Source organism: Novosphingobium umbonatum (assembly GCF_004005905.1).
In the GTDB taxonomy this organism is placed as follows: domain Bacteria; phylum Pseudomonadota; class Alphaproteobacteria; order Sphingomonadales; family Sphingomonadaceae; genus Novosphingobium; species Novosphingobium umbonatum.
The window spans coordinates 1-197,842 of the sequence record NZ_SACO01000007.1; the positions used below are offsets into that span (position 1 = coordinate 1).

Genomic DNA, 197,842 nt, shown 5'->3' on the forward strand with positions numbered 1-197,842 from the left:
ATCCTTATCTTGTCTTCAGCCGAGAAATGCCGGCGTGTGGCGCGGCGAATATCTTTCACCACGGCCTCGGCAGGCTTCTTCGCGAGCTTGGCAGCCGATTTTGGGCTGGAGGGATTGGGTCTCATCTGCGTTCCTTACGTCACTACGACGAGACCCAATCCCTCCATTATCCGCAACCCCTTTTCTGGGCCATAGGTGCTGACGCCGAACACTCATGAGATTGACCAGCACCTGTTGCACTTGGACTTTGTCGGCGAGGACGTGTTTGGCCTTGGGATCGAGATCGAGCAGCGTCCGAATGCCGCGCTCGCGCGCGCCAACCAGTGCCAAGTGCGCGGCGTCGTCTATGATCTGCGGTACATTCTCGACGCTCTTGTTCACCTCGCCGCGCGCGACAAATTCACGCAAGCGCCGCACGATGAAGCCAGCGCGAAACACCTCCTTCGCCGCTTCGGAAAGAGCTTCCTTCACTATTTCAAGTGGCAACTCACCGGGTTCTGCAATGATGTCGCGCGTTTCTTCCAGGTAGTTGGCGACGGCCGTCAAGGGCTGGTTCAGTTCGTGAGCCAGCGTCGACGCCATGGTGCCCATCGCGCTCAGGCGGGAAACGTGAACCAACTCCGCCTGCAACTCGCGCATTTTAAGGTCGTCACGTTCCTGCTGACTCAGATCGCGAATGAACCCAGTGAATACCCTGTCTCCATCATGCCCAGCTTCACCTACTGACAGCTGGATTGGAAAGTCAGTGCCATCGCGGCGCCGCGCGGTGACGGTGCGCCCAATGCCAATAATTCGGCGATCGCCGCCATTGCGGTAGTGCCTGATGTAGTCGTCGTGCCGCTCTCGATCAGGTGAGGGCATGAGGCAATGCACATTGCGACCCACGACCTCGTCTTCGTCATACCCGAAGAGCCGCTGGGCCGCCGCACTGAATGACAGGATCTGGCCCAGTTCATCGATCACGATCATCGCGTCAGGCACGGTATCCAGGATCGATTGGAGGTGCTGTTCTCTCGTGTCGTTTGCCGTTCGTACAGCAGCCTCGTCGGTGATATCCCTGGCAATGACATGGAATCCGCGCAGGTGGCCATCTTCTCGCAAGGCCGTAATCGTCGTTCGAGCCAGGTATTCCGTGCCCGATCGACGCAGGCGCCACAATTCTCGCTCATGCGCACCGATTAGGGCAGCAGTCTCCAGATCTGCCGCCGGCAGCCCCTGGGCGACCTCGTCAGCTGAATAGAACAGAGCATGCGAATGACCAATGCAGTCGGAAGGCGTCCATTGTTCAGCTCGCCAAATCTCTTCGTTGATTGCGAGTACGGTGCCGACGGGGTCGAGAAGCAACTGAACATGCTTGGACGACTGCGCAAACGCAAGTTGCGCTAATGCCCCGTGCTCCATCCTATCGCCAGCGATCTCTTCCATGCCCCCCTTACCTTGCTATTTAACTAAAACCAGAACCGGACCCCCGCCACGAAGCTTGTCGCGTGAATGTCCTCGCCTGCCGCACGTGCAAGGCGGGCCGTGTCTCCGAGCTTTCGGTAGTATGAAACGCCGATGTACGGTGCAAATTGCCGCGAGAATTCGTACCTGAGCCGTGCCCCGAGTTCGACATTGGATATACCGGAGCCGATCGCGTTCTCCGGTATGTCCTGTGCAGAGAAGTTCACTTCGACACGCGGCTGCAAGATAAGGCGCTGCGTGATGCGCTGGTCGTAATATCCCTCAACACGACCGATCAGATCGCCTTTGTTGGACAAGAACAGCGCGCCCTCGACTTCAAACATTCCTGGAGCGAGACCCTCGAAACCAATCGTCGCGTAAGTACGCCGCGGCGCTGGTCCAATGTCCTGGCGGACGCCGACCTGTAGATTGAAGTAGGGGTCGATGGCGCGGCTGTAGAGGAGTTGCACTTCTCCGCTATCAAGGCCACGACGGAGCTCGCCTTCGCCTTCGCTCTTGACCCACAGGCGATTGATGTCGCCGCCATAGAAGGCCTCGCCGTCCCAGCGATAGCCGTCGCGACCGCGGTGTGCCTGGAATTCCGCGATGTTGAGAATGGCTGCGCCAAACGTCTGGCCTCCACTCTCCTGCATCATTTCGGCGTGGGCCTTGGCCATTTCGGCAGCAGGGAACTTGCGGTCAGCGAAATGATCCATCGGCGCAGGCGGCGGGGACGCACTTCCTGCCGGTTGATCCGTACCGCTGACGGCAATATCGCCTTGTGACGCGACTGCCTCCTGGTCCCGCATTTGCATGCCATCCATCGAGCCATGGTCCATGGAACCGTGGTCCATAGTGCTGTGATCGGGCACCACGGTCGCAGGTAAAGCTGCGGGAGCAGGTGCCGCCTCGGGTTTCTCAGGGGCCGCAGGTGCGGTTGTCGATTTACGAGTTTCCGCTCGCTTGACTTTTTTTGGGGCAGGCATCTCCATGCCCGGCATGTTGTGCATTGAGTGATCCTGGGCCCAAACCGATGTCGAGATTCCCAGTGCCGATCCGAGGAGCGCGGTCCGAAGCGGGCTCATGCGGCTGCCCCTTTAGGACGTACGCTGACCACCCGCATCATGCCGGCATGCATGTGATAGAGAAGATGGCAGTGGAACGCCCAATCTCCAACAGCGTCAGCTGTAAAGTCCCACGTTGCTATTCCGCCAGGCTGGACGATCACTGTATGTTTGCGCGGCGAGTGATCTCCATGCCCTGTGACAAGCTCGAAAAAGTGCCCATGAATATGAATTGGATGTGCCATCATCGTATCGTTGATGAGGTTTATCCGAACCCGCTCGCCTTCCGTGAAGGGAATAGGGTCGTGTACGGCCGACATCTTTTGTCCGTCGAACGACCACATGAAGCGCTCCATGTTGCCGGTTAGATGAATGTCGAGACTGCGCGACGGTGCCCTGACATCAGGATTGCGTTCCAAAGAGACGAGGTCCTTGTAAACGAGAACCTTGTGCCCAACCTCCTCTAGGCCCTGACCAGGATCCCCCATCCGATCGACGGGCATAGGCGAGATGGTCTGGACCCCGGGATCGCGCCTCACCTGCGGCGCGTTGCCGAAATCCCGCATCTTCATGGAACCCATTTGATGGCCTGAATGACCAGTGGCGGCGGAGGACGAGGCACCCATCTCCTGCATCGAGCCATGATCCATCCCGGCCATCTCGGAATGTCCCATTTCAGCCATGCCTCCGGCGGGGGTCTTACCGTTTGTCGATGTGGCCGTTGCCGCATTGGCCGACCCGCCAAGGCGAGAAGAGGCGTTTTGCTCAGCGCTCGGATCGACGCCACGTCCGCTCATGTTCATGCCTTCCATTCCCGGCATGTCCATGCCCATGTCTTTCATGGTAGCGAGAGGGCGTTTTCGCAGTTCCGGAACTGCCGCCAACATTCCTGGGCGAGGCGCCAAAGTGGCCCGCGCCATGCCCGAGCGATCCACCGCTTCAGCCACGAATGTGTAGGCTGCATCAGCGGGACGGACTACAAGATCGTAGGTTTCCGCGACGCCAATCTGGAATTCGTCCACATCGAGGGGCCTTACGTTCTGCCCATCGGCCTGCACGACTTGTAGCGTCAGTCCAGGAATGCGCACGTTGAAGGTAGTCATCGCTGAGGCATTGATGATCCGGAGCCTCACTCGCTCGCCGGGTGAGAACAAGGCGGTCCAGTTATCCTGCGGCCCGTGACCGTTCACCAGGAACGTATAGGTAGAACCTGTGACGTCAGAGACGTCAGCGGGATCCATTCGCATCTTGCCCCAGTCGAGCCGCTCCTTGAGAGGTTGATCGCGTCGGGCCAGTAGACCGGAAAGCGTTTGGCGCTGAAAGTTGAAGTGGCCGGGATTCACCTTGAGTCGCCGGAAAATTGCGGCGGGTGAAAGAGGGCTGTGGTCCGCAAGAACAATCACATGTTCCCGGTCATATTGGACTGGATCTGGTCCTGCTGGATCAATGACGATGGGCCCGTAATGCCCCTCTTGCTCCTGCATCCCCGAATGACTGTGATACCAGTAAGTGCCGTTCTGCTTTACGTCGAACTCGTAGAGGTAACTGTCCCCCGGCCGGATGCCCGGGAACGACACCCCAGGCACGCCGTCGTGTTCGGGGGGAACCAGGAGCCCGTGCCAATGAATTGAGCTGTCCTCATCAAGGCGATTGTTGACCCTCAACCGGACCCGCTGCCCTTCACGCAGGCGGATCAACGGGGCAGGGACTGTGCCATTCACGCCGATCGCCTGAAACGTCTTTCCGTCAATCATCATCGACTGGCGGGCAATGGTAAGGTCGATGTCTTGTCCGCTAACTGTCGGCAAAGGAGCGGTAATTCCGCTTGACACGGTGCGCGCCCAGGTCGGGAAGAAGGATGACAACGCCAAACTGCCACCGATCAGGGCGGATCCGCGCAGTATTTCTCGACGTCCAACGGTAGCTTTCATGGGGGCGTAAAAACCTCTGAGATCGGGGGGGCTGCGAATGAATACGCAGTCCGATGCTCAACCCCTCAAAGTTTTTTGAGTTTCTCGGCAAGGCGTGCGCGCGCCCGGCGGACACGCGCCTCTACAGCCTTTTCAGTGATCCCCAGAATTTTGGCTGTGTCGGCCTGCGAATGTTCGTCAATCGTGCGGAGCACGAGCGGCTCACGTAGTGACGTCGGTAGTTCCGAAATCGCGCGAAGAGTTCGTCGCAGTTCAGACTTGTCCGCACTGACGGCTTCAACTCCGGGCGTCTGGTCTGCCACGTTTTCGACCTCCGCCAATGGCGCAGCAGCAGAAAAAAAGCGTCTGGCTAGCGCACGCCGTTTCCAGTCCTTGCATTTATTTAATGCAATTCGCGCGAGCCAGTGCTTGAATGGCCGAGCTCGATCAAAACGCTCCAGTGCTCCAAAAGCCGCTACGAAGCTGGCCTGGGTCACATCCAGACTCTCGTCTGGATCGCCAATTTGCGAGCGTATCAGCCGATAAACCCAGTCGCGATGGCGGCGCACCAATTCTGTCGACGCTACGTGATTTCCGCCACTCGCGAGAGAAGCCAGATCCCGATCATCTAAGTCAGCGACCTGGAGCGTCACCGATCCTTCCCTGTGAGCGCATTGACGATCTCTTTGTCAAATTTCGCCGATTGCTCTGTTGTCAGCACCGAGCGCATCGCGAAGATGTGCTCAAGGGTTTCCTTTTGCATCTGTCCCATCGCGACATGGGACCTATCGATAGCATCTGACACCCGGGGCCCGTACCCGTGCTCGGCTTGGATTGCGTCAGCCAGGTGCGCATTGTCCGCACGTAGTTCGAGTTCCAATGCCCGGCGGCGGACTGCAAAACGTTGTTCAATGACGTCGATCTGCGCTTGCTGCTTTGCGTCGAGGTTGAGTTGGTGGTGGAGTAGATCGTGAAGCTCGCTTTCGGGCGTTCCCGAGCGGATCAACGTCTGTCCGACAAGAGCTCCGATCATCCCAAACGCGAACGCAACAATTGCGAAAACGAGGGTCTTGCGCCAAGCCATATCAACGCGTCAGCAAAGTGGATGGCGCGAGCGCTGCAGGCACGCCAAGTGGTGAGATCGGCGCCGCAACGGCAGGCACGCCGGAGATCATAGTACCACCCAAACCGAATAACAGAGCAGCGACGGCTGCGAGCCCTAAACCGCCCAGGCTGATAGGCGCGATAGCTTTACGCCGAGCAAGCTCGGCCATGACTGCATCATCAATCAGCGCGAGGCGCGGGTGCACTGGCTCGTCACGCAGTAGTCCAAGAAGTTGATCAAGGTCTGTCATGGCCGGTCTCCCATATCCACCGTCTAATACGCAGCAAAGCTCAAAAACCCTCACCAGCCCGACGTAAATTTTTTTGAGGGGTGCGACAGAGGCGTGCGTATTCTGGATACACGCTTCCCTGTAGCCCTGATGGAGACATTCATGCTCAATATAAGAAACTTCGTTGCCGGCGCTCTCGTCGCGACTGCCGTGATTGCCACTCCCGCATTGGCTCATCCCCGACTTGTGACGGCGGCGCCCGATGACAAGGCGGTTGTTGCGCCGACCAATCGAATCGCTTTCACTTTCAGTGAGCAGCTTGTCGCAGCTGTTTCAGGCATGGAGGTCACCATGACTGGTATGCCCGGTATGCCAAATCACACGATGAAGATGAGCGGGTACAAGACGACGGTCAGCGAAGATGGCAAGACGTTGATGGCCACCTTTGGTCGACCGCTGATGGCTGGCACCTACAGCGTGCAATGGCATGTCGTATCGAGCGACACGCACCGCATCACCGGGACCACCACGTTCACGGTTCGCTGACAAATGGCAGATTGGGAGATCATTGGCCTGCGCTGGGTGCTCTATCTCAGTCTGGCGCTTGTCACGGGCTTGCCAATTTTCGCGCGCCTCTCCAGGTCCGATGATCTCCCGAACGCAAGTGTGCCCCAAGCATGGATCGTCCTGGTTCTAGCGCTTTGTGCAATGTGCTTGTCCGTGCTCGGTTTCGCCATGCAGGTTGCGACGATGACTGGATCGACGCTCTTCGATGTCGATGCCACTATTGTTAGTTCGCTGCTGGATCAGACTTCGCTTGGTTTGGCGCTGAAAGTACGGCTTTTTGCAATATTGGCAGCAGCGATACTAGCTGCCGCAGCGCTCGCCAGACATTCGGCTGGATGGTTTTTGCAGGCAATGGCCGGTGCAGTCGCACTTGGGACATTGGCTTGGTCTGGCCACGGGGCGGCGACGGATGGTCCTGGAGGATGGGTACATCTGGTCGCAGACATAATTCACCTAATTGCAGCCGCAGCGTGGATCGGTGCCTTGCTAGGATTTCTCTCGATGCTGAACGCAGTGCGTCGGCGTCAAGATTCAGCGGCAAGCGCGACCTACAGAGCGCTTGCAAACTTTGCGGCCACAGGCTCGGTTCTGGTCTCGGTTCTAATTTTAACCGGTTTGACGAATGGCTGGTACATCCTGAAAGAAGGTAGTCTGCGCGACGCCCTCTTCGCCCCTTATGCCCAACTGTTGATCCTTAAGCTTATTCTTTTCGCTGTCATGCTGGGATTGGCATCGCTCAATAGGTTCCGCCTCACCCCCGCACTTCGAGATGCTTTGAAAAGGCGTGAGGAAGGGTCTGCGATTGAGAACTTGCGACGTAGCATTATTCTCGAATTGACCGCAGGCGTTGTGATATTGTTCTTGGTGGCTTGGCTCGGAACCTTGGCGCCGTTCCCATCGATCCAGTAACCTCCTCTCTACTGAATAGCTTAAGGCAGGCTTGCAAAATGACCCATGATCATTCGGACTGCCATCACTCGCAGGGCAAGGGCCGCCCGAAAGGCGAAATGGAGGGCATTTTCCTCGATCCCGTATGCGGCATGAAGGTCGATCCGGCGACGAGCCCGCACCACGTGACCCATGCCGGCCGCGAGTACCATTTCTGCAGCGCCAAGTGCCGAACCAAGTTCGTCGCGGATCCCGAGCAGTATCTGACCCCGCAGGCACCGGTCGAAGCGCCGTCGGGAACGATCTGGACCTGCCCCATGCATCCCGAAGTGCGGCAGGATCACCCCGGCGCCTGCCCGATCTGCGGCATGGCGCTCGAACCGGCCGAGGTGGGCCTCGACAGCGGCCCGAGCCCTGAACTGGTCGATATGACCCGGCGCTTCTCGATCGGCCTCGCGCTCGCGTTGCCGGTATTCCTCCTCGAAATGGGTGGGCACCTGCTCCCCGCGATCCACCATCTCGTGCCGATGCGACTGTCAACGTGGATTCAACTGGTGTTGTCCACGCCGGTGGTGCTCTGGGCTGGCTGGCCGTTTTTCGAGAGGGGCTGGGCGTCGCTCAGGACGCGGAACCTCAACATGTTCACGCTCATCGCGATGGGCACCGGGGTTGCCTGGGGCTACAGCATGGTCGCAGCGCTTGCCCCCGGTCTATTCCCGCCGGCCTTCCGCAATTCCGATGGCAGCGTGGCGGTCTATTTCGAGGCTGCTGCGGTCATCACCGTGCTGGTGCTCCTTGGCCAGGTACTTGAACTTCGGGCGCGCGAACGGACCTCAGGCGCGATCAAAGCGCTGCTCGGCCTTGCGCCGAAAACCGCGCGGCGTCTGCGGTCTGACGGCAGCGACGAAGAGGTAGGGCTAGAGGCAATTGCCGTCGGCGATCGCCTGCGGGTCCGTCCCGGTGAAAAGGTGCCAGTCGATGGCACTGTCGAGGACGGCCGCTCGTCGCTCGACGAATCGATGGTCACCGGCGAGTCCATGCCTGTCACCAAGACCAAGGGCGACACCGTCATCGGCGGCACGCTCAACCAGACCGGCGCGCTGGTGATTGCTGCAACAAAGGTCGGCCGCGACACCATGCTTGCGCGGATCGTCCAGATGGTGGCTGAAGCGCAGCGCTCTCGCGCGCCGATCCAGCGGATGGCCGACCAGGTGTCGGGATGGTTCGTTCCAGTGGTGATGGCTATCGCCGTTCTGGCCTTTTTGGGGTGGGCGATCTGGGGTCCTGAGCCGCGCTTCGCTTACGGGCTGGTCTCAGCTGTCGCCGTGCTGATCATTGCCTGCCCCTGTGCACTGGGTCTGGCCACGCCCATGTCAATCATGGTGGGTGTAGGCCGCGGAGCCGGGCTTGGCGTTCTGATCAAGAATGCCGAAGCGCTCGAGCACATGGAGAAAGTCGATACGCTGGTCGTGGACAAAACCGGCACGCTCACCCAAGGCCATCCCGCGGTTACAGCGATCGTGCCTGTGACAGGTTACAGCGAGGACGACGTGCTGCGCTTCTCGGCCGCCGTCGAACAGTCTTCCGAGCACCCCCTCGCGCTCGCCATCGTCGAGGCTGCAAAGGCCCGAAACGTCGCGCTGTTGCCCGTCAGCGACTTCGACTCTCCGACAGGTCGCGGCGCCATGGGAACGGTCGAAGGCAAGCGGATCGTGCTTGGCAATGCCCGGTTCCTGACTGAGCAAAATATTGATACCGCGCCGCTCGCCTCGGCTGCCGACGAGCTGCGCCGCGAAGGCGCGACCGCCATTTTCGTGGGGATCGACGGGCAGGCCGGCGGTGCTATCGCCATCGCCGATCCGGTCAAGCTGACCACGCCCGAAGCGCTCGAAGCGTTGCGGCGTGAGGGCATCCGTGTCGTCATGCTAACCGGCGACAATCGCACGACCGCCGAAGCCGTCGCCCGTAGGCTGGGCATCGACGAGATTGAGGCCGACGTCCTGCCCGATCAGAAGAGCGCCGTTGTTGCCCGGCTCAAGCGCGAGGGCCGGGTGGTGGCCATGGCGGGTGACGGCGTGAATGATGCTCCCGCCCTTGCAGCGGCGGATGTCGGCATTGCGATGGGCTCTGGGACCGATGTCGCGATCGAAAGCGCCGGCGTGACCCTGCTCAAGGGCGATCTGACCGGGATCGTTCGAGCGCGCCGCCTCAGCCAGGCGACTATGTCCAACATCAGGCAGAACTTGGTCTTCGCGTTCATCTACAATGCGGCGGGTGTACCGGTCGCCGCGGGCCTGCTTTACCCTGTTTTCGGCATCATGCTCTCGCCGATGATCGCGGCGGCGGCCATGGCCCTCTCTTCGGTCAGCGTCGTGACCAACGCACTGCGGCTTAATCGAACCGCGATCTGAAACCAGCGTCGACGCCGGGACAAACTTTGCAAATGAGATCCGTTAAGACAAAAATCCATCTTGCGGCCAGCCGCTTGCACAAGTGGTTTGCTTTGATCGTAGGTCTGCAGGTTCTGATCTGGATGACCAGCGGGCTGGTGATGAGTGTTCTGCCAATTGAGGTGGTCAGAGGGGAGCACCTGGTCAATCGTACTGGCCACGAAGTCCTGGGCAAAGTTCAAGGGGTCCGACCACTGGAGGACGTGGTCGCAGCTGCGCAGGGGCCGGTGGAAGCGGTGACGTTCCGGATTCAGGGGGGGCGCCTGACGGCAGAGGTCACGGGCGGCGGTAAATCCGCGCTTGTCGATCCCTATACAGCCAATCGCTTACCGCCGATCGGCAAGGATGCTGCAGCCGCGATTGCGCTACGGAGTTGGAAGGGAACGGCTAATCCTTCGGTCGCGGTCGAGCAGGTCGAAGGGACCTCCCCAGAGTTTCGTGGGCCCTTGCCAGCGTGGCGGGTAACTCTCGATGGTAGCACGCACGTGTATGTGGGGGCGGATACGGGCCAGGTCCGCGCGGTCAGGACCGACACCTGGAGAATCTACGACTTTCTCTGGGGACTGCATATCATGGACTGGAAGGAGCACGACAACTTCAACAATGTCTGGCTCGTTTCCTTTGCTGCGTCTGGTTTGCTCTTCGCGCTGACCGGTTTCATGCTCCTCATAATGCGTTTTCCGTTGAAACTGCGGCGCAGGCGGTCCGCAATTTGACCTGCCACAATGAGCGAACGGTGCATCCTCCTAACCTGGATTGAACAGGAGATTTGCGATGAGAAAGATGATTTACGCGCTGGCGCTGTTGGCGACGCCGGCGCTGGCCGCGACCGATATCGTGATGCATCGCGATCCCGGATGCGGGTGCTGCGAGAAATGGGCGGCGCAAGTCAAGCGCGCGCTTGGCCGAGAAGTCCGTGTCATCGACGATCGCAATCGGAGTAGTTTTCAGCGGGCTTCCGGGCTCCCGGCAAACCTCGGATCCTGCCATACCGCAGTGATCGACGGCATCGTTTTTGAAGGACATGTGCCCATCGCCGATATGCAGCGGGTTCTGAAAATGCGGCCGGCGGGGGTGCGCGGTCTCGCGGTTGCTGGAATGCCATTGGGGTCGGCGGGAATGGATGTTCCTGGAGTTCCGGCGCAGCACTACAACGTCATCGCCTTCGGACCCTCAGGCAGCCGGGTGTTCGCTCGTCATTGAACGGATCCCTGACGTGCAATAGGCCCGAAGCTGAGCTTACGGGGGGATATCTGCCATGCGACGGACCAAACCGGCGAAGCCGGCCGACCGCGCGGCCCGTATCCTGCTACTGGCAAGTGCTGTCTGGCTTGTCGGCTTGCGGGCCTACTTCGCTCTCTTCCGGCCGCCGCTTCTGCCCGAGGACGTCCGGTTTATTGGGCTGAGCACCGCGAACACAGCTTTGAACTCTCCTGGACTCGGACGATGGCTCCGCCTCGTCTTCATTGTTCTCGGAGGGTTCATTGCCGCGAGCGGCTTCGTGACCGCATATGTCGCGCTTAGCCTTGAGCAGGGGGCATCGCTGGCGCGAGAAGCTCTGCTCGCCGCGGCCGGTTCGACCGGAGTGGGGCTCATGGTCGTCGTCAATTTTGTGATCGGCTCGGATTTTCACTGGCTCCTTATAGGGCCACCGCTGTTATGGGCTGCAGCTCTTGCCTGCCGATGGAGGGCGCGCTCGCCACTCTGATAGCGCGCGCCGTGTGTCCATTTCTTAGAGGCGCTGCTCGATACGCTTCATGTCCGCAATTTCGCGTTCCTGTGATTGGATGATGTTGCGGCACAAATTGACCACTTCCGGGTCAGAGAGCTTGGCTTGGCGGCACATGAGGATTGCGCCTGAGTGATGGGGGATCATGGCGCGAACCAGCTGTTCGTCGCCAACTGCAATCTGTCCCCGCATGCCGAACCAACCAAAAGCAAACACGGCGATCGCGAGTCCGGCTACGATCCCGTTGGCAGTGTTTGATCGGTACATGTGCCGCATAAACAGCAGCATCAGCACGGCCATTGGCGCTACCATCATGAGGGTGACCACAGCGATGTCATAAAGGCCGTATCCTACGGCCGCGCCCAGCGCGCCGGTCGCCCAAAGGCTGGCCGCCGTAGCGGTGCCCGACGCTTTGCCGCGATGCTTCAGGATCGCGCCGCCACCGATGAAACCGACGCCGGTTATCAAGCCTTCAAGGATTCGGGCCTGCGCAGGCGACGTCCGACCAAGGATAGCGATGCCGACCAGCACAAATCCGCAACTGGCGATGGCGACGAGAGGAAAGGTGCGGATGCCTGCGCTCCGCTCATCCTTTTCCCGGTCCCACCCCACCGGCAGCGCGAGCGCGTAGGCTGCGCCCAAGCTGAGGATGTGGGTGGCGGTCTCCCACCAGGACGGCGCGATCAGCATCATCGCGGCGCTATCCGGCGCCGCAACGACACCGTTGCTATAGACCGCCGGCTCATTCCTTCGTCCCGTCGCGATAGGCCAGGAGCCGCAGCGCGTTGACTACGACCAAAAGTGTCGAGCCTTCATGGACAGCCACCGCTGGCCCGATGCCCAACCCAAGGATAGTCGCTGGAACCAGAAAGGCTACGACGCCCAGGCTTACGAACACATTCTGGCGAATGATCCATCGGGTATGTCGGCTGAGGCCAACGGCAAATGGCAGATGCGCAAGGTCGTCGGCCATCAATGCGACATCGGCCGTTTCGAGAGCAACGTCTGACCCGGCCGCGCCCATCGCAATTCCGACCGTAGCCGTGGCCATGGCAGGTGCGTCGTTGACACCATCCCCGACCATGGCGACTTTTGCCTGCGCCCTCAGCTTCTTGATCGCCTCAACCTTATCGTCGGGCATGAGGTCGCCCCACGCCTCGTCGATGCCGACCTGCTTGGCGACGGCATCCGCCACCCGCTGATTGTCGCCAGAGATCATAATCATGCGCTCGATGCCGAGCGCCCGCAGCTTCTCAAGGGTAGCGCGCGCCGCCTCACGCGGCGTATCCAACAGCCCGATCGCACCGAGATCCTGACCATCCCGGCGCACGATCATCGATGTGAAGCCACCTTTGCGCAGCTCCTCGATCGCCTCTGCCATTTGCGTGGAAAGCGGCGGAATGCCATCGTTCCCGAACATTTCCGCCTTGCCGATCAGCACTTCATCAACGTCCACAAGCGCTGAAACACCCCGCCCAGTCATGCTTTTCAGATTGCTGGCCTCCGGGATCGGCCTATTTCGAACATAGTCCCTGCCATCGCGCGCAATCGCCTGCGCGAGCGGATGATCGCTCAGCGATTCCACCGCCACTGCGATGGCCATCAGTTCTTCCTCTTCAACACCGGGTGCGGTGATGACTTTCTGGATGCGCGGCTCGCCTTTGGTGAGTGTCCCCGTCTTGTCGAAGGCTATGGCGTTGAGAGAACCCAGCAGCTCCAACGGCGCGCCACCCTTTACCAGCACGCCACCGCGCGCTGCCCTGGCCACCCCTGACAGAACCGCACTGGGCGTTGCGATGGCGAGCGCACAGGGGCTGGCCGCCACCAGCACCGCCATGGCCCGATAGAAGCTGTCGCGGAATGGCTCATCGACCACCACCCACGCGAACAGGAGGATGAAGGCCAGCGCGAGAACAGCCGGGACGAAAACACGCTCGAACTTGTCGGTGAATCGTTGGGTCGGCGATTTCTGCGTCTCTGCTTCGCTCACCATCTTGACCACCTTGGCGAGCGTGCTTTCGCTCGAAAGCCGTATCACCTCGATTTCGAGCAGCCCGCTGCCATTGATCGTACCGGCGAAGACGCGAGACTCTGCATCTAGCCGATCGACGTTTGCGCGCGCAGCTGCGGCGTCCGCGACCGGCTTTTTATCAACGGGCATGCTCTCGCCCGTGACAGGAGCCTGATTGATTGCGCTGGTCCCCTTGATGACGAAGCCGTCGGCGGCCACCCGCTCATCCGGCTTGACGACGATGACGTCGCCGATCGCTAGTTCCTCCACCGGGACTTCATGGGTGCTTCCATCCTTGCCGCGAACCAGGGCGGTCCTTGGTGCCAGCTCTGCCAACGCCTCGATCGCGCGCTTCGCGCGCCCCATGGCATAGTGTTCGAGCGCGTGACCCAGGCTGAAGAGGAAGAGCAGCAACGCGCCTTCGGCGAAGGCTCCAAGCGCGGCGGCACCGGCAGCCGCGACCAGCATAAGCGTATCGATTTCGAACTTGCGGAGTTTCAGATTGTCGATGGCCTCGCGCAGCGTAAAAAAGCCGCCGAAGAAATAACCTCCGATATAGCAGGCCGTCGGCAACCACGATGGCGCCCCGACCAACAGCTTTTCGATGCCATAGCCTATCCCCAGCAATGCACCGCACAGCAGCGCAAAGATCAGCTCGGTATTGGCGCCGAAAATGCCACCATGTTCATGGTCACCGTCTTCGCTGCCATGGTCGTGTCCAGCATGGCTTTCCTCAGCCTTCGCCTTTTCCGAGCCGTGGGAATGCCCTGAATGATCCTCTTGCGCCTTGGTACGAGCGATCGGCCTGACGCCCATCCCAGCCAGCCCCGACAGGATGATCTTGTCGGAAGTCTCTTCCCGATCAAACTCGACCCGAACCTTGCCCGATGCATCCGCGCTGGCCTCCAGCACTCCGGGGAGACCGCGTAATTTATCGCCCACGGTCCTGGCCCGACGTTGATGCCCGATACCTGTCATGTCCCAATGGGCATGGCCATAGCGGTCGCTGATCGAGGCACCCGCGCTCTGAACGAAGTCGCGGATGCGCTGCATTGAAAGCTGGTCGGGGTCGTAGTGGACGCACAGCTTTGCCGGCGCGCCATCGACGGCCGCGACGACATGCGCCGTTTCGACCCCTGCCCTTCCCTCGATGGATTTCAGCAAGCGACCGACGCAAGCATCGGCAGTGTCCGCTACCTCCGGCAGCACCAGCGGTATATCGAGTTTCAGCTTCTCGGTCATGCGTCCATCTCCGATCTTTCGATTGCTTCATGCAGAGCAAATGGGTGGATTGAGCCGCGCCTGATCATTTCTGCAGCCCATGATTGGCAAGCCAGGCGCGCATTCCTGCGATTTCCTTCCGCTGGGCTTTGATGACCTCACTGGCGAGGCGCCGAACCTCTGGGTCGCGCCCATATTTCAGTTCGACCTCGGCCATGGCGATCGCCCCTTCATGGTGGGGAATCATGGCGCGCATGAAATCCGCATCGGCGTCACCTGAAAATGGGACGTCCATCGCCCCATGCATCTGGCTGTTGACGGCCCGATATTCGGTGGTCGAAGCAGCCTCTGTAGGGGCAGGCGATGCGCGTTGGTGATCGGCATGCTGCGCCGCCGCCGGCGAGGATATTGCCATAACGGCCATGTTCAGCCCGATGAGCGTCACGCCCTTCATTCGATATGATGTCATTTCAGCCCTGCCTCTCGATTTGCGCTCGCTTCATTCCCGGCGTCCTTGAGAATTTCGAGACCGCCCTTGATGGCTATGGCGGCCGTCAGAAATCCGACGATCAGGTCGGGCCAGTTGGTTTTCAGCCAAATGACCAAGCCGCCGGCGACCAATATTCCGCCGTTCGAGACGAAATCGTTGAAGCTGAAGGTTGTGGCTGCCCGCAGATTGACGTCGGGGGCGTCAAGTTTCTGAAGCAGTCTGAGGCAGACATAATTGACCACCCCCGCTATTGCCGACATGACCATCATATCACTGCCGATCGGCTCGCTGCCGTAGAGATAGCGACGCACCACGTCGGCAAGGATGCCCACGGCAAAGACCAGCAGCATGATCCCTGACACAGAAGCTGCGCGGGTCTTCCACGCCGGGCCACGGGTTAAAGCCGCAATGCTGAGCGCATAGACGGCGGCATCTGAGAGATTATCGACACCATTGGCGATCAACGCGCTTGAATCGCCGACCAATCCAGTGACAAAAAAAGCCGCCGATATGGCCGCATTCAACAGCAAGACGATCCAAAGGGTCCGTCGTTCGATTGCCGAGGGTGAATTGGGAGGGATCTCAGCCACCTGCACCCTCCTTCATGGAGTTCCCAATGGCCTGTTCTGAGCGGATGCGAAGGCACCGCACAGCCTTGCGATCAGGACGGGTCATCGTCAGTGCGCCACTGCCCGAGATGGAGACGTTGAGATTATGGCCCACATAGGTCAGGCCAGTTGCCGGCGCCGACAGTCGCACCGGCTTTTCGGCGGGTAGCCGAGCAATATCCAGGGTCAGACCGTCAGCCAGAAAGTCGGCGTCATATTTGTAGCCGTCGTCACAGGCGTAGATTTGCTCACCGATCAGCGCCGGCAGCGAACTGCGATCATGCTTTCCGTCGGGATCATCGCCGGCAGATTGTTCGGAACATGCCGTCAGAACGGCTATCGCCGCTGCGCCCCCCAGAACGAGCAAGGGCAGCGGCAACAAACCTTTAGTCCTCCACTTGCTCATCCAACATCTCCGCTGTGCATATCTATCGCCATGGGCGCCCGAGGGGGCGCGGCGCCCATGGCGCGGGCCATCTCGCACGTCCCGAAAGGCTCAAATCGGTGCGGTGGCCGGTTCATATTCGATCAGTCGAACAGGTTACGCAGGAAGCCTTTGCGCCCACCATGGCCGCCGCCGTGGCTGCTCCCGTGGCCGCTGCCATGCTTGCCGCTCCGGCCATGTTTGTCACCGAACATGCCCAGCGTGCTGTTCGGTTCCTGATAGGCCGGCTGCTCGGCCATGCTGCGTTCGATGATCTTGTCGAGTTCGCCGCGATCGAGCCAGACGCCCCGGCATTGCGGGCAATAATCGATTTCGATGCCTTGCCGCTCGCTCATGACGAGATCGACTTTGCAAACGGGGCAAGGCAGGCCTTGATGGGCAGCATTATCTACCATGACTAATCCTTTCATATGGGGCGCGCCGACGGCGGCGCGCCGATGCGATCGGTGAAACGGAACGAGGATTCGGCTCAGTCATTGGCCGATCCGCGTGTCGGGGCCGTCGATACGAGTTTGAGTTGCGTCTTGCCGTGGGGCGGACGTAACGCGCGCTTCTTGAGGGCTTTCAGCAGGGCAAAATCATGCTCCTGCATTTCTTCGCGTATGGTGCGACGCGAGAGCCAGCCCGAGATGTTGCCCAGCCCGCCTCGGATTTCGAAGACATGGCGCACTTCTGAGCCGGTCTTTGCGGGGAGGATTTCGTAGCGCTCGCTGAACTTGAAAAAGCTGCTGATCTGCCCGCGCCAACCGAACCCCTGCGGCTTGTTGATATTGTCGATCTCGACCCATAGCCTGACCCGGCGCCAATCGAACAACCGAAACGAGAGCTGGGCGTGGGTTGCCTGAGCATTGAGCCGACCGAACCGATAGTGCGGATGCCAATGCTCATATCCGGCAAGCTCCGAAATGAAGCTCCAGCTCCTCAACTGTGAAATCGGCGCCATAAAAACGGTTTCCTCAATCATGTTCGAATTCTCACTGTCTTCGAGGACGGGGAGACCATGACGCACATGCCCTCACCCTCGCTCATCAGTGTTGAGGTTGCGGATGCTGTTCGCCGCCTTGCAGCTCTTCATGCTCTTCAAGATCCTCGTAGAGAGGAATCTCGCGCCGGCCGTAGCGGGCATAGAGCGTCGGAAGCACAAACAAGGTGAGCAGCGTTGCCGAGATGAGACCGCCAATAACCACGGTCGCGAGAGGCTTTTGGACCTCAGCGCCAGCACCTGTCCCCAAGGCCATCGGCACGAAGCCAAGGCTTGCGACCAATGCCGTCATCACGACGGGGCGAAGACGTTGGATCGCTCCGGTTCGGGCGGCCTCTGCCCTGTCCATTCCTCGTCGCATAAGTTCCTGAATGGAGGAGACCATGACGAGGCCGTTCAGCACCGCGATACCGGACAACGCGATGAAGCCCACAGCGGCAGATATGGAGAAGTCTATGCCCCGCAAGAACAGGAGCAGCACGCCACCAACCAGGGCCAGAGGAACACCCGTGAAGACGATAGCCGCGTCGCGAGCTGACCCGAGCGCCCCATAGAGGAGCATCAGGATAAGTACGAAACAGGCCGGGATCACGAGTTGCAGCCGCTCGCGCGCGGAGGCCAGATTTTCAAACTGGCCGCCCCAGACGAGATAGCTGCCTGCTGGCAGGCGCACGTCCTTGGCGATGGTAGCCCGCGCATCTGCCACGACGCTGGCGATGTCGCGTCCACGAACATTCGCCTGCACCACAACACGGCGTTTTCCATTCTCACGGCTGATCTGGTTTGGACCATCCACGATCCTGATGTCGGCGACGCTCGCGAGGGGTACGAACTTGCCCCCAGGAAGAGGAACCTGGACCTGCTGTAGCGTCGATAGGTCAGCGCGTTGGGCTTCCGATAGACGGATCACCACCGGAAAGCGCCGATCCCCTTCGAAGATCATCCCGGACTCGCGACCGCCCAAAGTTGCGGTCACGATGTCCTGTACGTCCTGCGCAGTCACACCGACGCGGGACATGGCATCGCGATTTACCCGGATATCGAGCATGGGAAGACCCGTGGTCTGCTCGACCTTGACGTCCGCAGCGCCCTGAGTGCGCCTGAGAACGCTGGCGATCTTCTCTGCGGTGGCGTTCATGGCGTTGAAGTCGTCGCCGAACACCTTGATCGCTAGATCGCCTCGCACGCCAGCAATCAGCTCATTGAAGCGCATCTGGATCGGCTGTGTGATCTCATATGCGTTGCCGGGGAATTTGTTCAGGTTGGCTTCGAAGCGAGCGACTAGATCCGCCTTTGTGAGACTCGGGTCGGGCCATTGGTCGCGAGGCTTGAGGATGATGAACATATCGGTGGCGTTGGGCGGCATGGGGTCCGACGAAAGTTCGGACGTGCCTGTTTTGGAGAAGACGAACTGCACCTCCTTTTGAGCCGTAAGCATCTTCTCGATGGGAACCTGCATAGCCTGGCTCTGCTGGACAGAGGTGGCAGGGATACGAAGGGCCTGGATGAGGAGATTGCCTTCATCGAGTTGGGGAAGAAAGACCTGGCCGAGCGACATGAACGCCGCGATGGCCAGCACGAAACCGCCGACACCCGTGCCTATGGTCAAGGTTGGCCGGTTCATCGCTTTGTCGAGACCGGGTTCATAGCGGGCCTTCAGCCAGCTCATGATCCGACCATCCTTCTCATCGACACGATTGGACAGCCAGATAGCGATCGCTGCCGGGACGGCCGTCAGTGAGAGAACAAAGGCAAAAACCAACGCGATAATGACGGTAAGCGCCATTGGCACGAAGGTCTTGCCCTCGACACCTGTCAGGGTGAGCAGCGGGACATAAACAAGGATAATGATGGCCTGGCCATAGACCGAAGGCCGGATCATCTCGCGCGCCGCCGATGCGACAACATTCAACCGCTCATGAAGGGTCAGCACGCGACCTTCATGTTCCTGGCGATGCGCCATACGACTGAGCGCATTTTCCACAATGATGACGGCACCATCGACAATAAGACCGAAGTCGAGAGCGCCCAAGCTCATAAGGTTGGCAGACACGCCGGCTTTGAGCATCCCAAATCCGGTCAGCAGCATCGTCACCGGAATGACCATCGCGGCGATGAGTGCGGCGCGGAAATTTCCGAGCAGAGCGAACAGAACGACGATGACGAGCAGTGCACCTTCACTCAGATTCTTCGCGACCGTCTTGATGGTTGAGTTAACCAGTGCGGTTCGATTGAGGACCGGTTGCACAACGACGTCAGGCGGAAGCGATGCCTGAATTTCCTGCAAGCGGTCTGCTACGGCCGTCGACACGGTACGGCTATTCTCGCCGATACGCATGATGGCAGTCCCAACGACGACTTCCGTGCCATTTTCGGATGCCGAACCCATACGTATGGCCTGCCCGGTTTTGACGGCAGCAACCTGGCCAAGGGTAATGGGCGTCCCGTCGCGCGTGGCGACGATGATCCGCGACAATTCGTTGGCGTTGCGGACAAGGGCGTCGGAGCGAACAGCCAGCCCTTCACCATTGCGATTGACAAATCCGCCGCCAACGCTGGTGTTATTGCGTTCGAGCGCAGTGCCGAGATCGGTGAGGGTGAGGCCTAGCGAGGCAAGCCGCTGGACATCGGGGACAACCTGAAATTGCTTCACATAGCCGCCGATGGAGTCGATGCCGGCGACGCCCTTGGTGTTCTTCAGCAATGGGCTTACGATCCAGTCCTGCGTGGTACGCAGATATGTGGCCCGTTCAGTCTCGTCAGTGAGGCGGTCGCCTTCCGGGGTGATATAACTTCCGTCAGGCTGCATGCCGGGTTCACCGGGCAGATGCTTGTCGTCCTTGCGGTGCTGAAGCTTGACGGTCCACATATAGACCTCGCCCAGACCCGTGGAAATCGGACCCATTTCAGGGACAGCTCCCTTGGGGAGATTTTCCGAAACCCCGGTTAGACGCTCGCCGACTTGTTGCCGGGCAAAATAAATGTCCGTCGATTCATCGAAAACAGCCGTGACCTGCGCAAAACCGTTCCGGCTAAGCGATCGCGTATTATCAAGGCCAGGGATACCGGCGAGTGCTGTTTCGATAGGAAAGGCCACCTGCTTTTCGACCAGTTCGGGCGAAAGGGCAGGCGCCTTGATATTGATTTGCACCTGATTGTTGGTGATGTCCGGCACCGCGTCGATCGGGAGACGATACAGGGCGACGGCGCCGATAACGGCGGCTATGGCGGTCAGAAGCAGGACGAGCCAGCGCTTGTGAACCGCCCAATTCACGATTGGGGCGATCATCGGCTCAATCCTCCGCCGCTTCGCTCTTGCCGAGTTCGGCCTTGAGCGTGAAGCTGTTGACGGTAGCGATCTGCTCGGTGCCCTTCAGGCCCGAGCGCACGATTACACTGGCGCCGCTGCTGTCGCCCAACGTAACGGGGACGGCCTGGAAGCCAGTCTTGGTTCGGACGAAAACGACCGACTTGCCCTCGTCGGTTTGCACCGCTGTCGTGGGCACGCTGATTGCGCCGTCCCCTCCGCTGCCAGTGAGCTGGACAGAAGCCGTCACCGGCTCGCCCACCCGCCATTCCATATTCCGATTGTCGAGCGTAGCGATGACCGGGACCAATCGCGTCTGTGCATCGAGCGCAGGAGACACGAAGCTGACCTTGGCCGTCGCTTGACGACCCGCGGCCGTCACCGTGACGAGATTGCCCGGCTTAACCCGACCCGCGTCAGCGGGTTGTAGGTTGAGCGACAGCGAAACGCTGGAAAGGTTGGCGATGCGATAGAGTTCAGCATCCGCCGCGACGGTCTGACCCAGAACAACGCTGCGCGAGATGACCTGACCGGAAACGGGCGCTGCAATGCCCAGACGGTTGAGACCGCCCCCACCCCCACCGGCGGCGGAGACCTGCTGCTGCGCCTGATTATAGGCAATCCGCGCTTCGATGGCCGCAGTTCGAGCAGCAATCAGATCCTGCTCCGGCGACACGCGCTGCGCAAACAGTCGCTGTTCGCGCGCCAGGTTGGAGTTTGCCAACGTGAGACGGGCGCGAGATGCCTCAACTTCGCCCTTGAGCTGCGCCGCTTCTCGGCTTTCTATGACGGCCAGAGTATCCCCGCGCCCCACCGACTGACCAAGATTCCGGGTCAACGATACGACACGCCCGCCAATCGCTGCCGATACGACTTGTGTGCCTTGCGGATCACCCTCGATCGTCGCCGGCAGCTCTAGCGTTCCTCCCCCTCCCACGGTCGGCCGAGCAATCTGGATGCCTGCCGACGCGATTTGGTCCGGCGAGAGCGTTATCTTGCCCTCGACGGGGGAAGCATCTGCCTGCTGCTGGTTGGCGGGGGCCGTCTCATTGCTGGCCTCGCTGCCGCCACCACAACCGGCGAGAAGAAAGGCCAAGGTCAGTGGCATTAGAAGCGCAGTGCTTTTCGTAAGTTTCATAGGATCAATTCCCCTGTTCTGGCGCGGGAGCGGTGAGACGCTGCAACCGGGCCTTGGCGTTCTGGTACGAGGCGAGTGCGTCGATCGCGGCGACGCGCGTGTCGGCGAGGGTCCGTTCGGCATCGAGCAAATCGAGCTGTCCGAACTTGCCTTCGCGATACCCGACACGAGCGATGCGGGCGGCCTCCTGCGCTGCTACAAGTGCAGGCCCGCTGGCATTGCGCGCCGTGGTCGCGGCATTATCAGCCTCGGCCTGGGCATCGGTAATGGCCTGTTCTACATCGAGCGCGGTCATACGACGCTGAGCTTCTGCGCGACTGCGTTCCGCGCTTGCCTGCGCCACCGCTGCCCGACCGGAATTGAACAGCGGTATCGGGATCGAAACGGAGAAGACCGCCGCGATATCCTTGCTGACCTCAAGACGCCGGAGCGCCGGACCGACCGTTACATCTGGAACGCGCTGGGATTTTGCGAGCTGGACGCCGGCGTCGGCGATGGCAAGATCCGCATCGGCCGCCGCCATGGCCAGCGTTCCAGCGCTTTCTACCGAGTTGGGGCCGTAAGTAGCAGGTGGCAGCAAATCGAGCACGGCGGTATCCAGCGGCCCGAAAATGGGCTTGCCGATCCGACGCGCGAGATTGGCACGCGCCGCATCCGCGAGCCTGGCTGCCCGCTCCGCGCCCGCTTGGGCATTCAGCCGTGCAACATCTGCCCTTTGCTCTTCGATCGGCGAAGCGCGACCCGCCTGAACCCTTACCTTGGCGGCATTAAGAGCATCTTGCGCGATACGAAGCTGATCGCGGGCCGTCACCACCCGGCGTTCCGCCGCAATCGCATCGATATAGAGTGCAGTCACCTGCACCCGAATATCGGCTTGGGTGATAGCCGCGATTAGCACGGCCCTGTTCGATTGGGCGTCCGCTACCGCAATGCGCGCCGAACGCTTCCCGCCCAGCTCGATCGGGATATTGACCCCAACAGTCGTTTCGGCTTGGCGAAAACCGCCATACGGCCCCGAACCAACGACGTTCTCAACCTGGCTCTGGACAGTAGGGTTAGGGCGGAGGCCCGCCACGGTCCGTCCCGCGCGAGCTGCATCGATCCCAGCCTGAGCCGCATCTGCTGCTGGGGCGCTTCCGCCTGCGGCCGCGACTGCATCATCGAGAGTGAACACAGCCGCTACAGACTGCTGCGCCGTTAGATTATCCTGTGCTTGCGCCACGGCGACGCAAGACGTGGCAGCCAGAAAGGCCGCAATGATCCTGTGCATGTAGAAATTCCTGATTGATAGGCATCAATCTGCGCACCCGGAATACGGGCGACAGTCAGTTGACTTTCAATCAGGCGATAGGAGGCCGCAAATCAGGCCCGACGGACCAACGACCGGGAACCGCCTCATCGACGGTCATCAGCGTTTCCGTGACGATAGCGAAAACGGTCGTCTCAGTGGCGCGGGCGGGCAGGAAGGAGACCCCACCGTGGCAACCATGATGATGGGGAACAGCTTTATCGGAATCGCCCTGCGATTGATCGCCGTCCCCTTCACTGTGAACTTGGCCAGAACATTCGATGCTGGTCTGGGTCGCAGAGAGTGTCGGGTTTGGAACTTCGTTGGCATGCACGGTCGCTACGGTCGTAAGCGACACGACAAGCATGCAAAGAAGGAGGAAGCTCCAGCGAAACATGGAGAGGCCTCTAGCCGATTTTCTGCGACCTGTCATTGCAAAGTCCATGCGGAGGCAAAAGAGGTCTTTGTGAGGGCTGCGATGTCGCCCTGCGCAACTGGTATCGATTCAAGCGCAGACGTCCCGTCGACAGGACGTGAAAACGCGAACGCGGCGATAGCCGTGTGCGTTTCGCCAGTCTTTGAGCAGTGGGCTTGCGCCATGTCTGATCCGATTCGCGTCGTTACGGCCTGTCATATGCACCCTGAAGTTACTATAGGGTCAATATGAAAATTGGCGATCTCGCGAAACAAACGGGCACCCGCGTCGAAACCATCCGCTATTGAGGGCATAGCGTACTTTCCACGCTATGCCCTCCGAAGGGCGCAATCTGCGCGCGCTGCTGCGGATCTTCCTCGATGCCGATGGCCAAAAGGCGCGCTGTCTGGATGGCGCCAAGCGGACTCTGGGTGATACGCGCGGCAGCGTCATCCAGCTTGGCGCTCTGGCTGATGCCACAATGAATCTGGCCGAAGGGTTCGAGGACGCGGAATCTGCGATGATCCTCAACGACCTTCCCGGCTGCGCGGCGGTGTGCGGTGTCGAGCGCTACCGGGAGATCACTATTCCCGATCATGTGCGGCGGATCGTCATCTACTCCCAGCATGGGAAGGCTGCGGCCGACGGGATTACGCGCGGGCACGACAATCTCACAGCCAACGGCCGTTCGCTCGACATCGTGTTTCCACCGCCGGGTGGGGATTGGAACGATACGCTGATGGCTCGAACTGCGATCCGGGCGTGAGAGCGCGTGCGCTTTTGGGCGGCGGCGCGGCCTTGCTTTTCGCGGTTACGCAATCCCCGCTCGGCAACCATCATCATCAGGATGCCAGCATTTCCTGTTCCGGCCTGGCGCCGCCCTCGGCCTGTCACGCTTTTACCAGGCTCGATCAGATCCTGCGCGATCCACGATGGGCGGGTCTGGGTTCGGGCCATCGTCAATCAGCCAAGGGAGTGGACCATGCCGCAGAACATCGCTGAGTTTCGGATCATCGGCCGGATCGGCAAGATCACGCCGCGCGACAAGGTGATCTATGTCACCGTCGCAGCCAATTATAACCGCCGTGATGGCGACGGGTGGAAGAGCGACCCCCACTGGAACAATGTCGTCGGATTCTCGAATGTCCGCGAGCAGATTGAGGCCGCTGGCAAAGGTGATCTGGTTCACATCACTGGACGAATGCGCGAAACCAGCCACGGGGAGGGTAACGAGGTTGCCTATCGCACGGAATTGATCGCAGACACCTTCTCTGTTCTGGCAAAGGCAGGCGGCGAGGAGTAATTTTGCGCAAGCGGGAGCGGCTTGGCAGCACGGCTCTATCTCCGCTGCGTTCCGACCGAACCCGCTCAGCGGTTTCGTCCCATGCGGGCGACGATCCTCGCTCGAAGCTGAGGCCGCCAATGCGGCCACATTTCCTTTTCCAGACCAAGGGGGGCGGCCTCCCCCCTTCCCGGCAAGGGCCAGGCCGTCTGCGCGCGTGCCGCGCTACGCTTGGTGGTCGCAGGGGTTTCCCCACCCTTCCTTCGCTGCGCTTCGTGCAGGGCGGGTGATACCCCTCCCCTGCGACCAGCCCTCATGCCGGTTCAACCCCCCCGGCTTCGCCAGCGGGCAGAAGCCGATGGACGCCATCGCCTTCGGCTCCATCGAAGAAGGGAAACAAACACATGACCCGCAAGACCACCCGCCAGAACACCGCCCCCCGCGCCGATGTTTACGAGGAAGTCACCGCCCAGATTATCGCCATGCTGGAAGCTGGAACGCGCCCGTGGTCGCCCCGTTGGGCTTCCGGTGCGGCAAGCCTGCCCTTGCGGCATGAGGGCACCGCCTATCGCGGTATCAATATCCTCTTGCTCTGGACCGCCGCCATGACGCGCGGTTTCATCAACCCTTATTGGATGACCTACCGCCAAGCCGCCGAGCTGGGCGGGCAGGTTCGCAAGGGCGAGAAAGGCAATCTTGTCGTTCATGCCGGAACTTTCACCCCCAAGGATGGCGAAACCGGCGAGCCTGTCACCAACAGCGAGGGCGAGGAAGCAAGCCGTAAATTCCTGAAGAAGTATTTCGTTTTCAACGTCGAGCAAATCTACGGCCTCGATATGAGCAAGTATCCCGTGCCCCGGATCGAGATCAAGAACCGCGACCAGCGAGACGGCGAACTTGACGCGGCCTTTGCCCGCTGGCCTGTGCCCTATGCCGAGGGCGGATCGAGCGCCTATTATAACCCCGCCGCCGACCATATCCAGATGCCCGGCTTTGCCGACTTTGAAAGCGGTAATGCCTTCTATGCGACCCTCGCGCACGAGGCCGTGCATAGCACCGGCCACGCCAAGCGCCTCGCCCGCGAAACCTTGCGCGATTACGGAAAATCACGCGAAATCAGGGCAGAGGAAGAACTTTTGGCCGAAATCGGGGCAGCCATGCTTTGCGCACAGCTTGGCATGGAGCCGACCGAGCGCGAGGACCACGCCGCCTATGTGGCCTCTTGGTTGACCGCCCTGCGCAACGACAAGCGGGCCATTTTCCGCGCTGCAGCGGCCGCACAGGCTGCAAGCGAGTTGATCCTCTCGCACATGGATGCGTCCGCGCAATCCAAGGCCGCCTAACGTCAGACCGGAGGGCGGCCCTGCGCTGCCCTCCCATCACCATAACAGCCAGACAGATCGCGACTTGCTGGCCTGACGAAAACAACGTCAGCGTTTTCGCCGTCGTGGCATTTCGCCTTTATTGTGAACCGTCGCGCTGGCCCCAGCGGGTACAACAGCATTTTCGTGGGTGCGTGAAGAGGGCGGGTTTTGCCTTCTACGATGGCCGGTGCAGCTACATCGCCCAGCGCTGCCTGTCGTTCTGCGTAGACGACCAAGCCAAGAGGGTTGCTACGTTCCGCACTACTGACGAACCAGCCTCAGGCCGTTGCCGACTACGATAAGGCTGGCTCCCATGTCGGCGAATACGGCCATCCACATCGTCCCATATCCTGTAAGCGTCAGCGCCAAAAAGATAGCCTTGATACCAAGGGCCAGGGTGATGTTCTGGATCAGCACGGCCCGTGTTTTGCGCGAAAGCCGCACGAAGCGGGCGATCTTGTTGAGATCGTCGTCCATCAAGGCAACGTCGGCCGTCTCGATGGCAGTATCGGAACCGGCAGCCCCCATCGCAAAGCCGATGTCGGCGCGCGCAAGCGCGGGAGCGTCGTTGATGCCGTCTCCGACCATGCCGACGTATCGGCCATCGCAGATGTAGCGTTCAATCGCCTGGAGCTTGTCCTCAGGCAACTGGTCGCCCATTGCCTTGTCGATCCCCACCTGCTGCGCGATGGCTGCGGCGGTACGGGAGTTGTCGCCTGTCAGCATCACCGTCTCGATGCCAAGCTCGTGCAAGGCTCGAATGGCAACGCGGCTGCTGTCCCTGATGGTATCGGCAACGGCGAGGAGAATGAGCGGCTCCTTGCCATCGGTCAGGACAATGGCCGTCTTGCCCTGCGCTTCCAGTTCGGCGAGCTGCGCCTCAATCGCTGGCGAGCATACCCCGGTTTCGTGGATCAAACGGTGATTGCCGAGCAGATAGTCGATGCCGCCAATTGTGCCCTTCACCCCGCGCCCCGGCAGCGCGGCAAAGCCGGTCACTTCGAGCAAGCCTATGCCGGACTCTCGGCCGGCTTGAGCGATCGCATAGGAAACCGGATGATCCGAGCGGGCGGCAAGACTGGTCGCAATGCTTAGGCTATCGATCCCCTCCGCCGCGCTGAACCACACGGTATCGGTCAGGGCTGGCTTGCCGTGCGTGATTGTCCCGGTCTTGTCGAGCGCGAGCACGGCAAGCCTGTGCCCCTGTTCGAGATAGACCCCGCCCTTGATCAGGATACCCTGGCGCGCCGCTGCCGCGAGGCCACTGACGATCGTGACCGGGGTCGAGATGACGAGGGCGCAGGGACACGCGATCACCAGAAGGACCAATGCCTTGTAGATCCAGTCCAGCCAGTTGGCAGCGAATAGCAGCGGCGGAATGAGGGCCACCGCAACGGCGCCGAGGAACACAACCGGCGTGTAGATGCGCGCGAACTGGTCGACGAAGCGCTGGGTCGGAGCACGCGCGCCCTGCGCCGATTCCACTGCCTCGATGATCCGCGCGAGGGTCGAATGGCCGGCATCCGCCGTCACAGCATATTCGAACGATCCAGCCTGGTTGAGCGTGCCGGCAAAAACCGGGTCGCCCGGACCTTTCTCGACCGGCATGCTCTCGCCGGTGATCGCCGCCTGGTTGATTGTCGAACGACCGCTTGTGACGGTGCCGTCCAGTGCAATGCTCTGACCTGGCTTGATCCGGACAACATCACCGATGCGCACCGATGCGGCCGGGCGATCGACCCACGAACCGTCCGGCTGACGAACGGTGGCATGGTCCGGGGCGAGCTGGACGAGGCCGCGAATGGCGTTGCGCGCGCGGACGAGCGACTTCGCTTCGATCAGCTCGGCGATGGCGAACAGCACCATGACCATTGCAGCCTCAGGCCACTGACGGATCAGCAGAGCGCCCGTCACCGCGATGCTCATCAGCGCGTTGATGTTGAGATTGCCGTGGCGCAGGGCAATCCAGCCCTTACGATAGGTATCGAGCCCGCAGAGCGCGACGGCGAGTAAGGCAACCAGCGCGACCATCCATTCGGGCAAGCCGGACCATTGCATGATCTCCGCGATCAATGCCGCAAGGCCGCCTGCGGTATAGGGCCACCACGGCTTGGTAGCTTCCTCGTGAGGCTCCTCATTGCCCTCCGGCTCGACGAGCTCGGCGTCCATGCCGAGTTCGCGAATGGCTGTCTGGACCGCTGACAATGCGCCGGTGCGATGGGTAACCGTCAGCATGCGCTGCATCAGACTGAATTCGAGCTCCTGGACCTCGCTCATGGCGCCAAGTTTCTTGCGGATCATTGCTTCCTCGGTCGGACAATCCATCTGGGAAATGCGCAGATGGGTGATGCTGCTACCCTCAGGCGCAGTCGAAAGCACGGACGGAACTGTCTCGTCCCGGGAAGTGGGCGCTGAATTTGAACAGCAGCAAGTATCGGTCATGAGACGACTCCGTCACGCCGCCGCTTTGCGGGCGGGCCTTTCGTTGTACCATCCACCTGCCACGATGACCGCGATCGTCAACAATTGGGCGCCAACCGTCTGCCAGGTCGGGAACAGCCCCAGTACCGGGATGCGTGGCATGTGAGCCAGCGGGGCAATGTCGATGATTCCCGCTTCCTGCAACGCGGATACGCCCTTGCCGGCGAGGACGACCGCCAAAACCGCGATCAACCAAGAACTGTATTTGAAGAACTCACCCACCGGAAGCTGGGCACTGAACCGTAACATGGCCCAGGCGATCAACGCCAAGACCACGACGGCCGAGATCGCACCGGCCAGAATGACTACTCCGCTCTCCTGTGCGGTCAGCGCAGCATAGAACAAGATGGTCTCGAAAACCTCGCGATAGACGACGATAAAGGCGAGACCGAACAGGAACCACGCTGAACTGCGCGACAGCGCCTTGCCGAGCGTTTCGTTGATATAGCGCTGCCATTCCCTGGCCTGCGATTTGCCGTGCATCCAGATGCCGACGGACAGCAGAACCACGGCGGCGAACAGCGAGCCGAACCCTTCGGTCAATTCCCGGCTTGCGCCGCTGATGCCGATGAAGAAGGTCGCAACAGCCCATGTCAACGCTCCTGCGGCAAGGGCCGCAACCCAACCGACGTGGACATGGCGAACCATCTCGCCGCGATCCGCCTTGCGCAGAAAGGCGATCATCGCGACCACGATCAGCAGCGCTTCCACGCCCTCGCGCAGCAGGATGGTGAACGCGCCGAGGAATGTGGACGCTGTGCTGGCAGCATCGGGCGAGAGCACTTCCTCGGCATCGCTGAACAGCCCATCAAGGATAGCCATGCGATCCTTGACCGCGCTGACCTGTTCGCCGCGGTCAATGGCTGCGCGAAGATTGCCCATTTCAGTCTCGATCCGCCCCATCAGCGTCGCATCGCGCGCGGCGAGCGCCGGCTCGACCGGCTCGAACCCGTCGAGATAGGCGGACAGCGCGAGCTTCTTGGCCGCCTCCCTGCCGCCGGCCTCGTAAGCCGTAAGGCTGGCCTGAAGCTTTTCATGAGCAACTGTCAGCGATCCGGCCTTGGCCTCACTCACCGCTTCGGGATGCGCTCGCAGATACCCAAGGACCGCATCAGCCTTGTCAGGACCAATCTGCCGTCCGAGCGAGGCAGGCGTCATCCCGGCTAGCGTGGCAAGGTTGGGAACCTGGGTGTGCAATGCGGCATCGCTCTTCCAGAGCTGTTCGCCCTTGCCCGAAACGGGGAAAGCGAAGCGTCCGATGTAGAACGCAAGGTCCCAGCGGTCTTGCGAGGGCAATTCGGAGAAGCTGCGCATGGCGGTGCCACCGAGCCCTTGGCCGATCACCTGATAGAGCGCAAAGGGGCTTCTCTCGCGGGCCCGCGACGCATCTGCAAAGGCAACCGGCACGGGGTTGAGCTTGGCGGCATCGGGTCCGTGACCGTCGCCGCTCAGGCCATGGCAACCTGCACAGTTTTGTGCGTAGAGCGCTTTGCCGCGCGCCAGATCAGGGGTTTTGCCGGGTGCAAGCGGGACGGGATAGGCCGCCAGCAGGTGCGCGGCGAGCGTCCGGGCGGACCTCGCTACATCATTCGGCGCGGCTTTCTGCACGACCATGCCTCGAAACGCTTTCGCTTCGGACAACAGCCCGGCCTTCTGCGCTGCTGGCGGCAGCGCCATTAGCTTGGTTTCGACCGCGCCGGCAAACTCGGTCATCTCCGCATATTCCGGCGCGCTCTTCACCTTTCCGTCGGCAACTGCCCCCGCATAATCGACCGCGACATAGTCGAGCAGCCGCCAGGCCGTCTGGACATCCTCGTCGCTCGGGTTTGCAAAGGCTGGGGCCGTTCCCGCCACCAGCAGGGACACCAGCAAAACGGCTAGGCGCAGCACGCGGGTCGCGGCTTTGACGGATTTCGGGGCGTGATTCGCGAATTCGGGCTTGCTCATTGCCCTCCGATACAATCTACAGCTACTGTAGAAGCAAGCGGTTTTTGCGAGCCGCTCGCAATATGGAGCCTGTAGATGAGTGACCCCGCGCGTTTGGCAATTGGCGACTTGGCACGGCAAACTGGCACCAAGGTCAACACAGTTCGGTTTTACGAGGACATCGGCCTGCTTCCGTGCCCGATGCGGACCGCATCTGGAAGGCGCATCTATAATGCAGCTGATGTCCGGCGGCTTTCGTTCATTCGCCACGGCCGCACCCTGGGATTCTCAGTCGACGAAATCCGCTCACTGCTGGCGCTATCGGATCAGCCTGAACGCGACTGCGGTGAAGCGGCAGCAATCGCGCGCCAGCACTTGCGCGACATCGAAGAGCGCATCGCCCGCCTGCAAACCCTGCGCAGCGCACTGGTGGGCGTCGCTGCGTCCTGTGATGGCGGCCGCGCCGCAGATTGCCGCGTGATCGAGGCAATTGCTGGCGTTGCCTTGCTCAATAATGAGTGAGCCACAAATCCTCGCGAAGTGATTGAGGTTATCGCATTGTGTGTTTCCACAATCGCGGTGCCTTACTCTCATGGCTATCGTTCAGGCGACGGATTCAGGGCTTGCTCCTCCAGCGACTGGAGGTTGTAGCGTCGGCGTTGCGTCAGGAGTCGGATGTAGCGATGCGGAGGAGTGATACGATGCCAAGCGTGAGAGCAATTGGCCGAATTGGCCTCGTAGTTTTCATTGGCTCGGCCATTCTGGCGAGCAACTCTATTGCTCAGTCAGCGCCTCCCGTCAGTCCATGCCCTATGGGGTCCGGAATGATGATGGGATCCGGAATGGCGGGCATGATGGGGTCTGGCCCGATGGGGTCTGGCATGATGGGCCAGCACGGCCAATCACAAACCAATATGAATCTGTCGGTCGATGATGTCAGGAGTTCGGTCGAGCGCTCCATTGCGATGATGGGCAATCCACGTCTTAAACCCGGAAAAGTGGTGGCGAGCACACCCGAGATCATCATCGCGGATATCGTGACAGTCGATAAGGAAGGACTCGTGCAACGCTTTGAGGTTAACCGACACACTGGTTCTTGGCGTCAAGTGCCATGATGTGGGCCAATGGTGCCTGCCAGAATGCAAGTTGGGGGACCTGGATGATGTTCCATGGTATTTTCTCCCTTCTGCTGCTTCTGTTGGCGATTGCCGGTATCGTTGCCTTCATTCGCTTGGGCCTGAAGCCTCGATCCAACAACACCGACTCAAGAAATCTTCCCGCTAGTCTCGAAATTCTCGAACGGCGTTATGCGAGTGGCGAGATCGATCGGGAAGAATATCTGCAGAAGAAGGCCGATCTCGGGGCCTAGGATTGCGCGATTGGGGGTGAGACCTATGGCCGTTTTTCCTATCAACATCAGCCGGATAACGGGCGAGTTCGCCCGTCACAGGGGGCGCTCGTTGTCGCTCATGTTGGCGCTGAGCGCGGTCGTGAGTGGTTGTGACTCACGCCAAGGGGCTGCCGAAGCATCGGCGGAGCGCCCGAGCTGGGGCAATACACAGGCAGCGGGTGTAATCTCTGGCAACGCCACCCGAGGCCAACAGATTGCGCAGGAAAAATGCGGGGCCTGTCATGGCGCCGACGGAAATGGCAGTCCAGATCCTCACTTTCCGAAATTGGCAGGGCAAAGCCTTCCCTACCTCTACTGGGAAATTCGCGCCTTCAAGGAAGGAACGCGCAAATCAGACATGATGGCTCCCAATGTCACCGCGCTCGCCTATGAAGACATCGCCGATGTTGCGACCTATTTCAGTCAGCAGACCCGCAAGCCCGATGAGCAAAAGGACGAAAGCCGGGTCGCCGAAGGTCAATCCCTGTTTTATTCCCGCATGCCCTCCTGCGCGGTGTGTCACACTGCGGGTAGCAGACGCGGCATGCCCATGAGGGGCATGATGGGCGGTGGTATGATGGGTGGAGGCATGGGCGGAATGATGGGGCCGGGTACCGCGAATGTCCCGAACCTCGAGGGCCAGCGCGCGGCCTATATCGTCGACCAGTTGAACCGCTTCGCCAGCGGCGAGCGCCAGGGCACGGTCATGAATCGGATGGCCGCGAGCCTGGATGACGCGAACAGGCAGGCGATTGCCGAGTTCCTGTCGAGCACGCCCTGAATCGTGGTATTCGAGCCGCCAATGTAGAGCCTGGCCTCCCTTTTCTGCTGAGGAAAGCACGATGAGCTATTATTTTGCCAAGACGCTGGAGACGGATTTCGAGAGTGCCGTGCGGCGCGCCACCGAAGTTCTGCAAGCGCACGGCTTTGGGATTATCTCCCAGATCAACGTCAGGGATACGTTCAAGAACAAAATCGGGGTCGAATTTCGCGATTATCTCATTTTGGGGGCCTGCAATCCTCAATTGGCGCATGAGGCGCTTCAAATTGAGGACAAGGTTGGCACAATGCTACCATGCAATGTCGTCGTTCAGGACATAGGCGCAGGGAAAGTCGAGGTGGCGGCAATTGATCCGGTGGCCTCAATGATGGCCATCGAAAATCCGGATCTGAAGCATGCGGCGGAACAGGTCCGCGAGATGCTACGCAGAGTGATCGAAAGTCTCTGAGGCAGAATGCCTTCGGAGATGAGTCTCCTGGTGGCTGGCCCAACGAGTCAAGATCGCCCGGTTAGGGCTTGCTGTGCTGGTTGATGCAGTCGCTTCTGTATCCTGCTGAGATCATGTTGTCAGCTCTCGCCTACTCACAAGCGGGCCATTTAGCGGTTGCTTCTACAGTGGCTGGAGATTGTAGAAGCGCTTCATGACCGAATCCGCCTCATCAATCCTCTCGTGTAATGGCGACGCGATTCGCAGGCAGCACGATTTCGCCCTGCGGCGGGTGCTGACGGTCTGTCTCGCTTTCAACTTCGCTTTTGGCCCGTGTGAGCTCGTCCGCAGCGCGCGGATCAAACTCAGCCCCACCCTCTGAATTCTTGGGTCCCATGCCATCTCTGTTGAATCCCTTAGGCTGTGCGCTTGCTGCAGCAATCCTCGTTACAGGTGGGGGCATTCCAACTGCTCGCGCTGAGACGTCCGCAGCCGCGAACGCTTCCGTCTTGACGCTGCCCGAAGTGCTCGAGCTTGCAGGCTCGGCATCACCCAATATCGATGCTGCCGATGCCGGTGTTCGCGCTGCTGACGCTGCGAGGCGAATTGCCGGACTTCGGCCTAACCCATCGCTGAACACCGATATCGAGAATGTCGGCGGTTCGCGCGCCTATAACGAGATTGAAGTGCCCAAGCAGACGGTTTCCATTGGCGTTCCGGTAGAGCTTGGCGGCAAGCGCTCTGCTCGGATCGCGGTTGCCGATGCCCAAGGCAATCGCGCGCAAATCGAGCGCATCGCTGCCGGCTCCGATTTGATGTTCGTGGTAACACAAGCCTATGTCGAAGCCGTAGCTGCCGATCGTCGCCTTACGACAGCGCGTGATCAGGCGGCGATTGCTGCCGAAGCTGTTCGCGCGGCCCATGTGCGTGTTGTCGCTGGCCGCGCGTCACCGCTCGAAGAGCAACGCGCCGAAGTGCTGAGGATCAGTGCAGACGCGGCCGTCGACCGTGCTGGACGTCTCGCCGACCTAGCGCGGGCCAATCTTGGCCGCCGGATCGGCCGACCGGTGACCAATGCACTCGATCAGGCATGGTTTGACCGTATCGGCACTTACGGACCACAATCGACTCAGAGTGGCAGTAGTCTGGCTGTCGCTGCTGCACGCGCCAGCGAAGATGCGGCTGAGGCCCAACTTCGCCTTGCCCGCGCACAGCGCCTGCCTGACGTGACTGTGACCGCGGGGGTACGCCGCGTGCCGATCAGTAACGGCGTTGCGGCAGTGCTTGGCATCTCCGTACCGCTGCCGCTCTTCAACAGTGGCGCTTCGTCGGTTGCACAGGCCAGCGCCGAGCGCGACCGAGCGACTGCCCTGCGCCGCGCCACCGAACTCGACACTGAGCAGGAAATCGAACAGGCGCGAGCCGATCTCGCTAATGCCATAGACTTTGTTGTTTTTATTTGTCTAGATGGAAATCGACGGGCAAGCTCAGGCCGCTTGTCTGCGCGGCAAAACGTTTCAAACCACGGTGGGTCAGGTCCCCTATGTGATATCGATCTCACTTGGGGGCCTGAAAGCGAGGGCGCATATTCGCGCACGCTCGAAAGCGGGCGCGTCTTGCGCAGGTCGACTATGTAACGTCCCATACGTGACTTTTCGGTCAGCGAGCGTCGGGGCGCCATGAATGGCTGACACTTCTTTGTGAGCATTTAAGCAAATATGGGCGTTACAGACCAAGTAACGTGCCAAGAAAAAAGAGAAGAGGGATGGGTCTTTCGTGTTTGACCTGACGCGAAAGGATCCTCTCTTGCCTGCATGTGCTTCACTGTCCGACGACTTTGCCATTCGCTTAATTGGGGCGTCAGCGCAGATCGGTCCATGCCTCGAAAGTGGGGCCAAAATTACCAGACGAGTCTTGAATTCGGCAATGGAGGATGCCTTTGGCGCGGGATCGACTGGCGGTGCATGGACGCAGCGTGACAGCTTCCAAATGCTCGAAATCGCCATCCTGGGAGCGATGTCGGGACGTAAATGGTCTGCTGATCCAGTACTAACCTTAGCTGCGTTGAGGGACTTAGAGACCCAACTTCCCACACAAACCGTCCGAAGCCAGGAACAAGTTGAGCAGCAACATTTTTCAACGCCGTTGGGATTGGCCTGGCTGGCGGCCTACCTTGCCGACATTCAGGCGGATGATGTAGTGCTCGAGCCCAGTGCGGGCACTGGAATGCTGGCTGTCTGGGCCAGACACGCTGGCAGCCTGTATCTCAACGAAATCAATCTCGTCCGCCAGGAAATCCTTCGCCGTTTGTTCCCCGGCGCAGTTGTGACTGGCTATGATGCCGTCCGCATCGGCACTCATCTGACCGAACGGCCTAGCGTTTTGCTGATGAACCCACCCTTCGCCCGTAACACCGCTGGCCTCGAAGATCCAACCACAGCCGTACGCCACTTGGCCGCCGCACTCGGCGTTCTGAAACCCAATGGGCGCCTCGTCGCCATCATGCCAGACAGCTTCCAACCACATGGCCGCCGCGCCGAACTGTTCCAGCGCGCGCTTCAGGGGGCGAGTGTGGCCTTTCATGCCCGCCTTGAAGGGGCCTTCACCAAACAGGGCACCTCGATTCCTGTGCGATTGCTGGTGATCGACAAGCGCGCGGGGGCCGGCAGCAATGCCGTCATTAACCGGTCAAAGATCGCCGATCTGGTCCCCTTCCTGTCCAAGGTTCCGCCGCGCCGGCGAATCGAATGCGAGTTACCACTTCGGATTGCTTTACCCATTGCAGCCCCGAAAGCGACGTCGCCTTTGCTTGGCAGCTTTCGCTCAGCCGGCCAGAAACTTAGCTCTGTGATGCCTTGTGGCGATGCCAACGGCGCGATTCCTCTGGCCTACACCTTGCGCGACACCATTGCGGATGCCGAACAGGCGGTGGGCGTCTATGTCGCCTATCGGCCCCAACGCCTAATCTTCGAGAATGCGACCGATCACCCGACCCAAATGGTGGAGTCGGCAGCTATGGCCTCGGTCGCGTTGCCGGCACCAAGCTATGTCCCCCAGCTTCCGGCAAAGGTGATCCGCGATCAGGTGCTCAGCCGCGCCCAGCTTGAAACGCTGGTCCACGCGCTCGATGCAACATCGTCCGATCTTACCGGCCGCTACCGGGTGCCTGAACGCGGGCTTGAACTGGTGCCTGATGCCGAAGGCGCCATCTATAGGCGCGGCTTCTTCCTCGGCGATGGCACGGGTGCTGGCAAAGGTCGGCAGCTCGCCTCGATCCTGATGGATCAATGGCTGCGCGGCAGCCGCCGCCATCTCTGGATCAGCGAGAGCAATGCCCTGATCGAGGATGCCCGCCGCGACTGGCAGGCGCTGGGTGGCATCACGCTCGACATCCAGCCTCTATCCAAGATCAAGCCCGAGGCCAGGATCAGGCAGGCTGATGGCATCCTCTTCGCCTCCTATGCCACGCTGCGCAGTGGCACTGGCGAGAAGACCCGCCTCCAGCAATTGCTGGAATGGCTCACCGCGGATTTCGACGGCGTGATCCTGTTCGACGAGGCTCATGCGATGGGCGGTGTCGCAGGTGGTGAAGGCCGGTTCGGTGCCACCAAGGGCTCGCAGCAGGGCATCGTCGGTGTCGAATTGCAGAACCGCCTGCCGCGCGCCCGGGTGATCTACGCCTCGGCCACGGGGGCGTCAGACGTGAACAATCTGGCCTATGCTGTCCGGCTTGGGCTGTGGGGCGAAGGCACGGCGTTCCCCGATCGCACCTCCTTTATCGCCCGCATCCGAGAGGGCGGCATCGCGGCGATGGAATTGGTCGCCCGTGAATTGAAGGCGATGGGCGTCTATACGGCGCGCGCCCTTTCTTACGCTGGCGTCGAATACGACATCCTGGAACACGCGCTGACCCCGCGCCAGATTGCAGACTTCGACGCCTATGCCGATGCCTGGGCGATCATCCACCGCAACCTTGAAGCGGCGCTGGGGGCATCGGGTGTCACCGATCCGCTCGAGGGCAAAACCTTGAATGGTCAGGCGCTGTCGGCGGCGCGCTCGCGCTTCGAGAGCTCGAAGCAGCGTTTCTTCGGCCAGCTCCTGCTCTCGATGAAGCTGCCCTCGCTGCTTCCCGCCATCGAGGATGCGCTGGCCACCGAGCACAGCGTGGTCATCCAACTGGTCTCGACAGCCGAGGCCTTGCTCGACCGGCGCCTGGCCGACCTCTCTGCCGAGGACCGTGCCGAGATCCAGCTCGACCTTTCACCCCGCGAGATCGTTGCGGACTATCTCGACAATGCCTTCCCGACCCGCGCCATGGAAAGCTACTGGGACGAGGATGGCAATGAGCGTTCACGTCCGATTGTCGATGAGGCGGGGAATCCGGTGCATTCGCAGGAGGCCTTGCGGATCAAGGCAGAAACGCTGGAACTGCTGGGCGCACTGCCACCGATCGTCCCGGCACTCGATGCGATCATCTCCCGCTTCGGCACCGATGCGGTGGCCGAGATCACCGGTCGCACGCGCCGCCTGGTGACCTTGCCCGACGGCAGCCAGCGGCTTGAATCGCGCACCGCCAACCAGTCGCTGGCCGATGCCAATGCCTTCATGGGTGGGGCCAAGCGCATCCTCGTCTTCTCGGATGCCGGTGGCACGGGTCGTTCCTACCACGCCAGCCTTGATGCCAAGAACCAGCAGCGCCGAATGCACTTCCTGCTGGAGCCGGGCTGGCGGGCTGATCGCGCCATCCAGGGACTTGGCCGGACCAATCGAACGCATCAGGCGTCGGCGCCAGTGTTCCGCCCCGTCACCACCGATTGCCTCGGCGAACGGCGCTTCATCTCGACCATCGCCCGCCGCCTCGATGCCCTTGGCGCGCTGACACGCGGCCAGCGCCAGACCGGCGGGCAAAACCTGTTCGATCCTGCTGACAATCTCGAGAGCGATTACGCCCGCGAGGCCCTGACGCGTTGGTATCACCTGCTGCATCAGGGCAAGCTCACCAGCATCGGCTTTGCTGATTTTTGCGAGCGTACCGGCCTCCAGCTTGAGCAGGAGGGCTGCCTCACCGACAATCTCCCGCCGATCCAGCGCTGGCTTAACCGCATTCTGGCGCTGCCGATCGCGCTCCAGAACGCCGTCTTCGATGAATTCCTGGGGCTGGTCGAGGCTCGGATCGATGCGGCTCGCAAGGCAGGCACCTTCGATGCCGGCGTCGAGACCTTGGTGGCCGACAAGCTGACCATCATCAAGGAGCGGATCCTGCGCGAGGATGCCAATGGCGCCTCGACCCAGCTTCTGACACTTGAAGCGCAGTGGGCGCCCAAGTTCACGCCGCTTGCCGAGATCGTGAAGCGCATCGGCATCAAGGCCCGGCTGCTGCGCAATGGCCGCTCGTCGCGCGTGGCGGTGCTTATGCCCGATCGCACGCGCCTGATGGACGATGGCACGCCGGTTGCCAGTTTCACGCTGCACCGGCCTGGCGGCCTAAGCTGGCTCACCTCCGACGAACTCGCCGAGAGCCATTGGGACGATTGTGAGCGTGAGGTTTTCGAACAGGCCTGGCAGGCGGAAGCCGATGATCTGGCGACCAAGCCCTATACGGAGCGCTTCTACCTCGCGACCGGCCGCTTGTTGCCGATCTGGAACTTGCTAGGCGATGAGGCGCAAGTCCGCCGTCTTGTCACCCAGGATGGCCGGTCTTTGCTGGGGCGCATTGTGCCCGCCGAAGCGGTCAACATGCTGCTCGACAAGCTGGGTATCGGCGATTGCATCGCGCTATCGCCCGAGCAACTGGTCGATGCGGCGCTAGGCGGCAAGGTCGTGCCCATTGATGTCTTGTCCGGCACCAGCCTCAAGCGCTCCCGCGTCAACGGCGAGCAACGGCTTGAGGTCATCGGCTTTGATCCGCGCGCGCTGCTGTCATGGAAGGCCAAGGGCTGCTTCACCGAGATCATCGCCTATCAGACTCGGCTGTTCATGCCGGTGAGCAGCGCTCGGGAAATCGTGGAGGCGTTGGCGGCTTAGCGGCTGCTCAGAGGTCAGCCATCAAGCCGCAGCGTTGCGTACGCCGCGCTTGATGCGCTTGCCAACAGGTAATGCTGAGCCTTCGTGCCGCGTATCCTGTGCCATGGCCTTCGGTGCCGTCATGCGGAATGATCGCAGAGTTGCGACCTCCTCGGGATGGCGGGCCAGAATTTCGATAAGGCCTACCGCCGCGTCGCTCGGCGGCGTGCGCCCGCTTTCATATTTCTGGAAAGCCCGCTTGCCGCCACCGATGATGATGCCTGCCTCTTCCTGGGTCAGACCCAGCTTCCTGCGCACAGTCTTGATGCGGGCGGCATAGGCCTCGCGCAGTTCCTTGAACGCCTCGTTATAGGCGCGCAGATCCTCGCCGCTGTGAATGGCGTCCCCATCGCCTTCGGGATACCAGCCCGGCACCTCGACGACGCGCGAGAGCGAGCCGACGCACACCGTCTGCGGGCGCGTGTCGCGGCGCAGTTCCTGCCCCGTCTCGGGGTGAATTCGCGTCTCGCTCATTTCAAACCTCCTTGAAGGATGTCAGCACGACATCGATCAGCGTCTCGCCGGCAAACTTCAGATACAACCACAAGCCATCACAGGGGATGTTGTAGGTGTCGTGCCACAGCCGATGGTTCGGCGGATTGTGTGCCGTCTCGGACTTGATGAAATCGCCCGGTTCCAGCGCCTGCACGACATCGACAATATCCTCGAGCGAATAGCCGATCTTCTGGGCATCGCGGGCCGCCTTGCTCGTGATCTCAAGCGTGTCCACATCGGCAAACTTGGCCTGGATCGCTTTGAGGTCATGGTGCGGGGTCCGCTTTACCGGCATGTCTAATACACCTTAAAGGTCATTTTTTCAAGAGGCGCTTTTGCAAGGACGCGCGGGGGAATCGGCGATGCAAACTGTTCGGATTGCTGCCTTAGCGCCCCACGCGCCGTGAGGAAACAAACGCCCAGAGAAAAGGGGAAAGCCATGGGGGCGAGGCCCCCTGGAGGCGAAAGCGTTCCATGATCCGGGCCTCTCGACCCAAGCGCTGGAGCCCCTATCATGCAGTCCACCACCCTGACGCACGCCAGGCTGCGTCTTTCCGAGAGCAACGTCCGCAAGGCCAATGGCGACGCAGGCCTTGAGGCCCTGGCCGCCAGCATCGCCGAACACGGCCTGTTGCAACCCCTGATCGTCAGCCCCTCGGCGGGCAAGAAGACCCTCTACGATGTCCACGCTGGTGGCCGCCGCTGGCGCGCGATCGGTCTGCTGATCGAACGCGGCGTGCTGCCGAAGGATTATGCGATCGACGTGCGCATCTGCGAGAACGAGGATGCCGCCGCGCGCGAGATCAGCCTTGCGGAAAACCTGATCCGCGAAGCTATGACGCCGGCGGATGAGGCGCGGGCCTATCGCGATATTGTCGATGGTGGCGCTGATGCCGAAGCTGTGGCGCGTCGCTTCGGCGTCACCGTCCGCCATGTTCAGGGTCGCTTGCGGCTTGCTGACCTGGCCGAGCCGATCTTCGCGGCGCTCGCCGCTGGCGACATCACGCTGGATGTCGCCATGGCCTATGGCTCGACCGGTGACCGCGAGCGGCAGGCAGCGGCGTGGGAGCGTCTGTCGACGAGCTGGCAGGCCGACAATCCGCAGGCGATCCGCCGTGCGATCGCCGAGGAAAGCCTCTCGTCCGATCACCCCATCGCCCGCTTTCTTGGCGAGGCCGAATACGTCGCCTGCGGTGGTCGGATCGAGCGCGATCTTTTTGCGACCGAGGGCGAAGGCCGGTGGCTCGATGGCGATCTTGCCATGGACCTCGCCGCCAAGAAGCTGGCGCATGAGGCCGAGGTGGCCGAACTCGGCTCCAAGCTCGCCTGGGTGAAGCCCACGCTGGCGACCCATGTCACCTATGACGAGACCAAGGACCTCCACGCCTATTGGCCGCGTCGCGCTGAACCCAGCGCCGAGGCACTGGCCCGTATGGACGAAATCTCCGACCGGATGACCGAGATCGCCGAGATCCTCGACTCGCCCGATGACGGCGATGATGTCGAAGCGCTCGAGGCGGAATACAATTCGCTCGATACCGAGCATGATCGGCTTGCCGACACCGAACTGCTGATCCCCGAAGAGGACAAGCCCACCGTCGGCACCTTCCTCGTGCTCGGCAAGGATGGTCAGCCGCGCCTGCTGGAAACCTATTACACCTCGGTCAAGCCCGCGCGGCGGCCATCTGCATCGAGCGAACCCGTGGGCGGGGCCGAGATCGAGGGCGAGGAACCTGCGCCTTCGGCCAGCCTCCCACGCTCGCTCGAAGAGCAGATGGCCAAGGATCGTCGCGACGTGCTGGCGCTCCACATCGCCCATGATCCGGCGTTGGCGCTCGATCTGGCGATCTTCAGCCTGGCCCGCGACCATGCCGGTCATTTCGGCTACTCCGACACGGGCTGCACCATCCGCATCACAGACCGCAACGAGCCATCGGGCCTGACCGGCATTCCGGCGAGCCTCGCTGTGACCGAACTCGAACAGCAGCGCGCCAGCCTGCCCAATGACTGGGCAAGCGAAGAGGACAGCTTCGCCTCCTTCCTCGCCTTCCGGTCGCTGGACGATGGCGTGAAGGCGGGCTGGCTCGCCTATGCCGTCAGCCAGAGCCTCAAGGCGAGCCTTGCCAGTGGCACGCACGCCTGCACCTTCCAGAGCCGCCTGGGCGCCGAGATCGGCATCGACATGGCCCAGCACTGGCGGCCGGGTGCGGAAAACTTCTTCGACCGGATCAAGAAGGCGCAGATCCTCAGCATACTCGGGCAATTCGATTCCGAAATCGCCCTGCGCTATGCGGCGGCGAAGAAGTCCGAACTGGCAACGGCTGCTGCGCGCCTTTGTTCGGGCGACACGATCATCGAGCCGGAGATCAAGGCCAAGGCGCTCGCCTGGGTGCCCGATGCGATGCGCTTTGACGGCGTTGCTGGTGATCTGATCGACAGCGGGATGGCCCTCGACGACAGAAATGAGGATGCCGGGGACGTTCCGCTCGACGCGGCCAACCAGAACGATGCCGACGACCCGCTCGGCCAAGCGGCCTGACCCTCAACCTCGAACAGCCACCGAACCGATCCTCCTTCCGCGTCAGAGCGGGAGGAGGATGGCGAACCTGCGAGCAAGGCTCGGATCAGGAGGAGACCATCCCATGAAGCCCCGTCACGACATCTACGCCACCGTCACCGCCCAGCTTGTCGCCGCGATCGAATCCGGCGCGGGCGAATGGCGGATGCCCTGGCACCATTCCGGCGCGCCTGTCATGCGCCCGACCAGCGTGGCTGGCCGGCGCTATTCCGGCATCAACCGCCTTGTCCTCTGGGCTACCGCCGATGCCTGCGGCTACGCCTCGGGCATTTGGGCGACCTATCAGCAATGGCGCGCCCATGGCGGCCAGGTGCGGAAGGGTGAGATCGGCACCCATGTCATCCTCTGGAAGAAGGTCGAGCGCGGTGACGCTGCTGCGGAAGCGGGCGGCGACGGCGACAGCCGTGCCCGCTTCTTTGCGCGCAGCTTCGTCGTCTTCAACCGCGATCAGGTGGACGGCGCCGAAGATGCCGCCGACAAGGAGGTTGCGCCCATCACCACCTCGGTCGCCGATGCGCTGGCCTTCCTCGAAGGGCTCGGCGTCCCGGTCGAGTACGGCCTGCATGACGCCTATTACCGCCCCGACATCGACAAGGTATTCATGCCCGAGCGCACGGCTTTCGACCATGACCTCGACCTTGTGTCCACACTCGCACATGAGGTCACCCACGCGAGTGGACATGTGAACAGGTTAGCCCGTGAAACGCTGCGCGACTATCACAAGGAGCGCAGCATTCGCGCGCGCGAAGAACTCGTGGCCGAGCTAGGCGCCAGCTACCTGATGGCAGATCTGGGCCTCGCTTATACTCCGAGGCCCGACCATGCCGCCTACCTCTCCAGTTGGTTGGGCGCCTTGCGCCACGATCCCAAGGCGATCTTCAACGCCGCCGCGCAAGCGCAGGCCGCCGCCGACTGGATTCACGCGGCGCACAAGGCTGCGATTGCGCCGATGGCGATTGCGGCATGAGGCAGGCCACAGCGACCGCGCGCCTCTGGCCCGATGGCGCACAGGTTGCTTGTCGTCCATTGTCAGGCATTCCGCCTGTCGAATGGCTTCAAGCCTACGTGGCTATGGTGGCGTCGATCCGCACCGGCATGGTCCGAGAGATGCCATCCTTCGCGCCCGTCCACCGCTGGCGCGGGACGGCGCACAGGGTGCTGCTGCGCAATCCCTATGCCGACATCGGCCTGACCTGCTTCGACGGGCAAGCCGCCGTCTGGCTCGGTGAGCGGATCGACCGTCACTATCGCATCCGCTGTGAATGGAGCGATGTCTCTGGGCCGGCCCGTCACTGGCTCGCCAGCATCGCGCCGACTTTTGCGGCCTGCGCCGAGCGCCTTGGCTTTGTCCCCATCGACACACCCATCGATCAGCCTTGGCTCGAAGCCGCCTGATCGCGTGTCTTCAGGAGATCCCCATGTCCCAACAGCCCACTTCTGGCGAATGGCGCGAAGGCAGCCTTGTTCGCACGACCGCCGACTGGCCCTTCGACTGGATCGCTGAAATCGCGGCGATCGACCCTTTGACCCACAGCTATACCTGCATCGGCACGGTCCGGCAGGCCGGAACCCGCCGCTATGATGAGGCGCTGGCCAACCTGCGCCTTATGACCCGAGCGCCCGCCATGCTCCGGATCCTGAAAGCCATTTCGCAGGTGCTCGACATGAGTGACCCTGACCACGATGCCTTTGCCGATAGCGCCGCGGATTGCCTTGATGCGCTGCTTGAGCAGCAGGAGCCGCTGCGGCATTTGTTGGACGAATTTGGTTTTGCTCATCATCAACCATCTATGCCAGCCAATCTCGGGGCACCTCTCACAGGCCATCGGGCTTGATCGAAAGCGATAAGGGTCGTCGGAAACGACCAGAATACGCAGTTCACCAGTGTCGTCGCGATTGTCCGGATTCGACAGGGGCAGCCGTCCAAGGCTTATACGGTAATGAGCACTTTATTCCGTTAGGGGGGCTAAGAAACTGGCCAACACCCTCTTGGAGCCTCTTTCGCCAAAGTCAGCGGTGACTCTGTCCGCCTCAATGTGGATGACGACTCCCTCCCCAAATTTTGCATGCTTCACCCGCCCTTGGAGTTTTAGCCGGCCGTCCGACGAGCACTCATCGGAGGGGCCGTCCATTGGGATCGCGGCAAGCTCCGCCCGCTCGAATTTCCGGATTGCATCGGATTTGCCCCAGAAATCACAGCTGAAATTGTTGAGGTGGCGATCGGTTCGATCAGGCTTGGCTTCAAATTCCTCCGGTATGGTCGAGCCATCCCCGCCCGACTTGAGGAACTCACGGACAGATTGCAGCGCCAGCATTCGAAGGTGATCCCAATGTCTGAACAGGGTTTCCTGTCGCTGTTCCTCTAGCTTTGCGGCACTCGGTTTCCGCGTCGGTTGCGGCCGCGTGTAATCGGGGCGCATGTCGACGACGTGGAAGAAAGTGATCGCTCCAAACGTCCATGAGGCGTCAGCAGTGGCCCGCCATCGATAACCAACGCGAACCTCAACCCGGTCCCCGAAGCGATACGGCGGAGTAATCTGATCGTCAATTTGGAGAAGTTGAACCTCCTTTTCCTGCTCTTCGACCTGCCGCTTCATGTCACGAACAGCGTACACCAGATCATGGCCGGAACTCCAAGCCCGGCTCTTCGTCTCGGATCGCTTGGTCGCGGCCTTCGCCTTAGCGTAGTTCGCCAGATCCTGCTCGTACCGACGCAGGTGGGTGGCGATGTGCGAGCCGGAACTCGACAGATCCAGGCCGTGTAGGGCGGTGGGTCGGCCCTCGTCCAAGGCCTGATCCACGCGTTGCTCGACCTCGCGAATATCGATCATCTTGATTGCCGTCATCTCGTGTTGAGAAAGATAGAGACTGCTCATTTAGCCTGTTCCCGAAGCTGGCGCGCGCAGAAGTTCAGAAGATCTTCTCGAATGACCATCGTAGCCGTGTCTCTTCCGGCATTCCAGACCTGACGTCTGGCCGCAACGGGTTCGATTGCTGTCAACCTCCCAAAACGGTAGACTGCTCGCCTTATTCCAAATTTTGCCATAGTCGCGGTTCGGCATGTCTGACCGAAGCGCCATTACGCTGTCGCTGCTTGCTTCTTTCGCCGCGTTGCCTTCGGCTTCGCGGCAGGCGCAGGAGCGACCTCGACCACTGCCTTCGGCTTGCGACCAAGACCGATCTTCACAGCCAGTTCCTTGCGCTTGGCTGCATAGTCGGGCGCGACCATGGGATAGTCGGCGACCAAGTTCCAACGGGTGCGATATTCTGCGGGGCTGATCCCATGGTCGGTTGAGAGATGCCGCTTGAGCATCTTCATCTTGGCCCCGCATTCGAGGCAGGCGATGGCATCGGGCTTGACCGACGAGCGCACCGAGACGGCAGGCTCGCGCTTCTCTTCCACCGGTGCGGGAGCCTGACCCAAGCCCGCAAGCGAGGCATAGACCGACTGGATCAGCACGGGCAGTTGGTCAGTGGCAACGGCGTTGTGACTGACATGGGCGGAAACAATATCGGCAGCCAGCGTCAGCAGCGTTTCATCGGCCATGGAAATAACGTCCTCATCCGTTCAGAGACGCCACTTGCATAGCGCAATATTTCCCAGTCACGAGGGGGCAATCAGGCAATACCCCCAACAAATCCCTTCGTTTCGCCGCGATGGGGCAGCGCGAGGCGCATCGCGCCCTTGCAGCCACGTTGCTTGCATCGGGCACGGGCCTGCACTTCCGACAACCACAGGTGCCCGAAATCGCCCAGAGCCAGCAATTGCGCCGGGGTCAGGAAGCGCACCTTGCCGCAGGTGCGGCAGGTGAGTTCGAGCCGTGCGTCGGCATCGAGGTCGCGCAACTGGATGGCATCGAGCCAACTCACCAGTTGTCCTCCGCTTCTGGAATGCGCGTGTAGCTGATCTTCGACCCGACATTCCCACCGGCAGGCGGCGCCCAAGGGCCGACGCTCACCACCGTCTGGCCGAAGCGGGAATTGAGACCATCCATGGTCCGGCTCAGCGCCTCGCAGCGCTGCCGCTCCTTGTCGTCATTGGCGAACAGATCGGGCTGGCGCGCCGTATCGAGCGTCAATTCGCCCAAGGTCACGCTGACCCGCATGATCTTCGTCGTCGGGGGAATAACAGCCGTCACGCGCTCCCACAGTTCACTCAGCGCGGCAAGAATGGCCATGTCGTCCTGAACTTCACCCAAGGGCGCCATATTGCCCCAGCCACGCTCAAAGCCCTTGAGCCAGAGATAGAGTGCCGAGGCGTAGAAATTGGACCGCCGCATCCGCCGCGCGGCCTTTACCAGCAGGAGACGGGCAATGGCGCGGGCATCATCCAAACTTCGCTGGTCAGGCGGCAGCACACGGGCATGGCCGAACATGTTCCGCTCCGTCTCAGGCGCCTCCACGGCATAGCCATGGAGCGCATACCACAGTCGCTCCCCCGTCACGTTGCGCCAGATCGCCCGCATCTGCTTGGGCTGTAGGGCCAGCAAGCCGGGCACATCCCCAACGCGGGCAGCGGCAAGCCGCTTGACCATTGACCGCCCGATGCCGGGAATGTCCTCCAGCTTGAGCCGGGCAAGCTGGGCCGGAACGTCTTCGGGATACCAGATCGTCAGGCCATCGGGCTTCTTCGTGTCGCTGGCGATCTTGGCCAGATGCCGGTTGGCGGCAAAGCCGATCGAGCAGGTCAGCGTAGCGCCGATGTTATAGCGGATCGTGTTCTTGATCCGCTGGGCCAGATCAGTAGGTTCGCCCCGCTGGGTCTCGTCCAGCCAGCACGAAACCTCGTCGATCGATTTCACCTGATCGACCGGTATCACCGATCCGATTTCGGAGATCAGGGCATTGTGCGCTCTGCGATAGAGGTCCGGTTTTTGCGGCACGAGAACGATGTCGCGGCATAGTCGCCGCGCCTCATCGACCATCATGATGTTTTTCACGCCGCGCGCTTTCGCTTCGCGCGAACACGCGATGATGCAGGTGCGCCCTCCGCCGGCATAGGGGATCACGCCAACTGGCCGCCCCCGCAGGTGAGGGTCGCGCAATTGCTCGACGGATGCAAAGAATCCATCGAAATCAAGGTAAAGGTGTTCAATCGTCGTTGGTTTTCGCATGGGCTCCAGCCCGAATCGGGTGAGCCACAAATGAGAACATAATGGGAACTTGCAAGCAATAGGGCCGCGCCCGAGGTGGCACAGACGTAAGCGTCCGGCCTGAGCCGTTGGCATGAGCGCTCCAGCGGCGGTTCTCATGTAATGGAATCAGGAGGGCGGTAGGCTTCGACCGCCCCCGCATCGACGATGGCGCGGGTTCGCGATTTAAGCACCGCCATCCCTTCCTCAACCGTCGCCGTTATCACTGCGGGCGGCCGCTCTTCTGAGGGCAATCGAAGAAGGGCGACAAACCGCTCGCCAGTTTCTCGCCAGCTTATCTCATAAGCCCCGTAACGTTCACTATAAATGACCATTCTGCGTTCATAGCTCTGATCATTCTAATCAGGCTACACATTTTCTGTGGCAGTCGTCGACCAGTTCCAAGGCAGCAGTTCATCGATCCTACTAATAGGATACCCATAGCCAATTCGTTCGAGCACATCGGCCAGCCAGGCCTGAGGATTTACACCGTTGAGCTTGGCGGTCTCCAGCAGGGAGTAGATCGCAGCGGCGCGCTCTCCGCCGCAATCAGTGGCCGCAGTATGGACAGACCATGACGCGGTGGGCCGGGCGCGGCCTGATGGGAATGCTGCCGTTCGAGTGAAGCATTGCGCCTGCGGGCATCGATCGACGCTCCCCCATGTGGCGAAGAGTGGAGGTGGAGGCGGCGGTGCGAGCAATTCCGCTCGCCCGAAAGGTTACGCCTCATGCTCACAGACAGCGAACGCTTCGCCTTCACAGCCAGGCGCATTCACGGCTTTGACAGCACCGGGAATGCCTATGACGCAACCCAGACCGATGATCGGATCGCCAGCGGCGACACGCTGCTGATCCTGCCGGAGGGTGTTGTCGGCGTGGCCCATTGCTGGCCCTTCGCCGTCACGCAAGCGGCGGGCAAGCTCCATGGCGTTCAACCCAAGGCGCATGAAACGCTGGGCGACTTCGCCGCCGCTTTCAACCTGACCACCGCCGACATCGAGGCTGCCATCGCGCTGGCCCAAGCGCTCGGCTTCACTATCGATCCCGCGCTGTCCGCGCTCCTTGCGCTCACCGCCTGACGCCCACCCACCGGAGAACCATCATGCTGACCACCGCCACGTCGGCGGGCGCAGACGCGCGCCTGGAACAGATTGCCCGGCTCAATGATCGCACTCGCCTTGGCCTCGACCGCAGCGCTCGCATCGTCATCACCCGCAATTGCCTCGAGCGCCTGGCCGAGAGCGAGGGCGCGCCCGAGGAAACCATCGTGCTGCAAGCCCGCCTGATGGCGGCCTTTCGCCATTGCACCTTCTCGGAAGACAGCCCCGAGCGGGACTTTGCCGCGATCGAGTTTCTCGGCCGCAAAGTGTGGATGAAGATCGATTATTACGACGCGGCGATGGAATTCGGCTCGGAGGATCCTGCCGATGCCTCGATCACCACGCGGGTGATGACCATCCTGCTGCCCGAGGATTACTGATGTGCGGGCAGCTTGTCGTCGACCGCGCCCACGAAAGGTTCGGCGCCGAGGTCACCATCGCCGACCTCGCGCGCCATTCCTTTCCCGACTTCAATTGCAACCTCGTCCATATTTACGAGGTCTGGGAAAGGCTTGAAGAAGACTGGCGTTTCGAGCTCGATCGTGATGCCAGCACGCTGGAATATGCCACGGGCGTATCCGCGCGTTTCAAGGACGGCTCGACCCTCCACATCAGCGCCTGGGCTGATTGTTGCGACGGCTCTGGCTGCCGCCATTGCCGTGGCTGACCCCATCCTTTCAGGAGCTTGTCAGAATGCGCTTTCAACCCACCGCCGAGACGCTGGCCATCGTTGCCCGCCTCGGGGGGCATTGGAATGGCCGCTATGCGCTTGTGCCATGCCCGGCGCATGAGGATCGCACGCCCAGCCTCTCGATCCGGCAAGGGCAGCATTCGATCCTCGTCCATTGCTTTGCCGGATGCGATGGCGGGGATGTCATGCGGGCCATCCGGCAAGTGCTGGGGCATCCAGTTGGCAGCCAGCGGGCTTTGCCCGTGCCGGCCAATGATCGGACCGCGCCCTTTCAGCGGCTCTGGTCCGAAGGGGTAGCGATAACGGGAACACTCGCCCACCGCTATCTGCGCGAGATCCGGGGCATCACCGTGATCCCGCCCGATGTACGGTTCCATCCAGCGTGCCCAATGGGGCGCGGCCCATCGCCCAGACGCCTGCCAGCCTTGCTGGTCGGCGTCTTTCGAGCGCAGCGCGTCATTGCTATCCAGCGCCTGTTTTTGGACCCCGTAACCGGCCAGCGCACGCATCGCATGATGCTGGGCCATTCGCGCGGCGGATCCTGGCCCGCCAGTTTCGCGGGCGCCACCATGCGGATTGCGGAGGGCTTTGAGACGGCCTGCGCCTATCGCCAACTTACAGGCCGCGAGGCTGGCACCTGCTTTGGCCTGCGCAACTTTGCTGGCTTCGCCGTCGGTTCCGGCATTCGGCAGGTCGTCCTCCTGCCCGATAACGACCAGGAGGGAATGCAGGCGGCCTGCGCTGCGGTTGCTGCGCGGCAAGCACCCGATCAGCCCTTCAGGCTTGAGCGCTGCCCCTCTGGTTTCAACGATTGGGCGGAGATGACACGTCCACCTGTTCACATGTCCACGGCCTCATAGGTCCACATGTGGACATGTGGACGATGCCACAGGTGGCAAAGCCGAGAGGGTGATGGGCGGGTGAACCCGAAAGGAGACACTAGACCATGTTCACCGCTCCCGCCCTGCCAGCGCCCAATGCTCTTGCCGATCCCGGCTTTCTCGCCAGCGCGGCTGGCGAAAGCTGGATCGAGGCGCTGGCCGAGAACTTCCCGCACACCTGCTATTGGCGGGATCGTTCCGATTGTTGGTCGCTCAAAAGCCTCAACGCCTTGGCCGCCCGGATCATCGATGCCCGCTATGACGGCAATGCTATCGAGGATGCCATGGAGGCCGAATTCCCGCCCTCCGAACCTTACCAGACCTGGTATCATGAGGTGGCGCCGCAAATGCGCTCGTTCCTGCGCGAGGCAGACCTCGACGAAGACAGCGAGGCCATCAACGCCATTCGCTACGCTTGGGAGGATCGTGCCGCCGAACGCGACGACAGCAGCGTGACCGATCTCTTCGCCAGCTATGACCATTGCGAATTGCTGTTCCGCTTCAGTGCCGAGCGCTGGCTCGATGATGCGCTGGTCTTCTCGCATCGCCCTTGGCCTCAGGCCAGCGAGCTTGCCGTCACCGCCAATCTGCAATTTGCGCTGAACAACCTCGGCTACACCATCGGGGAGTTCCGAAAGGCCTGTGGCAACCGCCATCCGGCCGACCGCGCCCTGTCACGCCATGCGCGGCGGCGGCGCGCGCCGATCATCAGCCACGAGCAGCTTGCCGAAATCATCGACAATGCCTGCTCCACCTCGTTCCTCTTCTGCCTCTATGCGATCGTGCCGATCCCGGACCTGATCGCGCTCGACCTCAGCCGCCCCGTCACTTTCGAGAAATGCTGGGTGGCGACGATGGATCCGATCAACGGCACCTTCTTCGACGTGCCGACCAATGAACCCGTGACCGTGAAGCCGGAGGATGGGCGTTTCCTGTCTGGAGGGCATCTGCGCTGGTCACCGGAGAACATCTGCGGACTGCACACGCCTTACTACCATGCGTCTGTGCGGAATGGCTGACCCTGTCTCGTGATCCGCCGAGGATGGAGCCAAGCGGGTGGAGGATGAGTGTCATGGGCGCAGGCGCCCAGAGACGCATCCCACCCTGTGGCCCATTGCAATGCAAGACGGGGCCTTTGCCAAAGGAAAACACCATGAACATCGGCACCATTCGCGCCAACGATCGCGGCGCGCTGACCGGCAGCATCGCCACGCTGACCGTCGCTATGAGCTTCGCCCTGCGCGGGGTGGCCTCGAACCATCCCAATGCCCCGCGCTACGAAATCTGCACGCGCAGCCCCGCCGGTGCCGCCGTCCAGATTGGCGCGCTGTGGGAGCAGACCTCGAAGACGACCGGCGAATGCTTCCTCCAAGGCCGGATCGATGATCCCTCGATGGCGCGGCCGCTGCCGATTAGCGCCTTTCGCCAGAGCGACGGCAGTTACAACGTCGCGTGGCTACGCCCCCAGCGCCGTTCCGGCTTTCGCGTGGCGGCCTCGGCCAACGACAATCCCACTTATCTGGACGCGGCCTGACGGTTTGCTGGCCATGCCTCGGGTGATGTTCGCTCGGGGCATCATTCTCCTGCCTGCGGCGCTTGGCCTCGTGGCATGACACTGGCCTTGCTTGGCTCCTGCGACGCGGCGCTGGGCGGCCACCGGGCGAGGAAGAGTTGAGGGGATTGAGGATGGGTGTCTGGGGCCAAGGGGCCAAAGACGCGAACCAACCTTCGGCACCCAGGACGCAAGAGGGTGTCGGGCCAGAGGAGAATACAGCCATGAATATCGGTGAACTGAAGCTCAACGGCGCTGGCGTTTACATGGGCAAGATCCAGACCGCCACGCTCGACCTCGTGGTGGGCCTGCGCCCGGTCAATTCCAGCAACGCCGCCGCCCCCAAGTATGACGTGATGGTCCGCGCCAAGAATGGCCAGTTCATTCCCGTTGGCGGCCTGTGGGAGAAGACCGCGAACAATGGCGGCGGCACTTTCCTTCAGGGGCAGATCGACGATCCCAGCTTCGAGGCGCCGCTGTCGATCGCACTGTTCGCGCAGGCCGACGGCGCGCTTAACATCGCTTGGTCGCGCCCGCGTCGCCGGGCGGAGGCTGGCTTTGCCGATACGGCGGTGATGGGCGCGGCCAATGATGGGTTCGGCGCTGGTGAGGACGATCGCCGGGAGGCTTCGCCCTTTGGCGATCTCGAACCGGGTCTTGCCAAGGCGGCCTGACGCCAACCTCCAGAATGCTTGTTCCTATGGGCGGCCCGTCTCGCGACGGGTCGCCTATTTTCGTTCAATGCTTGGTGGGATCTTCGAGGTCGGGCCGAACCAGATCAACATAGCTGACGCCGAGCGCCAAGGACAGCTCGTAGAGCGTGATGACGGTCGGATTGCGCCGTCCACGCTCCAAGCTGCTGAGATATTGCTGGCTGAAGCCAGAACGCTCCTCGACCTGCTCCTGAGTCAGACCTTTATCCCGACGCAGGCGCGCGAAATTCCGGCCAACCAGTTTACGCATGTCCATGCGCAGCAGGATCGCGATTTACATACTTTGAGTTTATCAACTTCTCTATTCGTCAAGGGGAAGCATTGATTCCCCAGCGATTGGCTTCGCAAGCCGGTAATGGTGCTGCTCCCGACCAGATTACGTCGTTCCGATGCGGTGCTGGGAATGTCGGTTCACCCCGACACCTTCCGTTCACGGCTCCTCGAACTGCGAGCCTAGGCCGCTGACAAAGCCGACCTCCGCTGACCTAGTTTCCGTCGTCAAAAGCTATTCGCCTGAAAATCAGCTTGCCTCCTGACTTTATGACAAAACTGACCTAAGCAAGAAACAGGACCAGAAAGGGAACGGATGACGCGCAAACTTTTCGTGATCGGCAATGGCTTCGATCTGCATCATGGCATTCGGTCAGGATACAGCGATTTCGGCCGCTATGTGAAGTCGGCCGATCCGGACGTCTACGCCCTCATCGAGGAATATCTTGGCATCGATGATGACTTCTGGAAAACCTTCGAGGAGCGACTTGCTAGCTTCGACTCCGACACAGTGATCGATAATGCCGAGCAATTTCTGGTGTCCTATGGTTCGGATGACTGGAAAGACTCGGCCCATCATGATTTCGAATACGAGATCGAGCGGGTGGTCAGCGGGCTAGCGGATGGCATGCGGGGCCGATTCGCCAAGTGGATCCGCCAGCTGGCGATGCCGGCGGCAGGCAGCTTTACGGCAGTTCGCTGCATCGATCCGACCGCCGCTTTCCTGAATTTCAACTACACGCCCACGCTTCAGCAACTCTATGGGGTGCCGGATAGCAACGTGCTGCACATCCATGGCCAGGCATCTGACCAGGATGCGCAGATCGTCCTGGGACATGGCTGGGATCGGAGCGCCGAGGACAGGCTCTCAAACAGCGTTGACGAAGACACGGACACGCGCGTTGCCGGTGGTTATCGGCTCATCGATGACTATTTCGCCCGGACCTTCAAACCGACCGAGCAGATCATCAAACGAAATCGATCGTGGTTCGACAATCTCGTTGACGTTAGCGAAGTCTTTGTGCTCGGTCACTCGCTCTCTGATGTTGATGAATCGTACCTTCGTGAGGTCGCCAGTCACGTCGATCCAGCGGCGCGGTGGACCGTCAGCTACCGCAGCTCCCTGACGCACACCTGCGAGCGCTTCGCGAATTTTGCTGTGCCACGATGTACCGTCACCTTTGCCGGCCTCGCGTCGCTGTAATGTCAGGGGTATCACTGGCTCCGGCCTGAGACTCGTCACTTCGCGTGAGCAACCCATGCGTATCTTCATCGATGAGTCGGGAAATTTCAGCGGGACGGGCGACGCAAGGTCCGCAGTGTCCGCCATAGGCGCGCTTTAGCTCGAAAGCGCGACGCTGCCACGCTTGTTCGGAAAATAAGCAAGGCTTCGAGCCAATTTACCAAGAAGCAGGACGGGTGAGGTCAAGGGTAGCGGCCTCGATGAATGCCAGATCGCAGAACCCGACCAGTATACGCAGTTTAGCAAATGGTGCTTGAGAGTCCCATCACCCCGCAACTCGTGACGGACAACGCCCGGCAGGCCATCACTGTTTCATCTAGCGCAGGGGTCATTCGGCAATGGAGGATAGCCCCAGACTGGCGATTTATGCCGATGGTGATCTATTCAAGCATCTCACCCCTCGCTCTGCCAGCAGAGGCAGCGCGATCATCAATCCCGCATTGCCAATCTGGATCAGGGCCACGATGCCAGCATCTTGCACCACGCCTTTGACCAGCAACAGCATGCCCGCGATCAGGATGCCGTGCAGGGTCAACCCTAAGGCAACCACAGCCACAACAACCGCCTTGGTCCACAAACGCGCCCCCACCAGCACCCAAAATGCCAAAGGCAGGAACACTGCCACAGCGGTGAGCAGGCCCGGATTGTAAACGCCGCCATCGGCCAAAGCTCGCCCGATATGCGCCAGCATGTTGACTGCGATCACGCCATAAAGGCCAAGGCCCGCCCATGGGTGGCGCTTGGCCAGCCATGCACCAAGGGGCGCGGCAATCCAGAACAGGGGTACGTTTACTGCGGTGAACACCGCCCCCGGCACGGGGCAAACCGGGTAAAGGCCCGGAAAGCCGAACATCGCGCAGAACGCCTTGGGGAAGGCATCGGCATCCCCGTGGATGTCCAAGCCATATTCCTCGACATTGTGGACCAGATAGGCCGCCACCCCCACCCAAGACAGCCAGCCCCAATCACGCCAGCGCGCAACAGACCGATCCATGCGCAAGGCATTGCCCGCCAGCAAAGCCACCAGCGGGATGGCGGCCACCAAACCGATCCACGGGAATGCTGTGTCGAGCAGTGCCATGCCTCTCTCCTAACCCAAAGCTTCGGCGGGGCCAAAGAACTCATAGTGGCGGTTTTCTGCTGGCAGGCCAATTTCGGCCAGCGCCTTGTTCACAAAACCCATGAAGGGCTTGGGACCAAGGAAATAGGCATCCGCATCAACCGGCACCCATGCCTGAAGCTGGTCCAGCGAGGGGCGGCCCGAGAGGCCATCGCGGTGCTCGCCCTGCTCATACACCACATAGGCGGAGAATCGTGGATGGGCCGCCCAGCCATCGATAAGATCGCCAAAGGCGTGGACATCGCCGTTCCGGGCATAGTGGATGAAGATCACATCGCGCTTACCCGCCGCCAGCGCGGCCTGCGCCATGGCCAGCGTGGGAGTGATGCCCACGCCGCCGCTGATCAGCGCCAAAGGCGCATCGCCATCGCGCAGCACAAATTCGCCAGCGGGCGGGAACACCTCCAGCGTGTCGCCCACCTGAACATGGTCATGCAGATGGTTGGACACCAGCCCGCCCTTCTCGCGCTTCACGCTGATGCGCAGGGTCTGGCCATCGGCCATTTGCGAGAGCGAGTAGTTGCGCCGCACCTCCTGCCCGTCAATCGTCAGGCGCAGGCCCAGATATTGCCCCGGCTGATAGGCCACCACCGCCCCGCCATCGACAGGCTCCAGCGTGAAGGAGGTGATCTCCGCGCTCTCGGCCACTTTGTGCGCGACGCGGAAATCGCGCCCCCCGCGCCAGCCACCGGGCGCTGCGGCAAGGCGTTCATATTCCGCCGCCTCGGCCCCGATCAAGATGTTGGCCAATTGCCAATAGGCCTCGCCCCACGCTTCGATCACGGCATCGGTGGCAATCTCCTCACCCAAAACTTCGCGGATGGCGCGCAGCAGGCAGGCGTCCACGATGGGGTAATGTTCGGGCAGGATTTGCAGCGCGACATGCTTCTGGATGATCTGCGCGGGCAAGGCACCCAGCGCGCCCAGATTGTCGATATGGCGGGCGTATTGCAGCACCGCATTGGCCAGCGCGCGCGGCTGTGTGCCATGGGCCTGATGCGCCTGATTGAACAGGGGGCGCACCTGCGCATATTCGCTCAGCATCATCGTGTAGAAATGGGTGGTCAGCGCCTCGCCGCCGGTTTCCAGCAGCGGCACGGTGGCTTTGATGATGGCGGTCTGTTCAGCGCTCAGCATGGGGTATGTCCTTGGGTTTGTGGTGTCGATCCGACTCGTAATCATGCATCTCAAATGCTAGATATAGCCGAAGGCATAATGATGCAAATGAAATGCACCTTTAAGGACACAACCTATGCGCCTGACCCGTTTCTCCGATTATGCCGTGCGCGTGATGCTCTATCTCGCCACGCATCCAGACCGCCTCTGCTCCGTCGGCGAAATCGCAAAGGCTTACGATATATCGCAAAATCATCTGATGAAGGTGGTGAGCGATCTTGCCGCTCATGGCTATGTCGAGGCTTTGCGCGGCCGCAACGGCGGGCTTCGCCTTGCCCGCCCCGCGCCCGACATCAACATCGGCCGCCTGATCCGCCACACCGAGGGCGAGATCGATCTGGTGGGCTGCTCGGAATGCAAGCTCAACGGAGCCTGTAGCCTGCCCGATCCGCTCGATCAGGCGCTGACCGCCTTCTTTGCGGTGCTGGAACGTTACACTCTGGCCGATGTGCTGGGCGACAAGGCAGAGCGCCTCCTTGCGCGGTTGAATTGAATGGGCAGCGTTTCACCAATGACTGGTTCCGAAGTAACGTGACTCACCCAGAAGCGACGGCGACCGGCGAATTTGTCCCACCCTCAGCCTTTGCCGTCATCGGCTAATTCCCCTGACCATCAGATGACTTCGGTAGGAGCAACAGGTCCGCAGCATTGATGCCCAGCCCCTTGGCGAGCCGGTCGACCACATCAATGCTGGCGGAATAGACGCAGCGTTCTAGTGCGCTGATGTAGGTCCGATCAATGTCAGCCCGATAGGCGAGCTCTTCCTGCGACAAGCCAGCGGCCTGCCGGTGTCGGCGCAGATTGGCGGCAAATATCTCCTGGATCTCCATGACCCGGAAAAGCCGCTCTTGATGAGTATTTAACCACGGAGTATTCTCGACAAACAACGCCGTGGGGTTCCGCTTGCAATGTTCCAGTTCCGATTGAAGTCCCGCTTGGGGTCATGCTTCTCTGCGCAGTCGGCGCGGGGCCGCTGCAAGATGGGGTCGGAAGGTCCGGCGGGTCTTATCTATAGTGCGGCATATGGTTGGCCAGTTGATAACGCGACCTCGCCGTCCCAACCTCCCTCGCGGGAACTTCTTCCGCTGGCGCGGAAACCTGTCAGCCTTTGGACGTCACACCTCCTGCGCTGCCCAGCGGAAATCAGTGCCATCGGCCCACATGCGATGGAGGATGACCCCCATCTTGCGGGCCAAGGCTACGACCGCCTTCTTCCTGCCGCGGCGCTTGGCAAGGCGCATTGCCCAAGATCTCAAAGCCGATGGTTTCGCGACGCGGGTCATCAGCACTTGGGCGGCCTCAAAGAGCGAGGCGCGCATCATGGCGTCGCCCGCTTTGGATATTCGGCCAGTCCAATCGACTTCGCCGGATTGGTATCGCTTCGGAGTGAGGCCGAGGTGCGCCCCAACGGTGCGAGATCGGCTGAAGCGCGATGGCACGTCGATCGCAACTCGGAAATTCATGGCCACGACGGCACCGACGCCGGGCATGGTCATCAGCCGGCGGCAGACGGGATCCTCTTTGACGACCCGCAGCAGGATGCCGTGCAGTTCATCATACTGTCGGCGCATAGCGTTCCGCGCGATCAGCATGGGTTCCACCACCTCGGCCAAGAAAGCGTCGAAGGCAGCGAGGTCGCGAATTCGCTCATCGAAGGCCTTGGGCGTGACCTTGCCCACCTTCAAGCCAAAGTTTTTGAGGAGGCCCCGCAGGTCAGCCTCGATGTCCAAGAGCTTGGACTTGAGGACTTTGCGCGCCTGAAGCAGCACATTGAGCCGTTGGCTGCGGTCAGACTTGATGTGAACAGGCTTGAACAGCCCGACGCGCATCATCAGCGCGAGACCGCGCGCGTCGTTCCGGTCGGTCTTGTTCATGGTCTGCGCCCGCAGCACTTGCGCCATATGGCGCGCTTCGACGCAAACCACCGGCAGGCCCGCTTCGGCCAGCGCAGAATAGATGTGCTGCGAAAGCGGTCCAGCTTCCAGCCCAACGCGCTCAAGGTCTGCCGCCAAGGGGCGCAGCGCCGCCACAAGGTCTTCCGCCTCGCTGGGCACCTTCAGTTCGCGAATGATCTCACCGACAGCATCGACAACGCAGATGCTCGTCAGGTTCAGGGAAACGTCCAGTCCTGCAAAATAGGCCATTTCGAGTCTCCATGTTTTGATGGAGCCACATTCAGATGGGGCACGCCGCGACGAATACCACCATCTATAATATGTAAATGATCTTGCAGGACGATCCCTCGGCCCCTCGTGGTGGCCAATCCGCGTTAAGTTTCGGCTTCCCGAGCGTTGTAACGCCTGTTTGCTAATCTGCGCTTGTCAGAACAGCCCTGCCAAAGGCCTCACATCATGAACGATCAACGCATTCCGCTCACCCACGCCGACTATCAGGCAATCAGTGCCACACTGGGCGAGATAAAGTCCCGACTCTCCGACGCTGGGGATCTGATGGCAGCCATGCACATCGATCATGCGCTGCAATGCCTTGATCCCGAAAATCCGCTCAACCAGCAGGCCACCGCTCAGGCCTGAACTTCCAGTGGGCACCGACGCGGCTGTTTTGGCGCGCCCGTTCCGTTTCGGATAGGCGCAGCATCCCGGTGACGATCAGCTTGTTGCCCCATGGAGCTTCGAGGCGACCGCCTGCCGGGTTTCATGCCAAGGGTGGAAAGCTGCGGGTCGAAGCCAAGCCATGCTCCGGACCCTTTGTCTGGCGACCATTGAGCGCCAGCGCGAGAGCGTACGGGCAAGCTAACCCTTGGCAAGCGCCAAGCATGGCACCTGATTCCAGGGCGGCCCGACAGCCAAGCACAACCTTGGTCACACATCTCCGGGCAATCTGACCGGCAAGCCATCCCGCCAGAGAAGGGATGAACACTACGCCCGCGCGGGACCGCCGCAACCCCCATTTGTCGACCGAGTTCTTCGCTGCGCTCAGGCCCGCACCCCTCGAAAAATGGAGGTTCCCCTGCGCTTCGCTCCGGTGCGGCGGTCCCTCAATCGCGGGCTGCGCTTCAGTTCATCCCGGCGGGAAAGGCTCGCCGGTAAGATCTGGAGACATCCCATGAACAAGGTTTTCCTGTCCGGCCGCATCACCTCCGACATCAGCCGCTTCGGCACCGACAGCAAGGGCGGCGTCAGCTTCACCCTCGTCACCAGCAGGCCGGTCATCAAGGATGGCCAGGTCGTCAAGGGCGACGATGGCTACGCCGAAACCTACGACCAGTTCCACACCATCAAGGCCTTCAACGGCCTCGGCAAGTCGATCGCCAACCACAAGAAGAAGGGTGAAAAGCTGATCGTCACCGGCGAGATCCGCTACACCAAGAACGAGAAGGACGGGCGCACCTTCTACAACACCGAGATCGTCGCCGACGAGATCGAGTTCATCTGACCAAGACGGGCGGCCCCACGGGCCGCCCTTCCTTTTTCGGGAGTAAGCCCATGTTTTACACCTCGGCCTTCGATGAATTCGCCTGCGTCCCCTGCGGCATCACCGTCACCAACCCCGCCATGGTCGCCCGCATCCGCGCCCATGCCGCCACGATAAGCGATTACGAGATCGCCGCCCATCTGGGCAACGCCATCGCCTCTTCGACCGACGCCGCTCACGCCCTTGCCTGGGAACAGAGCCAGCTTGGCGAAGTCAGCGCCGAGACGCTGGTCGACGCCGAATATTTCGAGGAACTGGTCGCCGCCTGGAGCCTGATCGCCAGCGAGCGCGGCATCGACAGTCTGGACGGGCTACTCATCGATGTGGTGGCGTTGCATTGAGTGGCGAGCTGGTAGCGCCGATCGGCGCTGCCAGCGGTCCGCTAAAAGACAAATTCCACTTTGCCGATTACCAAGCGACCGGCTTGTGAACCGAGCCGCTGATCGTGGCGACTGGATCTGAGAATTGCGATGAGACCAACAAGTGCGTTCGCGGTTCGACCTTGAAGTCGGCAAGTCGCTTGAGCTCTACGCTCCCTTTCGGGCGAGGCGGAGCGAGGCCAATGGTCAATCCGCAGTCAGCTTTGGCCATACGAATTGGCGTTAACAGGTCAGAATCATTGGAAATGATCACGGCGCATTGACAGGCCGAGCGGTAAGCATCGCGCAACAGATAAGCGGCAAGATTGACATCCGAGCCTTTTTCTTCGGTCTTGTGGACCCAGGCCTTGTCCAGCGCTCCCGTTACAGGATCAGCCTTCAAGACAGGTTGTCCGCCAGCTTTCATATATCTCCCAGTGGCTGGATCCGTTGCAACCACCACTTGGCTTACAACGGAGCTCATGAAGGTTCCTAAATGAACTTCGACACGAGGAAGGGTCGCCAAGGCATTGAGATAGGCCTGCTGGCGCACTGGTTGATCGGGATCTTGGGGGCGGGCATCGACTTTGGCCGTGAAATAATATATCTTCTCGACGGTATTTTTCGGGAGCAACTGGTCACAGAAGCGCTCCAGATCAAGCCACTTGAACGCGGTGCCCTTCAACAAGCCATAATAGAGGTTGAAGCCGTCGATGTAGACGTGTGTGTCCAAAAGGCTGTCCCGAAAAGAGCAACGGCGGGCTTTCGCCCGCCGTGCGCCCGGCAACCGAAGCTGCCGGGGGAGTAGTGACGATGAGATAGGCTTGCTGGCAGAATTTTTCAATCGCTTTCTTTCTGATCAGCAGGATCATGAGATCGGGACGCCTGCCCGCCAAGGCGGTCACCGCGCTCTATTCCGCCCAAAACCCTGATGGGCTCCGGGCTCCACCGAGCCCCGTGTGGGTCTCGGCCCATTCGGGTGACGATCGCATGGCGCAGGGCGCTTGGGGCACCGTAGCGTACCCCTGAAACCAACAATCTCTTTCTCGTAGTCCTATTATGGCAAGCTGGCCGGGCGCTTGTGCAAGGATGCGCGGTGCCCCCAATTTTGCGGCGGGCCAGCCCACCACAAAATCGGCTCCCCCACGCCCCGCTGGCGCGGCGTCAACCGGGGTCCGTCCGCGCTTTTTGGTCGCATCGCTGTTGCCAAAAACCGGTTCCCACTTTTTGGCGCGATGCTCCGGCGCTCCCGGCTTCCCGGCCAACGTCCCTGACAAGCTGGTCCAGCTCGCCCTCTGACCTCCCGTCATCACGAAGATGACGAACAAGAAGCCTTCTGGAGGTCACCATGACGCAAGCATTCGCCAACTTTGAAGCCCCCTCTGCCTTTTACCGCGAGCAGATCGAAGTCCCCGGCTTTGACACCGCCTTCACCGAGCAGGGCAGTATGGCGCAACTATCCGTCCACGACGAACCCGTCGCCACCGACATGCCCGACCCGCAGGCCGCGCGCGGCGCGATGGAAATGGTGATCGGCACCGTCTTTGACCTCTTCCATGGCACTCGCATGGAGGAATTCGGCCAGGACATCGTCTGGGGCATCGTCAACAGCTTCCACGTCACCTCGCAGCGCATCGAGAAGCGGGAAGATGAAGCCACCAAGAAGCTGGGCGACATGGCCCGCGCCTTTGACCCTTCTGAAATCTACGCCGTCGAACTGGAAGAGACGCAGCGCATTGCCCAGACGCTGATGGACTGCCGCGAGGCCATGGAGGCCATGCGCGACTACGCCGGTGAGATCTACCGCGTCGAAACCGGTCGCCCGTTCTCTTGCCTGAAAGGCACCCGCGTGTCCTCCGGCCTGACCGCAAGCCAGATCGACGCCCGCGACTTCCTCGCCGCCCGCGCAGCCAAGCGCCGCGAAGACCACGCGCCCACTGGCCCGGTGGTGATCTTCTCCGGCGGCACCGACTGGCACGACCACGAACTGCTTTGGCAGGCGCTCGACGAGACCCACACCCGCGTGCCCCACATGATCCTCGCCACCACAGCCCAGCACAAAGGCTGCGACCAGATCGCCCACGCCTGGGCCGCCGCGCGCGGCGTCAAGACCGTCCGCTTCACCCTCAACCGGGCACTGGGCAAGCGCGCAGGCTTCGTCCGTAACGAGCAACTGATGAACCTCAAGCCGGTCCACGCCATCGTCTGCGAAGGCTCGGGACTCCAGTCCAACCTCTTGAGCCGCGTGCGTGAGGCGAACCTGCCCCACCATGCCTTCGCCCAGCGTCACCAGCGCATCGCTGCCTGACGTTTCGGAGGGCGCCGCTTCCGCGGCGTCCTCCTTCTATTTTTCCGATGGCAGGAGGCACGCGGACGTAGAGGTGGGACAAGCCCACCTCATGCCGCGCGCCTGTTGGAAACGGCGAGAAACACGAAGCTGGCCACAAACCCACATTTGCGGTAATGATGGATCGTTGTAATCGCCAAGAGGTCGTCATGAGCCGCCTGACCATCGACATTACCAGCCAACAGCACCAAAGCCTGAAGGCACTGGCTGCCCTTCAAGGTAAGACGATCAAGCAATATGCGCTCGAACGCCTGTTCCCCGCTGATGCCAGCGGCGATCAGGCTTGGCGCGAATTGCAGGTGCTGCTGGGCGAACGCATCGAGCAGGGCTTGGCCGGACAGACCTCGGCGCTGAGCATCAGTGCCATCGTTGATGAGGAATTGGGCACGGGCCAAGCCTCTTGAGCCACGCCTATGTTCTGACTGCGGCGGCCGAGGCTGATGTCCGGTCGATCATCCGTTACACGCGCCAGCAATGGGGCGAGGCGCAAGTCCGCGCCTATATGGCCAAAATCGAGCAAGGCATCGCTCGTCTCGCGCAAGGCTTGGGCTCTTACCGTGACATGAGCGATATGCATCCCGGCCTGCGGATGGGCCGCTGTGAGCATCACTATGCCTTCTGCCTTGAACGCGACATCGATCCACCGCTGATTGTCGCCATCCTGCATGAGCGGATGGACCTCATTCAGCGGCTCGGCGACCGGCTCTCATTGACTTGAATTGCCATGATGCAGATGGCTGGTCGGCGACTGGGCAGCGGCCAAGAACCCGGTGATCGGCAGCCTTTGCCAAGCATCCACGATCAATCTTAAATGCCCAGTTCCTGAAGGGAGCAGCAGCACACCGAACGCGGAGGACCGCTCAGTGAAGGGGTGGGCTATGGCTAGATAATTCATTTAAAAACAATAGTATGCTTGTTGTATTCCGCCTCCGGAATTGCAAAAATGCGAATTCCGTCGGTAGAATAATAGGCCATGAGTAGGCCTATGTCGAGGCCTTCAATACATAAAGCATTGATATTCATATGAATTGCCATTCCGCAGGTGGAATGGTCATTCCGTCATCATTCCGGCTACGGAAGGCCACCCGCTTGCGCAAGGTCCGTCAGCAAGCTAAACATCGTCCTGCGATAACCGGACCAGGCTTCTCCTTGTGAGGAGCCGTTGTGACCAAACTGATCCAATGCGGCTTGAGCGTCAGCCCGCCGCAATACGAGCGCATCAAACGGCTCGCCCAGCAACACGGCCGTCGTCAGTCCGAGTGCATTCGCTCGATGATCGACTTTGCCCTGCCGCTGTTTGAACTGGGCCAGAAGGTCGATTTCGCCCGGCTGATCACCATGCTCGAGTTCAACACGCTCGCTCTCGACACGCTGGTGCAGAAGGCTGCGCCTGATGAGGCAGACCGCCTGCTCGACCTCGCCATCGAACATGCGCAGACCTACCATGGCGCGTGATGGGGATATCCGTTTCGACCGACGCCCCGTGGCGGTCGAGCATGAATCGGCGCGCGGCGAGATCGTTCGCAACGTCGGGGCCTTCACCCGTGGGTCGCAGCTTATCCGGCTGCGCTACATGATGATGATGGAGGGTCTGCGCTGGCCGATCCTGGCAGCGGTCCTCAGCTTCAGCCTCCTATTAGTCATTCTGCTGGCGCTGCTGATGCGCGAGCATGAGGTTCAGCTTGTTGAGATGCGCCTCTTCGCCGACCTTTGGGATCTGGTCGATCTCGATCCAGGCCATAGCGTCAACCTGACTTTGCCGGACGACAGCGTGGTGCCGATGACCATCGGCGACGTGCCCGACTATCCCGATGTCGCGCAGGCCTGGACCAAATTCGTCCGATGCATGGTCGTGGCTCTGGCCGGTTCGCTGTTCTTCAGTGGCCCGCTGGCGACCTGGTTTGTCCGCCTATCGCAGAGAATAGGCGTCGACATCCTAAAGGAGCGCCACGAGCGCGGTGCCATGCTGGTCAGCGCCGCGGTGCTGACGGGCGAGATTGATGCACATAATGCTGCCGAATTCGACGCCGAATTGGCCGAGAGACACCCCACTATGGCTGCCGACCGCGTGGCTCGCGCCACCATCGCCGAGCGCGTCGCTTTGGGGCTGCATGTGCCCTATGCCATGGCAGGGATCGCCTATCCCTGGCGGCTTGAACAGACCCACGCCATGCTGATCGGCACCACTGGCGCGGGCAAGACGACGCAGCTTCGCAAGCTGGTAACCGAGGCGCGCGAGCGCGGCCAGCGCTGCGTGGTCTTCGACCTCACGGGTGCCTTTGTCGAAGCTTTCTATGAGGAAGGGCGCGACCACATCCTCAACCCGATGGACCAGCGCTGCCCGCCTTGGACTATCTTCAACGATTGCCAGAACTATGCCGATTACATCTCGGCTGCCGCGGCACTGATCCCCAGTGACGGCGGCAATGCCGAACCGTTTTGGGCCATGGCGGCGCGCACGCTCTTTGTCGAAATGTGCGTGAAACTCGCGGCGTCGGGCGAGACCACCAATGGCGCAATAGCCCATCACCTTATGTCTGCCGACCTCAAGGCCGTTCACGCCAAGCTCGCCAACACCATCGCTAGCCCGCTGACTGCCACCGAGGCGGCGCGAATGGCGGAATCCATCCGCGCCGTGTTCAACACCAATGCCCAGGCGATCAGATTCCTGCCTGATCCAGTGCCGGGAGAGCGGCCACCGTTCTCGATCCGGCGCTGGGTGCAAGAGGAGCCGGTTCCGGGTTCGATCCTGTTCATCACCTCGACCCATACCGATCTGACGCTCAACCGCGCGCTTCTCACCCTTTGGATGGATCTGGCGGTCAATGCACTGATGGGAATGCCGCGCACTCGCGATTTGCGCATGTGGTATCTCTTCGACGAGGTCCACGCGCTCCACCGGATGCCGGCGATTGAGCATGGCTTGCAGACCGCTCGCGGCTTCGGCGGGGCCTTCGTGCTTGGGATGCACAGCTTCGACAAGCTGGCGGAAACCTATGGCGAGGAAGGCGCGATCAACCTTGCCTCGCTGGCACGCACCAAGCTGATCCTCGCCACCGCTGACAAAAACACCGCCGAGGTTTGCTCGAACTTCATCGGCTTTCGCGAGGTGCGGGAGACCGATGAGGCCTATTCGATCGGCGCGAGCCGGTCACGCGATGCGGCCACCATCACTCCGCGCACCGAGGTCAAGCCGCTCGTCATCCCCGATGACATCATGAACCTGCCCTCGCTCCACGGCTATGTGAAGTTTCCCGAGGGCTTTCCGGCAGCACGCATCCGCCTTGTCTGGCGCGACTATCCCAAAATCGCCGAACCCTTCCTGCGCAAGAGCGATATGCAATTGGCTGCCTACGCTCCTCCGGGTGAAGGCGATGAAGAAGCCGCTGGCGGTGATGGTGGGCCAGCGCCTGTCGTTGGGTCAGCCGAGCGGGCGATGGCCGAGCCCGAGACCGAACAAGATGCTCGGCAAGAGGATGCCGAACGCCAGCCAATCGATGGGATCGATCCCCGCGAGATGACGACAGCGGAGGTCCAGGCCGATACGCGCGCAGAAGGGAAATCCCAGACCAAGGCAGAGGACGACGCGCCTGCCAATGCCAAAGATGCTGGCAATCTGCGCGACAGCTTACGCCGCCCGCGTTCGGCGCCGATGCGGGATGGAGCCGTTTCAACGCGCGAGGAGAAGGGCAGGGACGAGCAATCCTCATTGATGAAGCCCAACGTCCATTCCTCGCCCCAACGCCGCGAACAGCAGATCACCATCGAGGAGCGGACCGGCCAGTCCTTCACCGATCCGGCCGAGAAACACAGCCATCGTGCGGCCCGAGAGGATCATGAGGCATCGCCCGATCTTGGCGATGACATGGATATGGGGCTCTGACCCGTGCTCTCGGTTGCATCTGTGCGTTCCGCGGGCGGCGCTGCAAACTATTTTGCCAAGGATGACTATTACGTTGGCGAGCACGCCAGCGAGGTCAGTGGCTGGGGTGGAAACGGCGCCGCCGAACTCGGCCTTTCCGGTGAGGTAGAGAAAAAGGCCTTCGAGGATCTCCTCAAGGGCCGCTTACCCGACGGTGAGCAAGTCGGTGATCCCGAAAGGCGCAGAGCGGGTATTGACCTGACGTTCTCCATGCCAAAATCCGCCAGTGTCCTTGCCTATGTCGCAGGAGATGAGCGCCTGCTCGCCGCCCACATGCAGGCGGTTCGTCAGACGATGGGGTGGGTCGAGAAGACCTTCGCCGAGGGGCGGTCCTATGTGGACAATCCCAAAGGCGATCCCATCCGTACCGGGCATCTGACCTATGCCTTGTTCCAGCATGACACGAGCCGCAAGCTCGACCCGCAGGCGCATATCCATGTGGTCATCGCCAATCTGACCAAGGTTGCAGGCAACTGGCAGGCCCTGTTCAACGACGAACTCTGGAAGAACAATTCCCTGATCGGCAGCGTCTATCACGCATCCTTGCGGGCGATCGTCGAAGAACTCGGCTATCAGACCCTTCAGACCGGAAAGCACGGCCAGTTCGAGATCGAGGGCATTCCCAAGGACATTCTCACGGCCTTCAGCCAGCGGCGCGAGGACATTCTTGCCAAGGCATCAGACCTTGGGCGCGATGGCCGAAATCCCGAACTGATGCGCGAGATCACCAAGCGCACCCGCGATGACAAGATCAATCTGGACGACCGCGATGGTCTTCGCGCGGAGTGGGGGGAGCGGGCTGCGGCGTTGGGGTTTGATGGCAAGGCCGTCGTTACCGAGGCCGAGGCGAGGGTGGGGCTGGCAGCGCGTAGGCCTTTCGGGGCCGGGGCTGTGCGCCATGTGATGGAAGCAGCGGCCGGTTGGGGAGAAGCGCTGCGTGAATGGCTCAAGCCTGGAGATCCGTTGCTCACGCGGGGCTTGGCGCGGTTGGGACTGTCCTCCGCTGAAATCGGCGCCGAAATGGCGGTCGCTTCTGCGGTTCGCATCTTGGGGCAACGTGAGGCAGCCTTTCCGATCCACGAGGTCTCCCGTACAGCGCTGAATCTGGGGCTTTCAGGTGTGACCATCGAGCATGTCGAGGCGCGAGTCCAGGCTCTCGCGCACAAGGGCCTTCTGATCTTTGGCAGTGTGGGTCGACCCGACGGGACCACCACCCATGTCACGACACCCGAGCATATCGCGCAAGAGAGGCGCTTGCTTGAAGGGCTCGATGCCGGGCGGGGAAACGCACCGATAGTTCTCCCTGCAGATCAGGCCGCCATCCGCCTCCAGCAGCAAGCCGGTTCGCGACCGCTCAATGAGGAGCAGTTGGGCGCCGGCATCATGGCGCTGTCGAGCAGCGACCGTGTTGTGGTGATCCAGGGTGTGGCCGGGGCAGGCAAGACCACGCTCGTTTCGACACTGGCGCAAGTTGCTCGAGGCGAGGGGCGGCAGGTGCTTGGCCTTGCGCAGGCTAATACCATGGTGGAGATGTTGAAAAGCGAGGCGAGAATCGAGGCCCGGACAGTCTCGTCTTTCGTGAACCAGCATCTGCGTGCGGCTTTGGCAGGCCAAGGGGCAGGCTTTGACGCATCCCGCGCCATGCTCAAGGGCACAATGCTGATCCTCGATGAGGCCTCGCTCGTAGCGAACAAGCCGATGAATGATCTGGTGACCATCGCCAATCGACTGGGGGTGGATCGACTGGTGATGATCGGAGATCGTGCGCAGTTGCAGCCGATCGATGCCGGCAAGGCCTTCACCCTGATCCAGCAGCACCGGCCCGCACTGACCGAACTTCAGACCAGCCAGCGGCAAAGGACGGAGAGCATGAAAGCGGTCGCTGCGCTCACCCGATCGGGCCATTTCGCGTCTGCCTTCAAGGTTATGGGGGATCGCGTTGTAAGTGCAGGGAGTGATTTTCGGGAAGCGGCAGCCCGCAAGTGGCTGGAACTATCGGCTGAGGACCGTGAGCGAACCGCGCTCTATGCCTCCGGCCGTGAGAGCCGCGCAGTGCTCAATGCGCTGGTACAGGAAGGCCTGAAGGCCGAGGGTTCGCTCAGCGGAGAGGGTATGGCCATCACCCGCCTTGAAAGCCTTCATCTCACCCGCGAGGAATTGCGCTTCGCCCAGAATTATCGGACCGGCCAGGTTCTGGAAGTGATCGGTAAGCATCGGCCCGCTGGTTTGGATGCTGGCACCTATGAAGTGACCCGCGTTTCTACCAAGGGTGTCGTCAGCCTGCGCGATAGCGAAGGGCGGACCATCAAGTTCAGGCCTGATCGCCTTGATCCCAGCGACAAGCATGACAGCCTGACTCTCTCCCAGCGCGAGAACCTGGTCCTTTATGAAGGCGATCGCATTCGCTGGACTGCCAATGACAAGCAGCGGGGTTTGCTCAATTCCGCTGAGGCGCGGGTTGTCACCATCACACGTGAGGGTGTGGAGATGCGGACAGGTGAAGGTGTGAACATGTTGCTGCCGCATGGCGACAAGATGCTCTCACGCCTCGGCCTCGCTTACGCAATCAATATGCATCAGGCGCAGGGCATGACGACCGACAATGGCATCGGCGTCATGCATTCTGCCGAGCGCCATCTCTCCAACCAACGCCTGACCCATGTGATGGCCACCCGCGTTCGCGACGAGCTGACCGTCTTCACTGACGATCGCGCCGCCCTGCTGCGCGCGGTCGAGAGCAACGCTGGGGACAAGGCCAGCGCGCTTGAACATGTCGGCAGGGCTCCAAGCGCAGCATCACCAGACGGCCGAGGCCGAGGCGAAGGGACGCCGGCAAGTGCAGGTGATGGCGCGCGCAATGTTACTTTCGCGATCGATCCTGCGACGATCCGCAGCCGACTAGGTCGGCAAGCATCGCCTGTGCCTCAGCCTGAGCAGCCCACCATCGGCCCGGAAAAATCGATGGAGTTGGGACTCTGACCCGGGCCGGCGTCATGTCGGCCGCTCTTCCGCGGGCGGGGCCTCACCATGGGGAATGGCCTCACGCCTGCTCAACTCTGGGCAGTGTTCTCACTGATGCAAAGGATGATTTATGCGGATTTCTGCAAAAGACACGATTTGTGGCCTGCGTCCGGCGAAACTCAAGGACCTGTTTGCCAGGAATGATTTCAGCACACTGCGTGCTGCCAAGAAGCTGGGTATAGATGTGCGTCAGGCGAGCGAGACGCTGATTGCCTTGTGTGAAGCAGGTTGGATTTGTTTCAACGGCACACGCGATTATATCGACCATTGGATGGTCTCTGACCGGGGCCACCGGCTCCTTGCAACGCCGCTTGTGCCGCGCTTTCCGCGTGAGGAAGGTCGCCGCATTGTGGACGAAGTGATTGAAATGGCGAGAGCCATCAACAGTGAACCGGAGCGTTCTCGGCGGATCAAGGAGATCCGGCTCTTTGGCAGTGTGCTCACTGGTTCGTACGATGAAACCGTTGGCGATGTTGATATGGTGGTGCTGGTTGAACGGCGCGTCCTGCCCAGCGATGTCTTTAAGGAACTGGAACATGCCGAATGCAAGGAGGCGCCTGTGGGCATGGACTATGTCGACCAGCTCTTCTGGTCCCGCAAGCAGATCCTGCGACGCTTGAAAAAGGTGTCCCGCAAGCTTTCCCTTCATGACGAGGATGACCTGCGCGCGCTCAATGCACCTTATCAGATGGTCTATGCCTATGACGTCGAGAAGGAGCGTGAAGTGCCCTTCGATACCGCGGTAAAAGAGGCAGAATTCTCAACTGATACTGCTGAAACGGCGAGCGATTTCAACTGGCTCGCCAAGCGCCATGGAGACAGAATCGATTTTCCGGAAATGCCTGCCAAGGCGCCTAGAGAGGCCTATGTCAGTGCGAGCGCATTACAACAGGCGTTGCATATGTGGCTGCGCGGTGCGCCGATCGAACTGATCGCCAAGACTGTCGGCATGTCCAAATCCGGCGTGTCGGCTTATCTGGCCAGTTGCCATTCACGACGGCCCGTCGATTTCAAATTCGACAGCAGTTTTCGGGCAACGGTGAGCCAGGCACTGGAGCCACAGCGTGATTACTGGATTGGCGTTAAACTCGACGTTTTGGCACCCCGGCAAGTCATGATCGAAGTCAATGCTAAACGATCGGACAACCGGAGCATTGTCGGCAATGCCCGCCTTGGCGTGAACCACGATATCGTTTGCGAGGGCGATAGCCGCATATTCCCAACGCTTGTGAAGATCGTCGACTTCGCGTTGCGCTGGTACAGGCATATGGGCAAGCACTTCGGCGAGTTGCGCTGCATGGTCTCGACCGCCTTTTCTCCAGAGGACAAGCCCGAGTCTCTGGTCGCGCCATGGCCCATCGAATTTGGCATTCTGGAGCCTTCGATGGATGAGGCTTTGCGCAAGCGAGTCTCGGTCGCAACCATGGCATCGCCTGCAATGCTCGAGCTTACCATGACTGAGCGGATCCAGATCAAACAGTATGAGGAACGGGGCAGCCATTTCTTCAAAACCCGCAGCATCCTCGGGCGTGAAGCAAGGAAGCTGGCGTCGCTGGCACATACCATCGCCGCCAAGCGGCGACCGATGGCTGGTCTCGATGAAACGCTACGATTCTATCATTACATCGAGCCTGCCCGCCAAGCCTCCTAACCCAAGCTGGTGGAGGTCAGTTTTCGGCAGGGACGAACCTGGCCTCCATTGGATCATACCGAACCTGTGTGACGCTTCCGTCACTGATCCGGGAGATCAGGTCGTCGATCGCCTGGAACGGGATCAGGAACCATTCGCGCGGCTGGACGGTCCGGCCGAAGCGATCACCGGCAGCCAGGTCAAGCCGGGCCGCCGCCAAGGCTTTATGGATTAGGCCCTCCATTTTGGTGCGGTTTATGTTGAAGAGCTGGTATTCGGCGACAACCTCGACATCAGCCAGCAGGAAGGTCGGGTCATTGCGCGCATTGGCCACACGATGCGCGACGCTCTGGCCTGTCACGCCGATCTTATGGATCAGTTCCCGGTGCTCGGCGACATAGGGGTGGGCCGACTTGCTGCGCAGGACGTAAATCGTCCCACTGGCTAGATCATCAGGCTCGGCCACATCGCCAAACAGCGGGCCTGCACTCAAGTCTGTGATACGCCGCGCAGTCTCATCGCGATAGAGCGCCTTTTGGAACGACCGGGCCAGCATGGTGACTTCGGTGCCATTGTCATAGATGACTCGCACGCGCCGATCCTTGCGTTCGTAATCCGTGACAAATTCATCAGATGTATCGGCGATCATGGCCATCTGCCCGGCCACAATGAAAAGCTTGCCAGGATGAATCTCGGCAAGGGTAACCTCGGTCTGGTCAATCACCTTGGCCTGTCGCGCACCCTTTGCCAGTTCGGCCTGCACCCTGTCAAATTGCGGCTTGAAGGTCTCGAAATCCTCGCACTTTTCGCGATTGGCGATTTCTTCGGCTGCGCGCTTTTCTGCACGGGGAGGCACGTGGCGCAACTGGGTGATGTCGTCAGATGCTCCGGGAGCAATGCCAAGTTCCGCTAGCAGGGCATCGTCGCCCAATTCTTGGGGCGCTGCGGCTTCTTGGCCATTGCCATCCAGTAGGCCCTCACGATCAAGACTGGCCAGCAATTCGCGCGCTTCCGGAAGGCTGCGCAGGCGGTCTAGCCGCACCGCATAGAGGCGCTCGAAAATGTCACGGTCATCGCCGTGTCTTGGCAAATGCCCATGCTCAGCCACAAAGCGCTGGATGTCCTCAAAGCCAGCAATGATCCGCTCCTGAAGCGGCGTCAGTGCGCGCTTGGGTTCAGGTGCCGTCTCGACGCCGAGTTCGGCCAACAGTTCAAGATCGCTCAGCTCAGCCATCGGCCGCTGCCTTTGCCGCATGGCGTTGCAGGAACGCGATGCCTTCGGCCATCTTGCGCTCCCAGGCGTCCTGCGCGGTCAGCGAGGGCAGGCGTCCTCGCTCACGCTTGAATTCCAGCGCGCGTTCGGCCAGCATTCGTGCGTCTTCATAGGTTAGCTTTTCTTTCTTGGCGTTGATGATCGCCTGCACCTGAATCAGGGTCTTTTCATCCATCGCCTTGGCCAGCACGGCATAGGTCGCGTCGAACGGATTGACCCGGTCGATCAGGTCGATGTCGAGATCAGTAACGCTCAGCGCAAATTTGCGCACACCGTCGATGAAGGCGGTGCTGCCCGTAAACTCTCCATCAACCACATCGCCGACCATGGCAGCTTTGGCCTGCTGGGTCAGGGTTAGGGCGGCAATGGCGTGCTGACGAACCGCCTCCTGATCTTCGTCACTCAATTCAGGAAACTTTTCGCGGATGATCTTGCCCATTTTCAACTGGGTCAGCTCTTCGGGCACCACCTCGGTGTCGAACATTCCGCGCTCGAGAATGGATTTGTCCTGCACAAAGCTGGCGATCACTTCGTTCAGATCCTCGCGGCAGATTCGCGTTGCCTCGATGCTGGTTGGCAGCTTGAGGCCCTTGATTTCGAAATGCATCTGGCCCTGTGAATTGACGCCAATGTTGGTGGCGCCTTCCTGATAGCCATCAGGGCCATATTCAAAACCGGGCTTGGGGCCAGCATCCTTGGGCGTGAATTCGAAACGGGGCGCCAGCACCTGCTCCATCAGCAGGCTGGCCGCGATCGCCTTCAAGTAATCGTTGATCGCATCCACCACCAGCGGATCGTCCGCAGCCGGTTCCGCGATCAGATTGGTGAAGCGCGCCCGCGTCTTGCCTGGTGCATCGCGGGTGGCCCGGCCGATGATCTGGATGATTTCCGTAAGGCTGGAACGATAGCCGACGGTCAACGCATGCTCGCACCAGATCCAATCGAAACCTTCCTTCGCCATGCCCAGCGCGATGATCACGTCGACAAAGTCCCGGTCGCTGCGCGCAGCGGCGGATTTCAGCGAGGCGACCACGCGGTCGCGCTTGGAGGCATCGTCATCGACCAGATCTGCCACGCGGATCGTCGCGCCGCCCGCAGTCTTGAGCATGTGGAAGCCGGTCTCTGGATCAACACCCTGCCATTCGCCGAGGTGACCCATGATGTCCTCGGCCTCGCGATGCTTGTCCTTCAGGCTTTCGCGCGAATTGACTGAGGGAATGTGGACGATCGTCTTGACGGTCGGATCCAGCAGCGCCGAGATCTTATCGGTGTAGGGACCGGTGTAGAAGCTGTAGCCGATGTCCAGCACCTTGAGATACTGGTAACCGTTGAGTTGCTCGTAATAGGTGTAGGTGACTGTCTCGAACTTGGCCTCGTCGTCAGGCGCCAGCACGGGGATCGCATCGCCGCGGAAATAGCTGCCGGTCATGGCCACGATATGGGCCTTGTCGCGCCCGATAAGCTGAGCAAGCTGCGCCCCCAGGCGGTTGCCCGCGTCGGCCGAGACATGGTGAAATTCATCGATGGCGATCAGCGCATCGTCGAAAGCCTCGACACCCAATTCGTCAAACGCAAAGCGGAAGGTGGCATGGGTGCAGACCAGCACTCGGGCGTCGCTGGCCAAAAACTCGCCGACCGCCTTCACCTTCGATTTGGCCACCTTGGGATCATCGGCACCCGGCGCGTTGCACAGGTTCCACTGCGGTGCGACTTCCCAATCGGCCCAGAAGCCATGCTTGCTCAGCGGCTCGCTGTTGAAGCTGGCCCCAATCGAGCGTTCCGGCACGCAGACAATGGCCTTTTTCACCCCCTGGTTGGTTAGCTTGTCCAGCGCGATGAACATCAGCGCTCGCGACTTGCCCGAGGCAGGCGGCGACTTGATCAGCAGATATTGCTCGCCGCGCTTGTCAAAGGCACGAGCCTGCATCTCGCGCATACCCAGTTCATTGGGCTTGGCGCTGGCGCCGGTGCCAGCGGGGCGGAATGTGACGGTGGGGATGATGTCGGCATTCTGGGTCATTTGAACAACTCGCTATGGGTTCCGGCGCGCACGAAGACGAGCGTTCCGCCCGGTCCCGCTGTGTCGTCCACTTCGTAGATCAGCAGGAAATCCCCGCCGATATGGCATTCTCTCGTGCCTGCCCATTCGCCTTTCAGCGCGTGGTCTCGCCACTCAGGAGGCAGCGGGGCGTCGTTCGCGATCAGCAGCAGCATGGCCTCTTTGAGCTGGCGCATGTCGTAACGGCCAGACCGCGAGAGACGCTCCCAGTCTTTCCTGAATGCCTTGGCCAAATCGAACGTGCGCGGCAGGGTCGCCGCTTTATCCCTCTTTGCCATCGAGTTCGGCAAACATGGCATCAGGATCGGTAAAGCGGGCGCGGCGCTGGGCGATGATCTCGCGTGCCTCGTCCAGCGCGGCGCGGGTTTCGGCGTTGGGCACCTTCAGCTCCAGCGGGAACGCCTGGTCGACCGCGATCCGGTGGAACAGCAGGCGCACGGCATCGGAAGCCGTCAGCCCCATGGCTGCCAGCGCTTGCGTGGCTTTGGCCTTCAGCTCATTGTCCATGCGGATATGCAGCATGGAGCTTTGAGACGGCACATGAGGTGCGTTCATTGGGAACTCCTGTATCTCAAATGAGAGATACGCCAAAGGCGCCAAAAGTCAACCGAGCACCCCTCATGCCGCAGTCTTGCCGCCGGTCATCTTGGTGTAGAGATCGAACAGCTTTTCCAGGCGTTCCGTGTCGTTTTTGAACCGTCGGCCAATGTAGATGCGCTCCAGCACCTCGTCATTGCGCTCATGCGCGTGGCGCAGGTTTTCCGGCATTTTCTCTGGATCATAGAGATCCGCGATGGTGGCCGGGAAATGCGCCTCGCGCGCCAACAGGATGTCTTCGGCGCAGCGGGTGAGGTCGGCCTTGTTTTGCTCGGTCAGCTTGGGCACGGGGAAGGTGTTCCAGCAAAGATTTGAGCCGTATCGCAGCCCGTTTCCATGCCTGCCCGAAAGGGTGGTCGCCCAGACAAAGTGGAGGCGAGAAGAGATTAGCGAAATATTATAATGGTCCGCATCAAACATCACATGAGCTAGATGCGTGACGATGACGTGGGGCGGCAGCAGGTCGACAGGAAGGTATGAGCCGTCGGCGGAGCATACTTGTGGAACCACAATCTGCTTTTCGCGTGCTGTATTCCGAAACCGAAATTGATGAGAACGCTTTGCAAGCGTCCGAGCAACTTCGCCACCACCTACTCGGTATGATCTAACCGCAGCAATTTTTTGAGCGATCAGGGGAACAGATTCTGCGAAAGGCAATTCACCATCATCAATCCAAAGGCATTCTGAACGCACTCCTTTGAGCAATTCAGATGTGCCTACGGCGGGTCGGAGTAAGTTAATTGCTCTCGGATTTTGTTCCAAGATTAAAACCCGCTCCGTGTTTTCGACCCTGAGGTGCTGCTCATCGTAGGCTGCATTCCCAGTGATAATTGTAGCTATATCTGAAATTGGCGAGCTTGCTTTTTCGACGATGACCTCGGATCCCGCGACCAGATAGCTATTAATGTGCTCCACGTTACGACGAGAGTCTAAATCATAGATGCTAGATTTCCCGCCTGCGGCTTTTGAAAGGCCGAGGATGGTTACAAAAACACCGGCATTGTTTGATGCATTGTTAGCCCACTTAAAGGGTCTGTATGCGAATTTTATCCGGACACCGCTCTTGATTAGTCGCGGCCAAAGAGTCGGAACATGAGACCCTTGGTTGATAGAACTGGTAGTTACAAATGCCAAGCCGTCTGCTTCATTAAGAAATGAAGTAGCCTTTTCAAAAAAAGCGCAAATATAGTCAAGATTCTTGAATGGGAAATCTCGCCCAAAAACCGCAGCCATATCGGCTTTTTGTCCCTCATCTTGCTTTTTTCCGCCAAGATATGGTGGATTGCCGCAAATATAGGTTTCGCCAGACTGGTGTTCAAAACCGATGGCGGCTTGGTCAAGCGGGCTACCAAAGAGATCATCAGCGTAGATTTTTACGCCTGTGGATTGAACATCCATTAAGCTCAACCAATCCAGCCTCAACGCATTCCCGCAGGTGATCCAGTTCTGGCTGTCCAGAGGCAGGAAATCGGCCAGCGCCTCTTTCTGCCCGCGATAGAGCACATCGCACTGAAACTCGGCGATGATCAGCGCAAGGCGGGCGATCTCAGCGGGGAAGGGGCGCAGTTCGATGCCCCGGAAATTGGTCGCGGGGATCACGCTCTTGCGGTCCGGTTCGCCGCGCCGTGCGTTGATGACTGCCTCGATCTCGCGCATTTGCTTGTAGGCGATCACAAGGAAATTACCGCTGCCGCAAGCCGGGTCAAACACGCGAATGCGCGCCATCCGGTTGCGCAGGTTGAGCAGCTTGCGCGGATTGTCGCCCGCTTCCTCCAGCGCCGCCCGCAGATCGTCGAGGAACAGCGGGTTGAGCACTTTCAGGATGTTGGGCACGCTGGTGTAATGCATGCCCAGCGCGCTGCGCTCATCATCGTCGGCCACAGCCTGGATCATGCTGCCGAAAATATCAGGATTGATCTTCTGCCAGTCCAGATTGCCGATCTGGATCAGATAGGACCGGGCAATGCGGCTGAAGCGCGGCACATCGGTGCTGCCCGAGAAGAGCTGCCCGTTGACGTAAGGGAACACGTCCGCCCAGCGTGGGGTGCCTGCGGCCTTGCGATAGCGGTCATCCAGCTTGCCCTCATGGCGCGTGGGCGTATCCATCGCCTTGAAGATGGTGCTGATCACCTCATGCGTGTTGCTGGAATCGCGTTCCGACATGCGGTCGACCGTGGCCGTGAACAGCCCTTGACCGTTGAAGATGTCGGTATCCTCGGCAAAGAAGCAGAAGATCAGCCGCGCCATGAAATGGTTCATGTCGGCCCGGCGCTCGGCAGCCGCCCAGTCGGGGTTGTCCTTCAGCAATTCGACATAGAGCTTATTGAGTCGGCTCGTCGCCCGGATGTCAAAGGTGCTCTCACGGATCTGCTTGACCGTGGTGATGCCTGCCAGAGGCAGGAACAGGCCGAAGTGATTGGGGAAATCGGCATATTGGCAGGCGACGGTTTCGCCGGTGGCCAACTCTTCTGCCTGAAAGTCCGCACCATCGGTGGCTAGGATGAACTTGGCCTTGGCAGCTTGGGTCTTGGGGCTGGCGCGCAGGGCCTGAAGCGTGGCATCAACCTCGCCCGCGGGGCAGGTGGCTATGTGGATGTTGCTGCGCTGAAGAACGCCGCCAGGCACGTCCGAACCGTTCGACGCCCCAGTGCGCAGCTTCTTGAGCGTGGTGGCTTTGTTTCCGAAGGCCTCCAGAAAGGCATACGGAAATTCCGCCGCATCAAACGCAGCGGAGGCAAGGTCGGTGATGGCTTGTTCGATTTCAACGGCGTTCATGGTTCGACATTAGGTCGATGGTTCGTGGTGGGGCAAGTCGGCGACGCACATTTATTCCGTCTATGGTCACTTCAAGGGGGCGGTCGGAACGATAGGTTGCATAAATCGAAGGATTGAAAGTGGCCGTTCCAGCGGGGGACGCCATAGGAAGCCTCCGACCAGATCACGACGTTCGGAGGCAGCGCCGAGAAGGTCTGGTTAAACGAATAGCTGCCCTTCCGGGCTCTCATGAACAAAGGACTGCAAGCGGCCTTCCCGCGTAACGGTCGCTGCGGCGGGAACGTTAGGGGGAGTGGACGTTGCTTTTCGCGGTAGCGCAGGCATAGTCCCTCCAATGAACACCCTATGCCCCAGAATTTCGCACATAAAGGTGCTGGATTGGATTAAAACGGCCATCATAATGACACCAGTTCTTGCGAATGGCTGCGCACGAGATACCTCGATCAGTGTACGCGACACTGAAAATGTGCTGACATTGACTGCAGAAGCAGCAAATAAGAAGCTTCTTGCAGGCTATTGTATTCGCCCCGATCTTGAAGACAATGCGGAAAAGTGGGCGGGTCAGATCGGAAAAGACGGTTGGATCACTGCGCCAAACGATCAAAAATTTCGCTACCGACTGCTTCCAGCTCCAGAAATTGCATCATTGCCGCGCACAGCTTTGGCGGCCTTCAACAAAGCGCAGGCTGGCGTTAACTGCCACCATCCCATCGTTTTTGAGAAACCTCAGTTCGTTGAGTTCAAGTTTCAGGATAAACGGTATGTCGAGGCGTATGTCAATTTCAGCGACCGATGCCCTTTATGTGGTTATGGGGCAGTAGCTCGATTCCGAAAAACAGAAGGGCAATGGAAAATGGCGCCGGAGGGCATCGAAGGAACCTGGATCAGCTGACCAAAATCAATGTCGCCTTTAGCACCGTGTCCGGAAAGGCGCTTTTCGTCGAAATTTGGTGGTTAGCGGACGTTAGCCTTTGCCGTGCGATAAGACTTCAATGTCCATGACTCCAACAGGCCAACGACAGCTCGCGATCAACCTCGTAGTGAGCGACCCAAAGAAGGCATTATCGATTGCTCGTGCAATTGAAGATCCGTGGTTTAACTGCCAAGCACTGGCCTATATTGCGCGATACTGGCCGAATGACGACTATGAACAACTTCTACGCGAAGCGATCAAAGCGTCAGATTCGCAAGTTGACTGGTACAAGCGCGTCGCAGTGTCGGCATGGCCAATACGCGCGTATTTAGAGCTGGGAAACCCTACCCCGGCAAAAAGGCTCCTAACGCGATACACCGAAGCGGCGAATAACATCGAGAACATGGGCGGACGTTCGGAGGCATTGCTGATGCTCTTCCAGGCGGCCAAGCCATTTGACCGGGACCTGTGGGAGCCTGTTTTCCACGCTTTGGTAAAAGCGACGGAGCCTGCGCTTGCGTGGCGACAAACGAGAAACATAAGGAACGCCATTGCCATGGTCGGGCCGGATGATCCCACGCTTTTGCAAGAGGCGATCAAGTGCCTCACGAATGAAAAGACGATCGCGGCGATTAAACGCGACATCGGCAATCGGAAAGCTGCAGAGCCACGACCATTTTTCTGGCTCGACTGAAAATCCGAACTGTTTTCGCGTCCCGCTCAACTCGCAGCCCATGCTGCCGGGGAACGGCGGCAACTGGGGCGATCCCCACGCGGCGCAGAGGCAGCAGCACGCGACCAGAGCCGGTCGTTCACGGCCCCCTGATCGAACGTCCTGTTTCCCCGAATCGGCCATTCCGCTTTCGGGATCACGCGTGGGTCCGGTTCATGACCGAGAATGGGTGGATAGCTGCCGCCCTGCCTGTCCTGAAAGGCTCTCGTTATTTCGGGTCAGTATTCCCCAGCTGGCACGTGGTTTTAATCCCCTCAACGCTGACAACGGCTGTCTCAGCGGGCAGGACAGGGGTTACGGTCTTGCTACCTTTCCACCTGAATTTAAAATTGACTGGACCAACAAGACGACAAACCGCGCCTTTGCCTTCCGCCGCGCACATCTCGCTGGCCCGCTTGTAGTCATCAACAGTCGAGGGCTCGATAGGCACTGCATCAACCGACGTTGATGCAGTGCCTCCGACGAGGAAGCGTTGGCCAAAGTTCAGTGCGTTCGCTTTCCACCCACCCTTCTTTTCGCCGAGTTTTGCTTCATCAAGCCCCATATTCCTGCCGAGCCGGGTGCAAAAGTCGGCTCTATCGTCGGGGATAGACACAGGCGCAGGAGCTTGGCCCGTTAATGCGACTAAGGCTGTGCAAAGAGCCGAAGCACGAATCAAGCTATTCACGACCTTCTCCGATTAAATACGGGAAACAACTATATTAAAGCTTCAGTCTGCCAATTGTGCAATCGCTTAGCAAGAGTCTTGGCTGGCTGAACGTCGATTTGGGGTCGGTTGCAGAACGGTAGCAATTTTCCAGAAGCGGGGCAAAGCCGCCATCAGCGGCCTGATCTCAGCGGTGCCGGCTGCCGACCAGCTTGTGCCTTTCCAAGGCAGTGCCGGGAATGTCAGTCTACGCCAGACCCGGTCGTTCCTATCCGCGTACATCATCGTCCGGTCGTGTCAGAAGCCACCGAGCACGCTTGTCAAAACGGACGCTCAGCAAATCACCGAAAATTCGGCGCGGCTATCCTTTGATTAGTCCAAACCAAATGGCTGCTTGCCAAATTCCGACACCAATAGTCACAAATGTGCCAAACAGCCCGATAGCCTTTGCGCTGCGGCCTTCAAAAATACGGTCGAGAGTGACTCCCAAACCACGGGAAGCGGTATGAAGCTTTCCGCTAACGAGCTTCTTCATGACGTAGAAGTAAAATCCAACTTTCGCCAAGGTGGAATTATGCATCCTTATGAACTCATTGTTCTGGAAAGCCTGAACTTGCTCCTTCCCATCGAGAAAGTGCCGGTGGACGCCACCATTAAGGTCCCAGAGTGACTTCATCTTGGGATGCGGTGCGTATTTTCCACCGTAGCGGTCAGCCAGCAAGTCGTTCAGGTTCAAGCGGCGCTCGACCGGTATGACCGGTGCGTTAACGCCGCCAAGTACGCGGTAGCGATGTTCAAGATGCTCGAATCCGAACGTGAGGTTTCGCATGTTCCAGTGAACCCAATGCTTGTCGCGGCGGTCCCTGACGAAATCGTAAAAGTCCGTCAGGAGTTTTTTCTCGATTTCATCAAAGTTGTCACGGACCTTTTCGCGCGCGATGTGCAGTTCCTCTGCGATCGCATGCGTAGAGAAGCTGACAGTCTGCTCGGTAGCGTAATGCGTCACTGCTATAGATGTGATTTTAGGCGAAAGCGCATCATTCTCGTCGTAAAGACTCTCGCATGAGTAGTGGATGATGTAGAAGTTTTCTGGTCGCTCTTTCAGTTCTTTAATAAACTGGCCACTGGTGTAGATGCTCAATCTGCCCCTCCCGTGCAATCTCTAGCTATCGGACTCTCAGGTCGAGCTTAAGAGGCCGCCTACGACGCGACAACCTATGATACGAGTTTAGTAGAAATAATTGCGAGAGCCAGCAAGCGGGCTGGAACGTGATCGGTTAGCGCAAGAAGCTTTCGCCCCGCCTCAGCCACGGCCCTGATCCCCATCGTAAATATCGGCGGATAGCTGTAGCTTCGCTTTGCTATAACATGGAGTAAGAGCTTGAAGAAATCCACCGGCTTGTTGATCGGCGCGGGCGCGTCCTACGAACTGGGTATGCCGCTGGTTTGGGAGCTCACCACGGAGTTGAAGAACTTGCTTACGCCTGAGAAGCTGCGTAAGTTTAACGCTGGGTGGCGCGAGCAAGGCGGAGGCTATCCCGACGAGGTAATCGACGATTTCGTCTCGGTCCTTGAACGCTCCGACCTGCATTACGAAGCACTGCTCGGTTACCTGGAGACTCAATGGCGGCGCCAGCGGTCGTTCGCACAGCATTACCACGGGCTCTATTCGTGGTTCGTGCAGATGACCTACTATCTGCTCTACAGCCGTCAGATCAACAACGCCGACTATCTGGCCGGACACCTTCCGCTGTTTGACGGCATCAAGAGCTTAACCGACGGCGGTAAGACGCTACGGATCTTTTCACTGAACCACGATGTAATGATCGAGGCCATCGCAGCGCGTCTGGGGATTCCGCTGCACAGCGGTTTTGGTCCAGCCACGATCACACTGCCATTGCGCGATAAGGCCGGAATTCTCAAGGGCCGGCTCAACGCCGCCGTCCTAGACGAGGCGACGATCGAGCGTGGGGCGATGCCGTTTCCCAATCCACCCGAGCCTGGCATTTACCTGCTGAAGATTCACGGTGCCCTCGACGTTTTCGCCTTCAACGACGGCAAAGACCTTCTCAAGCTCATGCCCGACGGTGATGGCCCTGAAGGCGTCATCGCCGCACTGCGGGCGGCCAATGAGGATCTGCGTTACATCCATCCAGGGTTTCCCAGCGGCCAGGTGGGTGCGCTCAATGAAATTGCCTACGCTGACGATGACGGAGTAATGCAGTTCCTGCGCCGCACCCTACTGGCCGGTGCCTTCAAGTTCGACGTCCGCAGTTCGCAGGTTCTTCCCGTCCGGATGCTCGAACACTTCCGAGCCAACTTGAACTTCGTCGATCGCCTGATCTGCATCGGATATGGCTTTGGCGACCTGCACATCAACACCGCTTTGCGGGAATGGCTCGACGCCTCGGCGGGCCGTAGTCTGGAGATCGTCAATCCGGGGATCCGCGAAATCCCCTCCGGGCTGCTGCATTTGGCCCCTCAAATCACCCTTAGCCAGAGCGGCGCGGCCGACTGGTTCGATGACGAAGCCGGTATCGAGCGCCCGCAAAACCAAATCGTTCTCAAACAGGTCTCGGCAGCTATGCGCAAGTTGGGACCCGTGCGTGGACAGAAGGCTAAGGCCGCGTATTTCGCCCAGCGCCAGCAGAGCGCCAAGGAACGCCTGATGGACCATCTGAAAGGGCTGCCCAAAGTTGGCGGCAAACCTGATCTTGGGGCCATCGAGGATGCCGAAGCCACCGCCCGCAAACTCGCCGCTGATTTCGCGACGACCGAGGAAGAGTTTATGGTAGGTCTCTTGGCTTACCTTGAAGCCGAGCTCCTGGTGCCGGCTCCATCGCAGTGGAAATGACCTCGACCCAATACGACCTGATGGTCCGCAGGCTGGCGGGCGCTGGGCAGGCAAGCGATCGAGACTCTCGTCCCTGTGCGACGCAGCTCGGGCAATAGCTGTACGTCTGCTTCGGACAAGTAGCCGCCGCTCAACCTGTGGCATGGGAAGGGCAACTATGTCCCAGCCCACGACATTCGGTTGTTCGCCGAATGTGGTAAATGAAAGGCGGGCGCCGACACTGCCGCATGGCGCCTTGAACTGCGGGTCTGTAGGCAGTCGTGAAGACATGCCCTTCGGATTTGTTTGCAATATGTTCCTGTTTTGCATATTCTGCTGCTATGTCAAAACTTGATGAAATCACCCAACTCAAGGCTCAGGTCGAGCAATTGACTGCTGAGAATGCAGCCTTGCGCGAGGCTGGCTTCCGTGGGTCGAAGGCCGAAGCGCTGATGGCGCTCGAGTACGATCGTATCCCCACCTTCCTGAAGAGCCATCAGGCCATTGCTTGGCAGCGGAAGATCGCCACGGCGGTGATGATTATCGTGCCGTTTATCTTGGTTGCCGTCGGAGTTTTCGGGGGACTCTATGCCTTTCGGGACCACCAGCAACGTCAAGAAATTGCCGAGCGGCTCGAACGGGTCCATTCTTCCTTCCAGGCAGATACTGCCTTTCAAACCCAGAAATAGGCCACTGCCCCATTAGGGTTTGAGGTCATCACGAATTTTAGCTCCATCGGCGTTTGCAGACGTCGCTCTCGCTTCAAACCCCCGTCTGGCCGCCGCATTATCTCCAGCCACTTGTGCCGCCCCACGCTGGATCGCAGCCCTTGCGGCATCATCGCCTGGCGCATGATGGGCCGTGCCCGACCCAACCTCGGGGTTCTGGGGCGAGTGGCGGTCCGCTGATCCTGCCCCGCGGCGGCTCTGCGGTCGAGGTGTTACCTGCGGCATGGAAAACTCAGCGGGCGCTGGCACGGCACCCATCGCCGCAGCCGGATCCACCAGACCCGCCCGAACCGGCGCCAAGCCCTCGGCCGCATATTGCTCCAGAATGCGCCCGACGATCATGTTACGGACTTCGCGCTGATGGGTGGAGGGTGTGGTGTTGGTGAGTGAGGGCGCGCCCAGATCGCGGAATTCGGGGCTTGCCGCCATTTCGGCATAGCGCGAGGCAATGACCTGGCTCATGTCGTCGGAAATCTGGTAGCCGTTGCTGCGCGAGAGCGAGGCCATGCGTTCGAGGCGCGAGCCGACTTCATCGGAGCGGGTCGCCTGCCGCTCCAACGATTGGGCTTCAGAAAAATCGCGCTCGATGGCGTGGCGCTTTTCGGAAAAGTTCTCGACTCGGTGGAAGGTGCCATCACGCCAGTAGCCGCCATCGGTGAGCGTGATGTCCTGCCCATTGGCATGGTAGCGCGTGACGCTGCTGCCCTGGCTTTGGCTGAGGCTGTCGCTGGTACCATGGGCTTCCTGATCGCTGGTGGTCTTCGTCCACCGATGATCCCACGTGCCCCCAGCGGAAGCTCCGACTTCGGCGCCCAGCACTTTGCCGCCGACACCCGCCTTCGCGCCCGCATTGATCCCAAACGTGCTGGTCTCGGCATGGCCCAGCGAGCGGCCAGAAGTCAGGTTCTCGCCAATCGTGCGGTTGGTGCCGGTATGTTGCTTCGAATCGGTCCCCTGCCGGTCGGACAATGTTGTGGTGTTCCCGCCCTGACCGCCTGTCGCCCCTTCGCTGCCGCTCGCACGGCGCGAGCCGGACGATAGGCTGTCGAGGGTGCGCATGCCCTTGCTCCAGCGCTCGGCCGAGGTCTCCCGCAGCGCATTGGCGCGCGTGTGATATTGCGCGCCGGTCTGCTGAAGGTTGCCGGTGACGCTCTGCATCTCACTGGCCGAGAAGCCGAAGCGACTGATCGCACCACTGGTGTTATAGATGGTGGAGCCATCGGCCATCGTCGAGGTGATCGTGCCATTGTCCCCGCGCATGTTGACTTGCGGGATGGAACTGGCAGCGACATTCCAGGTGGGCGCGGTGTTGACCTGATGGCCGGTCACGTTCTGGAACTGGCTGTTGCCATAGGCATAGTTGCCGGTGGTGCGCTCGACAGCCGCAGCCTCGGCCGCGTGCATCGCGGGTGCCAACATGGCGGTGGTGTTGGACGCGATGGACATGGCGCCTTTGGCCATGCCGGCAGCCATCACCGGCACGAACATGAGGAGGTAGCCGGCCAGCGTTTCCATGTTCTGGTTGACGGAATCGATGCCCGCCATCGTCGCCATCGTCATGCCAGTGGGCGCGAGCGCGGAAAGCTGCGCCGCCGAGTATTGCGTGATGAACATGTGGAGCACCGCATAGATCGGCCCCCAGGAGGCGAGATAGAAGAAGCCCGTGAGGTAGCCCTTCAGCAGTGCCGGCCCGGTCTGCGGAAACAGGAAGAGCGGGAAGACAACCGGGAACATCGCATAGAAGACGATGGTGAGGACAAGGTTCAGTACCGGCACCCAGGTCATCGCCTGCCGCGCCGCCGAGATATAGCTGTTCTGCGCCTGCACATCGGCGTGAAGCGCGGCGAAGGTGTCGCCCCCGCCAGATCCGAAATTGGCCCGCGCCTCCATGAAGGCATTCACCAGGCTGCGCTGCTGGAAGATCGTCTGCGCGCTCATCGAGGTGCCGCCGTAATAGGTCTGCACCATGGTGGGCAGATCGCTCTTGAGTTTGGCCACTGCGCTGGCGGCAGGCAGGTTAGGATAGAAGGCGGGCGCCGCTGCGTTGATCCCAGCGGTGGTCAGCGCCGGAAAGGCCTGAACGATCGCCTGATAGGCGCTCTGGCATCCGATGATCGAAGCGGTGCCACCGCCAGCGGGGATCCACGTCGTCGAGCGCGCCGGCGAGCCCGGTCCGATGGCGGAGAGCAGATCAGGCGAACTCGCCAGTGTCGACCAGCCATTCCCCTGGCCCAGCAGGATGTCATAGAAGGTGCATTGGGCCAGATAGCCCTCGACATTGGCCTTCATGATCGGATCGGCGATCGTGAACTGGCTGGTCAAATCGTTGAGCCGGGTGGGGTAAATCATCCCGCCCGCGCTATAGGTCAGCGCCGAGGGCATGGTGAAAACGCTCTCGGCTGTCTTGGTCAGCCAGTTGTTCATCTGGCTCGAGAAGCTGGCGACCATGGCAAGGCCGATCGGCACATTGGCGACCGCGCCATTGCCCGCCGTCGGGTTGATCGTGTCGGAGACGACCACCGTGGTCGTGGGCACGATCATGCACATGTACATGGCGGTGGCCGAGAGGAACCAGTGGAACAGCACCCGCCAGTTGAGCGAAAAGGCCATGACCAGCAGGCTGTAGCCTAGGCCCATCACCATCACGACTTGCAGCATCGAGCGGAAACCGCCGCCGCCGGTCCAGGCAGCGACGGCGTTGAGCACGTTGACGATATACTGACCGCCCCCGCTGGTGATGACATTGACGGTCATGGGGCTGATCTCACTGAAGGGGGTGCTGGCCGAGCGATCTCTCGAACTGGAGGGCGGCGGTCATCTGGGGGGACATGGTGTTGCGTAGCGTCGCCTCGATGCGGATCGTTCGCTCGAGGATCTGCTCGGTGCGGGTCAGCCGCTCGGAATTATGGACGACCTGCGCGTCCAGCGTCTTGGTCACATCGCGGAGCTGATCCTGCCACTGCTTGAGGGTCAGCGGATCGGCGTTCTGGAAGGAAGATTGGCCGTCAGTCACGAGTCTGTAGAACTGGCCAACGATGGTTTCCAGCAGGTCGACCGAGGTGATTTCGGCAAGGCTGGAAATGTCAGCCGTGTTCATGCCGCCAAAGCTCGCTGCGGCATTGACCACCATGATCTTGTAGAGCGGGATCGTGGTCGCGCCGAGCAGGCCGATCTCTTCCGACGTCAGTTGCTGGTTGCCCTGAATGCGCCCGGCAATGTCGATCAGCAGGTTGTAGACCCGCGTCTTGAGCGCATTGGCGGTGCTGACCGAGAGGCTGGTCTGCGAGGGGTTGAGGCACTTGTCGGTGGTGTCGCAGGCATAGATGGTGACGCTGTTGCCGCCATCGAGCAGCGCGGTGATGAGCGCTGGATCGCCTTGGCCAAGAAACTTGAAGGTTGGGCCTTGGGTGTCGCTGGTGCCGGGCTGGTAGATCACCGTGCCGACAAGGCTCATCAGATATTGTTTGAAGGCGGTGTCGAAGCTTGGGTATTTCTGGCTCAGCATTACCCAAGTGTAATTGTAGGGGCCGGCCGGGATTGTGCTGTCCGAGTTCCCCTTGATGGTCGAACTTTGGCTGCCTCCTGTGCCGCAGCCCTGCTCGGACGATGCCCAGTCAGAGAAAACGCCCTGACTGTTGCCGATGATCTTGCAGAATTGGCTGTCGCGCGCCCCTACCATACCGGCAAGGCCGGCTGCCACCTGTTGGCCTGCCTGACAGGCATCGAGACTGTGCTGGGTGAACTGCTGGACCTTTTGCATCATCTTCTCGATCGAGGTTCCGATCTGCGAGGAGATGGCGTTGATCGCGAGGTCGAAGACGAAGGCCAGCGCGCCATTGGCCGCAGCCTTCATGGCGGCGACGATCTGGTCGGTGTTGATGAAAGAAAAACCGCCCGTGAAAATGTCGATGCCGCCGCAGCCTGCCTTGACGCTGGGCATTTGCAGCGAGCCCAACTGGTAGGTCGTCTGGGCGGGAAAACGGACCCAGAGGTTTCCTCCAGAGTAATAGCCGCCCTGCTGGCCGTTATAGGCAACGGGGCCGGTGGCATTAGCCGCCCCGCCGAGGTTCGAGAAAAACGAATTGAGCTGGCCGTTCACATCAGCCTGCGCAGTCTGGACGCAGAGCAGATTGCCCAGCGCCAGCACCGTGACCGCGCGGGCCAGCCAATGGCGGATCGCTTGGGGCCAGCGCATCAGAAGTCGCTCCCCGGCTTGACGCTGGTGAGGTAGAAGATGCGTTGCAGCACCTCGTCCTCGGCCATGATGCCGTAACCGATCGGGATCGGCTTCTTGAGGTAAGTGTCGAAGAGCACGAGCGCCGGTACCTGACCGCCTTCAAGGCCCATCTTCTCATATTGCCCCTGGTTTACGACATAGCGCGGAAAGGCGGGTGTCGGGCCACCGTCCATCGAGACCGGCAGGACCGAGAGGTGGTATTTGTCCGAGAGCGTTCGGACGATGGGCGAGAACACCTCGCAGGCCCCGCAGGACGACGAGTAGAAGAAGAACAGCCCATAGCGTTCCGAGAGCGAGGCGATGACGGCCTCACGGTCGGTTTTGCGCTGGGCGAGCCATGCGGTCTTGCCCAGCGTGCTGACCGGGCGTTGGAGCGTGTAATCGAGATCGGGGTGCTGCCAGATCGCGCGTTCCCAGACATCGGCAAAGGTCGAGGCGCGGTCGAGTTGCTCGCGCTGGTAGCGGACATAGGCGATGATGTTGTCCGAGGTTGGCTCGAGGATTGCCTTGGCCTTTAGTTCCTCAAGGCGCGCGCCGATCTTGTCGAGCTGCTGTCGGTAGGTTGGAGAGGCGGCGCTGGCCGAGGCCGCCGGCTCGCTGGGCTTGGGTTTCGGGCGCTCGCAGTAGAACCAGGTGCCCAGCTTACGCTCGCCGCAATAGAAGGGATCGCCGGTAACGCTGGACGTGTCCACATGTTCACCTGTGGCGCTGTCCAACTGTTCACGCGTGGACGGGTTCACATCCTCACGATTGGACGTGTCCTCCTGTTCCAGTGTGAGGCTGGCTTGTGGGCTGTCCATCGCCATGAGCGGGCTGGCCGCAAGAAGGCTGACGCCAGCGAGCAAGGCGGCGAACGTGGCGGTGATCGGGCGTGAAGCTTTGCGCATGGCGTCAGGATCCTTGACCATGGGTTTGGTAGTAGGCTTGGACCTTCTGCTGGATCTGGGCGGAGGTCTGGAGCGAGGCGGGCAGCGACACGGCGCTGGTGAAGTCGGCAAAGACTTCCGCGAAATCCATCTTGGAGAGGTCGAGCTTGGAGAACTGGTCGACGGTGAAGCCGGTGCAGGTGGGCGATTGCGGGCTCCCGAAATCCAGCCCCAATTGCGCGCGGCCTTGTTCCTGGATTACGCGGGCGAGCTTGGACTGGTAGCAGCAGTAGCTCTTGCGCATGGTTGTGCAGACGAAGAGGGCTTTTTGCGAGCAATATTCGCCGACATAGTGGCACAGGCCCATGCGGTCCTTGACGTCGAGCTGCATCTCCTCGCCCGAGCACATGAAGAGTGGCAGGAACTGGGTTACAAGGCCAAGCAGCATGGCCGGATTGCCCGAGGCGAGGCCGATGGCGGCCGTGGCGGCCGCAGCGCCGGTCAACAGGCCGGAAACCTTGCCTGCACAGCAATTGACAAGGCCGAACAGCGGCTTGTGGCAGCCGGTGGCATCGCCATCAAAGATCGTCAGCTTGTTGGCGTCAAACTGCTGCTTGGCGTCCTTCATCGCGTTCATCGCGACCAAGGTCTTGGCCAGATCAGGCGCTGGCGAGGTCGGAAGCTGGGTGCAGCTTCCATCGATGCAATAGACGTCCCCGCTGCACGAATAGGCCTGGGTGGTCTGGCTCGTGGCCGGGGTCGTGCATTTGTAGACCTCGCTCTTGACCTGGCAGGCGCCAACCTGCGGGCTGTCGAGGCAGACCTCGTGGTCGAAGCTGCAATTGCTCTTGGCCGACAGCGTTGCGCAGTCGTTCGCATTCGAGAGTGTGCTGCACTGGTAACTCGCCTGCCATTGCCAGCAATCGTGCGTGACCGCGACGCCATTGATGGTGCGAGTTGTTGGCGAGGCCTCGACGCAGACCTGGCTGGGTTGCAGGCAGGTCTGGCCCGTGGGCAGAGCCTTCAGCTTGGCCTGGCAATCGGCATTGTCGACGCTCGAGCCCTGATAGATCTGGATTGGCCCGACATAGGCCGCGCCCGGCACACCCGGCGCCTGATCCTGCGGCGGAGGCTCGAAGCAGAGCGTCGTGTGATTGATGCAATAGGTCTTCGAGGCACTCGCGCCGTAATTGGTCTGCGCGCCGCAATTGTAGGTCGTGTCGGTCTCGGTGAAAACCATGCCGAGGCCCGCGCCGGGCGGCCAGTTGGTGACCGAGGGCTTCTTGGTCTGGCTGACCTGCGTGCAGGAAGACTGGCTGGCGAAACTGCCACAGTCTGAAACCTCGCCCCAATAGAACGTGCCGCCGGTGTTGGGGTTGTAGATGTCCCATTCCGAGGTGTGGCAGGTGTATTGGTAGGCGCTGGTGAACTGGTTGGTCCAGCCAATCGTGCAGGAGAAGCTGCTGTCGGTTTCGGCCGTGCCAATCTGGCAGGAATCGTAATAGGTGCTGCTCGTGCCGCTGCTGGCCGGAATGGGCTGGCAATTGCCCTGTGAACTCCCCACTATCCCGGTGTAGCTCGTCGGGCTGCTCTCGACCTGCTTGGCGCTCGAGAGGCCAAGGCTTGAGGCATCGACCACTGGTCGGTTCGGGTTGGTGACGATGGCATAGGGCTGCGAGGTGACTGCGGCGACCGCGCCGTCCCCTGCAAGGCTGTTCGGGTTGGACAGATACTGGCCTTGCGGCAGATCGGCGCCGCCATAGCCCGGCACGGCATTGGGCGCGGACTGGCTGGTGACATTGCCGGTGACCTGGCCCTGCAACTGGCTGGCAATCGCGCTGGCCGCAGCCTTGGGATCGACGGTCTGGGCGGAAAGTGGCGCGCTAGCGAGCAATGCCCGGCAAGCCAAACCCACCAGCAAGATCGCGCGCCCCCTCATGGCATGCGGTCCAGATTGGCCAGCGCTTGTTTTGCAACCGGCGCGCCCGGGCCACGACCTTGCGCGATGGTCTCGAGCGCGAAATGGGTGGTGACGTTGCCGGCGATGCGGTCATAAGGCGTGGGTCTGCTGGCGCAGTCCTCGCCCGAACACAGGTCGAAGCTGGACGAAGCCGCGACATAGGTGGGCACCGCCTCAATGCCAAAGGCACGGAAAAGCCGCGGATCGATGCTGACATGAGCGCCGGACGTATCGCCGATAGCTTCGTGGAGCGCTGCCATGAAGGGCTTGGGGCCACCGGGCGAGAACCCCCTGAAGACCACCATGCCGCCCGCCTTGGAAACGTCGGCAATCATTCGTTTCAGGGACTCGGGCGGCATCGACAGGCTGGCAAAGGCAATCAGCATCGGGGCAGCTTGCGGGGATGGCGCCATGCTGTGGCCAGCATCCGCCACCAGCGCATCGAGATCGACTGCATCGCCGGTCGGGGCCATTTGAGCTCGAACAGCGGCCTCAGCCTTCACCTTGGCCTGAGAACGCTCGACCAGCGCCTCGACATCCTCAGCCAGATCAGCGTTGGCCTCGGCCTGATGGCCCAGCACCTGGTCGACGAATTGACCGAGGTTGCGGGCATGGGCCTGCGCTGCCTTGTTGATGGCATCGAGATCGAGGCCATCGACCGTGGTCTGGGCCAGCACCGTGCCGACACCGCCGAGGGCGACCAGTGAGCCGAGCAACAGGAGAGATTTGCGCATCTTTGTCCCTCCCATCAGAACGCGCAGCAATTGCGCTTGCGCCACAGGAGGTAGCCCACATCCTCGCCCACCACCGGATAGGTGTGCGAGGTGAGTTGGACAGCCGTAGATCCACCGGGAGGCTGGCAGGCATAGCGGCCTGAGGTGGCCGCGACCGGATTGACCATTTGCAGCCGGTATTGCTGCTTACGCATGATCGGCATGATATATTTGCCGCAGAGGCCCTGATCCCCCATCGTGCCCCAGGCCAGCGCGGTGCGGTGCATCTTGAAGACCATGCGCTCGGCCGCAAGCCGCATCGACTGGTCCATCGTATCGTTGTTACCGATGTTGCCGGTCATCGGATACATCGAGCCATTGCAGCCTGCGCACCAGAAGAGTTGGTCGAGCGGCAGCGCGGCGGTGGCGGCGACGCAATCGGCAGCACAAGCAACCTGCGCCAGCGGAAAATCGAAGACCACGGTCTCAGGATAGACGAGCGCGGCCAGCGTATCATCGTTCCAGGTCGGGTCGATCTCGGTCATATAGGCCAGATCGAAGGAGGCGGATTCAAAGCAGATGAAATCCCCCAGCAGTTCGAGCAGATAGAACAGCGGGTAGACGTAATAATGTGCCTGATACTGGGCGCTCATCTGCGTGTTGCCGCCCTTCTGTGAGGCGGTCGAGACATGGCCGTTGCCCACATACATGCCAGGATTGATCGTCAGCCCGCCAAGGTTGGGGAAGCAGAAGGGCTTGGTCGTCACGTCGATCAGCCGCACCGGCTCCCAGAATCCGAAGGATAGGCCCGGTCGGATGCCGCAGAGGCACACCGGCAGGCTGGGATTGGACGGATCGGGCTTGTCGCTCGGCCAGAGGTGGAAGCCGCCGATCGAGAGCGGAAAGAAGCAGTCCCAGCAGATGTCGCTGATGGGATTGGGGAAATGGCCGTGGCAAGTAGGTGATCCCTGCGCCTGCGCCACCTGCGCCGAACCCAACGCCAGGCTAGCGGCGAGCATCGCCCAGAATTTGCCCAAGCGGCGACGGGGCGCGCGGCGCGCTGCCTTGCCGGTGCGAAGACCACGCCCAAAGCGTTGCCAGAAGACAGGGCGGATGCGCTTCATCGGCGTTCTCCGGCTTGCGGCAGCGCGACTTCGCGGATGTCGAGATGGTCGCCCTGCTGGACGAGCAAAGCGGGCGTATGGGCGATGCCGAACTTGCCCGTGAGGCTCCCCATCTGGTCGAAATAGAACCGGCGCTGGGTTGCCTTCATGAGATCGGTGGGCGAGCCTTTGACCAGCACGATCCAGAGCTTGTCCGGCGCCCCCTGGCGCATGGCCCACTCGCGTTCAGCCGCACTATCCCCATCGATGAAGGCGAAGCTGTGGGCGAGATTGAGATGGGTCAGCGGATTGAATCGCTGGCCCTGTGCGGCAATCAGGTTGCCGCGTGCATCGCGGATGTCCTGAGAGAGCGTGACGCTCGGATCAAAGCTCCAGCGCCTGTCGCTGGTGGCCGGCGTGATCCCTGCCACAGCGTGGGGCCGGCGTACGCTGGCCTGTGCCGCCTCGACAAAGCGCTGGTTCATGGCATCGAGCTTGCCGTTCTGCCGCGCAGCCTCGAGGCGCGCCTTGATGACCGCGAGCAGATCCGGCTCGGCAATCGACCAGGTCGGGCCAAACGTCCCGAAATCGCGGGCGCTCGCCATCATCGGCGCTGAGCCGATCCCCAGCACGGCGAGCAGGATCGAGGCGGGACCGGCGCGCATCACAGAATCGGCGTCCCGATGCCGATCAACCGGTCGCGGCAGACAAAGCCGATCGCGGCATAGCGGCTGTCGAACCCGTCCCTGTGCGGGCTTCCGGCATAGATACAGCCTGGCGGGATTGTGCCAAGCGGGCCGGGCACCAGATCCTCGCCCTGATGGGTCTTGGGCTTCAAGTGGGCGATGGTCTTGCCATTCACCTGCACGGCGTCGCCTGTGCGGGTGACGACATCGCCCGACACGCCATAGGTGATCTTGGCGAAGGGCTTGGGATCAGCCCCGAAATGCTTGATGACCAACGGATCATGACCGGGCGCGAAAACGACATAGTCACCGCGCGCGGGAAAGCGCCCGGTCTCGACCAGCAAAGCCCAGTTGGGGAGCGATTCGCTCGCGTTGATGAGGATGGCGTGGTGATCGTGCCAATCCTTGAGTGCGGACCAGCCAAGCGCTGCGCCGCCGATCAGCGCTATCCCGCCGAGCTTGAGACGCAACGACGACGCGCGCGGTGCCGCGACTGGCGCAGCTTCACTTGCTGCTGCCATGGTCGGCTCCCTTGGCATCGAAGAACTGCTGCATCTGCACGGCGGGGCTCTGAGATGAGGCCGGCTTGGCCAGGCTGGCCGTGACTTCGTCGCGGACTTGGGGCGTGATGTCAGGGACATCGCCAGCGACCACAGCATTGCTCAGCAGCAGAACCTCGCCCTTCGCCGCGTGGCGAGCGACCGCGAGGTTGAGCGCCTTGATGTAGGCGCCGGTTTCCGCCGTGATCTGGTCAGGTGTGGCGCCGCTTCGGGCCTCGGCCTGAACGTAGTCCCGCACGAGGTCGGCCAGTGCCACTTTCCGGATCGTGGTCACGCGCTGCTCGAGGCCGAGCAGCTTGTGCGTGGTCCAGCTTCCCCAGAGCAGGCAAGCGCCGGAAAGGCCCATGGCGAGGATCTGGCGGCGATTGCTGGCAAAGAAGGCCACCAGTGAGCGGCGCCTGCCGGTCACGGCAGCAGGCGTGGGAATTGCTTTGAGCCCCAAGGGCAATTCTCCCTGCGGCAGCGGGTTGTCATCGTGCATCGGAGGGTTTCCCTTTGTCGGAGGCGTCCTCGAAGGCCCGCGCAAAGCCGCCGCGGCGGAAGAAGGCGACAGTCAACAGGATCGCGAAGAAGCCGATAATGACTTGGCTGTCGAACTGGTCGCGGCGGATGGCGTTGGCCGCGACATAGCGGTCTGCGAGATTGGCGAGCTGCGCCATGGTGACGGGCAGCGAGAAGTCGCCGATCGCAAAGAGGATCAGAGCCAGAACGCCGGCAGCGGCCAGCACATTGACGGCAAACCAGCCCGTCAGGCGCAGAGCGCAGGCGGCCACCGCGCCCCAGTTGATGGAGGTGGCTTTCGTGCCGGAGCGCCGCGGGGTCATGGCCGTGCTCCCTTGGCGCTACTATCAAGGCCGTAAGCCACGCATTCGATGGCCTCAGCCATGGTGGCGCCGCGCGCGACTTCGGCCTCGATCCGGGCATAGACGGCGGGGCTCGACGAATAGAGCGTGCCTGAGAAGGGATCGAGCACGAGGCGGCAGACGGTCTGTGTGTCCGGGCCTCGGATCAGCAGGTCGGAATATTCCGTGCCGTTGCGCTTCAAGGAACGCAGCAGCGCGTCGGTGAAATTGTCCATCTCGAAACGGTCGGACTTGCGGAAATCCGCGATGGTCTCGGGCTTCTGCTGGAGCACCAGCATCCAGTCGGAGTTTTCCAGCGCTGCCTTCGAGCCGCCCGACTTGTAGAAGTCATTAATTGACTGGGTCGCGGTGATGAGCGAGGCGCCATATTTGCGGCAGGTGCGCGAATAGGTCTCGACGAAATCCGCCATCGCGCCCCCCTTCAGCATCGCCCAGGCCTCGTCGATGATGAGCGCCTTGGGGATCTGGCGGTCGAGCTTCCTCATCGTCTGCGAGGCGACGAACATGATCGAGGTCAGGACCACGCTGCGCAGTTCCTCGCGCGAGGAGAGGTCCGACAGCTCGAAAACCGTCAGGTCGGCTGAGAGGTCGAGATTGGTGTCGCCAAGGAAGAACGGGCCATAGGTGCCGGCTTCTGAGAACGGCAGCAGTGCCGTCGCCAGATCGTCGGCCTGCGGATGACCGGCAGCGCGCAGCGCGGCGATGATGCCATCGACCGTGCCCTCGCGCGCTTTCTCGTTCCAGACGCTGTTCACGGCGGCGTCGATCAGCCCGCGCTCAGTGTCGTTGAGGCGGTTCTCGTAGCGCGCCATCTGGCTGATGATGGCTTTGAGCATTGCGAGACAGTCGACCAGATAGTCCTCGTCACCCGCAGCAAGCTCGAGATCGATCATGCGGAACGGGTTGATCGAGATGCCTGAGGAGAGCTTGAACTCGGTGAAGGTGCCGCCCAAGGCCTTGGCCATATGCTCGAAGGAGCGGCCATCATCGATGACGATGGTCTTGGCATTGACCCCGGCAAGGCTGGCGGTCAGATCCTGAAGCAGCACCGATTTGCCCGAGCCGGATTTGCCAGCGATCGCGACATTGTGGTTGCCGGCATTGTTCTGAAAAGGCGACCAGAACTGGGGCTGACCGCGCCGTCCGATGAAAAGCAGGTGCGGGATGGCCCCGCCATTGTATTCGCCCTGGACGGGAGCAAGCGCCGCCACATTGGCCGAGAGCACGGTGCGGAAGCGGCGCATCCGCATGAGATCGCGCGACAGGCCATCGGCCAGCGTCAGCGGGAACGAGGCCAGTAGCCCGCCGGTCTGGAGATAGGTCTCGTCGATCAGATCCCAGCCAGCGGCCTTGTAGATCGCCTTGAGGGTGCGTTCATTCACATCGCCCCGGCCGAGCGGCGAAACCATGGTGACGCTGTAATATATCTGGACCAGCTTCTGCCCCAGACGGACCTGCGCCTGCACATGTTCCCATTCAGCAGATTGCGTCTTGAGGGTGGGAACAAGGCGCGCGGCTTTGCCATCGGCCAGCGCCGTGGTGCGGGTGAATTTCCAGCCTGCCTTGGCTTCGGAGGTTTCGGCCGAGGGGATGATCCCTGCGATCGACTGGAGCACCGGGCACGGCAGGCAGAGCTTGGGATTGAAGATGTCGCCGATGACCTTTTGCGTATCCCAGGGCGCCCAGCGCTCGGGGAAATAACGGACCGACATGGTCCGAACATCGAACTCATGCGGGCTCACGTCGGCCATTTCGGGCGCGCCATCGATCACCAGCCCTGAGGGCCGCAGCGAAGGCGCCTCGAGGATCAGCCGGTCCTTCTCGACGCGGGTGACGAGATCGCGGCGGATGCACTGCTCGTTGATCGGATCGAACGGGCTGTAATCGGGCGCGTCATCGCCCGCGCCCGTCGCAGGGCAGACTACATCGTCGATGAAACGGATGAGTTCGGTTGGGCTGAAGATCCGCGTCTTGACGTTGATCGAATCGAGCGCCGAGGTGATCCCGTCGCGGATGCCAAGCAGTGTCTCGGTATCAACGCCAGAACCCACGCCAACACCCACGGCAAAAAGCACGCGGAATTGGCGCAGATGGAAGGGGCCATCGGTCGCGAGCGATGCCCAGGCACCGCCGCGCAGCAGATCGAGCCGGTAGCGAGCCAGCTTGTTGAACACCGCACCGGCGCGGACGCGCGGCAAGGCCCACTCTTGCAGCTTCTCGGCGATCCGGGGCGAGGCATAATTGATGATCTGGAATTCACAGCCCGCCACCAGCACATCAGAGATGATCGAGGTCAGAATGTCGCCGATGCGCTCATCGGCCCCTATGAGCGGGGCCAGTTCGAGGATGAAGCCTTTCGAGCGGGTGAGATGGAAGATCTGCGTCTCAGCCGCATAGGCGCGGTAGCCGAGGAAGCTGGCGAGCATCGGCACATCGCGTGATTCTGCGCGATGTTCGGGCGCCTCACTGTCGCCGGTGACAAGTTCGATGAGCCGGGCGAGCATGGCGCGTCAGTTCCCCTGCGGCGGGAAGGTCGCCGCGTTGGTCTTCGCTTGCGTTGGCTGGGAGGCCGGAGGCTTTGGCGTGCCGGGCTGTTCTTGGGGCTGGTTCAGGGTCGCCTTCACCTTGTCCTTGATCGCCGCGACCGGATCGCCCGGAGCGATCGGAGCGGCGGCGTCTGCCTTGGGCTTTGCCTGCATCGCTGGCTTGGGCGACGGATCCATCAGCGCCATGTCGGGAGCCAATTCTGCAATGGAAAGCAGGCTCATTTCGGCGCCTGTGCCCATGGCTTTCGCGTCGAGCGACGCGCTGGACAGCTCGGAAGCAAGCGGCGCGTCGACGGGGACAAAACCGGTGGTGCGGGGATGGAGGCGCCCCGAACCATCGCGCCAGGGCAGATAGACGATTTTGAGCACCGGCCGAGCTGGGCCGACAAAAGTCCATGCCTTCTTCTCCTTGAGATTGGGGGCCGCCTGAGTTCCAATGGCAACGGGGTCGTCATTGGGCGTGGGCGCGTTTTTGCTCTCGGCCCCGGCGTCGATCGCGTGGATGGCGCTGTCATCAATGGTGGTCGATGGCGCGCAGGTGCCGCGTGGCGCGCTGCACACGAAACCGCCTTTGACGTTGGAGTGGAACATCGAGCAACCGGCCAGCGGCATCAGGCCGAGCGCGGCGATGATGGAGGACATGCGCATGGGTCAGGCGCCCCCCTTGAGCCAGCTTTCGAGGAATTCACGCGGGCGGAAGCCCAGCAACACCGCGCCATCCTCACGGACCAGCACCGGCGTGCCGGTGAAGCCATGGGCACGGGCGAAGGCCTCGTTGGCGTCGAGGCCGCTGGTGTCGCAGGCGCGTTTCGCGACCTCCTGATCGCCATAGGCCCACTCCATGGCAGCAGCCTTATCCTCGGCGCAGATCACGGCTTCGGAAATCGCCCGCGTGCCGAGGATCGAGATCGGCCGCTCGGTGACGCGAACACCTATGGCCTTGAGGGTCTGGTGCAGCGCGCGACAATAGCCGCAGTGGAAGTCGCTGAAGACCGTGACTTTGGGCGCGTTGGCATTGCCGCTCCCCCATTCGATGGCCCCATTGGCCGGAAGGCTGGCGAGGCTCACCTTTTGAGCGGGGGCCGAGGCCGGCGCCGCAGTGGATTGGGGACGTGATGGCGCGAGGCCCGCGCTGTCGGTCTCCTGCGCCTTGGCCGAGGCGGCCGCGCCGACCAGCATATCAGGATTGATGGCCAGCAGGCGCGCGGCGGTCAGATCCTGGTGCGTCTCCATGTCATAGATCCGCCCGACGATCAGATAACGGGCCGAGGGATCGATGTAGAAGAGGTTGGTCCCCGCCTGCACCTCGCAGATGCCGGGGATTTGTCCGCAATCGACCTTAGTGACGGCGGTGCGCGGCAGGCGCTGGGTCAAAGCCCGCATCGCTGCCGCATCCCTCGCCAGAGCAGGACGAGCGCGCGTTGCCGTCGCGGCGCGGGCCTCGGCGATGGTCGGCAAAGTGCTCAGCACAAGCCCGAGCATGGGCAGCAGGCGCAGAAAGGATCGGGAGTGAGACACGCAAGGGGGTTCCTTCAATTGCGGATGAAGACGCCGTCGAGGAACACGACCTCGACATCGAGGCCGGTCGGCATTTCGACGACGGGCTGGTACTGCTCGGCCCGCTCGATCAGATATTTGGAGACCATGTCGCCGGACTGTGCGACGCCCTGACCAAGCCCGCCCTGGGCGATGTCCGAGGGTGAAAGCGTTGAGCGCTGACCGTTCACGCTGACCGTTGGCGAGGTCAGATAGGCCGAGGAGTTGGTCGAGAAGCCGCGCCCGAAACCGCCCAGCACGCCAGCGATGAAGGCCTGACCCACCAGATTGCCCGAGCGGTTGACCACGCGGCCACGCACGCCGGTCTTGCCGCCAAAGGCGATGAAGCCCTTGACCTCGCTTACCGCGACCTTGCCGCCCGGTTGCGGGCAGGTCATGCGCTGGAGCTTCACATAGACCTTCTCGGATGAGAGATCGGCGAGCGCCGCGCCATTGACCATGCAGCCCACGATGTTGGTCTTGAGCAGCTTGCCTTGGGCATAGACCGAGCGTGCGGGGCCGGTGATGCGCAGCACGACGGGCAGCGGGTCGGTCTGGCTCTTGGTGTTGGTCGTGGCATCGACGCCCACCACCACTTTGGCTGTCGCGATTGAATTGGGCGGCAGGTAATTCTCGCTGTCGGTGAACTGGGTCGTTTTGCCCGGCACCATGCGGGTACCCGTCCCGCCCGTATCTCCGCCGAAGGACAGTAGCTTCACTTCGCTCGCACGTAGCGCGCTGGCCGGATCGATAGCTGAGCGGGCCGGATCACCAGCGGGCTGCACCAGTGGCGATCCGCTGGGGATCGAGGAGGACCGCTGATAAGTCGGGGGTGCGCCCGTTCCATAAAGCGCGGTTGGCCCGGCGGTTGCCCGCTGCATCTGGGTCGAGAGCGCGGAAATCTGGGAGCGAAGCTGGTCGTTCTCGGTCTGATAGGCCGAGAGAACCTTGGAGCCATCGGTCTTGAGCGCCTGGTTCTGACCCTGCAAATCCTCGATCTGCTTCTGGAGCTGGTCGAGGCGGACGGAATCGCCCTGCAGCGTCTTGATCTGGTTCCCCTGCGTGGTGAGCTGGTTCTCCGAGAGGGCCATCCATTCCTTGTCGGCCATCGAGCGGTTGACCATGTCATCGGTCGAGATCTTGATTGCCTTGGGATCGTCCTTTTTCTCGGCGCTGCCCGTCTGGGGTGTGGGCGAGGCAAGAATCCACCACATGCCCGCCATCACCAGCACACCGCCCAGACCCCACATGGCGATCTGCTGGCGGCGGCGAGTGACGGCATTGCGGGCGAGATCATCGGCGCCGGTGGGCGACGCGGCGGAGCCGCCTTGCGTGGTGGGTGCGCTCATGGCTGACCTCCCACATCGGCGCTGCGCTGGACAATGAAGGCCGTGGTTGCTTCACCGGGGGCCAGACGCGGATTGGTGATGCTCACCGCGATGGCGTCAGCAGGCGCAACCTTGTCCGCGCTCAGAATAGCGGGCTTGGGGCCGCGATTGGTGATCTTGAGCAGCTTGCCGGTGTAGGAGGCCCCCACATATTGCCCGACCATCTGGACGACCAGCGTCTCGATGTTGACCGGCACTAGCGCGCGCCAGGTGATGTCGAAGCCTTCGACCGGCTTCTGGGCATACATGGCCGCGATCAGGCGGGCCGAGGCATCCTGCGCCGAGAGGCCAGCGGGCCATGTCTCACCGACCGGGTGCGGATGCTCGACATCTGCATTGGCGACAAACACCTGTCGGGCGTCCGAGCCACCCACGGCGCAGATGAATTTGTAGACGAAGCCTTTGCGCGTCGTCCCGAAGAAGGAGATGGTCGGCTTGGAAAAGCCATTCGCTACGGAAAGGTAGATGTCCCCGCGCAGCGGCTCGTTGACCACCTGAAAATCATCGGCAGGATTGGCTGCCTGCACCTTGGAGACCGAGGCGAACTGGTCACCTTTAAGCGAAATGCGGGTCAGATCCTTGGCCGAGGCCTCGCAGTGGACGGTGCCATTGTCGGCCACCAGCAGTGTCTGATCGGCATAAGCGGGCGCAGCACTCGCAAGGCCGACGCCGATCAGGGCGAGGCCAAGGGCGCGCTCAGCCCACCAAAGGCGCGGGGCAAGGCTTGCCCCTGCCGACAATTCCAGAATGGCCATGAAGGAAAACCCTTGTGGGATGGTACCGGGGAATGGGCCACTCACGGCGTTTCCTCCGGCTTGGCGATCATCCCGAAGCCTTTGAGCTTCAGGGAGACGCCGTTGTAGGTCCAGGTGAAGCGGAAGGTGCGATGCTCGGAAGTAACCTCTTTGGAGGCGACGACGGTATGCAGCGTGCCGCCCACCGTGCTGGTCAGCTTGTCGGGATCGACGTGCATCGCATCGAGCGTGAAAAACTGGGTGATCTGCGAGCCTTGCTGCTCGGCCACCACCTTCATCAGTGCCTTCTTGACCTCGCCGCGCGCCTGCTCGTCAGTCACTTCGAGGATGGAATCCATCCAGTAGGTCAGGCTCTGGGGCGAACGATTGAGCGCGACCATCGCCACATCGCGGGTCACCATCTCAAGATAGTCAGGCGAGACCTTGGCGCTGGTCAGCGTGAGCGGGGTGCGCAGGGTCGGGACCAGCACGACCTCGCGGTCCTTGTGGCCGGCAGAGACCACGCTGCCGACCGCAACGAGGCCTAGAACCAGCGAGAGCAGCGCCAGGCCGTTGCGCTGGCGCAGGATGCCTTGCGATTTGTCGTGGGCGAGATCGATGTCCATCTCAGCCCGCCAACACGCGAAGATGGGACGGCGGGAAGCTCTTCATGGCGAAAAACTCGCCAGGAAGGTGCCAGTATCCAAAATGCAGGATCCAGGCCATCGAGCGTCCGGCGCGGAGTTTGCGATAACCGAACCAGGCCACGGTGGAGAACACCAGCCCGATAACGATATGCGAAGCCAGAATGCCCCAGATGAAGGGGGTGACCATCACCAGGAACTCATCCAGCGTCCAGAACCCGATGAGTTCGGGGTCATCCAGATGTTTGGGGATCGCATAGCGTTCCATCGCTGCCCGCCGTCACAAGAGTTTGTGGGGGATCGGGCCGGTCTGCGCGGGGGTGTGGGAGGGGCAAGTTCCCCGCGCAGCCGACCTTCTCGTCAGATGGTCGCGGTGACCATCGCGGTGACGATCGGCACGCCGGTGCCAGCGGCAACGCCCGTGCCGACCGGCACGGCAACCTGCGCCAGCGAGAAGCGACCGGAGGCCAGACCGACGATGCCGCCAGCCAGGCTCAGCACGGTGATCACCTTGCCGCCCGAACCGGACAGGAAGTTGGTGAACTGCGTCAGCGCGGTGTTGAACGAGGTGTCGGTGCCGGCAAAGGCGGCGCCCGGGCCGAGTATGGCCGCCGCCACTACAGCGACGCCGAGATAGGGCAGGATCGAGGCGCATTTGGGCGCCGGCAGAGCAAGGGACGTCATGGGGTAAGTCCTTTCGAGAGGGCCAGGAATGATTTGTTTCCTGTGCCGAACCGAAGGCTCCGCCAGACGGGGACTCACCGACAAGTCGGCTCCCGCCAAATTGGCGCTAAATCAAGTAAATTTCTGAGCTGGAGCGTATGCTCGAACTGATTCGGCCCACAGGGGGTTTCTGATGCGCCCAGCATGGGGCGCAAACGAAGCTGGACCGGTTTCGATCTGGCACATCAATGGGCGCAAAGCGCCCATCTTTGGGCTGAAATCTTGGGGAAACAGGAGTTTGACATGGGGGCTGTCAATGAAAGAGGAACAGACAGGGGATAGTCATCAGCCGCGATCCCAGACCGCGCATCGCTTGAAGATGAGCCCGGCGGCATTCCGGGCGCTCAGCTTGGCGCTGCACAATCTCTCCTCGCGCGAGCTTGAGCTTTGCTCACCCAGACGCCTACTGACCACGGTGCTATCCTCATCAAGGCGCGAAATATTTCATATACCTTTGAGTAAGTTGGATGGCATTTGCCATCATGACGCTCTGGTTGGCGAGGTGGCGATCAACATCCGGATCGATTCCAGAATCAATGATCGGCTGCGTGATTTTCGTGACGATGCGGGCCGTAGGTTAGGCCGATCGGTCAGCGTGATCGAGGCGATCAACGCTTGTGCCCATGTGCTGAACGAGGGTCTTTGAGCCAAAGCAACGACTTTGCCTGAAACTTGACAAAGGTCGCCCTCCCGCGCCGGTATTGGTTAACGCTGCAGCGCGCCGAGGAGAGCTATGACCGAACCTATCACTCCACCTGATGACTATACTATAGTATCCCAAGAAGGGGCCCCCTTGTTATCCGACGCGCCGGTTTCCGGGAGCCATTGCGCCTTGCTGCGGGACCGAATTAACCGCGATGGCCGGTCATTGGCAGAAATCGCTTCATTGGCGGGGATGAGCCGCCGCCAGCTTGGACGTCTCCTTGACGGCCAGAAGCCTTTACGCCTCATCGATCTCAAGCGGCTATCGGCTATCGTCGGGATTGATGCCGCCAAGGCGGTCATTGCCATTGAGGTGATCGGTGATTGGAGCGCTTATGATGAGCCAGTGCTGGAGATCCTCATCCGGATGCTGGCACCCGTTTTTAAGAAGGTGGATGCCAGCGCCGATTTCCCGATGGAGCCTTTGTCAGAGGCGGCTGAAGAAAAGTTCACGACATGGCTCGCTGAGATACTGGTCACCAACCAGAAGCAGATCAGACAGCGCCGTGATGAGTTCGTGAAACTTCCCACCCTCTGAACCCCCCTCGGCCCGCACAGCAAGGGCAAACGGCTGCATTCCCTTCGGGTCGCCAGCAGCCGCAACGAAATGAGGGGTGCCAGAGCTATTCCCTGAGTGGCATGGGCGCGGAAAGCTGCCTTTGCATTGTCACCAGAATGTTCGATACATAGTGGATCGTCTCAGTGATGCGGGGCACACGGCCTGTCGCCCGCACGCGGCCTGCGCCAGCATTATAGGCGGCCAGAGCCAGATCGAAGCGGCCGAATTCATCGAGCAAAGCGCGCAGGTAGCGCGCGCCGCCGCGCATGTTCTCGCGCGGGTCGAGGATGTTGCGCACGCCCAGGATACGGGCGCTGGCGGGCATGAGTTGTGCGAGGCCCGTTGCGCCCTTTGGGCTGACGGCGACTGGATTATATCGACTTTCCTGGATGATGAGGGCGTCGAATAGATGTACCGGCAGCCCCGCTTCGCAAGCGGCCTGAGCCATGGCCGGATACCATATGGCGCGGCGTCGCTCGGCATCTCGGGGGAGGTGAGGGCTGGGGGCGTAAGGCCTGTTTTCGCATTGGCTTTGTTGAAGCATAGTATCGACAGGCGATTGGGGGGAGTCTGGCCTATCCCTGTTGGTTTTCTGAGTTAACGCCCGGACGTGGTGCGCTCTGGTATCAGCCTGAGCCAGGGATTTCTTCGACCCGAGCGCTTCGAAATCGTCGACCAAGCCACGGATCTCTTCGGGGTTGGACTGATGGCCTCCGGTGACTGGACCTATCGACCTAATTACAAACGGTATCTGATCACCGTTCGCAGGGCTGAATGCCTGGAAGTTCACCCGCTGAGCATAGGTTCCGGGAGCTATGGCCATCGACAGAGTGCCGGCCAGCAGAAATCTGAAAATCATTACCCAATCCCAATGAAGGGGGCCGGGTTCGGTTATCGCATAGGCATCATCCCAGTTCGCCGAGCTTTTGCAAGCCTTGCAGCGATAGGTTGACAAGCGACAAGTTGAGCGTTTGCTACATTTCCAAGGTTGGTCTGTGCCAATCCAATTCCAGGTCGGGTCGACGCTGCAATCGCCCCAGAGCCGACATTCATGGGCTTTGGCCGGGGCATCCGAACCGGTCATTGATTCAGGGTCATTGCGGCAAACCGGAATGGTGTTGGCTGGAACAAAACGGCTGTTCGTCGCGTCGGGAGTCGCCGACAAGAGGAGGCGGATAACTGCTCGCACGGCGCGATGCATGGTGCTGCCATTCATTAATTCTTCTCGAAAATAAAATCCTCGCAGTGAGCGATTGCAGCCATCGGCACGCGGCTCGCCATCTTGAAATGTTCTAGATGCGTTCGCATTTTAAGGAGGCGTTTACCGAAAGGGGGTGTGAGGTGCGACAGCTCAATGTTGAGAACGAACTCCGCGACGTTGTTAGCCGGATCATCCTGCAGGTCGAGTTGGCGACCGCTCAAGGGCGCACGGATATCAACCTCGCCCTTGAGGACGCCTTCATTCCAATCCTGAAGTCCGTGTTCAACCTCCCCCATCTCATCAACCTCAATCGGAAGCAGAAAAATTTTCCTGGCATCGATCTGGGCGATGACTACGATCGCATAGCCTTCCAGGTGACGTCCACGACCGCCTTGGAGAAGGTGAAATCCACCGTCACCCAGTTCATGAGCCGGTCCTATTACAACACGTTCGACGAGCTTTACGTCCTGATGCTCGGCAGGAAACAGGCGACGTACAGTCAGAGTGCCGTGGACGCGCTGTTGACGTCCGACTTTTCCTTCGATTGCAAGAAGCACATCATCGATCTTGGCGATATCCTCCGCATGGTGGGCGGATTGCGCCTAGCCGCACAAGAAAGGGTGCTCACGGAGTTCAAGCACATTCTCGGGGAGGTGGACGCCTTCAACAGCATCAGGGCCGAGACTATCGAAGCGCCCACGGCGATCACCACGAACCTCCAGCAGATCAAGCTCCCGAACGCGATCTATGTCGCGGAACTGACGATCAACGACAAGGAAGTCATCGCCCGGGCGAAACAGGAGCTGAACTACCGCGGATACGCGAAGAGCCGCAAGTCGGTCGTCAAAATGGCGCTCCTCCTAAATGACGTGCTTACGGACGCGTGGATCTGCTATGACAATAAACTGTTCTCGTTCATCGACATCCAGGCCAGCGACCTCATCAGCATCGTGGACGAGGGCACCATTGAGCGGCTGGACGTGGCTGATCTGGCCGACTCCGACGAGGTGGACAACGTGAACATCCTCAAGCAGCTTCTTTGGGCAGAGACTCGGCAGATGCTGAAAGGGCGTAATGTCCGATCGCATCCGAAGGACGGCTTCTTCTTCTTTGTGCCGGACGAGGATGGGCAAGAGCTGCGAAAGGAGTCCTGGGTTGGCAAGGCTAGCGCGAGCCGGACTGTATACGCGGTCAAGTACCAGAAGAAGGATCCGGAAAAGGTTCTGTACCATCAGCACCTCTCGTTCGACGTCACCTTTTCGAAATTAGGCGGAGAGTGGTTCGCGCAGATCGTGCCGAGCTGGTACTATTCCTATGATGGCTTCAACCGGTCTTACTGGCATGAGAAGTATCTCTCGAAGCAAAAGCGCCTTGAGCTGAATCTCAGCGTCAGGAACGCGGTCCGCTTCGTGGCCTTCTTTCTAGCGAACAGCAGCGGCGCAGACGGGGGCGAAGAGATGCCGCTCGAATTCGGGTCGCTGCTTCAATTCGACGTGGGCGGGGAAGCCGATGAAACCCTCGATGAGGGCGACGTCTCCCTCGCTGACTATGATGACGATGCGACCGACGAGGAGGTGGCGGCATGAAACTGACGACGCTCGCAGAGCCTTTACTCGAGTTCGGTACCGGCACGCACATTTGCCCACGTACCGGCATCGAGCACATGGGGGTATACGACAAACGCGATGAGTTGCGTCGGACAGAGCTCCGGATCGGGGTCGTGGGCCGGGGCGAAGGCATCGATCTTCTCGATGAATGGCTTGAGAAATGCCGCGATGGCGTGGAGCGCAAAGCGGAGTCGCAGCTCCTCAATCTGTTTCGCGGCTTTGGCGGTGTGAACCAGAGCTATGGCTTCCTAACGCGGCTGATCAACTCGCCCCAATATACTCGGACATTAAAGAAGTCGGACATCACCGGGATCGTGAAGCTCTCATCCCGCGCCAGCCGTGTAGAGAGAGCTGTGGAGCTCTACTACGAACAGATCAGGTTTCTTGCCGAGAACAGATCGGTGGACGTCATCGTCTGCGTGATGCCGAACGAGATGTTCGACTCCATAACTACGGCCGCCAATGACGACGAGAAGGATGAAAGCGAACTCGAACACAACTTTCGGCGGACCCTGAAGGCCAAGTGCATGCATCTCGGCACCCCTCTGCAGCTGGTGCGTGAGAAGACGATCCTGATCACCAAGTTCGCCGGTGATCAGCAGGATCCCGCCACCAAGGCATGGAATTTCTGTACCGCCCTCTACTATAAGGGCAACCGCACCATTCCTTGGCGGCTTGTGGAAGACACGGCCAAGCTGCGGTCATGCTATATCGGCATCGGCTTCTACAAAAGCCGGGACGGTGAGACCGTGTCGTCTAGTCTAGCGCAGGTTTTCGACGAATTCGGGCACGGGATCATCCTGCGCGGCACGCCCGTGTCGATCGATAAGAGGAACCGCCATCCCTATCTTAGCGAGGATCAGGCATACGAACTACTGCGCAACGCACTGGAAGAATATGACCGCGCGCTTGAACACATGCCTGCGCGGATTGTGATCCACAAGTCGAGTCGCTTCCGGGATGGTGAACGCAAGGGATTCCTGCGCGCGCTCGAAGAAAAGGGCATCCGGTCGAAGGATTTCGTTGCGATCACGGACACCGACGTTCGCCTCTTCAGCGACAAAAAATATCCTCCGAAGCGCGGAACGCTCCTCTCCTTTTCGGAAACAGAGGGCATCCTTTACACGCGTGGCACGGTCGACTTCTACAAAACCTATCCAGGGCAGTATGTGCCGAACCCCTTGAAGGTCACGGTTTACGAGCAGGATTCATCACTAGAGAGCATCTGTCACGAGATTCTGGGACTTACAAAGATGAACTGGAACAACACCCAGTTAGATGGACGCCTGCCGATTACGCTCGAATGCGCCAATAAGATCGGCGACATCATGAAGTATGTGAGCGTCAACGAAAAGCCGCAGGTCAGCTACAGCTTCTATATGTGATGTCATAGGATGGATGTGTTGCGTTGTCATCGCCGTCATGCCCTGACACGGATACGCTGACGCAGGCGTTCATAGATTGGCACTTCCGCCTCGTGCGAAATTTCAACAGTCACTGCAAAGGACTGCTGGCCCTCATCACCGGCCCAGCCACCGGCACATCGCACCACAAGATAGTAATTGTCGCCGTAGCCTCGGATATTGCGCGAGAAGCTGACACTGGCACTTTGCAGGCTCGATTTTTCCCGCACTGTCGAATTGGGCAATAGCTTGCAGTTATAGCGGTCTTCCATCTCGGGGAACGGAGCTTCATCGGCTGTACGCCGTCGGAAATGCTCGAAGATCATGTCGGGCTCACAGCCCCTAATGAGCCGGAAGCCCATCGATACACCATTATAATCGAGGCGACTGTGGCGCACAGGCGGATCGAAAGCCAGGCTCACCCGGATGGTGCGGCGGCCCCGTTCGGTCTGGAACAACTCAGGGATAGGTATCTGGTATACTGCAAAATGATCGATCGCGAGTTCATCCTCGGCATAGAGGATCACTCGCGAGTCATTAGAAAAGGCAGCACGTTCTGCATCGACGCGTCCATGACCGAATAGCGCCCGACCAGCTGTATCTCCCAGGGGCGCCAGACGACGGACGCTCTCAGGCGGCGCGACCGCGCTCGTGGCGAGTAGGGCGCGAACGAGGTTGGCAGAAGCATCGGGAAAGCGTGTCAGGATCTGACTTGCCTTGAACGCAACGAGAGGCGCGGCATGGGATGTGCCTGATCGCGCCGCGAAGAGCCGGTCGACAGGACGGTAGTGGAGCGACATCACGCCGGCTTCGGGCCGTACTTCACCGCCCTGGAGGGAGGCGGTAGGGCCATCGTAAATCAGCGTACCACCAATGTCGGTAAAGTCGGGTTTGATCGCACCGCGCACGCCAGGACCAGCGCGCGAGAATGGCGAAGGCTCCAACGCTTCGGTGATTGGACGCACCCCAACATTGTCCTGAGCGCGGGCGCTAAGCCCGTTGCCATGCGCGACGGAACCAACAGTGACGATGTTCATGCCACCGGCCGGTTCGCACAGCCGGTTTTCCGGCTCCATGAGGTAGCCTGGATAGCCTGTGACGGACTCTTCGATGCGCATTCCGCGCCGTGGCTGACGGTTGCCGGCCGCGACGATTATGATGATATCCAGTTCGCGGACCAGTTCATCGAGCGTCTGCGCCCATGGGCCAACCTTGCCGCCCTCGACGACCTTGGTCCGATCACCCAGCGAAATGACGAAAATCCGGCAACCGAATTGCTCATGGAGGCCGGTTATCGCCTCGCGCATCAGCTTTGGCGTGAGACGTCGGTTGGGGAAATTGCCCGTGTGGTCGATCACCTTGGCTGAACACAGGCGCGCGTGCCGGACCAGTTCTCCAGCACCCAATTGCGCACGCAGATCGCCGAAGGTCGCGATGCCACCGACAAAGGTTCCATGCCCATGATCATCGGCTGTACCCAGCGTATCCGGCACGGCGATCGACCCGACTATGATATCCTCAATCAAGGGATGGTCATTGATCCCGCTGTCGATGATCCCGATGAGCGGCGCATTCTCGTCGAGATCCTCCACATCCGGCACATCGCCCAGCGCATCATCGATGTGTTGCGCTGCGAGCAGATCCGGCTCGGGAGGCAGATCAACCTCGGCGATTTCCTCAATTGACAGAAGGGCGCGCGCAATTGCGCCATCGCATTGAAGCCGGACTAGCGTGAGATTGGGGCCGATATGCCGGTCGAGCTCCTCGGCGCCTCGCGCCTCGGCATATCGAACAATGTCGTCGATCTTGCGCTCGCGCAAGGCCCGGCTCCCAAGATCCCAGAGCTCGATATCAACCGTGTATGCCTCGCCGACCTGGAAATCATCGACATCGACCAAGCCCGTTTCGCGGGCACGCATGCCAATGCGATCGCGCGGCGCGACTTCGGCAATCCTCTCCACATTGGCGATGAATGAAGAGAAAGCCGGGTTCTGCCGGCCGGGCTGGACACCCTGGCCATAGGCATCGAGCTTGCGTTGGAACTCCGTCAGTTCATCGTTTGAGGAGAATAGGACGAGCGTGCGATCCTCATCGCTCGAAAGAACGGTCAGGCCGACGCGATTCCATTCCTCCTCGAGCAAAGGCCCGCTCATCTGGACCCGTAGGATCAACGACGGGTCTACAGCATCGGGGCGCCGACGCTGGCGCTGGGTGGCTACAGCCTGACCAAGCTCCTGGCCAAGGCGATCACTGTGCCCGCGCGGATTGCGCTGGGGAGGAGGCCCACCGCCACCGTTCTTGCGACGGGGCAGACGCTCGGGCAGCCGCAACAGCTGCAGGTGATCATAACGCGCCACGCGGCGGAGGTCAGGCGGTCATTCGGTCGGCTCTGCGCCGGCGGCGTCGTTCATCGGCAATGGCATGAAGGAAATCCTGCTCCCTGACCTGTTTTCGTTTGTCGATCACCGACGCCTTGATCGCCTGGACGCAGATGCGATCCAGCTCGGCATAGGAATAGCCCGAAAGCTCTCCGATATGTGCTTGCGGGTCGAAAGCCAGCGCGACATTCTTGAACTTCATCGCGAGGAAACGCGCGATCATGCGGGTCTCCGGTGGATCGAACCATATCACCTCATCGAAGCGTCGCCAGATAGCCGGATCAAGCGATTGATCGAGATTGGTGGCTGCGACCAGAAAACCCTTGGGCTCGATCCGGTCGATGAAGATCAGCAGACTGTTGACAACACGCCGCAGCTCATTGTGCTCGCCACCGTCCTCGCGGGCGCGGGCCAGCGCATCAAATTCGTCAAAGAAGAGGACTGTGGGCTGCTTGCGAGCAAACTCGAACAGTTTGCGGACATTGGTCGCGGTCTCGCCCAGATAGGAGGAGATCAGACGGTCAAGCTTGACGATGTAGAGCGGCATGCCGAGTTCGGCTGCAAAGATCTCAGCGCAGAGCGTCTTACCGCAACCCGGAGGGCCGCAAAACAGCAGCTTGGAACGGACCGGTAAGCCCCGACGGCGGACATCATCGGCCCGCCGAAACTCCCGCAGAAGATCGAGGAAAATACGGATATTCTCACTCGACAGGATGATATCCTGCTTGTTGTGCGTCGGCTCCACCAGTTCGATGAAGTCGGCTGCGGCTTCAGGGAAGGGAATGAGCGGCGCAAGCGCCTTGGGTTTAGTCGGGCGCGATGGCGCTGCATCGAGTGAACGGCGGAGTGAGCGCGCGAGTACGCGATTGTTTTTCTTCTCTTCCTCACCGATGATCTGCTCGGCAACGGCACGGAACTCCTCGTCCTTGCCGTAACTCGCCAGCAATTTCTTCATCAGTTCGCCGCGCGCCATGGGTTCGTATACGCCTTTCCTTGTGTGACAAGCATAGCTGGATTTCCTGAATCTGCCATGATTTCTTGCATGAAATCATGGCAGATAGTGCTGCCTGTCTTACTGTAGCGACTTAGGTCGTTCCCGATCCATCACCAGAAGGATGATAAGTGGTTGCCAGTCCACGCAAAAGCCGTCCTTTCAGAGCGGCAGCTATCCGCCCTTGGCAGTTTGAAACCTGTCATTCCGGTTCGTCCGCCCTTATAGACCTTCGCTGCCATCTCCATCGACATACTCTGCTCGACCATCACGGCGAACGATCCAGCGACCGAATTTCCTTTCAGCCTGATCGACGATCCAGACTGGCAGCAGGAGAGAGGCAAAGAGGGTTGCGGTGGTTTTGACCTCGAAGAGGCCTTTGAAAAGGGCGAGGGCTAAGGCGATGAGGGCCAAGGTCGCGGCCCCCAGTGCGATGGCTTTGACGATGCCAATGTACCTCGGGAGCAAGTGATGACGGACGCGTTCCAATTCATCCTTTGTCCGCATCATTTCCTGCCGCAGAGCGAGGCGATCAGCCATCAGCTTTTCTATCGGCGGGTTGACGGCCTTCATTGCGGCTAGGAGGCGTGCGTCTGCAATTGGCGGTAACTGGTTGTCGTTCATGTCAGGCGCTCAGGGCAAAAATCTTCTCGCTCATGGCGGGGCTGATCTCGCCATGTTCCAGCAGGTATTGGAATAGCGCGCCACCGAGTTTGATGAGCGCGTCCTGTTCCACATCATCGCCTCCGCGGCTCAGGAAGGCCCAAGCGGTCGCGATTGAACGGGCATAGATGCTGTCTAGGCTCTCAGCATCAGGTCGGCCTTCGCCGGTCAGAAGCCAATTTGCGCTGACGCCATAGACTTGGCTGAAGGCAAGGATCGCCGAGGCCGGAGGCTCACGCCCCTTTTCATAATTGACCAAGGCGCCGTGCGAGATGCCGATCGCTTCGGCGACGTCGGTCTGCTTCAGCCCCTTGGCCTTACGGATCTCCAGAAAACGCGCGCCGATGCTCACACAGCACCGCCGCACGATTCAGTCTTGACGAAACTCACAAACATGAGTTACTCCATCCATTGTGAGTTTCTGCCAAACTCCAATCTCAAACTACTACAGAGGTGAAAGTCATGCAATTGCTGACACTCCCCAAACTGGCCGCTCAAAGCGGCTGGCCCGAATCTCGTATTCGACGGATGGTCGCTCGAAAGCAGCTTGCCCACATCCGCGTGAATGGCCGGCTCATGCTGCCGGAGACGGCAATCGACGACTACGTCGCGAAGCATTTTGTCGAAGCAAACGGCTCCGGATCGGCTCAGCCTGCCGGGGCATAGCTGTCGCCAGGATCGAAATCAGATCAGTCGTGACCAGAGGAGGACCTCGATGCGAGGTGCCGACTACAACGAACCGCTTGGAATCGAGCGCGTGTCTATCAGTCAGGCAGTTCAGATCTCCGGTCTGAAGATGCGGACGCTCCAAAATCTCGCTGCCCAAGGTGTCATTCCCGGTGCTGCCAAGCCGGCAGGCCGCTGGACCTTCGATATTGCCCAGCTGCGGCAATGGGCGCGGCAAACACCGGAAAACACACTGCCATGCCGAAAAACATCTTCATTCGTAACGGCGTCTACTGGGGCCGTTTCCAGGTCGCCGGACGTGAGTACCGCAAATCTCTACATGTCCGTGTTGAACCAGCGCGGCGGGCGGAGGCAAAGGCGGCCCAAGCGCTAGAACGCATCCGCGCCCAGATCGAAGACGAGATACGCCATGGGATTACGCCGCCCAAACTATGGGAAGAAGCGGTGATCGCATGGCACGAGCAGGCGCATGCCTCGCTCTCTGAGAAAGCGCTCAAGCGCTATCTGGTTAGCTTGAATCAGTGCCGATCTTGGCTGGATGGGAAGGCGATCCATCAGATCGACGTGGCAAGGCTGCGTGATATGCTGAAAGGGCGGCGAGCGTTGGGTTTGAGCAATGCTACACTCAGGCGCGACCTTACAGCAGTTTCCGCGGTGCTGACCGTGGCGCAGGATGAAGGTTGGATCGAGGACAATCCAGCTCTCATGATCAATCGAAAACGGATGCCTGAGCGGCGAGATCCGATTATGCTGCCGACTGATGCTTCTATTGATGCCATGCTCGAGGAACTCCCCCCCAAAGTCGCCGACATATGCGCTTTCGCGATCGAGACCGGCATGCGTCAGGATGAGATCGTGCAACTCGACTGGAATTGCATAGACCTGGGGCGCAGCATCGCCACGATACATAAGACCAAGGGTAGTAAGCTGCGCGCCGTGCCTTTGACGAGCAAGGCCATTGCGATCCTCAAGCGGCAGCCAAAGTCGCCCCATTCGCTCATCGTCTTTCACCGGTCGGATGGCCAAACGATGGATTGGGTTTCCACTCAGTTCGGAAAAACAGCCCGACGTTTGGCAAAGGCCCCGGCACAAAAACCGGCACAGGGGTCGGCACAAAAGTCGGCACAGTCCCGGCACACTTTTGTGCGCTTCAGATTCCACGATTTGCGGCATCTTTTCGCGGTCAGATACCTGCAAAATGGCGGCTCAATCTACGCACTTCAGGGGATTATGGGTCACACCAGCGTCAAGACCACAGAGATCTATCTGGCCTACCTGACGCCCGATCAGCAGCTCAAGTCCAAGATGGGGTAGGCACAAAAGTCGGCACAGCGCCAACGGTTTTACGCCGGGTGGCGCCAAGAGCGAGGAAAGAGGCTGATGAAAAAATGGCCTAAATCAACAATCTTGGCGGAGACGCCGGGATTCGAACCCGGGGTACCCCAGTTAGGGTACGACGGTTTAGCAAACCGCTGGTTTCAGCCACTCACCCACGTCTCCGGATCGCAGCGGCGAAGCGCGTCTATAGCGGGGGTGTTCTGGTCCGGCAAGGGGGGGAGGCGAATTAATTGAGCCTCCTTGCATTTTCTCTCCGCCTCCTGTGCGAAGGGGCCGAATTTCGGGCTTTTTGCGTGGTTTGATGCCTGTGGATGGCGATGAAACAGGGCAAAAGATGGGGCCAAATGACAGGCGTGCGGGTTGCAGAGGTTGAATTCAGCTTGGCGTAAGGCGTAAACTGCAACAAGCCGGAAAACAGTGCGTTACATTTGTAATGCGCTTGGGCGCGATGGAGGAGGGCGTGATGAGGGACAAGGCAATCAAGGTGGCGCGCAAGGGGTTTTCAGCCTGTGCCAAGGCTGGCCTGCTGTTGGCTCTGATGGGCAGCGCGACGCTGGCGCAGGCGCAGAGTAACAATCCGGTCGATGCCGATCTGGTGCGCGGTGGAGAGGCGCCGCCGCAAATCCGTCAGGCCCCCGCCGGAACCAGTTTCGCCACCCCCAGCGATATGCCCGCCGCGCAGGAAGCGCCCGCCAGTCGTCCGATCACCGTGCCGGGCAATGTGCCCGAAGGCGTGCCCGCCAATGACCGCACCTATCGGGGTGATGATCTGATTGGCGCTGCCGAAGGCGTGTTTGGCAAGGGCGCGAAGGGGCTGGCCTCGGTCATTCAGGAGATTTTGAAAAAGCAGGGCCTGCCCAATGCCTATATCGTGGGCCGTGAAGTGGGCGGGGCCTTTGCCGTGGGACTGCGCTATGGCTCGGGCACCTTGTTCCACAAGACCGAAGGTCAGCGCGATGTCTATTGGACCGGCCCTTCGATCGGTTTCGATGTGGGCGGCAATGCGGCCAAGACCTTTGTGCTGGTCTATAATCTCTATGACACTGAAGATCTTTACCACCGCTATGGCGCGGGCGAAGGGCAGGCCTATGTGGTGGGCGGCTTCAACGTCAGCTATCTGCGGCGCGGAGACAAGGTGTTGATTCCGGTCCGTCTGGGCGTGGGGATGCGTCTGGGGGTCAATGGCGGCTATATGAAGTTTTCCAAGAAACAGAACTGGCTGCCTTTCTGATCTAACCTTTCCGAATCTGGCGCGCAGAGGCGGTTGCGGGACATAATCGCAACCACCCTGCGGTCAGAGGGGCTTTCAGGCTTGCCCCGACTCGGGCGAGAGCGTAAGGGCCGCCCCATTATGCTCAACAACCTGCAACAACAGCCCGCCGACGCGCTGCTCGCGCTGATCAAGCTCCACAATGCGGACCCGCGCGAGGACAAGATTGACCTCGGCGTGGGCGTCTATCGCACCGACACCGGGGCCACCCCCGTGTTTGCCTCGGTGAAAGCGGCCGAAAAGCTGCTGCTCGATACGCAGGATTCCAAGGCCTACCTTGGCCCTGAAGGGGATATGGGCTTTGTCCATGCGCTGATGCCCTATGTGTTCGGCGCGGCCAACCCCAGCTTTGATGGCCGTATCGACGGCATGCAGGCCCCCGGCGGCACCGGCGCTGTGCGTCTGGCCGTGGCTCTGGCCAAGAAGGCAGGCGTGACCGCCATCCACATGGGCACGCCCAGCTGGCCCAACCATGCGCAGATCGCCGCCGACGTTGGCGTGGCGATCAAGGGCTTCAACCATGCCACCAAGGCTGGCGTGGCCGATATGGACGCGCTGCGCGCCACGATCGCGGCTGCCGAAGCGACCGACGCCATCATGCTGCATGGCTGCTGCCACAACCCCACCGGCATTGATTATACCGAAGCCGAATGGGACGAAATCGCCGCCCTGATCGCGGCCAAGGGCATCCTGCCGATCCTCGATCTGGCCTATCAGGGTCTGGGCAAGGGTATGGAAGAAGACGCCTATGGCGTGCGCCGCGTGCTGGCCGCTGTGCCCGAAGCGCTGATCGCCTATAGCTGCGACAAGAACTTTGGCTATTACCGCGACCGCGTTGGCGCGCTTTACGTGCTGACGGAAAGCGCTGCAGAGACCGCCAAGGTGCTGTCGAACGGTGCCGGTCTGGCCCGCGCAGCATGGTCGATGCCGCCAGATCACGGCGGGGCAGTGGTGCGTCTGATCCTGTCGGATGCGGAACTGACCGCTTCCTGGCTGGGCGAGCTCGACGATATGCGCGCCCGCATGAATGAAGTGCGTGCGAAGCTGGGTTCTGCCGGTGTGCAGGGTTCGGTGGACTTCGCGCCCTTCGGCACCCAGAATGGCCTGTTCTCGATCGTTCCCCTGAACGGTGAGCAGGTTCTGGCCATGCGCGAAAAGCACGGCGTTTATATGGCCGGTTCGGGCCGTATCAATGTTGCCGGTCTGACCATGGGCAATATCGACAAGTTCATCGCTGCTGTGGCGGATGTGACGGCTTAATTATTGGGGGGGGCTTCTAGGAGCCTCCGGCGGGCCAAGGGACTCGTCCCTTGGCAATCCCTTTATAAAAAGCGCTTCGTTGGAAAACGGGGCGCTTTTTTTAAAGCCCTGCGGCGCTTCTAGGTTTGCCCTTTCTGCGCCGCAGGCTTTCAATATTCAGGCTGTCGGCCAATGTGTCTGACATGGCGCCACCCATTAATGGGAGCGCGAGGGACGAGTCCCTCGCATCATATCACCCCTTCAACGCCTGCATCCGCTTCAGGTACCGCGCCAGCACATCGATCTCCAGATTGACCTGCTGCCCCACGGCCCATTCGCCCGCATTGGTGACCTTGCCGGTATGCGGGATGATGTTCAGCGCGAAATGGCAGGTACCATCGGCCTGATCGGCTATGTCATTGACGGTGAGCGAGATGCCATCGACGGTAATCGAGCCTTTTTCCGCAATATAGGGCGCCAGATCGGCGGGGGCGGCAATTCCCACCCGCGTTGAATCGCCTGCGGGGCACAGGCCCACGATGGTCCCCACGCCATCGACATGGCCGGTCACGATATGCCCGCCCAGTTCATCGCCCAGTTTCAGTGCCGGTTCCAGATTGAGCACGGTGCCCGCCGCCCAACGACCGGCCACGGTGCGGGCAATCGTCTCGCCCGAAATGTCCACGGCGAACCATGCGTCACCGGCCACCCCGCCCTTGTCCACCACGGTCAGGCATACGCCCGAACAGGCGATGGAGGCGCCCATGGCAATCGTGTCGGGATCGAACGGGCAGGTGATGCGGGCGTGGATATGGTCTTGCCCGCTGGACTGGGTGATCGTGCCAAGGGCGGTGATAATGCCGGTAAACATGAAGGAACAGCCTTTTAGATTTATAGGGCTTCGTAGACTTCTAGCACATCTTTGCCAAGCAGGCGGCGGTCGGTGGCGCGCCAGCGGCCATGGGCATTGGCCAGATGGGCAAGGCCCAGATCGGCAACCCCGCCACGACCCGCCCCGATCAGGATGGGCGCACGATAGAGCAGCAAGCGATCCACCAGACCCGCCCGCAGGAAAGCGGCAGCGGTTTGCGCTCCCCCCTCGACAAACAGATATTGCACATCCGCCATACCATGCACCGCCTCTGGAGAGGGCAAGGCATGCCAACCTTCTGGCACTGCCCCGTCCGTCAGCACCCAGCGTTCAGGGCTGCAATGTTCCAGACCCGCGAGCCTGACGTCCAGCCTTGGCTGATCGGCCCGCAACGTGCCGCCGCCCACCAGAATGGCGTCGGATTGGGCGCGCATCACATGGGTATGGGCGCGGGCTTCGGGGCCTGTAATCCATTGGCTCTCCCCATTGGCCAGCGCGAGGCAGCCATCCAGCGAGAGCGCGAGTTTGAGTGTGATATGGGGGCGGCCCTTGATCCGCTGCATCAGATAGCCCGCCAGACTGGCGCGGGAGGCGGGGCAGTCAACCAGCGTGACCGCAATCCCTGCCGCCTCCAGTCTGGCTATGCCCGCGCCTGCGGTGCGTGGATCGGGGTCGGTGCAGCCGATCACCACCCTCGCCACGCCAGAGGCTGCGACCAGATCGGCACAGGCAGGGCCGCGTGTGGACTTGTGCGCGCAAGGCTCCAGCGTGACGTAAAGTGTTGCCCCCCGAGCATCCACGCCTTCCAGCGCCACTGCTTCGGCATGGGGGCGCCCGCCCGCCTGCGTCCACCCACGAGAGATCACCACCCCGTCGCGGACCAGAATCGCCCCCACGCCGGGGTTGGGGCGCGATAGCGGCCTTGCCCGCCCCGCCAGTCGGGCCGCAGCCTCCAGCCAGCGCCGATCCTGCGGTAATGGGCCCATCCTACTTGGCGGCTTTCACGGCGGCCATATGGTCGGCCTCGGCCTTTTGCGCCTTGGCTTCGGCCTCGCGTTGAGCGGCGGCTTCGCGTTCGATCTTGTCGGTGTCCATGCCCGAAATCTTGCCCAGCATGCGATAGAGACGCTTGGTCTCCTCCTCCGCTTCGGCGCGTTCCTTGGCGCGTTGTTGCTTCACGCGCTCGAACACCAGATTGCTGGCCTTGATTTCCTCGTCGCTGCGATCGGCGCGCCAGCTGTTGATATAGGTGATGCCCGGCATGCGCGGCGGGGCGCGATGTTCTTCGCGGATGATCAGCGAGAGCACCGAGCCGCTGGCCACCAGCGCCGCCAGCGCATAGCCCCAGCGCGCGCGCCCTGCCGCCTGCCATACGGCGACAAAATCGGCCACCGCGCCGGTGGGCGAGACATCTTTCCACATCGATTTTTTGCGTTTGAACACCATGGCCTGCCAGATAGGCGCGAATCACGCCCCGCGCCAGTGGGAGTCTCAGGGCAGTACGCTATAAAGCCCGCGTCCGTTTTGTTTCAGCCAGAGATTGGTGGCGGCCACATCCCCTTCAAACAGGCGGGCGAGGCAGGCGTGAAAGGCGGGCGAATGGTCGAAATGGATCAGATGGGTCACCTCATGCGCCACCACCGCGCGGCGCACCGTATCGGGTGCCATGATCAACCGCCAGTTGAGCCGCACCGCCCCCGTCGAGGAGCATGAACCCCAGCGCGCCTTGGCATTGGACAGGGCCAGCGGCGGCGTGGGCAGGTCAGCGCGGGCGGCGTAAAAGGCCAGATCCTGCGCGAAACATTCCTTCGCCTGCGCATGCAGCCAGCGGGTGACGCGGGGGCCTAGCCCCTCGGCAGGGCCACCCACGATCAGCCGGTCGCCCTCAAGGCGGATCCGGCGCGGGGCGTCTGCTCTGTGGGTGATGAAGACAGTTTCCCCGCGAAAGGGCAGGGCTGTGCCATCACCCATCTCCACCGGCTTGGCAAAACGGGCTTTTTGCTGGGCCAGCCAATCGGCGCGGCTATGGGCAAAGCGCAAGGCTTCGGCGGTGGGCAGCCATTTGGGAATGGTCAGCCGCACCTCGGCCCCGTCGGGCGACAGGCGCAGGGTCAGGCGCTTGGCTTGCGGCAGGCGGCGCAGCACCACCGGCACGGGCTCGCCATGCAGGGTAATCGTAGGCTCCGGCTGGGCTTTGCGGCGCAGCCAGTCGATCACTCGTCCTCTTCCTCGATTTCCATCGGCGCCATGCCTTCGGGCCAGATGATATGCTGGTGCAAAGGGCCCGCCATGCCTTCGGGGATCGCCGCCCCGCGCACGCTGACGCCGGCCTTATGCACGCCCTCGCGGTCGCCGCTCAGCAGATAATGCCAATCGGGCAAAGGCAGATTGTCGGCGCGCAGGCGATAGGCGCAGGTGGTGGGCAGCCAGTCGAGCTTTTCCACATTGCGGCGCGTCAGTTGGATGCAATCGGGCACATGGGATTTGCGATGCTTGTAATCGCTGCATTGCCCGCTGCGCAGGTCGAGCAATTTGCAGGACACATTGGTCATGTAAATGTCGCCGGTGTCCTCATCCTCCACCTTGTGCAAACAGCATTGGCCGCAGCCATCGCACAGGGCCTCCCATTCTTCCTTGTCCAGCTTGGCCAGTGGCAGGGTCCAGAATTGCGCTCTCATTTCACCCAATGCTCCAGATCCTGCGCCACGCCCTGCGGCCCCTTGTCCAGTGTCAGCATGGTGATCGGTTCGCCCTGTGGCCCCATCAGATAGGCAATGCGGCTATGGTCCATCAAATAGCCGCCTGCGGTGGCCTTGCCCTTGGCATAATAGGCGGCGAAGGCCTTGGCCGCCACATCCACCTGCGCCGCGCTGCCGGTCAGGCCGATCAGGCGCGGCGAGAAAGCTGCGGCAAACTGGCCCACCACCGCAGGCGTATCGCGCGCGGGATCGATGGTGATGAAGATCGGGCGCAGCTCATCGGCCTGTTTGGCATGGGTCTTGGCATAAAGATCCAGCCCGCGCATCGCCACCGCCACATCGGTGGGGCAGGCATCGGGGCAGAAAGTATAGCCGAAATAGACAATGCGGTAATGGCCCGCAAAATCGCTCCAGCGCACTTCCTTGCCGGTCTTGTCCACCAGCGTGAAGGGCCCGCCGATCGCCGCGCCCGCCAGCGGGGGCTGATCGGCCGCAGGCTTGCCGCTGCAAGCGGGCAGGATGAGCAGTGCCGCCAGCGCGGCGAATAGCGCGGCGGGGCGTGATGAACGAAAGGGCTTGGTCATAGCGCATTGGTTCATGCTCTGCTAAAGCCTTGGTTGCAAGACGCAGATCATGGCCTTGGGGTGCAAGGGCCGGATCATCAAAGGAGATTGATACTGTGACATCGGGCCGGGTTACATCGGGCAAGGCTATTGGCGGGTGGAAAATCGCCTTTGCCGCCGCGCTCGCTTTTGGAATGGTAATGCCGAACCCCGCGGCGGCCCAATTTTCCAAAAGCTATGAATTTCTGGAAAATGTGCGCAAGAAGGAAGGGCAGAAGGTAACCGACACCCTGTCCGAACCGGGCAGCCAGATGGTCAATACCCGCGACATCACCACCGGCGATACCGCGCTGCATATTGTCACCGCGCGCCGCGATGCCATCTGGATCAGCTTTCTGCTGGCCAAGGGCGCCGATCCCAACATCCGCAACGTAAAGGGCGAAACGCCTTTGGTGGTGGCGGCTTCCTATGGTTTTGGTGAAGGCATTGAATTGCTGATCGCGGGCGGGGCGCGGGTGGATGAGCCCAATTCTACCGGCGAAACGCCGCTGATCTCCGCCGTGCATCGCCGCGATATTGCGATGATGCGCGTGTTGTTGAAGGCGGGCGCCAATCCCGAGCGCGCCGATAGTTCGGGCCGCAGCGCCCGCGATTATGCCAAGCTGGACCGCAGCGGCAATCTGTTGCAGGAAATTGACGCCAACGCCAAGAAGACCGGTGGAGCCGCCCGCTCCTATGGCCCCTCGCTGTGACTCAAATCGCTCTGACAGGACATTTGTGATGACCGACACGCCTCTGGCCGATCTCAGCCTTGAAGACCTGCGCATCGCGCTGGCGCCCGCCGTGGCGCGGGCCGCGGTGTTTGACGGGTGGAGCGAGGAGGCGGTGCGTTCCGCCGCCTTGGAACAGGGTGTGGACGAGGCGGTGGCACTTTACGCCTTTGCCGATGGGGCGATGGCGATGATCACGGCATGGACCGCCCATATTGACGCGGCGATGGTCGAGGCTCTGCCAGCGGAGATGCTGGCGGGGCTTTCGATCCGCGAAAGAATCCGCCGCCAGATCCGTTTCCGTCTGGAGGCACAGGCGGGCATGGAGGAAAGCCTGCGCAGCGCTTTGTCGATCATGGCGCGGCCGCTGAATGTGGCGGCCGCGGCCAAGCTGGCATGGCATAGCGCCGATCTGATGTGGCGTCAGGCGGGCGACCGCGCGGTGGATTACAACCATTACACCAAGCGGATGACTTTATCGGCCATTTATGCCGCGTCCTTGGCCGTCTTTATGGATGACCATAGCGAGGACAAGGCTGAAAGCTGGGCCTTCCTCGACCGGCGGATTGAAGGCGTGATGCGGTTTGAAAAGCTGAAAAGCCAGTTGACCCCCAAGTCGAACATGCATTTCAGCCCGATGCGTCTGTTGGGCCGTTTGCGCTATCCCGCCCATTGATTTGGATCTGGTATTGCGAGTGAGTTGCAATTCAGGGCACAGTCTGGCAGTCAGTTTTCCATGGACTCGCAAACGCCTCTCATGACGCTTGACGCCCTGCCGCTGCGGCGGCGGGCGCAGATTACCGCTGTCGACTGGTCTGCTTTGGTGGACGAGGAAGCGCGGCGTTTGCGGGCCTTGGGGATTGATGTCGGCGCGCAGATCACGGTCTCGCATCGCGGGATCTTTGCGGGCGCAGACCCCTTGGCGGTGCAGATCGGGCGGATGACCGTGGCCCTGCGCCGCGTCCATGCCCGCGCCATGCAGGTGGAAGCATTGTGAACGATTTTTCTCCGGTGACTTTGCGTTCCGCCGCTCTGGTGGGCAATCCCAATGCGGGCAAAAGCGCGCTGTTCAACGCGCTGACCGGTGCGCGGCAAAAGATCGCCAATTATCCGGGCGTCACGGTGGAGCGCAAATCGGGCCGCTTGGCCTTGCCCGATGGGGCGAGCGTGGAATTGACCGATCTGCCCGGCTCCTATGGTCTGGATGCCACCAGCCCCGACGAGGAAGTGACCCGCCGCGTCATCCTTGGCGAATTATCGGGCGTGGATGCGCCCGATGTGCTGGTGGTGGTGCTGGATGCCAGCAATCTGGAACAGCATCTGGTTTTCGCGCAGGAAGTGATCGCGCTGGGCAAGCCCTGCGTGGTGGCGCTCAATATGGTCGATCTGGCCGAACGGGATGGCTTGGTGCTGGACCCTACGGCACTGGAAAGCGCGCTGGGCGTGCCGGTGATTCCGACAGTGGCGGTACGTCGGCGCGGTCTTGCGGAATTGACGGCGGCGATTGCGGCGGCCCCTGCGCAAGGCCCAGCCCATCCGCGCGCGAAGCTGGATGAGGTTGAGCGCCGCATGGAAGCGCGCGCCATGGCCGAGGCGATGATCATTTCGGAAAGCGTGAAGCATCGCCTGCATTCGCGGGCCGATGAATTGCTGCTCAACCCGTGGTTGGGGCCAGTGTTCCTGCTGGGCCTGTTGTTCATCGTGTTTCAGGCGGTTTTCGCTTGGGCGGCGCCTTTGCAGGATGGGCTGGAAGGCTTGGTCGGCCTGTTGATCGATGCGGTGAAGGGGGCGATGCCCGCTGGATTGCTGCGCGATTTTATCACCGATGGCGCGCTGGCTGGTGTGGGCGCGGTGGTGGTGTTCCTGCCGCAGATCATCATCCTGTTCTTCTTCATCCTCGTGCTGGAAGCGACCGGCTATATGGCGCGGGCGGCCTTTATCATGGATCGCATGATGGCGGGCGTGGGCCTGTCGGGGCGCAGCTTCATCCCGCTGCTCTCCAGCTTTGCCTGCGCTGTGCCGGGGATCATGGCCACGCGTTCCATCACCGATCCCAAGGACCGGCTGACCACCATCCTGATCGCACCCTTGATGACCTGTTCGGCGCGGCTGCCGGTCTATGCGGTGATTATCGCCGCCTTTATCCCCAATCGTCCGGTGGGGCCGGGGGGCGTGATCGGCCTGCAGGGGCTGGTGCTGCTGGGGCTCTATGTGGCGGGTATTGTTGGCGCGATGGTGGTGGCTCTGGTGCTGCGCCGGTCTGTGACCAAGGGTGCAGCCAGCGGCTTCATTATGGAAATGCCCAAATATCAGCTGCCGCGCCTGCGCGATCTGGGTCTGGGCCTGTTCCAGCGCGCATGGATCTTCCTGCGCCGCGCGGGCACGATGATCTTCCATGTTACAATCATCCTGTGGCTGCTGCTCAATTTCCCCCGTGCCGAGGTGGGCAAGGATCAGGTGGATGCCTCTTTCGCGGGCCATATTGCCAATGGGCTGGCTGTTCTGGTGGAGCCGATCGGCTTTAACCGCGATATTGCTCTGGCGCTGATCCCCTCGATGGCCGCGCGCGAAGTGGCGGTGGCCTCGCTTGCCACCACCTATGCCGTGGCCAGCGATGACGAGGATGCCACCGCGCATCAATTGGCCAGCCAGCTCAAAACCCATTGGAGCCTGCCCACCGCTCTGGCCTTTCTGGCGTGGTTTGTGTTCGCGCCGCAGTGCATTTCCACCATTGCCGTGACCCGGCGGGAAACAAATGGGTGGAAATGGCCTGCCTTCATGCTGGCCTACCTCTTTGGACTGGCTTATGTCTTTGCCGGAATCACCTATTGGGCCGCTCTGGCTCTTGGGTTGTAAGGCATAAGAGGGATAGATGGCAGGCAGCGTCAACAAGGTCATTCTGGTCGGCAATCTGGGCGCCGATCCGGAAGTGAAGTCGTTCCAGAACGGCGGTCGCATTGCCAATCTGCGCATTGCCACCAGCGAAAGCTGGAAGGACCGCGCCACGGGTGAGCGCAAGGAACGCACCGAATGGCATAGCGTGGTGTTGCAGTCGGACGGCCTGATCGGCGTGGCCGAGCGTTTCCTGCGCAAGGGCAGCAAGGTCTATATCGAAGGCAGCCTGCGCACCCGCAAGTGGCAGGACCAGAGCGGGAATGACCGCTACACCACCGAAATCAGCGTGGGCGTTGGCGGTACGCTGACCATGCTGGACGGGCCGCAGGGCGGTTCTGGTGGCGGTGGCGGTATGGGCGGCGGCGCGCGTTCGGGCGGCGGCGACTTTGGCGGTGGCGCTTCGGGTGGTGGTTATGGCGGTGGCCGTAGCGGCGGTTCGGGCGGCGGCTATGGCGGCGGTGCATCGTCGGGCGGGGGCAGCGATTGGGGCCGTACCAGCAGCAGCGGTGGCGGTTTCGGTGACGATCTGGACGATGATATTCCGTTCTGATCGGCGGCAAGCGGACAAAAGAAAAGGGCGGAAGGGGTCAACCTTTCCGCCCTTTTCTTTGGAAGGCCTTAGGCCAGTGCCTTGGCCCTGTCGGTGCCGATCAGCACCTTGCGTTGCGCGTTGGGCATGCCCTGCACCAGATCGCCGAAAAAGCTCTGTAGCGCCGGGAAATAGGGCGTATTGTTGTCGGCCCCGCGCAAGGTGGAGGCGCGCACCAAAGCGCCATCGCCAACATAGCCCTGCATGGCGGCCTTCAGGCGGTCGCGCCTCTGTTGCCCCGCGGTCTGCGGGAAAAATTCGCCAAGGCGGGACCAGTAGACAATGTCCTCCACCCGATCACCGGCTGTTGCGGTCATTTCCACGGCAGGCAGGTTCTGGCCTTTGGGCAGGCTCATATCGATCAATTTGCGATTGCTGATCGAGAAACCGACTGCCGGATAGCAGGATTCAGGCCGGTGCAACTGCAACAGGTCGCTTTGTGAGCGCCCATAGGCGATGAGCAACATAACCGAAGGCAGTTTGCCGGCGGTGTCGCGGAACGTGTGCGACACGATCTCGCTATAGAGCTTGTCTTCCAGACTGCCAGGCACTTTTGGAGCGACGATTTCGGTGTCGAAATCGGTCGTCCATCGGCCGAATTTGCGGGGGATGACCGGATCGAGTTCGGGCCCGTCCAGCAAATTGACCATCCGGCGCGGTTTAAGCGCCTGCGCCCCGCCCAAGGCTGCTGCACAGGCTCCGGCGATCAGAAAATCACGCCGGTCCATGGGCGTCCTTCCTTTTGATAAAGCGTCCATAGACAAAGCGCAGACCCGCATCGAGCCCCATCATGCCCAGCAAAGCCACGGCAAACAGCGCGATGCCGGTCGTAGTATGCAGGAAGCCCTGCGCGACCTCGTCGCCGGCATAATAGGTCAGCAGGATAAGGGTCACCACACGGGCGATATTGACCACCACGGCCAAGGGAATGATCAAGGCGGCCAGCAAGGCGCCATAGCGCCAGGATGCGCTGTGCAAGATATAGATGTAGAATAGCGTGATCGCCGAGAGACCGACGATGGAATTCATGCCCGCGCAGGCATCCTCTACCAGCAATTGATATTGGGCCACCATGATCGACACGCCCTGATTGGCCACCGGATAGCCCAGATGGTGCAGGCCATGGGTGGCCACATAGGACACGAATTCGCGCAAGGGCACCGTCAACCAATCAATCACCCAACCCGGAGGCGGGATCAGAAAGGCGAGGAAACCAAAGGGGAAGAGGTTCGCACGCATCGCAGGCCAGCCATAAAGCCGATAGGCGGCCAGCAAGGCCACGCCGTAGACGCCCAGCATTTCCAGACTGATAAAGTCATAGGCGCGGCCAAAGGTATAGACTGGTAGCACCAGCAACAGCCCCAGCACGATAACCCATGTTTTGGCCGGAGCGCGGCGCGCCGTCAGATCCTTGAGCCGCGTGCTGAGCAACCACAGGCCGGTGGCCAGCACAATCGGCCCATGGGCACCCAATTCGGTGTTCCACACCTGATCGGCCAGCGTAAGGCAGGCTGGCACCAGAACCAGCACCACGGCTAGCAATAAAGGCCAGATTTTTCCTGCTTCTTGCAGCATTGCGCTGATGCGCAATGTCTGCCCATCGCCACTGGCCTCTTGCATCTCGTTCCCTTAATTCGTCACGTAATCGTTGAGATAGCTGCCGATAACCTTGGCACGGTCGGCACGCAACTCGTCGGTTAACGTCTTTAGATCGCTGACGAAGCTGGCATTTTTACGCGCAACGATCAAGGCATAGCGCATGGCCGCGCCAATACGGCGGGCATCGGCGGAAAGGCTGCTGGGCGGCGTATCCACAATCACCAGATCATAGTCGCGCATACAGGCATCCATGCCCATGGAAAATTGGCGGCTGGCCAACAGGTCCTGCGGATTTTCCACCGGCGCGCCGGCGCCCAGAATAGACAGATTTTCCAGACCCGCCGGACGGATGAAATCATGCACGATCAAGTCGGGATTGGCCAGAAAATCGCTGAGGCCGGGCAAGGCGCGAGGGGGAACAAAGAAATTTTGCAGCCCGGGTTCGCGCATATTGCCATCGACCAGCAGGGTGTTCACCCCCGCCAGCGCGAAAGCGGCGGCAAGATTGGCGGCCACAAAGCTGACGCCAACGCCTTCGGTCGCTCCGCAAATAGCCAGCGAGCGGCGACCGTCCTGCAAATGCTTGGCCAGCAAATGGCTGCGCAAGGCGCCGATGCTTTCAGCCTGAATCGACTGGGGGGCGTGCAGCACGGGGACATGGTCGGTGAAGCGCCATTCCCCCTTTGCGTCTTCCGGCTGAAGCAGAATCGGATCGGCCGCATCAGACATTTTGCTTATCCCATTGTATATTAGAGAAAAGTGAGGGCGCGCCCGTTTCTGGATGCGCCCCATCGTTTTGCCTGATTAAAACAGCTTTTCACCAACAACAACCACATCACCATCCTGAACGGGAGCATTAAGGTCCAAACCTTTCATTTCCTGTCCTTTGCGGATGATTTTCACCCGATTTTCCGAACCCAGCTTGGTCAGGCCGCCGCTGCGGGCCAAGGCCTTGCGCAGGTTCATCTCGCGGTCCACCGGATAGGTGCCCGGTGCGCCGACCTGCCCATAGATGTAAAAGGTCTTGGCCGTGGCGACATAGAGCTTGTCACCAGCAACCACCAACGGGTCCTTGTCGCCTTCGCCTGTGGCCACTTCGCTGACCGAAAGGCTGAGTGTTTCACCGCTCTTGCGGGTCAGCGTCAGCACATCCGAACCGGTGGGACGCGTGCCGCCGACGCGGGCCAGAATTTCCGAGACGTGATAGGCGCGGTCAATCGGAACAATGCCCGGCGTGCCCACTTCGCCCAGCACGACGATATAGCGGCTGGCATAGTTGACGATCATGACATTGACCGCGGGATTGGCATAATAGCCGCCCGCCTTCAGCCTTTCACGAATTTCCTCGCGCAGGGCCAGAACGGTTTTGTTTTCGGCGTTTACATTGCCGATATAGGGCAATTGCACCGTGCCATCGACCTGCACCTGCACGCGCGGCTTGTATTCGTCGCGGCCCAGCACGGTTACTTCGATCACGTCACCCGCGCCCAAGGCATAGCCGTCGGTCAGGTTGGACTTGATCGTGGGGGCCGGAGCCTGCGCCAGAGCCAGCGGGGATTGGGCCACGGCGGCCACAGCGGCCAGCCAGCCGAAAGTCTTCATTTTCATAAGCCTGCCTTTCTTCCCTGTTGATGCTGTCAATCGCAAGGGGGTCAAATTTTCACGCGGAAACCGGATTGGACGCTAAAAGAATCATAGTCGTAGAACGTGCCATTGGCGTTGCGCTTGGTGTAACCTGTGGTCAGGTTAAACTGCAGCCTTTCGCTGGGGGTATAGACCAGCGCGAGGCTGCCGTCATAACGCTTGCTGTGGCGCAGCGAGACGGACGAAGCGAGATTGGCGCCATAATATTTTTGCTGCATATAGCTGCCCGCCAAGGTCAGATGCAGGCGGTCGTTCACCGCGAAATCATGGCTGGCCGAATAGGCGCGGTCCACGTGATAGGCGGCCTCGGCAATGGCGTTGGTGACGACTTGCCGCGATGCGCCCAGCTTGCTCTGCACGCGTGAAAGCAGGTCTGCGGTCAGGTCCACGCTCCAGTTAAGGCCGCTGAATGTGGACAGGCCCGGTTGCAGCGTACTCATTTGCACATAGCGCAATTCCACCGATCCGCGCATGCGCGAACCGATGTCGCGGGTGAATTTCCCGCCATAGCTCATAATGTTAAAGCCTGCCTTGCGCCCATCGCTGAGAAAAATGGTCGAGAAGCGCGTTTCGCGGCGGCTGATGAAAGTGTCCAGCGTGCCCAGCGAGGGATGGGCATATTGTATCCCGCCCCCGTAATTGAGTTCCACCCGGTCCATGCTCTTGCGCTGGGCCTGACTGTTGGTGGTGGTTTGATAGCTGGCGTTGATATTGGGGCGCAGGCCTATTTCATCACCGCAAAACAGATTGCCCGATGTGCCGGTCGTCGTTTGTGTGTTGGTGACATTGGCGTTTTGTTCCAGCGCCAGATTGGCCAGATCGCTCTGCCCCCGCGTGTAATTGGCGCCCAGATGCAGGGCGCAGGAGGACACCGCAATGTCGCCATAGGCGTCCAGATCAATCTTTTCGCGGTTGAGACGCGTGTTGCGGCGATAGAGTTGATAGCCGGTGCTGCCGGTCAAACCGACCTTGTTGCGGCCCAGCATGCGCTGAAAGGTAATGTCGGCGCTGGGCAGCGCCTTTTCGTCGGCGGGCACCACCCCGCGTTGGGCAGCAGCAGCAGCGCTGGCATGGGCCACATTGGTGTCATGCGTGACATCCGCGCCCAGCGAGATGTTCAGCACATTGCCTTCGATAGCGGGGCTGGATTGGGCCAGGGCGGTTTGAGAGAAGCCCAAAGTCAATGCCAGACCGATGCTGCTATAGGACAGTCGCTTCACCCCAAAGGCTCCCTTACCCGAAATCAACAAACCTGTGCCGTTTGCTTAAAGCATGGCAAGCAGCGAACATATGGTTAAATTCGTCTCTTGCGACGAATTTCCTCCCACCTTTGCCCCATGCCAGTCCAGCCTTGATGCGCCCAACCTGCCGGATTGGTTCTTATTTTCCGGCAGGGGCCTGTGCAGGCGCCTTGGGTGCAAAGGCAGGGTTGAATTTCACGTTGCGCATGGAAGATCCGACAATCTCGCTGGCCTTATTGGACACCAATTGCGAAATGCGGCGGTTGCGCAAGGTTTCCAAGGCGATCTTTTCGGCTTGATTGGCGGGGATCGGCTCGATCTCGACATCGCGGATATAGTTGAGGCGCATGCCATCGCCTTCGGGCGAGATGAAAATGGCATTGGGCGGCAAGGCAGCCAGCTTTTCAGCAGCCTCGCCGTCAATGGTCAGCGCGTCGATCGTGCCCACCACGCGATTGGCGGCCAGATTATGCTTCTTGAGCAGGGCCAGAGCCTCGGGAAGCGTGTTAATTGGCTCCATTTCCTTGAACAGCGCTTGCGGCGCATTGGGCACGATATACTGGTCCACCACGAAAATGCGGCGTCTGGAGAAGCTGGATGGATGTTCGCTGACATAGACCCGCGCTTCGTCGGTCGAGGGAGCGGGCGCCGAATCGCGCAGCTTGCGCATCAGAGCCTCGACCAGCACCGATTCCTCCGCGCGCTTCAACTGGATAGCGGTCGTCGGTAACTGGTCCAGCTTTTCTGCCTTGGCTGCCTCGGCCAGCAGCTTGCGGGTCACCATGGTCTGCAGCGCGGTGGCGCTGTTTTGCTGACCCGGACCCGCCGATGCGCTTTCCTCTTTCAGCTCGTTCATGGTCACTTCGGTGCCGTTGATCGTGGCAACCACCTGACCTTTGGGCGCGCTGGTTTCACCCTTGTGGCACGCGGCCAGACCCAGCACGGTGCAGCACAGCAGCAAGGAACGCAAAGTCATGATCGTTAATTCACCTTTCGCGCATGCGGGCTGACCGTCATGCTTGTGGTTGAAGTATGGCACGTCAACGCGACATTTGTGATTCGCGGATCGTACATTGACCTCTAGCAACCCATCCATGAAAAATACCCAAATCTGCGTGCGAACCTAAGCCCAGGCTTGCGTTATGTCTACTGATCCCGACATCCGCTATGGAGCATTTCCCCTTGCGCGTTTTCCAGTGGGGTTGGCAAGTTTTCTCGTACAATACCGGGTTTATAGATTAAATTATGGGCAAGAAATGAGCGATCTGCCCAGACTTTTGGGTTCTGGAAGGGTGTTTGCGGTAATTTTGGCAGAATCGGCGCTGTCCAACAACAGGCTTGATCTTCCCATAATTCGATGGTTGGAAAGGGAAGTCCTTGGTTTGTCACGAAAGATGTGTTTGAAGATCATCAATGAAAAATACGGATGCGGCGTAATCCGGGTCGCCTGTGATGTCGGTGTGTCATCGGCTAAGGAGGCTCTGATGAGCGCGCTTTTCATCCCGGTCAGGCTTCAGGCCTGAATGGGTTTTCGTGGCCAGCTCTGCAGGCATGCGCATTGGATAAACAGAACGGGTCAGTCGATATGCTCAATCTACAAGCTGGTCAGACAAAGAAGCGGGTGATGGCGATTGCCTCGGGCGGTGGTCATTGGGAACAGATGATGATGCTGCGCGATGCTTTTGCGGGGCATGATGTAACCTTCGTCACCACGCTGGCGGGGTTGGGTGAAAGATCGGGGCTGTCCAATGTACGGATCGTGCCCGATTGCAACCGTAACAAGCCGGTGCGGGCCTTTTTCGCCCTGCTGCGCATCCTGTGGGTGATTATCTCGCTGCGCCCTCAAGTGATCATTTCCACCGGCGCGCTGCCCGGTGTGATCGCGTTGGCCTTGGGCAAGAGGCTGGGCGCACGCACCATCTGGGTGGACAGCATTGCCAATGCCGAGGAATTTTCCATGGCCGGTGCCTTGGCCCGCAATCACGCGCATCTGTGGATGTCGCAATGGCCTTCGGTCGCCACGGATAATGGCGCCACTTATGCAGGATCGGTGCTATGATTTTCGCGACAGTCGGCACACAGCTGCCCTTTCCCCGCTTTCTGTCGGCGTTGGACGCCATTGCCGCCAAACACGGGCTGGATATTTTCGCCCAGACTTGCGACCCCGGCGCCAGCTATGCACATATGAAAAGCGCGGCCCATTGCGATCCGGCCACGTTTGATGGCCATATCAAAACCGCCGACCGTATCGTGGGCCATGCCGGCATCGGTACGATCCTGAGCGCGCGCAAGGTGCAGAAGCCGGTGATCCTTTATCCCCGCCGCGCCTCGCTGGGTGAACATCGCAACGAGCATCAATTGGCCACGGTCAAATCGCTGGAAAACCGTACGGGCATTTATGTGGCCTATGATGATGAACAGCTCGAAGCCTTGATGCTGCGTGACGATCTGGAGCCTTTGCGTTCGGATGATAGCCCCGCGCGGGCCAGCCTGATTGGCTATTTGCACGATTATATCGGCGCTTGATCGGTTTTCGGGGGTGAATTCAAAAGGGGGCTGGCCGCAAGGCTGGCCCCTTTTATGCGTCATGCTGCGTATGCGTGAAGAAGGGGACTTGGCGGGAACATCTGGCATGATATAACGTTACAAGATTGGGTGGCAGCTTGCGCCTCCCTTTTTGCTGTTACGACCAAAAGGATGTTAACCCCATGCGTTCCCTCCTCCTGCTGGGCGCCGCCTCTGTCGCGCTGATGGCCCAGCCTGCCCTTGCCGCCGTAGACGGGGGTGCAGACGAGGCCGAAACCCCGCCGCCCGCTGCCCAAGCGCCGATTATCGTCACCGCCACACCCTTCCGCCACACTGCCGATGAAACGCCCGCCATTTCCGCCCGCGTCGATGCCGAGCAGATCCGCGCCGCTGGTGGTGCCAGCGTGGCCGATGCGCTGCGCGATATTCCCGGCGTAGCGGCCACCGGCTTTGCCGCCGGCGCGAGCCGTCCGATCATTCGCGGCATGGATTCCAACCGCGTGCGTATGCTGGAAGATGGCACCAGCGCCTCGGACGTGTCCGATATCGGGCCGGACCATGGCATCCCCATCGACCCGCTGGCCGCGCGCAGCATCGAAGTGGTGCGCGGTGCGGCCACCTTGCGCTATGGCAGTCAGGCGATCGGCGGCGTGGTCAACACGATCAACAACCGCGTGCCCACCAGCCTTGGCAAGGACCCCGTTAGCGCCGAGGCCAATCTGGCCTATGGCAGCGTCGCCAATTCGCTGGAAACCTCCGCACTGGCTGATGTGACCTTGGGCAATGTCGCGCTGCATGCCGATGGTTTTCGCCGCCATCAGGGCGATTATGATACGCCCGAAGGCACACAGACCAATTCCTTCTTCCGTGGCAAGGGCGGGGCGCTGGGCGGCTCCTATTTCCTGCCGGATGGGGATAGCCATGTCGGTCTGGCCGTGGTGCATTATGATGCCAAATACGGCATTCCGGCGGGTGATACCTATATCGACATGGCCCAGACCAAGGTGATGAGCCGCAACAGCATTGCCATGGGCAAAGGCTTGCTCAAGACGCTGACGCTGGATGGCTCTTATGCCGATTATGAGCATTCCGAGCGCGACAGCCAAGGCATGGCCATCGCCACTTTCAAGAATCGCGAGGCCAATCTGCGCGGCGAAATGCTGTTCAACGCGATTGGCGCGATCCGCAACACCGCGCTTGGCGTGGAATATCAACATCGCAATTTCTCCGCGCTGGGCGAGGCGAGCGATTATCTCTCCCCCGCCACCTCGCAAAATCTGGCCGCCTATGTCTTTTCCGAGATGGAATTGACCCCCAAGCTGCATCTGGAAGGCAGCGCCCGCGTGGAACAGGTGCGCGTCACCGGCACGCCCTTGAGCGGGGATTTCACCCGCCGCACCTATACGCCCGCCAGCGGGGCCTTGGGCCTGCTTTATACGCTGGCCGACGGGGTGAAGCTGGGCACCACGATCAGCACCACGGGCCGCGCGCCCGCGCTGACCGAATTGTTCGCACGCGGCGCGCATGACGGGCCGATGACATTCGAGACCGGCCATGCCGATCTGAAGGTGGAACGCGCCAAGGCGATCGAGGCCAGCCTGCGCGTCCATCGCGGGCCTTTCCGCTTTGAAGGCAGCCTCTATTTCACATGGTTCCACAATTACATCTATGGCGCGCTATCGGGACGGACCTGCGATGATGCAGGCGCCTGCACCAGCGACCCCGACGGGGAATTGCGCGAATTGTTCTATACCCAAGGCGGCGCCCATTTCCGCGGGGCCGAGGCCGAGGCGAGCTATGATGTGCTGCGCGTGGATGCGGGCACCTTGCTGGTGAAACTGATGGGCGACTTGACCCGCGCCACGCTGGATGCCGGTGGCAATGTGCCCCGCATCCCGCCCTATCGCTTTGGCGGCGGGCTGAACTGGGCGGGCAAACAGGCGCAGGCCGGTTTTACGCTCACCCATTATGGCCGGCAGAATGACTTTGGCGCCTATGACACCGCCACGGCGGGCTATAACGCGCTTAACGCGCAAGTCTCTTGGCAGCCCTTGCGCTCCATGCCGGGGCTGGAACTGTCAATCATCGGCCAGAACCTGACCAATGATGTGCAGCGCATGGCCACCGCCTTTAACAAGGATACGGTGGTGATGCCGGGCCGCTCGGTCCGGCTGATGCTGCGGGTCGCCAGCTTCTGACGCAAAAAGGGCGGGGAAGCCGATGCTATCCCCGCCCTTGATGGCTTAAGCTTAGCCTGCGGCCAGCTTTTTCAGATATTCGGCATAATTGCCCTTGCCGCCCAGACGGGCGATGCATTGCACCAGACCTTCATCACTGATGAAGCCCTGACGCCAGGCGATTTCCTCGGGGCAGGCGATCTTCATGCCCTGACGGCGCTCCAGCGTGGATACGAACTCGGCCGCTTCCAGCAGGCTGTCGGGCGTGCCCGTATCCAGCCATGCAAAGCCGCGACCCATTTCAGCCACTTGCAAAGTGCCCGCTTCCAGATAGGCGCGGTTCACGTCGGTAATTTCCAGCTCGCCACGGGCCGAAGGTTGGATGTTGGCGGCAATGTTCACCACATTGGCGTCATAGAAATAAAGGCCGGTCACCGCCCAGTTCGACTTGGGAACGGGGGGCTTTTCCTCGATGCTGATCGCGCGCTTGTCCGCGTCGAATTCCACCACGCCATAGCGCTCAGGGTCCGACACGTGATAGGCAAAGACCGAGGCGCCTTCCTTGGAAATATGCTCGCGCGATTTGGCCATCAATTCGGGCAGGCCATGGCCGAAAAAGATATTGTCGCCCAGCACCAGACAGGACGGGCCACCTGCCACGAAATCCGCGCCGATCGTATAGGCCTGCGCCAGCCCCTTGGGTTCAGGCTGCACGGCATAGGTCAGCTCCATCCCCCATTGCGAACCATCGCCCAGCAGGTGGCGGAAGCTGGCCGCGTCATGCGGGGTGGTGATGATCAGCACTTCGCGGATGCCGGCCAGCATCAGCGTGGAGAGCGGATAATAGATCATCGGCTTGTCATAAACCGGCATGAGCTGTTTGCTCAGGCTCAGCGTCATCGGATAAAGGCGGGTGCCGCTGCCACCGGCCAGAATAATGCCCTTCATGCCGCTTGTTCCTTTTCCTTGATCAGCCGTGCCACCACCTGGGCCACCGACTGGCGCCAATCAGGCAGGCGCACGCCATAGGCGCGTTCCAGCGCGCCGCATTCCAGACGCGAATTGGCGGGGCGAGCCGCGGGCGTGGGGTAATCCTTGGTGCCAATGGCGTTCACCTTGGCGCTGGGGCCACCCGCTGCCGCGCTGGCTTCGAACACAGCCTTGGCCAGATCGGCCCAGCTGCCTTCGCCGCTGCCGGTCATGTGGAACACGCCGCGCGTGGTTTCGGACGGATGCGCCACCAAGGCTTCCGCCACGGCGATCACCGCATCGGCAATGTCCAGCGCGCTGGTGGGATTGCCGATCTGGTCACCCACCACGCCCAACTCGTCGCGGCTTTCGGCCAGACGCAGCATGGTTTTGACGAAATTGGCGCCAAACGGGCTGTAGACCCAAGCCGTGCGCAGGATCACTGCGCCGGGATGGGCGGCCAGCACCGCCTGTTCGCCCGCTAGCTTGCTCTCGCCATAGACGCCCAGCGGGGCGACAGGGTCGCTTTCCACATAGGGCGCGGGCTTGGTGCCATCGAACACATAATCGGTGGAGATATGAATGACGGGCACCAGCAATTCATGCGCCACGCGGGCCACTTCGCCAGCACCCGCGCCATTGATGGCAAAGGCGGCCTCGCGCTCGCTCTCGGCCTTGTCCACGGCGGTATAGGCAGCGGCGGACACCACCACATCGGGACGCGCCGCACGCAGGGCGGGCTCGATGCTGGCCAGATCGGCCAGATCGAGCGTGGGCCGCCCCAGAGCGATCACCTCATGCTCGCCTCCGGCGCGTTCCAGCAGGGAGGTAACCACCTGCCCTGCCTGTCCGGTGACAACAATCCTCACGCGCTTTTCTCCAGCAGGCCCAGACGTTCGCCCGAATAGCCATCGCGCAGCGGGCCCCACCACCATTCATTATCCAGATACCATTGCACGGTCTTTTCAATGCCCGTGTCAAAATTCTCCAGCGCCTTCCAGCCCAGTTCATTCTCCAGCTTGGTGGCATCGATGGCATAGCGTGCATCATGGCCCGGCCGGTCGGTGACAAAGCGGATCAGGTTTTCACGCGGTTCGTCCGCGGGGCGCAGGCGGTCGAGCACCTGACAGATGCGGCGCACCACATCGATATTCTTGCGCTCGTTGCGGCCACCCACATTATAGGTTTCGCCCAAACGACCGGTGGCGATGATCAGATCCAGCGCGCGGGCATGGTCTTCAACGAACAGCCAGTCGCGGATATTCTCGCCCGCGCCGTAAACGGGCAATTCCTTGCCTTCCAGCGCGTTGAGGATGGTCAGCGGGATCAGCTTTTCGGGGAAGTGGTAAGGGCCGTAATTGTTCGAGCAATTCGACACCACGATGGGCATACCATAGGTGCGGTGCCATGCCTTGGCCAGATGGTCGCTGGCCGCCTTCGACGCCGAATAGGGCGAGGAGGGATCATAAGGCGTGGTTTCGAGGAACAGGGCCTCGGGGTCATGGTCAAGGCTGCCGTAAACCTCGTCGGTCGACACATGCAGGAAGCGGAAAGCGGCCTTGGCCTCGGCTTCCAGCCCGTTCCAGTAATGGCGAGCGGCCTCCAGCAGGGTAAATGTGCCCACCACATTGGTGAGGATGAAATCAGCAGCCCCCGTGATCGAGCGGTCCACATGGCTTTCGGCGGCCAGATGCATGATGCGGTCGGGCTTGAAGGTGTTGACTGCCTTGGCCATCGCCTCGGCATCGCGGATATCGGCATGCAGGAAGCTGTGGTTGGGTTTGCCTTCCACTTCCTTCAGGCTGGCCATATTGCCCGCATAGGTCAGCGCATCGATGGTCAGAACGTCATAGCCCTGCACCAGCACCAGATGGCGCACCAGCGCCGAGCCAATGAATCCGGCGCCGCCGGTAACAATCACGCGCATCTGATCAGTCCTTTACGCTAAAATATTGCGGCAGATCGGCCAGCAGGGGCTGCACCTTGTCCTTGCCCGACAGCGTTTCGCCATCGGCCACGGAAGGCCAGGTAACGCCAATCGCCGGATCGTTCCACAGACAGCCCTTGTCATTTTCGGGGCTGTAATAATTGGTAACCTTATAGGCGACGATCGTGTCGGGAACCAGCGTGCAGAAGCCATGGGCAAAACCGACCGGCACCCAAAGCTGGTTACAATCTTGCGCGGTCAATTCCACGCCGATCCATTGGCCAAACGTGGGCGAATCATGGCGGATATCCACCGCCACGTCGAAAATGGCGCCCTGTACGCAGCGGACCAATTTGCCCTGACCTGCGGGATGGGTTTGGAAATGCAGCCCGCGGATCGTGCCAACCTTGGCCGAGAGCGACTGGTTTTCCTGCACAAATTCTACCGAGCCAGCCACCTGCGAAAAACGGTCTTCGCGGAAGAGTTCTGTGAAGTAGCCACGCTCGTCTCCAAGCTTGCGGGGCACAATTTCAACCGGACCACTGATGCCAAACGTCCGAAGTTCCATGGAATTTCACCGCACCTATTGGGGGCGGGCCGGTTTGGCCCTGCCTGCGGCGGCAGTGATCCGCATTTTCGGCAAAAATGCAACATAAAACCAACGGCTTGAACGGTTGCCATGGTTAAGGTGAGGGTTTGTTGGAAATATCTGCCCGTTTTGTCGGGTGTTGGCCAACCTATTTGGCGCGCCAATGGGGCGGGACGACAAGGGGGGCGGAACTTTGGTCTCCGCCCCCGATCTGATCACCGATTTGGCACGGGGCTGCCGCCCAGAGCCAGATAAAGCGCCACCGTATCGCCCAGCCTTGCCGCGCGGCTTTGCACCCATTGGCTGCGAGCTTGCGCGCGGGCTTCGACCACGGGCAGCAATTGATAGGTGCCCACCGCGCCCAATTCGAACTGGCGTCGGATATTGGCCAGACTTTCCGCCGAGGCGCGATCCCCGCGACCGGCGGCATCCAGCGCATCGCCATCCAGTTTCAGCGCGGTCAGCGTGTCGGACAGATCGGCAAAGGCGGCGAGCGCGGTGGAGCGATATTGCGCCTGCGCCGCCTCCAGCGCGGCCTTGGCGGCATGGCTTTGATGCAGCAGGCTACCGCCGCGCAGCAAGGGCTGGCTGACCCCGCCCAGCAGCGCCCAGAACGGATTGCCGCTGGCGAACATATCGCCAAAGCTGGTGGCGGTGCCGCCATAATTGGCCGAGAGGGTGAAGCTGGGCAGGCGTGCCGCCACGGCCGCCTTGGCATCGGCGGCGGCGCCTTCCAGATTGGCTGCGGCGACCTGCACATCGGGGCGCTGCGCCAAAACCTGCGCGGGCAGGCTGAGCGGCAGGTTCTCGGGCAGATGCAATTCGTCCAGCGCGGGCAGAGGCGGCAGATCGCTGCCCGGTGCCTGCCCCAGATAGGTGGCGATCAGCGCTTCCTCATGCTTGAGGGCGCGTTGCAGCGTGGGCAGTGCGCCTTGCGCTGCGGCCAGTGCAGTTTCTTGGGCTGCCACATCGCTGGTGCCCACTGTGCCGATCTGCGCACGGCGGCGGGTCAGTTCCAGCAGGTCGCTGGCCGCAGCGATGCTTTCCTGCGTGGCGGCCACTTCCTCGATCAAGGCGCCACGGTTGATCACCGCCTGCACCAGATTGGCCACCACCGCCTGTTTGGCCGCATGGCTGCGCAATTTCTGTGCCTTGGCGGCGGCCTGCGCGGATCGCACCTTGGCACCCACCCCGCCGAACACGTCCAGCGTATAGCCTACGCTGACCTGCGCGGTATGCAGCGAATAGAGCATGGCATTGGGGTCATAGAGCGGGCTGGACAGGGCATTGCCCACCCGCGCCCGCGTAACGCCATAGGAGGCGTCCAGTGTGGGACTGCGCGCGCCACCGGCGGCTCTGGCCAATTCCTCGGCCTGACGCAGCAGCGCGTCGGCAGCGGCAATATCGTCGCTGCCTTTCAACGTGGCGGCCACCAAGGCGTCCAGCTTGGCGCTGCCAAAGGCCTGCCACCATTGCGCGGGCACCGGATCGCCCAGAGTGATGCTTTGCGCGGGGCCCTGTTCGGGCGCGATGGGGGCGCTCAACACGCTGGCAGGCGCATTGCCCGCAGCGGTTGGCGGCAGGGGCACCGACACGGCAGGCGCGGCCAGCAGGCCGATCAGCATCAGCGTGCTCATGCCTGTTCTCCCTGATGTGCGGCGCCTTCGTCCGGTTCGATCCGGTTATGGGTGGGCGCGCTGGCATAGCGGTTGGGCGAATGGATCGAGAATTTACCGATCAACAGCGGTAGAACCAGCAGGATCAGCACCGGCGCCAGCGTCATGCCGCCCACCACCACCAGGGCCAGCGGCTTTTGCACCTGCGAGCCGATGCCGGAGGAGACCGCAGCGGGCAGCAGGCCGATAGCCGCCACCAGACAGGTCATGATCACCGGACGCAGCGAATTGCGCGTGGTGACCGCCATGGCGGCGGCGCGGTCCAGCCCTTCATTGAGCGCGGTGTTGAAATTGTTCACCACCAGAATGCCATCCATCACCGCAATGCCGAACAGCGCGATAAAGCCGATCGCCGCCGAGATGGAGAAAGCCGTCCCCGTCAGCGCCAGCGCCAGCACCCCGCCGATGATCGCCATGGGAATGACGCTCAAAGCCAGCAGCGCATCGCGCAGATTGCCGAAATTGGCATAGAGCAGGCCGAAGATGATCAGCAGGCTGATCGGCACCACCACTTTCAAACGCGCCACCGCATTGTCCAGATTGGACAGCTCGCCCGCCCATTCCATCGAATAGCCCGGCGGCAGGTGGACATTCTGGGCAATGCGTGCCTGTGCCTCGGCCACGGCGCTGCCCAGATCGCGGTCGCGCACGGCGAATTTGATCGGCAGATAGCGGCTCTGGTGCTCGCGATAGATGAAGCTGGCGCCCGAGGCGAGGTGGATATTGGCCACTTCGGACAGGGGAACCTGCGTCACGCCGCCGCCCGCATTGGGCGTGGCCACCGTAATGGTGCGGATCGCGTCCAGACTGTTGCGCTGTTCGGGGCGGAAACGCACGATAATCGGGAAGTGGCGGTCGGTATGGGTTTCATACAGATCACCGGGCGATGCGCCGCCGATGGCGGCAGCCACCGTCTGGTTGATGTCATCGGGCGTCAGGCCATAACGGGCGGCCTTTTCGCGGTCGATGTCGATGCGCACCGTGGGCTGGCCCAGAGACTGGAACACGCCCAGATCGGCAATGCCGCGCACCTTGGACATTTGCGCCTGTATCGCATTGCCCAGCTTTTCCAGCGTGGCCAGATCGGGGCCGAACAGTTTCACCGAATTGGCGCCCTTCACACCGCTGGCCGCTTCGGACACGTTATCCTCGATGATTTGCGAGAAGTCGAATTCCACGCCGGGGAAATGCTGGTGCAGATCCTTGCTCATCGCATTGACCAGCTTTTCCTTGTCGACGCCCTTGGGCCATTCATCCTGCGGCTTTAACGGCACGAAATATTCGGTGTTGAAAAAACCGGTCGGGTCGGTGCCATCGTCGGGGCGACCATGGGCAGACAGCACGGCCGTGGTTTCGGGATAGGAGCGGATGCGGCGGCGCACGGCATTGACCGTGGCCTCGCCTTCCTCCAGCGAGATGGTCGCAGGCAGCGAGGCGCGGATATAGAGATTGCCTTCCTCCAGATGCGGAAGGAATTCGATCCCCAAGGCGCGCACCCCGACCATCGCGCCGATGAACAGCAAGGCCGCCCCGCCCAGCGTGATGATCTGGTTGGCCAGTGCAAAGCGGGCCACCGGTTCGTAAACGCGGCGCAGGGCGCGGACGATCACGGTTTCCACCTCGCTCAAACGATCGGGCAACAGCATCATCGACATCACCGGCGCCACGGTGAAAGTGGCGATCAGCCCGCCGGCAATCGCATAGGCATAGGTCTTGGCCATGGGGCCAAAGATATGGCCTTCCACGCCGGTCAGCGTGAAGAGCGGCAGGAAGCTGGCGATGATGATGGCGGCGGCAAAGAAGATGCCGCGGCTCACCTCGCTCGACGCATGCAGGATCGAGGACAGGCGGTTGGCAAAGCTGTAATGCCCGCCATCGCGCTCCACATGCTCGGTGCGTTCAACCATGTGGCGGAAGATGTTTTCCACCATGATCACCGTGGCATCGACCACCAGACCAAAGTCCAGCGCGCCCACCGAAAGCAGATTGGCGCTTTCCCCCTGAAGCGTCAGGATCAGCACCGCAAAGGCCAGCGCGAAGGGAATGGTGGTGGCCACGATCACCGCGCTGCGCAAATCGCCCAAGAGGCCCCATTGCAGCAGGAAGATCAGCGCAATGCCCACCACCAGATTTTCCATCACCGTATGCGTGGTCAATCCGATCAGGTTGGAACGGTCATAGACCTGTTCCAGCTTGACGCCGGGGGGCAGGATGCCGGTGGAATTGATCTTTTCCACCTCGGCCTTCACCGCATTGATGGTCGGCATGGATTGCGATCCGCGCCGCATCAGCACGATGCCTTCGACAATGTCATCCTCGTCATTGAGACCGGCAATGCCCATGCGGGGCTGATTGCCGATCTGCACCTTGGCCACATCGCGCAGCATGACCGGTACGCCATTGTTGGTAGCGACCAGCACGCTTTCGATTTGGGAAGGTGACTGGATCAGGCCGACCGAGCGCACGATGGCGCTTTGCGGGCCGAAATTGATGGTCTGGCCGCCGGTGTTGCCATTGCTTTTCGACAGGGCGGTCAGCACTGCGCCGACGCTGGTTTGATGCGCGGCCAGCTTGGCCGAATCGACCACCACCTCATAGGCGCGCAATTTGCCGCCCACTGCGGTCACGTCCACCACCCCGGGCAAGGCGCGGAACCGGCGTTGCAGCACCCAGTCCTGCAGGGTTTTGAGATCCATCACCGAATAGCCCTTGGGCGCCTTGATCCGGTAGCGATAGATTTCGCCCGTGGGGCTGGTGGGCGACAGGGTGGGCACCGCGCCACCGGGCAGGGCGGGCAATTGCGACAGGCGGTTGATCACCTGCTGCTGGGCCTGTTCAAAGCTCAGGTCATAGCTGAACTGGACCTTCACGTCGGACAGGCCAAACAGGCTGATCGCGCGGATTGCCGTCATATGCGGCATGCCCGCCAATTGCACCTCGACCGGAATGGTGATCGAGCGTTCGACCTCTTCGGCCGACATGCCGCGCGACTGGCTGATGATTTCCACCATCGGCGGCACGGGGTCGGGATAGGCCTCGATGTTGAGATTGTAAAAGGCAATGCCACCGGCCGCCAGCATACCTGCCAGCAGCCCCATGATCAGCACGCGCGAACGCAGTGCAAAGCGGACGGGCGAGTTCATTCGCCGATACCTGCTTCATTGACAAAGATCGCGCCGCTGGTGACCAGCTTTTCTCCGCCCTTCAGGCCCGAGGTGATGGTGGTGCGGCCATTCTGGCTGTCGCCGGTTTTGACATCTACGCTGCGGAAACGGCGCGGGCCGATCTGCACCCAGACGCGGGCCTGATCGCCTTCATGGATCACCGCATTGGCGGCTACCGACAGGCTGGCGGCGGCCAGAGCGGCGCTGGCCTTGTGCAGGATGGTGAAATTGGCGAACATTTGCGGTTTCAGCGCGCCATCGGGATTGGCAATCGTGGCGCGCACCGGCAGGCGGTGGGTCAAGGGATCAAGCGCGCTGGCGATATTGTCCACCGTGGCGATGAAGCTGCGGCCCGGATAGGCGGCTACGCTGACTTCCACCTTGTCGCCCAGATGCACATGGGGCGCATCGCTTTCGGCCAATTGCGCCACCAGCCATACGCTGGAGGGGTTGGCGATGGTCAGCAGCGGGCTGGTGCCACCGGCCTGCACAAATTGGCCCGCCGCCACCGCGCGCGAGGCGATCACGCCGCCGATGGGGGCGTGGAAGGTGGTTTCGGGGTGATAGCCGGAAATGCCGCTGGCGCCTTCCAGACTGGCGATTTCGGCAGGGGTCTTGCCATAAATTTCCAGCTTGTCACGCGCCGCGCCCAAGGCGGCATTGGCGGCGCGCAGGGCGGCCTGTGCGGCAATCGCATCGCTGCGGGCCTGTTCGTAATCGCGCATGGCGCCGCCAGCGGTCTTGTAGATCTGTTCCTGACGTTTCAGATTATCCTGCGCCAGACGGGCGGCCGAGGCCGCGCTGGCTTGGGCGGCGGCGGCGCTGAACAGGGCGTTGCGGGCATCGACCACATCGCTGGTGCGCAGGCGCAGCAGCGGTTGGCCGCGGGTAACGGTGGCGCCTGCGTCCACCAGAACCTGCGTGATCTGGCCCGAGAAGGGCAGGAAGATCGGCGTCGCCTGCGTTTCATTGACCGCAATCATGCCGGTGGCCGCCGTTTGCGTGTCGCCATTGCTGTCGCCCACTTGCTCCAGCTTGATGGTCGACATTTGTTCGGGCGTCAGTTCCACCACGCCCGTTGGCAGGGCCGGCGCTGTGGCCTCGGGCTGGGTCGTATAGGCGCGATAGGCCACCACCGACAGGGCAAGCCCGCCCGCAGCCAGCAGGGAGACAGAGAGCAGGCCAAGCTGGCGCTTGACCGGCAGTGCGAGCACCGGTTCTTGGTAAGTCAATTTGTTCCCCATACCTGCAAATAGGCCACCGATCCGCATCGGGCTTTGCACGGCCAAGTTGCCCCTGCCTTTGCCGCCACCGGCTGAATTTGTCATGAACTATTGCGAGACTCTTTCCCTTTTGTGTCAAAATATGTCTGATCTGGGCGGGATTGACAGGACTTACACCCCTGTCAATAAATGGCGCATCTGGCCGATCTGTTCCGGCCTTTTCCTCCTTGCAGGGTGCTAAATCCATGCGTTCCATCCGTTTTATGGCTTCTTTGGCGGCTATGGCTGCCGGTCTTTCCTGCCTGCATGCGCCCGCTATGGCGCAAACGCCTGCCGCGGCGGTTGCGGAACCTGCGTCTGAATTTGGGGCATGGGGTGTGGATCTTTCCGCGCGCGATCTCTCGGTTAAGCCGGGCGATGATTTCCAGCTCTACACCTCGGGCAGCTGGCTGGCCCGCACCCAGATTCCGGCGGACCGGCCTTCGGTGGGCACTTTCTATGACCTGCGCGAAAAGGCGCAGGATCAGGTCAAGCAGATCATCACCGGTAATAGCGCCAGCCCCTATGGCGCGCTTTATGCCAGCTTTATGGACGAGGCGCGGCTGGAAAGCTTGGGTTTGAAGCCCTTGATGGCCGATCTGGCCAAGGTGAAGGCTCTGGCCAACAAGCGGGACTTTGCCCGTTTCATGGCAGGCACCCATGGTGGTTTTGGCGTGTCGCTGGTGTCGTTTGACATCAGCCCCGATACGGTGAACCCCGAGGTCAATGTGCTGTGGCTGGGGCAGGATGGTCTGGGCCTGCCCGACCGCGACTATTATCTGAAGGACCAGTTCAAGCCCCAGCGCGATGCCTATGCCGCCTATATCGGGCGGGTGATGCAGGCGATTGGCCAGAGTGATCCGGAAGGTTCGGCGGCCAAGGTGCTGGCGTTTGAAACGCAAGTGGCCAAGCTGAGCTGGGAAGCGGATCGGCGCCGCGATATCAGCGCGATCAACAATCCCTATTCCAGCGCGGGCCTTGCCGCCTATGCGCCGGGGATTGATTGGACGGCCTTCTTTGCCGGCGCGCATGTCGCCCCGCAAAAGCGGATGATCGTTTCGGAAAACAGCGCGGTGAAGCAATTGGCGGGGCTTTATGCCGCCACGCCCTTGGCCACGCTGAAATTGTGGCAGAGCTTCCATATGGCCCATCAGGCCTCGCCTTATCTCAACAAGGCGATGGTCGACAGCCGCTTTGCCTTTACCAAGACCCTGTCCGGCGTGTCGGAAATCCGTCCGCGTTGGAAGCGCGGGGTGGATCTGGTCAATGACTCGCTGGGCGAATTGGTGGGTAAGGCCTATGTCGCCCGCTTCTTCGCGCCGGAAGCCAAGGCCAAGATGGAAGTGCTGGTCGGCAATCTGAAACTGGCCATGGCCGACCGGATCAAGGCCAATAGCTGGATGAGCGCGCCGACCAAAGAGGCCGCGCTGCTGAAACTCAGCCGCATGAATGTGATGGTGGGCTATCCCGACAAGTGGCGCGATTACACTGCGCTGAAAATCGCCGGTGATGACCTTTATGGCAATGTCCAGCGGGCAGGGCGCTTCAACGCCGCCTATGCCATGGCCGATCTGGGCAAGAAGGTGGACCACAAGAAGTGGGGCATGAACCCGCAAACGGTGAATGCCTATAATGGCGGGCTGGAGAACAAGATCGTGTTCCCCGCCGCCATTTTGCAGGCGCCTTTCTTCTCGGCCAGCGCGGAGGATGCGGTCAATTATGGCGCGATTGGCGTGGTGATCGGGCATGAGATCAGCCATGGCTTTGACGATCAGGGCCGCAAGATCGATGCCGCAGGCGCGGTGCGCGATTGGTGGACCCCGCAGGACGCCCAGCGTTTCGAGGCCGAGGCCAAAGTGTTTGGCGATCAATATGGCAAATATGAAGCGGCTCCGGGCGCTTTCGTGAATCCGAAACTGACCATGGGCGAGAATATTGCCGATTTCGCCGGTGTGCAGGTGGCGCTGGATGCATGGCATCGCGCGCTGGCGGGCAAGCAGCCGCCGGTGCTGGATGGGGTTACGGGCGAACAGCGCTTTTTCCTCGGCTATGCGCAAGTGTGGCGGGCCAAGGCGCGCGAGGATGCCCTGCGCAATCAGGTGACCACCGATCCGCATAGCCCCGCCCGTTTCCGCAGCTTTGGTCCGCTGCGCAATGTGGAGGCGTGGTATCAGGCGTTTGAGGTGAAGCCTGAGGACAAGCTCTATATTGCTCCTGAGGGTCGCGCGAAGATCTGGTGAGGATGGTGACGATGTGCGGGGCTTGGGTCCCGCACATCGGGCCTTGTCGCCGCGCCGCGTTCGCCACGTCACGAGGGCGAAAAAAAACCCGGCCGGAGCCGGGCTTTGGAAGTTTGGGAGAGGATGCCTAAAAGGCAGTTTCTGGATAGTGCAGTGCAGCATGGATGGCAAGTGCAACGGTTTGCATTTTGCCATTTAGGCTCATTTATTTTCAATCGCACGCCAATGTGGCTGCGCAATCGGTTTAAGCCCTAGGTGCAGTGCAAAAAATCGGTAAGGTCTGGCGCGATTACCCTAGGGGTAAGACCGGAAGATTGTCGATCAAACGCGTCTTGCCGATTCGCGCCGCCACCAACAAACGCGCCGGACGGTTGCCCAGCGAGTCGAGCAGGGTGAGGCTGTCGGCATCGCGCAATTCGGCATAATCCACGCTGGAAAAGCCGCCTTCGATCACGGCTTCGCGCAGCGCGGCTAGGCTGGCCGCCACATCGGCCCCATCACGGATCGCGGCAACGGCGGCCTGCATGGCGCGGGGCAGGGCGACCGCCTGCTGACGCTCTTCAGGCGAAAGATAGGCGTTGCGCGAGGATAGCGCCAAGCCATCCGCCTCACGCACGGTGGGCACGCCGATGATCGCGCCCACATGGGGGCGGGTCAGATCAAGATCGCGCGCCATGCGGCGGATGACCGCCAATTGCTGCCAGTCCTTTTCGCCGAACAGCGCGATATCGGGCTGCACCTGGTTGAACAATTTGCACACTACCGTGGCCACGCCATCGAAATGGCCGGGTCGCGCCGCGCCGCAAAGCCCCTCGCTGACGCCGGAAACCGAGATATTGGTGGCAAAGCCTTCGGGATACATCGCCGCCACATCGGGCGCCCACAGGATGGCCACGCCTTCCTGCGCCAACAGCGCCTGATCCTGCGCCAATTGGCGGGGATAGGCGTCCAGATCCTCGCCCACGCCAAATTGTCGGGGATTAACGAAAATGGAGGCGATCACATGGTCCGCGCGCAGTTTGGCCTCGCGCACCAGCGCTAAGTGTCCGGAATGTAAGGCGCCCATTGTCGGCACCAAAGCCACAGATCCCTTGGCTTTCAACGCGGAAACCCCCGCGCGCAGCATTTCCAGACGATTGATGGTTTGCACCGGCCCTGCCCCTCCGTTAAGGATTTGCGTGATCACTCCTGCCCGCCCTAGGCGCGGTGGGGGCGGCCATCAACGGTTTTTCGGTGCTGATCAAAGTGTCAGGCGCCGGATTTGTCCAACCCCGTGTCGAGAGAGTGCCCCATGTCCAGCCCACACCGCATCGTTTTCGCGAATGAAAAAGGCGGCACGGGCAAATCGACCACGGCGGTGCATATTGCCATCGCTCTGGCCTATCTGGGCGCGCGGGTGGCCGCGCTGGACCTTGACCCGCGCCAGCGCACCTTGCACCGCTATCTGGAAAACCGGATGGAAACCTTGCGCCGCCGTGGCATCGATCTGCCGATGGTGACCAAGTTTGACGTGTTCCGCGGCGAAACGGTCGAAGAACTGGACGCGCAAGTGGCCGATCTGGCGCAGGATGTGGACTATTTCATTTTCGACACGCCGGGCCGCGATGACATGTTCGCCCGCCATGTGGCCACCAGCGCCGATACGCTTGTCACGCCTTTGAACGACAGTTTCGTCGACTTTGACCTGATCGGTCAGGTGGACGCCGAGACGTTCAAGGTGCGCCGCCTGTCTTTCTATGCCGAGCTGATCTGGGAAGCGCGCAAGAAGCGGGCGGTGGCGACCATTCAGGAAAACCGCCGCGAGATGGATTGGGTGGTGGTGCGCAACCGTACCCAGCATATCGAGGCGCGCAATATGCGCCGTATCGACAGCGCCTTGGCTGAACTATCGCGCCGCGTCGGCTTCCGCATCGCGCAGGGCCTGTCCGAACGCGTGATCTATCGCGAGCTGTTCCCTTCGGGCCTCACCCTGCTGGACAAGGGGCATCTGGGCGATCTGGGCACCAGCCATCTGGTGGCGCGACAAGAATTGCGCAAGCTGGTGGCGGGGATGAACCTGCCCGCGCCGCAGAGCCAGCGTGCGGCCCGCGCGGCCGCCGAGGAACAGCCTGTCGCCCCTATGCAGGCTTGAGGCGATGACCAAACTGTTGTTTCTGGCGCTGGTGGGGGTGGTGGCCTGCCGTTGGTGGACGGGGCAATGGCCATGGGTGATCTGGGCGCGGCTGCGCGGGGATGATGGGGCTGCAAAGGCGCGCAACCTGCTGGGTGTTTCGCGCGATGCGGGGCGGGCCGAGATCATTGCCGCGCATAAAAGGCTGATCGTGCAGGTGCATCCCGATAAGGGCGGCGATGTGCGTTTGGTGCATGAGGCCAATGCGGCGCGCGATCTGTTGCTGGCGGGGCTCGCTGGCGAATTGCCCAAGGGGTAGGCGGGATGGCGCCCGATCCGGTCCTGTTTCGCGCCTATGACATTCGCGGCACCTATGGCCAGACTTTGTTTGACCGCGATGCCTATGCGATTGGCCGCGCCGCTGCCTTGATGCTGCGCGAAAATGGCGGGCGCTGTATGGCGGTGGGGCGTGACGGGCGGCTTAGCTCGCCTGCGCTGGAGGCGGCGCTGGTGCAGGGGCTGCGGCATGGCGGGGTGGAGGTGTTGCGGATCGGGTTGGGCCCTACGCCGATGCTTTATTTCGCCGAAGCCTCAATGCCACAGGCCGATGGCGGCATTCAGGTAACCGGCAGCCATAACCCCCGCGATGATAATGGCTTCAAGATAGTGATGGGGGGCGCTGCGCTCTATGGCGCGCAGATTGCGCGTCTGGGCGCCTTGGCGGCGGTTGTTGGCGAAGGTTTGATCGAGGCCTGCGCCACGGATCACGCGATCGACATCGGCGATGCCTATGCTGATCGGTTGCTGGAGGCTTTCGCCGGTTTGGGCGAGGTTGAGCGTGAGCGACTGGCGGCCATGCGCATCGGGTGGGACGCGGGCAATGGTGCGGCAGGTCCCGTGCTGGAGGCCTTGGCGGCTCACCTGCCCGGCGAGCATCATTTGATCTATACCACTGTCGACGGCCATTTTCCGCATCATCATCCTGATCCTTCGCTCCCTGAAAACCTGACAGACTTGACCGCGCTGGTCGCGGCCAAGCGCCTCGATTTCGGAGTCGCCTTTGATGGCGATGGCGACCGGATCGTGGTGGTTGACGGGCAGGGCCGTGCGATCATGGGCGATCAATTGCTGGCCATGCTGGCGCAGGATCTGTTGATCGACCGGCCAGGAGCCTTGATTCTGGGCGATGTCAAAAGCTCGCAAGCCGCGTTTGACGCGATCGAGGCGGCGGGCGGCAGGGTGGCGATGGGGGCCGCCGGACACAGTTTGATTAAATCCACCATGAAACAAGATGGTGCGCTGCTGGCGGGGGAGACCACCGGCCATATTTTCTATGCCGACCGTTTCTATGGTTTTGACGATGCGCTTTATGCGGCTTTGCGCTTTATGGCGGCGCTGGCGCGGCGCGGCGGCAGCGTGGCGGATTGGTTCGATACGCTGCCGCGCAGCCTGTCGACGCCTGAATTGCGCTTTGCTGTGGAGGGGGCGCGCAAGCTGGCTGTGGTGGCAGAGGTGGCGGCAAGGCTGGCGGCGGAGGGCGCGCGGGTCAACACGGTCGATGGCTTGCGGGTGATGCGTGACGGGGGCTGGTGGCTGCTGCGCGCGTCGAACACGCAGGAAATGCTCACCGCGCGGGCGGAAAGCGCAACGCCGGAAGGACTGGCCGCTTTGGTGGCGGAACTGGACGCGCAATTGGCGTTGAGCGGGGTGTTGCGGAGTTGATCGAGCTGCCCCCTGTCATCGCGCAATGGCTGGCGGGGCGGGGCTGGCAGTTGCGGCGGCATCAGGCGCAGGTTGCCGCCTTGGTAATGGGCGGCGAGCATGTTTTGCTGACGGCTGATACGGGCGCGGGCAAGACTTTGGCGGGTTTCCTGCCCACTCTGGTCGATGCGGCGCAGGGGTCTTTGTCCGACGGACTGCACACGCTCTATGTCTCGCCCCTGAAAGCGCTGGCCCATGATGTGCAGCGCGGGTTGATGACGCCGGTTGCGGAAATGGGGCTGGACCTGCGGATCGAGGCGCGCACCGGCGACACCTCCAGCGAGCGCAAGGCCAAACAGCGCAGCAACCCGCCTCATGTTTTGTTGACTACGCCCGAATCCCTGTCCCTGCTGCTGTCCTATCCGGAAAGCGCGGAGATGTTCGCCACCCTGCGCACTGTGGTGGTGGACGAGATCCATGCGCTGGCCGCCAGCAAGCGGGGTGATCTGTTGGCCCTGTCTCTGGCGCGGTTGCAAAGGCTGGCGCCGGAGATGCGCCGGATCGGCCTGTCAGCGACTTTGAGCGATGTGGAAGGTTTCCGCCGTTGGTTGGCGCCTGTGGGTCAGCAGGCCGCTTTGGTGGAGGGGGAGGCGGGCGCGCCCGCGCAAGTGTCCATCCTGTTGCCGCAGGGGGAGCGGATCCCGTGGAGCGGCCATGCGGCCAGCTGGGCCATCCCGCAGATTCTGGACCTGATCCGCAGCCATCGCACCACGTTGATTTTCACCAACACCCGCTTTCTGGCCGAATATACCTTTGGCCTGTTGTGGGAGGGCAATGAGGAGAACCTGCCCATCGGCATCCACCACGGCAGCCTGTCGACCGAGGCCCGGCACAAGGTGGAAGGCGCGATGGCCGAGGGGCGGCTGCGCGCCTTGGTCTGCACCGCCAGCCTCGATCTGGGGGTGGATTGGGGCGACATTGATCTGGTGGTGCAGATGGGCGCCCCCAAGGGTTCCTCGCGCCTGTTGCAGCGCATCGGGCGGGCCAATCACCGGCTCGATTGCCCGTCCAAGGCGGTTTTGGTGCCGGGCAACCGGTTTGAATATCTGGAGGCACTGGCGGCGGTGGCCGCGGTCGAGGCAGGTACGCGCGATGGCGAAGGCTTGCGTGCGGGCAGTTTTGATGTGTTGGCGCAACATGTGCTGGGGCTGGCCTGCGCGGGGCCGTTTGATGGCGGGGCCTTGCTGGAGGAGGTTCGCCTTGCCGCGCCCTATGCCGATCTCTCCGCCGAGGCTTGGAGCCAAGTGTTGGGCTTTGTCTCGACCGGTGGCTATGCCCTGCGCGCCTATGACCGGTTTCGTCGGATAACGCATGGGCGTGACGGCCTATGGCGGCTGACCCATCCCGATCTGGCGCGTAGCCATCGTTTGAATGCGGGCATCATTGTTGATGCCGATATGGTGGAGGTCGGTTTCCGCAATGGCCGCTCGCTGGGGCGGGTGGAGGAGGAATTTGCCGCGCAATTAACGCCGGGGGATACGTTCCGTTTTGCTGGCCTTGATCTGGCGGTCGAAGGCTTTCGCGAGGGCACCTTGCTGGTGAAAGCAGCCAAAAGATCGGCGGCGATCCCCAGTTATAATGGGGCGCGAATTCCGATCTCATCCCATCTGGCCGATCGGGTGCGGGCGATTCTGGCCGATCAGGCGGGGTGGCGGGATTTTCCGCAGGATGTGCGCGAATGGTTGGCGATGCAGGCCAAGGTCTCCACCGTGCCCGCGCCCGATGAACTGCTGGTCGAAAGCTTTCCCCACAAGGACCGGCATTACGCGGTGTTCTATACGTTTGAAGGCTGGCCCGCGAATCAGTCACTGGGTATGTTGTTGACGCGGCGGATGGAGGTGCAGGGGCTGGCGCCCTTGGGTTTTGTCGCCAATGATTATGCTTTGGCGGTCTGGGGCCTCAATCCGGTCGAGTCGCCGCAAGACTTGCTCTCGCCCGATATTCTGGTTGATGAATTTGTCGCCTGGGTCGAGAACTCCTACCTGTTGCGCCGAGCCTTCCGAGAGGCTTCGGTGATCTCGGGCCTGATCGAAAGGCAGATGCCGGGCAAGCGCAAGACCAACCGGCAGGTGACCTTCTCCAGCGATCTGATCTACGATGTGCTGCGCCGCTACGAGCCGGAGCATCTGTTGATGCAGGCTGCATGGGCCGATGCGCGGCAGAAGATGACTGATGTTGACCGGGTCGCGCAGGTTCTGGAGCGGGCAGGGCGCGCGGTGCGGCATTTGCGCCTGTCGCGGGTCAGCCCTTTGGCCGTGCCTACGCTGACCATGATCGGGCGTGAGAGCCTGCCTGCGGGGGCTGCCGATGACGCCCTATTGGTCGAGGCCGAGGATTGGGCCGCTGTCGCCATGGGTGGGACTTAAATCTCGTGGGCAAACAAAAAGGGGCGGATTGCTCCGCCCCTTTCATGCTGTGCTAATCAGTCTGATTACTCGGACTTGGCGTTGGGAGCCTTAGCAAAAGCAGCATAGCGTTCGTTGCCGACGAAGCCGAACTTCGTCACTTCCGAAGCCTTGATCACGTTCAGAACCTTTACGGTCAGGTCGTAACCGGCCTGGGCATCGGGTTCGAACTGCAGTTCGGGTTCCGGCTGCATCTGGGTCGTACCCTTCAGGTTCGACATCAGAATCGCCAGCTCGATCGGGGTGCCGTTCCAGAGGATCTGGTTTTGCGGCGAGACCACAACCTTGTTCTTCACAGGGTCGATCGGGGGCTTAACAGCATTCGGGTTCGGGGTAGGCAGATCGATGTTCACCGCATGGGTCGCCACCGGAATGGTGATGATGAACATGATCAGCAGAACGAGCATAACGTCGATAAGAGGAGTGGTGTTCATCTCCCCCATCGGCTCGCCGTCGTCTTTTCCTGCCGACATAGCCATAGGATTTTACTCCGTTATTCTAGAGTGGCTGGATCAGCCGTTCGGATCGACCGGGGTCGAGATGAAGCCCACAGTGGGGTAACCGGCGCGCTGCACGTTGAAGATCGCACCAGCGACGCAGCGCCAGGGGGCTTCCACGTCGGCACGGATGTGAACCTGGGGAACCTTATCGGGGTTCTCGCGCAGAGCTTCGGCACCGCCTTCGCGCTTCACGATTTCGTCAAGACGCTTGAAAGCCTTGTCGAACAGCTCGGTCGAATCGACGGGAGTGACGTTGTTAAAATACACGCGGCATTCACCGCCACGCTGTGCACCCTCGAAGCCCGGGTCGCCCGCGCTGCGACCAGCAGCGTCGGTGGTGCTGACCGTGATCAGCAGGTTTTCGACCTTGTCCTTCGATTCCTGTGAAACCATCACAGGGATCTTCAGCTTCTGGATCGTCTGGATAGCGACGGGAACTGCGATCAGGAAGATGATCAGCAGCACCAGCATCACGTCCACCAGCGGGGTGGTGTTGATGTCGGACATCGGCTTCTCTTCGCCGCCCGCACCGCCAACAGCCATTGCCATGTTATGATCCTACTCTTGCAATGCCCTCTCGATAAAGAGGAGGGATTGGGGGGAGGGGAGGAGGGAAGCCCTACCGCATGCCGCGCAGGGCTTCCCTTGAAGGTCGGGGCCAAGAATGGCCTTGTCCCCGACCGTTCTCCTCATGTCTTACTTCTTGGCGGCAGGAGCCGGAGCAGCCTTCACCGGGGCAGCAGGCAGAGCCGGCTTGATGGCGCCCTTCGAGTTGATGTAGGCCAGCACGTCCGACGAGAAGCCGTTCAGCAGTTCGTTGATGCGCTTGTTGCGCGACTGCAGGAAGTTGTAGGCAAGCACGGCAGGCACAGCAACGAGCAGACCGATGGCGGTCATGATCAGAGCTTCACCCACGGGACCGGCAACCTTGTCGATCGAAGCCGAACCGGCCAGACCGATGGCGATCAGAGCGCGGTAGATGCCGACCACGGTACCGAACAGACCCACGAAAGGCGCGGTCGAACCCACGGTGGCGAGGAAGGGCAGGCCGCGAGCCAGGAAAGCGCCGATCGAGGCTTCGGTGCGAGCCAGCGAACCATGCACCCAGTCATGGGCTTCGAGCGAGTCAGCCATCTTGCCGTGGTTTTCTTCAGCCAGGATACCGGCTTCCACGATGTCGCGGAACGGGCTCTGCTTGTCGAGCTTGGCAGCGCCTTCCTTCAGCGAACCGGCCTTCCAGAAGGCGCCCAGGTTCTTGTACTGCTTGAAGATCTTGGCCTGGTCCGACCAGCGGGTGAACAGCACAAAGAACGAACCGAACGAGAAGATCGCCATGATCGTCACGGTCGACTGTGCGATGATACCGCCCTGTTCAAGGGCTTCCTTGAAGCCGAACTTGTTCTGCGGAGCCGCGTTGGCGGCGGCGGCGAGAATATCAATAAGCATGCGATGGTCCTCTCAAAGGGCTCTCGAACAGAGAATAGATGTAAATGGCAGCAGGATGGGCACAGCGCCGCAAGCCCGCCAAAAATCAAATGGTCGGCGGATCAATCCTTGGGGATGACCCACTTCACGCGGTTGGAATAGACGCCGGTGGTGGGCTGGCCTTCACCGTCCTTGGCAGGCGCGAAACGGGCGCGGCTGCTTGCATATTTGCAAGTCGCGGCGTCGAGTTCCGAGTTGCCCGAAGACAGGGTGATTTCGCAACCGGTTACGCGGCCATCAGGACCAACCGTCAGCTTGAAGCCGGTGGTGCCCTGCACGCCTTCACGCAGGGGGCGCGAAGGATAGTCTTCCGGCGTTACCCAGTTGGCAGGGTTGCCCTTGGGGGCAGCGCCAACGGGCTGGAAGCGCGGGGCCGGCGGTGCGGGTGCAGCAGGCGGGGCCAGCACAGGGGCAGGCGGAGCCACCGGCGGAGCAACCGCAACGGTTTCGATCGTCGGCGCCGTTACGGGCGCGACGTTAACCGGCGGCGGGGGAGCCACAACCGGCGGCGGAGGCACATCGTCCTTCGGCGGCGGCGGCGGCGGCGGCGGCGGTTTCACTTCGTCCTTGATGTCGACAGTGGTCACCTTCTTCATGATCTTCGTGGCCGCCTCATAAGCAAGCCCGGTGACCAGAGCGTAACCAACTCCCGCGTGAATCAAGGCAACGATGACGATAGCGGTAATACGATTACCGCTCATCTGTTGATCAGCGTAGGCCATTCAGACGCATCACTCCATACAAATGCCCGGGAAAATCCCGGGCCAACCGCGCATCGCATGGCCAAAGGCCAGCCATGCACGGGAAAGCTCAATTCCACCCTGCCGGACAAACCGGATTGTCGTGGGGCCTCCATAATGGAGACTTCCGCGACCTTTTTAGGGTCCTTCCCATAGGGAGGCCCGGTTTTGCCCGAAGCTTAACCACCTTGTTACCCACGTGCAACGGCTTATCGGCAAAACGTTGCAGTTCACGGAAAATTCATAGGTATTAGGCTTAGCAAGGTGCATATTATGCCGCTATACCTGCGGGCCATATGCGCCAACCTCCTCATATACCGGAGTTTTCCGAAATGTTGCCTCGATTCGCGCGTGGGTTACTCCTTGGTTCTGCCGCGTGTCTTACGCTGTCATTAGTGCCCCAGAAAGGTACGGCGCAAGCCCTTACGTCAAATGTCGTACAATCTTATTCCGATCTGGCCGATCTCTCCGATTCGGCGGCAATGGTCGAACAGGTCGAAATCAAATCGGTCATTCCGCTCTTGCCGAATCAGCAGGCTGGCGTGGCCAAAGGGCGGCTGCGCGCCTATGTAGAAGCGCGTCCAATCAATGCCTTGCGTGGCGAAACACTCTATTATCCGCTGGTGCGCTATCTGGTCGATCTGCCGGTCAATGAACAGGGCAAGCTGCCCAAGCTGACCAAAACGCAGGCGGTAATTTTCGCACGCGAGGCCGGTGGCACGCCCGGAGATCTGCAATTGGTCGCGCCGGATGCGCAACTGGCATGGAGCGCCCCGCTGGAGGCCAATCTGCGCTTCATCCTTGGTGAATTAACCGCCCCCGAAGCGCCGCCACGTGTAACCGGAATCTCCATGGCTTTTTACCAGCCTGGTGATTTGGCGGGGGAAGGCGAGACGCAGATGTTCCTGACCACCGCCAATAACAAGCCTGCCGCGATCGTGGTGCAGCATCGCGCGGGCGAGCCTTTGCGCTGGACCGCCAGCTTTGCCGAAGTGGTTGATCCTTCGGTCACGCCGCCTGCGGTCAACACTTTGGGTTGGTATCGACTGGCGTGCTTCCTGCCTACCAGCCTGCCCAGCGCGGTCAATCTGGGCGAAACGCCCGAGGCCAAGGCGCAGGCCGCGCAGGACTATCTGGCGGTGCGCGCCGCTTTGGGCCCCTGCGGGCGTCAGCGTAAATAGGTTGGGTGCAAATAAGCCGACGTAAAATCAACTTCTCGTCCACGCCCCATTGCGGCGCGCTTCATTGCGCCTTAGGGGGGCGTGGCGTGAAAGGAAGTAACATGGTCGAGACGACACAAGCAGCATCCCCCGCGAAGCAACCCTTGCGAATTGCCCTTGCCGGGCTGGGCACGGTGGGCGTGGGCGTTATCAAGCTGATTGAGGCCAACGCAGGCTTGATTGCCCGCCGCGCCGGACGTCCGATTATGATTACCGCCGTTTCGGCCCGCAGCCGTGGGCGCGATCGTGGCATCGATCTGGCCAGCTACGCGTGGGAAGATGACATGACCGCGCTGGCCGCCCGTCCCGACGTGGATGTGGTGGTGGAACTGGTGGGTGGTTCCGATGGACCGGCTCTGGTGCTGGCGCGTAACGCCATTGCGCAGGGCAAGGCGCTGATCACCGCCAACAAGGCGATGATCGCCCATCACGGCATGGCTTTGGCACAGGCGGCCGAGCAGAAGGGCGTGGCCATCCGTTTCGAAGCCGCCGTGGCCGGTGGCATTCCCGTGATCAAGGGCCTGCGCGAAGGCGCGGCGGCCAATCGCGTGGAGCGGATTTTCGGCATCCTCAACGGCACTTGCAACTATATCCTGTCGACCATGGAAGACACGGGCCGCGATTTCGCCGAGGTGTTGGCCGAGGCGCAGGCCAAGGGCTATGCCGAGGCCGATCCCACCTTTGACATCGAAGGGATTGATGCAGCGCATAAGCTGTCGATCCTGTCAGCCATTGCCTTTGGCGCGAAGATCGATTTTGCCAGCGTCGATACGCAGGGCATCAGCCGCATTCTGGCCGCCGATATCGCGCAGGCCGACGCCTTGGGCTATTGCATCCGCCTGATCGGCACCGCCGAGGCTGATGCTGGTCCCGATGGCACGCCCGGCCTGTTCCAGCGCGTCGCGCCGCATCTGGTGCCGGTGGACAATCTGTTGGCCCATGTCGACGGCCCGACCAATGCTGTCGTGGTGGAAGGCAATTTCTCGGGCCGCCTGCTGTTTCAGGGCGCCGGTGCCGGTGATGGCCCGACCGCCAGCGCGGTGGTGGCCGATATTATCGACATCGCGCGCGGCATGGACACCGGCTTTGAAGCCGACATGGCCTTCTCCATCCCCGTCGACGGGTTGGAAGCGATGGCACCCGCGCCCTCGGGCCATCGCATCGGCCGCAGCTATATCCGCTTCCTTGTGGCGGACCGTCCGGGCGTGTTGGCTGAAATCACCGCCGCTATGCGCGATGCGGGCGTTTCCATCGAGAGCCTGATCCAGAAGGGTCAGGCCACGCAGGGCGGTGCGGTGCTGGTGGCGATTGTCACCCATGAAGTGGCCGAGGCCGCCGTGACCGAAGCGCTGCGCTTGCTGGATGGTTCGCCCAGTCTGGTGGCGCAGCCGTTGGTGATGCAGATTCTGGGCAATTAAGCTTTGGCCTGAAAGGGCGTGATGCCCTGAAAGTGTCGTAAGAGAAGCGTCGGGGGGTTGGGCCTCCGGCGCTTCTTTGCTTTCAGGCTCCGGATTGGGTGCGGCACTCGACAGGGGCTGGCGCTACGCTTATGGGCTGTTTCTTGCATAGGTATTCAGACGGGTGATAGGCTAAGCCTGACATATGCTGATGCCAAGCGAAGAGCAGTTTCACAGGAAAGGCCCATCCATGACCCAGACGCCTGCCAGCCAAATTCTTGACCGCGTGCTTGTTTTGGAAATGGTGCGCGTGACCGAGGCGGCGGCGATTGGCGCGGCGCGGATGATCGGGCGGGGTGATGAAAAGGCGGCGGATGCGGCGGCTGTAGAAGCCATGCGGGCCAAGCTCAACGAATTGGACATCGACGGCACGGTGGTGATCGGCGAGGGCGAACGCGACGAGGCGCCCATGCTCTATATTGGCGAGAAGGTGGGCCGCGCGATCGACAAAGGCCCGCGCATCGATATCGCGCTCGATCCGCTGGAAGGCACCACGATCACTGCCAAGGCCGGTCCCAATGCGCTGGCGGTGCTGGCCATTGCCGAAGAGGGCGGGCTGCTGAATGCGCCGGACGTTTATATGGACAAGCTTGCGGTGGGGCCGGGCTATCCCGAAGGCATTATCGATCTCAACAAAAGCGCGACCGAGAATGTGCAGGCGGTGGCCGCGGCCAAGGGGGGGGCGCCCGAGGATATTGTGGTCTGCGTTCTGGACCGCCCGCGCCATGGCGAATTGATTGCCGAATTGCGCGGTATCGGCTGCGGGGTCTATCTGATCGGCGATGGCGATGTGGCTGGCGTTATCGCCACTAGTAACGAGGATACCAACATCGACCTCTATATGGGGCAGGGCGGCGCGCCCGAAGGCGTGCTGGCGGCGGCGGCTCTGCGCTGTGTTGGGGGGCAGATGAAGGGACGTCTGGTGTTCCGCAATGAGGATGAGCGGTTGCGCGCCCGCCAATGGGGCATCACCGATTTGAACAAAATCTATGATCTGACCGATCTGGCCAAGGGTGACTGCATCTTTGCCGCGACCGGCGTCACCGATGGATCGCTGCTCAAAGGGGTCAAGCGGTTGAAGAATGGCCGGATGACCACCGAAAGCGTGGTGATGCGCGCCAGCACCGGCACCATCCGCTGGGTCAAGGGCGACCGCCGCATCATCGTCTGAACTGGGCTTGAAGCGTGGCAAAACTGTCCCTCTGGTGGCCAGTTTGCCCATTCCTATGCATCCCTTTGTTGCAATCGCGCGACTTCTGGCTAGAGGCAGCCGCGTGAGGAACGGCGGGGGATTCGCAGCGCCGTTTAAGGAATCAGGCATGGGCGGCGGATGCTGCGGCCCAGCAATGGAGAAAGCAACGACATGAAGATCATGGCCGGGAACAGCAACCTGCCCTTGGCACGCGCCATCGCAGGCTATCTGGAGCTGCCGCTGACCGAGGCAAGCGTGCGCCGCTTTGCCGACGAGGAAGTCTTTGTCGAGATCCATGAGAATGTGCGCGGCGAAGACGTGTTCGTGGTGCAGTCCACCAGCTTCCCCACCAATGACAACCTGATGGAACTGCTGATCTGCATCGATGCGCTGCGTCGTGCCTCGGCGGCGCGTATCACCGCTGTGGTGCCCTATTTCGGCTATGCCCGTCAGGACCGCAAGCCCGGACCCCGCACGCCGATCTCGGCCAAGCTGGTCGCTAATCTGATGACCACGGCGGGCGCCGACCGCGTTTTGGCGGTGGACCTGCACGCTGGCCAGATTCAGGGCTTCTTTGACATTCCCACCGACAATCTGTTTGCAGCGCCGGTGATGGCCGCCGATATTCTGGCGCGCAATGGCGATGCCGGTCTGATGGTGGTCTCGCCCGACGTGGGCGGCGTGGTGCGCGCCCGCGCGCTGGCCAAGCGTTTGAACAATGCTCCGCTGTCCATCGTCGACAAGCGCCGCGACAAGCCTGGCCAGTCCGAAGTGATGAACATCATCGGTGACGTGAAGGGCCGCACCTGCATCCTGATCGACGATATCATCGATTCGGGCGGTACGCTTTGCAATGCCGCGCAGGCGCTGCTGGATGCCGGTGCGGAAAGCGTGACCGCCTATATCAGCCATGGCGTGTTGTCGGGCGCGGCGGTGTCGCGCGTCAACAATTCGGCGCTGAAGGAACTGGTGATCACCGACACGATCCTGCCCACCGAAGCCACGCAGGCCTCGGACAAGATCCGCATCCTGACCATTGCCCCGCTGATCGGCGAAGCGATGCGCCGCATTGCGGATGAAAGCTCGGTGTCGAGCCTGTTTGACTGATGGGATCACGGCGCTGCCCTGTAACGGGGCGGCGCCGCTTCATTGCCAGGGGCGCGCTGCCCCTGGCGTCAGGCGGTTGAGCACCAGCAAGCGGTGCGCCTGACGCGCCTCCAATGTCAGCGTCAGCAGCGCATTGGGCGTTTTCACAAATTGCCGCGGGGTCATGCCGAAGAGCTCGGTGAACTCGCGGGTCATCTGCGCCTGATCGTAATAGCGCAGCACCAGCTCTTCGGCCTCTTGCTCGTCGGCCACGCCCCGCAAATGGCTGGCCATGTCCATGGCCCGCGCGCGGCGCAGCACCTGTTTGGGCGGCATGCCGAAATCGCGATGGATGATGCGCTGCAATTGCCGCATGCTCATGCCGATCTGTTGGGCAAAGGGCGCCAGTTGCGCGGTTGGATCGGCATAGCACAGGGTTTCAAACGCGGTGGTCACCGGATCGGGCAGGGGCCTGCCTTTGCCCTCCACCAGTCGGCGAAAGCTGCGTTCCAGAAATTCCACCCATCCGGCCGGATCCTGAAACCGGCCCAGCCTGTCCAGCATCTCGGCGCTGTTCAACCCTATCGCCTCAAACGGAACAATCCGGTCGACCAGATGCGCGGTGTCGATCCCGAACAGCGCATGGGCCGCGCCGGGGCGTAAAGCCATGCCGACCGAATTGAAACTGCCCGTGACCGAGATGGGCATAAACCGGCTATGCGGGCCAAAGATCAGCGCCGAGGCGTGATGATGTTGCACGCCATCAATGGCATGCATCAGATAATCGCCGGTCAGTTGGATCCGCACCATCGGGCAATCGTTGAACAGGCCCGAATGAAGCTGATAGCCCTCGGGCAGATCGACAGGCGTGGCCGAAATGCGGCTGAGCCAAGGTGCCAGATCCTCGCTGGGCGCGCGGTTGAAGGACATGGGTTGCCCCCCGCGCGAACGGCCTGCCCAAGGTTTGACATGTTCGTCCACCGTGGGGTGGATGGATTTGAGCATTTTCTATGGCGATCCGAAGGCGGTTTTATAAGTCTATTGCCAGGGGCGGGTGGCTCCCGGAGGCAGGCGCTTGAGCATTTCCAGCCTCTTGGCCTGACGCGCCTCCAGCGTCAGGGTCATCAGCGGGTTGGGCGTTTTCATGAACTGGCGCGGGGTCATGCCAAAGAATTCGGTGAATTCCCGCGTCATCTGCGCCTGATCGAAATAGCGCAGGATCAGGTCATCGGCCTCTTTCTCGTCCGCCACGCCGTGCAAATGGCTGGCCATATCCAGCGCACGGGCGCGGCGCAGCACCTGTTTGGGGGCCATGCCGAAGTCGCGATTGATGATGCGTTGTAACTGCCGCATGCTGATGCAAAGTTCCTCGGCAAAGTCGCCGATATTGGCCGCGGGGTTTTCATAGGCCAGATTTTCAAAAGCCGTGGTGACCGGATCGGGCAGGGGGCGGCCCTTGGCCTCGACGATCTGGCGGAAACGGGCCTCGATCGTGTTTACCCAACTGGTGGCATCGGAATAGCGGTTGAGATTGTTGAGCGCGATCTGGCTGTCGAGCCCGACCCGTTCGAAGGGTACGATGCGGTCCACCACTTCGGAGGCCGCCACGCCAAAGATGGCATGGCCCGCACCGGGCCGCAGGGCAAGGCCGATCGAGACAAAGCTACCGGTTACCTTGATGCGCATGAATTTGCTGTGCGGCCCGAAAATCAACGCCGCCGGGCCATAGTCATTGACGCCATCGGCGGTATGGGCCTGCCATTTGCCGCTGAGTTGAATCCGCACCATCGAGCAATCATTGAGCAGGCCGGAGACCAGTTCATAATCATCGGGCAAATCGACCGGCGTGGCATAGACGCGCCCCAGCCATGGTTCGAGGTCTTTGCTGGGCGCACGGTTGAAGGACATCGGTTGCCCCCCGCGCGAACGGCCCGCCCACGGTCTGACTTGATTGTCCACCGTCGGGCGGATGGATTTGAGCATAGAGTTTGCGGCCCCGATTTATTCTTTTGGTCAATTTTGATGCCAATATTTGGCTAAAACTCATACAAAATCGTCATGCTAACGATTTCAACAGAGCTTGACGTGTTTTTGGCTTAACTCTGGTTGTTGTCAATCTAGGGATTCTCATAGATGTGGAGAGACTGCGGGTTAGCCCAATAGTCCCCTTTGGTCGGGCCTGGGCTTATGATTGACCCGCCTGAGGATTTGTATGCATGCTTGACCTTGCCCTGCCCCAAGGGGCAGAAGCGGCGCCATGAAGTTGAACCTTGACGATGACATCGCCCTTGCCCACCGCCTAGCCGATGCGGCAGGTGCGGCTATCCGCCCCTATTTCCGTTCCGGCGTGGCCAGCGAGCGCAAGGAAGATGCCAGTCCGGTCACCCTGGCGGACCGCGCGGCCGAGGAAGCGATCCGCGCCATTCTGGATGTCGAGCGGCCCGATGACACGATCATCGGTGAGGAATTCGGCACCAAGGCGGGCAAGGGCAACCGCACCTGGGTGCTGGACCCGATCGACGGCACGGCGGGCTTTCTGGCGGGGCGGGCCATTTTTGGCACATTGATCGCGCTGCTGGTGGATGGCTGGCCGGTGCTGGGCGTGATTGACCAGCCCATCGCTGGCGAGCGCTGGATCGGCGCTTCGGGCCGTCCCACTTTGTTCAATGGCCAACCGGCCCGCACGCGCCCCTGTCGCCAATTGTCGGACGCCACGATTGCCACCACCGGCCCGCATTATTTCACCGACCATGAAGGCGAGCATTTCATGGCGCTGGCCGCCAAGACCGATTACCGCCGGATGGTGATGGGGGGCGACTGCTATAATTATGCCATGCTGGCCAGCGGTCATCTGGATATCATCTGCGAATCCGGCCTGAAGCTGCATGACTGGGCTGCGCTGGTGCCGGTGGTGGAAGGCGCGGGCGGCGTGATGTGCGATTGGAACGGCGATCCGCTGCATGCTGGTTCGGAAGGCCATGTGCTGGCCTTTGGCGATCCGGCGCGGCAGGAAGAGGCGGTCGAGGCTTTGGTCTGTCATCACCATTGATCTGCTTTGCCTGAGGCGTTCTTTTTCTATGGCACATTGATCGCGGGTGGGGGCAATCCGGCGGTGGAACTGTCCCTGTCCCGCCTGCGTCCGATGGGGGCGGGCCGGGCGCAGGGCTTGCTTTTTGCGCTGGATGATCCCGCTGGTTGCTATCCGGCGATGGTTGCAGGCGATGGCGTGGTGCATGGGTGTTTGATGGCGCGGACACCGGCCTTCTCGGCGCAAGATCTGATGGCGCTGGATAGCTATGAAGGTGCCGATTACCGCCGCATGGCCGTAATGGTTCATGCTGATGGCGCGATGGTGCGGGCATGGGCCTATGTCTGGGCGCGGCCCTTGCCCGATGACGCGCTGCCTTTGCCTGAGGGGGATTTCCTCGCCTATGTTCGGGCCAGCGGGCGGGCGGTTTATCGCGATCCGGCCTAAAGCTTTCCTTGCCAAATGCGGCCCGCTCCTATAACGGCCCGTGCTTCAACCGGTCCGGTCGACCATCCGTCATGGATGATTCGCCTGCCTGCCTGGCCATCTAGGGCTGCCACGGCGCGCGGGACGGACCGATAGATGCAAGGAGACGAAAATGCCCAAGCTCAAGACCAAGAGCGGCGTGAAGAAGCGCTTCAAGCTCACCGCCACCGGCAAGGTGAAGCATGGCGTCGCTGGTAAGCGTCACCGTTTGATGAGCCACAACGCCAAGTACATCCGCCAGAACCGCGGCACCGACGTGATTTCCGACGCTGATGCGAAGGTGATCAAGAAGTGGGCGCCCTACGGGCTGAACTGAGGAGTACTGAAGTATGGCACGTGTCAAAAGGGGTGTTACCACCCGCGCCAAGCACAAGAATATTCTGGAACAGGCCAAGGGTTACCGCGGCCGTCGCAAGAATACGATCCGCGTTGCGCGTCAGGCCGTCGAAAAGGCTGGCCAGTACGCTTACCGCGACCGCAAGGTCAAGAAGCGCACTTTCCGCGCCCTGTGGATCCAGCGTATCAACGCCGCTGTGCGTGAAGCTGGTCTGAGCTATTCGCAGTTCATCCACGGCACCAAGCTGGCCGGCATCGAACTGGACCGCAAGGTTCTGGCTGATCTGGCCATGAACGAAGGTGGCGTGTTCGACGCGATCATCGCTCAGGCAAAGGCTGCTCTGCCCGCCGCCTAATCGCGCGCAAGCAGAACGATCTTGGACAAGGGCGCGGGGGCTTTGGCTCTCGCGCCCTTTTCTTTTTGCGCCGTTTGAGAGGCGGCACCAGCCCGCTCCCCCTGCCCTACCACCCAATAGGGTACACTATATGGGTGGTAGGGCAGGGGGAGCGGGCTGGTGCCCTAATTCCCATACAACCTCTGACTGGCTTGAAACCTTGGGGCGCGGGCCTTAAAGGGGCGGCGATAAATTGCCACAAATTTTGTGCAAACTTCACGCGAAACGGAAAAACCTTACGTGGATTACGAAAGCCTTGGCGCGCAGGCGCTCCAGCAGATCAGCGAAGCGCAAAATCTGGAAGCGCTTGAAGCCTTGCGGGTGGGCCTGCTGGGCAAGAGCGGTTCGATTTCGGCGCTGCTCAAGACTTTGGGCGGGATGAGCCCTGAAGAACGCCAGACCACCGGCCCCAAGATCCATGCTTTGCGTGAAGGCGTGACCAACGCGCTGGCCGACAAGAAGGCCGCGCTGGAAAGTGCTGCTTTGGAAGCCAAGCTGGCCGCCGAGACAGTGGACCTGACTTTGCCCGCGCCCGAGGCTCCGCGTGGCAGCGTGCATCCTGTGTCTCAGGTGATGGACGAACTGGCCGAGATTTTCGCCGATCTGGGCTTTGCCGTGGCCACCGGTCCTGAAATCGAGGACGACTGGCACAATTTCACTGCGCTCAATATGCCCGAAAGCCATCCGGCGCGCGCGATGCATGACACATTCTATATCGACAAGGCGGCCAGCGGATACGAGACCGAGCAGGACATGGTGTTGCGCACCCATACCAGCCCTGTGCAGATCCGCGCGATGCTGGCGGCGGGCGGCAACAAGCCCCTGCGCATCATCGCGCCGGGCCGCGTCTATCGCAGCGATTCCGACGCTACCCATACGCCGATGTTCCATCAGGTCGAAGGTCTGGTGATCGGCAAGGATATCACGCTGGCGCATCTCAAATGGACGCTGGAAACCATGCTCAAGGCTTTCTTTGAGCGGGACGATATCGTTTTGCGCCTGCGCCCCAGCTATTTCCCCTTCACCGAACCCAGCGTTGAGGTCGACACCGGCTATTCCTATGTCGATGGCCGCCGCGTGGTGGGCGGATCGGGCGATGATGCGGGCCATAGCTGGATGGAATTGCTGGGCAGCGGCATGGTCAATGCCCATGTGCTGCGCGCCGGTGGCTATGATCCGGCGGAATGGCAGGGTTTTGCTTTTGGCGTGGGCGTCGATCGCCTCGCCATGCTCAAGTATGGGATGAACGATTTGCGGGCCTTCTTCGATGGCGATGCGCGCTGGTTGGGCCATTACGGCTTCTCCGGCCTTGATGTGCCGACTTTGTCCGGCGGCGTTGGCGTTCAGGCATAAGGGGTTATAGGCGCATGAAATTCTCTCTCTCGTGGCTGAAGGCCCATCTGGAAACCGAGGCCAGCGTCGAACAGATCGCGGCCAAGTTGAACGCCATTGGCCTTGAAGTGGAAGGCATTGAGGACCCTGCGGAAAAGCTCAAAGGCTTCCGCGTGGCCAAGATCCTGACCGCCGACCGCCACCCCAATGCCGACAAGCTGCAAGTGCTCTCGGTCGACACGGGGGAGGGCGCTCCCTTGCAGGTGGTTTGCGGCGCTCCCAATGCGCGGGCCGGTCTGGTGGGCGTGCTGGGTCTGCCGGGCGCCGTGGTGCCGGCCAATGGCATGGTGCTCAAGGTGGCCGCTGTGCGCTCGGTCGAATCCAACGGCATGATGTGTTCCATGCGCGAGCTGGAGCTGGGCGAGGGCCATGACGGCATTATCGAGCTGCCCGAAGACGCTCCGGTGGGCACCGCCTTTGCGGACTATCACGGCGCCGATCCGGTGTTTGACATTTCGGTGACGCCCAACCGCCCCGATTGCATGGGCGTTTATGGCATTGCGCGCGATCTGGCGGCTGCTGGGCTTGGCACGCTGAAGCCGATTGCGACCCCCAACATCGCGGGCAGCTATGCCTGCCCCGTCGAGATCCGCACCGAGGATAGCGATGGCTGCCCCGCTTTCTATGGCCGCGTTATCCGTGGCGTGAAGAATGGCCCCAGCCCCGAATGGCTACAGGCTGCGCTGAAGGCTGCGGGCCAGCGTCCGATCTCGGCCTTGGTGGATATCACCAATTACATCATGCTGACCTATGGCCGCCCAGCCCATGCCTATGATCTGGCCAAGCTGAGCGGCGCGGTGGTGGCGCGTAAGGCGCGTGAGGGCGAGACCTGTCTGGCGCTCAATGGCAAGACCTATGCGCTGAGCGAAAGCATGACCGTGATTGCCGATGAGGCTGGCGTGCATGATATTGCGGGCATTATGGGTGGCGAACATTCGGGCTGCGCCGATGAAACGACCGATGTCCTGCTCGAAATCGCCTATTTCACGCCGGAGGGGATTGCCGCCACGGGGCGCGCGCTGAACCTGACCTCGGACGCGCGGGCGCGGTTTGAACGCGGGGTGGACCCTGCTTTCCTTGATGCGGGGCTGGACCTGCTGTCGGCCATGGTGCTGGAAATCTGCGGCGGCGAGGCATCCGAAGTGGTCCGCGCTGGCGCTGCGCCTGCCACGCCTAAGGTGGTCGCCTTTGATCCTGCTTTGGTGGCCAAGCTGGGCGGGGTGGAGATTGCGGGCGATGAGCAGAAGCGTATCCTTGGCGCGCTGGGCTTTGCGGTAGGGGCGGATTGGTCGGTCACCGTGCCGGGCTGGCGCCCCGATGTGGATGGCGCGGCCGATATTGTCGAGGAAGTGGTGCGTATCCATGGGCTGGACGGTATCACCAGCGTGCCTTTGCCGCGTGAGGATGGTGTGGCCAAGCCCACCGCCACGCCGGTGCAGAAACTGGAGCGCCGTTTGCGCCGCGCTGCTGCGGCGCGCGGGCTGAACGAGGCGATCACATGGTCCTTCTTGCCCGAGGCTCAGGCGGAGCATTTTGCTGAAGGCCCGCTGTGGCGTCTGGCCAATCCGATCAGCGAAGATCTGAAAGTCATGCGCCCCAGCCTGATCCCCGGCTTGCTGGGCGCGGTGGCGCGCAATCTGGCGCGCGGGGGCAGCTCGCTGCGCCTGTTCGAGATCGGCCGCCGCTATTTGCGCGATGCGCAGGGCAAGGGGGCGGAACGCCTGACCCTGTCGGTGGTGCTGGCGGGCGAGCGGACCCCGCGTGGCTGGGCGACGGGTAAGGCGCAGGCCTTTGATGCCTTTGATGCCAAGGCTGAGGCGCTGGCGCTGCTGGCCGAGGCGGGCGCTCCGGTGGACAATCTGCAGATCATGGGTGAGGCGGGCGCGCAGTTCCACCCCGGCCAGTCGGCCACTTTGCGCCTTGGGCCCAAGAATGTGCTGGCGCGTTTTGGTATGCTGCATCCGGCGACGGCCAAGGCGTTTGATCTGGATGGTCCGGTGGCGGTGGCGGAAATCTTCCTTGATGCCATTCCGGCCAAGAAGGGGGCAGCCGGCTTTGCCCGTGTCAATTATGCGCCGCCCGCCCTTCAGGCGGTAAAGCGCGACTTTGCTTTCCTTGCCAAGCTGGAAACGCCCGCTGGCGATCTGTTGCGCGCGATCAAGGGCAGCGACAAGGCCAATATCGTGGCCGCGCGCGTGTTTGACGATTTCCGCGGGGCAGGCGTGGCCGAAGGGCACAAGTCCATCGCCATTGAAGTGACACTGCAACCGCAGGACAAGAGCTATAATGAGGCTGACCTCAAGGCTATCACCGACAAGGTGACGGCGGCAGCGGGTAAGCTGGGCGCGGTTCTGCGCGGATAATCAGGAATAGGGGCGCGGTTTGTCGCCGCGTCCCTATTTACCCCGGTTGGCTGTTATAGCCATGGGCATACCAATTATGCACGGCCCGTTCAGGCACGGGGCTTGGCGCATCGATGCTGGCTTGCACGGCGGTATCCGCGCTGGCCTGCGCGCCGGAAACCGATGGGGCCACACTGGCCGCAGGCTTGGCGGGGCAGGTCAGCTTGCCCAGCTTGGTCTTGTCCAACGGGCGCTGCTCCATGGCGGCGGCGACCATTTCCTCGACACCTTTGGATAAGGGCTGGCGCAGGGCAGGGCTGTCCGGCGCGTCAATCTGCGCGGTGGTCAGGCTGCCATTTTCCGCCACCAGTGTGACGCCGAAGCGGGCGGTTATGGTCAGGCCTTGGGCCACTTGCCAATCCATACCAGCCTCTTTCGGGCGGGCGCTGATGTCCAGGGCCGAACCGCAGGCCATCGCTGCCAAAAATCCGGTGCTATCGGCCTGTTGCAGGCGTGTTTGGGCTATCTCCAGCCCTAGCGGCCAGGCTGCGGGCTGTTCGCTTGATGAGGAACAGGCGGCGAGCAGTGCGAGGGGGGATAGGATGAGCAGGCGTTTCATGGGGAAGAAACTAGGGGGAAATGCTTAATGTGCAATGAGCGGTTGCAGGCCGCCCATCACGCAGCAGGTCGAACCGCCATCAGGTGGCAGGAGAAGGTTGCAAGGGCTGTGCTTTCTGGAAACCTGCCGTCCATCTGGCGGCCAGAGCCACCATCGGCTTTTCGACAAGGTGCCATGACAATGCGGCCACCGGCAGGGTGCAGAAGAAATTGGCCGCCGCAAGCGCCCAGGGATTGGTGAAATGAAAGGCCTGTTGCAACAGGGTCATCACCGGAAAAGCATAGATATACATGCCGTATGAATAGTCATGCCAGTGGGCGGAAAAGGCCTCGTCCTTGACGGTCAGGAAACCAAGGCACAGTAACAGATAGCCGGCGAAAAGCGATTCGATATGGGCATGGATGCCCAAACGGTTTTGCAAAACTGTCAGCCCGAGCAGCACCAGCAGGATGGTCCACGAGAGCTTGATCTTGTCTTTGTAAATATAGGCCGCGATCCCCAACGCGAACACCGTCCATAGACGATCAATACGGGCAAAATTATAGCCCAGACTGCTTTGATCCGTAATGCCAAAGGGTTGCCAGTGCCATGCCAGTACAAAGGCGATGGTTGCGGGGAAGATCACGCGGCTCATCAATTCCTTTTTGGAGAGCCCCGCAAGGAAGATGATCGTGAGCAGGGCATAGCAGCCGATTTCCCAAGGGATGGTCCAAAGCGAGCCATTGATGTTGCACAGCGCGCCTTCGCAATTCACGCCGGTAAGGCTGTAGCTGCCGCCCAGAAACAGGGCGTTTTTCAGCATGAAGCCTTTGGTTTCGCCGCGCAGGTAATCGTGCAGGGGAACGTTGGTGAACAGGCTGCCGATCAGCACGACCAGCACAATCGAAGCGATCAGCCCGGGCCAGATACGCGCCAGTCGGGCGCTGAAAAAGGCCACGGCACTTTGTCGGCGGATCAGGCTAGCATAGACGAGGAAGCCGCTGAGGAAAAAGAAGCCGTCCACCGCAAAATAGGAGATTTTTTCGCCAAGATAGGGCGAGAAAAAGTCCGCATCGGTTTTGCCGATAGTTGCCTCATAAGTATGAGACAGAATGACCGACGATGCCAGAATAAGCCTCGCAAGGTTGAAATTGTTGTTTTTTGTTGAGGCTTCTATAGTGAGCATCGATACCGCCCTTTGGGGTGCGTGCAGCTTGCAAATGCGCGGAAGGCACATGGTGGCGGTCCGGAGCAGTGTTTGGACATGACTTTAGGTTTTATATTAGGCAAAATCTATCTGGTGGTCGAAAAATGTCTTCTCCGGTGAATTACCTAATTTCCAATGAAGCCCTGCAGGCCGAGATATCCCCTTGGGGAGCAGAGCTGCTTTCTCTCAAGAACTCCAATGGCTTGGAGTATATGACCGACGCTGACCCTGCTTTTTGGTCTGGGCATGCGCCGCTACTTTTTCCTATCGTGGGGTCTCTTTCGTGCGATAAATTTAACCACGCGGGGCGTGCCTATGCTCTCCCGCGCCACGGTTTTGCCCGCCGCAGCCAGTTTTCTCTGGTGGAGTCGCGCGGGGACACTGTGACTTTCGCGCTGGAGGACAGCGAGGCAACGCGCGCTGTCTATCCCTTTGCCTTCCGGCTTGAGATGGCTTTCGCTTTGACCGGCGCCACGCTGCATATGACCGCCACGGTGCATAATACCGGCGAGGGCGATCTGCCTTTCAGCTTTGGTTATCACCCCGCCTTTGCATGGCCGCTGCCCGAAGGTGGGGCCAAGGAGCAGCATAGGCTGGTGTTCGAGCAGGACGAACCTGCCCCCATCCATCGTGTCGCCAAGGGTACCGGTGTGTTGCTACCTGAAGTGGAGGCCACGCCGGTACTGGGGCGCGAATTGGTCTTGCGCGAAAGCCTGTTCGAGGCTGACGCGGTGATCTGGAAGGATCTGGCGAGTCGCAAGCTCACTTATGCCTCGCCCGAAGGCCCCGCGTTGGACATCAGTTTCCCCGACACGCCCGATCTTGGCCTGTGGCAAGTGCCCGGTGCCCGCTATATTTGCATCGAGCCTTGGGCCGGCCATGCGGATCCGCAGGGGTTTGATGGCGAGTTTGTCCAGAAACCGGGCATCGTGCTGCTGCCCTCTGGCGGAACACGGGCATTCCGGATGTGTGTAACCTTGCGTTGAGCCCGAACCAAGGAACCTATCTGCCGCGTTGGGTGTTGGTTGGTTGGGTCATCTTGCTGTTGTCGCTTGCCTCCTTGCTATTTTGGGTGAGGGGAGAAGGGCAGCGGCGGGATGCGACCAATACGCGGCTCGTTTATTCAGCTATGGTTCGGCAGCCCCCAGATGAAGTGGCCTCTTGCTTGCATGATGGGCTGCCACTGACGGGCCCGTGGCATGTTGACAGCGAGGGGTCTCGGCATTGGCAGGGATGGAATCCGGCGCGCCATTTGCGGGTCGATCTGGTGCAGGCGGGCGAGTTTTTCCGTGTGACGGTGGGAACACCTTTGGGGCGACCATTGCGGGATCAGGAGGCTTTGGTTCTAGGGCGATGTCTCAAGCCGGAGCAACGCACAGGATAGACGAAAAGCCCGCCACCATGTAAGCGCCGCAGCCATGACCGAGCCTACCTCCAATCGCCGCACCTTTGCCATCATTTCCCACCCTGACGCGGGTAAGACCACGCTGACCGAAAAGCTGTTGCTGAACGGTGGCGCGATCCACTTGGCGGGGCAGGTGAAGGCGCGCGGCGCGGCGCGGCGTGCGCGTTCGGACTGGATGAAGATCGAGCAGCAGCGCGGGATTTCCGTGACCAGCTCGGTGATGACCTTTGCCCGCGAATTTGACGGGCTGGGCGAGATCACCTTCAACCTGCTCGACACGCCGGGCCACGAGGATTTTTCCGAGGACACCTATCGCACGCTGACCGCGGTGGATTCGGCGATCATGGTGATAGACGCGGCCAAGGGTATCGAGCCGCAGACGCGCAAGCTGTTTGAAGTGTGTCGTATGCGCAATGTGCCGATCATCACTTTCGTCAACAAGGTGGACCGCGAAGGCCGCCCTGTTTACGAAATTCTGGATGAAGTGGCCGATGCGCTGGCGCTGGACGTGTCCCCGCAAAGCTGGCCGGTGGGCATGGGCGGTCTGTTCGAGGGTATTCTTGATCTGGCCAGTGGAAGGATCAGCCGCCCCGAAGGCGATAGCCGCGAATTTCTGGGCAAGGTGGACTATGAACCCGTGCCCGCCGAATTCGCCGAGGAGATCGAACTGGGCCAGATGGGCTATCCCGAATTTGATCTGGAAGCCTATCGCCATGGCGATCTGACGCCGGTGTTTTTCGGTTCCGCGCTCAAGAATTTTGGCGTGGCCGAATTGATCGAGGCGATTGCCCGTCTGGCCCCGCCGCCGCGCCCGCAGCCCTCTTCCAATACATTGGGCGAGGCAGGCGTGATTGAGCCGACGGACAAGGAAGTGACCGGCTTCATCTTCAAGGTGCAGGCCAATATGGACCCCATGCACCGCGACCGCATCGCTTTCATGCGTCTGGTCTCGGGCACGTTCAAGCGCGGGATGAAGCTGACCCCTTCGGGTTCGGGCAAGCCGATGGCGGTACATTCGCCCATCCTGTTCTTTGCGCAGGACCGCGAGATTGCCGATGAGGCGATGCCCGGCGACATCATCGGCATTCCCAACCACGGCACTTTGCGCGTGGGCGATACGCTGAGCGAGGCCAACAAGGTGCGCTTTACCGGCCTGCCCAATTTTGCGCCGGAAATCCTGCGCCGCGTGCAGTTGAAGGACCCCACCAAGACCAAGCAGCTGCGCAAGGCTTTGGACGACCTGTCGGAAGAGGGCGTCATTCAGGTGTTCTATCCCGAAATCGGCAGCCAGTGGATTGTCGGCGTGGTGGGGCAGTTGCAGCTTGAAGTGCTGATCAGCCGGTTGGAGGCTGAATATAAGGTAGCCGCCGTGCTGGAAGGCGCGCCATTTGATACCGCCCGCTGGATCAAGGGATCGGACGCCGCGCTGCGCGACTTTGCCGAATTCAACAAGAGCAATCTGGCCAAGGATCGCGATGGCGATCCGGTGTTCATGGCGCGCTCGGTGTGGGATGTGTCCTATCAGCAGGAGCGCAACCCCGAACTGACCTTCTCGGCCACCAAGGAGCGCTGAGTTTAAGTCGCAGCCCTTGGTGACAGAGCGCCAAGGGCTGCAAGCTGTTATTGCATCAGCAAGCGGTGGCCATCGACAAAACGCCACAAGCGGCAGCGGATCAGCATGCCGCAGGCTTTCAACTTTTCATCCAGCCCGTTCAGGGCAGGGCTGGTGAGGATCTTGATCGAGTGGAGGGGGATGGAGGGTAGCAGCGCCCAAGTGCGCAGTAGCCAGACCAGCGACTTGCCCCCGCGCTGTTTGAACAGGGCAAAGCCTTCCGCGTTCAGCCTCTGCCACTTTTTGCGCAATTGCTCCCAATCGGCGCGGGCAGGGTGCCCCACGACCGCCTTGGCCGCATAGCCGATTTTATAGCCCATATCACCCGCGCGCAGGCACCATTCCTTGTCCTCGGACACTTCGGTGCGGAATTCGCCCACATGGGTGAAAACATCGCGCTTGCAGAGCAGATTGGCGGTGACAGTGAATTTCTGCTTTTCCACATAGCTGCGGTTGTCGAAGGCGAAGACCATTTCAAAGCCCTCCGCGCCGTTTTTGGCACGATCCTGCGGGACCAGCACCGTCATCGCGCCCCCGACAAAATCGGCATGTTCCATCGCCTTGACGCCTTCGGACAGCCATTCGCTTTCGGGGATACAGTCTGAATCGGTAAAGGCCAGTATCTCGCCACGGGCGTGGGGCACGGCCGCGTTGCGCGCGGGACCGGCGCCCTTGATCGGGGCATGGATGACTTTCGCGCGGCCGCCCGCCAATTGGCAGACCGCATCCAAGCCCACCGGGGAATTGTTGTCGCCCACGATGATCTCGAAACGGTCGCGCGGATAGGTCTGCGCCATCAAGGCATTGAGGCAGGCATCGAGCCCGTTGAGATCATTGTAATGGGGCACGATCACGCTGACAAAGGGCAGGCTGTTTGGCAGCGACATATTTCAAACTCCGTTTTCAACGCCGTCGGTGTGGCGACCATGCTCTTGTCAGACGGGATGCGTTTTGCGGGTGTTCTGGCCGCCCCGCATCGTCACGGTTAGATGGAATGTCCTTCAAACCTATGACTTCTTAAGGAAACTAGCCTGATTTGTGTTGGTTTATAGAGGGGCGTCGGGGGATATGACAATCATTGATTTTCCACCCCGCTGATCATCCATGCCGCCATTGTGCAGGAGCGGGTGCAAATTTTAAGCAGTCTATCCGGAAAACCACTGCCTAAAATTTAATCACTTGCGCGAGAATCGGGCTTTTGCCCTGCCTTTATCCGTGCAGTGGCCAGCGCGAAGCCGCGAATTTGCGGGATTTCGTAAATTGGCACGCCCCTTGCTGAGTATCTGGCAACCGGCGCTGGGCCGGGATTGGCTAATAGGGGATAGGCATGAAGTTCATCATCGCCATCATCAAGCCGTTCAAGCTTGACGAGGTGCGTGAAGCCCTCGGCGCTCTCGGTGTCGCCGGTCTGACGGTGTCCGAAGTGAAAGGGTTTGGTCGGCAAAAGGGGCAGACCGAGATTTATCGCGGTGCCGAATATTCGACCAACATGCTGCCTAAGGTGAAGATCGAGATCGCCGCCAGCGACGAACTGGCTCCGCGCGTGGTCGAAACGATCCAGCAGGCCGCCAGCACCGAAGCCATCGGCGATGGCAAGATCTTCGTGCTCGAATTGGCTTCCGCAACCCGTATCCGCACCGGCGAAACCGGGGATATCGCGCTGTGACCGGCGCCAGCCTTAGGAGTAAACCCACTATGATCCGCAAGATTTTGTGCGGCGCCGGGGCTATGGGCGCTTCGCTCTTTGCTTCTTCCGCCGCTTTTGCCCAGGCTGCGCTGGTCAAGGCGCCCGATGCTGCTGCTCAGGCCGCTATGGTCAACAAGGGCGACGTGGCATGGATGCTCGTTTCCTCGGCGCTGGTGCTGTTGATGAGCGTGCCTGCTCTGGCGCTGTTCTACGGCGGTCTGGTCCGCACCAAGAATATGCTCAGCCTGTTGATGCAGGTGCTGATGATCGTTTCGGTCGCGGCCCTGTGCTGGGTTGGCTGGGGCTATTCGATGGCCTTCACCTCTTCGGGCAGCCCGTTCCCCGCGCTGTTCGGCGGTCTTTCCAAGGCCTTCCTGATGGGCGTGACGACGTCGACCTATGCGGCGACTTTCTCGAACAACGTCTATCTGCCTGAATATGTTTATGTCATCTTCCAGATGACCTTCGCCTGCATCACCCCCGCGCTGATCGTGGGTGCCTTTGCAGAACGCATCAAGTTCACGCCGTTGATCATCTTCACCGTGCTGTGGCTGACGCTGGTCTATTTCCCGATGGCCCACATGGTGTGGTATTTCGCCGGTCCGGACTTCCTGGCTGACGCTCCCACCGACTCGGGTCTGCTCTATGGCTGGGGTGCTCTGGACTTTGCTGGCGGCACCGTGGTGCATATCAACGCCGGTATCGCTGGTCTGGTTGGCTGCATCATGATCGGCAAGCGTCTGGGCCATGGCAAGGAAGCCACCCCTCCGCACTCGCTGACCATGACCATGATCGGTGCCTCGCTGCTGTGGGTTGGTTGGTTCGGTTTCAACGCCGGTTCGAACCTGGAAGCTAACGGTCTGGCCGCTCTTGCCTTCATCAACACCTTCGTTGCCACCGCTGCCGCTGCTGTCAGCTGGTCGGTTGTCGAACAGGTCAAGCATGGCAAGCCCTCGCTGCTGGGCGCTGCTTCGGGTGCTGTGGCCGGTCTGGTTGCCATCACGCCTGCTTCGGGCTTTGCCCATCCGATGACCTCGGTTGTGCTGGGTCTGGTTGTCTCGCCGATCTGCTTCTTCTTCGTCTCGACCGTGAAGAGCAAGCTCAAGTATGACGACACGCTGGACGTGTTCGGCGTGCATGGTATCGGCGGTATCGTCGGCGCCATCGCCACCGGCATCGTGGCTGACCCCTCGCTGGGCGGTCAGGGCTGGATCGACTACACCGTGTTCCCCGCCGTTGCCGGCAAGTATGACATGGCCGTTCAGGTCATCACCCAGATCAAGGCTGTGCTGGTCACGCTGGTGTGGTCGGGTGTTGGTTCGGCTGTGCTCTACTTCGTGATCGACAAGATCTTCGGTCTGCGTCCTTCGGAAGAAGCCGAGCGCGAAGGTCTGGACATCACCGAACACGGCGAACGCGCCTACAACTACTAAGTTTTTCCAAGTTTGGCGGGTTCGGGAAGGGACTTCCTCCTCTCCTCCTCTCTCTAACCGGACCTGCCATCCGATGTTCCTCCTGCGAACGACCAACTTAAAAGGGCCGGAGCCAGCCGCTCCGGCCCCTTTTTTATGGGCGCAGGAAGGAAGGGTTTACTTGGCCTGCGCGGCCAGCATGTCCATCAACGGGCGCACGGGGCTGACATCATAGCCTGCCTGCAGCGCCTTCATCGTCACCCCGTCCAGATCGGCGCCGGTGCTGGCCTGAGCCAGAGCCCAAAGCAGGGTGGAGCGGGTGCCTGAGCGGCAATAGGCCAGAACCGGCCCTTCATTCTGCTTCAAGGCATCGACCATGGCAGCCACTTGCGTCGGGCTGAAACCGGCATGGCTGATCGGGATTGCGACGTAGGCCATGCCTGCGGCCTTGGCGGCGGCCTCGATCACCTCGCCGGGGGTCTGGTCATCGCTTTCACCCTCGGGGCGGTTGTTGATGATCAGGGCAAAACCGGCTTCGGCAGCCTGTGCCACATCGTCTAGCGTGATCTGCGGGCTGGCAAAGACCCTGTCGGTGAGCTGGCGGAACATGGGGCTTGGCACTCCTTTGCGAAATCGGGCCGAACTGTGTGAAAAACGCGCGGCCGCCAGGGAAATATGGGTGCTGCTGTGCCGAACAGGCGGCCAAGGGGCAAGTTTCCATTGATCCGCAGTGATGCTTTTTGGTCGCCATGGCAGAAAAATGACAAATCGTGGGCTGGGCTTGCGAATCTGTTCGCCATGTCAAAACTTTTGGGCTATGTGGCAAATTGCAGTGGAAAGGGCTGTGCGTCAGGCGCAGCTGCTTGCCCTGTCACCTGATGCGTTTCGTCCACGTATCAGGCGATGTGGTTCAGGGCGAAGCGAAGGTACGTTCGGTTTTATGGGTTTCGATAGAGGACGTCGCGGCAGGGGCCGAGACAAGCGCGACGGGTTCGGCGAAGACAGTTTCGACCCGTTCATGGGCGGTGGCGACCGTTTCGGCGGTGGTGATCGTTTTGGCGGCGGTGGCCGTGGCGGCTTCGGCGGTGGTGACCGCGGTGGCTTTGGCGGTGGTGACCGTGGCGGCTTCGGCGGCGGCGATCGCGGCGGCTTCGGCGGCGGCCCGCGTGGCGGCGGCTTTGGCGGTGGCGCTCCCCGTGGCGGCGGCATGCCTGCCCAGGTGGTTGGCCAGGGCAAGGGCGTGGTCAAGTTCTTCAACGCCCAGAAGGGTTTCGGCTTTATCCAGCGTGAAGATGGCGGCGAAGACGTGTTCGTCCACATCAGCGCTGTTGAGCGCGCCGGTCTGGAAAGCCTGGCTGAAGGTCAGGGTCTGGAATTCACGCTGGTGGATCGCGGCGGCAAGGTATCGGCCAGCGATCTGTCGATCGTGGGCGACGTGATCGCAGCTCCCAAGCGCGAAGCGGCGGCTGCTCCCCAGCGTCAGCTGACGGGCGACAAGGCCACCGGTACGGTCAAGTTCTTCAACGCCATGAAGGGCTTCGGCTTCATCACCCGTGATGACGGCCAGCCCGATGCCTTCGTGCATATCAGCGCTGTCGAGCGTTCGGGTATGCGCGAGCTGGCCGAAGGCGACCGTCTGGAGTTTGATATCGAGGTCGATCGACGAGGCAAGTACTCGGCGGTTAACCTGGTGCCGCGTCAGGGTTAACCCCGCACGCACCGCCCCCGAGGGAAGGGCCTGACCTAAGGGTCGGGTTTGACCGGGGGCCAGCGACAGCATAAACGCGCACAAGTGGCGGCGAGTCTGAACGAATCGGTTCAGGCACGCCGCCATTTCGCGTTTGCGTCACCCGCGCAATCGCGGGATCACCTTGCTGTCGTCCTTGGGGAAATGTTCCTCATTCTGGCAAATGTTCAAACCGGTTGGCCTGTTCGCCCGCCGGCTCCCGATCTGGAAAGCAAAGGAAGTATCGATGTCTATTTCGTCGCTGATGCCTGTTTATCCCCGCTGCGCCTTTCGGCCGGTGCGCGGTGAACATTGCCATCTGATTGGCGAGGATGGCCGCCGATATCTGGACTTTGCCAGCGGTATTGCGGTGAATTTGCTGGGCCACAGCCATGAAGGCCTGATCGGCGCGATCCAGCAACAGGCCGCGACGCTGATGCATGTGTCGAACCTTTATGGCAGCCCGCAGCAGGAAAGCGTGGCCGACCGTTTGGTGGAACTGACCTTTGCCGACACGGTGTTCTTCACCAATTCCGGCGCAGAGGCGGTGGAATGCGCCATCAAGACCGCGCGTGCCTATCACCAGCATGTTGGCAATCTCGACAAATATGAACTGATCACTTTCAAGGAGGCCTTCCATGGCCGCACCTTGGGCACGATCAGCGCCTCGAATCAGGAAAAGATGCATAAGGGCTTCCTGCCCATCCTGCCCGGTTTCAAATATGTCGATTTCGGTGATCTGGAGGCGGTGAAGGCCGCGATTGGCCCCAACACCGGCGGCATTTTGATCGAGCCGATTCAGGGCGAGGGGGGCGTGAAAGTCCCGACCGACGAATTCCTGCAGGCCCTGCGCGCTTTGTGTGACGAGCATGACCTGATGCTGATTTTCGACGAAGTGCAATGCGGCGTGGCCCGCACCGGCACCTTCTTCGCCTATGAACAGTTCGGCGTGGTGCCCGACATTCTGGCCAGCGCCAAGGGCATCGGCGGCGGCTTTCCGCTGGGCGCCTGCCTTGCCACCGAAAAGGCCGCGCGCGGCATGGTGGCGGGCACGCATGGCAGCACCTATGGCGGCAACCCCTTGGGTATGGCTGCGGCCAATGCCGTTCTGGACGCGGTGGCCAATGAGCCCTTCCTCGCCCATGTGCGCGATATGAGCGCGAAGCTGACGGGCCGTCTGGAGCAGTTTATCGGCAATTATCCCGATATGTTCGAACTGGTGCGGGGCCGTGGCCTGATGCTGGGTCTAAAGATGAAGATGGAGCCGCGTCCTTTCGTGGCCCATCTGCGCGACAATCACCAGTTGCTTTGCGTTTCGGCGGGCGACAAGACCATGCGTATCCTGCCCCCGCTGGTGATTGACGAAAGTCATATCGACGAATTCATGGACAAGCTGTCGGCGGGCGCTGCCAGCTATAGCCCCGAGGAAGCGGCATAATGACCCGGCATTTTCTGAACCTTGCCGATGCGGGCAGCGATGCGCTGCGGGCTATTCTGGCCGATGCGCAGGCTCGCAAGGAAGCGCGCGCCGGTTGGGCCAAGGGGCGGGTCGATGCCGACGCGCCTTTGGCTGACCGCGTGCTGGCGATGATCTTTGAAAAGAACTCCACCCGCACCCGCGTGTCTTTCGACATGGCCATGCGTCAGCTGGGCGGCAGCGCGATTGTGATGGACGCCGGGGGCATGCAATTGGGCCGTGGCGAAACGATTGCCGACACCGCCCGCGTGCTGAGCCGGATGGTGGATGCGATTATGATTCGCACCAATGATCACGCCAAAATCGAGGAGCTGGCCCATTATGCCAGCGTTCCGGTGATCAACGGCCTGACCGATGCTTCGCATCCGTGCCAGATCGTGGCCGACCTGCTGACTCTGGCCGAGCGCGGCGTGAAGCTGGCGGGGATGGAACTGGCTTGGCTGGGCGATGGCAACAATGTGCTCCACTCGCTGATCGAGGCGGCGGGCCTGTTGGGCTTTAACATCCGCGTGGGTGGCCCTGCCGGTTATGAGCCGGACCCTGCCTTTGTGGCCGCCGCCCGCGCTTTGGGCGCGCAGATCAGCTTTACGCAGGATGCCGCAGAAGCCGCGTCCGGCGCGCAGGTCGTCGTCACCGACACTTGGGTGTCCATGGGCCAGCCCGGTGGCGAGGCTGTGATCAAGGCGATGGAGCCCTATCAGGTCAATGCAGCCCTGATGGCCAAGGCCGCGCCAGGCGCCCTGTTCCTCCACTGCCTGCCGGCGCATCGCGGCGAGGAAGTGACCGACGAGGTGATCGATTCGGCACAAAGCGTGGTGTGGGATGAGGCCGAAAACCGTATCCACGGGCAAAAGTCCGTGCTGCGCTGGGCTTTCGGGCAGATCTGATGGATCAAGTTCTGCACTTTACGGTGCCGCAGCGTGACGGGCGCGGGCGGGTGGTCAGGCTGGGGCCGGTGCTGGATCTGGTCCAGTCCGCCCATGACTATCCCCCCGCGATCGGCAAGCTGCTGGCCGAGGCTTTGGTGCTGGCCGCGCTGCTCGGCTCCTTGCTAAAGGACCGTGACAGCCAGTTGACCATGCAGGCCCAGACCGAGGCGGGCGTGGTGGACATGCTGGTCTGCGATTACCGCAATGGTGAATTGCGCGGCTATATCCGCCATGATGAAGCGCGCTATGCTCAACTGCCGGAGGAACCCGCACTGGGTGATCTGCTTGGCAAGGGCTATCTGGCGATCACCTTCGATCTGGCCGTGACGGGGCAGCGCTATCAGGGCGTGGTTCCGTTGGAAGGCGAGAGCCTGAGCGAGGCCTGCGCGCATTATTTCGTGCAATCCGAACAGGTGCCGACCCTGATCCGCGTGGCCAGCCACAAGGGCAAGGATGGGCACTGGGTGGCCGGTGGTCTGCTGATCCAGCATCTGCCCGAGGGCGAAGAGGGGCGCGAGCGTCTCCATGTCCAGCTCGACCATCCGCAATGGGACCATCTGGCCGCGCTGGCGGGGACGACCTCGGACGCGGAATTGACCGATCGTGACTTGCCGCTCGACACTTTGGTGTGGCGCCTGTTCCACGAGGAATCGGAAGTGCGCGTGCTGGAGGATGAGGCGCTGACGCGTGGGTGCCGCTGTTCGCCCGAGCATTACCGCCAGATCCTGAGCCGTTTCGCGCCGGAAGAACTGGCCGAAATGCGCGACGAGGCGGGCGTGATCACGGTGGATTGCGCCTTCTGCTCCAAGCTGTTCCCGATCGAGATTGAAGGAAAGGTTTGACCCATGGGGCCGATTGCCAAGGTTGATGGTCGCAAGGCGGTGGTGTTGCTGTCGGGCGGGCTGGATTCGATGGTTTCCGCAGGGCTGGCGCTTGAGGCGGGCTATGAGCTTTATGCGCTGACCATCAATTACAACCAGCGCCATGCCTGCGAACTGGATGCCGCCACCGTGTTGGCCAAACATCTGGGGGCCAAGCGCCATGTGATCCTGCCTTTGGACCTGCGCCAATTTGGCGGTTCGGCGCTGACAGCGGATATTGATGTGCCCAAGGAAGGGGTGGGGGAAGACATTCCCGTCACCTATGTTCCCGCGCGTAATCTGGTGTTCCTCTCGCTCACTTTGGCCTGGGCCGAGGCTTTGGGCGCGCAGGATGTGTTCATTGGCGTCAATGCGCTGGACTATTCGGGCTATCCCGATTGCCGTCCGGAATTCATTTCGGGCTTTACCGATCTGGCGCGTCTGGCCACCAAGGCGGGGGCAGAGGGCGGTGATTTCACCATCCATGCCCCGCTGCAATTCATGTCCAAGGCGGATATTGCCCGCGAATCGCATCGGCTGGGGCTGGATGCAGGCATGAGCTGGTCCTGTTATGACCCGCAGCCCGATGGCAAGGCTTGCGGGGAATGCGATTCTTGCCGCCTGCGTCTGGGTGGCTTTGCCGAGGCGGGGCTGGTCGACCCGCTGGAATATGCGGTGCGTTAAGGGATGGCGTCGGGGGCGGGCTTAGGCTCGTTCCCGCACCCAGGGCGCCTTGCCCAGATGACTGGCCAGAAAGTCGATCAACACCTGCACCCGCGCTGGCCGCAAACGGCCCGGTGGGGTGACCAGATGCAGCGCAATATCGCTGACACGCCAATCGGGCATGACTTCGACCAGCGCCCCGCTGGCCAGATGGTCCCACACCATGAAATCGGGCTGTAGCGCGATTCCTTGGCCCGCCAGCAGGGCAGGGGTTAATGCATCGGCATTGTTCGCGCCCAGTCGCCCTTGCAGATGGGCGATATAGTCCCCTTCTTGCGCATGGGTGAAACGCCATTGCGCGGGGTTTTCCAGATTGGTGTAGAGCAGGCCGAGATGCATCGAAAGGTCGCGCGGATGTTGGGGCGTGCCATGGGCGGCCAGATAGGCGGGCGAGGCCACCAAGGGCCGCGCGACCTTGCATAGCCGCCGCGCCCTGAGCGAAGAATCCTCCAGCCCCGCGATGCGCAGCACCACATCATGCCCGCCGCCCACCACATCCACCAGCGCGTCGGACAGGTCCAGCTCCACCTGCACCAGCGGATAAGCGGCCAGAAATTCGGTGAGCAAAGGCGCGACATGGCGCAGGCCAAAGCTCATCGGCACGGCCAGCCGCACCAGCCCGCGCGGCACATCGCCTTCATCGCGGGCCTGCGCCTCGGCGGCCTCCCCATCGGCCAGAATGCGCCGCGCCTTGTCCAACACGCTGCGCCCGCTCTCGGTCAGCGCCAGACGGCGGCTGGTACGGTGGAGCAAAGGCACGCCCAGCCGCCCCTCCAGCCGCGCCATGGCTTTGGACACGGTGGGTTTGGACAGGCCCAGCGCCTCGGCGGCGGCGGCGAAGGAGCCGGTGTCCACCACTTTGGCAAAGATCGCCAAGCCTTCCAGATCGGGCAGCGCCATCGGGCGTTAGATCCGGTCGAACACAGAGCCCATGCGCGGGCTGAACAGCCGCTCATAGTTCTTGAGCAGGGCAGTGTCGGTCATGGCAGCCACATAGTCGCAGATGACGCGTGGAGCGCCTCCTGCGGCGTCATAGCGCGCCAGAACCTCGCGCGGCAGCAGGCGGGCAGGATCGGCCTGCATCGCCTCGAACACGGCGACCACCATGGTTTGGCCCTTGAATTCCAGATGCTGCACGGCGGGGCTGGTGATCACCTCGCGCACCACCAATTGTTGCAAGACCGAGAGGAAGGCGCGCTGTGGGCCACGCATCGCCACCCGCCAGCGCAGCAAAGGCTCGGCAAACTCGGGCATTTCCACGAAATCGACGGCGGTGATGAAATGATGGACCAAGCGCCCGATAAAGCGCTTGCGCGTACCCTCGCCGCCGAAAAGGCCTTCGAGCATATGGCCGAACACATCATTCGCGCTCTCGCCCGGATATTTGGCCTTCATCGCGTCCAGAAAGCTGGGGCAATGGTCGGCCACGGCGCGGGCGAAGCTGTCGCGCGTGATCAGGTCCAGCGCGATGGCGTCTTCCAGATCATGCACGCCATAGGCAATGTCGTCGGCCACATCCATAATGCTGCAATCGAGCGATTTATGCAGCGCCTTGCCATGCTTGCCCGGTTGCGGGGTGTGGCTCTGGAACAGGGCGCGGTCTGCGTCAGACAAAGGCTGGCAGATCCACTCCACCACATCAGCCTCGCTATCGAGATAGCATTTGGGTGGCTTGCTGGCGCTTGCATCGATCAGGCGCAGGGTGCTGGGGCCGGAGAGCAGCGCGGGGCGTAGATCGGGATTGGCAACGGCGGAAAAGGCTACTGGATATTTCAGCACGCCCAGCATCATCCGCCGCGACAGATTGGCCCCTGCGCTTTGCGAGAAACTCTCCAGCCGCGCCAGAATGCGTAAGGTTTGCCCATTGCCCTCAAACCCGCCCGCATCGCGCATACAATAGTTCAGCGCCACCTCGCCGCCATGGCCGAAGGGCGGGTGGCCGAAATCATGGGTGCAGCCGATGGCATGGATCAGGCTGCGATCGGGCAGCAGCGGGGCGGCGGAATGCTCGGGCACATCCTTGGCCAATTGGCGGGCAAGGCCACCGGCAATTTGTGCCACTTCCAGTGAATGGGTCAGGCGGGTGCGATAAAAATCGCTGTCCCCCAGATTGAGGATCTGCGTTTTGCCCTGAAGCCTGCGGAAAGAGGCCGAATGGATGACGCGGGCATAATCAATATCGGCATAGTCGCGGGCGTCTTCGGCCTGCGCGGTCCAGCTTTCGCGGCGGTGGGACCAGAGCGGGGATTCGGGGGAGGAATGCATCCGCGGCTTGTAGAGCCATTTGGGCGCTTAGGGGAAGGGAGAGGTGTTGGTTGCGCGAAACGCAACAGTTCTTGGCGCCTTTGCATTTGCGAGAATCATGCTGCAGCGCAATAAGGAACACGCCTTTCAGGCATCCTCTCCCAAACTTCCAAAGGCCAGCCCTCGGGCTGGCCCTTTTTTTGCCCGTCGTGGATGGTGCTCAGGCTTTGCGACGATAGCGGAAATACCAGACCTCATGGCCGTAAACCGTGCGGGCCTTGTGCTCGTAACGGGTTTCGGGCCAGCCGCTGGGGCGCACCTGAAAATGCTTGGGCTCCTGCGCCAGCCATTCAAACTGGTCCTTGTGGCGGCGCATCACCATCAAGGCGTGGCGCAAATAGACATCGTGATCGGTGCCAAAGCGGAATTCGCCACCCGGTTTCAGCTTGGCGGCGAACATATCCACCGGTCCGTCATTCATCATCCGGCGCTTGGCATGGCGCGCCTTGGGCCAGGGATCGGGATGCAGTAGATAGAGGAAAGACAGCGAGCCATCGGGAATGCGGCTGAGCACTTCCAACGCATCACCATGATGGATCCGCACATTGGGCAGAGGCGGATGCTGGGCCACGCCTTCGGAATTGCGCCCGCCATCGACATGGGTCAGCGCCTGCGCCACGCCATTGATGAAAGGTTCGGCGCCGATAAAACCATGGTCGGGCAGCATGTCGGCGCGATAGGCCATATGCTCGCCCCCGCCAAAACCGATCTCGAAATGCAACGGACGGTCTTCGCCAAATAGGCGCTTGGCGGTGACCTCGCCTTCCAGCGGCACGGCGATTTGCGGCAATAGCGTATCCACCAGACCCTGTTGGCCCGCGCGTAAGGGCTTGCCCTTGGAGCGGCCATAGAGCCGGTTCAATGTGGTGGGATCGCCTTCTTTATATGCTGTCATATCGGTGCCTGCTGCGAATTTGCGCCGCCGATGGCAGGCGTTGGGCCAAGGGTCAAGTAGGGCGCAGCCAAGGGCCCTTAAACCACAAACGGCCCACCCCATAGGGGCGGGCCGCTGCGGTTAATCGGGGGTGGGGGACTTCGCTCAGGCGGCGACGGCATCCTCACCGGGATCACGCAGCACATAGCCACGGCCCCACACGGTTTCGATGTAATTTTCGCCGCCGCAGGCATGGGCAAGTTTCTTGCGCAGCTTGCAGATGAAAACGTCGATAATTTTGAGTTCGGGTTCGTCCATGCCGCCATACAGGTGGTTCAGGAACATTTCCTTGGTCAGCGTGGTACCCTTGCGCAGCGAGAGCAGCTCCAGCATGGCATATTCCTTGCCGGTCAGATGCACGCGGGCGCCGTCCACTTCCACCGTCTTGGCGTCCAGATTGACGCAGAGCTTGCCGGTGCGGATAACGCTTTGCGAATGGCCCTTGGAACGGCGGACAACCGCCTGAATACGGGCGATAAGTTCTTCGCGATGGAAAGGCTTGGTCACATAGTCATCGGCGCCAAAGCCGAAGCTGCGGACCTTGCTGTCCATTTCCGAAATGCCCGACAGGATCAGCACCGGCGTTTGCACCTTGGCGACGCGCAGCTTTTTCAGCACGTCATAGCCATGCATGTCGGGCAGGTTGAGATCCAGCAGGATGATATCGTAATCATACAGCTTGCCCAGATCGAGGCCTTCTTCGCCCAGATCGGTCGAGTATACGTTAAAGCCTTCGGTGGTGAGCATCAATTCGATAGCTCGGGCCGTGGTAGGCTCATCTTCTATCAACAAAACGCGCATATGGGTTTGCCCCCTATTAACCCCGGTTTCTGCGGTTGCGACCTCTTCCGGGCACAGCCACCTATTAACCATGCGATAGATGAACGCAAAAGGTTAATTTAGCGTAAAGCGTCAAATCGGAGGCATGAAATGGCTTGTGAATTAGGCATTTAGCCTTAATTCCCCAATTGGCTCATAGGATAGATATTGTGTAAACTATGAGTATTAAAGGAAAAACCGTGAACCGATCCGGCACTTGCGGACCAGCGGACCGGCAGGCCCAGCGGGATGAAAACGTTCGCGCTAAGGGTTAATCGCTCCGCTTCGGCGTAAAGTGCAATCGTTTCCGAAGCGCTGGTTTCGGAAGTTTTTTCGATCAAAATATCTGATTCTGTCGAGCAATCTTGGTTCGCGCGGCAGTGCAAAACGTGGAAATACCAAGCGGGATTTGCGTAAGGTGCCACCTGGTCCAATAGTCGGAGGTCGGCAGGGTCTTTGATGTTAACTCTTTCTATTTCAACACCAATACTGCCAAAGTCCTGCGTAATTCGTGTGGCCAGAATATCTGCGCCCGGCCCTTTTGGTAGCGCCAGCCGCAGCCGCACCCTTTCAGGATGCACCGCATTCCACCGACTGATTCGCTGCATTGCGAGTTTTTGGCGCCCTTCCATGTCATAATCGGACCAGCGCTCGCTCTTGTCATCGCCGCGCAGCGCCATGGGCAGCAGGCGGGTGTTCGGCACGAATCCGGCGATCCCCAGAGCCTGCCCCAAGGCGACGCGGTCGATCACCATGGCCAAGGCCTCGCGGTTGAGGGGCAGGGCGAGGAAGCCCTGCTCATTCTCCACCTTCAACCCGAACAGGCCAGCCACCGGATCAAATCCGGCCTGCAAGCGACTGAGCCGCCCGTTGGGAATGCGTGCAGCATCGGCAAAGCTGCCGCCCAGCACCAGATCGACCCGCCCGGCGCCCAAATCAGCCAGCGCCGCTTCCACCGGTTTTTGCACTAGGGTAACCGGTCGGGTGGTCGCCTGCCAGTTTTCGGGCATGGGTTGGCCGCGTTCCGACGGGGGCAGGGCGGTCAGCCAAAGCAACCCATCCTTACTCTTGATCCGCATCGGACCAGTGCCCCGCCCGCGCCAGCGCAGACCCAGTGCAGGTTCGGCCATCAATTGCAGGAAATCGGGCATGGGGTGGGTCAGGCGGATTTCCACCACGCGGCCCGCCATCGCCCGCACTTCATCCACTACGCCCAGTTCCAGCCCCAGCGGCGTGTCCTTGGTGGCGGCGATGGTCTGACGCAGCGCATTGCGCACCGATTCGCTGGTCAAAGGGCTGCCGTCGGGGGCCGCGCTATCGCGCAGGCGGAAAATATAGCTGAGACCATCATCGGTGACGATCCAGCGGTCGGCGAGGGCGGGCACCACGCGGCCCTGCTCGTCCAGCGCCACCAGCCCTTCTTGCCCCGCGGCCTCCAGCATGTCAGCCGCAACCGGATTGGCGTCCAACTCCCCTTCGCCAATCACCGCCACGCGCAGGGCCTGGTTGGTTTCCTTGTGACAAGCGGTCAGGCTGGCCAGTAGCGCAGCGGCGCAGGTCAGGCTGGAGAATGGGGCCAGCTTGAAAAGAGGGCTCGGCTTCATAGCCTTACCCTACAGCAAGTGTCGCAGCGATCAAACCTTGCGCAGCAAGCCAGCTGTGGGCAGCGCGCTGGCCGGTGTGCGCAGGCGGGTGAAACAGGCATGGGGTTCGGCCGTATGCTGCGGGCGGGCCAATACTGGATCGACCTCTTCATCAAAGGCGATGCCGAAACGGTTGTCCTGCACCCATGCGACTACGCCATCGATCCAGCCCAATTGGCGCAATTCCACCTGTACCGGCAATCCGCAAATGACCCGCAAACTGGCCTCGGCCATCAGGCCGCCGCGCGAGAGGTTGCGGATGCGCACGCTGTGCAAGGCATCACTGCCCTCCACCCGCAGATTGGCCAGCAGGAACAGGCTGTCGCGTCCGGTTCCGCGTTGGGGATTGTCACTGATCGCCATGGCTTGCTTTCTGCCCTCTTCGGCCAAGCCGGTGGGCCCAAGGGGCGCCACGGGCAAGAATCGGCCTTTGAACAGGTTCAGCCTAGGCTGTCCGGCATCAACAAAGCGTTAACATCTACGTGTTTGCTCGTGATGCCGGTTAAGCTTTTGTCGATTAATCGTCGCGCGAAACGCGCTCGCGGCGCTCGTGCGCCTCTTGCGCTTCCACCGTCATCGTCGCGATGGGGCGGGCGATCAGACGGCCAAGGCCGATCGGTTCGCCCGACACTTCGCAATAGCCATATTCATTGGCCTCGATGCGGCGGATGGCCGAATCGATCTTGGCGATCAATTTGCGCTGGCGGTCCCGCGTGCGCAATTCGATGCCCCAATCGGTTTCGGAACTGGCGCGATCATTGAGGTCGGGTTCGCGCAGCGGCCCTTCCTGCAACTGGTTCAGCGTATCGGCCGAAGCGCTCAGGATCAGCTTTTTCCATTGCTGCAGCAGGCGGCGGAAATAGTCCTGCTGCGCCTCGCACATATATTCTTCATCTTCGGAAGGGACGTAGTCTCCGGCCAGAGAACGTCTTGCCTTGACGAGGACGTCGATATCGTCCGCCAGACCACTCGCCATCTTTACCCTCCGTAATGCTGTTACGCCAAATTTTGGCGACACCAGCCCCAGCCACTTTGCCGAGCCGGTATGAAGCGGCCTATAGTTTGCAGCCGAAATCTCCACAAGCGGCAAACTTGATTTCTTTGCGCGCCAATCACCGCAATTTTGCGGATGGGCTTTTACAGAGGCAGGTAAAGTCTAGCCCAAATGGTTACGTGTTAACCCGTATCGGCAAAACCTTGCCGGATATTAACCTTATCTTGACCACGCAGGGCCAGTCTTGGCGCATGATAGCAGAATCAGGAAGCAGGACATGGGTTACAATTGGGCACCGTTCGGACAGGATAACATAGAGGTTAGTGACAAAGCTGCGGCGGCGCTGTTGACGCGCTGTCTGGCGGCGGCCCAGGCGGGCGACACGATCGCCTATTTCGACCTTGGCGTGGTCTATTCCACCGGCAGCCATGGTGTGGGTTGCGATTTGGTCGAAGCGCATAAATGGTTCAATCTGGCGGCGGTGGCTGGACATGAAGAGGCGCAGGTATGCCGCGCCGAAGTGGCCGATGACATGACCGCGCGCGAGATTGCCGAAGCCCAGCGCCGCGCGCGCGAATGGCTGGCAAGCATCGCCCGCAAGGCGGCGTAAACCCTTTCAGCAGCCCTTGCGAAAGGGCGTGCGGGTTTCCAGAAAGTTTTGATCCTGCGCGACGCCGGCGCGTTCGCGTTGCAGGAAATCGGCCACGGCGGCGCGAAAACCGGCATGGGCGATATAATGCGCCGATGTGGTGCGGCATGGCGCATAGCCCCGCGCCAATTTATGCGCCCCTTGCGCGCCAGCCTCGACGCGGGGCAGGCCCAGCGCGATGGCGGCATCAATCGCCTGATAATAGCATAGTTCGAAATGCAGGAAGGGCTTGTCGATCACCGCGCCCCAATAGCGGCCATAGAGCGCGTCCGGCCCGATGAAATTGAGCGCTCCGGCCACCGGCTTGCCCTCGATAAAACCCATGACCAACAGGATGCGTTCCCCCATGCGCTCGCCCAGCAGGTCGAAGGCCTCTCGCGTCAGATAGGGGCGGCCCCATTTGCGGTTGCCGGTGTCCTGATAGAACAGCCAGAAGGCATCCCAATGTTCGGGGCGAATCTGGTCGCCGGTCAGGTGGCGAATCTCCACCCCGTCCTGCGCCTTGGCGCGTTCCTTGCGCAGGTTCTTGCGCTTGTCAGACGAGAGATCGGCCAGAAAATCGTCGAAATGCCGATAATCGCGGTTGGTCCAGTGGAACTGGATATCATGCCGGATCAGCCAGCCCGCCGCTTCAAACAGGGGCACCTGTTCGGGCGCGATGAAAGTGGCATGGGCGGAGGAAAGCTCGGCCTGCGCGCAGACCTGTTCCGCCGCGCGCAGCAGCAGGGGGGCGAGTGCCAAGTCCTGCGTTAAAATGCGCGGGCCGGTGGCGGGGGTGAAAGGGGCGGCGATTTGCAGCTTGGGGTAATATTCCCCGCCAGCCCGCTGCCATGCATCGGCCCAGCTATGATCGAACACATATTCGCCCTGACTATGCGCCTTGATATAGGCGGGCAGGGCGCCCAGCAAAGTGCCATCGGGCCGGTCGATCACGATAGGGGCGGGTGTCCAGCCGCTATTGCCGCCTACACTGCCTGAATCCTCCATGGCGCAAAGGAAAGCATGGGAGGTGAAAGGGTTGGCGCTGGCATCCAGCCCATCCCATGCCGAGGCGGGCAGCTCGCCCACGGAAGGCAGCAATCTCGCTGTCAATCCGCCTGCGCCGTCACCGCCCGCCCCGTCACCCATGGTTTAGTCCCGCACCGCCACAATGGCGTCCACTTCGACCGCCGCGCCCAGGGGCAGCACCGGCACGCCCACCGCGCTGCGGGCATGTTTGCCAGCATCGCCAAACACGGCGGCCATCAATTCGCTGGCACCATTGGCCACTTTGGGCTGGTCGGTGTAATCGCCGGTGGAATTGATGAAAGCGCCCAGCTTCACAATGCGTTCCACGCGGTCCAGCGAGCCCAAAGCGGCCTTCAACTGGGCCAGCAGCATCAGGCCGCAGGCGCGGGCGGCTTCATAGCCCTGTTCGGTGCTGACATTGTCGCCCAGACGGCCGGTGACCAGCGCGCCATCGACGAAAGGCAGCTGGCCCGACACATGGGCCAGGCCGCCAGCCACCACCACCGGTACATAGGCCGCCACGGGGGCCGCCGCCACGGGCAGGGTCAGGCCCAGTTCGGCCAGACGGGCTTCAACAGAATCGCTCATTTCATTCTCCATGCAAAGTTCTTGTGATCCAGGGAAGCGCCTCTGCCCAACTGTCTATACGGGCATGGGCGTGGCCTGCGACATGGGCGCAGGGGATATGCGGGGCCAGCAAAGGTTCGCCGCAAAGATGCAGGCGGTGGATGTCGGGGGTGATTTCGGCGGCCGAGCCATGGTGCTGGGCAATATCGTCGATGAAGACCGCGCGGCTGGGTTGATATTCGGACAGGATGGCGCGGATGGCAGGGCCTTTGGGGCCTTGGTTGGTGAAGACCCGCAAGGAGAGGCCGAAATCGGCCAGTTGCTGGACGCGGGCCTCCTGCCGATGGTTCTCCAGATTGGTGAGGATCACCACATCGGCATCGGTCTGCAGCGTCTTGATCGCCTCCACCGCGCCGGCAATCGGCGTCTGGCGGTGCATTTCGGTGTCGAAGAAAGCGCCGAGCAGCCGCCACATATCGCGTGTTTCCACCGCGCTGCCATCGGGATGGTGCATCGACTTGCTGAAATCATTGCCGTTCATGGTGAAGGTGATGTCATGCACCTGCGCCAGCCAGCTTTTGAACGGGGCGATCATGTGCAGCAACACTTCATCGCAGTCGGAAATAATCAAAGGTCGGCTCATGCCGTCATGCTCCCCAATCGGCATCCATACCGTGGCGGCCCCTATCGGCCAGTTGGGCCTGCGCCGCCACCAGAACTTGCGGTTCAATGTTGAGCGCTTGCGCACAGGCGATGGTGTCCGGTTCATGCGCCAGCACGAAATCGAGCACGGCCACCAGCACACTTTCCTCGTTCAAACGGGCGCGCAGCTCGTCCGGACTGACGCCGGTGAGCGCCAGAAAACGGTCGGCATGGTTTTCATCGGACAGAATCCACCCCAATGCCGAAAGGGCGAGGGTAAATGGATCACTATCTTTCATTTCGCGGTCGCGGAGAATTGTCAGCCTCCTCATATGGCCCTAGAGCCTGCGCCATCGGGGTGGGAATCAGGACGCAGACAGGCGCATGGCAAAGCGGATACTCGTTGTCGAGGACAATGACCTCAATCGCAAGCTGTTCTGCGATGTCCTGAAAAGTCAGGGCTATGTGGTGGAACCGGTGGGTGACGGGCGTGTCGCGCTGGAAAGCGCGCGCAGTTTTGTGCCCGATTTGATCATTATGGACATTCAACTGCCCAATATTTCGGGTCTGGACTTGATCGAGGCGGCCAAGCTGGACCCTGCCTTGCGCCCGATCCCTGTGCTGGCGGTGACCGCCTATGCGGGCAAGGGGGATGAGGAGCGCATCCGTCAGGCTGGTGCGGAAGGCTATCTGGCCAAGCCGGTGTCGATTGGCCCGTTTATGGCGGCGGTGAAAGGCTTGCTGGCGCAGGTGGGGGCGGTGGCGGGTTAAGAGCGGCGGGTTAAGAATCCGCACCGCTTGACTTTTGCCCCCTTTCGCCGCTTTTGCGCCGCAATTGTCGGCCACAGCGCTGACCTGTAAACCTTGCACGAGGAAGCGCATGACCCGCGAAGCCACCGCAGAGACGATTCTCCGTCTGATCGAACCTTTCAACAAGAAGGGCGTTGCCATTGCCGACGCCACCAGCTTTGCCGGCGATCTGGAATTTGACAGCCTGACGGTGATGGATTTCGTTGCCGCCATTGAAGACGAGTTCGACATCATCATTTCCATGAACCAGCAGGCCGAGATCGAGACCTTTGGACAGCTGGTCGATGCCGTGGTGAAGTTGCAGGCCTGATCATGACCGATCTGTTTTCCAAATTCGACCCCATCATCGCCCAGCGCGAGGCTCTGCTTGCCACCGGCGTGACCGATCCGTTCAATCTGGTGATGGAAAAGGTGGTTTCGCCAACGGTCGCCATGTGCAACGGGCGCGAGACGATCCTGCTCGGCACCTATAATTACATGGGCATGACCTTTGACCCCGATGTGATTGCGGCGGGCAAGCAGGCCTTTGACGATTTTGGTTCGGGCACCACGGGCAGCCGCGTGCTGAACGGCACCTATGCCGGGCACAAGGCGGTGGAAGCGGCGCTTTGCGAATTCTATGACATGAAGCACGCCATGGTGTTCTCCACCGGCTATCAGGCCAATCTGGGGATCATCAGCACGATTGCGGGCAAGGGTGACTATATCATCCTCGACATCGACAGCCATGCCTCGATCTGGGACGGCTGCAAGATGGGCAATGCCGAAGTGGTGCCCTTCAAGCATAATGATCTGGCCGCGATGGAAAACCGTCTGCGCCGTCTGCCCGAGGATGCGGGCAAGCTGGTCATTCTGGAAGGCGTCTATTCCATGCTGGGCGATATTGCCCCGCTGAAGGACATGATTGCGGTTGCCAAGAAATATGGCGCGATGGTCTTGGTGGACGAGGCCCATTCGATGGGCTTTATCGGTCCCAACGGGCGCGGCGTGGCCGAGGATCAGGGCTGTCTGGATGATGTCGATTTCGTGATCGGCACTTTCTCCAAGTCGGTGGGCACGGTTGGCGGCTTCTGCGTTTCCAACCATCCCAAGTTCGAGATCATGCGTCTCGTTTGCCGCCCCTATGTGTTCACCGCCAGCCTGCCGCCCAGCGTGGTGGCGACGGCCGCGACCAGCGTGCGCAAGTTGATGCATGCCGCCGACAAGCGGGCGCATCTGTGGGAAAACAGCCGCACCCTGCACAAGGGCCTGCGCGACAAGGGTTTCCAGCTGGGCACCGACGAGCCGCAGAGCGCGATCATTTCGGTGATTATGCCCGATCTGGAACGCGGCGCGGCCATGTGGGAAGCGTTGCTGCATGAAGGGCTTTACGTCAATCTGGCCCGTCCGCCGGCAACGCCGGCTGGTATGACGCTGCTGCGCTGCTCGCTCTGCGCGCTGCATAGCGCCGAACAGGTACAGACGATCATCGGCATGTTCACCCGAGCGGGCGAGCGGGTCGGGATCATCTGATCCCTTTGCCTTGAGGCTATGAAAAAGCCTGCGGTGCTGTCTTTGGCACCGCAGGCTTTTTTGTGGAATGTTTCGGCGTTTATTTCATCGTCGATAAAGATTCCAGCGTCACCCCCGTGCATTCATCCGCCACCGCGCTCTTGTGCCCGCCCAGCATTGCGGCAGCGACAAAGCCCGCCACTACCAAAGCCACGAAGCCCGCCACGGCCAGCGCCAGATATTTGTCGATCCAGGCCTTGATCGGCGCGCCGAACAGGCGGAACAGGATGCCCACGATCAGGAAGCTGATCGAGCGCGAGATGACGCTGGCCAGCACAAATTTGCCGATGGGCATGCCGATGAAACCGGCGGTGATGGTGATCAGCTTGAAGGGGATGGGCGTGGCGCCCTTGGCGATGATGGCGATAAAGCCTGCCTCGCCGCGCAATTTGCAGGCGGCATAGGGGAAGCTGGCCTTGAGATGCAGCGCGTTGAGCAATTGATCGCCCAGCAGCGCAAAGGCATAATGGCCGATCGCATAGCCCAGCAACCCGCCCGCCACCGAGGCCAGCGTGGTGATGATGGCATAGCGAATCGCCTTTTGCGGATTGGCCAGACACATGACGCCCAGCACCGGATGGGGCGGAATCGGGAAGAAACTTGCCTCCATAAAGGCGAAGATCGCTAACCAGATTTCGGCAAAGCGGCCGGTGGCCTTGTCCATGGTCCAATCGTAGAGACGGCGCAGCATCCGCAAATTCCCTGATAGTTGCGCCACTTGCTTAGTGCGGGGCACGGGACGGCGCAAGCGCTAGCGAATAACCAAATTGGTTATTTCTCTTGACACCGTGACGCTCATGTGGCACATGTCGGGAAGATCGAAAAATAGTGAGTCGCTCAACAGTGAGGTGGTGCCGGTTTTCTGGACAGGGTGTTAAGCTACTCCCGACCTGAAGGATTGGTACGGGAATGAAGACGACAAGGAAGCGCTACAGCGCTGATTTCAAGGCCAAGGTCGCGCTGGAAGCGATCCGGGGCGATCTGACGCTGGCGGAACTGGCAGCCAAGCATGGCGTACACCACACGATGATCGCGTCCTGTAAACGGCAGGCTATCGACGGGATGGCAGGCACGTTCTCCGGGGCTGGCGATGTGGCTAAGGCCGTCAGCGAGAGCGAGGTCGAAAAGCTGCACGCCAAGATCGGGCAATTGGTCGTCGAGCGGGATTTTTTAGCGAAAGCCTTCGGTCGATGAGCGTGGACCGAAGGCGGGCGATGGTCGAAGCTGCTCACCAACGCCTGTCAATCTCGGCGCAATGCCGCCTGCTGCGGATCAGCCGCTCGTCGTATTATTACGCGCCGGTCCCGGAGACGGACGAGACGCTGGCGCTGATGACGGTGATCGACGAGACCTTCATGGAATGCCCATGGTACGGCAGCCGCCAGATGGCGCGGCACCTGCGGCGTGCCGGGCACGAGGTCGGTCGCCGTCGGGTGCGGCGTCTGATGGCGAAGATGGGGCTGACGCCGATCTACCAGCGCCCCCGCACGAGCGATCCGCACCCGCAGCACCGGATCTATCCATACTTGCTGCGCCAACTGGCGATCGAGCGGCCCAACCACGTGTGGTGCGCAGACGTGACGTACATCCCGATGCGGCGCGGATTCCTGTACCTGGTTGCGATCATGGACTGGGCGACACGCAAGGTGCTCGCTTGGCGGCTGTCGAACACGATGGATGCCGGCTTCTGTGTCGCAGCGCTGGAGGAGGCGCTGGCCCGGTTCGGCAAGCCGGAAATCTTCAACACCGACCAAGGCAGCCAGTTTACGTCGCGGGCTTTCACTACTGTGCTGCGCGAGGCCGAGGTCCGCATCAGCATGGATGGCCGGGGCCGGTGGATGGACAATGTCTTCATTGAGCGGCTTTGGCGGTCCCTGAAATACGAGTGTGTCTATCTCCATGTCTTCGAGACCGGCTCCGAGTTGCGGGCTGGCCTTGGCCGGTGGATTACTTATTACAACACCCAGCGTCCGCACTCGGGCCTGGCCGGAAGAACCCCGGTCGAGGCCTATCGGCGGATCAGACAATCAGATCATGGGGGGCATGCCCCCCATGATCTGATGATCAAACAGGCGGCATGAACGACAACCGGGATTAGCTTAACTCAGCCGCCAAACTGGCCAAGAAGGCGGGACCACCTCACGCCTCCTCAAGTGGTGTTCAACACCTCCACTATGGCACATCAATGCCGTCGGGGGGCGTCCACCCCATCAAGTCCAGAAATCTAGGGGCTATTCAGGTGTGCTCGCGCCGTAGTTCCTAGCCAAGCCAGGCAGGGATTCCACGCTCGCCCCTTACGCCTGCCCACCAGCCAGACGCTGCATAGCCCCATTGTTTCCAAGCGCGCTTTGGCAAATAGCGCATGCAGAGCAGTAAAAAGGTCGCAGGAATGGCGGTTATCTGGAACCAAGGCTTTGTATCGCGCACAACATGGATCTTGTTCCGCTCGTCTAGATAGATAGGTAATTTGGGGCGTTGGCGAATGGGGGCGGCTGACCCCGTAGTACCGCCTTGGCCATGGCATACCCGAGAATCTGGTGCAAAACCCAACTTTAGGCCCATGTTAACGGCACGCAGGCACCATTCCACTTCCTCGCAATAAAGGAAGTAGTCTTCTCGCATCAGGCCAACCTGCTCAACAAATTGTCGATCAACAAGCAGGGAGGCGCCCAAAATATAATTGATGCTAGCTTCAATAGCCAAAGGGTCGATCGACGCTTCGATCCTGGCTCCCATGCCCATGGATTCCGGTCTGGCCAATGCTGCGCGCCACAGGCCGCCAAAGGCCTGGACCTTTCCATCGGGGTGGTACAGTACGCTACCCGCTGCATGCACATCACCTTTTGCCACGCGGCGCATCAAAGCGGACAATGCATCGGCGTCTGGCGTTGTGTCAGGGTTGACGACCCACCATGCCTCGCTGTCTGGGCGCGCCTTTATGCAATGATTTACCCCACCAGCATAACCCAGATTGCTGGGGGCACACAGGCACTCGACTTTTTGCCCGCCCGTTAACTGATGAGGCAGGCAACTAACCAATTCCTGGAATGCAGCTTCACCGCCATTCTCAGTCACGACAACGTCAAAATCAGTATAGGTCGAAAGAGCAAGCGCATCCAAGCAGGTTGCGATTTCCTCCGCATTGCGAAAGGCGATGATGCAAATGCTGACGGTCATGCTTGACGAAGCTCCAGTGTGATTGGGAGTTTGTATTTTTAGATTTTATTTCATTTTATGAATGTAGAATTGTTAGAAGTGCTGGGTTGGGTTTGAGGAGGACTTCGGGATTCTGACCAAGAACCTTCTTTAGTTCGGGTGCATCAAGTTCCCACCATCTACTTGCTTCAATCGCCTCAATCATGTCTGTAGTAAAGCGGTCTCGAAGCTTCTTTGCAGGGTTGCCTGCCACAATCGAATAGGCGGGTATAGGTTTTGTAACAATACTTCCTGCGCCAATGATTGATCCTCGGCCGATAAATTTGCAGCCGGGAAGAATAATGGCATTATGTCCTATCCAAACGTCATCTTCTATAACAAGAGGATCGTCGTAATGAATATTTTTTTCAACAACGCCGAACTTTCTCTCGTAAAGCATTGGGTGTGTGCTGATGGCGTCATAGGGGTGATTGATCGGGACTGTGCGAACGGAATTTGCAATCGAGCAGTATCGTCCTATTTTGATCGGGCCTGGCATCCGCCATTGGTCAAAACATCCATAGCTGTAATAACCTACATCAACCCGATATTTTTCTCGGAAAAGCTTTCTTAGCGGTTGGCTGTCAAACTGACTGCGCTGCCACACTCGAATTTTGAGCTTTTCCAAGAGTGACAAAATCATGGCAGGCCTGCTCCTTGATCGTTGAGGCATCTTGAAGGCTGGATAGACATATAGCCTACCTTTTTCAACTGGATGGTCGGCTGGGTGAGGTGGTCCCGCCTTCTTGGACAGCTTGGCGGCTAAGTTAAGCTAATCCCGGTTGTTGTTATGCGGCCTGTTTGCACATCAGATGGGCACCTCCATTTACTGGTGATTTTTGACGGCAAGGGCACGGTGACGGTGCGCGAGCCCCGCGGCGGGCGCTGAAGAGCGCAATTCCGTCGGCATTTCACAGTGGCCACCTCGGTATGAGGATCGGATTTGGGCCCTCTAGGTGACGGGCACACTGAATAGCCCCTAGTTTTCTAGACGCCTTTGGCTTTCAAAATCTGCTGCCGTTCGAACTCGACGGGCGACAGCATGCCGTTCCTGACGTGCTTGCGCACCGGGTTGTAGAACATCTCGATGTAATCGAACACATCCTGCCGTGCTTCCTCGCGTGTTTTGTAGGTCCGGCGCCGAATGCGTTCGCGTTTGAGCAGGTTGAAGAAGCTCTCTGCCACGGCATTGTCGTGGCAGTTGCCACGTCGGCTCATTGAGTGTTCCAGATTGTGCGCCCTAATGAAGGCAGCCCAATCCATACTGGTGAATTGCGAACCCTGATCCGAGTGTATCAGCACACGGGCTTTGGGTTTTCGGCGCCAGACCGCCATGTGTAAGGCCTGCAGCACCACATCGGTGGTCTGGCGGCTTTGCGCCGACCAGCCCACCACACGGCGCGAATAGAGGTCGAGCAAGACAGCCAGATAGGCAAAGCCCTCCATCGTCTGAATGTAGGTGATGTCCGTCACCCAGGCTCTGTCAGGCACGGCAACATCGAATTGCCGTGCCAGCGTGTTGTCGACAGCAACCGATGGCTTGCCGCCATAGCTACTTGGGCGACGCTTGTAGCCAATTTGCGCCTTGATATCGGCCATTCTCGTCAGCCGCGCCACGCGGTTCGGACAACAGGTCTCGCCTTGATCGAGCCGATCATCGTGCAACTTGCGGTAGCCATAGACCTTGTTGCTGTCATTCCAGGCTTGCCGGATCAGCTTGGTCTGCCGAGCGTCTTCCCGTGCACCCTGGCTCAACGGGTTCTTCTGCCAGGCATAGTAGCTGCTGGGTTGTACAGCCAGGCAAGGTGGACTTGTAACGGATTTGTGCCGGTCACCTGAGCGTTTTATGCTCGCAACAGGAGACCGACGAGATGATGAAGCATAGTGAAGATTTTAAGCGAGAGGCGGTTCGGATCGCGCTGACCAGCGGG

Annotated in this window: 195 protein-coding genes, 1 tRNA gene and 4 pseudogenes; 91 read left to right on the forward strand and 109 right to left on the reverse strand. The window is 61.0% G+C overall.

Annotation, left to right across the window (positions count from 1 at the left end):
- Window positions 1-213 precede the first annotated feature (213 nt).
- The 6 genes and pseudogenes from EOE18_RS10395 to EOE18_RS10420 form a co-directional block, all read right to left on the reverse strand.
- Window positions 214-1,425 (reverse strand): annotated as a pseudogene (locus EOE18_RS10395) (PAS domain-containing protein); the annotation flags it as partial.
- 23 nt (window positions 1,426-1,448) lie between these two features.
- Window positions 1,449-2,528: a copper resistance protein B gene (locus EOE18_RS10400; protein ID WP_127709227.1), complete on the reverse strand. Its 1,080-nt coding sequence runs from the start codon at window positions 2,526-2,528 to the stop codon at window positions 1,449-1,451.
- Window positions 2,525-4,438, reverse strand: coding sequence for a copper resistance system multicopper oxidase (locus tag EOE18_RS10405; RefSeq protein ID WP_127709229.1), 1,914 nt, complete (start codon window positions 4,436-4,438; stop codon window positions 2,525-2,527). The genes EOE18_RS10400 and EOE18_RS10405 overlap by 4 nt, the downstream gene beginning before the upstream one ends.
- Before the next feature lie 65 nt (window positions 4,439-4,503).
- Complete coding sequence (locus EOE18_RS10410) at window positions 4,504-5,070, reverse strand: RNA polymerase sigma factor (protein ID WP_127709231.1); 567 nt, start codon at window positions 5,068-5,070, stop codon at window positions 4,504-4,506.
- Window positions 5,067-5,501, reverse strand: coding sequence for a periplasmic heavy metal sensor (locus EOE18_RS10415; RefSeq protein ID WP_127709233.1), 435 nt, complete (start codon window positions 5,499-5,501; stop codon window positions 5,067-5,069). Before EOE18_RS10415 ends, EOE18_RS10410 begins: the two co-directional genes overlap by 4 nt.
- A 1-nt stretch (window position 5,502) precedes the next feature.
- Window positions 5,503-5,772 carry a hypothetical protein gene (locus EOE18_RS10420; protein WP_127709235.1) on the reverse strand — a complete coding sequence of 90 codons (270 nt, stop codon included), beginning with the start codon at window positions 5,770-5,772 and terminating at the stop codon, window positions 5,503-5,505.
- 93 nt (window positions 5,773-5,865) lie between these two features.
- Between EOE18_RS10420 and copC the strand changes: the two genes are divergently transcribed.
- From copC to EOE18_RS10450, 6 genes are all read left to right on the forward strand, one after another.
- Window positions 5,866-6,297 (forward strand): copper homeostasis periplasmic binding protein CopC, encoded by a 432-nt coding sequence (copC, locus tag EOE18_RS10425; RefSeq protein WP_246027383.1) that lies wholly within the window; start codon window positions 5,866-5,868, stop codon window positions 6,295-6,297.
- A gap of 3 nt (window positions 6,298-6,300) precedes the next feature.
- Window positions 6,301-7,227: a copper homeostasis membrane protein CopD gene (gene copD / locus EOE18_RS10430; RefSeq protein ID WP_127709237.1), complete on the forward strand. Its 927-nt coding sequence runs from the start codon at window positions 6,301-6,303 to the stop codon at window positions 7,225-7,227.
- Between the two features lie 98 nt (window positions 7,228-7,325).
- Window positions 7,326-9,617, forward strand: a complete 2,292-nt coding sequence (locus tag EOE18_RS10435; protein WP_220445999.1) for a heavy metal translocating P-type ATPase — start codon at window positions 7,326-7,328, stop codon at window positions 9,615-9,617.
- Window positions 9,618-9,649: 32 nt separating this feature from the next.
- Window positions 9,650-10,372, forward strand: coding sequence for a PepSY domain-containing protein (locus EOE18_RS10440; protein WP_246027384.1), 723 nt, complete (start codon window positions 9,650-9,652; stop codon window positions 10,370-10,372).
- A 58-nt stretch (window positions 10,373-10,430) separates the two neighbouring features.
- Window positions 10,431-10,859, forward strand: a complete 429-nt coding sequence (locus tag EOE18_RS10445) for a DUF411 domain-containing protein (RefSeq protein WP_246027385.1) — start codon at window positions 10,431-10,433, stop codon at window positions 10,857-10,859.
- Window positions 10,860-10,914: 55 nt separating this feature from the next.
- Complete coding sequence (locus EOE18_RS10450) at window positions 10,915-11,364, forward strand: hypothetical protein (protein WP_127709241.1); 450 nt, start codon at window positions 10,915-10,917, stop codon at window positions 11,362-11,364.
- Window positions 11,365-11,388: 24 nt separating this feature from the next.
- Here EOE18_RS10450 and EOE18_RS19005 read toward each other — a convergent pair whose 3' ends face one another.
- The 12 genes and pseudogenes from EOE18_RS19005 to EOE18_RS10505 form a co-directional block, all read right to left on the reverse strand.
- Window positions 11,389-11,700, reverse strand: a complete 312-nt coding sequence (locus EOE18_RS19005) for a DUF305 domain-containing protein (RefSeq protein ID WP_425464291.1) — start codon at window positions 11,698-11,700, stop codon at window positions 11,389-11,391.
- A gap of 6 nt (window positions 11,701-11,706) precedes the next feature.
- Window positions 11,707-12,072 (reverse strand): annotated as a pseudogene (locus EOE18_RS18795) (MgtC/SapB family protein); the annotation flags it as partial.
- Window positions 12,073-12,127: 55 nt separating this feature from the next.
- Complete coding sequence (locus EOE18_RS10460; protein WP_127709245.1) at window positions 12,128-14,638, reverse strand: heavy metal translocating P-type ATPase; 2,511 nt, start codon at window positions 14,636-14,638, stop codon at window positions 12,128-12,130.
- A 64-nt stretch (window positions 14,639-14,702) separates the two neighbouring features.
- Entirely contained in the window at window positions 14,703-15,071 is a 369-nt protein-coding gene (gene copM, locus EOE18_RS10465) for a CopM family metallochaperone (protein WP_127709247.1), read from the reverse strand.
- Window positions 15,072-15,082: 11 nt separating this feature from the next.
- A complete protein-coding gene (locus EOE18_RS10470) occupies window positions 15,083-15,688 on the reverse strand; it encodes a cation efflux transmembrane domain-containing protein (protein WP_127709549.1) in 606 nt (201 codons plus the stop codon).
- A 1-nt stretch (window position 15,689) separates the two neighbouring features.
- Window positions 15,690-16,121 (reverse strand): hypothetical protein, encoded by a 432-nt coding sequence (locus EOE18_RS10475; RefSeq protein WP_246027386.1) that lies wholly within the window; start codon window positions 16,119-16,121, stop codon window positions 15,690-15,692.
- 122 nt (window positions 16,122-16,243) lie between these two features.
- A complete protein-coding gene (locus tag EOE18_RS10480) occupies window positions 16,244-16,555 on the reverse strand; it encodes a TFIIB-type zinc ribbon-containing protein (protein ID WP_127709249.1) in 312 nt (103 codons plus the stop codon).
- Window positions 16,556-16,629: 74 nt separating this feature from the next.
- Window positions 16,630-17,124: an SRPBCC family protein gene (locus EOE18_RS10485; protein WP_127709251.1), complete on the reverse strand. Its 495-nt coding sequence runs from the start codon at window positions 17,122-17,124 to the stop codon at window positions 16,630-16,632.
- 64 nt (window positions 17,125-17,188) lie between these two features.
- The gene (locus EOE18_RS10490; RefSeq protein WP_127709253.1) at window positions 17,189-20,431 is read right to left on the reverse strand and encodes an efflux RND transporter permease subunit; all 3,243 of its coding nucleotides are present in this window, start codon (window positions 20,429-20,431) and stop codon (window positions 17,189-17,191) included.
- A 4-nt stretch (window positions 20,432-20,435) separates the two neighbouring features.
- Entirely contained in the window at window positions 20,436-21,587 is a 1,152-nt protein-coding gene (locus tag EOE18_RS10495; protein ID WP_181953045.1) for an efflux RND transporter periplasmic adaptor subunit, read from the reverse strand.
- 4 nt (window positions 21,588-21,591) lie between these two features.
- Window positions 21,592-22,857 carry a TolC family protein gene (locus tag EOE18_RS10500; RefSeq protein ID WP_127709255.1) on the reverse strand — a complete coding sequence of 422 codons (1,266 nt, stop codon included), beginning with the start codon at window positions 22,855-22,857 and terminating at the stop codon, window positions 21,592-21,594.
- A gap of 70 nt (window positions 22,858-22,927) precedes the next feature.
- Entirely contained in the window at window positions 22,928-23,272 is a 345-nt protein-coding gene (locus EOE18_RS10505; RefSeq protein WP_127709257.1) for a hypothetical protein, read from the reverse strand.
- A gap of 349 nt (window positions 23,273-23,621) precedes the next feature.
- Here EOE18_RS10505 and EOE18_RS10510 point away from each other — a divergent pair, with 349 nt between their 5' ends.
- The 3 genes from EOE18_RS10510 to EOE18_RS10520 all read left to right on the forward strand — a co-directional run bounded on the left by EOE18_RS10510 (window position 23,622) and on the right by EOE18_RS10520 (window position 25,915).
- On the forward strand, window positions 23,622-24,056 hold the full coding sequence (locus tag EOE18_RS10510; protein WP_127709259.1) for a toprim domain-containing protein: 435 nt from the start codon (window positions 23,622-23,624) through the stop codon (window positions 24,054-24,056).
- 216 nt (window positions 24,057-24,272) lie between these two features.
- Window positions 24,273-24,593 (forward strand): single-stranded DNA-binding protein, encoded by a 321-nt coding sequence (locus EOE18_RS10515; protein ID WP_127709261.1) that lies wholly within the window; start codon window positions 24,273-24,275, stop codon window positions 24,591-24,593.
- A gap of 383 nt (window positions 24,594-24,976) precedes the next feature.
- Window positions 24,977-25,915: an ArdC family protein gene (locus EOE18_RS10520; RefSeq protein ID WP_127709263.1), complete on the forward strand. Its 939-nt coding sequence runs from the start codon at window positions 24,977-24,979 to the stop codon at window positions 25,913-25,915.
- Between the two features lie 282 nt (window positions 25,916-26,197).
- Here the strand turns inward: EOE18_RS10520 and EOE18_RS10525 are convergent, their stop codons facing one another.
- Both EOE18_RS10525 and EOE18_RS10530 read right to left on the reverse strand, forming a co-directional pair.
- Window positions 26,198-28,237: a heavy metal translocating P-type ATPase gene (locus EOE18_RS10525; RefSeq protein ID WP_246027387.1), complete on the reverse strand. Its 2,040-nt coding sequence runs from the start codon at window positions 28,235-28,237 to the stop codon at window positions 26,198-26,200.
- Between the two features lie 153 nt (window positions 28,238-28,390).
- Window positions 28,391-30,364 (reverse strand): cytochrome c/FTR1 family iron permease, encoded by a 1,974-nt coding sequence (locus tag EOE18_RS10530; protein WP_127709265.1) that lies wholly within the window; start codon window positions 30,362-30,364, stop codon window positions 28,391-28,393.
- 75 nt (window positions 30,365-30,439) lie between these two features.
- Here EOE18_RS10530 and EOE18_RS10535 point away from each other — a divergent pair, with 75 nt between their 5' ends.
- The 8 genes from EOE18_RS10535 (at window position 30,440) to EOE18_RS10565 (ending at window position 38,965) form a co-directional block, all read left to right on the forward strand.
- On the forward strand, window positions 30,440-30,865 hold the full coding sequence (locus EOE18_RS10535) for a MerR family transcriptional regulator (protein ID WP_127709267.1): 426 nt from the start codon (window positions 30,440-30,442) through the stop codon (window positions 30,863-30,865).
- Between the two features lie 302 nt (window positions 30,866-31,167).
- On the forward strand, window positions 31,168-31,458 hold the full coding sequence (locus tag EOE18_RS10540) for a hypothetical protein (RefSeq protein WP_127709269.1): 291 nt from the start codon (window positions 31,168-31,170) through the stop codon (window positions 31,456-31,458).
- Window positions 31,455-31,712: an SHOCT domain-containing protein gene (locus EOE18_RS10545; protein ID WP_220445998.1), complete on the forward strand. Its 258-nt coding sequence runs from the start codon at window positions 31,455-31,457 to the stop codon at window positions 31,710-31,712. Before EOE18_RS10540 ends, EOE18_RS10545 begins: the two co-directional genes overlap by 4 nt.
- A gap of 25 nt (window positions 31,713-31,737) precedes the next feature.
- Window positions 31,738-32,514, forward strand: coding sequence for a c-type cytochrome (locus EOE18_RS10550; protein ID WP_164852727.1), 777 nt, complete (start codon window positions 31,738-31,740; stop codon window positions 32,512-32,514).
- A 61-nt stretch (window positions 32,515-32,575) separates the two neighbouring features.
- Window positions 32,576-32,962 (forward strand): DUF302 domain-containing protein, encoded by a 387-nt coding sequence (locus EOE18_RS10555; RefSeq protein ID WP_127709273.1) that lies wholly within the window; start codon window positions 32,576-32,578, stop codon window positions 32,960-32,962.
- A 193-nt stretch (window positions 32,963-33,155) separates the two neighbouring features.
- Complete coding sequence (locus EOE18_RS18460; protein ID WP_164852728.1) at window positions 33,156-33,323, forward strand: hypothetical protein; 168 nt, start codon at window positions 33,156-33,158, stop codon at window positions 33,321-33,323.
- A 127-nt stretch (window positions 33,324-33,450) separates the two neighbouring features.
- Complete coding sequence (locus EOE18_RS10560) at window positions 33,451-34,578, forward strand: TolC family protein (RefSeq protein ID WP_164852729.1); 1,128 nt, start codon at window positions 33,451-33,453, stop codon at window positions 34,576-34,578.
- Window positions 34,579-34,930: 352 nt separating this feature from the next.
- Window positions 34,931-38,965: a strawberry notch family protein gene (locus tag EOE18_RS10565; RefSeq protein WP_246027388.1), complete on the forward strand. Its 4,035-nt coding sequence runs from the start codon at window positions 34,931-34,933 to the stop codon at window positions 38,963-38,965.
- Window positions 38,966-38,986: 21 nt separating this feature from the next.
- Here the strand turns inward: EOE18_RS10565 and EOE18_RS10570 are convergent, their stop codons facing one another.
- The gene (locus EOE18_RS10570; RefSeq protein ID WP_127709277.1) at window positions 38,987-39,478 is read right to left on the reverse strand and encodes a type II TA system antitoxin MqsA family protein; all 492 of its coding nucleotides are present in this window, start codon (window positions 39,476-39,478) and stop codon (window positions 38,987-38,989) included.
- Window position 39,479: 1 nt separating this feature from the next.
- The gene (locus EOE18_RS10575) at window positions 39,480-39,794 is read right to left on the reverse strand and encodes a type II toxin-antitoxin system MqsR family toxin (protein ID WP_008067945.1); all 315 of its coding nucleotides are present in this window, start codon (window positions 39,792-39,794) and stop codon (window positions 39,480-39,482) included.
- Window positions 39,795-40,013: 219 nt separating this feature from the next.
- Between EOE18_RS10575 and EOE18_RS10580 the strand changes: the two genes are divergently transcribed.
- The 4 genes from EOE18_RS10580 (at window position 40,014) to EOE18_RS10595 (ending at window position 43,912) form a co-directional block, all read left to right on the forward strand.
- Window positions 40,014-42,038, forward strand: coding sequence for a ParB/RepB/Spo0J family partition protein (locus tag EOE18_RS10580; protein ID WP_127709279.1), 2,025 nt, complete (start codon window positions 40,014-40,016; stop codon window positions 42,036-42,038).
- 103 nt (window positions 42,039-42,141) lie between these two features.
- Window positions 42,142-43,044 (forward strand): ArdC family protein, encoded by a 903-nt coding sequence (locus tag EOE18_RS10585; RefSeq protein WP_127709281.1) that lies wholly within the window; start codon window positions 42,142-42,144, stop codon window positions 43,042-43,044.
- A 104-nt stretch (window positions 43,045-43,148) separates the two neighbouring features.
- A complete protein-coding gene (locus tag EOE18_RS10590) occupies window positions 43,149-43,472 on the forward strand; it encodes a hypothetical protein (protein ID WP_127709562.1) in 324 nt (107 codons plus the stop codon).
- Between the two features lie 23 nt (window positions 43,473-43,495).
- Window positions 43,496-43,912 carry a hypothetical protein gene (locus tag EOE18_RS10595; RefSeq protein WP_246027389.1) on the forward strand — a complete coding sequence of 139 codons (417 nt, stop codon included), beginning with the start codon at window positions 43,496-43,498 and terminating at the stop codon, window positions 43,910-43,912.
- Between the two features lie 114 nt (window positions 43,913-44,026).
- On the opposite strand, the gene EOE18_RS10600 is transcribed toward EOE18_RS10595, so the two are convergent.
- The 5 genes and pseudogenes from EOE18_RS10600 to EOE18_RS10620 form a co-directional block, all read right to left on the reverse strand.
- Complete coding sequence (locus EOE18_RS10600; protein ID WP_127709283.1) at window positions 44,027-44,953, reverse strand: hypothetical protein; 927 nt, start codon at window positions 44,951-44,953, stop codon at window positions 44,027-44,029.
- A gap of 203 nt (window positions 44,954-45,156) precedes the next feature.
- Window positions 45,157-45,624 (reverse strand): Ros/MucR family transcriptional regulator, encoded by a 468-nt coding sequence (locus EOE18_RS10605; protein ID WP_127709285.1) that lies wholly within the window; start codon window positions 45,622-45,624, stop codon window positions 45,157-45,159.
- Between the two features lie 71 nt (window positions 45,625-45,695).
- A complete protein-coding gene (locus EOE18_RS10610; RefSeq protein WP_127709287.1) occupies window positions 45,696-45,947 on the reverse strand; it encodes a hypothetical protein in 252 nt (83 codons plus the stop codon).
- On the reverse strand, window positions 45,944-47,191 hold the full coding sequence (locus EOE18_RS10615) for a Y-family DNA polymerase (RefSeq protein ID WP_127709289.1): 1,248 nt from the start codon (window positions 47,189-47,191) through the stop codon (window positions 45,944-45,946). Before EOE18_RS10615 ends, EOE18_RS10610 begins: the two co-directional genes overlap by 4 nt.
- A 386-nt stretch (window positions 47,192-47,577) precedes the next feature.
- Window positions 47,578-47,769, reverse strand: a pseudogene (locus tag EOE18_RS10620) (transposase domain-containing protein); the annotation flags it as partial.
- A gap of 168 nt (window positions 47,770-47,937) precedes the next feature.
- Between EOE18_RS10620 and EOE18_RS10625 the strand changes: the two are divergent.
- The 7 genes from EOE18_RS10625 to EOE18_RS10655 all read left to right on the forward strand — a co-directional run bounded on the left by EOE18_RS10625 (window position 47,938) and on the right by EOE18_RS10655 (window position 52,107).
- The gene (locus tag EOE18_RS10625) at window positions 47,938-48,288 is read left to right on the forward strand and encodes a hypothetical protein (protein WP_127709291.1); all 351 of its coding nucleotides are present in this window, start codon (window positions 47,938-47,940) and stop codon (window positions 48,286-48,288) included.
- A gap of 23 nt (window positions 48,289-48,311) precedes the next feature.
- Window positions 48,312-48,689 carry a DUF3768 domain-containing protein gene (locus tag EOE18_RS10630; RefSeq protein WP_008065127.1) on the forward strand — a complete coding sequence of 126 codons (378 nt, stop codon included), beginning with the start codon at window positions 48,312-48,314 and terminating at the stop codon, window positions 48,687-48,689.
- A complete protein-coding gene (locus EOE18_RS10635) occupies window positions 48,689-48,976 on the forward strand; it encodes a hypothetical protein (RefSeq protein WP_067748439.1) in 288 nt (95 codons plus the stop codon). Before EOE18_RS10630 ends, EOE18_RS10635 begins: the two co-directional genes overlap by 1 nt.
- Window positions 48,964-49,860 carry a DUF7146 domain-containing protein gene (locus tag EOE18_RS10640; RefSeq protein ID WP_246027390.1) on the forward strand — a complete coding sequence of 299 codons (897 nt, stop codon included), beginning with the start codon at window positions 48,964-48,966 and terminating at the stop codon, window positions 49,858-49,860. Before EOE18_RS10635 ends, EOE18_RS10640 begins: the two co-directional genes overlap by 13 nt.
- 86 nt (window positions 49,861-49,946) lie before the next feature.
- Window positions 49,947-50,900: a hypothetical protein gene (locus EOE18_RS10645; protein ID WP_127709293.1), complete on the forward strand. Its 954-nt coding sequence runs from the start codon at window positions 49,947-49,949 to the stop codon at window positions 50,898-50,900.
- A gap of 134 nt (window positions 50,901-51,034) precedes the next feature.
- Window positions 51,035-51,415, forward strand: a complete 381-nt coding sequence (locus tag EOE18_RS10650) for a DUF736 domain-containing protein (protein ID WP_127709295.1) — start codon at window positions 51,035-51,037, stop codon at window positions 51,413-51,415.
- 242 nt (window positions 51,416-51,657) lie between these two features.
- Window positions 51,658-52,107, forward strand: coding sequence for a DUF736 domain-containing protein (locus tag EOE18_RS10655; protein WP_127709297.1), 450 nt, complete (start codon window positions 51,658-51,660; stop codon window positions 52,105-52,107).
- Window positions 52,108-52,171: 64 nt separating this feature from the next.
- Here EOE18_RS10655 and EOE18_RS10660 read toward each other — a convergent pair whose 3' ends face one another.
- Complete coding sequence (locus EOE18_RS10660; protein ID WP_127709299.1) at window positions 52,172-52,402, reverse strand: helix-turn-helix domain-containing protein; 231 nt, start codon at window positions 52,400-52,402, stop codon at window positions 52,172-52,174.
- Between the two features lie 330 nt (window positions 52,403-52,732).
- On the opposite strand from EOE18_RS10660, the gene EOE18_RS10665 reads away from it, so the two are divergent.
- Complete coding sequence (locus tag EOE18_RS10665; protein WP_127709301.1) at window positions 52,733-53,620, forward strand: bacteriophage abortive infection AbiH family protein; 888 nt, start codon at window positions 52,733-52,735, stop codon at window positions 53,618-53,620.
- 403 nt (window positions 53,621-54,023) lie between these two features.
- On the opposite strand, the gene EOE18_RS10670 is transcribed toward EOE18_RS10665, so the two are convergent.
- Both EOE18_RS10670 and hmpA read right to left on the reverse strand, forming a co-directional pair.
- Complete coding sequence (locus EOE18_RS10670; RefSeq protein ID WP_127709303.1) at window positions 54,024-54,740, reverse strand: HXXEE domain-containing protein; 717 nt, start codon at window positions 54,738-54,740, stop codon at window positions 54,024-54,026.
- Between the two features lie 9 nt (window positions 54,741-54,749).
- Entirely contained in the window at window positions 54,750-55,916 is a 1,167-nt protein-coding gene (gene hmpA / locus EOE18_RS10675) for an NO-inducible flavohemoprotein (RefSeq protein WP_127709305.1), read from the reverse strand.
- A gap of 115 nt (window positions 55,917-56,031) precedes the next feature.
- On the opposite strand from hmpA, the gene EOE18_RS10680 reads away from it, so the two are divergent.
- On the forward strand, window positions 56,032-56,448 hold the full coding sequence (locus tag EOE18_RS10680) for an RrF2 family transcriptional regulator (protein WP_127709308.1): 417 nt from the start codon (window positions 56,032-56,034) through the stop codon (window positions 56,446-56,448).
- A gap of 103 nt (window positions 56,449-56,551) precedes the next feature.
- On the opposite strand, the gene EOE18_RS10685 is transcribed toward EOE18_RS10680, so the two are convergent.
- Together EOE18_RS10685 and EOE18_RS10690 are read right to left on the reverse strand one after the other, a co-directional pair.
- On the reverse strand, window positions 56,552-56,842 hold the full coding sequence (locus EOE18_RS10685; RefSeq protein WP_227711290.1) for a helix-turn-helix domain-containing protein: 291 nt from the start codon (window positions 56,840-56,842) through the stop codon (window positions 56,552-56,554).
- 228 nt (window positions 56,843-57,070) lie between these two features.
- Window positions 57,071-58,099, reverse strand: coding sequence for an IS110 family RNA-guided transposase (locus EOE18_RS10690; protein ID WP_127709312.1), 1,029 nt, complete (start codon window positions 58,097-58,099; stop codon window positions 57,071-57,073).
- 207 nt (window positions 58,100-58,306) lie between these two features.
- On the opposite strand from EOE18_RS10690, the gene EOE18_RS10695 reads away from it, so the two are divergent.
- The 3 genes from EOE18_RS10695 to EOE18_RS10705 all read left to right on the forward strand — a co-directional run bounded on the left by EOE18_RS10695 (window position 58,307) and on the right by EOE18_RS10705 (window position 59,731).
- Entirely contained in the window at window positions 58,307-58,489 is a 183-nt protein-coding gene (locus EOE18_RS10695) for a hypothetical protein (RefSeq protein WP_127709314.1), read from the forward strand.
- 532 nt (window positions 58,490-59,021) lie between these two features.
- On the forward strand, window positions 59,022-59,351 hold the full coding sequence (locus tag EOE18_RS10700) for a single-stranded DNA-binding protein (RefSeq protein ID WP_127709316.1): 330 nt from the start codon (window positions 59,022-59,024) through the stop codon (window positions 59,349-59,351).
- A gap of 50 nt (window positions 59,352-59,401) precedes the next feature.
- On the forward strand, window positions 59,402-59,731 hold the full coding sequence (locus EOE18_RS10705; protein ID WP_127709318.1) for a hypothetical protein: 330 nt from the start codon (window positions 59,402-59,404) through the stop codon (window positions 59,729-59,731).
- Between the two features lie 67 nt (window positions 59,732-59,798).
- On the opposite strand, the gene EOE18_RS10710 is transcribed toward EOE18_RS10705, so the two are convergent.
- Window positions 59,799-60,593 carry an NYN domain-containing protein gene (locus EOE18_RS10710; protein ID WP_127709320.1) on the reverse strand — a complete coding sequence of 265 codons (795 nt, stop codon included), beginning with the start codon at window positions 60,591-60,593 and terminating at the stop codon, window positions 59,799-59,801.
- Between the two features lie 504 nt (window positions 60,594-61,097).
- Between EOE18_RS10710 and EOE18_RS10715 the strand changes: the two genes are divergently transcribed.
- The 7 genes from EOE18_RS10715 to EOE18_RS10745 all read left to right on the forward strand — a co-directional run bounded on the left by EOE18_RS10715 (window position 61,098) and on the right by EOE18_RS10745 (window position 70,690).
- The gene (locus EOE18_RS10715) at window positions 61,098-62,057 is read left to right on the forward strand and encodes a DUF2493 domain-containing protein (RefSeq protein WP_127709322.1); all 960 of its coding nucleotides are present in this window, start codon (window positions 61,098-61,100) and stop codon (window positions 62,055-62,057) included.
- A 188-nt stretch (window positions 62,058-62,245) separates the two neighbouring features.
- Window positions 62,246-62,500 carry an antitoxin gene (locus tag EOE18_RS10720; protein ID WP_127709324.1) on the forward strand — a complete coding sequence of 85 codons (255 nt, stop codon included), beginning with the start codon at window positions 62,246-62,248 and terminating at the stop codon, window positions 62,498-62,500.
- Entirely contained in the window at window positions 62,497-62,814 is a 318-nt protein-coding gene (locus tag EOE18_RS10725; protein WP_127709326.1) for a type II toxin-antitoxin system RelE/ParE family toxin, read from the forward strand. The genes EOE18_RS10720 and EOE18_RS10725 overlap by 4 nt, the downstream gene beginning before the upstream one ends.
- Before the next feature lie 446 nt (window positions 62,815-63,260).
- Window positions 63,261-63,551 (forward strand): hypothetical protein, encoded by a 291-nt coding sequence (locus tag EOE18_RS10730; protein WP_127709328.1) that lies wholly within the window; start codon window positions 63,261-63,263, stop codon window positions 63,549-63,551.
- Window positions 63,541-65,979, forward strand: a complete 2,439-nt coding sequence (locus EOE18_RS10735) for a type IV secretion system DNA-binding domain-containing protein (RefSeq protein WP_127709566.1) — start codon at window positions 63,541-63,543, stop codon at window positions 65,977-65,979. The genes EOE18_RS10730 and EOE18_RS10735 overlap by 11 nt, the downstream gene beginning before the upstream one ends.
- A gap of 3 nt (window positions 65,980-65,982) precedes the next feature.
- A complete protein-coding gene (gene mobF / locus EOE18_RS10740) occupies window positions 65,983-68,997 on the forward strand; it encodes a MobF family relaxase (protein ID WP_127709330.1) in 3,015 nt (1,004 codons plus the stop codon).
- Between the two features lie 112 nt (window positions 68,998-69,109).
- Window positions 69,110-70,690, forward strand: coding sequence for a nucleotidyltransferase domain-containing protein (locus EOE18_RS10745; RefSeq protein WP_127709332.1), 1,581 nt, complete (start codon window positions 69,110-69,112; stop codon window positions 70,688-70,690).
- Between the two features lie 16 nt (window positions 70,691-70,706).
- Here the strand turns inward: EOE18_RS10745 and EOE18_RS10750 are convergent, their stop codons facing one another.
- From EOE18_RS10750 to EOE18_RS10770, 5 genes are all read right to left on the reverse strand, one after another.
- A complete protein-coding gene (locus EOE18_RS10750; protein WP_127709334.1) occupies window positions 70,707-71,903 on the reverse strand; it encodes a GIY-YIG nuclease family protein in 1,197 nt (398 codons plus the stop codon).
- Complete coding sequence (locus EOE18_RS10755; RefSeq protein WP_127709335.1) at window positions 71,896-73,962, reverse strand: DEAD/DEAH box helicase; 2,067 nt, start codon at window positions 73,960-73,962, stop codon at window positions 71,896-71,898. The genes EOE18_RS10750 and EOE18_RS10755 overlap by 8 nt, the downstream gene beginning before the upstream one ends.
- Window positions 73,959-74,279 (reverse strand): type II toxin-antitoxin system YafQ family toxin, encoded by a 321-nt coding sequence (locus EOE18_RS10760; RefSeq protein ID WP_127709337.1) that lies wholly within the window; start codon window positions 74,277-74,279, stop codon window positions 73,959-73,961. Before EOE18_RS10760 ends, EOE18_RS10755 begins: the two co-directional genes overlap by 4 nt.
- Window positions 74,263-74,556: a type II toxin-antitoxin system RelB/DinJ family antitoxin gene (locus tag EOE18_RS10765; protein WP_227711292.1), complete on the reverse strand. Its 294-nt coding sequence runs from the start codon at window positions 74,554-74,556 to the stop codon at window positions 74,263-74,265. Before EOE18_RS10765 ends, EOE18_RS10760 begins: the two co-directional genes overlap by 17 nt.
- Window positions 74,557-74,619: 63 nt before the next feature.
- Window positions 74,620-77,373: a class I SAM-dependent DNA methyltransferase gene (locus EOE18_RS10770; RefSeq protein ID WP_127709339.1), complete on the reverse strand. Its 2,754-nt coding sequence runs from the start codon at window positions 77,371-77,373 to the stop codon at window positions 74,620-74,622.
- A 400-nt stretch (window positions 77,374-77,773) separates the two neighbouring features.
- On the opposite strand from EOE18_RS10770, the gene EOE18_RS10775 reads away from it, so the two are divergent.
- Complete coding sequence (locus tag EOE18_RS10775; RefSeq protein ID WP_127709341.1) at window positions 77,774-78,265, forward strand: hypothetical protein; 492 nt, start codon at window positions 77,774-77,776, stop codon at window positions 78,263-78,265.
- A 106-nt stretch (window positions 78,266-78,371) separates the two neighbouring features.
- Window positions 78,372-78,980: a hypothetical protein gene (locus EOE18_RS10780; RefSeq protein ID WP_127709343.1), complete on the forward strand. Its 609-nt coding sequence runs from the start codon at window positions 78,372-78,374 to the stop codon at window positions 78,978-78,980.
- Between the two features lie 247 nt (window positions 78,981-79,227).
- Here the strand turns inward: EOE18_RS10780 and EOE18_RS10785 are convergent, their stop codons facing one another.
- Both EOE18_RS10785 and EOE18_RS10790 read right to left on the reverse strand, forming a co-directional pair.
- Window positions 79,228-79,614 (reverse strand): hypothetical protein, encoded by a 387-nt coding sequence (locus EOE18_RS10785; RefSeq protein ID WP_127709345.1) that lies wholly within the window; start codon window positions 79,612-79,614, stop codon window positions 79,228-79,230.
- A 412-nt stretch (window positions 79,615-80,026) separates the two neighbouring features.
- A complete protein-coding gene (locus EOE18_RS10790) occupies window positions 80,027-80,806 on the reverse strand; it encodes a hypothetical protein (RefSeq protein ID WP_127709347.1) in 780 nt (259 codons plus the stop codon).
- A gap of 240 nt (window positions 80,807-81,046) precedes the next feature.
- Between EOE18_RS10790 and EOE18_RS10795 the strand changes: the two genes are divergently transcribed.
- Complete coding sequence (locus tag EOE18_RS10795; RefSeq protein ID WP_127709349.1) at window positions 81,047-82,519, forward strand: hypothetical protein; 1,473 nt, start codon at window positions 81,047-81,049, stop codon at window positions 82,517-82,519.
- Window positions 82,520-82,839: 320 nt separating this feature from the next.
- Window positions 82,840-83,187, forward strand: coding sequence for a hypothetical protein (locus EOE18_RS10800; protein ID WP_127709351.1), 348 nt, complete (start codon window positions 82,840-82,842; stop codon window positions 83,185-83,187).
- 12 nt (window positions 83,188-83,199) lie between these two features.
- Here the strand turns inward: EOE18_RS10800 and EOE18_RS10805 are convergent, their stop codons facing one another.
- The 18 genes from EOE18_RS10805 to EOE18_RS10890 all read right to left on the reverse strand — a co-directional run bounded on the left by EOE18_RS10805 (window position 83,200) and on the right by EOE18_RS10890 (window position 101,746).
- Window positions 83,200-85,980 carry a conjugal transfer protein TraG N-terminal domain-containing protein gene (locus EOE18_RS10805; RefSeq protein ID WP_127709353.1) on the reverse strand — a complete coding sequence of 927 codons (2,781 nt, stop codon included), beginning with the start codon at window positions 85,978-85,980 and terminating at the stop codon, window positions 83,200-83,202.
- Window positions 85,981-85,990: 10 nt separating this feature from the next.
- Window positions 85,991-87,421 (reverse strand): conjugal transfer protein TraH, encoded by a 1,431-nt coding sequence (locus EOE18_RS10810; protein WP_127709355.1) that lies wholly within the window; start codon window positions 87,419-87,421, stop codon window positions 85,991-85,993.
- Window positions 87,421-88,371 (reverse strand): conjugal transfer protein TraF, encoded by a 951-nt coding sequence (locus EOE18_RS10815; protein WP_127709357.1) that lies wholly within the window; start codon window positions 88,369-88,371, stop codon window positions 87,421-87,423. The genes EOE18_RS10810 and EOE18_RS10815 overlap by 1 nt, the downstream gene beginning before the upstream one ends.
- Window positions 88,355-90,268 carry a conjugal transfer protein TraN gene (locus EOE18_RS10820; protein ID WP_127709359.1) on the reverse strand — a complete coding sequence of 638 codons (1,914 nt, stop codon included), beginning with the start codon at window positions 90,266-90,268 and terminating at the stop codon, window positions 88,355-88,357. The genes EOE18_RS10815 and EOE18_RS10820 overlap by 17 nt, the downstream gene beginning before the upstream one ends.
- Window positions 90,265-91,023 (reverse strand): type-F conjugative transfer system pilin assembly protein TrbC, encoded by a 759-nt coding sequence (trbC, locus tag EOE18_RS10825; RefSeq protein ID WP_127709361.1) that lies wholly within the window; start codon window positions 91,021-91,023, stop codon window positions 90,265-90,267. Before trbC ends, EOE18_RS10820 begins: the two co-directional genes overlap by 4 nt.
- A gap of 14 nt (window positions 91,024-91,037) precedes the next feature.
- Window positions 91,038-92,126: a conjugal transfer pilus assembly protein TraU gene (gene traU / locus EOE18_RS10830; protein ID WP_246027392.1), complete on the reverse strand. Its 1,089-nt coding sequence runs from the start codon at window positions 92,124-92,126 to the stop codon at window positions 91,038-91,040.
- Complete coding sequence (gene traW, locus EOE18_RS10835) at window positions 92,123-92,770, reverse strand: type-F conjugative transfer system protein TraW (RefSeq protein ID WP_127709363.1); 648 nt, start codon at window positions 92,768-92,770, stop codon at window positions 92,123-92,125. The genes traU and traW overlap by 4 nt, the downstream gene beginning before the upstream one ends.
- Window positions 92,770-93,312 (reverse strand): S26 family signal peptidase, encoded by a 543-nt coding sequence (locus tag EOE18_RS10840; protein ID WP_164852730.1) that lies wholly within the window; start codon window positions 93,310-93,312, stop codon window positions 92,770-92,772. The genes traW and EOE18_RS10840 overlap by 1 nt, the downstream gene beginning before the upstream one ends.
- Window positions 93,296-93,832, reverse strand: a complete 537-nt coding sequence (locus EOE18_RS10845; RefSeq protein WP_127709365.1) for a TrbI F-type domain-containing protein — start codon at window positions 93,830-93,832, stop codon at window positions 93,296-93,298. Before EOE18_RS10845 ends, EOE18_RS10840 begins: the two co-directional genes overlap by 17 nt.
- Window positions 93,822-94,175, reverse strand: a complete 354-nt coding sequence (locus EOE18_RS10850; protein WP_127709367.1) for a hypothetical protein — start codon at window positions 94,173-94,175, stop codon at window positions 93,822-93,824. Before EOE18_RS10850 ends, EOE18_RS10845 begins: the two co-directional genes overlap by 11 nt.
- Entirely contained in the window at window positions 94,172-96,718 is a 2,547-nt protein-coding gene (gene traC / locus EOE18_RS10855; protein ID WP_127709369.1) for a type IV secretion system protein TraC, read from the reverse strand. Before traC ends, EOE18_RS10850 begins: the two co-directional genes overlap by 4 nt.
- A gap of 6 nt (window positions 96,719-96,724) precedes the next feature.
- Window positions 96,725-97,408, reverse strand: coding sequence for a hypothetical protein (locus EOE18_RS10860; RefSeq protein ID WP_127709370.1), 684 nt, complete (start codon window positions 97,406-97,408; stop codon window positions 96,725-96,727).
- Window positions 97,409-97,411: 3 nt separating this feature from the next.
- Entirely contained in the window at window positions 97,412-98,242 is an 831-nt protein-coding gene (locus tag EOE18_RS10865) for a DsbC family protein (protein ID WP_127709574.1), read from the reverse strand.
- A gap of 50 nt (window positions 98,243-98,292) precedes the next feature.
- Window positions 98,293-99,645: a TraB/TrbI/VirB10 family type IV secretion system protein gene (locus EOE18_RS10870; RefSeq protein WP_127709372.1), complete on the reverse strand. Its 1,353-nt coding sequence runs from the start codon at window positions 99,643-99,645 to the stop codon at window positions 98,293-98,295.
- Window positions 99,642-100,439 carry a type-F conjugative transfer system secretin TraK gene (locus EOE18_RS10875; RefSeq protein WP_127709374.1) on the reverse strand — a complete coding sequence of 266 codons (798 nt, stop codon included), beginning with the start codon at window positions 100,437-100,439 and terminating at the stop codon, window positions 99,642-99,644. The genes EOE18_RS10870 and EOE18_RS10875 overlap by 4 nt, the downstream gene beginning before the upstream one ends.
- A gap of 41 nt (window positions 100,440-100,480) precedes the next feature.
- Window positions 100,481-101,044, reverse strand: coding sequence for a type IV conjugative transfer system protein TraE (locus tag EOE18_RS10880; protein WP_127709376.1), 564 nt, complete (start codon window positions 101,042-101,044; stop codon window positions 100,481-100,483).
- Window position 101,045: 1 nt separating this feature from the next.
- The gene (gene traL, locus EOE18_RS10885) at window positions 101,046-101,330 is read right to left on the reverse strand and encodes a type IV conjugative transfer system protein TraL (RefSeq protein WP_008065174.1); all 285 of its coding nucleotides are present in this window, start codon (window positions 101,328-101,330) and stop codon (window positions 101,046-101,048) included.
- A gap of 92 nt (window positions 101,331-101,422) precedes the next feature.
- Window positions 101,423-101,746 carry a hypothetical protein gene (locus EOE18_RS10890; RefSeq protein ID WP_127709378.1) on the reverse strand — a complete coding sequence of 108 codons (324 nt, stop codon included), beginning with the start codon at window positions 101,744-101,746 and terminating at the stop codon, window positions 101,423-101,425.
- A 295-nt stretch (window positions 101,747-102,041) separates the two neighbouring features.
- On the opposite strand from EOE18_RS10890, the gene EOE18_RS18800 reads away from it, so the two are divergent.
- Window positions 102,042-102,431, forward strand: a complete 390-nt coding sequence (locus EOE18_RS18800; RefSeq protein WP_246027393.1) for a hypothetical protein — start codon at window positions 102,042-102,044, stop codon at window positions 102,429-102,431.
- Between the two features lie 87 nt (window positions 102,432-102,518).
- On the forward strand, window positions 102,519-103,025 hold the full coding sequence (locus tag EOE18_RS10900; RefSeq protein WP_246027394.1) for a helix-turn-helix domain-containing protein: 507 nt from the start codon (window positions 102,519-102,521) through the stop codon (window positions 103,023-103,025).
- Window positions 103,026-103,110: 85 nt separating this feature from the next.
- Here the strand turns inward: EOE18_RS10900 and EOE18_RS18805 are convergent, their stop codons facing one another.
- Window positions 103,111-104,262, reverse strand: a complete 1,152-nt coding sequence (locus tag EOE18_RS18805; RefSeq protein ID WP_246027395.1) for a lytic transglycosylase domain-containing protein — start codon at window positions 104,260-104,262, stop codon at window positions 103,111-103,113.
- 125 nt (window positions 104,263-104,387) lie between these two features.
- On the opposite strand from EOE18_RS18805, the gene EOE18_RS10910 reads away from it, so the two are divergent.
- Window positions 104,388-105,833 (forward strand): SMEK domain-containing protein, encoded by a 1,446-nt coding sequence (locus tag EOE18_RS10910; RefSeq protein WP_127709380.1) that lies wholly within the window; start codon window positions 104,388-104,390, stop codon window positions 105,831-105,833.
- Entirely contained in the window at window positions 105,830-107,239 is a 1,410-nt protein-coding gene (locus EOE18_RS10915; RefSeq protein ID WP_127709382.1) for an argonaute/piwi family protein, read from the forward strand. Before EOE18_RS10910 ends, EOE18_RS10915 begins: the two co-directional genes overlap by 4 nt.
- A gap of 35 nt (window positions 107,240-107,274) precedes the next feature.
- Here the strand turns inward: EOE18_RS10915 and EOE18_RS10920 are convergent, their stop codons facing one another.
- From EOE18_RS10920 to EOE18_RS10935, 4 genes are all read right to left on the reverse strand, one after another.
- A complete protein-coding gene (locus EOE18_RS10920; protein ID WP_127709384.1) occupies window positions 107,275-109,614 on the reverse strand; it encodes a S8 family peptidase in 2,340 nt (779 codons plus the stop codon).
- Window positions 109,615-109,624: 10 nt separating this feature from the next.
- A complete protein-coding gene (locus EOE18_RS10925; RefSeq protein ID WP_127709386.1) occupies window positions 109,625-110,608 on the reverse strand; it encodes an AAA family ATPase in 984 nt (327 codons plus the stop codon).
- A gap of 240 nt (window positions 110,609-110,848) precedes the next feature.
- Window positions 110,849-111,250: a hypothetical protein gene (locus EOE18_RS10930; RefSeq protein ID WP_127709388.1), complete on the reverse strand. Its 402-nt coding sequence runs from the start codon at window positions 111,248-111,250 to the stop codon at window positions 110,849-110,851.
- A 1-nt stretch (window position 111,251) separates the two neighbouring features.
- The gene (locus tag EOE18_RS10935; RefSeq protein ID WP_008068470.1) at window positions 111,252-111,641 is read right to left on the reverse strand and encodes a helix-turn-helix domain-containing protein; all 390 of its coding nucleotides are present in this window, start codon (window positions 111,639-111,641) and stop codon (window positions 111,252-111,254) included.
- Between the two features lie 110 nt (window positions 111,642-111,751).
- Between EOE18_RS10935 and EOE18_RS10940 the strand changes: the two genes are divergently transcribed.
- From EOE18_RS10940 to EOE18_RS10945, 3 genes and pseudogenes are all read left to right on the forward strand, one after another.
- Window positions 111,752-111,955 (forward strand): helix-turn-helix domain-containing protein, encoded by a 204-nt coding sequence (locus tag EOE18_RS10940; RefSeq protein ID WP_227711300.1) that lies wholly within the window; start codon window positions 111,752-111,754, stop codon window positions 111,953-111,955.
- A gap of 49 nt (window positions 111,956-112,004) precedes the next feature.
- Window positions 112,005-112,181: pseudogene (locus tag EOE18_RS19040) on the forward strand (hypothetical protein); the annotation flags it as partial.
- Window positions 112,182-112,213: 32 nt separating this feature from the next.
- Window positions 112,214-113,290, forward strand: coding sequence for a tyrosine-type recombinase/integrase (locus EOE18_RS10945; protein ID WP_164852731.1), 1,077 nt, complete (start codon window positions 112,214-112,216; stop codon window positions 113,288-113,290).
- 94 nt (window positions 113,291-113,384) lie between these two features.
- Here the strand turns inward: EOE18_RS10945 and EOE18_RS10950 are convergent.
- Window positions 113,385-113,476: transfer RNA gene (locus EOE18_RS10950), tRNA-Ser, on the reverse strand.
- 301 nt (window positions 113,477-113,777) lie between these two features.
- Between EOE18_RS10950 and EOE18_RS10955 the strand changes: the two genes are divergently transcribed.
- Together EOE18_RS10955 and EOE18_RS10960 are read left to right on the forward strand one after the other, a co-directional pair.
- A complete protein-coding gene (locus EOE18_RS10955) occupies window positions 113,778-114,545 on the forward strand; it encodes a DUF1134 domain-containing protein (protein WP_246027396.1) in 768 nt (255 codons plus the stop codon).
- 120 nt (window positions 114,546-114,665) lie between these two features.
- A complete protein-coding gene (locus tag EOE18_RS10960) occupies window positions 114,666-115,844 on the forward strand; it encodes an amino acid aminotransferase (protein WP_127709394.1) in 1,179 nt (392 codons plus the stop codon).
- 232 nt (window positions 115,845-116,076) lie between these two features.
- Here EOE18_RS10960 and EOE18_RS10965 read toward each other — a convergent pair whose 3' ends face one another.
- The 6 genes from EOE18_RS10965 to EOE18_RS10990 all read right to left on the reverse strand — a co-directional run bounded on the left by EOE18_RS10965 (window position 116,077) and on the right by EOE18_RS10990 (window position 119,992).
- A complete protein-coding gene (locus EOE18_RS10965) occupies window positions 116,077-116,694 on the reverse strand; it encodes a riboflavin synthase (protein ID WP_127709396.1) in 618 nt (205 codons plus the stop codon).
- Between the two features lie 20 nt (window positions 116,695-116,714).
- Window positions 116,715-117,680, reverse strand: a complete 966-nt coding sequence (gene ribD, locus EOE18_RS10970) for a bifunctional diaminohydroxyphosphoribosylaminopyrimidine deaminase/5-amino-6-(5-phosphoribosylamino)uracil reductase RibD (RefSeq protein ID WP_127709398.1) — start codon at window positions 117,678-117,680, stop codon at window positions 116,715-116,717.
- Between the two features lies 1 nt (window position 117,681).
- Window positions 117,682-118,116: a hypothetical protein gene (locus tag EOE18_RS10975; protein WP_127709400.1), complete on the reverse strand. Its 435-nt coding sequence runs from the start codon at window positions 118,114-118,116 to the stop codon at window positions 117,682-117,684.
- Between the two features lie 69 nt (window positions 118,117-118,185).
- The gene (locus EOE18_RS10980; protein WP_127709402.1) at window positions 118,186-118,911 is read right to left on the reverse strand and encodes a M48 family metallopeptidase; all 726 of its coding nucleotides are present in this window, start codon (window positions 118,909-118,911) and stop codon (window positions 118,186-118,188) included.
- On the reverse strand, window positions 118,908-119,372 hold the full coding sequence (locus tag EOE18_RS10985) for a YcgN family cysteine cluster protein (protein WP_127709404.1): 465 nt from the start codon (window positions 119,370-119,372) through the stop codon (window positions 118,908-118,910). The genes EOE18_RS10980 and EOE18_RS10985 overlap by 4 nt, the downstream gene beginning before the upstream one ends.
- Complete coding sequence (locus tag EOE18_RS10990; RefSeq protein WP_127709406.1) at window positions 119,369-119,992, reverse strand: SCO family protein; 624 nt, start codon at window positions 119,990-119,992, stop codon at window positions 119,369-119,371. The genes EOE18_RS10985 and EOE18_RS10990 overlap by 4 nt, the downstream gene beginning before the upstream one ends.
- Window positions 119,993-120,156: 164 nt before the next feature.
- Here EOE18_RS10990 and EOE18_RS10995 point away from each other — a divergent pair, with 164 nt between their 5' ends.
- The 5 genes from EOE18_RS10995 to ssb all read left to right on the forward strand — a co-directional run bounded on the left by EOE18_RS10995 (window position 120,157) and on the right by ssb (window position 124,171).
- Window positions 120,157-120,708, forward strand: coding sequence for an ankyrin repeat domain-containing protein (locus EOE18_RS10995; protein ID WP_246027397.1), 552 nt, complete (start codon window positions 120,157-120,159; stop codon window positions 120,706-120,708).
- Window positions 120,709-120,736: 28 nt separating this feature from the next.
- Window positions 120,737-121,402: a COQ9 family protein gene (locus tag EOE18_RS11000; protein WP_127709408.1), complete on the forward strand. Its 666-nt coding sequence runs from the start codon at window positions 120,737-120,739 to the stop codon at window positions 121,400-121,402.
- 81 nt (window positions 121,403-121,483) lie between these two features.
- Entirely contained in the window at window positions 121,484-121,723 is a 240-nt protein-coding gene (locus EOE18_RS11005; RefSeq protein ID WP_127709410.1) for a FeoA family protein, read from the forward strand.
- Complete coding sequence (gene feoB / locus EOE18_RS11010; protein ID WP_246027398.1) at window positions 121,720-123,582, forward strand: ferrous iron transporter B; 1,863 nt, start codon at window positions 121,720-121,722, stop codon at window positions 123,580-123,582. The genes EOE18_RS11005 and feoB overlap by 4 nt, the downstream gene beginning before the upstream one ends.
- 16 nt (window positions 123,583-123,598) lie before the next feature.
- A complete protein-coding gene (gene ssb / locus EOE18_RS11015; protein ID WP_127709412.1) occupies window positions 123,599-124,171 on the forward strand; it encodes a single-stranded DNA-binding protein in 573 nt (190 codons plus the stop codon).
- A gap of 68 nt (window positions 124,172-124,239) precedes the next feature.
- On the opposite strand, the gene epsI is transcribed toward ssb, so the two are convergent.
- The 6 genes from epsI to EOE18_RS11045 form a co-directional block, all read right to left on the reverse strand.
- On the reverse strand, window positions 124,240-124,938 hold the full coding sequence (gene epsI, locus EOE18_RS11020; RefSeq protein WP_164852732.1) for an exosortase-associated protein EpsI, V-type: 699 nt from the start codon (window positions 124,936-124,938) through the stop codon (window positions 124,240-124,242).
- Window positions 124,925-125,830 carry an exosortase V gene (gene xrtV, locus EOE18_RS11025; protein WP_127709416.1) on the reverse strand — a complete coding sequence of 302 codons (906 nt, stop codon included), beginning with the start codon at window positions 125,828-125,830 and terminating at the stop codon, window positions 124,925-124,927. The genes epsI and xrtV overlap by 14 nt, the downstream gene beginning before the upstream one ends.
- Window positions 125,831-125,839: 9 nt before the next feature.
- Window positions 125,840-126,538 carry a CpsD/CapB family tyrosine-protein kinase gene (locus EOE18_RS11030; protein ID WP_127709418.1) on the reverse strand — a complete coding sequence of 233 codons (699 nt, stop codon included), beginning with the start codon at window positions 126,536-126,538 and terminating at the stop codon, window positions 125,840-125,842.
- Between the two features lie 75 nt (window positions 126,539-126,613).
- On the reverse strand, window positions 126,614-127,417 hold the full coding sequence (locus EOE18_RS11035) for a polysaccharide biosynthesis/export family protein (RefSeq protein WP_127709420.1): 804 nt from the start codon (window positions 127,415-127,417) through the stop codon (window positions 126,614-126,616).
- A 44-nt stretch (window positions 127,418-127,461) separates the two neighbouring features.
- Entirely contained in the window at window positions 127,462-128,673 is a 1,212-nt protein-coding gene (locus EOE18_RS11040) for an outer membrane beta-barrel protein (RefSeq protein WP_127709422.1), read from the reverse strand.
- A gap of 160 nt (window positions 128,674-128,833) precedes the next feature.
- A complete protein-coding gene (locus EOE18_RS11045; RefSeq protein ID WP_127709424.1) occupies window positions 128,834-129,670 on the reverse strand; it encodes a hypothetical protein in 837 nt (278 codons plus the stop codon).
- 166 nt (window positions 129,671-129,836) lie between these two features.
- Between EOE18_RS11045 and EOE18_RS11050 the strand changes: the two genes are divergently transcribed.
- The 4 genes from EOE18_RS11050 to EOE18_RS11065 all read left to right on the forward strand — a co-directional run bounded on the left by EOE18_RS11050 (window position 129,837) and on the right by EOE18_RS11065 (window position 133,418).
- Window positions 129,837-130,217 carry a hypothetical protein gene (locus EOE18_RS11050; protein ID WP_127709426.1) on the forward strand — a complete coding sequence of 127 codons (381 nt, stop codon included), beginning with the start codon at window positions 129,837-129,839 and terminating at the stop codon, window positions 130,215-130,217.
- Between the two features lie 101 nt (window positions 130,218-130,318).
- On the forward strand, window positions 130,319-130,753 hold the full coding sequence (locus tag EOE18_RS11055) for a glycosyltransferase family protein (RefSeq protein WP_246027399.1): 435 nt from the start codon (window positions 130,319-130,321) through the stop codon (window positions 130,751-130,753).
- Window positions 130,750-131,220 (forward strand): glycosyltransferase, encoded by a 471-nt coding sequence (locus tag EOE18_RS11060; protein WP_127709430.1) that lies wholly within the window; start codon window positions 130,750-130,752, stop codon window positions 131,218-131,220. Before EOE18_RS11055 ends, EOE18_RS11060 begins: the two co-directional genes overlap by 4 nt.
- A 182-nt stretch (window positions 131,221-131,402) precedes the next feature.
- Complete coding sequence (locus EOE18_RS11065) at window positions 131,403-133,418, forward strand: TonB-dependent receptor (RefSeq protein WP_127709432.1); 2,016 nt, start codon at window positions 131,403-131,405, stop codon at window positions 133,416-133,418.
- A 51-nt stretch (window positions 133,419-133,469) separates the two neighbouring features.
- Here EOE18_RS11065 and rfbA read toward each other — a convergent pair whose 3' ends face one another.
- From rfbA to EOE18_RS11100, 7 genes are all read right to left on the reverse strand, one after another.
- Window positions 133,470-134,345, reverse strand: coding sequence for a glucose-1-phosphate thymidylyltransferase RfbA (rfbA, locus tag EOE18_RS11070; RefSeq protein ID WP_127709435.1), 876 nt, complete (start codon window positions 134,343-134,345; stop codon window positions 133,470-133,472).
- Window positions 134,342-135,235 (reverse strand): dTDP-4-dehydrorhamnose reductase, encoded by an 894-nt coding sequence (rfbD, locus tag EOE18_RS11075; RefSeq protein WP_127709437.1) that lies wholly within the window; start codon window positions 135,233-135,235, stop codon window positions 134,342-134,344. The genes rfbA and rfbD overlap by 4 nt, the downstream gene beginning before the upstream one ends.
- Window positions 135,232-136,293, reverse strand: coding sequence for a dTDP-glucose 4,6-dehydratase (gene rfbB, locus EOE18_RS11080; protein WP_127709439.1), 1,062 nt, complete (start codon window positions 136,291-136,293; stop codon window positions 135,232-135,234). Before rfbB ends, rfbD begins: the two co-directional genes overlap by 4 nt.
- Before the next feature lie 4 nt (window positions 136,294-136,297).
- On the reverse strand, window positions 136,298-136,861 hold the full coding sequence (rfbC, locus tag EOE18_RS11085; RefSeq protein ID WP_127709441.1) for a dTDP-4-dehydrorhamnose 3,5-epimerase: 564 nt from the start codon (window positions 136,859-136,861) through the stop codon (window positions 136,298-136,300).
- 236 nt (window positions 136,862-137,097) lie between these two features.
- Complete coding sequence (locus EOE18_RS11090; RefSeq protein ID WP_127709443.1) at window positions 137,098-138,519, reverse strand: efflux transporter outer membrane subunit; 1,422 nt, start codon at window positions 138,517-138,519, stop codon at window positions 137,098-137,100.
- Complete coding sequence (locus EOE18_RS11095; protein WP_127709445.1) at window positions 138,516-141,701, reverse strand: efflux RND transporter permease subunit; 3,186 nt, start codon at window positions 141,699-141,701, stop codon at window positions 138,516-138,518. The genes EOE18_RS11090 and EOE18_RS11095 overlap by 4 nt, the downstream gene beginning before the upstream one ends.
- A complete protein-coding gene (locus tag EOE18_RS11100; protein WP_246027400.1) occupies window positions 141,698-142,954 on the reverse strand; it encodes an efflux RND transporter periplasmic adaptor subunit in 1,257 nt (418 codons plus the stop codon). The genes EOE18_RS11095 and EOE18_RS11100 overlap by 4 nt, the downstream gene beginning before the upstream one ends.
- A 236-nt stretch (window positions 142,955-143,190) precedes the next feature.
- Here EOE18_RS11100 and EOE18_RS11105 point away from each other — a divergent pair, with 236 nt between their 5' ends.
- Complete coding sequence (locus EOE18_RS11105) at window positions 143,191-145,224, forward strand: M13 family metallopeptidase (RefSeq protein ID WP_127709447.1); 2,034 nt, start codon at window positions 143,191-143,193, stop codon at window positions 145,222-145,224.
- Window positions 145,225-145,513: 289 nt separating this feature from the next.
- Here EOE18_RS11105 and panC read toward each other — a convergent pair whose 3' ends face one another.
- Window positions 145,514-146,374 (reverse strand): pantoate--beta-alanine ligase, encoded by an 861-nt coding sequence (gene panC, locus EOE18_RS11110; protein WP_127709590.1) that lies wholly within the window; start codon window positions 146,372-146,374, stop codon window positions 145,514-145,516.
- 141 nt (window positions 146,375-146,515) lie between these two features.
- Here panC and EOE18_RS11115 point away from each other — a divergent pair, with 141 nt between their 5' ends.
- Genes EOE18_RS11115 through EOE18_RS11130 form a run of 4 tightly spaced genes read left to right on the forward strand, consistent with a single transcriptional unit; the run spans window position 146,516 to window position 151,461 of the window.
- Complete coding sequence (locus EOE18_RS11115; RefSeq protein ID WP_127709448.1) at window positions 146,516-147,355, forward strand: division plane positioning ATPase MipZ; 840 nt, start codon at window positions 146,516-146,518, stop codon at window positions 147,353-147,355.
- 4 nt (window positions 147,356-147,359) lie between these two features.
- Complete coding sequence (locus EOE18_RS11120) at window positions 147,360-147,653, forward strand: J domain-containing protein (RefSeq protein WP_127709450.1); 294 nt, start codon at window positions 147,360-147,362, stop codon at window positions 147,651-147,653.
- Window positions 147,654-147,658: 5 nt separating this feature from the next.
- Window positions 147,659-149,056, forward strand: a complete 1,398-nt coding sequence (gene pgmG / locus EOE18_RS11125; protein ID WP_127709452.1) for a phosphoglucomutase/phosphomannomutase PgmG — start codon at window positions 147,659-147,661, stop codon at window positions 149,054-149,056.
- On the forward strand, window positions 149,056-151,461 hold the full coding sequence (locus tag EOE18_RS11130; RefSeq protein WP_127709592.1) for a ligase-associated DNA damage response DEXH box helicase: 2,406 nt from the start codon (window positions 149,056-149,058) through the stop codon (window positions 151,459-151,461). Before pgmG ends, EOE18_RS11130 begins: the two co-directional genes overlap by 1 nt.
- A 65-nt stretch (window positions 151,462-151,526) precedes the next feature.
- Here the strand turns inward: EOE18_RS11130 and EOE18_RS11135 are convergent, their stop codons facing one another.
- The 4 genes from EOE18_RS11135 to EOE18_RS11150 form a co-directional block, all read right to left on the reverse strand.
- The gene (locus tag EOE18_RS11135) at window positions 151,527-151,979 is read right to left on the reverse strand and encodes an ExbD/TolR family protein (protein WP_127709454.1); all 453 of its coding nucleotides are present in this window, start codon (window positions 151,977-151,979) and stop codon (window positions 151,527-151,529) included.
- Between the two features lie 33 nt (window positions 151,980-152,012).
- On the reverse strand, window positions 152,013-152,549 hold the full coding sequence (locus tag EOE18_RS11140; RefSeq protein ID WP_181953046.1) for an ExbD/TolR family protein: 537 nt from the start codon (window positions 152,547-152,549) through the stop codon (window positions 152,013-152,015).
- A gap of 147 nt (window positions 152,550-152,696) precedes the next feature.
- Window positions 152,697-153,446: a MotA/TolQ/ExbB proton channel family protein gene (locus EOE18_RS11145; RefSeq protein WP_127709456.1), complete on the reverse strand. Its 750-nt coding sequence runs from the start codon at window positions 153,444-153,446 to the stop codon at window positions 152,697-152,699.
- Window positions 153,447-153,547: 101 nt separating this feature from the next.
- Entirely contained in the window at window positions 153,548-154,207 is a 660-nt protein-coding gene (locus EOE18_RS11150) for an energy transducer TonB (protein ID WP_127709458.1), read from the reverse strand.
- A gap of 413 nt (window positions 154,208-154,620) precedes the next feature.
- Here EOE18_RS11150 and EOE18_RS11155 point away from each other — a divergent pair, with 413 nt between their 5' ends.
- From EOE18_RS11155 to EOE18_RS11170, 4 genes are all read left to right on the forward strand, one after another.
- On the forward strand, window positions 154,621-155,406 hold the full coding sequence (locus EOE18_RS11155; protein WP_127709460.1) for a hypothetical protein: 786 nt from the start codon (window positions 154,621-154,623) through the stop codon (window positions 155,404-155,406).
- 101 nt (window positions 155,407-155,507) lie between these two features.
- Entirely contained in the window at window positions 155,508-156,863 is a 1,356-nt protein-coding gene (locus tag EOE18_RS11160) for a homoserine dehydrogenase (RefSeq protein WP_127709462.1), read from the forward strand.
- A gap of 229 nt (window positions 156,864-157,092) precedes the next feature.
- Window positions 157,093-158,073: a class II fructose-bisphosphatase gene (glpX, locus tag EOE18_RS11165; RefSeq protein ID WP_127709464.1), complete on the forward strand. Its 981-nt coding sequence runs from the start codon at window positions 157,093-157,095 to the stop codon at window positions 158,071-158,073.
- Window positions 158,074-158,265: 192 nt separating this feature from the next.
- The gene (locus EOE18_RS11170) at window positions 158,266-159,201 is read left to right on the forward strand and encodes a ribose-phosphate pyrophosphokinase (RefSeq protein WP_127709466.1); all 936 of its coding nucleotides are present in this window, start codon (window positions 158,266-158,268) and stop codon (window positions 159,199-159,201) included.
- 39 nt (window positions 159,202-159,240) lie between these two features.
- On the opposite strand, the gene EOE18_RS11175 is transcribed toward EOE18_RS11170, so the two are convergent.
- Window positions 159,241-160,185 (reverse strand): helix-turn-helix domain-containing protein, encoded by a 945-nt coding sequence (locus EOE18_RS11175; RefSeq protein WP_127709468.1) that lies wholly within the window; start codon window positions 160,183-160,185, stop codon window positions 159,241-159,243.
- A gap of 33 nt (window positions 160,186-160,218) precedes the next feature.
- Window positions 160,219-161,088, reverse strand: a complete 870-nt coding sequence (locus tag EOE18_RS11180) for a helix-turn-helix domain-containing protein (RefSeq protein ID WP_246027401.1) — start codon at window positions 161,086-161,088, stop codon at window positions 160,219-160,221.
- Window positions 161,089-161,443: 355 nt separating this feature from the next.
- On the opposite strand from EOE18_RS11180, the gene EOE18_RS11185 reads away from it, so the two are divergent.
- From EOE18_RS11185 to pheT, 6 genes are all read left to right on the forward strand, one after another.
- Complete coding sequence (locus EOE18_RS11185; protein ID WP_127709596.1) at window positions 161,444-162,229, forward strand: inositol monophosphatase family protein; 786 nt, start codon at window positions 161,444-161,446, stop codon at window positions 162,227-162,229.
- 6 nt (window positions 162,230-162,235) lie between these two features.
- Window positions 162,236-162,655, forward strand: coding sequence for a gamma-glutamylcyclotransferase family protein (locus tag EOE18_RS11190; RefSeq protein WP_127709472.1), 420 nt, complete (start codon window positions 162,236-162,238; stop codon window positions 162,653-162,655).
- Window positions 162,656-162,806: 151 nt separating this feature from the next.
- Window positions 162,807-163,010, forward strand: a complete 204-nt coding sequence (gene rpmI, locus EOE18_RS11195) for a 50S ribosomal protein L35 (RefSeq protein ID WP_127709474.1) — start codon at window positions 162,807-162,809, stop codon at window positions 163,008-163,010.
- A gap of 13 nt (window positions 163,011-163,023) precedes the next feature.
- Window positions 163,024-163,386 (forward strand): 50S ribosomal protein L20, encoded by a 363-nt coding sequence (rplT, locus tag EOE18_RS11200; RefSeq protein WP_127709476.1) that lies wholly within the window; start codon window positions 163,024-163,026, stop codon window positions 163,384-163,386.
- A 279-nt stretch (window positions 163,387-163,665) separates the two neighbouring features.
- Entirely contained in the window at window positions 163,666-164,778 is a 1,113-nt protein-coding gene (gene pheS, locus EOE18_RS11205) for a phenylalanine--tRNA ligase subunit alpha (RefSeq protein ID WP_127709478.1), read from the forward strand.
- Between the two features lie 14 nt (window positions 164,779-164,792).
- Entirely contained in the window at window positions 164,793-167,180 is a 2,388-nt protein-coding gene (gene pheT, locus EOE18_RS11210; RefSeq protein WP_127709480.1) for a phenylalanine--tRNA ligase subunit beta, read from the forward strand.
- Between the two features lie 37 nt (window positions 167,181-167,217).
- Here pheT and EOE18_RS11215 read toward each other — a convergent pair whose 3' ends face one another.
- Window positions 167,218-167,583, reverse strand: coding sequence for a hypothetical protein (locus tag EOE18_RS11215; protein WP_127709482.1), 366 nt, complete (start codon window positions 167,581-167,583; stop codon window positions 167,218-167,220).
- Window positions 167,584-167,857: 274 nt separating this feature from the next.
- The gene (locus tag EOE18_RS11220) at window positions 167,858-168,943 is read right to left on the reverse strand and encodes an acyltransferase family protein (protein WP_164852733.1); all 1,086 of its coding nucleotides are present in this window, start codon (window positions 168,941-168,943) and stop codon (window positions 167,858-167,860) included.
- A 125-nt stretch (window positions 168,944-169,068) separates the two neighbouring features.
- Between EOE18_RS11220 and EOE18_RS11225 the strand changes: the two genes are divergently transcribed.
- Together EOE18_RS11225 and EOE18_RS11230 are read left to right on the forward strand one after the other, a co-directional pair.
- The gene (locus tag EOE18_RS11225) at window positions 169,069-169,950 is read left to right on the forward strand and encodes an aldose 1-epimerase family protein (protein ID WP_127709486.1); all 882 of its coding nucleotides are present in this window, start codon (window positions 169,069-169,071) and stop codon (window positions 169,948-169,950) included.
- Window positions 169,951-170,382: 432 nt separating this feature from the next.
- Entirely contained in the window at window positions 170,383-171,942 is a 1,560-nt protein-coding gene (locus EOE18_RS11230) for a peptide chain release factor 3 (protein WP_127709488.1), read from the forward strand.
- Window positions 171,943-171,989: 47 nt separating this feature from the next.
- On the opposite strand, the gene EOE18_RS11235 is transcribed toward EOE18_RS11230, so the two are convergent.
- A complete protein-coding gene (locus tag EOE18_RS11235; protein WP_246027402.1) occupies window positions 171,990-172,868 on the reverse strand; it encodes a glycosyltransferase family 2 protein in 879 nt (292 codons plus the stop codon).
- 440 nt (window positions 172,869-173,308) lie between these two features.
- Here EOE18_RS11235 and EOE18_RS11240 point away from each other — a divergent pair, with 440 nt between their 5' ends.
- The gene (locus EOE18_RS11240; protein WP_127709490.1) at window positions 173,309-173,647 is read left to right on the forward strand and encodes a P-II family nitrogen regulator; all 339 of its coding nucleotides are present in this window, start codon (window positions 173,309-173,311) and stop codon (window positions 173,645-173,647) included.
- A 29-nt stretch (window positions 173,648-173,676) separates the two neighbouring features.
- Complete coding sequence (locus tag EOE18_RS11245; protein WP_127709492.1) at window positions 173,677-175,101, forward strand: ammonium transporter; 1,425 nt, start codon at window positions 173,677-173,679, stop codon at window positions 175,099-175,101.
- A 156-nt stretch (window positions 175,102-175,257) separates the two neighbouring features.
- Here EOE18_RS11245 and EOE18_RS11250 read toward each other — a convergent pair whose 3' ends face one another.
- Window positions 175,258-175,689 (reverse strand): protein tyrosine phosphatase family protein, encoded by a 432-nt coding sequence (locus EOE18_RS11250; protein ID WP_127709494.1) that lies wholly within the window; start codon window positions 175,687-175,689, stop codon window positions 175,258-175,260.
- A 331-nt stretch (window positions 175,690-176,020) separates the two neighbouring features.
- Between EOE18_RS11250 and EOE18_RS18945 the strand changes: the two genes are divergently transcribed.
- The 5 genes from EOE18_RS18945 to queC all read left to right on the forward strand — a co-directional run bounded on the left by EOE18_RS18945 (window position 176,021) and on the right by queC (window position 180,756).
- Window positions 176,021-176,788, forward strand: coding sequence for a cold-shock protein (locus EOE18_RS18945; RefSeq protein ID WP_127709496.1), 768 nt, complete (start codon window positions 176,021-176,023; stop codon window positions 176,786-176,788).
- Window positions 176,789-177,053: 265 nt separating this feature from the next.
- Entirely contained in the window at window positions 177,054-178,244 is a 1,191-nt protein-coding gene (locus EOE18_RS11260; protein WP_127709498.1) for an aspartate aminotransferase family protein, read from the forward strand.
- The gene (gene argF, locus EOE18_RS11265) at window positions 178,244-179,170 is read left to right on the forward strand and encodes an ornithine carbamoyltransferase (RefSeq protein ID WP_127709501.1); all 927 of its coding nucleotides are present in this window, start codon (window positions 178,244-178,246) and stop codon (window positions 179,168-179,170) included. Before EOE18_RS11260 ends, argF begins: the two co-directional genes overlap by 1 nt.
- Complete coding sequence (gene hslO / locus EOE18_RS11270; protein ID WP_127709503.1) at window positions 179,170-180,054, forward strand: Hsp33 family molecular chaperone HslO; 885 nt, start codon at window positions 179,170-179,172, stop codon at window positions 180,052-180,054. The genes argF and hslO overlap by 1 nt, the downstream gene beginning before the upstream one ends.
- 3 nt (window positions 180,055-180,057) lie before the next feature.
- Window positions 180,058-180,756, forward strand: a complete 699-nt coding sequence (gene queC, locus EOE18_RS11275; protein WP_127709505.1) for a 7-cyano-7-deazaguanine synthase QueC — start codon at window positions 180,058-180,060, stop codon at window positions 180,754-180,756.
- Window positions 180,757-180,777: 21 nt separating this feature from the next.
- On the opposite strand, the gene EOE18_RS11280 is transcribed toward queC, so the two are convergent.
- The 7 genes from EOE18_RS11280 to dksA form a co-directional block, all read right to left on the reverse strand.
- Window positions 180,778-181,695 (reverse strand): LysR family transcriptional regulator, encoded by a 918-nt coding sequence (locus EOE18_RS11280; RefSeq protein WP_127709507.1) that lies wholly within the window; start codon window positions 181,693-181,695, stop codon window positions 180,778-180,780.
- Window positions 181,696-181,701: 6 nt separating this feature from the next.
- Window positions 181,702-183,060, reverse strand: a complete 1,359-nt coding sequence (locus EOE18_RS11285; RefSeq protein WP_127709509.1) for an anti-phage deoxyguanosine triphosphatase — start codon at window positions 183,058-183,060, stop codon at window positions 181,702-181,704.
- Between the two features lie 199 nt (window positions 183,061-183,259).
- Window positions 183,260-183,994 (reverse strand): tRNA (guanine(46)-N(7))-methyltransferase TrmB, encoded by a 735-nt coding sequence (gene trmB / locus EOE18_RS11290; protein ID WP_127709511.1) that lies wholly within the window; start codon window positions 183,992-183,994, stop codon window positions 183,260-183,262.
- A 144-nt stretch (window positions 183,995-184,138) separates the two neighbouring features.
- Window positions 184,139-184,834 carry a response regulator transcription factor CtrA gene (gene ctrA, locus EOE18_RS11295; protein WP_127709513.1) on the reverse strand — a complete coding sequence of 232 codons (696 nt, stop codon included), beginning with the start codon at window positions 184,832-184,834 and terminating at the stop codon, window positions 184,139-184,141.
- A gap of 155 nt (window positions 184,835-184,989) precedes the next feature.
- Window positions 184,990-186,456, reverse strand: coding sequence for an ABC transporter substrate-binding protein (locus EOE18_RS11300; protein ID WP_127709515.1), 1,467 nt, complete (start codon window positions 186,454-186,456; stop codon window positions 184,990-184,992).
- Between the two features lie 30 nt (window positions 186,457-186,486).
- Window positions 186,487-186,858, reverse strand: coding sequence for a PilZ domain-containing protein (locus EOE18_RS11305; protein WP_127709517.1), 372 nt, complete (start codon window positions 186,856-186,858; stop codon window positions 186,487-186,489).
- Window positions 186,859-187,012: 154 nt separating this feature from the next.
- Window positions 187,013-187,471 carry an RNA polymerase-binding protein DksA gene (gene dksA, locus EOE18_RS11310; RefSeq protein ID WP_127709519.1) on the reverse strand — a complete coding sequence of 153 codons (459 nt, stop codon included), beginning with the start codon at window positions 187,469-187,471 and terminating at the stop codon, window positions 187,013-187,015.
- 295 nt (window positions 187,472-187,766) lie between these two features.
- On the opposite strand from dksA, the gene EOE18_RS11315 reads away from it, so the two are divergent.
- The gene (locus tag EOE18_RS11315) at window positions 187,767-188,099 is read left to right on the forward strand and encodes an SEL1-like repeat protein (RefSeq protein ID WP_127709521.1); all 333 of its coding nucleotides are present in this window, start codon (window positions 187,767-187,769) and stop codon (window positions 188,097-188,099) included.
- 6 nt (window positions 188,100-188,105) lie between these two features.
- Here the strand turns inward: EOE18_RS11315 and EOE18_RS11320 are convergent, their stop codons facing one another.
- From EOE18_RS11320 to EOE18_RS11335, 4 genes are read right to left on the reverse strand one after another with little or no spacing between them, the layout of a single operon-like run.
- A complete protein-coding gene (locus tag EOE18_RS11320; RefSeq protein WP_127709523.1) occupies window positions 188,106-189,266 on the reverse strand; it encodes a GNAT family N-acetyltransferase in 1,161 nt (386 codons plus the stop codon).
- Between the two features lie 3 nt (window positions 189,267-189,269).
- The gene (locus tag EOE18_RS11325) at window positions 189,270-189,734 is read right to left on the reverse strand and encodes a RidA family protein (RefSeq protein ID WP_127709525.1); all 465 of its coding nucleotides are present in this window, start codon (window positions 189,732-189,734) and stop codon (window positions 189,270-189,272) included.
- A 1-nt stretch (window position 189,735) separates the two neighbouring features.
- On the reverse strand, window positions 189,736-190,356 hold the full coding sequence (locus EOE18_RS11330) for an HAD family hydrolase (protein WP_127709527.1): 621 nt from the start codon (window positions 190,354-190,356) through the stop codon (window positions 189,736-189,738).
- Between the two features lie 4 nt (window positions 190,357-190,360).
- The gene (locus EOE18_RS11335) at window positions 190,361-190,687 is read right to left on the reverse strand and encodes a DUF3572 domain-containing protein (protein WP_342772662.1); all 327 of its coding nucleotides are present in this window, start codon (window positions 190,685-190,687) and stop codon (window positions 190,361-190,363) included.
- A gap of 52 nt (window positions 190,688-190,739) precedes the next feature.
- Here EOE18_RS11335 and EOE18_RS11340 point away from each other — a divergent pair, with 52 nt between their 5' ends.
- The 3 genes from EOE18_RS11340 (at window position 190,740) to spt (ending at window position 192,677) form a co-directional block, all read left to right on the forward strand.
- Window positions 190,740-191,126 carry a response regulator gene (locus EOE18_RS11340; RefSeq protein ID WP_127709529.1) on the forward strand — a complete coding sequence of 129 codons (387 nt, stop codon included), beginning with the start codon at window positions 190,740-190,742 and terminating at the stop codon, window positions 191,124-191,126.
- A gap of 109 nt (window positions 191,127-191,235) precedes the next feature.
- A complete protein-coding gene (locus EOE18_RS11345) occupies window positions 191,236-191,475 on the forward strand; it encodes an acyl carrier protein (RefSeq protein WP_127709531.1) in 240 nt (79 codons plus the stop codon).
- A 2-nt stretch (window positions 191,476-191,477) separates the two neighbouring features.
- Window positions 191,478-192,677, forward strand: coding sequence for a serine palmitoyltransferase (gene spt / locus EOE18_RS11350; RefSeq protein ID WP_127709533.1), 1,200 nt, complete (start codon window positions 191,478-191,480; stop codon window positions 192,675-192,677).
- 79 nt (window positions 192,678-192,756) lie between these two features.
- On the opposite strand, the gene EOE18_RS11355 is transcribed toward spt, so the two are convergent.
- Window positions 192,757-193,407: a YqaA family protein gene (locus EOE18_RS11355; RefSeq protein ID WP_127709535.1), complete on the reverse strand. Its 651-nt coding sequence runs from the start codon at window positions 193,405-193,407 to the stop codon at window positions 192,757-192,759.
- Window positions 193,408-193,625: 218 nt separating this feature from the next.
- On the opposite strand from EOE18_RS11355, the gene EOE18_RS11360 reads away from it, so the two are divergent.
- Window positions 193,626-194,797, forward strand: a protein-coding gene (locus tag EOE18_RS11360) for an IS3 family transposase (protein WP_127709537.1) whose coding sequence is annotated in 2 segments (ribosomal slippage) — window positions 193,626-193,890 and window positions 193,890-194,797 — 1,173 coding nt in all. Because the reading frame shifts where the segments join, the coding sequence is not laid out codon by codon here.
- Between the two features lie 178 nt (window positions 194,798-194,975).
- Here the strand turns inward: EOE18_RS11360 and EOE18_RS11365 are convergent.
- The 3 genes from EOE18_RS11365 to EOE18_RS11375 all read right to left on the reverse strand — a co-directional run bounded on the left by EOE18_RS11365 (window position 194,976) and on the right by EOE18_RS11375 (window position 197,759).
- Window positions 194,976-195,893 (reverse strand): glycosyltransferase family 2 protein, encoded by a 918-nt coding sequence (locus EOE18_RS11365; RefSeq protein WP_127709539.1) that lies wholly within the window; start codon window positions 195,891-195,893, stop codon window positions 194,976-194,978.
- 55 nt (window positions 195,894-195,948) lie between these two features.
- Complete coding sequence (locus EOE18_RS11370; RefSeq protein ID WP_164852734.1) at window positions 195,949-196,554, reverse strand: CatB-related O-acetyltransferase; 606 nt, start codon at window positions 196,552-196,554, stop codon at window positions 195,949-195,951.
- A gap of 344 nt (window positions 196,555-196,898) precedes the next feature.
- A complete protein-coding gene (locus tag EOE18_RS11375; protein ID WP_281278044.1) occupies window positions 196,899-197,759 on the reverse strand; it encodes an IS3 family transposase in 861 nt (286 codons plus the stop codon).
- Between the last annotated feature and the right edge of the window lie 83 nt (window positions 197,760-197,842).

What these genes read in the sequence shown, in the direction of transcription:
- EOE18_RS10400 (WP_127709227.1), bottom strand. Translation starts at nt 2,528, where the DNA reads ATGAGCCCGCTTCGGACCGCGCTCCTCGGATCGGCACTGGGAATCTCG.
- EOE18_RS10405 (WP_127709229.1), bottom strand. Translation starts at nt 4,438, where the DNA reads ATGAAAGCTACCGTTGGACGTCGAGAAATACTGCGCGGATCCGCCCTG.
- EOE18_RS10415 (WP_127709233.1), bottom strand. Translation starts at nt 5,501, where the DNA reads ATGGCTTGGCGCAAGACCCTCGTTTTCGCAATTGTTGCGTTCGCGTTT.
- EOE18_RS10420 (WP_127709235.1), bottom strand. Translation starts at nt 5,772, where the DNA reads ATGACAGACCTTGATCAACTTCTTGGACTACTGCGTGACGAGCCAGTG.
- copD (WP_127709237.1), top strand. Translation starts at nt 6,301, where the DNA reads ATGGCAGATTGGGAGATCATTGGCCTGCGCTGGGTGCTCTATCTCAGT.
- EOE18_RS10435 (WP_220445999.1), top strand. Translation starts at nt 7,326, where the DNA reads ATGGAGGGCATTTTCCTCGATCCCGTATGCGGCATGAAGGTCGATCCG.
- EOE18_RS10440 (WP_246027384.1), top strand. Translation starts at nt 9,650, where the DNA reads ATGAGATCCGTTAAGACAAAAATCCATCTTGCGGCCAGCCGCTTGCAC.
- EOE18_RS10445 (WP_246027385.1), top strand. Translation starts at nt 10,431, where the DNA reads ATGAGAAAGATGATTTACGCGCTGGCGCTGTTGGCGACGCCGGCGCTG.
- EOE18_RS10450 (WP_127709241.1), top strand. Translation starts at nt 10,915, where the DNA reads ATGCGACGGACCAAACCGGCGAAGCCGGCCGACCGCGCGGCCCGTATC.
- EOE18_RS19005 (WP_425464291.1), bottom strand. Translation starts at nt 11,700, where the DNA reads ATGATGGTAGCGCCAATGGCCGTGCTGATGCTGCTGTTTATGCGGCAC.
- EOE18_RS10460 (WP_127709245.1), bottom strand. Translation starts at nt 14,638, where the DNA reads ATGACCGAGAAGCTGAAACTCGATATACCGCTGGTGCTGCCGGAGGTA.
- copM (WP_127709247.1), bottom strand. Translation starts at nt 15,071, where the DNA reads ATGAAGGGCGTGACGCTCATCGGGCTGAACATGGCCGTTATGGCAATA.
- EOE18_RS10475 (WP_246027386.1), bottom strand. Translation starts at nt 16,121, where the DNA reads ATGAGCAAGTGGAGGACTAAAGGTTTGTTGCCGCTGCCCTTGCTCGTT.
- EOE18_RS10480 (WP_127709249.1), bottom strand. Translation starts at nt 16,555, where the DNA reads ATGGTAGATAATGCTGCCCATCAAGGCCTGCCTTGCCCCGTTTGCAAA.
- EOE18_RS10485 (WP_127709251.1), bottom strand. Translation starts at nt 17,124, where the DNA reads ATGATTGAGGAAACCGTTTTTATGGCGCCGATTTCACAGTTGAGGAGC.
- EOE18_RS10490 (WP_127709253.1), bottom strand. Translation starts at nt 20,431, where the DNA reads ATGATCGCCCCAATCGTGAATTGGGCGGTTCACAAGCGCTGGCTCGTC.
- EOE18_RS10495 (WP_181953045.1), bottom strand. Translation starts at nt 21,587, where the DNA reads ATGAAACTTACGAAAAGCACTGCGCTTCTAATGCCACTGACCTTGGCC.
- EOE18_RS10500 (WP_127709255.1), bottom strand. Translation starts at nt 22,857, where the DNA reads ATGCACAGGATCATTGCGGCCTTTCTGGCTGCCACGTCTTGCGTCGCC.
- EOE18_RS10505 (WP_127709257.1), bottom strand. Translation starts at nt 23,272, where the DNA reads ATGTTTCGCTGGAGCTTCCTCCTTCTTTGCATGCTTGTCGTGTCGCTT.
- EOE18_RS10510 (WP_127709259.1), top strand. Translation starts at nt 23,622, where the DNA reads ATGCCCTCCGAAGGGCGCAATCTGCGCGCGCTGCTGCGGATCTTCCTC.
- EOE18_RS10515 (WP_127709261.1), top strand. Translation starts at nt 24,273, where the DNA reads ATGCCGCAGAACATCGCTGAGTTTCGGATCATCGGCCGGATCGGCAAG.
- EOE18_RS10520 (WP_127709263.1), top strand. Translation starts at nt 24,977, where the DNA reads ATGACCCGCAAGACCACCCGCCAGAACACCGCCCCCCGCGCCGATGTT.
- EOE18_RS10525 (WP_246027387.1), bottom strand. Translation starts at nt 28,237, where the DNA reads ATGATCCGCAAGAAACTTGGCGCCATGAGCGAGGTCCAGGAGCTCGAA.
- EOE18_RS10530 (WP_127709265.1), bottom strand. Translation starts at nt 30,364, where the DNA reads ATGAGCAAGCCCGAATTCGCGAATCACGCCCCGAAATCCGTCAAAGCC.
- EOE18_RS10535 (WP_127709267.1), top strand. Translation starts at nt 30,440, where the DNA reads ATGAGTGACCCCGCGCGTTTGGCAATTGGCGACTTGGCACGGCAAACT.
- EOE18_RS10540 (WP_127709269.1), top strand. Translation starts at nt 31,168, where the DNA reads ATGATGATGGGATCCGGAATGGCGGGCATGATGGGGTCTGGCCCGATG.
- EOE18_RS10545 (WP_220445998.1), top strand. Translation starts at nt 31,455, where the DNA reads ATGATGTGGGCCAATGGTGCCTGCCAGAATGCAAGTTGGGGGACCTGG.
- EOE18_RS10550 (WP_164852727.1), top strand. Translation starts at nt 31,738, where the DNA reads ATGGCCGTTTTTCCTATCAACATCAGCCGGATAACGGGCGAGTTCGCC.
- EOE18_RS10555 (WP_127709273.1), top strand. Translation starts at nt 32,576, where the DNA reads ATGAGCTATTATTTTGCCAAGACGCTGGAGACGGATTTCGAGAGTGCC.
- EOE18_RS18460 (WP_164852728.1), top strand. Translation starts at nt 33,156, where the DNA reads ATGACCGAATCCGCCTCATCAATCCTCTCGTGTAATGGCGACGCGATT.
- EOE18_RS10565 (WP_246027388.1), top strand. Translation starts at nt 34,931, where the DNA reads ATGCTCGAAATCGCCATCCTGGGAGCGATGTCGGGACGTAAATGGTCT.
- EOE18_RS10570 (WP_127709277.1), bottom strand. Translation starts at nt 39,478, where the DNA reads ATGAGCGAGACGCGAATTCACCCCGAGACGGGGCAGGAACTGCGCCGC.
- EOE18_RS10575 (WP_008067945.1), bottom strand. Translation starts at nt 39,794, where the DNA reads ATGCCGGTAAAGCGGACCCCGCACCATGACCTCAAAGCGATCCAGGCC.
- EOE18_RS10580 (WP_127709279.1), top strand. Translation starts at nt 40,014, where the DNA reads ATGCAGTCCACCACCCTGACGCACGCCAGGCTGCGTCTTTCCGAGAGC.
- EOE18_RS10585 (WP_127709281.1), top strand. Translation starts at nt 42,142, where the DNA reads ATGAAGCCCCGTCACGACATCTACGCCACCGTCACCGCCCAGCTTGTC.
- EOE18_RS10590 (WP_127709562.1), top strand. Translation starts at nt 43,149, where the DNA reads ATGGTGGCGTCGATCCGCACCGGCATGGTCCGAGAGATGCCATCCTTC.
- EOE18_RS10595 (WP_246027389.1), top strand. Translation starts at nt 43,496, where the DNA reads ATGTCCCAACAGCCCACTTCTGGCGAATGGCGCGAAGGCAGCCTTGTT.
- EOE18_RS10600 (WP_127709283.1), bottom strand. Translation starts at nt 44,953, where the DNA reads ATGAGCAGTCTCTATCTTTCTCAACACGAGATGACGGCAATCAAGATG.
- EOE18_RS10605 (WP_127709285.1), bottom strand. Translation starts at nt 45,624, where the DNA reads ATGGCCGATGAAACGCTGCTGACGCTGGCTGCCGATATTGTTTCCGCC.
- EOE18_RS10615 (WP_127709289.1), bottom strand. Translation starts at nt 47,191, where the DNA reads ATGCGAAAACCAACGACGATTGAACACCTTTACCTTGATTTCGATGGA.
- EOE18_RS10625 (WP_127709291.1), top strand. Translation starts at nt 47,938, where the DNA reads ATGCTCACAGACAGCGAACGCTTCGCCTTCACAGCCAGGCGCATTCAC.
- EOE18_RS10630 (WP_008065127.1), top strand. Translation starts at nt 48,312, where the DNA reads ATGCTGACCACCGCCACGTCGGCGGGCGCAGACGCGCGCCTGGAACAG.
- EOE18_RS10635 (WP_067748439.1), top strand. Translation starts at nt 48,689, where the DNA reads ATGTGCGGGCAGCTTGTCGTCGACCGCGCCCACGAAAGGTTCGGCGCC.
- EOE18_RS10645 (WP_127709293.1), top strand. Translation starts at nt 49,947, where the DNA reads ATGTTCACCGCTCCCGCCCTGCCAGCGCCCAATGCTCTTGCCGATCCC.
- EOE18_RS10650 (WP_127709295.1), top strand. Translation starts at nt 51,035, where the DNA reads ATGAACATCGGCACCATTCGCGCCAACGATCGCGGCGCGCTGACCGGC.
- EOE18_RS10655 (WP_127709297.1), top strand. Translation starts at nt 51,658, where the DNA reads ATGAATATCGGTGAACTGAAGCTCAACGGCGCTGGCGTTTACATGGGC.
- EOE18_RS10660 (WP_127709299.1), bottom strand. Translation starts at nt 52,402, where the DNA reads ATGGACATGCGTAAACTGGTTGGCCGGAATTTCGCGCGCCTGCGTCGG.
- EOE18_RS10665 (WP_127709301.1), top strand. Translation starts at nt 52,733, where the DNA reads ATGACGCGCAAACTTTTCGTGATCGGCAATGGCTTCGATCTGCATCAT.
- EOE18_RS10670 (WP_127709303.1), bottom strand. Translation starts at nt 54,740, where the DNA reads ATGGCACTGCTCGACACAGCATTCCCGTGGATCGGTTTGGTGGCCGCC.
- hmpA (WP_127709305.1), bottom strand. Translation starts at nt 55,916, where the DNA reads ATGCTGAGCGCTGAACAGACCGCCATCATCAAAGCCACCGTGCCGCTG.
- EOE18_RS10680 (WP_127709308.1), top strand. Translation starts at nt 56,032, where the DNA reads ATGCGCCTGACCCGTTTCTCCGATTATGCCGTGCGCGTGATGCTCTAT.
- EOE18_RS10690 (WP_127709312.1), bottom strand. Translation starts at nt 58,099, where the DNA reads ATGGCCTATTTTGCAGGACTGGACGTTTCCCTGAACCTGACGAGCATC.
- EOE18_RS10695 (WP_127709314.1), top strand. Translation starts at nt 58,307, where the DNA reads ATGAACGATCAACGCATTCCGCTCACCCACGCCGACTATCAGGCAATC.
- EOE18_RS10700 (WP_127709316.1), top strand. Translation starts at nt 59,022, where the DNA reads ATGAACAAGGTTTTCCTGTCCGGCCGCATCACCTCCGACATCAGCCGC.
- EOE18_RS10705 (WP_127709318.1), top strand. Translation starts at nt 59,402, where the DNA reads ATGTTTTACACCTCGGCCTTCGATGAATTCGCCTGCGTCCCCTGCGGC.
- EOE18_RS10715 (WP_127709322.1), top strand. Translation starts at nt 61,098, where the DNA reads ATGACGCAAGCATTCGCCAACTTTGAAGCCCCCTCTGCCTTTTACCGC.
- EOE18_RS10720 (WP_127709324.1), top strand. Translation starts at nt 62,246, where the DNA reads ATGAGCCGCCTGACCATCGACATTACCAGCCAACAGCACCAAAGCCTG.
- EOE18_RS10735 (WP_127709566.1), top strand. Translation starts at nt 63,541, where the DNA reads ATGGCGCGTGATGGGGATATCCGTTTCGACCGACGCCCCGTGGCGGTC.
- EOE18_RS10745 (WP_127709332.1), top strand. Translation starts at nt 69,110, where the DNA reads ATGCGGATTTCTGCAAAAGACACGATTTGTGGCCTGCGTCCGGCGAAA.
- EOE18_RS10750 (WP_127709334.1), bottom strand. Translation starts at nt 71,903, where the DNA reads ATGGCTGAGCTGAGCGATCTTGAACTGTTGGCCGAACTCGGCGTCGAG.
- EOE18_RS10755 (WP_127709335.1), bottom strand. Translation starts at nt 73,962, where the DNA reads ATGACCCAGAATGCCGACATCATCCCCACCGTCACATTCCGCCCCGCT.
- EOE18_RS10760 (WP_127709337.1), bottom strand. Translation starts at nt 74,279, where the DNA reads ATGGCAAAGAGGGATAAAGCGGCGACCCTGCCGCGCACGTTCGATTTG.
- EOE18_RS10765 (WP_227711292.1), bottom strand. Translation starts at nt 74,556, where the DNA reads ATGAACGCACCTCATGTGCCGTCTCAAAGCTCCATGCTGCATATCCGC.
- EOE18_RS10770 (WP_127709339.1), bottom strand. Translation starts at nt 77,373, where the DNA reads ATGAACGCCGTTGAAATCGAACAAGCCATCACCGACCTTGCCTCCGCT.
- EOE18_RS10775 (WP_127709341.1), top strand. Translation starts at nt 77,774, where the DNA reads ATGACACCAGTTCTTGCGAATGGCTGCGCACGAGATACCTCGATCAGT.
- EOE18_RS10780 (WP_127709343.1), top strand. Translation starts at nt 78,372, where the DNA reads ATGACTCCAACAGGCCAACGACAGCTCGCGATCAACCTCGTAGTGAGC.
- EOE18_RS10800 (WP_127709351.1), top strand. Translation starts at nt 82,840, where the DNA reads ATGTCAAAACTTGATGAAATCACCCAACTCAAGGCTCAGGTCGAGCAA.
- EOE18_RS10805 (WP_127709353.1), bottom strand. Translation starts at nt 85,980, where the DNA reads ATGACCGTCAATGTCATCACCAGCGGGGGCGGTCAGTATATCGTCAAC.
- EOE18_RS10810 (WP_127709355.1), bottom strand. Translation starts at nt 87,421, where the DNA reads ATGCGCTGGCCCCAAGCGATCCGCCATTGGCTGGCCCGCGCGGTCACG.
- EOE18_RS10815 (WP_127709357.1), bottom strand. Translation starts at nt 88,371, where the DNA reads ATGGTCAAGGATCCTGACGCCATGCGCAAAGCTTCACGCCCGATCACC.
- EOE18_RS10820 (WP_127709359.1), bottom strand. Translation starts at nt 90,268, where the DNA reads ATGAGGGGGCGCGCGATCTTGCTGGTGGGTTTGGCTTGCCGGGCATTG.
- trbC (WP_127709361.1), bottom strand. Translation starts at nt 91,023, where the DNA reads ATGCGCAAATCTCTCCTGTTGCTCGGCTCACTGGTCGCCCTCGGCGGT.
- traU (WP_246027392.1), bottom strand. Translation starts at nt 92,126, where the DNA reads ATGAAGCGCATCCGCCCTGTCTTCTGGCAACGCTTTGGGCGTGGTCTT.
- traW (WP_127709363.1), bottom strand. Translation starts at nt 92,770, where the DNA reads ATGCGCGCCGGTCCCGCCTCGATCCTGCTCGCCGTGCTGGGGATCGGC.
- EOE18_RS10840 (WP_164852730.1), bottom strand. Translation starts at nt 93,312, where the DNA reads ATGGCAGCAGCAAGTGAAGCTGCGCCAGTCGCGGCACCGCGCGCGTCG.
- EOE18_RS10845 (WP_127709365.1), bottom strand. Translation starts at nt 93,832, where the DNA reads ATGCACGATGACAACCCGCTGCCGCAGGGAGAATTGCCCTTGGGGCTC.
- EOE18_RS10850 (WP_127709367.1), bottom strand. Translation starts at nt 94,175, where the DNA reads ATGACCCCGCGGCGCTCCGGCACGAAAGCCACCTCCATCAACTGGGGC.
- traC (WP_127709369.1), bottom strand. Translation starts at nt 96,718, where the DNA reads ATGCTCGCCCGGCTCATCGAACTTGTCACCGGCGACAGTGAGGCGCCC.
- EOE18_RS10860 (WP_127709370.1), bottom strand. Translation starts at nt 97,408, where the DNA reads ATGCGCATGTCCTCCATCATCGCCGCGCTCGGCCTGATGCCGCTGGCC.
- EOE18_RS10865 (WP_127709574.1), bottom strand. Translation starts at nt 98,242, where the DNA reads ATGCTCGGGCTTGTGCTGAGCACTTTGCCGACCATCGCCGAGGCCCGC.
- EOE18_RS10870 (WP_127709372.1), bottom strand. Translation starts at nt 99,645, where the DNA reads ATGAGCGCACCCACCACGCAAGGCGGCTCCGCCGCGTCGCCCACCGGC.
- EOE18_RS10875 (WP_127709374.1), bottom strand. Translation starts at nt 100,439, where the DNA reads ATGGCCATTCTGGAATTGTCGGCAGGGGCAAGCCTTGCCCCGCGCCTT.
- EOE18_RS10880 (WP_127709376.1), bottom strand. Translation starts at nt 101,044, where the DNA reads ATGGACATCGATCTCGCCCACGACAAATCGCAAGGCATCCTGCGCCAG.
- traL (WP_008065174.1), bottom strand. Translation starts at nt 101,330, where the DNA reads ATGGAACGCTATGCGATCCCCAAACATCTGGATGACCCCGAACTCATC.
- EOE18_RS10890 (WP_127709378.1), bottom strand. Translation starts at nt 101,746, where the DNA reads ATGACGTCCCTTGCTCTGCCGGCGCCCAAATGCGCCTCGATCCTGCCC.
- EOE18_RS18800 (WP_246027393.1), top strand. Translation starts at nt 102,042, where the DNA reads ATGAAAGAGGAACAGACAGGGGATAGTCATCAGCCGCGATCCCAGACC.
- EOE18_RS10900 (WP_246027394.1), top strand. Translation starts at nt 102,519, where the DNA reads ATGACCGAACCTATCACTCCACCTGATGACTATACTATAGTATCCCAA.
- EOE18_RS18805 (WP_246027395.1), bottom strand. Translation starts at nt 104,262, where the DNA reads ATGAATGGCAGCACCATGCATCGCGCCGTGCGAGCAGTTATCCGCCTC.
- EOE18_RS10915 (WP_127709382.1), top strand. Translation starts at nt 105,830, where the DNA reads ATGAAACTGACGACGCTCGCAGAGCCTTTACTCGAGTTCGGTACCGGC.
- EOE18_RS10925 (WP_127709386.1), bottom strand. Translation starts at nt 110,608, where the DNA reads ATGGCGCGCGGCGAACTGATGAAGAAATTGCTGGCGAGTTACGGCAAG.
- EOE18_RS10930 (WP_127709388.1), bottom strand. Translation starts at nt 111,250, where the DNA reads ATGAACGACAACCAGTTACCGCCAATTGCAGACGCACGCCTCCTAGCC.
- EOE18_RS10940 (WP_227711300.1), top strand. Translation starts at nt 111,752, where the DNA reads ATGCAATTGCTGACACTCCCCAAACTGGCCGCTCAAAGCGGCTGGCCC.
- EOE18_RS10945 (WP_164852731.1), top strand. Translation starts at nt 112,214, where the DNA reads ATGCCGAAAAACATCTTCATTCGTAACGGCGTCTACTGGGGCCGTTTC.
- EOE18_RS10955 (WP_246027396.1), top strand. Translation starts at nt 113,778, where the DNA reads ATGAGGGACAAGGCAATCAAGGTGGCGCGCAAGGGGTTTTCAGCCTGT.
- EOE18_RS10960 (WP_127709394.1), top strand. Translation starts at nt 114,666, where the DNA reads ATGCTCAACAACCTGCAACAACAGCCCGCCGACGCGCTGCTCGCGCTG.
- EOE18_RS10965 (WP_127709396.1), bottom strand. Translation starts at nt 116,694, where the DNA reads ATGTTTACCGGCATTATCACCGCCCTTGGCACGATCACCCAGTCCAGC.
- ribD (WP_127709398.1), bottom strand. Translation starts at nt 117,680, where the DNA reads ATGGGCCCATTACCGCAGGATCGGCGCTGGCTGGAGGCTGCGGCCCGA.
- EOE18_RS10975 (WP_127709400.1), bottom strand. Translation starts at nt 118,116, where the DNA reads ATGTGGAAAGATGTCTCGCCCACCGGCGCGGTGGCCGATTTTGTCGCC.
- EOE18_RS10985 (WP_127709404.1), bottom strand. Translation starts at nt 119,372, where the DNA reads ATGAGAGCGCAATTCTGGACCCTGCCACTGGCCAAGCTGGACAAGGAA.
- EOE18_RS10990 (WP_127709406.1), bottom strand. Translation starts at nt 119,992, where the DNA reads ATGAACCAATGCGCTATGACCAAGCCCTTTCGTTCATCACGCCCCGCC.
- EOE18_RS10995 (WP_246027397.1), top strand. Translation starts at nt 120,157, where the DNA reads ATGCCGAACCCCGCGGCGGCCCAATTTTCCAAAAGCTATGAATTTCTG.
- EOE18_RS11000 (WP_127709408.1), top strand. Translation starts at nt 120,737, where the DNA reads ATGACCGACACGCCTCTGGCCGATCTCAGCCTTGAAGACCTGCGCATC.
- EOE18_RS11005 (WP_127709410.1), top strand. Translation starts at nt 121,484, where the DNA reads ATGACGCTTGACGCCCTGCCGCTGCGGCGGCGGGCGCAGATTACCGCT.
- ssb (WP_127709412.1), top strand. Translation starts at nt 123,599, where the DNA reads ATGGCAGGCAGCGTCAACAAGGTCATTCTGGTCGGCAATCTGGGCGCC.
- epsI (WP_164852732.1), bottom strand. Translation starts at nt 124,938, where the DNA reads ATGGACCGGCGTGATTTTCTGATCGCCGGAGCCTGTGCAGCAGCCTTG.
- xrtV (WP_127709416.1), bottom strand. Translation starts at nt 125,830, where the DNA reads ATGCAAGAGGCCAGTGGCGATGGGCAGACATTGCGCATCAGCGCAATG.
- EOE18_RS11030 (WP_127709418.1), bottom strand. Translation starts at nt 126,538, where the DNA reads ATGTCTGATGCGGCCGATCCGATTCTGCTTCAGCCGGAAGACGCAAAG.
- EOE18_RS11035 (WP_127709420.1), bottom strand. Translation starts at nt 127,417, where the DNA reads ATGAAAATGAAGACTTTCGGCTGGCTGGCCGCTGTGGCCGCCGTGGCC.
- EOE18_RS11045 (WP_127709424.1), bottom strand. Translation starts at nt 129,670, where the DNA reads ATGACTTTGCGTTCCTTGCTGCTGTGCTGCACCGTGCTGGGTCTGGCC.
- EOE18_RS11050 (WP_127709426.1), top strand. Translation starts at nt 129,837, where the DNA reads ATGTCTACTGATCCCGACATCCGCTATGGAGCATTTCCCCTTGCGCGT.
- EOE18_RS11055 (WP_246027399.1), top strand. Translation starts at nt 130,319, where the DNA reads ATGGCGATTGCCTCGGGCGGTGGTCATTGGGAACAGATGATGATGCTG.
- EOE18_RS11060 (WP_127709430.1), top strand. Translation starts at nt 130,750, where the DNA reads ATGATTTTCGCGACAGTCGGCACACAGCTGCCCTTTCCCCGCTTTCTG.
- EOE18_RS11065 (WP_127709432.1), top strand. Translation starts at nt 131,403, where the DNA reads ATGCGTTCCCTCCTCCTGCTGGGCGCCGCCTCTGTCGCGCTGATGGCC.
- rfbA (WP_127709435.1), bottom strand. Translation starts at nt 134,345, where the DNA reads ATGAAGGGCATTATTCTGGCCGGTGGCAGCGGCACCCGCCTTTATCCG.
- rfbB (WP_127709439.1), bottom strand. Translation starts at nt 136,293, where the DNA reads ATGCGCGTGATTGTTACCGGCGGCGCCGGATTCATTGGCTCGGCGCTG.
- rfbC (WP_127709441.1), bottom strand. Translation starts at nt 136,861, where the DNA reads ATGGAACTTCGGACGTTTGGCATCAGTGGTCCGGTTGAAATTGTGCCC.
- EOE18_RS11090 (WP_127709443.1), bottom strand. Translation starts at nt 138,519, where the DNA reads ATGAGCACGCTGATGCTGATCGGCCTGCTGGCCGCGCCTGCCGTGTCG.
- EOE18_RS11095 (WP_127709445.1), bottom strand. Translation starts at nt 141,701, where the DNA reads ATGAACTCGCCCGTCCGCTTTGCACTGCGTTCGCGCGTGCTGATCATG.
- EOE18_RS11105 (WP_127709447.1), top strand. Translation starts at nt 143,191, where the DNA reads ATGCGTTCCATCCGTTTTATGGCTTCTTTGGCGGCTATGGCTGCCGGT.
- EOE18_RS11115 (WP_127709448.1), top strand. Translation starts at nt 146,516, where the DNA reads ATGTCCAGCCCACACCGCATCGTTTTCGCGAATGAAAAAGGCGGCACG.
- EOE18_RS11120 (WP_127709450.1), top strand. Translation starts at nt 147,360, where the DNA reads ATGACCAAACTGTTGTTTCTGGCGCTGGTGGGGGTGGTGGCCTGCCGT.
- pgmG (WP_127709452.1), top strand. Translation starts at nt 147,659, where the DNA reads ATGGCGCCCGATCCGGTCCTGTTTCGCGCCTATGACATTCGCGGCACC.
- EOE18_RS11135 (WP_127709454.1), bottom strand. Translation starts at nt 151,979, where the DNA reads ATGGCTATGTCGGCAGGAAAAGACGACGGCGAGCCGATGGGGGAGATG.
- EOE18_RS11140 (WP_181953046.1), bottom strand. Translation starts at nt 152,549, where the DNA reads ATGGCAATGGCTGTTGGCGGTGCGGGCGGCGAAGAGAAGCCGATGTCC.
- EOE18_RS11145 (WP_127709456.1), bottom strand. Translation starts at nt 153,446, where the DNA reads ATGCTTATTGATATTCTCGCCGCCGCCGCCAACGCGGCTCCGCAGAAC.
- EOE18_RS11150 (WP_127709458.1), bottom strand. Translation starts at nt 154,207, where the DNA reads ATGGCCTACGCTGATCAACAGATGAGCGGTAATCGTATTACCGCTATC.
- EOE18_RS11160 (WP_127709462.1), top strand. Translation starts at nt 155,508, where the DNA reads ATGGTCGAGACGACACAAGCAGCATCCCCCGCGAAGCAACCCTTGCGA.
- glpX (WP_127709464.1), top strand. Translation starts at nt 157,093, where the DNA reads ATGACCCAGACGCCTGCCAGCCAAATTCTTGACCGCGTGCTTGTTTTG.
- EOE18_RS11170 (WP_127709466.1), top strand. Translation starts at nt 158,266, where the DNA reads ATGAAGATCATGGCCGGGAACAGCAACCTGCCCTTGGCACGCGCCATC.
- EOE18_RS11175 (WP_127709468.1), bottom strand. Translation starts at nt 160,185, where the DNA reads ATGCTCAAATCCATCCACCCCACGGTGGACGAACATGTCAAACCTTGG.
- EOE18_RS11180 (WP_246027401.1), bottom strand. Translation starts at nt 161,088, where the DNA reads ATGTCCTTCAACCGTGCGCCCAGCAAAGACCTCGAACCATGGCTGGGG.
- rpmI (WP_127709474.1), top strand. Translation starts at nt 162,807, where the DNA reads ATGCCCAAGCTCAAGACCAAGAGCGGCGTGAAGAAGCGCTTCAAGCTC.
- rplT (WP_127709476.1), top strand. Translation starts at nt 163,024, where the DNA reads ATGGCACGTGTCAAAAGGGGTGTTACCACCCGCGCCAAGCACAAGAAT.
- pheT (WP_127709480.1), top strand. Translation starts at nt 164,793, where the DNA reads ATGAAATTCTCTCTCTCGTGGCTGAAGGCCCATCTGGAAACCGAGGCC.
- EOE18_RS11215 (WP_127709482.1), bottom strand. Translation starts at nt 167,583, where the DNA reads ATGGATTGGCAAGTGGCCCAAGGCCTGACCATAACCGCCCGCTTCGGC.
- EOE18_RS11220 (WP_164852733.1), bottom strand. Translation starts at nt 168,943, where the DNA reads ATGCTCACTATAGAAGCCTCAACAAAAAACAACAATTTCAACCTTGCG.
- EOE18_RS11225 (WP_127709486.1), top strand. Translation starts at nt 169,069, where the DNA reads ATGTCTTCTCCGGTGAATTACCTAATTTCCAATGAAGCCCTGCAGGCC.
- EOE18_RS11230 (WP_127709488.1), top strand. Translation starts at nt 170,383, where the DNA reads ATGACCGAGCCTACCTCCAATCGCCGCACCTTTGCCATCATTTCCCAC.
- EOE18_RS11235 (WP_246027402.1), bottom strand. Translation starts at nt 172,868, where the DNA reads ATGTCGCTGCCAAACAGCCTGCCCTTTGTCAGCGTGATCGTGCCCCAT.
- EOE18_RS11240 (WP_127709490.1), top strand. Translation starts at nt 173,309, where the DNA reads ATGAAGTTCATCATCGCCATCATCAAGCCGTTCAAGCTTGACGAGGTG.
- EOE18_RS11245 (WP_127709492.1), top strand. Translation starts at nt 173,677, where the DNA reads ATGATCCGCAAGATTTTGTGCGGCGCCGGGGCTATGGGCGCTTCGCTC.
- EOE18_RS11250 (WP_127709494.1), bottom strand. Translation starts at nt 175,689, where the DNA reads ATGTTCCGCCAGCTCACCGACAGGGTCTTTGCCAGCCCGCAGATCACG.
- EOE18_RS18945 (WP_127709496.1), top strand. Translation starts at nt 176,021, where the DNA reads ATGGGTTTCGATAGAGGACGTCGCGGCAGGGGCCGAGACAAGCGCGAC.
- EOE18_RS11260 (WP_127709498.1), top strand. Translation starts at nt 177,054, where the DNA reads ATGTCTATTTCGTCGCTGATGCCTGTTTATCCCCGCTGCGCCTTTCGG.
- argF (WP_127709501.1), top strand. Translation starts at nt 178,244, where the DNA reads ATGACCCGGCATTTTCTGAACCTTGCCGATGCGGGCAGCGATGCGCTG.
- hslO (WP_127709503.1), top strand. Translation starts at nt 179,170, where the DNA reads ATGGATCAAGTTCTGCACTTTACGGTGCCGCAGCGTGACGGGCGCGGG.
- queC (WP_127709505.1), top strand. Translation starts at nt 180,058, where the DNA reads ATGGGGCCGATTGCCAAGGTTGATGGTCGCAAGGCGGTGGTGTTGCTG.
- EOE18_RS11280 (WP_127709507.1), bottom strand. Translation starts at nt 181,695, where the DNA reads ATGGCGCTGCCCGATCTGGAAGGCTTGGCGATCTTTGCCAAAGTGGTG.
- EOE18_RS11285 (WP_127709509.1), bottom strand. Translation starts at nt 183,060, where the DNA reads ATGCATTCCTCCCCCGAATCCCCGCTCTGGTCCCACCGCCGCGAAAGC.
- trmB (WP_127709511.1), bottom strand. Translation starts at nt 183,994, where the DNA reads ATGACAGCATATAAAGAAGGCGATCCCACCACATTGAACCGGCTCTAT.
- ctrA (WP_127709513.1), bottom strand. Translation starts at nt 184,834, where the DNA reads ATGCGCGTTTTGTTGATAGAAGATGAGCCTACCACGGCCCGAGCTATC.
- EOE18_RS11300 (WP_127709515.1), bottom strand. Translation starts at nt 186,456, where the DNA reads ATGAAGCCGAGCCCTCTTTTCAAGCTGGCCCCATTCTCCAGCCTGACC.
- EOE18_RS11305 (WP_127709517.1), bottom strand. Translation starts at nt 186,858, where the DNA reads ATGGCGATCAGTGACAATCCCCAACGCGGAACCGGACGCGACAGCCTG.
- dksA (WP_127709519.1), bottom strand. Translation starts at nt 187,471, where the DNA reads ATGGCGAGTGGTCTGGCGGACGATATCGACGTCCTCGTCAAGGCAAGA.
- EOE18_RS11315 (WP_127709521.1), top strand. Translation starts at nt 187,767, where the DNA reads ATGGGTTACAATTGGGCACCGTTCGGACAGGATAACATAGAGGTTAGT.
- EOE18_RS11320 (WP_127709523.1), bottom strand. Translation starts at nt 189,266, where the DNA reads ATGGGTGACGGGGCGGGCGGTGACGGCGCAGGCGGATTGACAGCGAGA.
- EOE18_RS11325 (WP_127709525.1), bottom strand. Translation starts at nt 189,734, where the DNA reads ATGAGCGATTCTGTTGAAGCCCGTCTGGCCGAACTGGGCCTGACCCTG.
- EOE18_RS11330 (WP_127709527.1), bottom strand. Translation starts at nt 190,356, where the DNA reads ATGAGCCGACCTTTGATTATTTCCGACTGCGATGAAGTGTTGCTGCAC.
- EOE18_RS11335 (WP_342772662.1), bottom strand. Translation starts at nt 190,687, where the DNA reads ATGAGGAGGCTGACAATTCTCCGCGACCGCGAAATGAAAGATAGTGAT.
- EOE18_RS11340 (WP_127709529.1), top strand. Translation starts at nt 190,740, where the DNA reads ATGGCAAAGCGGATACTCGTTGTCGAGGACAATGACCTCAATCGCAAG.
- EOE18_RS11345 (WP_127709531.1), top strand. Translation starts at nt 191,236, where the DNA reads ATGACCCGCGAAGCCACCGCAGAGACGATTCTCCGTCTGATCGAACCT.
- spt (WP_127709533.1), top strand. Translation starts at nt 191,478, where the DNA reads ATGACCGATCTGTTTTCCAAATTCGACCCCATCATCGCCCAGCGCGAG.
- EOE18_RS11355 (WP_127709535.1), bottom strand. Translation starts at nt 193,407, where the DNA reads ATGCTGCGCCGTCTCTACGATTGGACCATGGACAAGGCCACCGGCCGC.
- EOE18_RS11365 (WP_127709539.1), bottom strand. Translation starts at nt 195,893, where the DNA reads ATGACCGTCAGCATTTGCATCATCGCCTTTCGCAATGCGGAGGAAATC.
- EOE18_RS11370 (WP_164852734.1), bottom strand. Translation starts at nt 196,554, where the DNA reads ATGATTTTGTCACTCTTGGAAAAGCTCAAAATTCGAGTGTGGCAGCGC.